The organism is Exilispira thermophila (assembly GCF_055389015.1).
This window is the reverse complement of record NZ_AP042476.1, coordinates 2,768,225-2,998,910: the sequence shown is the minus strand read 5'-3', so window position 1 is coordinate 2,998,910 and position 230,686 is coordinate 2,768,225. Positions and strand designations below refer to the sequence as shown.

General features: G+C 24.6%; 196 protein-coding genes (2 of these 196 cut by a window edge). 34 read left to right on the top strand and 162 right to left on the bottom strand.

Annotated elements, in window-relative coordinates:
• On the bottom strand, window positions 1-284 hold the 5' portion of the coding sequence (locus ACZ5EC_RS12750; protein ID WP_464302863.1) for a hypothetical protein. It extends 229 nt beyond the left edge of the window; only the first 284 of its 513 coding nucleotides appear in the window; the start codon lies at window positions 282-284; its stop codon lies beyond the left edge, outside the window.
• Window positions 285-505: 221 nt separating this feature from the next.
• On the opposite strand from ACZ5EC_RS12750, the gene ACZ5EC_RS12745 reads away from it, so the two are divergent.
• From ACZ5EC_RS12745 to ACZ5EC_RS12720, 6 genes are all read left to right on the top strand, one after another.
• Window positions 506-1,306, top strand: coding sequence for a FadR/GntR family transcriptional regulator (locus tag ACZ5EC_RS12745; protein ID WP_464302862.1), 801 nt, complete (start codon window positions 506-508; stop codon window positions 1,304-1,306).
• 190 nt (window positions 1,307-1,496) lie between these two features.
• A complete protein-coding gene (locus ACZ5EC_RS12740) occupies window positions 1,497-3,260 on the top strand; it encodes an FAD-dependent oxidoreductase (protein WP_464302861.1) in 1,764 nt (587 codons plus the stop codon).
• Window positions 3,261-3,484: 224 nt separating this feature from the next.
• The gene (locus tag ACZ5EC_RS12735; RefSeq protein ID WP_464302860.1) at window positions 3,485-4,891 is read left to right on the top strand and encodes an NAD(P)/FAD-dependent oxidoreductase; all 1,407 of its coding nucleotides are present in this window, start codon (window positions 3,485-3,487) and stop codon (window positions 4,889-4,891) included.
• 164 nt (window positions 4,892-5,055) lie between these two features.
• Window positions 5,056-5,484 (top strand): DUF1667 domain-containing protein, encoded by a 429-nt coding sequence (locus ACZ5EC_RS12730; protein ID WP_464302859.1) that lies wholly within the window; start codon window positions 5,056-5,058, stop codon window positions 5,482-5,484.
• A gap of 166 nt (window positions 5,485-5,650) precedes the next feature.
• Window positions 5,651-7,204, top strand: a complete 1,554-nt coding sequence (locus ACZ5EC_RS12725; protein WP_464302858.1) for an FGGY-family carbohydrate kinase — start codon at window positions 5,651-5,653, stop codon at window positions 7,202-7,204.
• Between the two features lie 130 nt (window positions 7,205-7,334).
• Window positions 7,335-9,053, top strand: coding sequence for an FAD-binding oxidoreductase (locus tag ACZ5EC_RS12720; protein ID WP_464302857.1), 1,719 nt, complete (start codon window positions 7,335-7,337; stop codon window positions 9,051-9,053).
• 61 nt (window positions 9,054-9,114) lie between these two features.
• Here the strand turns inward: ACZ5EC_RS12720 and ACZ5EC_RS12715 are convergent, their stop codons facing one another.
• The 7 genes from ACZ5EC_RS12715 to ACZ5EC_RS12685 all read right to left on the bottom strand — a co-directional run bounded on the left by ACZ5EC_RS12715 (window position 9,115) and on the right by ACZ5EC_RS12685 (window position 20,056).
• Window positions 9,115-10,500 carry a carcinine hydrolase/isopenicillin-N N-acyltransferase family protein gene (locus ACZ5EC_RS12715; RefSeq protein WP_464302856.1) on the bottom strand — a complete coding sequence of 462 codons (1,386 nt, stop codon included), beginning with the start codon at window positions 10,498-10,500 and terminating at the stop codon, window positions 9,115-9,117.
• Window positions 10,501-10,524: 24 nt separating this feature from the next.
• Window positions 10,525-11,262 carry a hypothetical protein gene (locus tag ACZ5EC_RS12710; protein WP_464302855.1) on the bottom strand — a complete coding sequence of 246 codons (738 nt, stop codon included), beginning with the start codon at window positions 11,260-11,262 and terminating at the stop codon, window positions 10,525-10,527.
• A 207-nt stretch (window positions 11,263-11,469) separates the two neighbouring features.
• Window positions 11,470-12,747, bottom strand: coding sequence for a condensation domain-containing protein (locus tag ACZ5EC_RS12705; protein WP_464302854.1), 1,278 nt, complete (start codon window positions 12,745-12,747; stop codon window positions 11,470-11,472).
• On the bottom strand, window positions 12,731-15,706 hold the full coding sequence (locus ACZ5EC_RS12700) for a PEP/pyruvate-binding domain-containing protein (protein ID WP_464302853.1): 2,976 nt from the start codon (window positions 15,704-15,706) through the stop codon (window positions 12,731-12,733). Before ACZ5EC_RS12700 ends, ACZ5EC_RS12705 begins: the two co-directional genes overlap by 17 nt.
• Window positions 15,707-16,035: 329 nt before the next feature.
• Window positions 16,036-17,520, bottom strand: coding sequence for a YfcC family protein (locus ACZ5EC_RS12695; protein WP_464302852.1), 1,485 nt, complete (start codon window positions 17,518-17,520; stop codon window positions 16,036-16,038).
• A gap of 77 nt (window positions 17,521-17,597) precedes the next feature.
• Window positions 17,598-18,569 carry a hypothetical protein gene (locus ACZ5EC_RS12690; RefSeq protein WP_464302851.1) on the bottom strand — a complete coding sequence of 324 codons (972 nt, stop codon included), beginning with the start codon at window positions 18,567-18,569 and terminating at the stop codon, window positions 17,598-17,600.
• A 125-nt stretch (window positions 18,570-18,694) separates the two neighbouring features.
• Window positions 18,695-20,056, bottom strand: a complete 1,362-nt coding sequence (locus tag ACZ5EC_RS12685) for a M20/M25/M40 family metallo-hydrolase (protein WP_464302850.1) — start codon at window positions 20,054-20,056, stop codon at window positions 18,695-18,697.
• A gap of 222 nt (window positions 20,057-20,278) precedes the next feature.
• Between ACZ5EC_RS12685 and ACZ5EC_RS12680 the strand changes: the two genes are divergently transcribed.
• Window positions 20,279-21,364, top strand: coding sequence for a hypothetical protein (locus ACZ5EC_RS12680; protein WP_464302849.1), 1,086 nt, complete (start codon window positions 20,279-20,281; stop codon window positions 21,362-21,364).
• Here ACZ5EC_RS12680 and ACZ5EC_RS12675 read toward each other — a convergent pair.
• Window positions 21,345-21,827 (bottom strand): hypothetical protein, encoded by a 483-nt coding sequence (locus ACZ5EC_RS12675; RefSeq protein ID WP_464302848.1) that lies wholly within the window; start codon window positions 21,825-21,827, stop codon window positions 21,345-21,347. The two genes, ACZ5EC_RS12680 and ACZ5EC_RS12675, sit on opposite strands and share 20 nt — an antisense overlap.
• A gap of 326 nt (window positions 21,828-22,153) precedes the next feature.
• On the opposite strand from ACZ5EC_RS12675, the gene ACZ5EC_RS12670 reads away from it, so the two are divergent.
• Window positions 22,154-23,371 carry an IS256 family transposase gene (locus tag ACZ5EC_RS12670; RefSeq protein ID WP_464301859.1) on the top strand — a complete coding sequence of 406 codons (1,218 nt, stop codon included), beginning with the start codon at window positions 22,154-22,156 and terminating at the stop codon, window positions 23,369-23,371.
• A gap of 66 nt (window positions 23,372-23,437) precedes the next feature.
• Here the strand turns inward: ACZ5EC_RS12670 and ACZ5EC_RS12665 are convergent, their stop codons facing one another.
• A complete protein-coding gene (locus ACZ5EC_RS12665) occupies window positions 23,438-23,857 on the bottom strand; it encodes a hypothetical protein (protein WP_464302847.1) in 420 nt (139 codons plus the stop codon).
• Window positions 23,858-23,934: 77 nt separating this feature from the next.
• Between ACZ5EC_RS12665 and ACZ5EC_RS12660 the strand changes: the two genes are divergently transcribed.
• Window positions 23,935-25,137, top strand: coding sequence for an ISL3 family transposase (locus tag ACZ5EC_RS12660; RefSeq protein ID WP_464302846.1), 1,203 nt, complete (start codon window positions 23,935-23,937; stop codon window positions 25,135-25,137).
• Between the two features lie 145 nt (window positions 25,138-25,282).
• Here the strand turns inward: ACZ5EC_RS12660 and ACZ5EC_RS12655 are convergent, their stop codons facing one another.
• The 5 genes from ACZ5EC_RS12655 to ACZ5EC_RS12635 form a co-directional block, all read right to left on the bottom strand.
• Window positions 25,283-28,960 carry a hybrid sensor histidine kinase/response regulator gene (locus ACZ5EC_RS12655; RefSeq protein ID WP_464302845.1) on the bottom strand — a complete coding sequence of 1,226 codons (3,678 nt, stop codon included), beginning with the start codon at window positions 28,958-28,960 and terminating at the stop codon, window positions 25,283-25,285.
• 249 nt (window positions 28,961-29,209) lie between these two features.
• A complete protein-coding gene (locus tag ACZ5EC_RS12650) occupies window positions 29,210-29,518 on the bottom strand; it encodes a cupin domain-containing protein (RefSeq protein ID WP_464302844.1) in 309 nt (102 codons plus the stop codon).
• Window positions 29,519-29,663: 145 nt separating this feature from the next.
• Complete coding sequence (locus tag ACZ5EC_RS12645; RefSeq protein WP_464302843.1) at window positions 29,664-30,329, bottom strand: hypothetical protein; 666 nt, start codon at window positions 30,327-30,329, stop codon at window positions 29,664-29,666.
• 9 nt (window positions 30,330-30,338) lie between these two features.
• Window positions 30,339-30,896: a hypothetical protein gene (locus ACZ5EC_RS12640; protein WP_464302842.1), complete on the bottom strand. Its 558-nt coding sequence runs from the start codon at window positions 30,894-30,896 to the stop codon at window positions 30,339-30,341.
• Between the two features lie 20 nt (window positions 30,897-30,916).
• A complete protein-coding gene (locus ACZ5EC_RS12635) occupies window positions 30,917-31,051 on the bottom strand; it encodes a hypothetical protein (protein WP_464302841.1) in 135 nt (44 codons plus the stop codon).
• Window positions 31,052-31,419: 368 nt separating this feature from the next.
• On the opposite strand from ACZ5EC_RS12635, the gene ACZ5EC_RS12630 reads away from it, so the two are divergent.
• Window positions 31,420-32,403 carry a GNAT family N-acetyltransferase gene (locus tag ACZ5EC_RS12630; protein WP_464302840.1) on the top strand — a complete coding sequence of 328 codons (984 nt, stop codon included), beginning with the start codon at window positions 31,420-31,422 and terminating at the stop codon, window positions 32,401-32,403.
• A gap of 94 nt (window positions 32,404-32,497) precedes the next feature.
• On the opposite strand, the gene ACZ5EC_RS12625 is transcribed toward ACZ5EC_RS12630, so the two are convergent.
• The 29 genes from ACZ5EC_RS12625 to ACZ5EC_RS12485 form a co-directional block, all read right to left on the bottom strand.
• Window positions 32,498-36,496: a homocysteine S-methyltransferase family protein gene (locus ACZ5EC_RS12625; RefSeq protein ID WP_464302839.1), complete on the bottom strand. Its 3,999-nt coding sequence runs from the start codon at window positions 36,494-36,496 to the stop codon at window positions 32,498-32,500.
• On the bottom strand, window positions 36,493-37,488 hold the full coding sequence (locus ACZ5EC_RS12620; RefSeq protein WP_464302838.1) for a methylenetetrahydrofolate reductase: 996 nt from the start codon (window positions 37,486-37,488) through the stop codon (window positions 36,493-36,495). Before ACZ5EC_RS12620 ends, ACZ5EC_RS12625 begins: the two co-directional genes overlap by 4 nt.
• 228 nt (window positions 37,489-37,716) lie before the next feature.
• On the bottom strand, window positions 37,717-38,550 hold the full coding sequence (locus ACZ5EC_RS12615) for a UPF0280 family protein (protein ID WP_464302837.1): 834 nt from the start codon (window positions 38,548-38,550) through the stop codon (window positions 37,717-37,719).
• 140 nt (window positions 38,551-38,690) lie between these two features.
• On the bottom strand, window positions 38,691-40,091 hold the full coding sequence (locus ACZ5EC_RS12610) for a homocysteine biosynthesis protein (protein WP_464302836.1): 1,401 nt from the start codon (window positions 40,089-40,091) through the stop codon (window positions 38,691-38,693).
• Window positions 40,091-41,569 (bottom strand): amino acid kinase family protein, encoded by a 1,479-nt coding sequence (locus ACZ5EC_RS12605; protein WP_464302835.1) that lies wholly within the window; start codon window positions 41,567-41,569, stop codon window positions 40,091-40,093. Before ACZ5EC_RS12605 ends, ACZ5EC_RS12610 begins: the two co-directional genes overlap by 1 nt.
• A gap of 215 nt (window positions 41,570-41,784) precedes the next feature.
• Complete coding sequence (locus ACZ5EC_RS12600; RefSeq protein ID WP_464302834.1) at window positions 41,785-41,982, bottom strand: hypothetical protein; 198 nt, start codon at window positions 41,980-41,982, stop codon at window positions 41,785-41,787.
• A 360-nt stretch (window positions 41,983-42,342) separates the two neighbouring features.
• Window positions 42,343-43,563, bottom strand: a complete 1,221-nt coding sequence (locus ACZ5EC_RS12595) for an MFS transporter (RefSeq protein ID WP_464302833.1) — start codon at window positions 43,561-43,563, stop codon at window positions 42,343-42,345.
• 91 nt (window positions 43,564-43,654) lie between these two features.
• Window positions 43,655-45,466, bottom strand: coding sequence for a glutamine-hydrolyzing GMP synthase (gene guaA, locus ACZ5EC_RS12590; protein WP_464302832.1), 1,812 nt, complete (start codon window positions 45,464-45,466; stop codon window positions 43,655-43,657).
• 70 nt (window positions 45,467-45,536) lie between these two features.
• Window positions 45,537-46,868 (bottom strand): phosphoribosylamine--glycine ligase, encoded by a 1,332-nt coding sequence (purD, locus tag ACZ5EC_RS12585; protein WP_464302831.1) that lies wholly within the window; start codon window positions 46,866-46,868, stop codon window positions 45,537-45,539.
• A 45-nt stretch (window positions 46,869-46,913) separates the two neighbouring features.
• On the bottom strand, window positions 46,914-48,845 hold the full coding sequence (locus ACZ5EC_RS12580) for a hypothetical protein (RefSeq protein WP_464302830.1): 1,932 nt from the start codon (window positions 48,843-48,845) through the stop codon (window positions 46,914-46,916).
• Window positions 48,846-48,890: 45 nt separating this feature from the next.
• Window positions 48,891-49,544 carry a phosphoribosylglycinamide formyltransferase gene (purN, locus tag ACZ5EC_RS12575; RefSeq protein WP_464302829.1) on the bottom strand — a complete coding sequence of 218 codons (654 nt, stop codon included), beginning with the start codon at window positions 49,542-49,544 and terminating at the stop codon, window positions 48,891-48,893.
• A gap of 93 nt (window positions 49,545-49,637) precedes the next feature.
• Window positions 49,638-50,642, bottom strand: a complete 1,005-nt coding sequence (purM, locus tag ACZ5EC_RS12570; RefSeq protein ID WP_464302828.1) for a phosphoribosylformylglycinamidine cyclo-ligase — start codon at window positions 50,640-50,642, stop codon at window positions 49,638-49,640.
• Window positions 50,643-50,813: 171 nt separating this feature from the next.
• Window positions 50,814-52,688, bottom strand: a complete 1,875-nt coding sequence (locus tag ACZ5EC_RS12565; RefSeq protein ID WP_464302827.1) for an amidophosphoribosyltransferase — start codon at window positions 52,686-52,688, stop codon at window positions 50,814-50,816.
• A 38-nt stretch (window positions 52,689-52,726) separates the two neighbouring features.
• Entirely contained in the window at window positions 52,727-55,054 is a 2,328-nt protein-coding gene (gene purL, locus ACZ5EC_RS12560; RefSeq protein WP_464302826.1) for a phosphoribosylformylglycinamidine synthase subunit PurL, read from the bottom strand.
• Window positions 55,055-55,207: 153 nt separating this feature from the next.
• Entirely contained in the window at window positions 55,208-55,888 is a 681-nt protein-coding gene (gene purQ / locus ACZ5EC_RS12555) for a phosphoribosylformylglycinamidine synthase subunit PurQ (RefSeq protein ID WP_464302825.1), read from the bottom strand.
• 137 nt (window positions 55,889-56,025) lie between these two features.
• Complete coding sequence (gene purS / locus ACZ5EC_RS12550; RefSeq protein ID WP_464302824.1) at window positions 56,026-56,280, bottom strand: phosphoribosylformylglycinamidine synthase subunit PurS; 255 nt, start codon at window positions 56,278-56,280, stop codon at window positions 56,026-56,028.
• The gene (purC, locus tag ACZ5EC_RS12545; protein ID WP_464302823.1) at window positions 56,280-57,002 is read right to left on the bottom strand and encodes a phosphoribosylaminoimidazolesuccinocarboxamide synthase; all 723 of its coding nucleotides are present in this window, start codon (window positions 57,000-57,002) and stop codon (window positions 56,280-56,282) included. Before purC ends, purS begins: the two co-directional genes overlap by 1 nt.
• A 55-nt stretch (window positions 57,003-57,057) precedes the next feature.
• Window positions 57,058-57,459, bottom strand: a complete 402-nt coding sequence (locus ACZ5EC_RS12540) for a 5-(carboxyamino)imidazole ribonucleotide mutase (protein ID WP_464302822.1) — start codon at window positions 57,457-57,459, stop codon at window positions 57,058-57,060.
• 267 nt (window positions 57,460-57,726) lie between these two features.
• Window positions 57,727-58,623, bottom strand: coding sequence for a hypothetical protein (locus tag ACZ5EC_RS12535; protein WP_464302821.1), 897 nt, complete (start codon window positions 58,621-58,623; stop codon window positions 57,727-57,729).
• 371 nt (window positions 58,624-58,994) lie between these two features.
• Complete coding sequence (locus tag ACZ5EC_RS12530) at window positions 58,995-59,684, bottom strand: hypothetical protein (protein ID WP_464302820.1); 690 nt, start codon at window positions 59,682-59,684, stop codon at window positions 58,995-58,997.
• Window positions 59,685-59,839: 155 nt separating this feature from the next.
• The gene (locus ACZ5EC_RS12525; RefSeq protein ID WP_464302819.1) at window positions 59,840-60,685 is read right to left on the bottom strand and encodes a hypothetical protein; all 846 of its coding nucleotides are present in this window, start codon (window positions 60,683-60,685) and stop codon (window positions 59,840-59,842) included.
• The gene (locus tag ACZ5EC_RS12520) at window positions 60,675-62,102 is read right to left on the bottom strand and encodes a restriction endonuclease subunit S (protein WP_464302818.1); all 1,428 of its coding nucleotides are present in this window, start codon (window positions 62,100-62,102) and stop codon (window positions 60,675-60,677) included. Before ACZ5EC_RS12520 ends, ACZ5EC_RS12525 begins: the two co-directional genes overlap by 11 nt.
• A 2-nt stretch (window positions 62,103-62,104) precedes the next feature.
• Entirely contained in the window at window positions 62,105-63,904 is a 1,800-nt protein-coding gene (locus ACZ5EC_RS12515; RefSeq protein WP_464302817.1) for an N-6 DNA methylase, read from the bottom strand.
• Window positions 63,905-64,084: 180 nt separating this feature from the next.
• The gene (locus tag ACZ5EC_RS12510; RefSeq protein ID WP_464302816.1) at window positions 64,085-65,209 is read right to left on the bottom strand and encodes a hypothetical protein; all 1,125 of its coding nucleotides are present in this window, start codon (window positions 65,207-65,209) and stop codon (window positions 64,085-64,087) included.
• A gap of 172 nt (window positions 65,210-65,381) precedes the next feature.
• The gene (locus tag ACZ5EC_RS12505; RefSeq protein ID WP_464302815.1) at window positions 65,382-65,873 is read right to left on the bottom strand and encodes a hypothetical protein; all 492 of its coding nucleotides are present in this window, start codon (window positions 65,871-65,873) and stop codon (window positions 65,382-65,384) included.
• Window positions 65,851-66,753, bottom strand: coding sequence for an SMODS domain-containing nucleotidyltransferase (locus tag ACZ5EC_RS12500; protein ID WP_464302814.1), 903 nt, complete (start codon window positions 66,751-66,753; stop codon window positions 65,851-65,853). The genes ACZ5EC_RS12505 and ACZ5EC_RS12500 overlap by 23 nt, the downstream gene beginning before the upstream one ends.
• Window positions 66,754-66,868: 115 nt before the next feature.
• Window positions 66,869-68,005 carry a site-specific tyrosine recombinase/integron integrase gene (gene xerA, locus ACZ5EC_RS12495; protein WP_464302813.1) on the bottom strand — a complete coding sequence of 379 codons (1,137 nt, stop codon included), beginning with the start codon at window positions 68,003-68,005 and terminating at the stop codon, window positions 66,869-66,871.
• Window positions 68,006-68,665: 660 nt separating this feature from the next.
• Window positions 68,666-69,961, bottom strand: a complete 1,296-nt coding sequence (purB, locus tag ACZ5EC_RS12490) for an adenylosuccinate lyase (RefSeq protein ID WP_464302812.1) — start codon at window positions 69,959-69,961, stop codon at window positions 68,666-68,668.
• Window positions 69,962-69,980: 19 nt separating this feature from the next.
• Window positions 69,981-71,009 (bottom strand): lysophospholipid acyltransferase family protein, encoded by a 1,029-nt coding sequence (locus ACZ5EC_RS12485; RefSeq protein WP_464302811.1) that lies wholly within the window; start codon window positions 71,007-71,009, stop codon window positions 69,981-69,983.
• Between the two features lie 831 nt (window positions 71,010-71,840).
• Between ACZ5EC_RS12485 and ACZ5EC_RS12480 the strand changes: the two genes are divergently transcribed.
• The 3 genes from ACZ5EC_RS12480 to ACZ5EC_RS12470 all read left to right on the top strand — a co-directional run bounded on the left by ACZ5EC_RS12480 (window position 71,841) and on the right by ACZ5EC_RS12470 (window position 74,488).
• The gene (locus tag ACZ5EC_RS12480; RefSeq protein WP_464302810.1) at window positions 71,841-72,152 is read left to right on the top strand and encodes a hypothetical protein; all 312 of its coding nucleotides are present in this window, start codon (window positions 71,841-71,843) and stop codon (window positions 72,150-72,152) included.
• A 117-nt stretch (window positions 72,153-72,269) separates the two neighbouring features.
• Window positions 72,270-73,937, top strand: a complete 1,668-nt coding sequence (locus ACZ5EC_RS12475) for an IS1182 family transposase (RefSeq protein WP_464302809.1) — start codon at window positions 72,270-72,272, stop codon at window positions 73,935-73,937.
• Between the two features lie 77 nt (window positions 73,938-74,014).
• Complete coding sequence (locus ACZ5EC_RS12470; RefSeq protein ID WP_464302808.1) at window positions 74,015-74,488, top strand: hypothetical protein; 474 nt, start codon at window positions 74,015-74,017, stop codon at window positions 74,486-74,488.
• A gap of 229 nt (window positions 74,489-74,717) precedes the next feature.
• On the opposite strand, the gene kdd is transcribed toward ACZ5EC_RS12470, so the two are convergent.
• Entirely contained in the window at window positions 74,718-75,758 is a 1,041-nt protein-coding gene (kdd, locus tag ACZ5EC_RS12465) for an L-erythro-3,5-diaminohexanoate dehydrogenase (protein ID WP_464302807.1), read from the bottom strand.
• A gap of 536 nt (window positions 75,759-76,294) precedes the next feature.
• Here kdd and ACZ5EC_RS12460 point away from each other — a divergent pair.
• Window positions 76,295-76,591 (top strand): hypothetical protein, encoded by a 297-nt coding sequence (locus tag ACZ5EC_RS12460; protein WP_464302806.1) that lies wholly within the window; start codon window positions 76,295-76,297, stop codon window positions 76,589-76,591.
• 225 nt (window positions 76,592-76,816) lie between these two features.
• Here ACZ5EC_RS12460 and ACZ5EC_RS12455 read toward each other — a convergent pair whose 3' ends face one another.
• From ACZ5EC_RS12455 to ACZ5EC_RS12440, 4 genes are all read right to left on the bottom strand, one after another.
• A complete protein-coding gene (locus ACZ5EC_RS12455; protein ID WP_464302805.1) occupies window positions 76,817-77,482 on the bottom strand; it encodes a hypothetical protein in 666 nt (221 codons plus the stop codon).
• 336 nt (window positions 77,483-77,818) lie between these two features.
• On the bottom strand, window positions 77,819-78,730 hold the full coding sequence (locus ACZ5EC_RS12450) for an ArsA family ATPase (RefSeq protein ID WP_464302804.1): 912 nt from the start codon (window positions 78,728-78,730) through the stop codon (window positions 77,819-77,821).
• A 46-nt stretch (window positions 78,731-78,776) separates the two neighbouring features.
• Window positions 78,777-79,061 carry a DUF7990 family protein gene (locus tag ACZ5EC_RS12445; RefSeq protein WP_464302803.1) on the bottom strand — a complete coding sequence of 95 codons (285 nt, stop codon included), beginning with the start codon at window positions 79,059-79,061 and terminating at the stop codon, window positions 78,777-78,779.
• A gap of 334 nt (window positions 79,062-79,395) precedes the next feature.
• Complete coding sequence (locus tag ACZ5EC_RS12440; RefSeq protein ID WP_464302802.1) at window positions 79,396-81,108, bottom strand: carbon starvation CstA family protein; 1,713 nt, start codon at window positions 81,106-81,108, stop codon at window positions 79,396-79,398.
• A gap of 429 nt (window positions 81,109-81,537) precedes the next feature.
• Between ACZ5EC_RS12440 and sppA the strand changes: the two genes are divergently transcribed.
• Entirely contained in the window at window positions 81,538-83,859 is a 2,322-nt protein-coding gene (gene sppA, locus ACZ5EC_RS12435; RefSeq protein ID WP_464302801.1) for a signal peptide peptidase SppA, read from the top strand.
• Between the two features lie 582 nt (window positions 83,860-84,441).
• On the opposite strand, the gene coaBC is transcribed toward sppA, so the two are convergent.
• The 29 genes from coaBC to glgP form a co-directional block, all read right to left on the bottom strand.
• Window positions 84,442-85,743 (bottom strand): bifunctional phosphopantothenoylcysteine decarboxylase/phosphopantothenate--cysteine ligase CoaBC, encoded by a 1,302-nt coding sequence (gene coaBC / locus ACZ5EC_RS12430; RefSeq protein ID WP_464302800.1) that lies wholly within the window; start codon window positions 85,741-85,743, stop codon window positions 84,442-84,444.
• A 108-nt stretch (window positions 85,744-85,851) separates the two neighbouring features.
• Complete coding sequence (locus tag ACZ5EC_RS12425) at window positions 85,852-86,061, bottom strand: hypothetical protein (protein WP_464302799.1); 210 nt, start codon at window positions 86,059-86,061, stop codon at window positions 85,852-85,854.
• A gap of 86 nt (window positions 86,062-86,147) precedes the next feature.
• Window positions 86,148-88,091, bottom strand: a complete 1,944-nt coding sequence (mutL, locus tag ACZ5EC_RS12420; protein WP_464302798.1) for a DNA mismatch repair endonuclease MutL — start codon at window positions 88,089-88,091, stop codon at window positions 86,148-86,150.
• Window positions 88,092-88,386: 295 nt separating this feature from the next.
• Complete coding sequence (locus ACZ5EC_RS12415; RefSeq protein ID WP_464302797.1) at window positions 88,387-90,615, bottom strand: FecR family protein; 2,229 nt, start codon at window positions 90,613-90,615, stop codon at window positions 88,387-88,389.
• 15 nt (window positions 90,616-90,630) lie between these two features.
• Window positions 90,631-91,929 (bottom strand): hypothetical protein, encoded by a 1,299-nt coding sequence (locus ACZ5EC_RS12410; RefSeq protein ID WP_464302796.1) that lies wholly within the window; start codon window positions 91,927-91,929, stop codon window positions 90,631-90,633.
• 190 nt (window positions 91,930-92,119) lie between these two features.
• A complete protein-coding gene (locus tag ACZ5EC_RS12405) occupies window positions 92,120-93,121 on the bottom strand; it encodes a chemotaxis protein CheB (protein WP_464302795.1) in 1,002 nt (333 codons plus the stop codon).
• Window positions 93,122-93,151: 30 nt separating this feature from the next.
• Window positions 93,152-93,517 carry a response regulator gene (locus ACZ5EC_RS12400; RefSeq protein WP_464302794.1) on the bottom strand — a complete coding sequence of 122 codons (366 nt, stop codon included), beginning with the start codon at window positions 93,515-93,517 and terminating at the stop codon, window positions 93,152-93,154.
• 86 nt (window positions 93,518-93,603) lie between these two features.
• A complete protein-coding gene (locus tag ACZ5EC_RS12395) occupies window positions 93,604-95,910 on the bottom strand; it encodes a chemotaxis protein CheW (protein WP_464302793.1) in 2,307 nt (768 codons plus the stop codon).
• A 102-nt stretch (window positions 95,911-96,012) separates the two neighbouring features.
• Entirely contained in the window at window positions 96,013-96,621 is a 609-nt protein-coding gene (locus ACZ5EC_RS12390; protein WP_464302792.1) for a chemotaxis protein CheD, read from the bottom strand.
• On the bottom strand, window positions 96,614-97,258 hold the full coding sequence (locus ACZ5EC_RS12385; RefSeq protein WP_464302791.1) for a chemotaxis protein CheC: 645 nt from the start codon (window positions 97,256-97,258) through the stop codon (window positions 96,614-96,616). Before ACZ5EC_RS12385 ends, ACZ5EC_RS12390 begins: the two co-directional genes overlap by 8 nt.
• A gap of 55 nt (window positions 97,259-97,313) precedes the next feature.
• Window positions 97,314-98,114 (bottom strand): CheR family methyltransferase, encoded by an 801-nt coding sequence (locus tag ACZ5EC_RS12380; RefSeq protein ID WP_464302790.1) that lies wholly within the window; start codon window positions 98,112-98,114, stop codon window positions 97,314-97,316.
• A complete protein-coding gene (locus ACZ5EC_RS12375) occupies window positions 98,114-98,578 on the bottom strand; it encodes a chemotaxis protein CheW (RefSeq protein ID WP_464302789.1) in 465 nt (154 codons plus the stop codon). The genes ACZ5EC_RS12380 and ACZ5EC_RS12375 overlap by 1 nt, the downstream gene beginning before the upstream one ends.
• Window positions 98,579-98,582: 4 nt before the next feature.
• Entirely contained in the window at window positions 98,583-99,443 is an 861-nt protein-coding gene (locus ACZ5EC_RS12370; RefSeq protein ID WP_464302788.1) for a HEAT repeat domain-containing protein, read from the bottom strand.
• Window positions 99,443-101,197: a molecular chaperone DnaK gene (gene dnaK / locus ACZ5EC_RS12365; protein ID WP_464302787.1), complete on the bottom strand. Its 1,755-nt coding sequence runs from the start codon at window positions 101,195-101,197 to the stop codon at window positions 99,443-99,445. Before dnaK ends, ACZ5EC_RS12370 begins: the two co-directional genes overlap by 1 nt.
• Window positions 101,197-101,775, bottom strand: a complete 579-nt coding sequence (locus tag ACZ5EC_RS12360; protein ID WP_464302786.1) for a hypothetical protein — start codon at window positions 101,773-101,775, stop codon at window positions 101,197-101,199. The genes dnaK and ACZ5EC_RS12360 overlap by 1 nt, the downstream gene beginning before the upstream one ends.
• Window positions 101,776-101,785: 10 nt before the next feature.
• Window positions 101,786-102,088 (bottom strand): hypothetical protein, encoded by a 303-nt coding sequence (locus tag ACZ5EC_RS12355; RefSeq protein WP_464302785.1) that lies wholly within the window; start codon window positions 102,086-102,088, stop codon window positions 101,786-101,788.
• Between the two features lie 65 nt (window positions 102,089-102,153).
• Window positions 102,154-104,127, bottom strand: a complete 1,974-nt coding sequence (locus ACZ5EC_RS12350) for a FapA family protein (protein WP_464302784.1) — start codon at window positions 104,125-104,127, stop codon at window positions 102,154-102,156.
• Between the two features lie 143 nt (window positions 104,128-104,270).
• Window positions 104,271-105,065, bottom strand: a complete 795-nt coding sequence (gene whiG, locus ACZ5EC_RS12345) for an RNA polymerase sigma factor WhiG (RefSeq protein WP_464302783.1) — start codon at window positions 105,063-105,065, stop codon at window positions 104,271-104,273.
• Between the two features lie 255 nt (window positions 105,066-105,320).
• Window positions 105,321-106,412: a DUF4899 domain-containing protein gene (locus ACZ5EC_RS12340; RefSeq protein WP_464302782.1), complete on the bottom strand. Its 1,092-nt coding sequence runs from the start codon at window positions 106,410-106,412 to the stop codon at window positions 105,321-105,323.
• Between the two features lie 156 nt (window positions 106,413-106,568).
• Window positions 106,569-107,363, bottom strand: a complete 795-nt coding sequence (locus tag ACZ5EC_RS12335) for a hypothetical protein (protein ID WP_464302781.1) — start codon at window positions 107,361-107,363, stop codon at window positions 106,569-106,571.
• 54 nt (window positions 107,364-107,417) lie between these two features.
• Window positions 107,418-108,278, bottom strand: coding sequence for a MinD/ParA family protein (locus tag ACZ5EC_RS12330; protein ID WP_464302780.1), 861 nt, complete (start codon window positions 108,276-108,278; stop codon window positions 107,418-107,420).
• The gene (locus ACZ5EC_RS12325) at window positions 108,271-109,440 is read right to left on the bottom strand and encodes a flagellar biosynthesis protein FlhF (RefSeq protein ID WP_464302779.1); all 1,170 of its coding nucleotides are present in this window, start codon (window positions 109,438-109,440) and stop codon (window positions 108,271-108,273) included. Before ACZ5EC_RS12325 ends, ACZ5EC_RS12330 begins: the two co-directional genes overlap by 8 nt.
• An 8-nt stretch (window positions 109,441-109,448) precedes the next feature.
• Entirely contained in the window at window positions 109,449-111,533 is a 2,085-nt protein-coding gene (flhA, locus tag ACZ5EC_RS12320) for a flagellar biosynthesis protein FlhA (protein ID WP_464302778.1), read from the bottom strand.
• On the bottom strand, window positions 111,526-112,677 hold the full coding sequence (gene flhB, locus ACZ5EC_RS12315) for a flagellar biosynthesis protein FlhB (protein WP_464302777.1): 1,152 nt from the start codon (window positions 112,675-112,677) through the stop codon (window positions 111,526-111,528). Before flhB ends, flhA begins: the two co-directional genes overlap by 8 nt.
• Before the next feature lie 220 nt (window positions 112,678-112,897).
• Window positions 112,898-113,683, bottom strand: a complete 786-nt coding sequence (fliR, locus tag ACZ5EC_RS12310; RefSeq protein WP_464302776.1) for a flagellar biosynthetic protein FliR — start codon at window positions 113,681-113,683, stop codon at window positions 112,898-112,900.
• Between the two features lie 9 nt (window positions 113,684-113,692).
• Window positions 113,693-113,962, bottom strand: coding sequence for a flagellar biosynthesis protein FliQ (fliQ, locus tag ACZ5EC_RS12305; protein ID WP_464302775.1), 270 nt, complete (start codon window positions 113,960-113,962; stop codon window positions 113,693-113,695).
• A 64-nt stretch (window positions 113,963-114,026) separates the two neighbouring features.
• Entirely contained in the window at window positions 114,027-114,818 is a 792-nt protein-coding gene (gene fliP, locus ACZ5EC_RS12300) for a flagellar type III secretion system pore protein FliP (RefSeq protein ID WP_464302774.1), read from the bottom strand.
• Between the two features lie 103 nt (window positions 114,819-114,921).
• A complete protein-coding gene (locus ACZ5EC_RS12295) occupies window positions 114,922-116,118 on the bottom strand; it encodes a response regulator (protein WP_464302773.1) in 1,197 nt (398 codons plus the stop codon).
• Window positions 116,119-116,194: 76 nt separating this feature from the next.
• Complete coding sequence (gene glgP / locus ACZ5EC_RS12290) at window positions 116,195-117,805, bottom strand: alpha-glucan family phosphorylase (protein ID WP_464302772.1); 1,611 nt, start codon at window positions 117,803-117,805, stop codon at window positions 116,195-116,197.
• 533 nt (window positions 117,806-118,338) lie between these two features.
• Between glgP and ACZ5EC_RS12285 the strand changes: the two genes are divergently transcribed.
• Window positions 118,339-120,621, top strand: a complete 2,283-nt coding sequence (locus tag ACZ5EC_RS12285; RefSeq protein WP_464302771.1) for a hypothetical protein — start codon at window positions 118,339-118,341, stop codon at window positions 120,619-120,621.
• Here ACZ5EC_RS12285 and ACZ5EC_RS12280 read toward each other — a convergent pair.
• From ACZ5EC_RS12280 to fabD, 12 genes are all read right to left on the bottom strand, one after another.
• The gene (locus ACZ5EC_RS12280; RefSeq protein WP_464304167.1) at window positions 120,590-120,961 is read right to left on the bottom strand and encodes a 4'-phosphopantetheinyl transferase superfamily protein; all 372 of its coding nucleotides are present in this window, start codon (window positions 120,959-120,961) and stop codon (window positions 120,590-120,592) included. The two genes, ACZ5EC_RS12285 and ACZ5EC_RS12280, sit on opposite strands and share 32 nt — an antisense overlap.
• A gap of 97 nt (window positions 120,962-121,058) precedes the next feature.
• Window positions 121,059-122,726, bottom strand: a complete 1,668-nt coding sequence (locus ACZ5EC_RS12275) for an IS1182 family transposase (RefSeq protein WP_464301953.1) — start codon at window positions 122,724-122,726, stop codon at window positions 121,059-121,061.
• Entirely contained in the window at window positions 122,723-123,058 is a 336-nt protein-coding gene (locus ACZ5EC_RS12270; protein ID WP_464302770.1) for a hypothetical protein, read from the bottom strand. The genes ACZ5EC_RS12275 and ACZ5EC_RS12270 overlap by 4 nt, the downstream gene beginning before the upstream one ends.
• A gap of 8 nt (window positions 123,059-123,066) precedes the next feature.
• The gene (locus tag ACZ5EC_RS12265) at window positions 123,067-123,789 is read right to left on the bottom strand and encodes a thioesterase II family protein (protein ID WP_464302769.1); all 723 of its coding nucleotides are present in this window, start codon (window positions 123,787-123,789) and stop codon (window positions 123,067-123,069) included.
• Between the two features lie 179 nt (window positions 123,790-123,968).
• On the bottom strand, window positions 123,969-124,979 hold the full coding sequence (locus ACZ5EC_RS12260; protein WP_464302768.1) for a hypothetical protein: 1,011 nt from the start codon (window positions 124,977-124,979) through the stop codon (window positions 123,969-123,971).
• A 63-nt stretch (window positions 124,980-125,042) separates the two neighbouring features.
• The gene (locus tag ACZ5EC_RS12255) at window positions 125,043-125,957 is read right to left on the bottom strand and encodes a CPBP family intramembrane glutamic endopeptidase (RefSeq protein ID WP_464302767.1); all 915 of its coding nucleotides are present in this window, start codon (window positions 125,955-125,957) and stop codon (window positions 125,043-125,045) included.
• A gap of 56 nt (window positions 125,958-126,013) precedes the next feature.
• A complete protein-coding gene (locus ACZ5EC_RS12250) occupies window positions 126,014-127,333 on the bottom strand; it encodes a glycosyltransferase (RefSeq protein ID WP_464302766.1) in 1,320 nt (439 codons plus the stop codon).
• Window positions 127,334-127,354: 21 nt separating this feature from the next.
• Entirely contained in the window at window positions 127,355-128,641 is a 1,287-nt protein-coding gene (locus tag ACZ5EC_RS12245) for an MFS transporter (protein WP_464302765.1), read from the bottom strand.
• A gap of 65 nt (window positions 128,642-128,706) precedes the next feature.
• Window positions 128,707-129,648, bottom strand: coding sequence for a UDP-glucuronic acid decarboxylase family protein (locus ACZ5EC_RS12240; protein ID WP_464302764.1), 942 nt, complete (start codon window positions 129,646-129,648; stop codon window positions 128,707-128,709).
• 9 nt (window positions 129,649-129,657) lie between these two features.
• A complete protein-coding gene (locus tag ACZ5EC_RS12235; protein WP_464302763.1) occupies window positions 129,658-130,965 on the bottom strand; it encodes a UDP-glucose dehydrogenase family protein in 1,308 nt (435 codons plus the stop codon).
• 28 nt (window positions 130,966-130,993) lie between these two features.
• Window positions 130,994-132,889 (bottom strand): beta-ketoacyl synthase N-terminal-like domain-containing protein, encoded by a 1,896-nt coding sequence (locus ACZ5EC_RS12230; protein ID WP_464302762.1) that lies wholly within the window; start codon window positions 132,887-132,889, stop codon window positions 130,994-130,996.
• Between the two features lie 27 nt (window positions 132,890-132,916).
• The gene (fabD, locus tag ACZ5EC_RS12225) at window positions 132,917-134,182 is read right to left on the bottom strand and encodes an ACP S-malonyltransferase (protein ID WP_464302761.1); all 1,266 of its coding nucleotides are present in this window, start codon (window positions 134,180-134,182) and stop codon (window positions 132,917-132,919) included.
• 284 nt (window positions 134,183-134,466) lie between these two features.
• On the opposite strand from fabD, the gene ACZ5EC_RS12220 reads away from it, so the two are divergent.
• A complete protein-coding gene (locus ACZ5EC_RS12220) occupies window positions 134,467-135,705 on the top strand; it encodes an IS110 family RNA-guided transposase (protein ID WP_464301685.1) in 1,239 nt (412 codons plus the stop codon).
• A gap of 76 nt (window positions 135,706-135,781) precedes the next feature.
• Here ACZ5EC_RS12220 and ACZ5EC_RS12215 read toward each other — a convergent pair whose 3' ends face one another.
• The 6 genes from ACZ5EC_RS12215 to ACZ5EC_RS12190 all read right to left on the bottom strand — a co-directional run bounded on the left by ACZ5EC_RS12215 (window position 135,782) and on the right by ACZ5EC_RS12190 (window position 157,551).
• A complete protein-coding gene (locus ACZ5EC_RS12215) occupies window positions 135,782-138,361 on the bottom strand; it encodes a non-ribosomal peptide synthetase (protein ID WP_464302760.1) in 2,580 nt (859 codons plus the stop codon).
• A gap of 37 nt (window positions 138,362-138,398) precedes the next feature.
• Complete coding sequence (locus tag ACZ5EC_RS12210; protein ID WP_464302759.1) at window positions 138,399-144,608, bottom strand: amino acid adenylation domain-containing protein; 6,210 nt, start codon at window positions 144,606-144,608, stop codon at window positions 138,399-138,401.
• A 4-nt stretch (window positions 144,609-144,612) separates the two neighbouring features.
• Window positions 144,613-154,980 (bottom strand): amino acid adenylation domain-containing protein, encoded by a 10,368-nt coding sequence (locus ACZ5EC_RS12205; RefSeq protein WP_464302758.1) that lies wholly within the window; start codon window positions 154,978-154,980, stop codon window positions 144,613-144,615.
• A 131-nt stretch (window positions 154,981-155,111) separates the two neighbouring features.
• Window positions 155,112-155,867: a nitrilase-related carbon-nitrogen hydrolase gene (locus ACZ5EC_RS12200; RefSeq protein WP_464302757.1), complete on the bottom strand. Its 756-nt coding sequence runs from the start codon at window positions 155,865-155,867 to the stop codon at window positions 155,112-155,114.
• 33 nt (window positions 155,868-155,900) lie between these two features.
• Window positions 155,901-157,223 carry an aspartate aminotransferase family protein gene (locus tag ACZ5EC_RS12195; protein WP_464302756.1) on the bottom strand — a complete coding sequence of 441 codons (1,323 nt, stop codon included), beginning with the start codon at window positions 157,221-157,223 and terminating at the stop codon, window positions 155,901-155,903.
• 46 nt (window positions 157,224-157,269) lie between these two features.
• Window positions 157,270-157,551, bottom strand: a complete 282-nt coding sequence (locus ACZ5EC_RS12190) for an acyl carrier protein (RefSeq protein ID WP_464302755.1) — start codon at window positions 157,549-157,551, stop codon at window positions 157,270-157,272.
• 379 nt (window positions 157,552-157,930) lie between these two features.
• On the opposite strand from ACZ5EC_RS12190, the gene ACZ5EC_RS12185 reads away from it, so the two are divergent.
• The 4 genes from ACZ5EC_RS12185 (at window position 157,931) to ACZ5EC_RS12170 (ending at window position 161,038) form a co-directional block, all read left to right on the top strand.
• Window positions 157,931-158,296 carry a response regulator gene (locus tag ACZ5EC_RS12185; RefSeq protein WP_464302754.1) on the top strand — a complete coding sequence of 122 codons (366 nt, stop codon included), beginning with the start codon at window positions 157,931-157,933 and terminating at the stop codon, window positions 158,294-158,296.
• A gap of 30 nt (window positions 158,297-158,326) precedes the next feature.
• Window positions 158,327-158,989 (top strand): adenylate/guanylate cyclase domain-containing protein, encoded by a 663-nt coding sequence (locus tag ACZ5EC_RS12180; protein ID WP_464302753.1) that lies wholly within the window; start codon window positions 158,327-158,329, stop codon window positions 158,987-158,989.
• 157 nt (window positions 158,990-159,146) lie between these two features.
• Window positions 159,147-160,679: a deoxyguanosinetriphosphate triphosphohydrolase family protein gene (locus ACZ5EC_RS12175; RefSeq protein ID WP_464302752.1), complete on the top strand. Its 1,533-nt coding sequence runs from the start codon at window positions 159,147-159,149 to the stop codon at window positions 160,677-160,679.
• Between the two features lie 83 nt (window positions 160,680-160,762).
• Window positions 160,763-161,038: a hypothetical protein gene (locus tag ACZ5EC_RS12170; RefSeq protein WP_464302751.1), complete on the top strand. Its 276-nt coding sequence runs from the start codon at window positions 160,763-160,765 to the stop codon at window positions 161,036-161,038.
• A gap of 585 nt (window positions 161,039-161,623) precedes the next feature.
• Here ACZ5EC_RS12170 and ACZ5EC_RS12165 read toward each other — a convergent pair.
• The 19 genes from ACZ5EC_RS12165 to hutH form a co-directional block, all read right to left on the bottom strand.
• The gene (locus ACZ5EC_RS12165; RefSeq protein ID WP_464302750.1) at window positions 161,624-163,576 is read right to left on the bottom strand and encodes a clostripain-related cysteine peptidase; all 1,953 of its coding nucleotides are present in this window, start codon (window positions 163,574-163,576) and stop codon (window positions 161,624-161,626) included.
• Window positions 163,577-163,663: 87 nt separating this feature from the next.
• Window positions 163,664-163,987 carry a hypothetical protein gene (locus ACZ5EC_RS12160; RefSeq protein WP_464302749.1) on the bottom strand — a complete coding sequence of 108 codons (324 nt, stop codon included), beginning with the start codon at window positions 163,985-163,987 and terminating at the stop codon, window positions 163,664-163,666.
• 130 nt (window positions 163,988-164,117) lie between these two features.
• Window positions 164,118-165,299, bottom strand: a complete 1,182-nt coding sequence (locus tag ACZ5EC_RS12155) for a two-component system sensor histidine kinase NtrB (RefSeq protein ID WP_464302748.1) — start codon at window positions 165,297-165,299, stop codon at window positions 164,118-164,120.
• The gene (locus tag ACZ5EC_RS12150; RefSeq protein ID WP_464302747.1) at window positions 165,277-166,491 is read right to left on the bottom strand and encodes an AAA family ATPase; all 1,215 of its coding nucleotides are present in this window, start codon (window positions 166,489-166,491) and stop codon (window positions 165,277-165,279) included. The genes ACZ5EC_RS12155 and ACZ5EC_RS12150 overlap by 23 nt, the downstream gene beginning before the upstream one ends.
• A gap of 23 nt (window positions 166,492-166,514) precedes the next feature.
• Window positions 166,515-167,207 (bottom strand): ribonuclease III, encoded by a 693-nt coding sequence (gene rnc, locus ACZ5EC_RS12145; protein WP_464302746.1) that lies wholly within the window; start codon window positions 167,205-167,207, stop codon window positions 166,515-166,517.
• A complete protein-coding gene (gene fabF / locus ACZ5EC_RS12140; protein ID WP_464302745.1) occupies window positions 167,186-168,424 on the bottom strand; it encodes a beta-ketoacyl-ACP synthase II in 1,239 nt (412 codons plus the stop codon). Before fabF ends, rnc begins: the two co-directional genes overlap by 22 nt.
• Before the next feature lie 72 nt (window positions 168,425-168,496).
• Window positions 168,497-168,739, bottom strand: a complete 243-nt coding sequence (gene acpP, locus ACZ5EC_RS12135; RefSeq protein WP_464302744.1) for an acyl carrier protein — start codon at window positions 168,737-168,739, stop codon at window positions 168,497-168,499.
• Between the two features lie 29 nt (window positions 168,740-168,768).
• Window positions 168,769-169,668, bottom strand: coding sequence for an ACP S-malonyltransferase (locus tag ACZ5EC_RS12130; protein WP_464302743.1), 900 nt, complete (start codon window positions 169,666-169,668; stop codon window positions 168,769-168,771).
• An 82-nt stretch (window positions 169,669-169,750) separates the two neighbouring features.
• Window positions 169,751-170,611: an IS110 family RNA-guided transposase gene (locus tag ACZ5EC_RS12125; RefSeq protein ID WP_464302742.1), complete on the bottom strand. Its 861-nt coding sequence runs from the start codon at window positions 170,609-170,611 to the stop codon at window positions 169,751-169,753.
• 81 nt (window positions 170,612-170,692) lie between these two features.
• Window positions 170,693-171,766 (bottom strand): IS110 family RNA-guided transposase, encoded by a 1,074-nt coding sequence (locus tag ACZ5EC_RS12120; protein ID WP_464301763.1) that lies wholly within the window; start codon window positions 171,764-171,766, stop codon window positions 170,693-170,695.
• 319 nt (window positions 171,767-172,085) lie between these two features.
• The gene (gene plsX, locus ACZ5EC_RS12115; RefSeq protein ID WP_464302741.1) at window positions 172,086-173,081 is read right to left on the bottom strand and encodes a phosphate acyltransferase PlsX; all 996 of its coding nucleotides are present in this window, start codon (window positions 173,079-173,081) and stop codon (window positions 172,086-172,088) included.
• A 320-nt stretch (window positions 173,082-173,401) separates the two neighbouring features.
• Complete coding sequence (locus ACZ5EC_RS12110; protein ID WP_464304166.1) at window positions 173,402-174,088, bottom strand: transposase; 687 nt, start codon at window positions 174,086-174,088, stop codon at window positions 173,402-173,404.
• Window positions 174,089-174,122: 34 nt separating this feature from the next.
• Entirely contained in the window at window positions 174,123-175,064 is a 942-nt protein-coding gene (locus tag ACZ5EC_RS12105) for a transposase (protein WP_464302740.1), read from the bottom strand.
• A 95-nt stretch (window positions 175,065-175,159) separates the two neighbouring features.
• The gene (rpmF, locus tag ACZ5EC_RS12100; RefSeq protein ID WP_464302739.1) at window positions 175,160-175,345 is read right to left on the bottom strand and encodes a 50S ribosomal protein L32; all 186 of its coding nucleotides are present in this window, start codon (window positions 175,343-175,345) and stop codon (window positions 175,160-175,162) included.
• A gap of 78 nt (window positions 175,346-175,423) precedes the next feature.
• Window positions 175,424-176,428 (bottom strand): phosphate acetyltransferase, encoded by a 1,005-nt coding sequence (gene pta / locus ACZ5EC_RS12095; protein ID WP_464302738.1) that lies wholly within the window; start codon window positions 176,426-176,428, stop codon window positions 175,424-175,426.
• Between the two features lie 20 nt (window positions 176,429-176,448).
• Complete coding sequence (gene coaD / locus ACZ5EC_RS12090; protein WP_464302737.1) at window positions 176,449-176,952, bottom strand: pantetheine-phosphate adenylyltransferase; 504 nt, start codon at window positions 176,950-176,952, stop codon at window positions 176,449-176,451.
• A 247-nt stretch (window positions 176,953-177,199) separates the two neighbouring features.
• Entirely contained in the window at window positions 177,200-177,991 is a 792-nt protein-coding gene (locus tag ACZ5EC_RS12085; protein ID WP_464302736.1) for a hypothetical protein, read from the bottom strand.
• Window positions 177,992-178,140: 149 nt separating this feature from the next.
• Complete coding sequence (gene kdsB, locus ACZ5EC_RS12080; protein WP_464302735.1) at window positions 178,141-178,881, bottom strand: 3-deoxy-manno-octulosonate cytidylyltransferase; 741 nt, start codon at window positions 178,879-178,881, stop codon at window positions 178,141-178,143.
• 229 nt (window positions 178,882-179,110) lie between these two features.
• On the bottom strand, window positions 179,111-180,628 hold the full coding sequence (hutH, locus tag ACZ5EC_RS12075; RefSeq protein WP_464302734.1) for a histidine ammonia-lyase: 1,518 nt from the start codon (window positions 180,626-180,628) through the stop codon (window positions 179,111-179,113).
• Between the two features lie 66 nt (window positions 180,629-180,694).
• Here hutH and ACZ5EC_RS12070 point away from each other — a divergent pair, with 66 nt between their 5' ends.
• Window positions 180,695-182,263, top strand: coding sequence for a histidine kinase (locus ACZ5EC_RS12070; protein ID WP_464302733.1), 1,569 nt, complete (start codon window positions 180,695-180,697; stop codon window positions 182,261-182,263).
• Window positions 182,264-182,429: 166 nt separating this feature from the next.
• Here ACZ5EC_RS12070 and ACZ5EC_RS12065 read toward each other — a convergent pair whose 3' ends face one another.
• Genes ACZ5EC_RS12065 through ACZ5EC_RS12055 form a run of 3 tightly spaced genes read right to left on the bottom strand, consistent with a single transcriptional unit; the run spans window position 182,430 to window position 184,846 of the window.
• Complete coding sequence (locus ACZ5EC_RS12065) at window positions 182,430-182,891, bottom strand: response regulator (protein WP_464302732.1); 462 nt, start codon at window positions 182,889-182,891, stop codon at window positions 182,430-182,432.
• A gap of 39 nt (window positions 182,892-182,930) precedes the next feature.
• Window positions 182,931-184,025: a protein-glutamate methylesterase/protein-glutamine glutaminase gene (locus ACZ5EC_RS12060; protein ID WP_464302731.1), complete on the bottom strand. Its 1,095-nt coding sequence runs from the start codon at window positions 184,023-184,025 to the stop codon at window positions 182,931-182,933.
• On the bottom strand, window positions 184,025-184,846 hold the full coding sequence (locus ACZ5EC_RS12055) for a CheR family methyltransferase (protein WP_464302730.1): 822 nt from the start codon (window positions 184,844-184,846) through the stop codon (window positions 184,025-184,027). Before ACZ5EC_RS12055 ends, ACZ5EC_RS12060 begins: the two co-directional genes overlap by 1 nt.
• A 306-nt stretch (window positions 184,847-185,152) precedes the next feature.
• Here ACZ5EC_RS12055 and hutI point away from each other — a divergent pair, with 306 nt between their 5' ends.
• Window positions 185,153-186,457 (top strand): imidazolonepropionase, encoded by a 1,305-nt coding sequence (gene hutI, locus ACZ5EC_RS12050; RefSeq protein WP_464302729.1) that lies wholly within the window; start codon window positions 185,153-185,155, stop codon window positions 186,455-186,457.
• Window positions 186,436-187,506, top strand: coding sequence for a metallophosphoesterase family protein (locus ACZ5EC_RS12045; RefSeq protein WP_464302728.1), 1,071 nt, complete (start codon window positions 186,436-186,438; stop codon window positions 187,504-187,506). Before hutI ends, ACZ5EC_RS12045 begins: the two co-directional genes overlap by 22 nt.
• A gap of 289 nt (window positions 187,507-187,795) precedes the next feature.
• On the opposite strand, the gene ACZ5EC_RS12040 is transcribed toward ACZ5EC_RS12045, so the two are convergent.
• From ACZ5EC_RS12040 to ligA, 3 genes are all read right to left on the bottom strand, one after another.
• Window positions 187,796-189,268, bottom strand: coding sequence for an ATP-binding cassette domain-containing protein (locus ACZ5EC_RS12040; RefSeq protein ID WP_464302727.1), 1,473 nt, complete (start codon window positions 189,266-189,268; stop codon window positions 187,796-187,798).
• Complete coding sequence (locus ACZ5EC_RS12035) at window positions 189,258-190,799, bottom strand: ATP-binding cassette domain-containing protein (RefSeq protein WP_464302726.1); 1,542 nt, start codon at window positions 190,797-190,799, stop codon at window positions 189,258-189,260. Before ACZ5EC_RS12035 ends, ACZ5EC_RS12040 begins: the two co-directional genes overlap by 11 nt.
• 141 nt (window positions 190,800-190,940) lie before the next feature.
• The gene (gene ligA, locus ACZ5EC_RS12030) at window positions 190,941-193,163 is read right to left on the bottom strand and encodes an NAD-dependent DNA ligase LigA (protein ID WP_464302725.1); all 2,223 of its coding nucleotides are present in this window, start codon (window positions 193,161-193,163) and stop codon (window positions 190,941-190,943) included.
• Between the two features lie 319 nt (window positions 193,164-193,482).
• Here ligA and ACZ5EC_RS12025 point away from each other — a divergent pair, with 319 nt between their 5' ends.
• The 9 genes from ACZ5EC_RS12025 (at window position 193,483) to guaB (ending at window position 205,269) form a co-directional block, all read left to right on the top strand.
• Window positions 193,483-194,274, top strand: a complete 792-nt coding sequence (locus ACZ5EC_RS12025; RefSeq protein WP_464302724.1) for a hypothetical protein — start codon at window positions 193,483-193,485, stop codon at window positions 194,272-194,274.
• 29 nt (window positions 194,275-194,303) lie between these two features.
• On the top strand, window positions 194,304-195,359 hold the full coding sequence (locus tag ACZ5EC_RS12020; RefSeq protein ID WP_464302723.1) for a hypothetical protein: 1,056 nt from the start codon (window positions 194,304-194,306) through the stop codon (window positions 195,357-195,359).
• Between the two features lie 336 nt (window positions 195,360-195,695).
• Window positions 195,696-196,472 carry an aspartate dehydrogenase gene (gene nadX / locus ACZ5EC_RS12015; protein ID WP_464302722.1) on the top strand — a complete coding sequence of 259 codons (777 nt, stop codon included), beginning with the start codon at window positions 195,696-195,698 and terminating at the stop codon, window positions 196,470-196,472.
• A gap of 170 nt (window positions 196,473-196,642) precedes the next feature.
• Complete coding sequence (nadA, locus tag ACZ5EC_RS12010) at window positions 196,643-197,587, top strand: quinolinate synthase NadA (RefSeq protein ID WP_464302721.1); 945 nt, start codon at window positions 196,643-196,645, stop codon at window positions 197,585-197,587.
• Window positions 197,588-197,649: 62 nt separating this feature from the next.
• Entirely contained in the window at window positions 197,650-198,510 is an 861-nt protein-coding gene (nadC, locus tag ACZ5EC_RS12005) for a carboxylating nicotinate-nucleotide diphosphorylase (protein WP_464302720.1), read from the top strand.
• A 303-nt stretch (window positions 198,511-198,813) separates the two neighbouring features.
• On the top strand, window positions 198,814-200,826 hold the full coding sequence (locus ACZ5EC_RS12000) for a B12-binding domain-containing radical SAM protein (protein ID WP_464302719.1): 2,013 nt from the start codon (window positions 198,814-198,816) through the stop codon (window positions 200,824-200,826).
• A 341-nt stretch (window positions 200,827-201,167) separates the two neighbouring features.
• Complete coding sequence (aspS, locus tag ACZ5EC_RS11995; protein WP_464302718.1) at window positions 201,168-202,511, top strand: aspartate--tRNA(Asn) ligase; 1,344 nt, start codon at window positions 201,168-201,170, stop codon at window positions 202,509-202,511.
• 35 nt (window positions 202,512-202,546) lie between these two features.
• A complete protein-coding gene (gene purD / locus ACZ5EC_RS11990) occupies window positions 202,547-203,836 on the top strand; it encodes a phosphoribosylamine--glycine ligase (RefSeq protein WP_464302717.1) in 1,290 nt (429 codons plus the stop codon).
• A complete protein-coding gene (gene guaB, locus ACZ5EC_RS11985) occupies window positions 203,815-205,269 on the top strand; it encodes an IMP dehydrogenase (protein WP_464302716.1) in 1,455 nt (484 codons plus the stop codon). The genes purD (ACZ5EC_RS11990) and guaB overlap by 22 nt, the downstream gene beginning before the upstream one ends.
• Before the next feature lie 5 nt (window positions 205,270-205,274).
• Here the strand turns inward: guaB and ACZ5EC_RS11980 are convergent, their stop codons facing one another.
• From ACZ5EC_RS11980 to ACZ5EC_RS11945, 8 genes are all read right to left on the bottom strand, one after another.
• Window positions 205,275-206,246: a phosphatase PAP2 family protein gene (locus ACZ5EC_RS11980; protein ID WP_464302715.1), complete on the bottom strand. Its 972-nt coding sequence runs from the start codon at window positions 206,244-206,246 to the stop codon at window positions 205,275-205,277.
• Window positions 206,247-206,270: 24 nt separating this feature from the next.
• A complete protein-coding gene (locus tag ACZ5EC_RS11975) occupies window positions 206,271-207,278 on the bottom strand; it encodes an NAD-dependent epimerase/dehydratase family protein (RefSeq protein WP_464302714.1) in 1,008 nt (335 codons plus the stop codon).
• 16 nt (window positions 207,279-207,294) lie between these two features.
• Complete coding sequence (locus tag ACZ5EC_RS11970) at window positions 207,295-208,212, bottom strand: RluA family pseudouridine synthase (RefSeq protein ID WP_464302713.1); 918 nt, start codon at window positions 208,210-208,212, stop codon at window positions 207,295-207,297.
• 143 nt (window positions 208,213-208,355) lie between these two features.
• Window positions 208,356-209,024: a signal peptidase II gene (lspA, locus tag ACZ5EC_RS11965; protein ID WP_464302712.1), complete on the bottom strand. Its 669-nt coding sequence runs from the start codon at window positions 209,022-209,024 to the stop codon at window positions 208,356-208,358.
• Window positions 209,017-209,316, bottom strand: coding sequence for a hypothetical protein (locus ACZ5EC_RS11960; protein WP_464302711.1), 300 nt, complete (start codon window positions 209,314-209,316; stop codon window positions 209,017-209,019). Before ACZ5EC_RS11960 ends, lspA begins: the two co-directional genes overlap by 8 nt.
• A 564-nt stretch (window positions 209,317-209,880) precedes the next feature.
• Window positions 209,881-210,753: an S-methyl-5'-thioadenosine phosphorylase gene (gene mtnP / locus ACZ5EC_RS11955; RefSeq protein ID WP_464302710.1), complete on the bottom strand. Its 873-nt coding sequence runs from the start codon at window positions 210,751-210,753 to the stop codon at window positions 209,881-209,883.
• A gap of 33 nt (window positions 210,754-210,786) precedes the next feature.
• Window positions 210,787-211,062, bottom strand: a complete 276-nt coding sequence (locus ACZ5EC_RS11950) for a YggT family protein (RefSeq protein ID WP_464302709.1) — start codon at window positions 211,060-211,062, stop codon at window positions 210,787-210,789.
• A 150-nt stretch (window positions 211,063-211,212) separates the two neighbouring features.
• Window positions 211,213-211,920 carry a YggS family pyridoxal phosphate-dependent enzyme gene (locus ACZ5EC_RS11945; RefSeq protein WP_464302708.1) on the bottom strand — a complete coding sequence of 236 codons (708 nt, stop codon included), beginning with the start codon at window positions 211,918-211,920 and terminating at the stop codon, window positions 211,213-211,215.
• 444 nt (window positions 211,921-212,364) lie between these two features.
• Here ACZ5EC_RS11945 and ACZ5EC_RS11940 point away from each other — a divergent pair, with 444 nt between their 5' ends.
• Window positions 212,365-213,552 carry a PilZ domain-containing protein gene (locus ACZ5EC_RS11940; protein ID WP_464302707.1) on the top strand — a complete coding sequence of 396 codons (1,188 nt, stop codon included), beginning with the start codon at window positions 212,365-212,367 and terminating at the stop codon, window positions 213,550-213,552.
• 29 nt (window positions 213,553-213,581) lie between these two features.
• Here the strand turns inward: ACZ5EC_RS11940 and ACZ5EC_RS11935 are convergent, their stop codons facing one another.
• From ACZ5EC_RS11935 to fusA, 33 genes are all read right to left on the bottom strand, one after another.
• Window positions 213,582-214,124, bottom strand: coding sequence for a hypothetical protein (locus ACZ5EC_RS11935; protein ID WP_464302706.1), 543 nt, complete (start codon window positions 214,122-214,124; stop codon window positions 213,582-213,584).
• Window positions 214,125-214,130: 6 nt separating this feature from the next.
• Window positions 214,131-214,493: a 50S ribosomal protein L17 gene (gene rplQ / locus ACZ5EC_RS11930; protein WP_464302705.1), complete on the bottom strand. Its 363-nt coding sequence runs from the start codon at window positions 214,491-214,493 to the stop codon at window positions 214,131-214,133.
• 19 nt (window positions 214,494-214,512) lie between these two features.
• Window positions 214,513-215,544: a DNA-directed RNA polymerase subunit alpha gene (locus tag ACZ5EC_RS11925; protein WP_464302704.1), complete on the bottom strand. Its 1,032-nt coding sequence runs from the start codon at window positions 215,542-215,544 to the stop codon at window positions 214,513-214,515.
• Window positions 215,545-215,573: 29 nt separating this feature from the next.
• Window positions 215,574-216,191, bottom strand: a complete 618-nt coding sequence (rpsD, locus tag ACZ5EC_RS11920; RefSeq protein ID WP_464302703.1) for a 30S ribosomal protein S4 — start codon at window positions 216,189-216,191, stop codon at window positions 215,574-215,576.
• A 21-nt stretch (window positions 216,192-216,212) separates the two neighbouring features.
• Window positions 216,213-216,602: a 30S ribosomal protein S11 gene (gene rpsK, locus ACZ5EC_RS11915; protein ID WP_464302702.1), complete on the bottom strand. Its 390-nt coding sequence runs from the start codon at window positions 216,600-216,602 to the stop codon at window positions 216,213-216,215.
• Between the two features lie 14 nt (window positions 216,603-216,616).
• The gene (rpsM, locus tag ACZ5EC_RS11910; RefSeq protein ID WP_464302701.1) at window positions 216,617-216,988 is read right to left on the bottom strand and encodes a 30S ribosomal protein S13; all 372 of its coding nucleotides are present in this window, start codon (window positions 216,986-216,988) and stop codon (window positions 216,617-216,619) included.
• A 15-nt stretch (window positions 216,989-217,003) separates the two neighbouring features.
• Window positions 217,004-217,117 (bottom strand): 50S ribosomal protein L36, encoded by a 114-nt coding sequence (gene rpmJ / locus ACZ5EC_RS11905; protein ID WP_464302700.1) that lies wholly within the window; start codon window positions 217,115-217,117, stop codon window positions 217,004-217,006.
• Window positions 217,118-217,261: 144 nt separating this feature from the next.
• Window positions 217,262-217,480 (bottom strand): translation initiation factor IF-1, encoded by a 219-nt coding sequence (gene infA / locus ACZ5EC_RS11900; RefSeq protein WP_464302699.1) that lies wholly within the window; start codon window positions 217,478-217,480, stop codon window positions 217,262-217,264.
• Between the two features lie 82 nt (window positions 217,481-217,562).
• On the bottom strand, window positions 217,563-218,198 hold the full coding sequence (locus ACZ5EC_RS11895; RefSeq protein ID WP_464302698.1) for an adenylate kinase family protein: 636 nt from the start codon (window positions 218,196-218,198) through the stop codon (window positions 217,563-217,565).
• A 69-nt stretch (window positions 218,199-218,267) separates the two neighbouring features.
• Entirely contained in the window at window positions 218,268-219,596 is a 1,329-nt protein-coding gene (secY, locus tag ACZ5EC_RS11890) for a preprotein translocase subunit SecY (RefSeq protein WP_464302697.1), read from the bottom strand.
• A 28-nt stretch (window positions 219,597-219,624) separates the two neighbouring features.
• Window positions 219,625-220,101 carry a 50S ribosomal protein L15 gene (gene rplO / locus ACZ5EC_RS11885; RefSeq protein ID WP_464302696.1) on the bottom strand — a complete coding sequence of 159 codons (477 nt, stop codon included), beginning with the start codon at window positions 220,099-220,101 and terminating at the stop codon, window positions 219,625-219,627.
• 2 nt (window positions 220,102-220,103) lie between these two features.
• Entirely contained in the window at window positions 220,104-220,292 is a 189-nt protein-coding gene (gene rpmD, locus ACZ5EC_RS11880; protein ID WP_464302695.1) for a 50S ribosomal protein L30, read from the bottom strand.
• Window positions 220,293-220,301: 9 nt separating this feature from the next.
• A complete protein-coding gene (gene rpsE, locus ACZ5EC_RS11875; RefSeq protein WP_464302694.1) occupies window positions 220,302-220,826 on the bottom strand; it encodes a 30S ribosomal protein S5 in 525 nt (174 codons plus the stop codon).
• 13 nt (window positions 220,827-220,839) lie between these two features.
• Window positions 220,840-221,193: a 50S ribosomal protein L18 gene (gene rplR, locus ACZ5EC_RS11870; RefSeq protein ID WP_464302693.1), complete on the bottom strand. Its 354-nt coding sequence runs from the start codon at window positions 221,191-221,193 to the stop codon at window positions 220,840-220,842.
• 34 nt (window positions 221,194-221,227) lie between these two features.
• Window positions 221,228-221,782 carry a 50S ribosomal protein L6 gene (rplF, locus tag ACZ5EC_RS11865; protein ID WP_464302692.1) on the bottom strand — a complete coding sequence of 185 codons (555 nt, stop codon included), beginning with the start codon at window positions 221,780-221,782 and terminating at the stop codon, window positions 221,228-221,230.
• 34 nt (window positions 221,783-221,816) lie between these two features.
• On the bottom strand, window positions 221,817-222,218 hold the full coding sequence (rpsH, locus tag ACZ5EC_RS11860) for a 30S ribosomal protein S8 (protein ID WP_464302691.1): 402 nt from the start codon (window positions 222,216-222,218) through the stop codon (window positions 221,817-221,819).
• A gap of 10 nt (window positions 222,219-222,228) precedes the next feature.
• On the bottom strand, window positions 222,229-222,414 hold the full coding sequence (locus ACZ5EC_RS11855) for a type Z 30S ribosomal protein S14 (RefSeq protein ID WP_464302690.1): 186 nt from the start codon (window positions 222,412-222,414) through the stop codon (window positions 222,229-222,231).
• A 32-nt stretch (window positions 222,415-222,446) separates the two neighbouring features.
• Window positions 222,447-223,004: a 50S ribosomal protein L5 gene (gene rplE, locus ACZ5EC_RS11850; RefSeq protein WP_464302689.1), complete on the bottom strand. Its 558-nt coding sequence runs from the start codon at window positions 223,002-223,004 to the stop codon at window positions 222,447-222,449.
• An 11-nt stretch (window positions 223,005-223,015) separates the two neighbouring features.
• Window positions 223,016-223,351 (bottom strand): 50S ribosomal protein L24, encoded by a 336-nt coding sequence (gene rplX / locus ACZ5EC_RS11845; RefSeq protein ID WP_464302688.1) that lies wholly within the window; start codon window positions 223,349-223,351, stop codon window positions 223,016-223,018.
• A 19-nt stretch (window positions 223,352-223,370) separates the two neighbouring features.
• Entirely contained in the window at window positions 223,371-223,739 is a 369-nt protein-coding gene (rplN, locus tag ACZ5EC_RS11840; RefSeq protein WP_464302687.1) for a 50S ribosomal protein L14, read from the bottom strand.
• A gap of 10 nt (window positions 223,740-223,749) precedes the next feature.
• Window positions 223,750-224,004: a 30S ribosomal protein S17 gene (gene rpsQ, locus ACZ5EC_RS11835; protein ID WP_464302686.1), complete on the bottom strand. Its 255-nt coding sequence runs from the start codon at window positions 224,002-224,004 to the stop codon at window positions 223,750-223,752.
• 15 nt (window positions 224,005-224,019) lie between these two features.
• Window positions 224,020-224,214, bottom strand: a complete 195-nt coding sequence (gene rpmC, locus ACZ5EC_RS11830) for a 50S ribosomal protein L29 (protein ID WP_464302685.1) — start codon at window positions 224,212-224,214, stop codon at window positions 224,020-224,022.
• 3 nt (window positions 224,215-224,217) lie between these two features.
• On the bottom strand, window positions 224,218-224,643 hold the full coding sequence (rplP, locus tag ACZ5EC_RS11825; RefSeq protein ID WP_464302684.1) for a 50S ribosomal protein L16: 426 nt from the start codon (window positions 224,641-224,643) through the stop codon (window positions 224,218-224,220).
• An 11-nt stretch (window positions 224,644-224,654) separates the two neighbouring features.
• Window positions 224,655-225,311, bottom strand: coding sequence for a 30S ribosomal protein S3 (rpsC, locus tag ACZ5EC_RS11820; RefSeq protein ID WP_464302683.1), 657 nt, complete (start codon window positions 225,309-225,311; stop codon window positions 224,655-224,657).
• Complete coding sequence (rplV, locus tag ACZ5EC_RS11815) at window positions 225,312-225,674, bottom strand: 50S ribosomal protein L22 (protein WP_464302682.1); 363 nt, start codon at window positions 225,672-225,674, stop codon at window positions 225,312-225,314. It abuts the gene before it with no gap.
• 15 nt (window positions 225,675-225,689) lie between these two features.
• The gene (rpsS, locus tag ACZ5EC_RS11810) at window positions 225,690-225,971 is read right to left on the bottom strand and encodes a 30S ribosomal protein S19 (protein ID WP_464302681.1); all 282 of its coding nucleotides are present in this window, start codon (window positions 225,969-225,971) and stop codon (window positions 225,690-225,692) included.
• Entirely contained in the window at window positions 225,972-226,793 is an 822-nt protein-coding gene (gene rplB, locus ACZ5EC_RS11805) for a 50S ribosomal protein L2 (RefSeq protein ID WP_464302680.1), read from the bottom strand.
• 21 nt (window positions 226,794-226,814) lie between these two features.
• Window positions 226,815-227,105 carry a 50S ribosomal protein L23 gene (gene rplW / locus ACZ5EC_RS11800; RefSeq protein ID WP_464302679.1) on the bottom strand — a complete coding sequence of 97 codons (291 nt, stop codon included), beginning with the start codon at window positions 227,103-227,105 and terminating at the stop codon, window positions 226,815-226,817.
• A 138-nt stretch (window positions 227,106-227,243) separates the two neighbouring features.
• Window positions 227,244-227,933, bottom strand: coding sequence for a 50S ribosomal protein L4 (gene rplD, locus ACZ5EC_RS11795; protein WP_464302678.1), 690 nt, complete (start codon window positions 227,931-227,933; stop codon window positions 227,244-227,246).
• Window positions 227,934-227,946: 13 nt separating this feature from the next.
• The gene (gene rplC / locus ACZ5EC_RS11790) at window positions 227,947-228,612 is read right to left on the bottom strand and encodes a 50S ribosomal protein L3 (RefSeq protein WP_464302677.1); all 666 of its coding nucleotides are present in this window, start codon (window positions 228,610-228,612) and stop codon (window positions 227,947-227,949) included.
• 33 nt (window positions 228,613-228,645) lie between these two features.
• The gene (gene rpsJ / locus ACZ5EC_RS11785; RefSeq protein ID WP_464302676.1) at window positions 228,646-228,957 is read right to left on the bottom strand and encodes a 30S ribosomal protein S10; all 312 of its coding nucleotides are present in this window, start codon (window positions 228,955-228,957) and stop codon (window positions 228,646-228,648) included.
• Window positions 228,958-229,025: 68 nt separating this feature from the next.
• Window positions 229,026-230,243 (bottom strand): elongation factor Tu, encoded by a 1,218-nt coding sequence (gene tuf, locus ACZ5EC_RS11780; protein WP_464302675.1) that lies wholly within the window; start codon window positions 230,241-230,243, stop codon window positions 229,026-229,028.
• A 176-nt stretch (window positions 230,244-230,419) separates the two neighbouring features.
• On the bottom strand, window positions 230,420-230,686 hold the end of the coding sequence (fusA, locus tag ACZ5EC_RS11775) for an elongation factor G (RefSeq protein ID WP_464302674.1). The gene runs 1,797 nt beyond the window's last position; only the last 267 of its 2,064 coding nucleotides appear in the window; the start codon falls outside the window, past its right edge; the stop codon is at window positions 230,420-230,422.

The following is a 230,686-nucleotide window of genomic DNA, read 5'->3' as shown; positions in this document are numbered from 1 at the left end:
TTTGAATCACCACCATCAAAATTGAGTATTGCTTTAATTCTACTTTCTATGCTTTCACCTTTTTTTTGTAAAAAGATATGTTTGTTTAAAACAGCAAATACATAAACAATAAAATTTGCATAAGAATATCTCTCTGGATAATTAGATTTTACAATATAGGGAAGCATAGCAATAAGTTTAGCAACTTTGTTTTCTTTTAAGTTTTGTTTTCTGCTTTCTTCAATATTGAAATTTTTTAAAATTGTTTCTACCATTTCATCCCATTTTTTTTCATCAAAAGACATAAAATATCCCCTTTTAAATAAAATTTAATACAATAATTAATTTACTATATTAATAAATAAAATCAAATAATTCTTGACAACAGTAAAAATAAATTTATATTAAAAATAAGCCGTGGTATAGCCACCAGCCATTATATTTAGAATTAGCATATTTAATTAACATTAAATAATTTTATTAATATTTATTATTAAATTTTTTAAATACTATTAAAGGAACTTAAATGCTTGAAAACCTTAAACCCATTGAAAATGAAAGTTTAAAAAATAAATTTATTAGATACTTTGAAAACCTTATTCTTTCAGGGGAGTTTACAATAGGAACTAAATTACCACCTGAAAGGGAACTTGCAAAAAAATTAAAGATAAGTAGACCAATAATTCATGAAGGTTTGTTGGAACTTGAAAAAAAAGGACTTGTAAAAATAATACCAAGAAAAGGAACTTTCAGTAATAATTATTTAAAGGAAGGTTCACTTGAATTGCTTGAAGCTCTATTACATTATAATAATTATAAACTTGATAACAATCTTTTAGAAAGTTTTTTAGAAATAAGATTGATTTTTGAAAAACATGCTGCATCAAAAGCAGCATTAAATCGAAGTAATGAAAATCTTAAAAATCTAAATAATATTTTAAAAAAAGAACTTGAAATTATAGCTCTAATAAAAAGTAAGACAGAGAAAACAAAAATTGATAAATTAAGACTTAATATAGATAATAAACCAATTTCTATTAATGAAAATTTTGCAAAAATTGATTTTGAGTTTCATTTTGAAATTTCTCTTGCAAGTGGGAATTTTTTATTTCCACTTCTTTCAAACTCATTTAAAAAGGTTTATATCTCTATATTATCTTTTTTTTACAGTAATAAGGATGTAATAGAACCAATATATAATATGCATAAAAAACTTATCAAAGCTATCTCTGATAAAAAACCACAAATTGCAGAGAATATTATGGAAGAAATTCTTTTGTTTGGTGAGAAAAAACTAAAAGAAATATATTATAATAAAAAAAATTAATTTATTAATTAGATTCCAATTATTAAATATGTAAATAGAAAAGTAAATAAATAAATAAGCATATAAAGTAGTAAACAAATAAAAAAATAAACAAATTATGCAACAAATAAATCAGTAAGCAAATAAATATTTAAACAAAATATACTATATAAAAATTATTAAGAATTATTGTTATTAAACAGGAAAAAAGATGGAGAAATCAAATTTTAAATTAAAACAAAATCTAGATAATATTCATAAACTTTTAATTAAAAATGGTTTACAAAACATTACACTTGATATTTCTAAAAAATCTATAGTTTTAAGTGGAAAAGTAAAAACATTAAACCAGAGAAACAATGCTGGATTTCTTGCTGCAAATAGAGGATTTAAGGGTGTTGTTAATGAAATTGAGATTGAAGGTTTTGAAAAAAATAGGGTATCAAAACCGCAAATGTCTGATAATAAACTTTCAAACAAAGAATTTGATATAACAATTATTGGTGCAGGGGTAATAGGATGTGCTATAGCACGTGAACTATCAAAATATTCACTAAAAATAGCATTAATAGAAAAGGAAAATGATGTTGCTAAACATCAATCTTCCAGAAATGATGGAATGATTCATCCTGGATTTGCGCCACATCCAGGAACAAAAAGAGCATATTTTAATGTTTTAGGTAACCAGCTTTATGATAAGTTAACAGAAGAGTTAAATGTTCCATTTAAAAGAACTGGAGAATTTATTTTACTTGGTTCAAATACATTAAAATTATTAACCCCTTTATTTTACAAAAGAGCTATTCAAAATAATATAAAAGATTTCAAATATTATAGTAAAAAAAAGATAAAAGAAATTGAACCTCATTTAAATGATAAGTTTCATGCTGGATTTTACATTCCAAGTGCAGGTGTACTTAACCCTTTTGAACTAACTATTGCATTAGCTGAAAATGCTATTAACAATGGAGTTGAACTTTATCTTAATACATTTGTATATGGATTTGAAAAATACTTTAATAAAATAAATTTGATTAAAACAAATAGGGGTAATTTTAGATCAAAAATAATTATAAATGCAGCCGGGTTATATAGTGATTATATTGCAGAACTTGCTGATGATAAATTTTTTACAATTCATCCAAGAAAAGGGGTTGATGCAATTCTTGATATTAAAACTGGTAAATTTCAAAAGCATGTTGCAGCAGTAATTAATTTTCATTCACTTTTTTCTAAAACAAAAGGGGGTGGAATTGTACCTACTATAGAAGGAAATTTGTTAATTGGACCAACTGCACAGGAAACTTATTATAAAGAAGATTACTCTACAAGTAAAAATCATATTGATAAATTGATTGAAAAAATGAAATTAAATAAAAAACTTTCACCTTCCCAGATAATTACCTATTTTGCCGGGAATAGAGCATGTACTTATGAAGAAGATTTTATAATTGAAAAATCTGAAAATATACAAAATTTAATCCATGTAGCAGGGATACAATCACCTGGCCTGGCATCAGCTCCAGCTATTGCACAATATGTTGAAAAATTATCTATCAATATGCTACAAAATTTATATTATAATGCTGGAATTAAAGAAAATCCTTATTTTAACCCTAAAAGAAAAATAATTCCAAGATTAAATACACTACCCTTAATTGAAAGGGAAAAACTAATAAAGAAAAACCCATTATATGGAAAGATTATATGCAGATGTGAAGGTATTTCTGAGGGGGAAATTATCGATGCATTAAACTCACCAATACCAGTTACAACTTTAGACCAAATTAAAAGAAGGACCAGAGCACAAACAGGTAGATGCCAGGGAGGTTTCTGCACTCCAAGAATTATGGAATTAATTTCAAAACATAAAAATATTAAAATGACTGAAATAACTAAAAAAGGGGATTCATCATTTATTCTATTAAAAGAAACAAAAAAAGATATACAATATTCAACAAAAAAATTGAATTAACTATAAAGTAAAAAGTTAAATAAAAATAAAATAAAAATAAAATAAAAATTAAAATAAAAATTAAATGAAAATATAATAAAATAAGATTAAAATAAAAATACAAAGAATAATGATACATAAATTAAAATTGAATAGATTAAAATAATATAAAATATAAAAAGAGATAAATATTTCTGAACAATACAATATTTATATAATAACTTTAATCAATTAAGAGGTAATAAATGGATAATACATATTTTTATAATGTAGTTGTAATTGGTGGAGGACCAGCAGGATTGGCTGCAGCAATTGAAGCAAACAAAAATATTGACAATATAGCAATTATTGAAAGGGAAAATAAACTTGGAGGAATATTAAAACAATGTATACATGATGGATTTGGAATTATTAAATTCAAAAAAAAATTAACAGGTCCTGAATATGCAAATATTTTTATTGAAAAAGTTAAAAACCAGAATATTGATATTTTTAAAGAAACTTTTGTACTTGAAATTGAAAAAATTTCTTTTTCTGAATCCAGCAAATTCAAAAATAAACCAAATTTTTTAAACAAAAATAAAACAGTTGAATTTAAAAATAATATTAAAAATAATATTAAAAATAATATTGTAAGTTATAAAAACAATCTTTTTAAATTAACTGCTGTAAATAAACAAAAAGGGATATTTACTATTTATAGCTTTGCACTTATAATGGCTACAGGATGCAGAGAAAGAACTTCAAAACAGATTTTTTTACATGGAACAAGACCTGCTGGTGTTTATACTGCGGGTTTAGCACAATACTTTATTAATATTCAGGGATATCTTCCAGGAAAAGATATTGTAATTCTTGGGTCAGGTGATATTGGATTAATAATGGCAAGGAGATTAACTTTAGAAGGTGCCAATGTAATTGGTGTTTATGAAATTAAACATGAACCATCAGGATTAACCAGAAATATAGTGCAATGTCTTAATGACTATAATATCCCTTTACACCTTGGTAAAACAGTTACAAAAATTCATGGTAAAAATAGAGTTGAAGCTGTTTCAATATGTAATACTGATGAAAATTTACAACCAATAACCAAAACAGAACAAATTGTAAAATGTGATACATTGATTTTATCAGTAGGTTTGATACCTGAAAATGATATACTTGACAATTTAGGAGTAACCCTTTCCAATGTTACAAAGGGACCTGTTGTTGACCAAACCTTAATGACAGAAATTCCAGGACTTTTCTCATGCGGTAATAGCCTTCATGTAAATGATTTAGTTGATTATGTTACTGAAAGTGCAGAAATTGCAGGATTTCATGCTGCTAAATATTGTATTGCTGAAAACAATATAGATAATTATGAAGATGTTAAGTTAAAAAGGAAAGTTGTTGATATTAAATTCTCTGATAAAATATTATATGTTGTTCCCCAAAAAATAAATTTAGATATCAAAGAAAAATTTCCATTTTTTTTCAGAAGTAAAGAAATTTATAAAAATAAAACTCTGGTAATTAAAACTGATAATAATAAAATTTTATTTAAAAAAAGATTTTTAAAATTAAAACCACCTGAAATGGAAAGAATTGAATTATCAATTGAAAAATTACCACCTGAATGTAATTTTATCTATTTTGATTTAATATAAAGATTACAAAATCAATATTAGAATATAAAGTAAAAAACAAAAATATAAGTATATAATCATGTAAATAAAAAAAACATGATAAAATATCTTTTATAAAGAGAAATAGGTTTTATTAAATAATATATAAGATTAAAAATAATTTACTATTCTGGAGATAATAGAAAATGAAATTTATTGAAAAAAAATTTATATGTATTCAATGTCCTCTAGGCTGTAATATCAATGTGAAACTTGAATTAAATGATAACAATAATAAATCTAAAATGACTAATTTTAAAATAATTGAAATTTCTGGGAATAAATGTCCTAAAGGGGAAGAATACGTTAAAAATGAAATTATAAATCCTCAAAGAATTATAACTACAACAGTTGCAACAATCTTTCCTGAATTCCCACGATTACCAGTTAAAACTGATAAAGAAGTTCCATTGAAAATGATTTTTAAATACATGGATGTTATAAACAAAATTATAGTGAAAAAAAGGGTTAAAATAGGTGAAATTGTTAAAAAAAACATTCTTGGAAGTAATGTTAATTTAGTAGCTACATCCAATATTGATGATATCAATAGTAAAACAATAAACAATAAATAATAAATAATAAATAAATATAATTAAATAAATATTAAATAATAAGCCTTAAACAACCATGCTATAAATAAAAGTGTGTAAAAGAGAAAAAAGGTTGCTTAAAGCAAATAAATAAAAAAATATTAAAAGATTATTAATAAAATTAAGACAACTTAAAGGAGATAGTAAAATGAATAAATATGTTTTATCAATAGATTGTGGTACTCAAAGTTTAAGAGCATTAATCTTTAACAATAAAGGGGAATTAATAGTAAAATCCAAGATTGAATATGAACCTTATTATAGTAAAAAACCAGGATATGCAGAAAAAAATCCAGAAAATTATTATAATAGTTTACTTATCGCTCTAAATGAGATTAAAAAGCACAAACCAGATATTTTTTCTAAAATTGAAGGTATAGGGATCACAACACAAAGAGATTCATTAACTTTTGTTGACTCTAAAGGAAAACCTGTTAGAGATACTATTTTATGGTTAGACCAGAGAAAAGCAAAACCTGTTTACAAACCTGATATTTTTATGAACCTTGCTCTATCAATTACAGGATTAAAAGAAGCTATAATGATAACACAGATAGACGGAAAAACAAATTGGGTTAAGCAAAATGAACCTGAAAATTGGGAAAAAATTTATAAGGTTTTGCAAATTTCAGGATATTTAAATTTTAAACTAACTGGAAATTTTAAAGATTCAATAGCTTCTCAAATAGGGCATATCCCTTTTAGTTATAAAAAACTAAGATGGTGTAATACTCAAGAGCTAAATTATAAACTTTTTCCAATAGAAAAAGAAAAATTACCAGAACTCATTGAACCAGGTAAAATTATTGGATATATAACTGATAAAGCAGCTACAGAAACTGGATTAAAAAAAGGGTTGCCTGTTATTGCAACTGGATCTGATAAAGGTTGTGAAACAATAGGTATGGGAGTTATAAATCAATCAAAAGCAAGTCTTAGTTTTGGAACAACTGCAACAATTCAAACAACTTCTTCAAAATATTTTGAACCAATTAAGTTTATGCCTGCATACCCTGCTGGTATAAAAGGATATTATAACCCTGAAGTTGAAATTTTTAGAGGATACTGGATGATTAAATGGTTTAAAGAGGAATTTGGGTATAAAGAAGTACTTGAAGCTAAAAAAAGAGGAATTTCAGCAGAGGAAGTTTTAAATGAATATTTAAAAGAAATACCTGCAGGTTCTCTTGGATTGGTTGTTCAACCGTACTGGACCGCTGGTTTAAAAACACCTTCAGCAAAAGGGGTTATTTTAGGGTTTGGGGATGCTCATAAAAAAGGTCATGTTTATAAAGCTGTAATTGAAGGACTTGCATATGCTTTGCTTGAAGGGAAACACAAAATTGAAAAAGCATCTAAAACTAAAATTAACCTTATTACTGTTTCTGGTGGCGCTTCTCAAAGTGAGCAAATATGTCAGATTACAGCAGATATTTTTAACCAACCAATTTTAAGAGGGCAAACCTTTGAAACCTCAGGTCTTGGTGCTGCTATTATTACTTTTACCGGTCTTGGGTTTTATTCAACAATAAATGATGCAATTAAAAATATGGTAAAATATCAAAAAGAATTCAAACCAATTGCTGAAAATGTTGAAATTTATCATAAAATTTATAACAAAATTTATGTAAAAATTTATAAAAAACTTCAAAAGCTTTACAAAGAGATAAGAGCCATAACTGGTTATCCAGAAATTGTATAAATCAATAATTACACTATAAATTAACAAATAAAAAAATGAACAAATAAAGATATTAAAATATAAATTAACAATTAAATAAATTAACAAATAAATATATTTAAATATAAAATCAGAATAAGGAGAATTTAAAGTGAAAAGAAAGAAAAGGTTTGAACCAGAATGGTTTGAAGGGGTATTACCTCCTAAATCATACAGATCAATTTTTAAATGGGGTGCAAAAGATGAATATAAGCATCCAAATTATGAGCTTTTTAAACTTATGAAAAAAACTTTTAATTTAACTGATAAAGATTTTGAAAAACCTATAAATTTAGGTCTTGATGAAATTGATACTGAAATTCCGGTAAAATTAGATGAACATCATATCAATTTCTTTAAAAACCTTTTAGGTGATGATAATGTTTCAACTGATACTTATGTAAGAGCATCTGTAGCTTACGGAAAAACAATGATAGACCTTTTTAGATTAAGAAACAAAATACTTGAAAATCTTCCTGATATAGTTCTTTATCCTTCAAATAAAGAAGAAATTTATAAAATAGTCACTTACTGTAATGATAACAACATTAATATTTATGTATTTGGAGGAGGTTCCTCTGTTACAAGAGGTGTAGAACCTGTTAAAGGTGGTATAACTTTAGATTTAAGAAAAAATTTTAATAAAATATTGAAGGTTAATGAACTTAATCAAACTGTAACTGTACAACCAGGAATTGATGGACCAACACTTGAAAAATCACTTAATAATGCAAAAGAATTATTTAATACAAAACATAACTATACATGTGGCCATTTTCCACAATCTTTTGAATATTCAACTGTTGGTGGATGGGTGGTAACAAAAGGAGCAGGACAAAATTCAACTTACTATGGAAAAATCGAACATATTGTAATTGCACAGGAATATATCACTGAAAAAGGGGTTATAAAAACTTTAGAATTCCCTGCTGATGCAACAGGCCCTGACATTGATCAGATAATGATGGGGAGTGAAGGAACTTTTGGAGTCCTTACAGAAGTTACTCTTAAAATTTTCAGGTATATGCCAGAAAACAGAAAATATTTTAGTTTTATATTCAAAACATGGGATGATGCAAAGAATGCATTGCGTGAAATCATGCAATCAGAATCAGGATTCCCATCTGTATGCAGATTATCAGATCCTGAAGAAACAGATGTTGCTCTAAAACTTTATAATGTTGAAGGAACTATTTTAGATAAAATTATTTCAATAAAAGGTTATAAAAAAGGGGAAAGATGTTTATTTTTAGGAACATCTGATGGTTCAAAAGATTATACAAAAATGGTTAAAAAAAATGTTAAAAGGATTTGTAAAAAATATAATGCAATGTATACAACAGGACTGGTAGCAAAAGAATGGGAAAAAGATAGGTTTCGTGATCCATACCTAAGAGAAGATTTAATGGATTATGGGATAATAATAGATACACTTGAATGTTCTATAAACTGGGAAAATCTTGAACATATTCACACAAAAGTAAGAAATTTCATTAAATCACGACCTCAAACTATTTGTATGAGCCATATGTCACATTTATATCCACAGGGAGGGAACCTTTATTTTATATTTATAGGTAAATTTGAAATGGAAGGGTTTGAAAAATTTCATGCTGGTATATTACAAACTATTCAAGAATCAGGTGCAACAATGAGTCATCACCATGGAATTGGAAAACTTTTTGCACCATGGCTTGAAAAACAAATTGGTAAAAATCAATATGAAATATATAAAGTGTTAAAAAATCATTTTGATCCAAATAACATATTTAATCCAGGGGGTACATTGGGCTTTGATGGATTTATAAATGATTTTAAAAAAAATGGATAAATAAATTCATTAAATCAATATTATCTATGCAATATTTATTTAGGTTATTTTAATAGATTTTCTATTTTAATATATTTTTTATTTTATTTAAATATTCTGTTTCCATTTCAAATACTTTTGAATTAAATTTTTCTTTTTGATAAGGTGAATTAATATAGTTTTCCACCATATTGATATATCTTTTCTCATAACTATCCCGAACTTCTTTTATGTTATCTAAAAATATATTATAGTTTTTTATTAACATATTTGAAATTTCATAATTTTTTTCAAAATACTCTTTTTTAAAATAATGTTGTAAACTATCATCAAAAAGCACTGGTTTAAACAACGAAACACATGGATTTTTAGAACCTGTAAACCATACTAAAAATTGCTTTTCTTTATGAAAATCAGCATTATCTATATATTGAACAACCATTGATGAAGTTGTTTCAGAATCAACCAATTTTGAGTGGACACAAATTTGTGCCATTGAATTCTTTAATTTTGTTCTCTTTATGTTTGAATAATTATTATTTTTACCTTTTTTATAAAATAGTTTTACATCGTCAACATGAGATCTTAACAATTTAAAAACTGAAGTAATATCGTTTTTGTTTTCATTTTCAAAATAGTTATATTTTATAAAATCATTAGTATAATTATGTCTCAAATCCCCTTTTGCAACCAAATCAAATAACTTAATCTCATAAGTATCTTTAAAAGATAAAGATTTTTTAAATTTTTTATTTTTTAATGTATTTTCATCTACTTTATTAAAATCTTTTTTAATTGTATAAGAATTTGAAATTGTTAATACTCCTTTATCTATCATTTTATATGCCCAATGTTTTCCAGAAGTTTCAAAAACATATAAACTATTGAAATCTTGAATTAAATATGAATTATGGTATTTCATATTGTGTTTAAAACCACCTGATCCTCCCTGGACATAATTTTCAATTAAATCAATTCCGATTTTCAATGCTTCTTCTGCTGTTTTTGCATTTTGCAACATTATTCTTAAAATGTCCATCCCTATAAGTCCATCTTCTGGAAGTTTCTCAAATGAAAAAACTGCCTCATTCCCTATTGCAACACCATATTCATTTACTCCCATCTCAGCACCCCATAACCAGTTGGGTTGGGACAATAAAACTTTATAATTATTATTATACTTTTTTAATGCTTCATGAAGAATTTTTAAGTTGTTTTTTAAATATTTATCTTTTTTAAATCCAAGTTCATTATCTAAAATAAATTTATAAAATTTATTAAAATCAGTAAGATATTCATTATTTAAATAATTGTAATTATTAAAATTATTACTACCAACTTTTTTTTGATCATTAAATATGCAATTTTTTAATTGCAATACCTGAAGTTCAACAGGTTCTCTATCTGAATTTTTAGCAAAAATTCTAAAACCTGTATTTTTATTAATAAACCCCATTGAATCACACATTTTTTCCCCTATACAAGTAGTTATTTATATATGAAAAAATCTTTTATATTTTAATCTTTTTTTTAATTTAAAATGCATATACAAAAACAAAAGAGCAAAAGGAACTAATATTGAAGCTACAATTAAAGACCAGTTTAATATAACTTTTTTCAAAACATAAAAATTTATTAAAAAATCAAGACCAAGACTAAAAATACTTATGAATAGGAAAAAATAAGCAATAATATTCCACCCTTTTTCTTTTGATTTTCGTGAAATAAAAACAAATAACCCTGTACAAATATAAAAAAGCAAAGTAGCAGGTAAACCAAGAGTAAAAAACCAATTATCACTTTTATCAAATAGATCCATTACAAATAAAAATAAAAGTATTTCAAAAAGGGTTTGGACGCCAACTACAAAAGGTTTTTTATAATAATAAATAATTGAAGTTAACAAAAGCCATGCAAATACAATTGATGCTAAAGGATATTTTGTCCAGGAAGTTTTACCAATAAATCTAAATTCTATAATTAATATAATAGAAAAAGCAATTAAGAATATAACTGAAGTAAATAACCAGAAAAGCCTTAAACTTAAAGCATTTTTTTTCCTTTCTTCAATAATTATTTCTTCATCATGTTCAACTTTTTCTCTTTTTTTATCAGGGAACAATTTTTCATCTTCAGTAATATTAATTTCTTTTACAAGTTCATGCCCACATATAGGACATTTTGTAAATGAATTATTAACTTTAATTTTACAAACTGGACAATAAGCCATAGCTGAATCTCCCAATCTTATTTTATTATAGTAAACAATAATTTTTTTAATGATTTTTTAATCTTTTTAATAATTTATATTAAATTCTAAAAATATTGTTAATTAATAAAATTTACATTTGTTTATAAAAATAATATTTAAAAAATTAAATTATATTTAGCAATAAAAATACAATTTAATTTATAGTATTTAATTAATAATGTATTATTAACTATATTCATAATTTGTATTAATCTCAATATTCAATCCAAATTTCTTTAAATTATCAATAAATACCCTTTCATAAATTGTAGAATGATAAATTCTACCAAAATTTATAGATAAAATATTTTCAAAACCAATAACACCAGCTCCAATTTTTGTACCAATAGCAGGGGCAGGTATAAAATCAAAATTTTTTATATATTTTTTCATCCTTTCATCTATTTTAACACTTCCAAGGTTTGACATTGAAGATGTAAAAGGTTTGTCTGCAAAAATTCCATATGCAATTTTTAATACAAAATCTTTTATTAAAAGTGGCATCCCTCTAACAATAGGGTTATATTGAGAATTTACATTTCTTGTTAATTCTGGTAGAAAATCCTTATTATTAGCATGAAGTCTAATAAAATGATGAACAATTTTAAAAATCTCTTCAAAACTGTATTCTCCTAATGCAGGGTCAATTGCAGGAGAAACAATAAAAGCAAAATTTTTAAAAGAATCTGATTTATAAAATTGTCTTAAATTTACAGGAACTACAGCTCTTATTTTATATTTATCATGCTTTCTATATTTAGGTGGTAAACTTCTATAAATTTGCTGGAAAGAATATATAAAATTTGTTACTAAAAAATCATTTATTGTCCCTTTAAAACTTTTAGCTACATTTTTTACCTCTTTTGTATCAAGCAAAATTTGAGTTATATAATAGAAAAAAGGTTTAACTACTTTAAAAGGAAGTTTCCATCCTCTATCCTTTTTTTCTGGTTTTCTTTTAGTAATATTTTTAAATCTTTTAAAAGGATCTAAAAACTCATCTTCATTATCAATGTTAAAATTATAAATCTCATTTTCATAATTATCAAAAGGACCATGCATAATGTTTAAATATTCAATAACTATCGCCTTCAAAAAAACGAGAGCTCCAAATCCATCTGTTAAAGCATGAGTTGTTTCTATGGAAATTCTGTTTTTATAGGGGATAATTCTAAAAAGAAATCTATTTTTTCTTATTTTTAAATCTCTACATGGGTAACAAAATTCAGGTTCTGGAAAAGGTAATCTATCTGTGCGTTCAAAATAATACCAGAAAAAACCTTTTTTTAAAAACACCTGGAAATAATGAAACTTTTTAATAGCTTTGTTCAAAGCTTCTTTTAAAGCATCATAATATACAATTTCTTTTAAAGTAACAGAAATTCTAAAGACATTTGGATCTTTCTCAGAAATAACAGAAGGAAATATTGTTGCAGCATTATCAAGTTTAAACCAGCTTTTCAATATAAGCTACCCCTTCTTTACCAAACATTTTAATTATTAATGGTTTTTTACTCTTAAAAATAATAATATTTTTAAATTCTTTTTCAATCTCTAATGAATTAATCCATTCAAAGTCAATAAAATTATCCTTTTTATTAAAAGGGATATAAAAATACCCAATATTTGAAGAAATAAGGTTATGGAAAAAATGTGTTCCCTGAGAAGCATCAACTTTAAAATCTTCAAGTTCTATTTCTACAATTGTTGATACCATGCTAATATCTGCCCAGCGTATAGGAATACCTAAGAATCTATCCCGAGATCCCCACCTTCCAGGACCTATTAAAATATATCTTTCCCCTTTTTCTTCCATTAGCTTATTAATTATTTTAATTTGCTCTTTTATTTCTAAAGTTATTGTATTATCAAATTCTTTATTTTTAACCATAACAATATAACGGGTATCTTGAATAATACCATTCCCCATAGCTTTAGTCGAATAAAGAAAATGTTTTTTAATATCTGGTTGATCTTTAACCATATTTGATTTTGTTTCAAATGTTGAAATTGGTCTAATTTGTAATACATAAAACTTAGCATTTATGTTATAATATTTATCTTCTTCTAAAGTAATAGCAAATTCAATTTCAACTGGAAGACCAAGAGCAATTTTACCTATTTCAAGAATAAAATTTAAAACATCAGAAAGTGGAAATATATTATATTTAACCACATCAGCAAAAGTTAAAACTTTTTGACCAGGATACTTTCCCCCATCTCTTAACCTGAAATCTACAGGGTCCCAATATGAAACAATATGATTGAGAGTATTGTCTTTTTCTGCTTCTTCAAGTGGAAGCCTCTTTAATGTTGCATCTTCCCCCTTTGTAAGGTCAAATTTACTGTTATCAAGACATAAAGTAAAAAATTCTGTTTGTGAATTTTTTACTATATCTTCAGGAGCTAATGTTAAAAGTTTGGGATATTTTGGACAAAATCTAAAAGAATTTTCTCCATTCACTACCCATTGCCCTAATCCTAGAGCAAGATAACATGTCCCATCCTCTGGTTTTAAATAAGAAGTTGGATAAAAATTGTAAGATTGAGCAACTCCTGAAATATCTGGATAATACCTTTTTCCATGTTGACGCCCAACAACCGTTTGAATTATCACTGCCATTTTCTCTTCTTCAAGTCTAAAATTGCTTGACTTCATATATTGTTTTGTATTTTTCAAAAATACAGAAGAAAAAACAAGCTTTATAGCATCTTTTAAGTGTTTAAGTCTCACATTATCATCAGGATTATTATTTGGTAACATAAAAGTTTCATAAATACCAGCAAAAGGTTGCGAAACTGAATCTTCCAGCAATCCTGAAGATCTTACAGTAATTGGTGTTTTAACATTTTTAATAAAAATCTTTAACTTTTCACAAAGATTTTCTGATAATTTTCCATTAAGAAACATTTTTTTAATTTTGTCATCACTCAATTCTTCTACAAGTAACTTTTCTTTTAAATTATTTTGCACAAGAAATTGGTCAAATTCCCCTGTTCCTATAAAAGCTGTAAATGGGATTTTTATTTTAACATTTTCAAATTTATCTTCAAGTTCCATAGTAGTAAATAAAGCATTTAAAAATGCAATACCCCGTCCTTTACCACCAAGAGACCCCTCTACCATTCTAACAAGTTCATTGTCAGTAAAGCCTCTACTCATATCAAAATCAACAATTCTACCTTTAATCTTCTGCATCCTTATTTCTTTAAAAACATTTACTAAAAATTCTCTAACCTCTTCAATACTTCCAAAATCATTAACTGTTAAAGGCCTAATTTTTTGAGCAACCAGTATTTCCCCCCTTGCAATTAACCATGCTGAAAAATCATTTCTTTTTGTATGATATAAAAGAGAATCAGAGTTTATGTTTTTTAATTTTTGTTCGAATTCAATTAAATTCGATACTCTATCAATTTCTTCCCCTTTGCTATTCCTGAAAATAAAATCACCAAAACCAAGATAATCTCTAATAAATAAATCCAGGTCCTGTAATAATGATTTTGAAAATTTATGAAGAAACTTTACATTCAGTTTATCAGCTTTTGTTTTATGTTCTTTATTTGAAGATAATAATATTATTGGAAATCCACAACCCCGTTCCCTGATAAAATTGGTTAACATAAATCCTGCATTATCATTAAGTTGGTTATTTACAGGATACCTGACATCTGAGACTACACATAAAATGTAATCTCTATACCTTTTACAAATATTAATAGCGCTTTCATAATCATGAACAAGGATCACTTTAGGGATTGTTCTCATTCTATAATTTTTCTGTATATCATTTAACTCTTCCGATATTAATTTCTGAGTTTGAGCTACAAGTCTTTTATAAAGTATTGGCAAAAATTTTGAATAATAATAAATACTATCTTCTACTACCAGAATTACCCTTACAAGCCCTTTTTTAGTATCATAATCAATATTTTTTTTATCTTCAACATATTTTAATATAGCCAGAAAAATATGAGAATCACCATTCCATAAAAAAACATCATCAATTGATGTTAATAATTTTCTATTCTTATTAATATAATCAATATCACTTCTGGAATTTAAAAGAAGAATTATAGCAACGTCTGGATATTTTTCCTTAATCTTGTCTGCCATTTTGAATGGAGTAATTTCTCCAATTCTCATGGTTGTAATAACAAGGTCATAATCATTTTCATCTATTTTTTTTAAAGCTTCTTCACCGGTTGGCACTGCATTTATCTCTGGTAAGAGAGATAAATTTAATTTATGATATTCTCCAAAAATTTGATCTGATAATCTACCATCTTCTTCAAAAATGAATGCATCATAAAATGTAGAAACAAGAAGAATGTTTTTAACTCTAAATTTCATTAATTTGTGGAATATTTCTCCACCATATCTAAATTTGTTATAATAATGATAAAGTTCTTTTACTTCCATATACTATTCCTTTAAAATATAAAAAAGACAAAGTACAAAAAAACTAATTTACAATAAATTCTAACTATTTTTTATAATTGATACAATTTTATTAAATAATAAGTTATAATCACTAAATTTCAATTGGATTTATTTATCTTGAATTTTATTAAATTAAATTCAAATTATAAATAATTAGATTAAGAATGATAAGCGAAAGATAAAATAAAGTTTAATTTTGATTAAAAGTATTACATTAAATATTATATTAAATAGAATGGATAATAGTCAAAAATAAATTAAACAACAAGAATTTTTTGTTTTAATTTTTTAAAGAATTACTAAAAATACTAATATGGGCCAAAATTTATTTTAACAGCAATATACAAAAATATTAAAGTAATTATAAATATAATAGCTTGAATTTTAATAACCCATTTTAACCATTTTGGATAACTAACAACTGTAAAACCAAGACCTATTAATAAAAGAGCATTTGTTGGATACAAAAGATTTGTAAATCCATCACCAAAATCAAATGCTAAAACAGCTGTTTGTCTTGTTAAATGGACAATATCAGCAAGAGGTGCTAAAATAGGCATCATTAAAAATGATTTTGCAGAAGCAGAACCTATAAAAAAATTTAAAAACATTGTTAACATATACATTAAAAAAGCTGCAATAAATTTTGATGTTTTGGAAATATATAAAGATGCATAATACAGGATAGTATCCATTATACCACCATTTGATATAATGTATTTAACACTCATAGCCATAAGTATTAATACAATTCCAGGTAGGATCCCAATAAATCCTTTAACAAAACTTTTAGTAATTTTTTTCAAAGGCATTTTTGCCAGAATTCCTGCACCAATACCACCAATAAGGAATAAAAAACCCATAACTGGAAAAGCTAAAAAAGAAATAGCATCTATTCTTGCGCTAATAAAAACAAATAAAATAGCTATTATTATAGAAATACTAAACCATAAAATTGCTGCTTTCATATGTTTTGATTTAGCAAGTTCAATATCAATATTTACCTGATCCTTTGTAAACTCCTTTTTTAACTCAAGATCTTCTTCATAAACCAGAGATTTTTCAGGATTTTTCTCAATTTTTTTGGCATAATTTTTTACAAATAGAAATAAAATAATATATACCAGAATAAAAAATATTATTCTAAACCATGCACCCGAAAATAGAGGTAATTTTGCAATCTGTTGAGCTATCCCTATTGTAAATGGATTTGAAACAGCAGCTGAAAATCCAAAGCCAACTGATAATAAACTCATTCCCAATCCTACAAGAGAATCCCATCCAAACATGTGTGCAAGGGGTACTATCATAACAATTAAAGGGACCAAAGCTTCATATATTCCCAGAAATGCACCTGCAAACATAAAGAAAAACATTACTAAAGCCATTAATAAAAATCTTTGATTGGAGTATTTTATAACAATTTTTGCAAGAATCGCTTTCAAAACCCCAGCATGATCAAGTATTGTAAAAGCTCCACCAATAAAAATTATTAATAAAATTATAGTAATTATTGTTAAACTATCTGGACCCCATAATACTTCAATAGGAGCGCTAAACCATCTATAAACTGGAAATTTTTGTTTTTCAACAAAATGGAAACTGGCTGGATCAACAACTTCTATTTCCCCTTTTTTTATCCTCTGGTATTCACCTGAAGGGACAATTTGAGTTAATATACCTGAAATAATCATTAGGAATAATATTATAAAAAAAGCCTGAAAAAAAGCTTTTTTTCCTATTTTTAAGGTATAGTTGCTATTAGTTTTTGTATTTTCTTTTTTTTTTGACATAGATTAATCCTCTTTTAGATATTTTTAATTTATTTTATCAATAAAACATAAAGCTTATATTTCAATAAATTAATGTTTCAATATTCTTTATACTTACTCCATTTATTAATTAATTCATCAAAAGAGATACCAAAAACTTTTAATGACATATTATCTATTGTATTATATTTTTCATTGTAAAGAAATTTAATCATATTTTTATAATAATCATAACCAAATGTATCCAATACAAAAAGGATAAAACTATATTCATACAAAAATGTTCCTTCCCCATAACCATAATTTCCAAATTTCAAAACCCATTTTAAATTTTTATCCTTTTTAAAATTTTCATCCATTAAATAATTTCTTAAATATCTTTTAAGCTCTGCTATCCCTTTATCAGTAATAATCATTTGATTATTGATAAAATTATAAGCACTAAAAAAATTTGTAATAGAATCATCAATAATATATAAATAATTTGCAGTTTCTACATCATAATCTTCAGGTTTTATATTAAATCCAAAAACAGAACGTAACTGATAATTTGTAACTTTTTCAGGTTGATTTTTAAAAACAAAATGATGATTTAATTCCACAATTAAATCCATTGAAAGTGGAATTGCCTGATCAGTCTTTAAAAAAACAGAATTTAGATTAGGTGTATAAAAAGCGCCAACAAACCTATCTTCTGTAAATTTACTATCTTCTAAATATCCCAGAAATAAACCAAACCTCTTTTGAAGTTCCTTAGTATTATTGATAATAACTGGATCCTTTGGATTTAATGCTTTGAATGTTTTTTTAAAGATATATAGATAAAGATTTTCATTTAAAACATTAACATTTTTTAAAAAACCATTTCTCTCATAAAAATTTTTTACAATATCAGGATAGTTTTCAACGAAATTTTTAATATATTTAACATTAATATTTTTTTCAATAAACAATTTGTTATTACCATTCTTACAAAAAACAAAATTAGAATCATCACAGGAAACAATAAAAATTAAAATACAAATTAATAAAATTAATGTTAATATTTTATTAATCTGTTTTTTATCCATTCATCTTTCCTTAAAAATCTACTATTTTATTATTAAATAACTCTTATATTAATTTATCTAATAATTTTTATATAATCTTTATTAACTCTTATGTATCTTTTATACTTTTTTTTAACATTTTTGTCTTAACAAGTCATTTTTATTAGCTCTTTATAAAATCTTATTACATTTATAAAATCCTCAATTTTAACTTTCTCATTATTTCCATGTATCATTTTAAAGTCATCCTTTTCCATAACAACTGGCATAAATTTAAAAACATTATCAGCTATATCATCATAATATCTGGAATCAGTAGCACCTACAACAATAAAAGGTGAAACAATAACATCTTTAACCATTTTCTCTACAATTTCTTTTATTGCCTTATAGCCAATAGAATTTAAATCTGCTTCTTTTGAAGCTTCACTTATATCCTCTTCATCAACTATTCTAATATCAAATTCATCTTCATTTTTAACAACTTTTTTTGTAATCTTTCTTAATCTTTCAATTACACTTTTTACAGTATCTGGATACAATAGCCTGATATTTACCCTTGCATATGAAGATTGTGGTAAAATATTCTCTTTAGAGGAACCTTTTAACATTGTTACTGCTGTTGTTGTTCTTACAAGAGCATTTGTTGTAGGGGAATTTGAGAAAAATTTTAAAATCAAATTTTTAAATAAATCTGAATTTTTAAATATAACTTTTTTTGCAAATGAAGAATAATCACCTAATACATAAAGCATGTTCTTTAAAGTATTAGTTATTCTTGCAGACATGGGGTTATCTTCAATTAATGTAACAATCTTTGCAATTTTTCCAGCAGCTGTATGCTTTGGTGGCATAGAAGCATGTCCTCCAGTACCCTTAACAGAAATTTCAATATTAACATGCCCTTTCTCTGCAACTCCAATTAATGCAATTGGTTTTTCAATTCCAGGAAACATCCCTTTTGCAATGATGGAACCTTCATCAATAACATACTCAAAAATAATCTTTTTTTTAACAAAATATTGTTTAATTAATTTGGCACCTGAATAACCTCCAATTTCTTCATCATGACCAAACGCAAGATATACAGTTCTTTCTGGAACAAATTCTTCTTTAAGCAAAGCTTCAACACTTTCTAAAATTCCTATCATAGATAATTTATCATCCTGACTACCTCTTCCCCAGATAAATTTACCATCAAAGTCTCCAGAAAAGGGAGGATGTACCCATTTAGATTCATCTTCAACTGGAACAACATCATAATGTGCCATTAATAAAATTGGTTTTAACTTTTCATTTTTTCCCTTCCATTCATATAAAAAGTTGTATTCATTTATCATTGTTAGATCTAAATGTTGATGAACTAATTTATAGGAAAACTTAATTAATTCTATATATTTTTTGAATTTTTCATAATCAATTTTATCTTTCTCAGAATAAGAAATTGTATCAATCCTTATCGCTTTTTGAAATCTTTCAACAGAATCTTTATAATCTTTTTTCTCCATTGATTTTATCTCCTTTATTTCTTTGTTTATTTATAAAACAATTTTACTCAAAATTTAAATTTAATAAAGATTAATTTTTTTATTATTAAAATAAAAATTTAATATAGCAATAATTATTATATAGCAATAATATAGAATTAAACACACATCATTACTTTCTAAAAAAACATTTTTCATATCATTAATTTGTAAATTTAATTTTTTGTTATATAAATAATTAATATGAAAAAAAATAAATTTAAAAAGCTCATAACTATTTTAGTTATCTCTTTTATTTTTACTATTTTAATTTCAGCAAAATCAAAGCCCTTTAAATTTTCTTTAAATAAAAAATTTGAAAATCTAATGTTTGTATATCTTGGATTTGATGAACAGGAAAACATTGTAATCTTTTATATTAAAAAATTGTCAAAAGAAAATACAGTTATTGAATATATCAATTATACCCCGGACAAATCAATTATAATATCTGAAATGACAATTGATAATAATGCTCTCACATTACTTGATTTTAATTCTAAAGTTTATTCTAATATTGATGGAAACAATATTTATAAAATTGTTTATACTTATAAAATAAAAAATGATATTGATAGAAAAACTATTTCAGGTCTTTCAACTAGTTATAAATATGAATCAACCCCTCCAGAGACTTCTAAAAAAGAGATAAAGATAAATTACAAAATTTTACCTGGATTTTTATTTCCCATTGCATCAGATTTCTGGTATTCCCTCTTCTTTTTTAATTTGAATACAAAATCTGTAAAAATCAATAATTTTTACTATTTTATTTCATCTAAATCATATATTAAATCACTTAAAAAAATAGAATATAAAAAATTTAATTTGGATAATAAAAATAGTAACATAGATAAAAACCATAGTAACTTAAATAACAAAAAAAAAGAAGAAGAAAATAATATTCCTGATAAAAAAAACATTCTTAATTTGATTAAGAATCAGAATAAATCAATTAATAATTCTCTAATATTTTATTTAAAAAATTTTGATCAAAATACAGTTGATATTAAGAATATAGAAAAAAAGTATTTTGAATTAAAAGCTTCAGGTATGTATCAACTTTATATCCCTGAATTAAAATTTACATTATTTAACCTGAAATATCCAATTTTATATGAATGGGAAATATCTACTCAAGCAGGATATCAACATAAAAAACTTGCTTTCATAAAAAAAATACCTGATAATATATGGAATAATTTTTTAGAAAATATTATTGAAAGTACCAATGAAAAAAACATAAATAAGTTTAAATTAATTATGGAACTTATAGATTATACTTTTTAAGAATATCTTCCCATATCATATGTTCAAACATTTTTAACTTTTCAGGTTTTTGAACAAGTTCATCATTATATAAAGCTTTATAATAATCCCCTATCTCTTTTATATCTTTTAATCTAACATTAAATTTAATTTTTTTTTGCTTTAGTTTTTTATTTAGTGACTCCATAGATATATAAAGTTCTTTTCCAAAATATTTTAAAAAATAATTATCTACAAAATTCTTTGCTTCATCAGAGTATTTATTCGTAAAACCTGGTTCCAACATAACCTGACTATAGCATTTAATACAAAAACCAAATGAAGTTGATTCTAAAAATTTAAATAAACCTTCATAAAAGGAGAAAGGATGGTATATCCTCTTTATTACACCCTTTATATTTTCAAAAGAAAATTTAAAATCATTGTTAAACTTTGATAAATAATTTTTTTCATTATTCGGATAATAAGGTATTTTTGAACACATAACACAAATTTGATCCCTTTTTTTTATATATTCAAAAAACCATTTATTTGCATAATCATAAAATTGTTTTTTAAATATAAATTTTTTTTCATCGGTTTTATTAGATAATTTCTTAACATTAAAAATGATTATTAAAAAAGAAATAATTACAAATGTTTTTACAACAAAATCAATTAAAGGCCATATTATTTGACCAAATTTTGATACATGCTATAAATAAAAGTGTGTAAAAGGCAGAAAAAGTTTGCTTAAAGCAAATAAATAAAAAATATTGCCTCCCGATGAAAAAATATGTATAAAAAAACAAATCATCAGGAGGCAAAAAAATGAACAATTTAGGTAAAGAATTAGCTAAATTTTTAGAAAGTCAAGGGGTTTTAGAAGAATTTATTAAAAATCCTGATAAAACAAAAGAATTAATGTTATCTATATTAAAATATGGATATGAAAGTTTAATGACAAATGAAATAGATACTGTATTAGGATTTAAAAAATATGATAGAGAAACAGAAAAAGAAAATTACAGAAATGGTAAAAGGTACAGAGATTTAGACACAAGTCATGGAAAAATTATTAACTTAGAAGTACCAAGAGCAAGGAATGGTTTTTATCCTGCAATATTGGAAAGATATAAGAGAAGACTTGAAAATATAGATGATACAATAATAAAATTGTATGCAAAAGGATTATCTACAGCTGATATATCAGAACATATAAAAGATATATATGGGATGAAATATAGTAAAGAAACGATATCGAATATAACGGAGAAAGTAAAAAAAGATATAGAAGGATTTAAAAACAGGAAATTAGAAGAAAGTTATTATGTAATATTTATAGATGCAATGCATGTAAACATAAGGAGAGATACGGTATCCAAAGAAGCAATCTATTTTTTATTAGGAGTAAATGTAAAAGGGAAAAGAGAGATATTAGGATTTTACATAAATCCAACAGAGAGTTCAAGCTTTTACAATGAAATATTTGAAGATATAAAAACAAGAGGAGTAAAAAAAGTATTGTTGTTTGTAACAGATGGATTAAGTGGAATAGAAGAAGTAATAAGCAACAATTTCCCAAAATCAAAAATACAAAGATGTATATATCATTTAAGCAGGAACATATCAACAAGAGTAAGGGTAAGAGATAGAGGAGAAATATTATTGGATTTTAAAAAAGTCTATAGTCAAACTAGGAAAGAAGAAGCACTAGTTTATTTTGAACAATTTAAAATAAAATGGGGAAGGAAGTATAAGAAGTTAGTTAATGATTTAGAAGAAGTATTGGATTATATGTTAACATTTTATGAATTTCCAGAAAGCATAAGAAAACAGATCTATACAACAAACTGGATAGAAAGGTTGAATGAAGAAGTAAGGAAAAGAATAAAAGGGAAGAATAGTTTTCCAACAGTTGAATCAGCAGAGAAACTATTATTTTTAATATTAAAAGATTATGAAAATAGATGGGAAGAAAGAATATTAAGGGGGTTTGGTCAGGCAAAATATGAGCTTGACTTAATGCTAAAAAAAATTTATGGTTAATGTCAATATTTTCATCGGGAGGCGAAATTAGTTATAATTCTAGAATTATAACTAATTTACACATTTTTATTGACATAACCTTTTGAATAACCCAAAAATACTAACAGTACCATTTAAAAAAAGAAAACTTATAAAGAACAAAAGTTTGTAAATATAATCATCTGTAAAAATAGATTTAAGATCTTGAAAAATAGCATCATCTATAATTTCTTGAGAAATATTTTTATCTTTTATAATATTTGAAGCTATAGATGTATAATATCCTATCTTTTTTTTTATAAATAGATTATAAGCATCAATTATTATTTGAACCTCAGAAATAGCAACAATAATAATTGCAATATATAAGGGATAAATCAATGGACTTAATTTGTATAGCTTTATTAAACTAAATTTATTTAAAACTATAAAAAGAGCTCCATTAACAAAAATAAAATCTGATAAGAAAAATGTTACTAGATTTTTATATTTTTGGTTCAATTTCAAAATGAGTGGATAAAAAAAAAGTTTAAAAAAAATAATTTCTCCCCATACTAAAAAAAAATAGTACAGGGAGAAAAAAAATGATACTAGAAAAAATTATAACAGTTTTATTTAAAATTCAAGGATTTTTATTTGATAACATAAAATTAATTGAAAATAAAATTATTATTGAAGTTAATCATAAAAATAAACCTATTTGTCCAATATGCAGAACAGAATGTAGTATTTATGATTCAAAATATAGAGAAATTAAAATAGGATTTTTGTTGGGAAGAATTATTTATTTAAAATTTAAATTAAGAAGAGTAAACTGTAAAAAATGTAACAAAGTATTAACTGAAAAACTTGATTTTACTGACTCTAAAAAAACTTATTCAATATATTTAGGGGAAGAAATATTAAGATATAGCAAAAAGTTAGATAACAAATCAATATCACAAATAACAGGTATATCAGAATCAAGTATTTATAGGATTGATAAAAATATGCTATCTAAGAAATTTGAAACACATCTTTCTAAATTGCCAGAAGTAAATAAAATGAGTATAGATGAAGTATCATATAAAAAGGGACATAAATATTTTACAGTATTTATAGATAATGAAAGGTCAAAAGTTATCTGGTTAGAAAAAGGAAGAAAACACAGTGATTGTATTAGAGGATTAGAAAGTTTAAGTAAAAGAATTGAAAACCTTCAAGTAGTAACAATGGATTTATGGAAACCTTATGAAAGTGCAATAAATAATTATTTTAATGGGAAAGTTAGTATAGTATTTGATAAATTTCATATATCAAGGTTATTAAATAAAGCAATAGAAGAAGAAAGAAGAGCTTATCAAAAACAATTATCATTCAAAGAAGGGTTATTTATTAAGAAACATATGAGATGGATAATATTAAAAAGATATTCAAAATTAGACTTAAATGGCAAGCAATACATAGAAAAATTAAAGAGATTAAATAAACCATTATATGAAATATATCTTATGAAAGAGGATTTTTTATCTATATTTGGCAGGATATATACATTAAAAGAAGCTTTAAAGATGCTATTAAACTGGTTGAATATGGTATTATCAAGTGAATATAAATATTTAAAAAGATTTGCAAAGAAGATAGAAAAGAGAATAGATAAATTATTAAATTGGTTTAAATATCCAATATCAAATAGTAAAGCGGAAGGATTAAATAATGTAATAAAAACATTATTAAAGAGAGGATATGGTTATAAAGATAATAATTATCTTAAATTAAAAATATTACAAATTGCAGGTGATTTATAATAACTATCCATACATTATGAAAGAGAACCATATTTTTTTTCTTTTTTTATATCATAAGACATTTTTTATACTTTGAAATATAACTTTTTTATACTTTATAATCTAATTTTTTTTGTAATTTATGATCTAATTTTTTTATATATTCTTAATTTTTAACTTGAACAATCTTTTGAATTTTATTAATTATTTCTTCAATCTTATAAGGTTTAAAAAGAATCTCCTTAACTCCATCATTTAATAGTTCCTGTAAATTAATCATGCCTGAATACCCAGAAGAAATTATCACTTTTACATCTGGATCAATTTGCTTTAAAATATAAAAAGTTTCTTTTCCATCCATTTCTGGCATTAAAAGATCAAGCAGAACAAATTCAATTTTTTCTTTATTTTTTATTTTTTCTTTAAATATTTTTGTTGCTTTAACTCCATTATTAGCAACTAATACTGTAAACCCCATCTTCTCTAAAATTGATTTTAATACATCTCTTATCTCTTTTTCATCATCAACAACTAAAACTTCCCCATCAAACTTTTTTTCAATATTAATCTTCAATCCATTATTCCCCTTCTTCTCCTTCTCTTTTTCAATATTTTCTTCTACTATAGGCAGATAGATAAAAAAAGTCGTCCCTTTGCCTAAAGCTGATTCAACTTTAATATATCCATTATGATTTTTAATTGTTTGATAAACCATAGAAAGCCCTAATCCTGTACCTTTCCCTTTCTCTTTAGTAGTAAAAAAAGGGTCAAAAATTTTATTTAAATATTCTTTTTTAATCCCTTTCCCATTATCAGAAATTATAATTTTTATATAATTTTTATTATTTTCATAAATAACTGTATTTTCAATTTCACCTTTTTCTAAATTTACATTTTCTGTTTCAATTTCAATTTTTCCATTTTTTTTCTCAATAGCTTGATCAGAATTTAGAATCATATTAAGAAATACATTTTCAATAAGTGCTCTATCCCCTTTTATGCAAAATTTTTTTGCATTTAATTTAAGATTCAATTTAGTAGTTTTTCTAATACTTCTTTTTGTAATTTCTACAACACCTATTAATAATTCATGTAGATCTATAATATTTTGTTGAATTTCAGATGTTTTAGAAAAATCTAAAAGTTTTCTAATAAAATTTTTACCCTGTAAAGTTTTATTAATAATCATTTCAACATATTCTAAACTTTCTTTTTGATCTGATTTTGTAAAATTTAACTTCTGTAAATTTAATTTTATAAGTTCACTACTTCCCAATATAGCACCCAACATATTATTAAAATCATGAGAAATCCCCCCTGTAAGTTGTCCAACTGTTTCTAATTTTTGTGATTGTATAAGTTGTCTATTTAATTCAATTTCTTTTGTAATATCCTTTATAGTTATTACATTCCCTAATAAAATCCCATTCTCATCATAGTAGCAATTCTTATTAAAAAAATATATTTTCCTCTTCTTGTTACTGTCTAATATATAAAATTCATATTCTCCTTCAAAATCATTTAGAAAATCATCAATATTTTCAATTTTTACTTTTTCACCATAATCATTATTAACTAATTTTTTATAAATAGAATCAATATTTAGTTTTTTTAATAAATATTTTATATTTTTAAATCTAATCTTTTCTTCTTTTAAATTAAATAATTCTAATAATTTTCTATTACTTAGAATAATATTATTTTTTGTATTTGTAACAATTATTCCATCACTAATAGAATAAAGAATTAATTTCAATTTTTCACTGTTCTCAATTACCTGTAAATAAAGAGTTAACAAATCTTTAAAAAACTTTGCTATATTTATAGATCTTTCTGAAAATTTTTTGCCACTTTCTGATGCTATATCCAGATTAATAGCTCCAGTAACACCACTTTCCGATTTTAAAAACAGTACCAAAGTATATTTAATTGGTTTTGATGCTTTTTGTAAAAGATCTAACCTTTTTTTATCTCTATTAATTCTTTCAGAAAAATTAGTTATATTCTCAATAATATGTATTTTATCAGGATCCAGTATCAACAACTCTTCTTCTGAAAACATAATATTTTTTAAAATGTTTAAATCATGACCTATAGCATCTATAAAATATGCTTTATCTTTCATGAGTATTTGTAAAGATCCATAATCAGCTTCATCAACAATGTTAAAAATTGTCCTGAATGCCTGTTTTAAAGTATCTTTCAATGAAAGATCAAGATTTGAAATTACTTTGCCAGTCAATTTAGTTATTTTAAAGATATCATCATTGAATTTTCTTATTTTTTCATAAGATTGTAAAAGTTCTAATTCTTTTTGTTTTAAATCATTAATATCAAAAAATATTAATAAGAAAGAAGGTTCTTTTTCCTCTTTTATTTTTAAACTAATAAATTTAACCCATTTTTGTTTACCTTTTTTAGTAACAATTTGTATAATTTTTCCACTTTTAAATTCTTTGTCATCAAAAGTTTTATTTATAGTTTGATTAAATATCTCTTTATAATCATTTTCTATATAATATAAAAGATCTTCTTTATTAATTTTCTTTTCAGATATTTCAAAAAGAATTTTTGTATATTCACTTACAAAAAGAATTTCTCCACTTTTATAAATCAATATAGAAGCAGGAATCACTTTAGAAAGTTTTTCAAAAAGTGAAAGATTATCTTTTGCTTCCTGATATAATTTATTAGCAAGTTCTTTTTCACTTAACAATGTATTGTGTTTCTCAATTATCTCTTTAACTAGAACTACATAATTATCATATATTTTATCTAATTCTAATATATTTGATTTCTTAAAATTCTCTAACTTCTCTATCTCCTCAGAATCAAATTTAAATTGTGGGAACAGGTTTGCTAAGTTAGAAACCCATTTAGAAATCTCAAAAGCAAATTTTTTAATAATGTAATTTAATATTAAAAATATCAAAATAAAAAATATAAATAGCAAAAAGATTTTTTTAACTGTATGTATAAGACATTTTGAATAAATTGTTAAACGTATATATCTATTTCCGAATTTTGAATATGCAACATAATAATAATTTGTTTCAGTAATTGATACTCTTTTTCCAACAATTTTCCCATATCTTTCAGATCTTATTAGTAGCTCTTTTTCAATTTTAGCAAAATTTTTTTTATTATTATCTAATTTTGAATTTAGAAATGAAGAAATATAAATATTTTTTATCTCAACATTTTTCATTCTTACTTTATTGAGTTCATCTATAATTATTTTATCAAAATTAAGAAAAGAAACACCAAGTTCAAAAATTCTATTATCTGATAAACGAACATATGCATATAATCTTGGAATACCTGTTTTTTTCTCTCTTCCAAGAGTTGATATATAAATCTGCCCTTTTTTAAGATTTTTTATTTTATCCCATATATTAGATTTACTAATATCAAAACCAAGATCAGTAACATAGTCTGTATCATATATTATACCTTCTTTAGTAATAAAATAATAATTAAATCTATTTATATTAATTTCATCATTAATTGTTTTAAGTAAAATTACTAAATCTTTTCTCATTGAATCGATTAAACTATTTAAATAAACTTTGTCTTCTAATTTATTATAATTATTATAAATAATTTTTAATTGTTTCTCTATTTTTAAATCAAGTGAGACTTCAATTCCAGTCAATTTTTTATTTAAATTATTAATAGAATTTTCTAAAACATAATTAAAAAATATCTCTTTTTGTTTTTTTAAAGAATAATATGAATCAATAATTATCATTAGAAAATAAATGAATAAAAATATAAAAATGATAAAAAATAAAAAAGAGAGTTTTTTTCTAAAATAACTTTCTAAACTTCTTTTATTATCCATTTTAAAGATTCTTCTATTCTTAATATTTTAAATTATATATTTAATTATAAACAATATTGACAATAATTCAAAAAAAATAATATTTCTATTCTTTTTAAATTAAATAAAAACATACTAACTAACAATATCTTTCATTTTTCATTAATTTAAATCATACTAGTAACTGATATGATGTAACTCATTTATATATAAAGATAAATATTTTGACACATTCTTACAGAAAAATTTTTGTATTTATTAAAGGTTATTTTATTTAAACTTAACAACCAATATTTTTAAAGGAATATCTTTAGTGTTTGTAACTGAATGAGGTGTATCTATTTTACTTTTAATAACAGAATCTTTTTTAATTACGAATTCTTCCTCTTTTTCAACAAAAATTCCTTCACCTTCAAGAACATAAAAGATTGTATTATAGTTAACTGAATGTTTATCAATTTTTTTAAATGGTTTTATTTCTAAATATACAAGTTCATTTTTATCACCTTCCAGGAGCTTTTTAGCAATAAAATTGTCATTTTCCATATTGTTCTTTAAATTTTCAATATTTATATACATAAATCCTCCAACCAACATTTTTTATTCTAATTGTTAATTATTTCTCTAATTAAATTATATTATAATTTTTAAATTTTAAAACCAATTTTTTTAATTTTATATTATTATTTATTTCGAACTATTATTTATCTATTTTTTAATAGTTTCATTTAAAATAAAGTCTTTCTATTTTATAACTATCCAACTCATACTTTTTTAAAACTTCTTCAATTGTGTAAACTTTACCATAATCATAAACTTTTCCTTTATAATATGTTGTTAAGTGAGCATTACTATTATAACTCGAGCTATAAAATGGACTATAATCGTATAAATGAATTACTTTCATCCTTATACCTGTTAAAGCATAGTCATCACAATCACCCCTACCAATTTCAATTATTTCTTTTAGAGAACCAATCTTATCAGATAGCCCATATCGATATTTATCATCTGTATAGACAAGTGAATGATTTACATAGTCTGAAATTGCTAAAAGGGTAACTTTTTCATATCCTAATTCTTTAATTAATTTTATTACCTTTGTTTTATCTATTAATTCTGTTTCTCCTTTAAATCCTTCTTTTTTTATATATAAATTATTTCTTAATGCTTCAATATACACATTATAAACTACTTCATGCGCTTTTTTTACTTTAATATTATAAACAATTTTATTAAAATCTTTAATTGTAATATAATCTCCAGTAAAGATAAAAGAAATAAATTCAATTATTCCTATTACAAATCCAACAATCCACCAGCCCCAAACTATATATAAGATAATTATTTTTAATATGTCGCCTAAAGTTAATTTGCTATATCTTTTCATATCATTTCTCTATTTATAAATTTTTACTATTTCTTCTACTTCTTTACTGTCTATAATACCAAGATGAAAAAGATTGCCTGAATAAATAAAATCAAAAGTTTTATCTTTTTCATTTTCTAATGAAAGTAAAAAATCATAAAATTGAGTTGTTACATCATTATTATAAAGATATATTTTTCCATTCTTGATGCTAAAAATATTTTCTTCATCTAAAAAGTTAGAACTATTATTGTCCTTAATAAACAGATTTAATAATGCAATTTTAATATTTATATAAATTATCAATAAAAAATCTTTAATAGATTCAGAAATTAAACCAAATTTATATTTAAAAGAATTCTTATTTATTCTTATAGTTTTTTTATATTTTTTATCATATTTTTGGACAAATTTTTCAAAATAATCCCATAGCATCTGACTTGCTATTGAAATATGAAAACTTTTATTATTTTTTTTAAACTCAAGATACTCAGGATAATTGAAATTTATATTTAATAAAAATTTATAAAAATATTCAGAAATATCATTAAAACCATAAAATATTTTATCACCTTCTCTATAAAACATAATTATCTCCCTATTAACTTTTAATAAATTTCTTTATTTAAAACAAAACACTCTGCTATATCAAAAAGATATCCAAAAAAAATTGCAAAAAAAAATAGATTTACAAATATAGTTCCTAAAATTTCAAAAAAATTTCTTCCTTTTAAAAAACCCATTTTTAATCCTTAATTATTTATTTTTCTATTTTTTTATATAGAAGACTTAAATACACTATATTTATTACAAATAAAATTGTTAAAATTTAAAATTTAATTTTCCTCAATTTTATTATTATAACCTATAAAAATGATATTTTAATATTATTCTATCATATTATATTAAATTTATATATAACCACAATTAATAACATTATACTTTAACATTACTTTTTATATTTTTTATATTGTGTTGTGATATTATATTTACTTCATATCTTTTTTTTCTTTATTTTAATTATTTTTTTTGTTATATTTAAATTGCAACATTATTAATAATCCCTATAGCCATTATTATTTAAATATTTAAAATTCTAAGGAAAAAGACTATGGGTCCAAACATTATTACTTTTCAAAAGATGCTTCCAGAATACAAAAGTGAAATTTTGAGAATTTCATCTAAAATATGGGAAGGTGATGACTATTTACCTTATTATTTTGATAAATGGATAAAAGACCAAAAAGGGGAATTTACTGCAATTTTTTATGATGAAAAACTTATAGGTTGTGCTAAACTCACATTTTTAACTGAAACCGATATATGGTTTGAAGGATTGAGAAAAGATCCAGATTGTAAAGTTCATGGTGTTGCAAAAGAACTTATTAGGTACTATTTAAACAAAGTTGTAGCCCTTTCAAGAAAACAAAAAATTACTTCTGTTAGATTTTCAACTTATATTGATAATATAGCATCTATTAAATCAAATGAAAAAATGGGAGCAAAACTTGTAAAAAGTTATTATTATAGAAATCTTGAATTTAATAAGGAACAATTTATAAACCACTTTAAATTTTTAAAAAAATTTAATAAAAATAACTTTTTTATTAATGATATTTCAAAAAGTCCATATAACAAAAAAATTACAGAAACTATTTTAAGTATAATTAAAAAATCAAAATTTATGGATTATTCTTATCCATTCTTCCCAATTGGATGGAAAATTTATCCATTTAATGAAAATCTTATTAAAGAGAAATTTTTAAATTTGAATAAAATAATATCTTTTAAAAATCCTGAAGATGGTTTTTTATTATACCACTTTGATAATATGGGTGATAAAATTACGATAAAAATACCATTTTTAATTTCAAAAGAAATAATTTCAGCTAAATCATTATTATTTCAACTTTTAAACATAATAGAAAAAAATATTAACGAGCAAAACCCGGAAAAAATAAAAACAATAATTTTTGAATCTATGGTATCTGATGATAAATTTCTAATAGATACATTTAATCATTTAGGTTTCAGAAAATTGTCTGACAAAAAAGATGTTCTTGTATATGAGTACTCATTAGATATGATTTATTAATTTATATTGGATATATTATTTATTAATATCCATTAGATATATCATTTATTAATATCTATTTGATATAAAATATTAATAATTTCTACTAATAAATTTAATTCTCATTTATATTAATATACTGTGCTTCTGGATTAAAGATTAAAAATCCTGCTGTGCTTAATTCTGGGTTTAACATACCTGTTTCTGTATAAGTTATACCAATTTTTTGTGCATCTAAAATATCTATTAGCTTCTTTTGTTGTTCAAGGTCAGGACAGGAAGGATAACCAAAACTATACCTTTTTGCTTTAAATTTTTCAACTTTCATTTCATTTTTAATTTTATTTTTTTTAGTTTCTACAATATTTTTTTCCTCTTTATAAACTATATTTTCAATAATTTCTTGAATTCTATCAGCAGCACCATCTACAATTTCAGCCAGCAAACCATACAACATGAAATAATCAAAATATTTACTCTTTTTATGAAAATTTTTTAAAAATTGATCAATTTCATATCCCACTGTTACAGCATAAAGTGATAATATATCAATTTCATCATACATATAATCCGCTAGTGAAGAGGGTTTTATATTTTTTCTTCTTCCAAAGTCCAAAAAGACATATCTTTCTATATCATTAGATATATTAGTATTTAATTTTCTTATTCCTGTATTTGTTTTATTATTTTCAATTTTGTTATATTTTGATTTTTTATTGTTATATTTTGATTTCTTATCTGTATTTTCATCATAATCCCCTAAAATTAGTACTCCAGATTTATATTTTTTTACATTAAAAATACCAAAAACACCTTTAAATTTAAAATCAGAAATCATTTTTATGTATTTTTCAAGATAAGCCCCCATCTGATTTAAATTTCTATATTTTTTAAGTTCCCATCTTTGATAGAATAGAACATTTTTATTCAAATATTTTACCAGCTCATCTATTTTAAATTCTACCATATTTTGTGAATATTTAATTAATTTTTCTTTATTATTAGTTTTATATTCTTTGTCATTAATATAGTTTTTAATATTCCTTTTAATTAATTTAATATCATCTTTTTCTGATATATCTTTAATCTTAAATTTTTGATTATTATTGTTTTTATAATTTTTTTTATTAATTTTCATTTCATTATTAATCATTATATCTTTAATTACTCTATTATTTTCTATTTCATTATTCATTATGTTATTTTTTATTAATTCATTATTTATCATTATATTATTTATTCTATTTATTCTTTTATTATTCAATTTTTTACTATTTATTTTTTTATTATTTGATTTTTTATTTTCCATAATTTTATTATTTGTTATTTCATTGTTTATTAAACCTGTATTATAATTATTTATCTTCTTTTTCTTGTTATTTTTAGTATCCCTTATTATAGTTAAGGCAGAAAATGCATCTTTTGCATAAAAAACTTTACCATTATAAATTGGATTAAGTTCATTTTCAACATAACTTTTTGTTAAAGCAGCCCCACCAACAATTACAGGTATTTTTATATTATTTTCATTTAAAAACAACAATGTATCTTTCATTGCAAATGCAGATTTTACTAATAATCCACTTAAACCAATAAAGTCAATATTATTAATACTATTTTCTTTTATTGTATTTAAAAGCTTATTATTATTAACATTTACACCAAGATCAATTATTTCTATTCCATTGTTTTCTAAGATTATACCAACTAAATTTTTACCTATATCATGAATATCCCCTTTTACAGTTGCTAATAGAATTCTAGATTTATTCTCAATACCACCAACTGATTCTGATAAATAAGGTTTCAAAATTTTAATTGCCTTTTTCATAACCTCTGCGGATCTTAAAACAAAAGGAAGATATATTTTTCCCTCTTCAAATAAGTTCCCTACAATTTTCATAGAATCTAATAAAATATCCAATGTTTTTCTTGCAGAATTGTCCTCTATACATTTTTCAACCAGATTTTCTATTCCTTCCTTTTTCCCATTAATTATAAATTGTTTTAATTTTTGTTTTGTATCTATTTCTAAAAATTCATTTTTTTCTTTTCCTTTTTTATCAAATTTTTCTATAAGTTTGTTTATTAAATCTTTTCTTTTAACAAGATTAAAAATAATTTCTTCAATCATTTCTAAAATATTTTTTTCAATATTATTTATGGATACAATTTTTTTTGCAGAGATTATTGCTATATCCAATCCTCTATCAATAGCGTACTTTAAAACTACAGAATTTATATATTTTCTTAAATTTTGAGGTAACCCATAAGAAACATTACTTATTCCTAAACTTACAAAACTTCCTTTACATTGCTTTTTAATTTCAGGGATTGATTCAAGTGTGTTTAAAATTAGATTTCTACCTTTATCATCAGCAACTGCAATAGAAAAAGTAAGGGGATCAAATATTAATTGTTGTGGTCTTAGTCCAATTTTTTTAACAGCATAATCATAAATCCTTTTTGCTATCTTAATTTTTCTTTCAATTTCAAACCCAAGTCCTTTTTCGTCAATAGTTAAACAAATAACACCTGCTCCATATTTTTTAACCAGTTTTAAAATTTTAGCCCCTTTTTCAAAATTTTCAAAACTCATTGAATTAACAAGGCATTTACCAGGATAATTTTTTAAAACATACTCAATTACATCAATTGATGTTGTATCTATACATAAAGGAATCTTTACAAATTTAATGATATCTGGTAAGATCTTTTTAATATCATCAATTTCATTTCTTGAACTATATGCTAAATTTAAATCAATAAGGTGAGCTCCCTCCTTTTCTTGATTTAAAGCTACTTCTACTATCGAATTAAAATCATTGTTTAAAAGTGCTTCTTTTACCTTTTTACTTCCTATTGCATTAACCCTTTCTCCAATTATTAAAGGTTTTAATTCTACATCTATTTTTTGTGACTGGTATAACGATGAAAAACAACTCTCATATTTAACTTTGTTAACATTTTTTTTATTCTCTTTATAATAATTAATCAATCCATTATTTTCTAATTTTTCTTTTAAAAGTTTTATGTGCTCATATTCAGTTCCACAGCACCCTCCAACAAATTCAGGTGAAAATTTTTTTACAAGGTCTATCATGATATTTGAAAATATTTCAGGTTCCATATTGTAATAAACTTTTCCATCTTTTATTTCCGGTAGTCCAGCATTTGGAATTATAACCAGTTTAAAAGGGCTTTTATTTCTAAATATTCTTAAAACATCATATAATTCAGCAGGTCCAACTCCACAATTAACTCCTAAAGCATAAATATCAAGATCTAAAAAAGCAGATACTACAGCATCAACATCAGTTCCCAGCAACATTTTTCCTGACTTTTCAAAAGTTAACTGTACAAAAATTGGAATATCTATCCGCTTTTTATTCAAAATGTATTTTATAACCTGATATGCAATTTTTGCCTGTAATATATCCTGTGAAGTTTCAATTTGTAAAATATCAACTCCTCCATCCACCAACCCCTCAATCTGAGGCACATAGGAATCAAACAATTCGTTATATGTTATCTGATTTAAAGATGGAAGTTTCTTACCCGGTCCAATTGAACCTGAAATAAATACTTTTTTATTTTTTGAATATTTTTTAATACTTGTTTTTGCAATTTCTACAGCTTTTTTATTTATTTCATAAGTATTTTTTTCAAGTCCATACTCTTTTAATACAAGTTTTTGAGCCCCAAATGTATTTGTTTCAATAATGTCAGCTCTTGATTTTATATATTTCCCATGGATTTCTTCAATTATCCATGGGGAAATCAAATTAATATGTTCATTACATTTTATATTTTCTTTTATTATACTTTTCTTATTAAAATCTCCAGTATCCTCATTATTGTAATTATTATCATAACTTTTTTTATACTCACTATCAAAATTTATAATACTTTTAATTTTTAAATTTTTATCAATTTTTTTATTATAATTGTTTTTACCATTTAAATTTATACATGTTGCACAACCTGAATTAAATGTAATATCATAATCATTTAAATAATTTTCTATCTGGGTTCCCATTGCACCATCAAATACAAGTATTCTTTCTTCAGCTATTTTCCTAAAATCTCTGTTGAAACCTTTATCATTACTCATACATACCTCCTTGAGGCAGAAAATTGTTTTATAAATTCTATAGATGTATCTGTGGAACCCATAGTAAAAAAATGAAGTCCTGGAATACCAAAATCCATTAACTTCTCTATCATGTTATGAATATATTTTATTCCTGCTTTTTCCTCTTCACTTTCACTTTTTGCATTTTCAAGAAGTTTAACCAATTTTTGGGGAATTTTTATCTTAAATGTTGATACAAGCTTTCTTAAACTTTTATATTTGATTATTGGTTTAATACCTGGAATTACAGGAATATTAATTTTGTATTTTCTCAATCTATTTACAAAATTAATATAAACATTTGGATCATAAAATATTTGTGTTATAATATAATCAGCTCCAGCATTTATTTTATTAATAAGATTATTAAAATCATCATGAATATTTAACGATTCGTAATGCATTTCTGGATATCCTGCAACACCTATACAAAAATTTGTTTTGTGATATGGAATTACTGTATTTTCAGTATTATCAATTTTTGAAATAACATCCCCTGTATATATCCCATTATTTAATCTTTTAATATGTTCTACCAATTGATATGCAAATTGATAACCATATTTTTCTGGTATGAAAGTATTCTTTCCATTAACAGGGTCACCTCTAATAACAAAAATATTTTCTATCCCAATATAGTCCAGATCAATTAAAATATCTTCTATTTCAAATTTATTATTTCCCCCACAAATTACATGGGGAATAGGTTCAATATCAAATCTACTTTTAATAGCAGCAGCAAGACCTACTGTTCCTGGATTTGTTGTAAAAATTATTTTTTTTATACTATTTTCTTTTTCAATATACTTTATTTTTGGTTGATGCTTTGTTACACTAATAAATTTGACATCTATATTTGCAAAATGTTCCACTGTTTTTAAAATTTTATCCAGAGAAAATCCTTTTTTAGGAGGAATAATTTCACAAGAAATAAAAAATTGATCTTTATCTATTAATTCTATTATTTTCATAAAAATTTCCTTTTTAATTTTTTTTATTTAATTTTTTAAAGTTTTTATTTTTATTTAATTTTTTAAAGTTTTTATTAAATTAAATGGGTTTAATAACTTAATTTTTTTTAATTTTACTAATTTTTTATTGTGTATAGATATTCTTTATAATGTTAATAGAAATCATTTCGTTTTTACTCTTTCATTTTTATTTTTTTCACATATTATATTTTTAAAATTATGTTTTAATTATATCCCATTACCGCTATTACTAAATATAAGCTCAACATCACCTTTTTTAAAAAGTTTGTCTTTATAAACAGCAATTATCGCATCAATATATTCTTTATTATATTTTAATTTATCAACCTTATAAAGGTCCTTTTCATTTTTAATTTTATTTCCAATAGCTGTTGCAAAAGAATCTGAAAATACTGGTGATTGAGATATCACTGTAACAGAATCAGCATTTCCAAAACTTTTTGAATGTCCAAACTTCCCTGAAGAGGTAGAAATCCCATAAATTTTATTTAATTTATTAAACTTTATACCTATTGAACTTTTAAAATACCTTGATCCTGAAAAAAGTAAGATATTGATTGGTGATTTTACAAAAAGCGCAATATCTCCTCCATTTTCAACAATTGCTTCCTCTACACCAAGATTTAGTATTTTTTTTATTATAAAATAAGCAACTGCTCCTGCAACACCAGCCATCGGCCCTACATTTGTAGCAAAAGATACTTTTTTCATAATTTTAATAATCTCAGGGTCGCCATTTAAAATATTAACAGGTTTTAAAGAATACAAAAAATCCATATTATCTAAGCAATATTTCCTGATAGTCTGATATGTTTTTAATAATTCTTTTTTAATTTCAATTTTAATAAGATTCAATCTACTTTCTTCTATATTTGAAGGTAAAAGTATTAAAAGGTCACTTTCATAATAAATAATATTAAATTTAATAAAACGGGATCCTGATATAAAATCTCTATAAAATCTATAAGAATAAAATCTATAAGAAGTATATATATTAGAAAATTCATTTTTATTTTTAGTTAATTTACTCCCGTCCTCCACATCCACCTCCTTCTAAATATTTTTATTTACCCTTTATCAAAATTAGATACTTACTTTTTCTTTTTCTAAATATTTTTATTTTATCTTTATTAAATCTAAGTACCTACTTTTTCTTCTTTTAAATATCTTTATTTTATCTTTTATTCAAACTTAATACTTACTTTCTCTTCTTCTTTTTTTACAAATAAATTTAAAAAACATGAATCAACACAATTGAAACAACCTGTACATAAATCTGGATTAAACTTTAATATTCTATTTTTATCAAAAAACAAAGCATTTGAAGAACAAGTAGATATACAACTTCCACAATTAATACAATCAGATTGATTAAAATATATTTTTTTACTCTCTTTAATTTCACTTATTTTTCTTATAGTTGTTTTTTTTCTATTTCTGATTTTTAATTTTTTCATTTTTTGATCTACTGGTAAAGATTCAACAGGTTGTGATAATAAAAACTTACCATTTTCAATCCATTTTTTTAATTCATTAGAAATTTTCTTAGCTTTACTCAAACTTGAAACAGTTGATGTTTTCACCTCTTTGCCATTTAAAACAATTTTACCACTAAATAACTGCTCGTAATTTACAATTGTTACTACAGGCTTTGAAGGAATACTATAATCACATACTTTTGTATAAATATCTTTATTCTTTATAGAAACTCTCTTTGCCATATCAATATCTAAAATTGGAATTGCAATACCAACTCCAACATACAATGAAACTCCATACCCTTTTATATAAACTGCTTTTAAGTATTCTGGATTCATTTGTTTGAAATTTCCTACAAGTGATAGTGTTCTTGCTCCTCCAATAGGGATTCCTTTATCATTTTTTCTTATATCTGTATTGTATTGAGTACCATTAAAAGCAATATATCCTTTTGCACTTGCAAGGAAAATCTTTGTACCTATCCCTATTGTTTTCAATTCAGGGTCATTTATTAATGGACTTAACTCACCAGACGTTGCATATTTAACATTTCCATATTCTGGTAATAACATTCCCATATATGTATAAATTTTCTTTCCACTCCCATTTGTAGCTGCAGGATAATTTTGATAAACATTTCTTGGATTAAAAAGAATCATTTCATTTACAGTTTCCTTGTTTATATAGGTTTCAACAAATTTTGAAGGATAACAATCTGTACCGTCAGAATAAGCTCTTAAAAAAACATCTTCCCCTTTTGCAAGTGATTCAATTACAAATGCACCACCATATTTTTTTTCACTTATTGATAAAGTAGTTGCACCAATATATGCATCAACAGCTGCTAATCCACAAAAAACTGGTACATTATTTATAAAAGCTTTTTGTATCCTTATTGGAGGGTTTGTATTTCCAAAATTTATAAAAAGACCACTTGAACACATTGGTGAAAATGTTGCTGTAGTTACAACATCGACTTTTTCAAAAATTTCTTCTGAAGACAAATGGGTTGAAAGTTTTGAAACCTCGTCAGCTGTTAATACACACGCTTTTCCACTTTTTATTTTTTCATTTATTTCTTCATAAGTTCTATTTTTTTTCATTACACACTCCTTTTTAAATAATTTTCATAATTAATATTTATAATTTCACTTAAAAATCTTTTAAAAAACTCTTTATCATCTATAAAAAGGTTTTCTTTTTTAAAAAACAGGCAGATATGCAAACTATCCTGTTTTTGATACATTATCATCCCATATTTTGAAGTTTGAAACCTTAAATTAAATGAATAAAATTTATCTTTAATTGTATTAGATAAATTTTTTAAATTAATTTTTTCATTATTTGTAAAAATTGAAATCATTTTTGTGGTCTTATAAATTTTAATTGGAAATAAACTAGTAGATGAATTTATATTAGCCAGCAATGAATTTTTTAATTTCAAAAAATAATATTTCCTGGTAGAATCCAGAATTTCATAATTCGAATTTTTAATCCATTTTCTAAAGTCAATTAAAGATTCTCTATTAATTGTATTTTTTTCTATCATAATTACATTATCTAAAGTAGTTATGACAAAATACTTATCTTCATATTTTTTTTCAAACGAATAGATAATTGTGTTTTTATAACTCTTATCCATAAAATATTTATCAAAATTCACAAATACTGCTGGAATGTTTGAAAATTTTAAAGGGAATAATGCTTTTCTTGAAATAATTTTAACTCCATACTTTGCAAGTTTAAAAGCTGAAACGAATCTAATTTTATTGATAACTGAATAATTTTTGTTTTTTATAAAGGGTTTATCTATTTTTAAAGTAAATTGGGGTGAGTAAGTGCAAATCCCATCAACATCTTTATAAAATTCTACTCTTTCGCTTTTTAATATTGATCCTAAAATAGATGCTGTATAATCACTTCCATCTCTTCCAAAGCTATTAATTTTATTAGTTCTTGTTATACCATAAAATCCTGGTACAATTATAATCTTTTTTGATTTTGAACTATCTGTACCTGACAATTCATAAAATATTTTTTTTCTAATTTTTAAAGTCTCTTTTTCGTTAATAGAAATTTTAGCATTAAAATATTCCCCATCTGTAAATAATTTCAAATTTTCTGGATATAATATTTTTGATCTAATTTTCTCATTCTGCAAATATCCATTAATAATTATGGCTGAACACTTTTCGCCACTAACTAAAATTTTTTCAAGTAGATCATTAATTTGTATTATTGTATTGGTTTTATAATTCGATACCAAAATCAGTAAATTTTTAAAAAGTTCATTTAATACAAAATTTAAATCACTTTTAATTTTTTCTCTAAGATTTTTATTTTTTATTTTTTCTATAAATTGATTATGAAGTTGACTTAAATTAAGATAATCCTTTAGATAAGGTTGATTTTTAAAAATTTTATCTATTATAGTAATCAGATTATTAGTTACTCCTTTAATTGCTGAAACAACAATAATTATATTTTCATATTTATAATTATTTACTATCTTTATAATTTTTTGAAAATTTTCTATTTTTCTTAATACTGACCCACCAAATTTTAGTACTATTGTATTCATAAAACCCCCTGTTTCCAATTTTTATAATTTTTCACTTATTATTATGATTTTGTTTTTTTAATATTGATTTTAAAACAATAAATAGTTATTAATTAAGCAATCAATCAATTAAATAATTATAAAAAACTATTATTATAAAAGCAACTTATAAAATTATTAAAATTTTTAGATTAAAAAATCATTTAATTGATAAATAAAAGGATTAAATTATCTGGCTAGAGCCACATGACATTATCTGAATTGATAAGAATTGAAGATTTAAGAATCTTGTTAATTGTTACAGGAACAATTTTTGAAATTAATAAAGTTGCATTGGAAAAAGCTAAAGTTTTTAGCAAAACTTTTAAAACTGTGATTAAAACCGTAACAAAATAAAAAAACAAGTTCGTTACTTTAGGGACTTTTGCTTTCATCTTAAACCCCTTTTGTTTTATTTTTGTTTACATTTACTTTGGTTATATAATAAATATAAAATTTTTTAAATATATTTAATTTTAAATATATTTAATTTTAAATTTTTTATATTAATTAATTTATATTAATTAATAAATTATTGTAAAAATTACTAAACTATTAAAATCGTACATTAAAATAATTAAACAATATTTACTAATATTATTATTTTTATTTATAATAAATAAAATTTAATTACTATAAATGAGCTATTTTTTAATATTATTCACAACTTATTTTTATTCTCTTAAACTAAAATATATGGCTTTAAATTTGAATATTTTTTAAACTTTTTTTTAAATTCGTCAAGTAAAATTTTATTATTTTTCCCATTTATATAAAATAGTCCCAACTCCTGCAACAAAAAATAATATTATTGCTGCATAAAAATTAGCCATTACATCAAAATAAGTTATTAAAACAAACCCAAATAAAGGACCCAGCAATCCTCTAATCCCTGTCAAAGTTACATGAAACCCCTGAAAAGTGCTTGATTCTTTATTTTTAGCAAAATAAATTGAACCAAGATTCCACATAAATGAAAGTCCTGTTAGAGCCAGAGAAAAAAATGAAAACCCAAGATAAACCCATAAACTTTTATCTGGTAAAAATTTTGAAAAAATTAAAAGCAATGGGAAAAATATTATTGTAAAATATGCAAATGTTCCTACTCTCCATGGTTTAACCCTATCTATAAAAAGACCTACAAAAGGGAAAAGCAAAGTTCTAAATAACATTGCAAAAACACCTTTTGCATATGCCATCTGTGAATATGAAAATCCCAATATATTTATTAGATAAACAGGAATTGCTGGTTGAATTATCATAAAACCAAAACCATATGTCATAAATAATGCTTCAAAAACAAGAAAATCTTTAACTTTTATTATCTCTTTTATATTTTCTAAGAAATTATGCTTATGACTAATATTTTGATTAGATTTGATTTCAGGATAATTAGTTTTTCTATCTATTAGAATTAATGCAATAAAAGAGGTAGATGAAAAAATACCTACAAAAGATAGGATTATTTTGTAATTTAAAGGATTTATATCAAGTACCTTACCTGCTATTACAGACATAACCATTGTTAATAACATTAAAATCATTCTATAAACACCAAAAACGAATCCTCTTTTATAAGGAAAATGTCTTTGATAAAACATATTAATAACTGGAAAAGAAATTGAATAAGTTGAATAAAATAAAAATAGAAAAACAAGGTACAAATTTGTTGATTTTATTATAAAACTAAACAGGAAAATTAATCTGCCACCAATAAGAGCAAAGGTTAAAACTTTAGTTTTGGGTTTTCCTTTTAAATACGATGTAAAAAAAAGTGAAAAAATAAGTGTTGAGAACATTATAACTGAAATTAAAGAGATCTGGAATTTTGAAGCTTTTAATGCTTTTAATGCTATTGTTTCTTGAAGTATCAATATACCTTCACTAACACCATCAGAAAAGCCACTAATAAGTAAAAGAAAAAATACATTTTTTTGTTCTTGATTAAATTGAAGGTTTATTATTTTCCTTTTCATTAATTATTATTTAATAGAAAATTAAATTTTTACAAAAATAAAATAATATTTTCTTAACAATTATTTGCAGTCAGGTTTTATTACTTCTTTTCTACTCCCATTCTATTGTTGCAGGAGGTTTAGAACTTATATCATACACAACTCTTCCTATTTCTGGAATGGTATTGGTAATTTTATTAGAAATCTTTTCAAGGATTTCATAAGGAATTTTACTCCAATTAGCAGTCATCCCTTCAGTACTGTTAACAGCACGCAATGCAGCAACATAACCATATTTTCTGTTATCACCAACCACTCCTACACTTTTGACTGAAGTTAAAACAACAAATGCCTGCCAGATTTTATCATACCAACCGGTATTTTTTAGCTCATCAATAAATATTTTATCAGCCAATTGAAGAATCTTCACTTTTTCTTCTGTTACTTCTCCAATAATTCTTATAGCAAGCCCTGGTCCTGGAAATGGATGCCTTTTTAAAATAGAATCAGGAATACCAAGATACTTTCCAATATTTCTTACCTCATCTTTAAATAGAGATTTTAAAGGTTCAACTATTTTTAATTTTAGGTGTTCTGGTAAACCACCAACATTATGATGACTCTTTATTTTTACAGTTTTTTTCCCACTTGCTGCAGATTCAATTATATCAGAATAAATTGTTCCCTGAATTAAATATTTGACATCATTATCCTTTTTAGCAACTTCCTCAAACACTCTTATAAATTTTTCTCCTATAATTTTTCTTTTTTGTTCTGGATCAACAATATTTTTTAAAGCTTTAAAAAAAGTGCTTTTAGCATCTACTATTGTCAGGTCTATATCCAGCAATTTTGTAAATATCTTTTTTACCTCATTTACTTCATCATATCTTAACAAACCATGATCAACAAATACAACATTCAAATTTTTTCCAATAGCTTTATATGCTAAAACAGCAGCTACAGAAGAATCAACCCCTCCAGACAATCCAATAATTGCTTTATTATTTCCAATAGTTTCACGCATTTTTTTAATTTCAATATCAACAATAGATTTCAAATTCCACTGTTTTCCACACTTACAAATATTAAAAATAAAATTTGAGATTATTTTATCACCATTTTTTGTATGATGAACCTCAGGATGAAATTGCAAAGCATATATCTTTTTATCTGTATTCTCAAACCCTGCAATAATTCCATTATCAGAAACTGCTGATATATTAAACCTTTGTGGAACTTTTTCTACACTATCACCATGACTCATCCATACATTCAATGTTGTTTCACCAGTATTTAAAATATTATGAAATATACTTTGATTATTTTCTAATCTATCTTCTTTTATTTTTATAATTGTACTACCATATTCAGCTATTTTACCTTTCTTCACTTTCCCCGATAGAGAATTTGCAATTAGTTGCATTCCATAACAAATACCCAATAAAGGAGTTAAAAAATTTGAATTAGAATCTGAAATGTATTTTAAAAATCTTTCAATTTCAGGATATTTCTCCTCATTAACACTACCAGGACCACCTGATAAAATTATCCCTTTAATTTTATCTATATTTTTCTCTAATTTATCATTTGTTTTATTGTCTTTATTTGCTTTTTCATTTTTTTTAATATTTGTATCTGATTTATTATTTATTTTAGTATATTCATATCTTTTTTTAATTATTTTATTTTTTAGATTTTTATATTTATTTTGATTATTTTCAGAATTTTCAAGATTATTTCTTTTTTTATAATATAAATCAAATACATCATTCAAATCATAATTATTGTTGAAAAACAATCCACAAATTTCATTAAATTCCTCAGGAGAAATAACTTCAGAATAAACCTCAAATTGTCTGATTTTTTTTGCAATTAATCTTGTATATTGAGACCCAAAATCAACTATCAATATTTTTTCCATATTTTAACCACCATAAAACAATAATTTTTGATTATATTTTTTTTATCATATATAAAAATATATGCTTTCACTACCTCAGTAAACCTATATCCTTTCTATAATACATATTCTTAAAATTAACATTTTTTATAAATTCATAACTTTTTAATCTTGCTTTTTCTAAACTAACATCAACAGATGTTATTGCTAAAACTCTACCACCATCAGTTATAAGTTTATTATTTTTATTTTTTGCACCAGCAATAAATATAAAAGAATCATCAATTTCAACTGTTTCACTTCCTTTATCAAACTTAATTTCATACCCTTTTTCATAATTTTCAGGGTATCCCTCTGATGCTAAAACAACTGTACAGGAATGTTTATTCTTCCATTTCAATTGTACTTTATCCAACCTGCCTTCAATTGTATCTAAAAATAATTGTAATAAATCATTTTCCAATAATGGTAGGATACTTTGAGTTTCAGGATCACCAAACCTAACATTATATTCAAGCAAGTAGGGAGTATTATTATTAATAATAATACCAAAGTATAATATTCCCTGATATATTAAATTTTCTGATTTCATACCTTTAATTGTTGGTTTTAAAATATTTTCAATAAATTTATTATATACTTCTTCATTTAAAAATGGGTGAGGAGCAATTGATCCCATTCCACCAGTATTTAAACCCTTATCATTATCTTTTGCCTTTTTATAATCCATTGAAGAAATTAAGGGGATGTAGTTATAATTTTTATCTATTAAAACTAATATTGATGTTTCATACCCTTTTATAAATTCTTCAACAAGAAAATCAGATTTAAAATTAAGATAAATATTTTTAACGCTATCAGGATCTTTTTCTAATTTTTCCATAAAACTCATATCATAAAAGTGTTTAAAAAGTATTTCATCAAAATTATCCTCATTTTCACAAATAAAAACCCCTTTTCCAGCTGCTAATCCATCCTTTTTAACAACTAATGGAAAAGTAAAATCTTCTACAACTTCAAAACTATCAACAGAATCTTTTATTATTCTAAATTCAGGTATAGAAACCCCATACTTTTTATTAAAAAGCCTTGCATATATTTTGCTTCCTTCAAATTTACTTGCATTTTTATTGGGGCCAAATACTTTTAAATTTTCTTTTTCAAGAATATCAACAATTCCTTCAACTAATGGTTTTTCAGGTCCTACAACTGTTAGACCAACATCATTTTCTTTTAAAAAGGAAACCAATGAATCAAATCCATTGTTAGCATCTAATTCAATATTTACATTTTCACATTTATCTATAAATCTTTCTCCTCCATTTCCAGGAATAAAATATATTTTATCGACATTTTTACTCTTAGATAATTTCCAGCAAATTGCACTTTCTCTTCCACCGTTTCCTATAACTACAACTTTCATTTTTAGTCTCCAATTTCTATTTTTTTATTATTTATTTATTTTTCATCAATGTTTAAAATGCCTTTGTCCTGTAAAATACATAGATATTCCCAATTTATTTGCTAATTCAATAGAATCTTTATCTCTTATTGAACCACCCGGTTGAATTATTGCTTTAACTTTGTATCTTCCAGCCAATTCAACCACATCATTGAATGGGAAAAAACCATCAGATGCAAGGTAGAGGTTTTTATATTCTTTATTGTTTTTAAGATTAAACTTGTTCATAACATCTTTTGCATTTTCCAGTGCAATTTTTGCAGCATTAATTCTATTCTGCTGTCCAGATCCTATTCCCAATGTCATAAAATTTGAACTAACTACTATTGCATTGGATTTTGCATATTTAGCTGCAATGTATGCAAATTCAAGCTCTGTTTTAATTCTTAATTCTGAATTATTTTTAGCATCTACATCAATGCGATTATTATCAAAATTAGTAACTTTTTCAAATTTTTTCAATAATTTATTATCTTCACTCTGTACTAATAAACCATTATTTACTGAAGTAATGTCAATATTATAACTATTATAAAAATAATTTTCCCCTTTCATATTATTTTTTTTAATTTTAATTTTATCTTTCAATCTAAGTAATCTTAAATTTTTCTTCTTTTTCAATATTTTTAAAGCATCTTCTGTAAAATCATAAGCAATAATGATTTCTAAAAAAATTTTTGATAACTTTTCTGCAGTTTCTTTATTAACAACACTATTAAAAGCAACTATCCCTCCAAAAATTGAAATCGAATCTCCCATATACATTTTGGAAAAAGCATTTACAGTATCTATTCCAAGAGCAATTGAACAGGGAGTATTGTGCTTAACTCCACAGCAGGCAACTTTAAAATTAAAATTAGAATTTCTATCAAACTCAGATACAACTTTCCATGCAACATCAATATCTTTTATATTGTTGAAAGATAATTCTTTCCCATGAATCTGTTCAAAATTTTCAAATACACTTTCCTGGTCACCTCTTATATAGAAATTTGCTTTTTGATGAGGATTTTCCCCATATCGTAGCTTCATTTTCAATTTTAATGGTATGGTTAAATATCTTGAATTTAAAAAACTAAATTCATTTTTCATATAATTTCTATATTCTAAATCTTTATAATTTTTATCTTCTGAAATTTTAAACTTATTTATTAATTTATTAGAATCTAATTCTGCTAAAATTTTATCTTCACCAATTTTTTCATCCAACAACTCTATACTGTTTTCATCTTTATTAAATGTACTATCACTAATAAAATGAGACTCTTCAATTGAATCATTACTTTTTTGTAATTCAATATTAATTTTTTCTGAAAAATATGAATGGATCAAACTATCATAATAAGCTGTAAAATTAAAAACTTTTCTTGCAAGATTTAATCTAATAAATTTAGAAATTTTCCCTTTATAAATCAACTCAAACTGAATAGTTGAAAGATCACTTTTATCTATAACAGGAACAACATCCCTATAGTTTTTAGCAGCAGCTCTTAACATTGTAGGGCCACCAATATCAATAAACTCCTCAATATCTGTAAAATGGATATTTTCTCTTAATTTTTGTTCAAAAGGATAAAGATCAATATATATTAAATCAAACAATGGGATTTCCAACTTTTCAATAATTTTCATATCTTCAGGATTATCCCTCCTTGCAAGTATTCCACCATGAATAACTGGATGTAATGTTTTAACTCTACCATCTAAAATTTCTGGATATTTAGTAATACTTGATATTAAATTTACTTCTATTCCATGATTCTTTAAATATTTTGCAGTATTTCCTGTAGAATATATTTTTGTACCGATTTCCTGCAAAAATTCAGCAAATTGTTCAATCCCTTCTTTTTTGTAAGCACTTATAATTGCATTTTTTATGGGTTTTCTCTTTCTCAATTCTTTTAAATTTTTAAATTTAATAATTTTATCTTTTTTCATCTTTTATCCTTTAAAATTAATATTTTATATATTGTTTTAATTATTTCACTCTTCCTCATTACAAAATAAAATATTTTCTATAACCTTTGAATAATTTTTATGTTCAAGTTTATGAATTTTTTGTTCTATTTTTTCCAGATTATCATTTTTATTAATTCTAAATGCAAATTGATCAATAATAGGACCAGTATCCACTCCTTCATTAACATAATGAATTGTTATCCCTGTATATTTAACCCCATATTTATAAGCTTTCTTGATTGCATTAAGACCTTTAAACGCTGGAAGTAAAGAAGGATGAATATTTATTATTTTAGGATAATATTTTCTTATAAAAAAATCAGGTATAATTTTCATAAAACCTGCAAGTATTATTAGTTCAGGTTCAAACTTATTACAAAATTCATCAAGCTTTTTAAAAAATTTTGACCTATCATTTTTATCCCATTCAATAATCATTGAACTAATATTTAGCCTTTTTGCTCTTATTAAAACATAAGCATCCTTATTTTCAGAAATAAGGAAAAAGTTTAATTTATAAATGCTTTCCTTTTTTTGTTCATTGTTGTTATTGTTATTATTGTTTAATTTTTTATAATATAAATCTTTTTTATTAAAATATTTTACAATCGCTTCAAAATTAGAACCATTTCCAGAAGCTAAAATCAAAATATTTTTTGTTTTACCATAATATTCCATAATAATTACCTGTAATTCCTATATATTTAAATAAAAAAATGTTTAAATATTTTTAATAATATCAATAAATCTTTATATTATAAAATAATAACATTATAAATAAATTCTTACTTTATTATCTTTAGAGCGAATTACCCTTCCAACCATTGAAGATTGATTCTTAACTATTTCTCCTAATAAAATTGGTCTCTCTCCAAAATTTTTTAAGATATTATTTACTTTTTCTATATTGTCTTTTGAAACTATATAAACTGCTGAAATCCCCATATTAAAAACATTAAACATTTCTTCTATTGCTACACCAGCATTCATAATTTTTTTAAATATTTCTGGTATTTCAATATTGTATTTAATATTGGCAATATACCCATCAGGAATAATTCTATTTAAATTACCAGGAATCCCTCCTCCTGTAATATGTGCTGCTGCTTTAATTAACTTTGATATTGATAAAGTTTGATCAACTATTAACTTTGTTGGTGCTATTAACTTGTCTTCAAAATTTATTTTTTTGTTTTCTAATAACATATTAACAAGTGAATATCCATTTGAATGGATTCCATTTGAAGTTAGTCCTATAATTTTATCTCCTTCTTCAATATCTCTTTCTAACAATAAATCCTCTTTTTCAACTACACCTACAACAAATCCTGCAATATCAACTTCCCCATCTCTAAAAATTAGAGGTAATTCAGCAAGTTCACCACCAATAAGTTTACAATTAAATTTATTTAAAATTGAATTTAAATAATTAATAAACAATGTTGTATCTTCTACATTTAATGAATGAGTACCTATATAATCCATAAAAAAAATAGGTTTTGCACCGAGACATACTATATCATTTAAATTCATTGCAACAAGATCAATAGCAGCTATCTTCCATAATTTATGTTTTTTTAATAAAACCAATTTAGAACCTATCCCATCAGTTGATGAAACCAATAATGGTTTAGAATATTTTTCTAAAATCTCTGAAAGATCAAAAATTCCACCAAATAACCCAATACTTCCACCTATATTTGCTTTTAAATTTTTAATCACTGAATCTGCTTTGTTAATATCAACCCCACTTTTTTTGTAATCAAAATCATTCATAAACATCATTCCTTATATTATAATTTATAATCCTAAAAATATAATTTTTATATATTAAACATTTTTTATATATAAAACATTTTAGATAATATTTTATTTTTATTAAAAAATTTTATTTTTATTTTTCCCTGTTATAATATTTTTATTATATTTTTTTCTGTTATAATAAATTTATTTTTTAAAACAGTGAAAACAAAATTCATAATACTTTTCCCCTAAGTATTTTTTTATTGTATTTAAAGAAACAAAATTTATACTATCAGCTCCAATTATTTCTGAAATTTTCTCTTCATCATTTTTATAAGCAATTAATTTTTTTTTATCCGGGATATCTATACCCCATAAACAATTATTCACAACTTTTGGACTTGCTATTCTTACATGAATCTTTTTTGCTCCATAATTTTTTAATAAAGAAACTATTTTTTGCATTGTAGTTCCTCTAACAACAGAATCATCAACAAGGATTATATCTTTATCTTTTATAATTTCAGGTATAGGTGATAATTTTTTAAAAACAATATCTTCTCTTTGTTTTTGATCAGGTGCAATAAAGCTTCTACCTATATATTTGTTTTTAATAAGCCCTATTTCTAATTGTATTTTTGATTCTTTAGAATACCCAATTGCTGCTGAAAGGCCACTATCCATAACAGGAATAACAATATCAGCATTAACAGGATACTCTCTATATAATAATCTACCTAAAATTTCTCTAAAATTGGAAACATTTAAGCCACAAAAATTTGAATCTGGTCTTGCAAAATAAATAAATTCAAAAAAACAAAATCGTTTCGGAACAAATTTCTTATCATCTTTATTATTTATTTTATTATTTATTTTATTATTTATTTTATTATTTTTTTTATTATTTTTTTTATTATTTTTAATAAAATCACTCTTTTTATTATCTTTTATAAAATCCTTCTTACCAGATATCTTATAATCTTTTTCCAGACTTTTTATTAATTTACTTTTTAATAAAACTTGGTAATTTTCAATTAAATTCTTATAATCCATATCCAGCTTTATTCTTTTTACCTTTCCATCTTTTACTTCAACTACCTCACCGGGTTCAATCTCTGAAATTTTATCTTTTTCCGGTTGAGATTGCTGAATAAATTTAAAACTTGAATCTTCTGAAGAAAAATAAACTCCCTCTTTTGTTTCATAAACAAAAAGTGGTCTTATCCCAAATAAATCTCTTAATGCAACTATTCTATCAGGAAATAACAATAATAATGAATAAGATGGTAAAATATTTTTTAAAATTACATCCCGTATTTTTATGTAATTCCAGGAAGAAGGTGGAGTTTTAAATGTTTTTATTAATATATGAGCAAAAAGTTCTGTATCAGATTCAGTTAAAAATAATGAACCATTTTCCATAAATCTTTTTGATAATTCTTTAGAATTTTCAATATTACCATTATGAACTATTGCAAAAGGTTGATTAAAATAATTTATTAAAATAGGTTGGGCATTTAATAAGGAAGAAGCACCATTAGTTGAATATCTAACATGTCCAATTCCCATATTCCCGTTTACTCCATAATAATCATTTGAATTGATAAGATTATCAACAACACCTAAACTTTTAAAAACTTTAATTTCATCTGTACTTGCAATTGCAATTCCTGATGCTTCCTGACCTCTATGCTGTAAACTTAAAAGCCCTGTAAATAAAGTATTAATTAACCTGTTATTATTATAACTGTTATCATTATATTCATCATTATATTCATTACCATATTCATATTCATTTTCATTATTATTTTCATTGTGATATTTACTATGATACGAATTAATGGCTTCATCTTTATAATTATCACTATTATCTTTTTCATTATATTTATTATAATTTGCATTATTGTATTTATTATATTCATTATTATATTCACTATTATCTTTTATATTATATTTAATATTATATTGACTACTATATTTTTTATCATATTGATCAGTATATTTGTTATAATACTCATTATGCCTATAATTTTTAATAGTTTTATAATAAACTCCAAAAATTCCACACTCTTCTTTCATTTTTTATAAACCTTTTTTTTAATTTTCTTTATTCTTTTTTACTCCATATGCTCTTTAATATTGTTAAAATAAATCTTTTTAAGTTCTTCTAAATCAATCTCTTCTTTTGATAGGATCTTTTTATTTAAAACTTTTTCTGGATTACTAATGTGTTTTGTTTTAGATTGAAATTGGTTCTCAGAATCGATATAATTCAAAATTAATTGATCTGGTACAACTATTCCTAAAAATTTAGCATTTACATCAAACTTCTTACAAAAATTTAAAAATATTTTTTCAAAATCTTTTGATACAGATACTATAAATCTTGATTGATTTTCTCCAAACAACTGGATAGAATCATTTCCAAAGTATCCTTCAAAACCAAAGTTTGTATTAACTAAAGACCTGAAAATCCAGTATAACAAACCCCCTTTTGAAATATTTGTTACTGAATTTACAATTTTATTCTCTATTAATAAACTAATTAATTTATATAACCTCAATTCAAGTTCTAAATTAGCTTTATCCACCCTTCCACCAATAAAATTATACAAAGTTTTCAAATAAAAACTTCCCCCTATTTTATTCTTATCAACATCTATTTTCCCAACTACATAAACTCTATCATTTATATTCTTAAAATCATGAGTCATTATATTTTTAATATTCTTTATTTTCCCAACCATTCCAATTACTGGTGTTGGATATATTGATTTTAATGTTTCATTATAAAAACTTACATTTCCAGAAACTACAGGAATCTTTAAATCTTTGCATGCTTTTGAAATCCCTTTTACTGATTGAATAAATTGATACATTACTTCTTTTTTCTCAGGATTACCAAAATTTAAATTATCTGTTACACCAGCAGGAAATCCACCAACAGCAATAATTTTTCTTGCTGCATTAAATACAAGGTTATAGCTTCCAGTAAATGGATCCAGATAATTCTGCAAATGATTATCTACAATATTAGTTGCTATCCCTTTAATACCATCTTTTATCCATAAAATAGAAGAATTATAACCAGGTGATAATACAGTATTTGTTTGAACCATATAATCATATTGTTCATAAACCCATTTACTACTACTAAAATCAGGATGATTTAATAAAACTTTTAAAATTTCAACATTGGAAAATTTGTTAAATTTTGTTAGATAATTATTTGAGTTGTTTTTTGTTTTATTCACTGCAAAAATAGGTACATTTTTAAAATTATTTTCTGAAAATTCCTGTTTTGACAACTTTATAAATTCTGAATCCTTAATTTCATTAAAATCAACATTATAAAATTTTGAAGGGGCATTTACTAAAAAATCTATATCAATATCTGCAATTTTTTTGCCATTTTTATAAACTTTATAATATTTATCTTCAGTTAATTCACCAATAACAGAAAAATCCAGATAATATTTATATGCTAATGATTCTAACTTTTTTACAGCTTTTTCATTAATTACTAGAAGCATCCTTTCCTGTGACTCAGAAAGTAGTATTTCCCATGCTTCCATCTTTTTTTCTCTTAAAGGAACCTTATCCAGATTAAGTTTACAACCACAATTGGATTTATAAGTAATTTCTGAAGAAGAGCTTAAAAGTCCTGCTGCTCCCATATCCTGAATTGCAAGTACACCATCAATATTTACTATTTCTAATGTTGCATCAATTAAGTTTTTTTCAGCAAATGGGTCACCAATCTGAACTGAGATTCTGTCTTCCTTCCCTTTTAAATTTTTTGATGCAAAAGATGCACCATGAATACCATCTCTTCCTGTTTTTGAACCAAAATAAGCAAGCAAATATTTTTTATCCCTCTGTTTTTTAAAACCAACTTTTGAACTCATTATTTTTTTTTCATCAGTAATTCCAATACACATCACATTTACAATTGGATTTGTTTTATAAATCTCATCAAAAGAGGTTTGTCCACCTATAGTTGGAACTCCAATAGAATTACCATAACTACTTATCCCTGATACTACACCTTCAAAAATATTTCTTGACTTATTATCATTAATATTGCCAAACTTTATTAAATCCAGGAGTGCAACAGGTTTTGCACCCATTGCAAGTACATCTCTTACAATTCCCCCTATCCCTGTTGCAGCACCCTGAAATGGTTCTATTGCACTTGGATGATTATGGCTTTCTACTTTGAATACTATTGCATAATTATTGATTTTAATATATCCTGCATTTTCAGAATCTATCTCTCCAAATTCTTTTTTCAAAAGTTCTTTTGAATGTCTATATCCACAATGTTCAGACCACTGCGCTGAGAAAATATATACTTCGGTATCTGTCAATTTCCTATCAAATTTATTAAAAATTATATCTATATCTCTATCTGAAAGCCCTAAATCTTTTGCTAATTTTCTCATTTTTAACCTCAACATTTTTATTTTTTCTTTTTTATTATTTATTTTTTATTATTTATTATTTATTTTTATTGTTTATTTTTTATTGTTTATTGTCTTTATTAATTTAATTTATCAAAAAACCTTTATTTTTATTAAAATTACATATCTTTAAAATTACATTTCTTTTTCTATAAATTTTTTAATTGAATAAAATAGATAAAAACCATCCTTTTTCTCTCTAAAAAAAGCAACCTGTCTTTCAGGATGAGGCATCATACCAAGTACATTCAAATTTTTGTTATAAATTCCTGCAATATTATCTAATGAACCATTTGGATTTTCTTTATATTTTAGTGCCACCAAATCATTTTTTTTTAAGTATTTCAAAGTTTGATCATCAGCATAATATCTTCCCTCAGCATGTGCTATTGGTATTGTTAAAGTTAAAATATTTTCAGGAATATATTTTGTAAAAGGGGTATCTCTATTAATAATTTCAACTTCAATATTTTTACAAATAAATTTTCCACTATTATTTTTTGATAAAGTCCCTTTAAGTAGCCTTGATTCAGTTAAAATCTGGAACCCATTACAAATTCCTAAAACTAAACCTCTTTGTTTAAAAACAAACTTATTTATACTATCCATTATATTTGAAAATTTAGCCAATGCACCAGCTCTTAAATAATCCCCATAAGAAAACCCTCCTGGAATAAATACAAGGTCATAATCCAGATCTTTTCTTGACTCATGCCATATTAAATCTGTTTCAAAACCTGCTAATTCTAGTGCATATTTAGCATCAAAATCACAATTGGAACCATTAAAAACTATTACTGCTGCTTTTTTTAACATTTCATACCTCTTAATTAAACTTCTTCTAATATTGCTATTTTAAATATAACAAATGAATTTTAAATAATACCTTTTAAAATAATGATTTACATTTTTAGTAAAATCTTTAATATTCTTTTTTTTAGTAGAACCATAAATTATTTTAAAGTATCAACAAGTTTTATTTCAAATGTCTCCAACACAGGATTTGATAAAGTATTATCCACAATTTCATTCGCTATATTAATTGCCTGTTCCTTATTATTCGCTTCAATCTCAAAATCCACTTCTTTTTTAAATTCAAGAGAATTTATTTTATATCCACTTCTTTTTAAAACTTTTAGAATTGTTTTTTGTTCAGGATCAATTATCCCCTCTTTGTACCTTATTTTTGCAATAAATTTAAATACCATTATCTCTCTCCATTATTATTTAATTCTATTATATTTAAAATCTTTTCATATGCAGAAATTAAATCCCCTGTATCATTTCTATAAACATCTTTATCAAAAGATTTTAATGTCTTTTTATCCCAGAACCTGCATGTATCAGGAGAAATTTCATCACCAACTAAAATCTCTCCATTATAAACTCCAAATTCAAGTTTAAAATCAACAAGTAAAATTCCAGATTTTTCAAAATATTTTGATAGGATTTCATTAACTTTAAATGAAATGTTTTTAATTTTAATTAGAGAATCATTATCTATTATATTTAGAGACAATATTGTATTTTCGCAAATTAGAGGATCATTTAAATTATCATCTTTTAAAGAAAATTCTATTAATGGAGATTTAAATTTTAATCCATTTTTTATACCATATCTTTTAATAAAACTTCCTGTAGCATAATTTCGAATAATAACTTCTAATGGGATAATTTCCAATTTTTTTGCCAAAATTAAATCTTCATCAATTTCTTTAATAAAATGGGTTTTTATCCCTTTTTCCCCTATAAACGCAAAAAGGAAAGAGGTTATTTTTTTATTTATAACCCCTTTCCTTTTTATAGTGTCCTTTTTTAAACCATTGAAAGCTGTCACATCATCTTTAAATTGTATGAGGACAGAACTCTCATTATAATAAAATACCTTTTTTGCCTTTCCTTCATAAAGTAATTTCAAACCTCTCTTCAAAACTACCTCCTATATTTTTTTAAATTAAAACTAAATTTAATTAAATAAAAATGTATCAAATCAAATCTAATATCCTTTTTGCCATATATGCAGCATTTTTCATCCCATGTTTTCCTATACCCATTGTTGCAACAGGAACTCCAGATGGCATTTGGACAATTGATAATAAAGCATCAACACCATTTAATGGGCCAACATCCCTTGGAACTCCTATAACAGGAATTTTAGTTAAACTTGCAACAATTCCTGGTAATGCTGCAGACAAACCTGCAACAGCTATTATAACTTTTATAGTATTATTAAGATTGTTAATAGTTTTAATCAATTCAGAAAGATCTCTATGAGCAGATACAATTTTAATTTCATAATCAATTTTCATTTCATCAAGAATATCTGTTCCATACTTTAAAAATTGCTCATCGGATTTACTACCAGCAATAATTAAAACCTTTTTCACCAACTACCCCTAAAATATTTTAATCATTGAAAATTATAAAATTAATTTTCAAATATTCTAACAATTAACATTTATGTTTTTAATTTAATCTATCAATTTATAATTATTCTTCTTTTGAAAGCTAATATTTATTAAATTAAAATAAAAAATCAAGCTTTTTTTTAAAAAATTTTTTATTATTTTTTTTATCTTTATAAATAGATTAATCAAACTACTGGATTTAAGATAAAAGGAAAATTTATTAAGTGTTTTATAGAATATACTTCCCTAGCAGGGTAGGATATTATGAGCAACCTGATCTATATGCCAGATTAATCTTTCATAAGACCCTGTATCAAGTGCTCTTTGCCCTGTTAACATACCTGTTAAAAAAACAGGAATTATTCTATTTGAACTAATTCTAATTATTCTATTTGACCCTCTTCTATTTGCATATTTATTATAACATGGACATGTAATAGTATAAGTCCCAATTTTTTTATTAAAATTTAAGGATAACACGCTTTTTAAATATTTTGATACAAAAGCATTTACAACAATTATGACTTTTGGTTGAATATTACATATTAAATTAATCATTAAATTTATCTGGTCTAAAATAAAAGGATCTTTATTATTAATTAAGTTTACTATAGCATTTTGACTTGTATTTCTAACAGCTACAAGGTCAATATATTCCCAATCTTTTTTATTATTTAAAACCTTACCTGCAATGTCCTTGAATTTTTTAAAATAATCATATTTATCTCTTGCTAATCTTTCAATATCTAAATATGTTTTAATTAGTTGATTTTGATTAAAATTATAATTACTATAATTTTGTAAAATAAAATTATAGTAATTATAAAAAAATTCCCAGCTATAAAAATACTCTACACTATATTGATATCCTTTTCTTGTACTTGGGTTTAAGAGAGGAGAATATTTTGTCCCTTTAAATATCTTTCTAAAAGCGACCATACTAAAAGATGGATTTAATCCTATAAATAAAAGTGAATCCTTTTTAAAATCATTATATAACATTGGAATTAAAGGGATTGGAGGAATTAAAGAGCTTGAATTATTAAAATAATTAGTTTTACCTGGACTATTATAATATTTTATCCATAAATTAATTAGTTCACTATTAATTAGGTCACTATTAATTAGGTTAATATTTGGCATTTTAGACTCCTAAAATGATGACTATATTAGCTGGACGTATCTTCCTCGTAAGGCATTCTTTCAGTCCCTCTTTTGTAGTCTCTTCACATGCATCGTGTCTTGAAACACTACAATTTTTCCAAAAAAATATGGTTCATCATTAAATCATTCCACAAGCTTCCGATAGTGTTCATCATATTTCCACGCATGATTTATTTAAAATCATTCTTGGTTTTAGGCTTGGCATATTAACACCTCCTTTTTGTTAAAAAAAATGCACATAACGGTTCCGAGTGGATCTGAAGTTTCCTGAATGGGAATTTGGGCAGAGTGCCGAAGGCACGAAACCAGATACGCTCTATTATGTGAAGTGCCATACTTACCATTATTTCTTACTTCGGATAAACATTCCCGCTTTCCAGCATTTGCCAACCTTTGCTAGTTTTACCCAGCTCAAGACAAATTACCCATCCTAATTTGCACATTGAGCTTATTTCCGTAGAAACTGAAACAGGTCCTATCGTTTCTCCACCCTCTATATAATCCTCAAGCCACAATTTACGGGGCTCAATCTTTGTTACACAGAAATATCCATCCACCCTTTCGGTAAAATCTTCAGGTGGATTATTCTGAATATAATCATATATCAAACTGGATAGTTCCTCCACCTTTGGGAGTTCATCCTTGAGTTCATCAACTATCTCAGCTGTATTCTCATATTCTTCCTCATTTATGTATCCCTTTTCATTCATCCATTTCACAAATTTCCGCATGACCCTACCAACCGTTTCCATTAGCCCTTTACCGCCCATCACTTTTCTGTTCATGAAATAATCGAGGAATTCATTAATTACGGAGGAGCTTATTTTATCTGGTCCAAATATTTCACAGAACTCTTTATTTTTATCATAGAGTTTATCAAAGAGTTTTCTATCCTTTTCGTCCAGATATTGATAGGCATAGTCATTCAAGTAATGCTTAAAGAGATACATTGCATCTTCATATCTTCTATAAGTGCTCGGTTTCAATCGAGCTTGCTGTTCCTTCAAAAACTCTCCGATAACCTGTTTTATTGTTTTCATTTTTTAACCCCCTTTGTTCTTTTTAAATGGCATTTCGCCTAACGGTCGGCGGATATGCGAAGCCCGTAAAGGTTTGGGTGAGCGTAAGCGAACCGCATACCCGCCTGTTATCTGATGTGCTGTACCGATTATTTGCAGTCATACAGGCGAGAAAACTAACTCTCATCATCCAATTCCTCCCAAAATTTATTAATAGCCCCCTCTAAATTCGCCTTTGCCTGCTGGTAATTCTCTAATATTGTGTCTGTAAAAGACCGACTATGTGCTATACAGTTTCTCATATCTTCTATTGGTTTTAAGTTCTGTTTTATTGATGCAATTAGGTCTTTATATTTTTCTTTGATGATTCCCCTGTTCTGAATACTCTGCTTCAATTCATCAAAGTCATTTGAAGTTATTATCATTTCCATTAGGTCGTTCTGATCAATCTTTTTTAGTTCATTTAGGCGTACATAGTCACTAAATAACAAGAAGAAAAATTCATTTTCAAGATGACTCTTAAAATAGTTTTCATCTGGTTTATTGTTTCCATTGAGCGGTTGTGTTTTAACATTAATTTCTTTCAGTAAATTGTAATACTCATCATTGTAAGTATTTATAAAAATATAGGAAATTATCTCTCTCAACTTCATCTCAATTTCATAAATTTCTTCTGCATAGTTTTTATGGTCTTCAAGCATCGGCTCATCAAAATATTTAAAGACAACATCTATATTTTCATCATCGCTGAGAAAGTTTCCATATTCCTTTATGATTTCTTTGTTATTCTCATCAATGTCTAAACTGAATCCAGCGATAAATTTATTTCTGTTTGCATAAGTGCTATGATTGTATTTTATTTCTATCCAGTTAAAGATAGACCAATCTTCTAAATTATCAGGCTTTTCTTCTATTGAAAAGTCTATTGTGGTAGAATTATCTAAAGTTTGTTTCAGCAGGTCTAAGAGATATTCCTTTAGGTCACCGTCTATGCTATGAACTATTTGAAAATCAACCCTCATTGTTTTCACCTTTTAGAATGATATTTTCAACTTCCTGCTTTGCTTTTTCTAAAATTTCTTTTGCTTCTTTCTGCAACTGCTCAGCTTTTTGCATTCTTCTTTTGACTTCTTCTGCTATTTTATTTTGAACAGAAAGAGGAGGGAGGGGGATTTTAAGATCGAAAAATTGCTCTAATATTAAATTTCTTATTCCTGTTGTTTGGTTTTGCACTTTTTCGGTGTATTTATATTTATATAATACTTTCATAACCGCAAAGAAATAATCACTTAAACACCTTTTATTATCAATTACCAGTCTTTCTAAAAAATTAGAATAAAAATAATTTTCTGGGTGTTCAAAATCAACTAAAGCAACTCTTCCTACTGGTTGGTCAGGGCTTCCCCCTGACTTTTCTAGCAAAATATCTCCTTTTTGTAAGTTATACTTGCTAAATCTATTTTTTTCTATATATCTTACAGGTAAATTTTCTACTGATAAATTAAAATCATTATTGAAATTTACATTCCTAACAATCTTTACTTTTTTGAAGTTATTAGTAGTAACTTCTATTTCTGCTATTCCCCAATCTCCTGAATTATGACTTATAACAATTTCTTTAATTTTAATGGTGTTATATCTACTATTTTTTATACAATTCTCTAAAGCTTTATGCTTACTTGAATAATAATACGGGTCTAATCTTCCTCCTTTAACATCATCTGAATAAACTGAAAAAGTCATCTGGTCTTTTAACTCTGGTATTTTTATACCAAGCTCAGAAAGTACATAATTGTTTATTGAGTCAAGAAGTTGCTGGGCTTCGGCTTCTTTTTGTTTTTTTAGGTTGTATGCTTGTTTTATTTTGGAGATCACTTTTTGCTGAGTTTCAAGAGGTGGGATTGGAATAATAATCTTTTTTAGTTCCTCAGGCGTTATAGCTGGATAATTTCCACCGCTATTTCTTTGAAGCATCTGTTTTAATGCTAGCTTAGTTCTCAAGAAAAATAAAAGGTATTCTTTATTAATTTCTCTTATTTTTAAGTTTCTTAGAATAGCAAACCCTGTTGAAGCAATAAAACCATCTTTGCTTTTGTCTATTAAAGAAATTGCCCCCCTATGTGGTCTTGTAGTTGAAACAATAATATCATTTTCTCTTACAATCATTTTGGCTCTACTAGGAGCTTTACTTTTTTCGTAATAAGTTATGTTTCTGATTTCGCCAGTAGAAGTATCAATCTCGCTAATTTCGATATATGGGAATTCCTTATCAAAAAAATCTTTTTGATTCCATGTTTCGCTTGAAAATTCAATAACTTCTCCTAGCCGTTTAGATTTTAGTTTAGATAATTCTCTCTGCAAGTTTCTAAACTCAGGCCTATAATAAAAAGGGTCAATTCTTCCCTCGATTTCATCTCTATGAACTACAAAGCACTCCATAGTTAAACACCTTTATAGTTTTTAGGATTTTCTTGAAATTTTTTGTATTCTTCTAATATTTTATCCAAATCATTCTGCGGGTCTTTTCTGCCCGTTGCGTCATAGCCTATATGCTCTGCAATTGCCATAAATATGGGGTAATTACTAAGTTTTTCACCCTCAGCTTTTCTCCTCAGGAATACAAGGGATGCTTTAACATCTGCTCCATAATGGCTAAAAGCAAATTGTGGCAATGAGATAACCGCCAAAATCTGGCACTTCTCCATAATGTAATCCCTAACATATTGAAGCGATGAATTTGTTAAAATTCCATCGGGTAAAACTATGCCTATTTTACCAGTTCCGGGTTTTAAGAAATCTATTGCTCTTTCTATGAATAAAATTTCTGTTTTCTGGCTTTTCCTTTTTTTGCACTTTGCCCCCAATTCATATTTGTCTAAGTAATTTTTCTCCGTTGCTTTAACTACCGCTCCAAAAGGTGGATTTGTGAGGACAATATCAAAATGATCTTTCTTGAAACCCTTATGAATTGCTTGTATTTTGTCGAAATCCTGTAAAGCGTCAGTACTAATTACATTTGTATGTCCGTCGTCATGAATAATCATGTTCATTTTACATACACGGGCAATCTGGTCATTTATTTCGATACCATACAAATTATTTTGTGCAAAACCGTGCCAGTGTTCCCAAGCCTCTCTTTCATCATAATGGGCTTCTGCATATTCTCTTACATGATCCATTGAGTTAAGTAAAAAACCTCCACTACCAGCAGCGGGATCTAAGACTAAATCATCCTTTGTGGGATTAAGCATTTTCACCATAAATCTGATGATCTCACGAGGAGTGAAAAACTGCCCCATTTTTCCTTTAAAGAAATCAGTCATAAAGGTTTCAAAAGCAACTCCTTTGGTATCTAAATCTGTTTTAGTAAAGGCAATACCCTGTAGATGTTCCACTACACTGTAAACGATTTTAGGCTCAAGTCTTATGTCTTCTTTGAATACCTCAGCGTCCTGTTGTTTTGCTTTCTGATATATTTCATTTATTCTTTTAAAAACCTCTTCTGCAGTTTCATGAGTTCCTATCTGAAATTTGTAAGGTTTTCCTTTAGGTGTGTCTTTCTCATCTTTTAACTTACAAAATAATAATTTAGAGACTTCATCGAAAGCAGTTGTAGGGGCCAGTCTTCCACCCTGCCATACAGTATCATGAGATTTCTGTAATGCTCTAATAAGCTCATCTTTCGAAACTGTTTTTATATCATTTAAGGGATCTCCTTTAATAAATCTGTACTTTGGAGCCTTGCCATATCTCTTTGGTATGTCAGAGATAACATTTTTTTCTCTTTCACTTGGCTTAAATCCAGCAACATCAAAAGCTGTTCTTGTTGTACCTGCAACAACTATGGCGTATTTTGCCCTTAAACTATTAGCATTACCAAAAACTTGCTCTATAGCCTGTTTAAACTCAGCATCGGAAATTCCATCCCTTTTGCATTCAACCACAAGATATGGCTTTTTAAGCTCATCATCCTCATAAACTACGATATCCGCTCTGTCCTCAGGAGTTCTTCTTGGAACTGTTACTTCAAAATTAATTCTTTCTTTGGGATACTGATAATCAAGCACCAATTCTGCAAAATAAGCAACTCTTACTTTTTCCTCTGGATTTTTGAAGCTTGTAGAATAATCTCTTGAACAATGATAAATTATTCTGGTTTCGTCTTCATTAAATGAGATAATTCCGTTTTCTTTTCCTCTTTGAATGTTTTTCTCAAATATTGAGTCTTTGTTAGTTTCCATCTTTCTCACCTTTATTAATGTTTTCTCGCCAGTTAATTTTAGTATTTAGTTGGCACAGCATTTCAGATAACGTTCCGAGCGTATCTGAAGTTCACCGAAGGGGAAATTGCGCGGAGGTGCGAAGCACCGTACCCAGATACGCTCTGTTATATGACGTTTAAACCCCCTCCCTTTCATAATTTAACTTAGATAAAAATACACCTGATCAACGGTAAGGATTATTTGAAGTGCTCTCATTTTTTGGTAATCTTCTGGTTTCGCCACTCCATGGCTAGAACTATGGCGCGATAGCTTTACATCTCCTTTCTTAAGATCGAAATTTGCAAAAAATACATTTTTGAGATATTCTAAAAACGGAACTGGTAAGAACAAAGAATAGTCAGATCCAGACTTGACTTTCCCCTTATTTATCAAATGGTCTATTAGATCTGAAAAACTGACTTGCGCTCTGCTGGTTTCGTTTAAGTAATGTATTCTCATTATTCCCTCTATTTCCGAAGAAAGGTTTTTGATACAGTTAATAAAGCCACTTTCATCATTTTGTAGATAAGCTTTGATTCCTGCTTTAATTAAAGGTTGTTTATCTTTGAAAATCTTATTTTTCCACCATTTCTTCGTAATTTTTTCTATTCTGTTTTGATCAAAGCTGTCAATTAATTTCTTCATCTTATTATCAAAATCAAATTTGTTTTGGTAAAACTCGCATATTTTTTTGTAGTCTTCTCCAATAATTTCTATAAACGGAAACCATCCATCGCTGATCATTTCATCAAACTGTGTTGTACATTCCAAAATTTTGTATACATATTGAAATTGTAGATAGCGGTAAAGTACACCTAATTCTAGCTGCATTTTAGAAATTTCTAAATCATGTTGGCGGTATAAATCAAAAAATAAGGCGAATTTCCAACCAACTTTAAAACAGTAAATTACTTTGTCTGTTTTTTCAATTTTTATGTCTGGAAACTTCAATCTTCTTATATCTGCAATATCATTTTGACTGATTGTTTCGCCTTTTTTCATCTCTCTTTTTGCTCTGATTTCTACAACAACCTGAAAGTCATTTATATATAAGTCAGCGCTCAAATTTTTGTGAATAATTACTAAAAATTGATATACTGCATTAATGAGAACTTTTGCTTTATCCAGAAATATATTTGATATCTGTTCAGTGTAATTATAGAACTCTGCATGATCAGAAATGAAGGATGCCTTTGAGAGAACTTTTACTTGTTCTCCATTTTTCACATTCTCGACAGCAAAACCAACTATATCTTGAACTTGAAATAGGTGTATATGTGTCATTTTTTACCTCGCTATATATTACTTTCAGTTTCTAACAAATTTAAGTTTGGGTTTCAAGTTTCAAATGTCATATAACGTTTGGCGGGTATGCGAAGTTTGGCGTAAGCTAAATTTGGGTGAGCGGAGCGAACCGCATACCCGCTTGTTAGGCGACATTTCGTATATACCAAAGCTATTTCTCATCACATTCCTTATAAATCCATTCTAAATTCATTTCCTTTTTAATAACACGTTTGCTCCACCATCTCGCTATCTTGCCAATAGGATAACTATGTGATTTTTCTCTTAAATCGTTCATTTCCTGCTGAAAAGCCTCAATATTCTCAAAGTTATTTGAATAGTATGTATTTCTTATTTTATCAAATAAATTTTTATACTTATCAGCAAGTCTCATGTAACCTTCTACTTTCTCATATTCCTTTTGATTAACAAGTAACCATATTGAAGAAATTAAAGCGATCACAGATAAGATTTTCGTGACTAAATTAGGTAGTTTATCGTCAAAACCCAGTATCATTATACTAAATGATAAAGTAATAAACAATAGGATTTTGTGTTCTAATCTGAGGCAATCCGCAGTTTTATACAATCCTTTAAAGGTATAAGCTGTATCTTCTCCTAATTCTTGAAGTATTTTTCGTTTATTGCAGTTGTGGATCGACATATCTTACAAATTCCTCTTCACTTTTTCTCAAATGCTCAATAGCTTTATCGGCTTCTGCTAAAATTTTATTTATATCATCCTCATCCAAATTACTTGAGAGATCCCCTGATAAATTAGTAGGATCAGGGCATTTTTTCAAATAATCGTTGTAGTTAATATTTTCATAGAAATAGATTAACTCTTCTACATAAGAAGTAGTTGCACTTTTCTTTTTTCCAAATACATAGTAAGCTATGGATTCCAAGTGATATGAACGAGGTGTTTTTATTTTTTTCTTTCTAAACCAATATTTCACTATTCTAATTGTGTCTTTCAATAGCATATTGTGTTTCTCATTTAAATCATTTAATATATCCTCATCTATCTTGGGATTGGATCTCTTCCACTTTGTGGATCCGCCACCTGCTGGTATAAGATAATAATTATCATTTGTAATTTTCCAAGCTGGTACTATATCGAAACCTATTTCATAACTCGTTAAATATACATTTACAACTTCGCCATTTCTTCTAACTTTACTCATTGTATACGTTTTAGAAATCTCTTTTTTTAAGAGATCAAGCACTCTAACAGAAGACACATTATCATCTTCATCTTTAAAATCTTCCCCGAAATCAAAAGTGTAGTTTGTAATCGTATGCCAGTGGTTATCTTTTTTCTCTGCTAATCCAATAACATAAAAAATATCAACATCATCCAAAGGAGAAATTTTTGTCCCTCTTTTATAAGAACCAGTTAGAAAAATATCTTTAGAATATGGTAAATATCCATTTTTAGCCTTGCTTTTTATTGTCTGTATTAGGTTGTTTTTTGCGCTACTTACATTTTGAATTTCCTGCTTAGTAAGTCTTATATGAGTTACTAATCTTTCAATTCTCATCTTCTATAGCTCCAATGTAATGTCGCCTAACTCGTTTATATCCGAAGTGTTCGGACATAATACTAAATTTGAAGGATATGCGAACATTTCGCATATACCTCCCTCTGGACGACCATTATTTTTTAATCTTTTCACAATGTTTTACCTCCTGTAACAGATCATCAAGTGGGCTTTTTATAGCTCCAAGATCTCTTGTGCTCACATGAGTATAAATTTCTGTGGTTTTTGAACTTTTATGTCCTAAAAGTTCTTGAATGCACCTTAAGTCAATCCCGCTTTCCAAAAGATGGGTAGCAAAGGAATGTCTCAATGAATAAACTGTAACTTCCTTTTTAATTCCTGCTTTCTGGCAGACATTTTGAAAGATTTTTTGAACTGTCCTTGTTGTTATATGCTTCTCTTTGTCCAGGCTTGGAAACAGCCATTTTTTTGGTTTTTCTCTTTTCCAATATTCTCGCAGAGTTTTATAGACTACCTCAGAAAGTAATGTAAATCTGTCTTTCCTACCCTTAGAAGCTCTTATGTGAATCAACTTTCTGTTTGCATCAATATCTTCTGGTTTGAGTTTTACAATCTCTCCCACTCGCAATCCACCAGAATACAACAACATCAGTACGGTTTTATGTTTTATATTGATGGTGACATCTAATATCTTTTTAACCTCTTCTTTACTCAAAATTACTGGTAATTTTTTATCCTTCTTTGGGCGCTTTACTTCATAGATAAATTTTTTCTTTAATATATTCCCATAATAAAACTTCAAGGCATTTATGATAATATTCAGGGTAGAAACCAAAATTTTCTTTCTCTCCACCATATAGTAAAGATATTTTTTAATATCCACATTGCTTACCTCTTCTGGATTTTTACCTGTAAAAAGTAGAAAAGCCCTGTTATACCTTATATAAGACTTAATTGTTCTTCTGGAATACTTTCTTATGGTAAGTTTCTTTTGTAAAGATGTAAGATAAAAATTTGGGTCAATAGAAATATTTTCTTCAAAAAGAGTCTGCAGTCTTGATATCAGATTTTCATCATATGGAACTTCCCAATATTTCTCATTAGGATTCCATCTTCTTCCAGAAATTGTTTTTATCTTCCTTATCAATTCCTGATTATATGGAACACGAATTATAACTTTGTTGTTTTCCTTAAATTCAATTTTCACAGCAGGACTTTTGTTCTTTTCCTTTATTTTATAAAACTTAGATCTTCTTATTTTTAAATGTTTTGCAGTTTTTTCAAGGGTCATTTTTTCTCCAATACCTTACAATAAAATTTATATTCCTTTTAAGTATTTAATAATATAACATCATACTATAGATTTTATAAAAATAAATCTAAAAGTCAAACTCCTTTTCAAAATTTTTATCATATTTTTAATTACAACTTGCTTTGCAAAACTATTATAATAACTTATAATTTATTTAAGAAATGGGCTACCAATTTAAAAAAATAATTAAAAAATTTATATCATTAAACTATATATTTTTTACCTTATATAGAAGGTATATATAACGGTTATATCAACAAAAATGTGTAAATTATTTATAATTATAGAATTATAATTAATTTCACTTTCAGATGAAAATATTGACATTAAGCATAAATTTCTTATAGCATTAAGGCATACCCATATTTTTCCTGACCTTATCCCCTTAACATTCTTTCTTCTTTTGATATTTATTACAGAGAATAATCCATTCTCCTATTCAATCTGGATTGTTAAAATCCGATTATTATGTTGATTCTGCTTTAGGCGCTTCATTCTCCTTAATGATCTTTTTTGACAAATTTAAATGTAAAAGCTTTCAGTCTATCTGCTTTCATGTTTATTTTTTTAGCCTGAAAGAATTTTCTTTATCCACTGCTATTGATTTTTATCACATCTTCTTAAAGTTTTATTAAATTCTTATTTTTTTATAAACCTCTTAAATATTTTGTCAATATTCTTTGTATAATAATGATAATCAAATAGCTTATCAATTTCTTCATCATTTAAATATTTTTTTACAAAATCTGAATTCTTAACTAAAACTTTAAAATCAATTTTTTTCTCCCAGGCTTCTAAAGTTAACTTTTGAATATTTTTATAAGCTTCCTCTCTTGTTACTCCTTTATCAATAATTGCCAGCATAACCTGTTGTGAAAATACAAGATTAAAAGATTTTTCAAAATTTTTTAACATTCTATCTTCAAATACAACTAAATTTTCAATAAGATAGATAACTTTGACTAACATATAATAGGTAATTTGAAATGCATCAGGTAAAAATACTCTTTCCACTGAAGAATGAGAAATATCCCTTTCATGCCATAATGCAATATTTTCCATACCTCCAATAGCATAACTTCTTAACATTCTTGCCATACCTGTTAATCTTTCACATAGAATAGGATTTTTTTTATGTGGCATTGCAGAAGATCCTCTCTGCCCTTTTTTAAAAGGTTCCATTGCTTCCAATACTTCAGTTTTTTGTAAATGTCTTACCTCTATAGCTAGTCTTTCAATCATCCCACCAATTAACGCTAAGGAATTTAGTAAATTTGCATGAATATCTCTTGGAATAATCTGAGTTGAAACTTTACACCTTTTTAATCCAAGTTCTTTTAAAGCTATTTCCTCAATTTCAGGATCAATATTAGCATAATTTCCAACAGCACCACTTAATTTACCTACTGATATTTCTTCTTTTACCCTTTTAATCCTTTCAATATTTCTTTCAAGTTCTGAAAGATATGATAATAATTTTAATCCAAATGTAGTAGGTTCAGCATGAACTCCATGAGTTCTTCCAATCGTTACTGTATTTTTATATTCAAAAGCTTTTTGTCTTAATACTTCATAAAATTCTTCCATTTTTATTATTATCATTTCTAGAGCTCTTTTTATAGCTAAAGACCAGGAAGTATCTACAATATCAGAAGAGGTTAAACCATAATGAAAAAACCTTGAATATTCTCCAAGGTTTTCTGTTACCTGCTTAATAAAAGCAATAACATCATGATCAACCTCTTTTTCAATTTCCAATATTTTTTTGACATCTATCTTAGTATTATTTTTAATAAAATCATATGTACCTGCAGGACAAATTGATTTTAATTCATACGCTTTAATAACTGCTAATTCAACTTCAAACCACCTTTCATATTGCGAAGACAATGTCCATATCTCTTTCATTGGTGATAAAGAATATCTTTCTATCATTTTTAAATCTCCTAAAAAATTATATATCTTTTTTTTCTTTTGATTCTGCAATATCATTTTCTATAATTTTTTTTAATTCTATCATTTTTTCATATACAATAATATGTACATTTTTTTTCTCTTCTCGAGTTAAGTTTTTAGTATCAATTGGTTTTCCAAAATATATATAAGCATCTTTATTTTTTGTTATTGTAAAGTCTCCTGGTTTCATAACATCTCTTGTACCTTTTAAATAAATTGGAACTATTTCTTTTTCAGCTAAAATTGCAGCAGCTAACCCTCCTCTTTTAAACTCTTTTAATTCACCATCTGGAGACATATTTGATTCAGGAAAAAGTATTAGATTATATCCTCTTTCAAGATTTTTTTTAATCCTTTTTAAAGCTTTTACCATATCATTTCTATCTTTTTTATTAACAAATACTCCACCATTATACCTCACCCATTCTTTTGTAACAAAAAAGGATGCAAACTCCATATTAGCAATATATTGATGATTAAATGGCATTGAGGCTGAAATTACTGCCATATCCATAGGAGAAAGATGATTTGAGGCAAAAAGGTAATTTTTTTTAGTAGACAGTGGTTCTAAGAATTTTACATGGAGTTTAATTTTTGCAATTTTACAAACCTTCTTCCCCCAATTGCTTTCCTGTTTGTAAGCAAATTTACTCCACCAGGAAAATTTTGAAAATAAAGGCATAAATGGAACTGACCAACCTAACCATAAAGTCCTTAAAACTATTCTAAATATAGTTAAAAATTGCCCCTCTAGAAGTGAATTTTTTAGAAATTTAGTTATTTTAAACTTTCCATTCTTAATTAATTGAGAATATTTAAGCCCACCAAGATATTTTTTCTTAGCCCTGTCAATATTTATTTTTGCTTTTTCTTCTAATTTTACAATATTGTTTTTTGCTTTTTGTTCTATTTTTATAATGTTTTCTTTAGTTTTTGTTTCAAACTTTTTGATATTTTCTTTTGTTTTCTCTTTAAATACCTTTAACTCACTTTCTTTAGACTTTAAATTTTTCTTTTTATTAATCATTTCAACACCTTAAAATTAATCTTTAATACTTTAATATATATATTACTAATATTTTGTCATAAAAATTTAACAAATTCATACAAATTCTAATCCAATTAAAAGAATTTTAAATTCACATTTAGTTACTACATAAACTTTTTATAAATATTTTTAACTTTTTAATTACCAAGCTACATTTTATTCATTAATTATTAAGGTATTAATATACAATAATTAATAATTTTCAAGAAATAAAAAAGTGGAAAATTTATCCCAAATACTAAAAAAATTTGTACAGGGAGAAAAAATGCAAACAGAATAAATATTAAGATATAGTAAAAAGTTAGATAATTAATCAATATAATAAATAAGGGACATATCATAATCAAGTATTTATATGATTTACAAAAATATATTAACAAAGAAATTTGAAATACATTTAGATAAATTACCATAAATAAAATGAGTATAAACAAAAGTATCATACAAAAGGAACATAAATATTTACAGGGTTTATAGATAATAAAAGATCAAAGGTTATCATTCGAAGGATTAAATAATGTAATAAAAACATTACTAAAGAGAGGATATGGTTATAAAGATAATGATTATCTTAAATTAAAAATATTACATATTGTAGGTGATATAGAATAAAGACCAATATATAATAATAGAGAACTATATATTTTTTATTTTGTGAATAATTTTAACTAAAAGAATAAAATTTAATACTGTCAATTTTTGTTAACAGCAATTAAAATCTTATAATTTATCTTGATAAAAAAAAAAAAAATAAATTATTTATGTCTTTTGGGAAGTAGGCATAAAAAAATATATAAGGAGGATAAGTATATGAAAAAGTATGTAATAATTGTATTGACAATTTTATTATTTGCAAGTTTTCTTTATTCATGTGAATTAGGTATTAATAAAATAGGCATGAATGAATCTGGAAATTATAATGCAAAAGATGCAACAAATGCACTTTCAAAACTTGCACCAGCTTTTTCGCAAGTGATAAAAGATAATCCAGAATTTATTCCTCTAATAAAAGAGCAGGCTTTTAAAAAATTTGATGATGATAATGATGTCTTATTTGATACAATAAAAAATTTAAGTACAACAAAGAGTGGAAAAACATTAAAAGGTTTATTACTGGCATGATAATCCTTCCACATATTTTGTAGGAAGTGCATATATAAAATTGGGATACTGATGGGGTTGTCTCAAAACTTGGGGACAACCTCTTTTTTTTTACAAATTATTTGCTATAATTGAATTATGAAAAAGAGAAGAACAAAAGTACATAATAAGGTAGTATTTAAAAGATATATACAGGATGAACCACTATTATTTCCAGAAAGATTAGAAGAATATATACCAGAAAATGATATAGTAAGAATAGTAAATGATTTAATAGAAAATATGGATTTAAATTTTCTTTACAGAAGCTATAAAGGAGGAGGTAGAAGTAGTTATCATCCGAAGATGCTTTTAAAGGTAATAGTTTATGCTTATACCCAGAAAATATATTCATCAAGGAAGATAGCCAAAGCATTAAGAGAGAATATATATTTCATGTGGTTAAGTGGGAAGAATTATCCAGATTTCAGGACAATAAACAAATTCAGGAAAGAGAAGTTAGGAAGACATTTGGAAGAAATATTCAGTATATTATTATCCTATTTATATGAAACAGGTTATGTAGATTTAAACAATTATTTTTTAGATGGGACAAAAATAGAAGCTAATGCGAATAAATATAGTTTTGTATGGTCAAAGAGCATAAAAAATTACAAAAAGAAGCTTAAAGAAAATGTAAAGAAATTATTAAAAGAGATAGATTATTTAAATGAAGAAGAAGATAGATATTATGAAGAAAAAGAGTCTGAAGAATCTAAAGGTAAAAAGGAAGTATTAGATTCAGAGAAACTAAAAAAGATAGCAAAAGAATTAGAAGAAGTATTGAAAGAAGGAGGAGAAGATAAAAAAGATAAAAAGAGCAAACAATTAAAAAAAAGTATTAAGAAGTTAAAACAGGATTATATACCAAGATTAGAAAGATATGAAGAGCAGGAAAAGAAATTTAAAGGACGTAATAGTTATTCTAAGACAGATGAAGAAGCTACATTTATGAGGATGAAAGAAGATGCAATGTTAAATGGTCAATTAAAAGCAGGCTATAATGTACAGATAGGCACACAAAACCAATTTATATTATGGTATAGTATCCATCAAGACAGATCAGATACAAACACATTAATTCCTCATTTAGAAAGTTTAATATTAAAGACAGGGAGAAAACCAACAAATTTAATAACTGATGCAGGATATGGTTCTACTTATAATTATTTATATTTAAAAAGGAGAGGAATAAATAATTATGTTAAATATTCAGGATATTTTAAAGAAAGTAAAAGAAGTTTTAAAAAGGATAAATTAAACAGACAGAATTGGAAATATGATGAGTCAAAAGATTGTTTTATATGTGCAAATGGGAAAGAATTAAAATATGTTTATACTGCAAGATCTACAAAAAGGAAGAAATTAGAATTATACAAAGTATATTCAACAAATGGATGTAAAGGCTGTATTTATCAGGATAGGTGTAGTAAAGGAAAACCTTACAAGAATATATGGGTAAATCCAGTATTTTTAAAATTAAAATCAGAAGTTAAATCGAATTTATCAACATTAATGGGACAGGAGTTATCATTTAGAAGGAAGATAGAAGTTGAGACCGTATTTGGAGATATTAAACACAATATGGGATTCAGGAGATTTATGTTAAGAGGAATAAATAATGTAAAAATAGAATGGGGATTAATAAGTATAGCACATAATATTAGAAAATTGTTTAAATTTAATAAAGGAAAAGTTTTACCTTATTTTTTATATTTATTAAATAATTCTTTTAAAAATTCTTTTATTTTTTCCTTTAATTTATAAATTTTTATATTTTTATTTTTTTTAAAAAAAAGGACTGCCTTAAGATCTAAGACAGCCCCATTTTTAAGGATATTATGATGAGGCTAAAAAATTTTATTTTTATCATTTTTCTATTGTTTTTTGCAAAAAATGCTTTTTCACAGGATTCACAAATAAGTGTTGATACTATGTTTGCCAATTTTATAGAAATAGGATATGGATATTATTTTAATCCATTTTTTTCTTTAAAATTGAATTTTGCTGAAGATTTGGTACAATCTAATTCATGTCTATTGAAATTAGGTGTTACAAAATTTTCAAATGAATATTCAGGATTTTTTTGTGGAATTGATTTTGGTATTATGAAATGGACAGAAAAATCAGCTGAATTTGGTTGGTATCTTTTAAATGTTTATACAGGTTATAGAATAAAATTGTTTAAAAGATTTTTTATAGGTTCTGGAATAAAGTATTCAATGACAACTCAATCTCTTGTTAAAAAAAATGATATTAGTCAAATTATACCAGGAGAGGCGATATTTTTTATGCTTGAAATTGGGTATCTATTTTAATTATTTTTGTTCCTTATTATGCAAATATCTTAATTGCATTTTTATTTACTTTTTTTCTTACTTTCCAATTAAGAAAAAAGAGGTTGTCTTAAAAATAAGGAGACAACCTCATTATTTATAATTTATTTGATATATTATTATAAGAGAAAAAAAGCAAAATAGTTTACCTTAAGTTTTCAGAAAATCTCTTTTTAATTTAAAATTATCATTATAATTTAAAATTATCATTTTAAGAATACAATTTAATAAACATATCTCTAATTTTTTTTGACTCATAAAGTAAATTAAGGGTAAATTTTGCATGTCCTTTTGTATAGCCATTGCCAATAAGCATATTTACATCTTTTCCAACTCCCTCTGCACCTAATGCTGCTTTTGTAAATGAAGTAGCCATTGAGAAAAAATAGACTACACCATCATCTTTTGTTGGCAAGATAGATCCCATCTCAGTATTTTCAATATTTACACAATTTATAGTTACATCGCATAATTTTCCATTTGTTACCTTTTCCACACCTTCAAGCATTTTAATTGGATTTGTTGCATCTATTTGTAAAACTTCGTCACAAAATCCAAGCTCTTTAGCTCTTTGAGTTGATCTATCTGAATGAGTTATACCTATAACTTTACCATTAATTCCAGCTCTTTTTTTTGCTTCATAACTACATAACATCCCTGATTTACCACCTGCACCAATAATTAACACATTATCACCAGGTTTAACCAATTTAGCAACCTGAGGAGCAGCTCCTGCCACATCTAAAGCAGCCAATGAAACTGATTCAGGAAGGTCATCAGGAAGTTTAGCATATATTCCAGATTCAAATAAAATTGCTTTACCAATAATATTAACCTGATCTTTGTCTTTTTTAACTTCAACAATTTTTTCAATTTTTAAAGGTGTTAAGGATAAAGATACTAAAGATGCAATTTTATCACCTTCTTTAAGATCAATCTTTCCCTTTAAAGCTTCCCCGATTTTTTTTACTATTCCTATAAACATTCCACCTGAACCAGTTACTGGATTATGCTGTTTACCTCTTTTATTAACAGTATCTAAAATTATTTTTTTTATTTCTTCAACATCACCATTAGCTTGATTCTCAATTTGAGTAAATGAAGCTGAATCAATATTTAAAGTTATAACATCACATAAAATTTCATTATCATAAATTTCATCTACATTATTATCAATTTTCCAGGCTGTTTGAGGTAAAACGCCTTCTGGCTCAATAACTCTGTGTGTTCCATATTTGTTTCCTTTTTTCATATACACTCCTTTTAAATTTATTATTCATAATTTTTAAAATACTAACAATTTATAATTTTTATAAATTTTAGACTTTTTTGCAAATTATTTTTTTTACTATATTTAATCTATTCTTTATATAAATTTTAATGTACTTTTATTTATAAAATTGCTAAGTCTTTAAAATATTCTAAATAAAAATTTTTTAAGATTTTTGCAATTATTCTTTTTCAATATTATTAAAATATTTTATGTTATTAAAATTACACAAACAACCTATCATTAATTGTTATATTTTCAACAAGTTTTTATTTATATGTTTTTAAATTTTATTTTATATGACTTCATTGCCAATCTCAATATTTTATATTATAGAATATCTTTTTTTATTTATTTGCTTTAAGATATACAAATCTTTAATTATTGCATAATTTAAAATTATTAAATAAATTGTTATTCTATTTTAATTATTTGACTATTAACAAAATATCATTTATTATTATAATATAATTTAAAAAATACATTTTTATAAAATTTACAATTTAAGGAAAAATATTATGACAGAAAATTTAACAAAAGAACTACCTACTAAAGAAGAAATTGTTGAGATTTTAAAAAAAGTAAAAGACCCAGAAACTGAGTTTTCAATTTTTGATTTAAGATTGATTAAATACATTGATTATAGAGAAAAAGACAAAACTCTTATTATTAATGCTTCTTTTAATAGTAGAATGCCACATTGTAAATCATGTCAATTTTTATCATTTAAAATAATTGATACTATTACAAAAAATTTGGAAAATGAATTTTATAAATATTCAGGTATAGAAAACATAGAATATATTGATATATAAATATATAATTTAAGAATATCCTTTTTTAATCTATTTTAAATTTTTAATATTATAATTTTTGGTAATATAAGTATGAATAATGACCTGAATAATATTTTGAATAATGAAATTAATAATTTTTTGAACTGAAATTAATAACTTAATTTAAAAAACATAGCTTTAATATATACTGAAATTATAATAAAATTAATTAATTTTTAAATTTACATTATTAACTGATAAACTTTATTTACTTAATTCTTTTTTGTCTTTTATAATTTGATCTTTACATAATTGAATAAATTTTCTTACATTATTTTCAATATGTCCAGGTTTAGGATTCATATATAAATAAAAATTTCTATTAGGTTCATAGGAAGTAATATGATAAATGTATTTCATATCAAGCTGGTTTATACACTTTTCAATAAATTGTTTAGAATCTAAATTCTCATAATACATCAAATAAGGTACATTATTAATTTCAATTCTTTCTTCTTTCATTTTACCATTAACATTTTTAACTTTATGATTTGAAGATTTATTTAATTTTTCTAAAATTAAATGTGCTTCCCCTTTTAAAGCGACTTTAGAATGAATTGTTACATATAATTTATCATGCTTTGTTGTTAACAAAGATACAGGTAAAAACATTATTGAATGTCTTGGTATAAATGTAAAAGTGGTATTAACTTTATAAAAATAACCTGGTCTAACATAATTACCATGATACCCAATAAATCCACCTATATTAATATATTCCTGTTTTTGTGGTTTTAATGCATTTTCCAATTCAGTAGATATTATTTTTGCAAGTTTTTTATTTTTTTTGCTTCCTCTTAAATAAATTATTGATGTTAAAAAAGCAATTATTACTAATAAATAAAATACTGGTTGTGAAAGTAGGTCCATATCATCCTCCATTTAAATCTAAAAAAATATATCATAAAATATTAAATTTAAAATTTAATTTATTGAAAGAATTTAAAAATATAAATAATTGTTTACTTCAAAAATAAAGTAACATATTAAATATTAACACTTTATATTTTTATAGAATTAAAACAATCTAGAAACATTTAATTGATAATAGCTAATTAAAAATTATTTAACAAAAAATAAATAACTAATCTAATAAAATATAATTAAAAATATAATTAAAAATGTAATTAAATAAGTAATTAAATAAGTAATTAAACAAATATAAAAAATTTAATAAATAACTATAAATAACCAATAAAATAAAAACTAAAGAAAATATTTTTCTATATAATCTGTAGTTACATTATTAAAATTTTCTGTATCAATAAAATAATCATCCTCTTTTTGTTGTAATGTATAAACATCTTTTTTAAACTCATTATACAATCTATTTTCAGATTCCTGTTTACCAGAAAATTTATTTAAAATAAAAAATGGAATACTTATTTTAAATTTATTAAGGTATTCAACGATTCTTTTTGTTTCTTTAAAAGAAAGAGTATCCTGATTTAAAATAGGAACAATATATGTAATTTTTTTATCTTTAAAAATTTTATTTAACCATTTGTTTTCTTCTAACATATTTTCCAGTTTTTTATAAACTTTATCATCTTCTTTTTTATATCCTGCAAAATTACCATACTTTTTATTATAATCTTTATCACCATAAACATTTGCAATTGATAACCTTCTTGATAATATTTTCTGTCTTATTTCCATTAGTTTTTGTGTCCATCTAACTGATATCTCAGGTAAAGTTAAAATCCTTAAAGTTAATGCTGTTGGTGGTGTATCAAAAATTATATAATCATAATTTTCATATTTTTTTATTATATAAGAAAAAGCTTTTAAAATTGCATATTCCTGTATTCCTGGGCTATAACTTATAATATCTACAAGATTATCGATATTTAATGATGAAAGATATTTATACTCACTTTTAATTTCACCTTTAATGTTTTTTATATAGTCATTGGTCCACTTATCTATATCTACTTCTTCAATATTTAATTCAGATTCAAGTTTTTTATTCTTACTAAAAATATCATTCAAATTGTGAGCAGGATCAATGGATAAAAGATGAACTTTTTTATTCATTAATGATAATTTAAAAGCTGTAATAGAGGATAAAGTTGATTTACCAACTCCCCCTTTACCAACAAAAAAAATTATTTTCATATCCTAACCTCTCTATTCATTTTTTATTTTTTTTCTTTAATATATTTTATATACCGTCAAAAGTTCCTGCTAAAGTTGCTAGAATATCCTTTGCATCATGGGAAGAATTAATCATTATAGTTATTTCATTTTCCATATATGGTAATAATTCTAAAGTTATAAAGCTGGGAGGAGAAGGAATTCCAGTAAAAGCACCAAAAATTAATAAAGAAAATACATTTTCCATCTCTTTAAGTTCAAACTCTATTTTTTCAGTTATAAACATTTTATGAGCTTCTTCAATACTTGCAAAAAACATCTTCCACTTTTTGCTAAGTTTAATTTTTTTCATTTTATTCACCTTTTTAATTTTTTGTTTTTAACTAAATAAATTTTATTATTTAAATTACTATTTTAAATTACTATTTTTATTAATGGTTGTTTAAACTTGAATTTTAATCAATATTAATTTACCACAAAAATTATTTTTTATAACAAATATTTTATTTTTTATCTATTAATAAGTTAATAGAATTCAAACAACTTTTATTAAATTGATAAAATTCTTAATCAATTTATTAGTTTAATAATTTAACTTAACAATATTTAAAATATAAAAAAGGGTTGTCTCCATAAAAAGAGACAACCCTTATAATGTTTCTAAACAGTTTTAATTTAATGTTTAATTATTCTTCTACATCTTTTTTCCAGTATCTAAAGAAATTAACTATTAAAATGAAGTTTAAAATTAACATAATAATGTTAATTACATAAAGAATAATTCCCTGTCCAATATTTTTTGAAGTATAGCCTGGTAAAATTACAATTGTATACCAGATTAATGCTGCAGTAACTGTAATCCATAATAATAAACCAGGAATTAAAGCATAATTTACATATTTTTTATCTAATTTTTTGTAAATCCATGCTGATACAGTTATCAATGTAATTGAAGCTAATAACTGGTTAGCTCCTGAGAATGATGGCCATAAAATTTTCCATTGGCCTGTCCAACCAAGATAAATACCTAATAATGCAGGTATAGTAGCTGCAACCCATCTGTTAGTAAGGAATTTATGCATACCAGGATTTTTTTCCTTTAATGGTTCAGCTAATTCTGAAACAATGTATCTTCCAAGTCTGTTAGTTGTATCCAGAGTTGTCATTGCAAATGAACTTACCCACATAGATGCAAGTGTAATCATAAATGTTCTAGGAAGATGTAATACTGATACAGTCATTTCAGCATATGAAGCAACAAATATATTTGCACCACCACCTAATTTTTTAGCCAAAATAGTATAGTAGTCAGTAGCCCAATTTGAAATAGATGCTGAAGGATCAACTTTTTTCATTGCTGTAATACCAAAAGCAGCAATTGAAACTATAACTATTGTTGATAAAAATCCTTCTGTAAACATTGCACCATAACCAATAAATAATGCATCTTTTTCAGAAGCAATTTGTTTTGATGAAGTTCCTGAAGCAACTAAAGCATGGAAACCAGATAATGATCCACATGCGATGATTAAAGGTATTGCTGGCCAGAAAGGAGTTGGTTTCCCACCTATAATATTAGGTGAAAAAGTAGTAAATGCTGGAGCACTAAAACCTTTTAATGAAACAATAGCTGCTATACCACCTGCTAACAAACCTAGATATAATAGGAAAGAGTTCATATAATCTCTTGGTTGTAACAAGATGTTAACAGGAATAGCTGAAACAATTATAATATAGAAGAAGAAAATTACCATCCAACCCTTATATGAAACCTTTAATGGTGTAATAGGTCCAAGCCATATTGCAATAAATAAGAAAATTAATCCAATAAGAGAAGAAAGCCAGAATGGTAATTTTGTTCTATATAACAAAACACCTAAAATTAAAGCAAAGATTATCTTGTAAACATAAGCTGATGCTGCATCAGGATGAGCAACATATAAACCACCAATAATTGCTGCAAATGCAGCTACTACTAAGATTACAAGAAAAAGGATAAACCATGCAAAAGAAGTTCCTGTAAACTTTCCAAGAAGTTTTGAAGAAACATACTGAACTGATTTACCATCGTATCTTATTGATGCAGATAAAGCTCCATAATCATGTACAGCACCAATAAATACATTTCCAAACCATACCCAGAGGAATCCAAGTAACCAACCATAACCCATAGCAAGAACCGGACCAACTATAGGACCAGCACCAGCTATAGAAGCGAAGTGATGCCCAAAAAGAACAAATCTGTTTGCTGGAACATAATCAACTCCATCATATAATCTTTTTGATGGGGCTTCATTTTCAGCACTGGACTTAATAATTTTCTTATCAAGAAATTTTCCATAAGTCCAGTAAAAAAAGATATAAATTCCAAGGGCTAACAAAATCATCCAAGTTGCCATAGTAACCCCCAATAAGTGTATTTGCTATACTTATATACAATAATAAATATTTGTCAACAATTATTTGCATTTAAAAATAAATTTATTTAATTTTTATAAAATGATAATTATTTTTTTCTTATATTAACATTTTAAACAAGTATTAACCTAATTTTATTAGGTACATTTAGTTTGAGTTTCCATTCTACTGAATTAAATCCTTTATATAATTAGCAACTATTTTATCAATTTTAAATATATAAAGTTGTTGAATTATTAATTTTTAAAGATACAATATCTATAAATTAAATAACAATCAATGCTTTTATGGTTTTGCTTTAATTTAGCAAAATATTTATGATAATGTTTACTAATAATAATAAAATGAAATTTTAAAATCTATTCTTTTAAAATTTTGAAAAAAAGACAAATATTACACGAGGAGATTGTATGAATAAAACAAACTTAAAAAATTTACTAATTCCTTTTTGGATTTTAATACTTTTCATCTCATTTACTATAACTTCTTTTTCTCAAGATTCAGATCCATTTTCAACAACCGTTGATTTTTCTGGTTTTTATACAAATCCAGCTCTCTATGGTCTTGACGATGATATTTTTTCATTTTTATACTTTTACAATAACAATTCTAACCTTTTTTACCTTAATATTCTTGACTTAATAGAACTTTCAATACCAAAGGACTCATTTCAAAATTTTGATTTTAACATTATTTTATCTAAAAAAAACTTTTTTAATCCCATTACATATGGTATTAGATTCAAAAACATTTTGCAAAAAGTTTCCCCTTTTGATATGGATATTGGATTTTATTATAGAACATTAAACTTATTCCATTTAGGTTTTGGTATTAATAATTTGATAAACAACAGAAACTATTATTTTTTAGCAGGGATCCATCCATTTAAATTCTTAACAATTTCTGGTAATATTGATATAGACGAAAATACTTTATTAAGTAATAGTTTAAACAATTTTGATATAAATAACATAAATTATAAACTTATGTTAGATCTAAATATAGCTAACAACACTTACCTTAATTTGGAATATAATAAAAATGGTTCAATTTCTATTTTATTTAACACTTTTTTGTATAATATTTCAACTTTTGGTAAAACCAGTAATATAACTGATTTAAAAAATTCTCAAAATTCATTTGGATTTACAACTAAATTATATCTTAGACCAGAATTACAAAAATCATCTAAAATCTATTATATTGATTTAAATAAAAACAAATTAAATGCATCTCTATTAATGTTTTTAAAAAATTTAACACGATCAAAAATAAATCATGTTATTTTTCTTGATATAGGAGGAGGTATAGATTCATTTTATCAGGTTGAGGATCTCTTACCATTACTTGATAAATTAAAACAGAAAGGTGATATAATTATCTCTTATTTACGAGTACCTAATCTTGTAACTTATACTTTAGCATCCATATCTGATGAAATAATCACCTGTCCTATATACTTATTTGATTTTACTGGATTTGCTGCATCAAATTTATTCTTAAAAGGTTTTTTTGATAAATATGGAATTAAACCAACTGTTATTAAAAGTGGAAAGTATAAAACAGCTTCAGATAATTACATCAATAAAGAATTCTCTGATGCCGATAAAGAACAATACTCTCTTTATTTTAAAAGAATAATGGATTATTTAACTACCGTTATTTATAAATATAGAGGAATATCAAAAGAAACATTTTTAAATTATATTAATTCTTTAGGAATAATTCCTGCAGATAAAGCTTATGAATTAAATTTAGTTGATGACCTTGTATATCCATATGATATTGATAGTTTTGTTTTAAAATATGTGGAAAAAGCAACGGGTGGATATAAATTAAGTTTTGATTCTCCTAAATTGGGTGCATATAAGCAGGATCTATGGAAAGCAAAAGCTGGCATAGCTGTTGTTTATCTTAAAGGTGCAATTCTTGATTCTTTTACTCCATCAATTCTTGATTCTGCAACTGATGTGATTACTCCTGACAATGTTATTCCTACTATCAATTATTTAATGAATGAGAAAAATATAAAGTCAGTTTTAATTGTTATCGATTCTCCTGGTGGTTCAGCAACAGCTTCTGATGTTATTTTTCATAAAATAAAACAACTTCAAAAAGTTAAAAAAGTATGGATTTTACAAAATAAATATGCTGCTTCTGGAGGATATTATCTTTCACTTGGTGGTCAAAAAATTATTTCTCATAATACAACCTTAACTGGTTCAATCGGTGTTCTTTCTACTTACATTTCAATTCAGGATTTATTAAACAAATATGGAATTACATATGATGAAATTAAATATAATAATTTTGCAACTTTTGGTTCAATGTATAAAAATATGTCAGATGAAGAAAAAAAACTTGCATCAAAAATTAACAATTGGTTTCTTGATAAATTTTATGGTAATGTCTCAAAAGAAAGAGGAATCTCTTTATCTCAAGTAAAAAAAATTGCTGGAGGTAGAGTTTGGTCTGGATTTGATGCAATTTCAATAAATCTTGTTGACAATGTTAGTTATTTTACAAAAACTCTGGATAATCTTTTAAAATCGGACGATTTAACATACGACGATTGCATTTTCCTATTTTTTTATCCATCTTCAATATCAAATCCTATAATAAAATACCTGGATGGTTTTGAAACAAGTATAAAAATTCTTAATAGTTTAAAAGGAATTCTTTTTACAAACAACCTTTTAATGAATAGTAAATATAACTATTTCTACTATTAATTGATTTTTTTAATATTTTATTATAAGTATAATTAAACAATTTAATTAAAAGGTAATTTTTAGGATATTAAATAATTTTATTGAAAAGTTTATTCTTAGTATTATTTATTAACTTTATTAAAAAACTTATTATTTTTATAACATTAATGATAAATCATTAATTTTTTTAATTTAGTATTTTATATTACAAATACTAAGCTTTTAATTAAAAAAAGGGGTATCAAAAATTAATTATGGTACCCCTTTTTATATTAAAAAATCCTGATTTTTAATATTTTTAAAATGATTAAATAATAAAATTTCATAACAAGCTTAGTGAAGAAAAATTTCCGTGGCTGGTGCAGTTAATAATAAAATTGAAAATTATTATTGTTGATTTAATAAATAAAAACAATATATATCATAATTGAAATTTTTCGACTGAATTGTAGTTGTCAAAGACTTAAAAGATTAAATACTGATTTATAGTTAATGTTTAAAAATCATTAAATTCTGAAATTACATAACTACACTAAGGAGAAAAATTTCAATTATGATATTATATTTCTTTTTTTAAATATCTCAATAATTTCAATTTCATTATTAAAAAAAAGTTCTTACAAATTTTTCTATTACTTTTTTTGCTATCTCTTCTTTGTCTAGATTTTCAAATATCTCTCTGTTATTAAATTTATCAATATAAACCACAGTATTTTTATCAGATTGAAAACCCTTATCTTCTTTATATACTTGATTTATACATATAGCATCCAATTGTTTTTCTTTAAGTTTTCTAATACCATTGCTTTCAATATCACTGGTTTCAGCTGCAAAACCCAAAATTTTAATATTTTTGTTTCTCTTTCTAACTTCAGTTAATACATCTTTAGTTCTAACCAATTCTAAAAAATATTTTTCATCAAGATCTTTACTTATAATAAGATTTTTATTTTTAGTAAGATCTTTATTTTTTGCAAGATTGTTATCTTTAATAAAATCTTGATTGTTAGATTGATTGTTTTGTTTTTTAATTTTCTCATCACTAATCTTAGCGGGAGTAAAATCTGAAACAGCTGCAGACATAACCAATAAATCATAATCTTCAATATTATCTAATATTTTTTCAAGTAATTCAGATGTACTTGTTATCTTTTGAGGATTAAATAAATCAATCTTATAATAATTGTAATTTCCAGCAATAACTTTTAAATTAAAACCTAAAAAATCAAGATATTTTGCATAAAAATAACCAGTTTTGCCTGAACTTGGATTTGATATAAATCTTACAGGATCAATATATTCTCTTGTTGCACCTAAAGTTACAATTGCTTTTAATTTATTGGATTTATTTTTCAATTCATTTTTATACAAAATCTTTTCAATATAATAAAGAATAATATCATCTGAAGGAAACCTTCCTTTACCCACTTTACCTGTTGCAAGTAATCCTTCAACTGGTTCAACAATTTTAATACCTCTTTTTGATAATATTTTTAAATTTTCTTCAGTTGCTTTATTTTTATACATATTATCATTCATTGATGGTACAATCATAACAGGTCCATCATATGCTAAAAACATTGTTGATAACATGTCATCAGCAATACCTGTTCTAAATTTTGCTATGATATTAGCAGTAGCTGGTGCAACTATAAATAGATCTGCTTTCTCTGTTAACGATATGTGAGTCACATAACCTTCATCGTTAAACATCCCGGTAATTACTTTATTCTCAGAAACAGTCTTGAATGTTAGAGGTTTTACAAATTCCATTGCATGATCTGTCATTACAACATGAACTTTAGCTCCATGCCTTCTTAAAAATGATACTAAATTTATTGATTTATAAATAGCAATACCCCCGGTAACACCAAAAATTATTGTTTTACCTTTAAATAAATTCATCTTTTCCCTCTTATTCTAAATTTGTTTAAATTAAAAATATTAATAAAGTATTAATAAAGCATTAATAATAAAAATTATTATATATGAATTTTTTTTATTTTCTGAAAATCATTCATCTAAAATATCCTTTACTTTATCAAAGTCATCTTTATGAATAAAAAGATCAATCTCGTTAAAAGTACTAAGTGGAATTCTATAATTGGGTAAGTTAGATTTATCTTTATATTTGTATTTTATATTACTTGCATTTAATTTATTTATTACTTCTTTAAATTCATTTTTATCATAAAATGTTTTATAAAAAATATATTCTTCCATTTTTACCACTTTTAAAAATTACTAAATAGTCTATAATTTATTGAATAATATTTAAATTATTAAATAATCTATTCAATTTTATAAAACTATTTAGTTCTATAAAATTTTTTATCAAAATAATTTTTATCAATCTTAATAATAGTAGGCCTACCATGAGGACAACTATTATAGTTTTCAACTTCTGTGTTAAATATGCTTATAAATCTCTTTATATCAACTTTATCAAGCTTATCAAAAGCTTTTGGAGACATTCTGCATGCAAGTCTTGCTATTACTTTTTCTTTTAAATGTTCATAATCCAGAGTTTTTAATTCATCATCTTCTAAAAATGCATATATCTCTTCCATTAAAGCAGGTTCATCATTTGATTTTATTACATCAGGAATTGAAATTATCTGAAAAGTTGATTCACCTATTTGTTCAATTTCAAATCCATTTTCATTTAATATTTCAATCTTTTTCAAAATTTGACTATTACCTTTAATATTTGAAGTTTTTAAATTAATAATCTCTGGAAAAAGTAATGGCCTTCTTCTGTTTCTTTTAAAATTTGATTTTAATTTATTATAGTTTATTCTTTCATATGCTGCATGAAAATCTATTAAAAACAATTCTTCATCTTTCTCAAAAAGAAGATATGTATAGAATAAAATAGTTTTAAATTCTCCAAAATCTTTTGAATATATAGAAATATTGTTTATTTCACTTAATTCAATTAGTTTCTCAGCATTGATAATATCAGAATAGGAATAAGTATCATTATATTTATCTATATCATGATTGATATTATTAGATGTTTCTTCCTCAATAGAAAGGTTTGTATTGTTAAATTTATTATCCTCATCAAAACTAAAAGTATTTAATTTATCATCTTCATTTTTATTGGAAAACAACTCTCTATCTGTTAATATTTTGTTTTCTTCTACTTTTTGAAATGTATCTTCGTTTCTAAAATTTTTTGTTGTATAATTTTGTTTATTAGAATAAGAATATGTAAATTGTTCTGTTTCAGAATTTAAATGTTTTTTTATTATGTCAGCAATTTTTTTAGCAAAAAGCGAATCATTCTCTATTTTAATCTTATTTTTAGTTGGATCAATATTTTGGTCTAGAAATATTGGATCAAGATTTATATTTAATATAAAATATGGATAAAATCCCCTTGGAAGATAAGAATAATAAAACCCTTTTATTTTTTTTATTATTTCATCTTCAACAACTGGTCTACCATTTATAATAATCAAGAAAAAAGATCTATATTTTGAATAAAAATCTTTTGAAGAAAAAACTAATTTAAATTCATTTATTTTATATTGATCAAATAATTGTTCATCATATTTTATTATTTCATTTGTATCAAGTTTCTTTAAATATTTGTAAGTAGATTCACCTAAAATATCCTTTATCCTATAAAAAAATGAATCTTTATTAAAAAAATTATATATTGTTTTACCATTATTAATCAATTTAAAAGAAATTTTAGGGTTTGTTGCTGCTTTATTGACAAATAGTTTCTTTATTAAATTTAACTCTTTTTTAGAATTGTTTAAAAACTTTTTCCTGGCAGGAATATTAAAAAAAAGGTCCTGAACATTAACAGTAGTCCCATTATTAATTGAAATTGGACTAAAATCTATATCTTTTCCACCATAAACTTTTATCATATACCCTGAATCTTCCATACTAATCTTACTTTTTATAACCATTCTTGATACAGAAGCAATTGAATATAAAGCTTCCCCTCTGAATCCAAGAGTTTTTATATTTTTTAAATCTTTTTCTGAACTTATTTTTGAAGTTGCATGATTTTTAAATACAAGTTTTAAATCATCCTTTTCTATCCCTTCGCCATCATCTTTTACAACAATTGCATCAATCCCACTATTTACAAGTTCAACAATAATATTCTTAGATTTTGCATCAATAGAATTATCTATTAGCTCTCTGATTACAGAAGATGGTCCTTCTATAATTTCACCTGCTTGTATTTTTGAATAAATATCTTTTGATAGTATCTTTACTTTCCCCATATAAATATAATATCTAATTTAATAATTTTTATCAATTAAATTATTATTTTTTTGTTTATTTGCTTTAAACAACCTTATTCTCTCTTTTACACACTTTTATTTATAGCATGCATTTTAACCTTTTTTAGTTTATAAAAAAGGAATTGTTTAAAAATTTATTATATAACTATTTTTATTTAATATATAACACAGTAATAAAAAAAAGAGGCTATCCCTTGAATTTCAGGATAACCCCTTACTTAATTATAATTTCTTTTTAACAAAATTTTTATAGATTTCTTTGTTTTTTTTCTAATTAAAATGTCAACTGAGTATAAACAGCATAAGACATTTTTTGGTCAAATTGCCCTGTAGAGTCATTATAAGTATAGAATATATGATAATTAACTATAAATTTAATTCCTTTATCAATTTCATATCCTAAATTTGCATCCATAACTAGTTCACTTAAGAAAGATTTAAAAAATCCTTCAGATGTAATTTCTGTAAGATCCCAATTAGGTCTAACAATTGAAATATCACCAGAAACTTTATCAATTAATCCATCTTCTAAAACTATACTTGCAGTTAAAGTATCTCCAAGTACATTTGAAGTTGAAGCAGGATCAATAAAATAATGAACATAAGATGCTTCACCATGAATAAGATTTCTGATTAAAGCAAATTGAGCGCTAAAATATAATCCAGATTGAGGATTATCCATAAATGTTTGTGTTGCAGGATCATAAGCTGCAAGAGTATTTAAGAAATAGTTATAATACGATTCTCTTTCAATTTCATAAGTTGGACCAAACATTTGAGGTATATAATTACCTGCTATAAATCTATATTCAGCTCTATATTTTATAAACAAAATATTACCTCTAAGACCTGCAAAAGCACCAAAACCAGGTAATATACCAATTTTAGGAATACTATTTGTATCTAAAGCAGCTGGTAATGTATTTGAATACCAATAAAAATTTGTTGATGCATCAGCAAATGCAAATATTGTTAAAAAATCATTATTTGGTATAATTGGTAATATTAATCCTGCACCTAAAGAACCAATTACTGGATTTACAGATGTTTCATCTTCTGATAATGCTTTAATATCACTTACTATTTCAACTCCTATTTGCAATGGGAATGATTTTGAAAGTTTAATTCCAGGTCTTAATCCTATTACAGAAGGGTTAACAATATTATTTGCCATTAAATCAAAAACAAATGCTCCAAATTCACCTTTTAATTGTAAACCAATATATCTTGTTTCAGGGAATGAAAGCATATTTGAATAATTATACATATTCATTCCATTACCAATAACAAAGTCATCGATATTTCCAATTTTTAAATAGAATGGATCATCGTGATGATTAATTCTAAAATATTTAATTTTAATTAAAATATCATTAATTGACTGTATTGTTGTATTGATATCTGTAAATTGCAAATTATATTCATCATAATTATACCAGTGTACTGGCTCGAAAAGTCCTCCTTGTGCTGGATCAAATATAATAGGAGCATAAACTCCTAAACCAATATTTCCAAAAGTAAACTCTGTATTAATAGTAAAAGTCGAATAAATCTTTTGTTCCCCAGGATTATCTGGATCAGGAAGTACTATTGTTCCAAAATCACCAAATAATTTTAAATATTTGTCCATCCATTTTTCTAAAGCTGATTTAGCTTTTTTCTCAACAGTTTTTTTAGCTTCTTCCTGCTTTTCAGGAGGAACTTGCTCTGTTTTTTGTGTTTCTTCAGTTTTAGATTCTTCTTTCTTTGTTTCCTCGGTAGTTTGTTCCTCTTCAACAGTTTTAGTTTTAACTTCCATATTTTTTAAGAATTCTTCTTTTACCTGTTCAGGAATATCTACAACCTGTGAAGCTACCCCTTCTCCAACCATTGAGGCCATTTTACCAGCTTCAACTAAAACAGGTTGAATACTTTTAGCTTTATCTAAAACAGCAACCAACCCACGAAAAACTAAAATATCAGATTTACCAGTTTGTTCATTAAAAACAACACCAAAATCTGTACCTCTAACAGAAGCAACACCATTTGGTGTATTTATTTCAAAAGAGGAGTCTTTTCCTTTCAATTTAGAAACAACTGATCTTACTTTACCTTTAAGTAATGAAAATATTGATTTTTTCTTTGGTTTTTCTGTTATAGATTTTAATATTTCATTTACAATAAAATCTGAATTAGCTCCAACTTTAATAACAGTTCCATCTTCAAGTTCTACTTCACAAGAAGATTCTTCACCAGTTTTTATCTCTGTATTAGCATAAACTGGCATATCAATTTCTGCTGGAACAAAGTTTTCTATATTATCATCAGTGTTGTCAATTAATACATCACCAATTGGCAAAGTAACCTTTGCCTGCATTGCTGCCATATCCTGTTCCTGCTGTTTTTGTTCAGTAGTCTGGTCTGTATTACCAGTTTGATCCTGAGCAAATACTCCAACAGACATAAATATCAATATTATTGAAAAAACAATAAATATTTTTAAACCCTTTAATTTATCTCTCATAAATTACCCCCTTTGTTAAAACTCAATACCAGTAATAAAATAACTTGTAGAAACTGGTACAACATTTGACCCCTGAAGTTCATATTTTCTTTCATATATTAATGAAACTGTTGTCATTGTGCCTGGTTTTAAAGTTATTTTAAATTGCATATAACTATTCAATAAAGCATTTGTATCAGTCCAGCTATAAATATCACTAAATTTGGATATATCTGATCTAATAAAAGTAAAAGAACCAGATAAAACAGGAATTAATCCCTCATTTAATACAATTGATGCAATCAATGTTGGTTTAACTGTATTAGTTGAATCAAAATCACCAGAAATTTCTGCATAAGTTGTAAATATCTGTTGTCCTATAGTTAGATAAGCAAATGCTTTCCATCCTAGATATCCTTGATATAAATCTAAATCAGAATATTTTGTATTTCTAACACTAAAATTATCATAAATTTGATCAAAATATGGCCCTGTAAATTTATCACCATAATTATAAATTTCTGCACCTAATCCAATTATTTTAATTAATACCGAAGAAACTCCAAATTTCATACCACTACCTTTTCCTGATATTGCAGCCCAATCGGTATAAACTAAAACTGTAGCCAAATCTGAAGTCAATACAGGAACATCCATATCTATTCCATAAATAGATACAGTTTCATTTGATGCAGGATTTTTTACATATGGTTCAGTTGCATCAGGATCAAGGTCAGTTGCATATGAAAATCCAACTCTTAGAAGTTTTATAATTGGAATATCCAGCATAAGTAAAGGTCTTACATAGACTCTTGCAGCTAAGATAGAGGGGTTTTTAAGGTCATCAATAAATGATTCAAAACCAACAAATGGAAAATTAAAAAAAGTTCCATCTAAATCTAGTTCCAATCCAGACTTTCTAACTTCAGGAAATAATAATGAATTTGAATAATTTTGCATAATTAGGCCATGTCCTAAAGTAACATTATCAAAAAGTCCATACTTGACAAATAGAGGTTCCCCTTTTTCACCCCACTGAACAAACAAAACTTTATTAACATAATCTTGCCATGTTGACCATCCAACTACTTTTCCATTAGAATCTTTTCTTAAATTAAAATTTTCATCAAATTCAAAAAAAAGATCTAATCCTAAAGATAATTTTCCAAAAGTTAATTTTGGTTGTAAAGAAAAAGTCTGATATGTATTTCCATCAACTACTTCATTCCCAAAAAACATACCCATACCCATATTATCAAAAATACTCTGTGAAAAAGCCATAATTGGGAATATAAGAAACATTAAACTTATAAAAACAATGATTTTTTTTATCATAAAAAATCCCCCTTCTTACTTTAATTATTTTAATTTAATATAAATATTTTAATTTAATATAAAATTCTAACAAGAATAAAAAAATTGATAAAAGTTAGTAACTATATAAACTCTATTTTGATATATATAATAAAACAAAATTCATAAAAATCAATTAAATTAAATATAATTACTAAATTTTTATTTAAAATTAAACAATGTGTGAATTGATTAATTCAGGAATTAAATTAAGAGGTAATATTTCATCTACAATAAACATAGAAGTAGCTGCTTTTGCCATACCATAAACAACTGATGTATTTTTATCCTGAACAATTGTTAAACCATTTTGTTCTTTAATTTTTTTCAACCCTTTAGCACCATCTTTACCCATTCCAGTTAACAAAATTCCACAAACCTTATCACCATATTTACTTAATGATTCAAATCCAAGGTCAATATTTGGAGAAATTATTGTCTTTTTAGAATCCAGAATTTTTATTTTGTTATTTTCAATAACCATATTTTTTGATCCAGGTGCTACATATACAATCCCATTTTTAACAATTTCATTATTTGAAGATTCTTTAACTTCAAGGCCACTTAATCTTTTTAATCTATTTGCAAATGACAAAGAATATCCTGCTGGAATATGCTGGAAAACAAAAATAGTTGAATATTTGAATTTATTTAAATTTTTAATTATATATGTTATAGCTTGAACTCCCCCTGTTGAAGCTCCTATACCTATATATTTAAAAACTTTCTTTTCATTTAGTCCAAAATTTCTCTGATTTTTATAATTATTATAAATAAATTTAATTTTTTGTATAAAAGTTTCTTTTAATAAATTAAAATTACTTTCAAATTGCATTTTTGATGGTTTTTCTATTACATCCAATGCTCCATATTCAAAACATTCAAATGTTATATCTGCATTTTTTGAAGTATATGAAGAAGATATTATTACTGGAATCTCTGGAAACCTCTTTTTTATAATTTTTAATGTTGAGAGTCCATCAAGAACTGGCATCTCTATATCTAAAACAACAATATCAATCTTGTAAAAATTACTTTCTAAAACATCAAGGCATTCCCTTCCATTTTCTACTATTTTAAAAACTGAAATCTCATTATCATTAGTAAAAATATCATGATAAATTTGTTGAAAAACTTTTAGATCTTCAGCAATAAGAATGTTAATTTTTTTCATAAAATCAATTGACTCAAAAATAATAGAATATTACTCACCTATAGCTTTTTTAATTGCAGAAAGCATTCTTTCAGGTTTAAATGGTTTCACAATAAAATCTTTTACACCTGCTTTTATTGCTTCTATAATTAATTGTTGTTGCCCTAAAGCAGAACAAATTATAATTTTAGCATTAGGATCAATCTGAAATATCTTTTTCATAGCTTCAAGACCATTCATATAAGGCATTGTAATATCTAAAATAACAATATCTGGTCTTAATTCTCTAAATTTTTTTACTGCTTCAATACCATCACCAGCTTCACCAACTATTTCATACCCTTTACTTTCAAGAATATCTTTTTGCATCATCCTCATAAATGATAAATCATCAGCTAATAAAATTTTGGTTTTCATCAAAACCCCCAATTCTAATATATAGGTTATTTTTATCTATTTTTGGTTCTCTAATTTAATTAATATTAACATTAAAATTGTTAAAATCAAGATAAATCATTTATTGAAAATTCTTCAATCTCATTAGAATTTTCTTTTGTAATTTTTTCATCATTTTCATTTTTTTGCTCAGGTTGACTAATATTTTTATACTGATCAATTAGTTCATCATGCAATTTAGAAAGATCTACTTGCTGTGAAAGTAATGTAAATAATTTAGCATTTTTTTCAACATAATTACTTACTATTTCTGGAATATTTAAAACTAAAGAAATTGAACCATCCCCAAGTAGAGCTACACCTGAAATACCTGGAGTATTTTCAAAAACTTTGTCTAAAGGTTGTAATACAATTTCTTGATCACCAATTAAATTATCTATCAATAAGCATATTTTTCGATTGTTATATCTTAAGATTACAATATACACTAAATTATCCTCTGTATTAACATTTTTTCCTTCCCCTATCAATTCAGAAAGATAAAGTACTGAATATATTTCATCTCTATATCTTAAAACATCAAATTCCTCAAGTTTTTCAATGTTACTTATTGGAACTCTATCAGTTTGTTCAACTGTATAAATTGGTATTGAAAATGATTTTCCATTTGATGTTACAAGTAATACTTCTAATATTGTCAAAGTTAAAGGTAAAATAATCTTAATAGTTGTTCCAAACCCTTTTTCAGAAAATAATTCAATTTTTCCTCTTAATCTTTCTATATGTTCCTTAACAACATCTAGCCCAACACCCCTACCAGATAGATCAGTTACTTTTTCTTTTGTCGAAAAACCAGGTCTAAATAAAAAAGCAAATAATTCATTTTGACTTAAATGGGAATCTCCTTCTATTAAACCAAGTTTTAAAGCTTTATTTCTTATCTTTTCTAAATCAATTCCTCTACCATCATCTGAAATTTCAATTATAATATTACTTCCTTCTTGATAAGCTTTTAATACAATATTTCCAACAGGGTTTTTACCTAAAACTTTTCTTTCTTCTTCAGTTTCTATACCATGATCAATCGCATTCCTGATTATATGAGTTAATGGGTCCTGGATTTCATCAATAACCTTTTTATCAATTTCTGTTTCAGCACCAATTATTTTTATTTCAATTTTTTTATTGAGTTTTTTTGAAAAATCTCTAACAACCCTTTTAAATCTATCAAAGATAGTTCCAATTGGAATCATTCGTAATTTCATTACTATATTTTGTAATTCATCAGTAATTCTATATAATTCAGTTTGTGCTTCTTCAAATAGATTTAAAACTTCCTCTTTATCTCTACCTTCTCTAATGTATTCAATATTTTGAGTTATTTTAGCTCTATTAATTATAATTTCACCAACAAGCCTGTTTAGAGTATCTAATCTTTCTACATCTACTCTTATGGTATTTTTCCCAATAGAAGAAGCACCTGATGAAACAACATTTTCTTTAGTAGTAGCTCTTTTTTCTTCTATTTCACTTTTACCACTTTCTGTTTCTTCCATCTTAATACTTTCTATTGCTTCATCATCAGATATTTCAATTTTTTGTAGAATTATCTCCTCTATTTCATCAACATCACATGCAGTTCTAATTGCTTGCTCAGGAATACTTGTGTTTGTTTTTATTAAAAAATGTGTTTCTTCAAATAATTCAGGATTATCCATTAAATCCATATCTGGTTTAGTAGAAATTATATCTCCAGTAGCTGATAAATTATTATATACAAGAAATGCTCTAGCATACATCATTGGTGAAGATTTTAATATTCTAATTTTAACATAGTATAAATTAATAGATTTTCTTAATGAATATAATTCAAATTTTAACTCTTCTTCAATATCAAACAATTTACATATTTGAACAAAGTTTAAATTTTCCTCTGTTTTATATTCTGGTTCTTTTATTTCTTCTTCTAGTTCAATATTTTGATTTATAACTTCTTCTTTTTCAGATGAATTTTTAGAAATTAAAGTATCTAAGTTATTTATAATATCATCTATCTCTTTTTTTAATTCATTATCAACAGGTAATTCCTTTTTTGTATTAGCAATATAATTAAGTGATTCCGAAATAAAATCCACTGTTTTAAATAATTTATCCATTATGTTAGAATTTATCTCAACTTTATTAGTTCTAACATAATCGATTATGTCTTCAAATTTATGAGCTAAATCTGATAAATTTTGAAATCCAATTATCCCTGCCTCAGATTTTATTGAGTGTAAATATCTAAAAATAGAATCTATAATTGTCTTACTATTTTTATCAGACTCATATTCTAATAAAGCTGCATTCAAACTTTCAATAAGATCATATGCTTCATCTAAAAAAGCATTTATATATTTTTCCTGTATTGACATATTAAGGATCTCCCATAATAATTACTTTATTTAATTTTTCTAATTTTAACCAAAATAATAATATTAAGAATTTATTCATAATCAATTATATAAATTATTTTGTTAAATTACAATATTTTCTCCTGAAAAACGTTTACAATAGACTTTACCATCAGTAAGATCAAATAAAACTGTTCTTCCTTCTTTTCCAAGAATATCTTCCCCAATAACAGGAATTCCATAAATCTCAAGTATCTTCTTAACAACTTTAATATTTTCTTTACCTATTTCTGGAAACACAGATTCATTTGAAGAGAAATAAATTTGTGCTCCCCCAAAAATTTTTGCTTCTAGATTTTTTATGTTAACCCCATATTTTTTCAGCTCTTTAATTATTATCGGTAAGGCTGTGTTTGCAAATTTAAGTTTATTTGTAGAAATCTTTACTTTTTTTGGCAACATTATATGACATAAACTACCTATTCTAGATTTTCTATCATATAAACTTACTGCAACACAACTTCCTAAAACAGTTTTAAATTTATAAGGTGGTTTAGCAATTTTATAATCTGCTATTTTAATATAAATAATATTTTTTATTTCTCTGTTAATACTATATGATTTGCTTTTATAATTTTCTCTTTTTTCTATATCTATTGCACTATTCCGATTTTTTTCTACTTTATTCCTGTTTAAAAGTTCTATTGTATAATTGTTATTTAAATTATTCATAAGACAAATTCAATTTCTCCTTCTCTTCTGGTAAAAATAAAAATAAACCTTCAATATCATTTGAAGAAACAACAAATTTAGAAGATATTAAAAATATCTCATCCTCATTTTTATATTGATCAAAAATTATTTCATTTATAATTGAAGCTTTAAATGAGTATGAAAAGGAGGGGGTAGAAATCAATATTTTTTTATTTAAAAGATTTGATATTGCTGAAACAAATGACGAAACAAATATAGAAGCCACAGATTCAAGGCAACTTTTAGAATTTTCAGAAAGTTTTCCCTCTTTTTCTAGAAAATCCTTACTTCTATTAGTAAGTAAATTGTAAATCTTTTTAGCAGAGTATTCAGATACAACAAAAACCATTTTCCCTGGTAATATCTCATTAACTGTAAAGACTATACTTATAGCTTTTTCTTCTTCATCTCCACTTAAAAGAGGTAACTCATTTATAAAAACATCCATTGCTTTAAAATCAGATAATTGAACATCTTCATTAAACATCTGAATAAGTTTTTCATTTACTTCATTAGAGGCAAATTTAATATAATTATTAAATTCATCAATATGAACTTTTTTTTCATTAACTTTATTCTTTTTAAATTTTGAAAAAAACTTTTTAAAAAATCCCATATTTTTCCTCTTCAAATATTTTTAAAACTATTTTTAAAACAAACTAATTTGTTTTTCATTTAAAATATAACGAAATATTGTCCAATTTCAAATAATTAAATCTATTTGGTATTGCAAATAATGTTTCAGCATGCCCAATTAACAAATAACTTTCATGGTTTAATGATTTATAAAAATTATCAATAACATATTTTTGATTTTTTCTATCAAAGTAAATTAGCACATTTCTACATAAAATTAAATCAATGTTTTCAGGGTAAAGATCTCTAATTAAATTATGATGAAAAAAATGCACATTTTTTATAATTCTTGGAGATAATTGATACTCTTTATCATTTATTTTTGTAAAATATTTTATTTTTATATTATCATCCAGCTCTTTTAATTTTCTATTACTATATTTTCCAATTTTTGCATTTTGTAATACCTCAGTATTAATGTCAGAAGCAATAATTTTTACTCTTTTCAACACTCCTAACTCGTCAGCAAGTATTGCGAGGGTATATGGTTCTTCTCCACTTGCACATCCAGCAGACCAGATTTTAATATTTTCCTTTCTCTCTAAAAGTTTAGGAAAAATAATATTTTTAATATCTTCAATATGCTTTCTATTTCTAAAAAAATAACTTTCATTAGTAGAAACAACATTTATTAAATGTTCAAGCTCTTTATAATTTTTAAGTAAATACTCATAATAATCTTCGTATGAATTTATTTTTAAAGCAAATAACCTTTTTCTTATTCTATTAGCCAGTAATATTTTTTTTGATGGTTTAATATATATACCTGAATTAGAATAAACAAATGAAGTAAATTTGTTAAATAATTGTTCTGAAAGATTTTTAGTTATAATCATTAACCTTCTTCTTTTGTTTCACCAAAAAGTACTTTTTCTATTCTAAGAATAATAACTAGTTTTTCTTTTATCTTCCCAATTCCATAAATAAACTCAGACTTCAAACCAGAAACAGTTGGTAGGGTTGGTTCAATCTCAGAAGTATCTATTGTAATAACTTCTGAAACTGTATCTACAATAAAACCAAATTTTCTATTATCAATACCAACAATTATAATTTTTGTCTTATTTGTTATCTTTGTATCCTCTATACCAAATCTTTTTCTTAAATCCAGTACTGGGATAACTGCTCCTCTCAAATTAATAACCCCTTCTATAAAAGGTGGAGAATTTGGAATAACAGTTGGTTTAGAATATTTTTCTATATAGAAAACATTTTTAATTGGAACAGCATATGTTACATCACCAACACTAAATAAAATAATTTGTAACTTTTCTGAAGTTTTATTTAAATCATTTTCCATCTACTTACCCCTTTTTTTTATTTTTCCTATATTTCTTTTTAAGGTCATCAAGTATAATACTAGCTCTTTTTCTAATGATATCATTATCATCTTCTATTAAATAATAAATTTTATCAAGTAAAACATCTGGATCATATTTATATAGTATTTCCATTGCTTTAAGTCTAACTAATTCGTTTTTATCTTCAAGGAATTCTTTTAAAATCATTGCTCCTTTTGAACAATAGTTGAATTCTATAAGCTCAATTAAACTAAGTTTAATGTTTGAAGATTTTTTATCTTTTAAATATTGTAAATCATATATTATTTTTTTTCCAAATCTATTTTTAATCAATTTTAAATAATATATAATCATTTCTTCATTGTTTTCATTCTTAATTGCATGTAAAATATAGTGATATACATTTTTTTTATCTTTATTTATTAAAGCTTTTGAAGCAACTTTTTTAACGAAACTATTATTAGACTCAATCAATCTTTTCCCAAGTTCATTAACATCTAAAGATAATGTTTGTTTGTCAATACTAATTTTATCAACATCTTTTGATATGTTTATCAAAGTTGAGTAAGATTTACTTTTAATTTTTAAACTTAATTTTTTTATTAATTCATTAATATCAATAACATTATCTTTTTTACCATATTCTTTTTCTAAAACGACATCATATTTTAACCTTGCTTTAGGATTAGATAAAACCTTAAATGCTTTTGTAATGTCTTTAAATTTTTCTTCTGCATCTGGATCTTTATTAACATCTGGATGATATTTTAAAACAAGTTTTCTATATGCTTTTTTTATATCTTTCATAGAAGAAGAGGGAGTTACATTTAAAATTGAATAATAATTTGAAAGCAATTCTCCCATTAATCCCCCCTTAATAATTGATCTTGAATTATTTCCTGTTTTCTTATTTCTAATTCATCTTCATAATATTTTAAATTTTCATATAGGTCTCTTAATTTATCAATATTATCTTTATCAATCTCTTCTTCTACTTGTGAAAATATCATATTCAATTCTCTTTCTAAATCATATTCAATATTCTTATTATCAATTTCACTTTTTAATCTTTTATAAAGTTGTTTAACTTGATTTCTAGTTTTTACTATTTCTTCAAAGAACTTATCCCCTATTTCATTTTCCCTTGCAAGACTAACCAATCTTTGAATCTCTTCTTGAGTTAACCTCCTAACTGAATCTATAATTATTTCATGTTTAACTTTTGTATCAACATCAAATGCAGAAACTTTTAATAAACCATTTACATCAATAGCGAATTTTACTTTAATTTGAGGTTCCCCTGCTTTTGCTCTCCTTATACCAGAGAGGGTGAATTTACCTAAATAAATATTTTCTTTGCATACTTTTCTTTCACCCTGATAAACATTTATTTCTACCTGTTTTTGATTATCAACAATAGTGGTAAATGTCTTTGTGTTATCTGTAGGAATAGAAGTGTTTCTTTCAATAATTGGAACAAATAACCCTCCATCAACTTCAATACCCAGAGATAGTGGAATAACATCCACTAAAACTAAATTATCAACATCTTTATTAATAATTGCTCCTTGAATAGCAGCACCCAAAGCTACACACTCTTCAGGATCAATTTTTGATTCAACTTTTCCAGGGAATAAATTTTCCAATTTATTTCTTATCATAGGTATTTTTGTTGATCCACCTACAAGTAATATTTTTTTGATATCTTCTTTTTCAAGATTCGCATCTTCTAAAGCTTTATTTACCAATTTCAAAGTATTATTTACAAGATCTTCAATTAAATTTTCAAAATCTTCCCTCTCTATCTTATATCTTAAATGAATTGGCCCTTTTTTATTTGCTGTAATAAATGGAATGTTAATTAAAGCTTCTTCTTTTTCTGAAAGCATTATTTTAGTTTTTTCAACTTCTTCAATTAGTTTTTGCATTGCAAATTTGTCTTCTTTTAAATCTATTTTGTTTTCCTGTCTAAATTTTTCAACTATAAGATTTAACAATCTATTATCAAAATCTATTCCACCTAATTGATTATCTCCAGAAGTAGCAATAACACTAAATACACCATCTCCTACATCTAAAATTGATACATCAAAAGTACCTCCACCTAAATCATAAACCATTATATACCCATCAAAATCTTTTCTGCTTAAACCGTAGGATAAAGCTGAAGCAGTAGGCTCATTAATAATTCTTTTAACATTTAATCCAGCTAATTTTCCTGCATCAATTGTAGCTTTTCTCTGGTTATCATTAAAATATGCAGGAACAGTAATAACTACATCTTCTATCTTTTCATTTAAATATTCTTCAGCATCATTTTTAATCTTTTTTAAAATCATTGCTGAAATCTCTTCAGGAGTATATTTTCTATTGTTTATTTCAAATATCCTATTACTACCCATGAATCTCTTAACTGAACTAATTGTTCTGTCTGGATTTAAAACAGCTTGATTTTTAGCTTTTTTACCAACTTTTATTTTACCATTTTCATCTATATAGACAACCGATGGGGTTAATTTTTCATTCTCAGAATTAAGAATTACAACAGATTCATTAAACTCATAAACTGCTACAACAGAATTAGTAGTTCCCAGATCAATCCCAATAATTTTTCCCATTATTTCAACCTCTTCTTAAGTTTAATGTATTTAAGTGCAAAATTTATTTCTGCAATTGATTTTTGCAATTTATTCGATATTTCTTCAATATTAAATCCATTTTCATACATTCTATATGCTTTTTCTTCCCAACCAAGATTTAATTTCGGTAAATCTTCACTATCTTCAATTTTTTTACTATTATCGATAATTTTTGATTTTTCATTATTATTCCTGTCCATATTATTTTTTATATTTTCTTTATCATTATTTTTTTTGTTATTTTGATATCCAGCTTCTTCATTTAGGATTTTTTCATTAATATCATTATTAAGTTCAATACTTTTCCTATTTTGATCATAACTTTTGACACTATATTTTTTAATTTTTTTAATCCTATCATCAGCTTGCTTTACTAAATTTTCCAGTATTGTAATATTTTTGTCTGCTTCTTCAGTAAATGCAGTTATAATATCTTTCATCTCTTCTGTTAAATCTTTCTTTACATACTCTTTTTTTATTTTATTGATTTGTGAATACAAAATAATATATAATAATAAACTAATTGTTATAGTGATTAAAATCGATGTAAAAAGCATAAATTAACCCTTATATTTTTTCTTCAAAATGGTGTTCATCATCAGATAAATTTTGATAGTAATGATTTTTCTTTTTGTGCTGGTTTCCCTTTTTATAAGGGGTTTCTCCTAATATTTTCTGAATTTTATTTCCTTGCTCAATAATTTTCTTTATACTTTCAATCTCTTTTTTTTTAGTTACTGCTTCTTGTTTTAATTTTTTATCTTTAATCTTCTCAGTTTCCTCTTTTCTTGTTATTACATTTGATACTCTTTTAGACATAAAATTAATTCTAGCAAGCATATTCTGAAAATCAATTGGTCTTATAGGCATTTGGTACCCTTTTATAACCTTTTATAAAACTAAAATATAATGATTTTAATTAACCTAATTAATATTTATTTTGTTAATTTTCCTCTTAATGATAACATTCTTTTATCAAAATATTTCTTATCAAGTTTAGCAGCTTCATATGGACCTATTTTTATTTCACCATCTTTTTCATAGAAGGTACCTGTTCTTAATTCATTGGTAACTTCAAATTCACTATTCGTAGTTTTAATTATTACACCTGGATAAACAACTGTTTTAACACAAACTCGTCCATCAATTTTAGCTTCATTTATTGATTCTTGCAATTCATTTCTTCTTTCATTCATGTTTTTTATTGCTTCTTCAAGTTGATTTAAGGTTTCCTGTTTTTCCATTAACATCTTTTCTTTTTCTTCAGTCCAATTTTTTCTACCCTTTTTCTGAACTTCAAGAGTTGTTATATCTCTTTTTAAATCGTCAATCTTATCCATTGATTTATACACCTGGTCAGTCAATGATTCAAACTCTTTTCTAATTTCAGGGAAAATCCCAACTTCTGCAATTGTATCAGTGTAAGATATAGCACCTAATGTTCTGGTATTAATCTCAAAACCTGCACATGTTCTCCCACCAGCAATTTGTGCACGTCTTCCAAAACAAACTATGTATTCATTTGCTTCTACATTTGAATGCAAAAGATGATCATCAACAATTACAGATTTACCAGCAAAAACATTCGCATTCTCTACAAATTTTGCAAAAATATTACCTGAAGCTTTTATATATGCATCAGTTTTACCTGCAATACCTTGTGCTATATAAATGTCTGCATCAGATACCAATTCGGCTTTTCCGACACTTCCTCTGACTTCAATATTTCCTTTAGCTTTTACAGACATACCATCTTCTACTGAACCATGAACAACTACAGAACCAACAAATACAATATTACCAACTTTAATATTAACATTTCCTTGAATATGTTTTACAGGTTCAACATGAATCCTTCCCCTTTTTTGAAATACATGCCCATCTATAGCAGCTCTTAATTGTAATCCATCTTCAGACAATATTGTATTTTCTCCTGCTGGAATTTTTCTATCTTTACCTGGTTTTGCTTTTAATACCTTACCAGTAACTGTAAACCCGTCTTCTCCCAAAGAATAAGGAATTTTCTCAACAAGCAAATCTCCCTTTATAACATTGATAATTTTTTTTGATAGATTTTTTATATCATATTTATTTGTTTTAATTATATTTTGAGCAGCATTTCTTATCTGCTCCATATCGAAATAATATTTTAATTTAGCATCTTCACCATCTTTTGCTTTCTTACCTTTAGCTACTGTAATTTGTTTATAATATATTTTTTCATCACATATTCTTTCAATTTCATCATCTAAAATTCCATTAATAACCCCATTTGCATCCAATAACTCCTTAATTTCATGAGGCAAGTATTCAAAACCATTAGCTTTTGGGGGATAAACAACAATAGTTGCTTTCATTTCATCAGAAGAGATTGAGATTTGAGCTTTAGCAGAACTTTCTTCAATCCCATTAAAAGGACCTATTGATACATACATATTTTCTTGTTTTGAAACAACTGTTTTAACCAATTTATCATCATATTCTGTTATACCTTTAGATTTTAAATAATTTATAACATCTTTATATTTAATTTTTATTCCATCTGAAGATTTTGGTGGAACTACCTTTAGCATTACACCTTCTCTTGATAGAATAACAAAAAATTTACCATCAGGGTCAACAACAGGTTCTACTGACAAATTCTCTTCAAGTGCAAATTCCTCTTCTTTCTCAGTAATTTCTTCCTCTTTTATTACTTTATATATTAAAATTTTATATGGTTTTTTATTTAATCCAAATACACCTTTTGAACCATATTCTAAAACTTCATATTCTATCTCATCAATAGTTGCATTTAATTTTTTACACCCTTCAGAAATTGCTTTGTCTAAAGAATAAGCTTGTATTTCTATTTTTTTACTTTCTCTTCCTAAATTTAATGATTTCAACATATTTTTTAGTTTATCCATATATAGACCCTGCTTAAAATTATTATAGTTCTTTCTTTTATTATAGGTAAATAAAACAAAAATATCAATTATTTTTAAATTATTGATAATGTAAAACTTTTGAATGAAACTAAAAAATAGAATGATATTTTAACTTAGTCTTTTTATTTTTTATTTTTTCCAGTTTCATAATTTAGATGCCTTGTTATTTTTGTTTTTAACCTGAAAATAGCTTTTGTGTGAAGTTGAGAAACTCTTGATTCAGTTATATTTAAAACCTGTCCTATTTCTTTTAAAGTTAACTCTTCATAATAATATAAAATTAATACTTTTTGTTCTTTATCAGGTAGTTGTTTAATTGCATTAGCTAAAACCTTAACAATCTCCTCTTTTTCAGAAATCGAATCAGGATTTTTATGTGATGGGGATTCAATTGTATTAATAAATTCAATTGATTCATTATCTTTGTTTTGTTTTGTATAAACATCATGTAAGGACATTATAACAGTACCATTTACATCAAGATACATCTGCTGTAGCTCTTTTAATGTAACTCCTAGTTCTGCAGCTATTTCTTCATCAGTGGCTGAACTTCCTTTTCTCTCTTCAATTTTATAAATTGCTTCTTCAAGCAACTTTGTTTTATGTCTAATTGTCCTTGGAATCCAATCCAGATTTCTCAATTCATCATAAATAGCTCCACGAATTCTTGTCGTAGCATATGTATTAAACTTAATTTTTTTGTATGGATCATATTTCTCTATAGCATCAAGTAAACCTATAGCACCATATCCCATTAAATCATCAAATTCTACAGCTCCTTGTAATTTAAAAGCTACTTTTCCAGCTATATGTTTTACTAAAGGTGCATATTTTTTAACAAAATGCTCCCTTATTTGCTCATTTTTTGTTTTCTTATACTCAATCCATAACTCTTCTTCAGTTTTATCTTCAAACACTAACCCCTCCCTGAAATTGTTTTTAAATATAATAATTATAATATAATTTATTCAATAATACCTGTTTATATCTATTTTATAAATATAGATTTATTATAAATATTTATTTTTATTATTACTATAATTTTAATTATTTATAATAGTTATTAAAATAAACTTTAATTATTTTTTCCTACTAAATAAAATCTCTACTAAATAAAAAACAACTTATTTAAAAAAAATAAACAAATAATTAAAAAGTTAATATAAATCAATTTATAAAATTAATAATAAAAGAATAAAAGCTACAATTAACCCTCCAATTAAGGCCAATAAAAATGAAGTAGAAATTTTAAACCCTTTTTTATTCATTTGCTTAGAAGATTTTTTTTTCTTTTCCCTCTCTTCATTATATTGGTATTCACCTTCAACTTTTACATCATTCCCAACAATCAATTTTCCATAAATACCAGGGCCAAACTCTACCATTATTTTTAATAACTCTTCATCAAGTTTTTCTATATTTGTAATTGTTGCACTTAAGGGAACCTTGTTACCATCTTCATCTATTCCATGTAAAAGTTTGGCAATATAATTTCCAATATCTGAATCATCTATTATTTTTACTTTTATTGAATCACCTGGTAAAAAGTTTGAAATAGAAAAACCATTTATAGGTGCATACTGGGGTTCACACTCTAAAGTAATTAATTGATATTCGGAACCTATTTTAGTATCACTATGTATTTCTGATTCATTTTCCTTATCCTCATCATATTCATTTTCAATCTTATTTAATTCATCTAAATCTTTAATCCCCTTACCAAACTCAAATATATCAATTTCCTCTTTCTCTACTTTTACAGAAATGTTAACATCAGCAGTTAAATTAGAAACGATATTACTAAAAGCTTTTATCAATAAATTTTTATTTTTATCATAGTTTTTAGAAACCTTTTCTAAAAAATCAACAAACTCAACTTTTGATAATTCATCTCTAAAATGATTATTGATTTCCTCTTCACTTTCATCTTCACTAATATTTTGTATTATCTCTTTAGTATTTTCAATTATCTCATTCCATCTGGAATTAATATTTATATTTAATATATTTTTATTGTTTGAAATAAAAAATTCACTTCTTTCAATTTTACCACTTTTTTTATTGTAAAATACTAAAAATATTCCAAATTTTAAAATATTATTACATACAAATTTCCCTTTAATTATAAATATATCTTTATCAATAGAATTAATTATTTTTTTTGAAGCTTCAATATCTCCGCCTGTAAATATTAGTAATAGTTTGGCAAGTTGCTCATCACATCCTGTTTCACTTACAAGTTGCTGAATTTTTGAATTATTCATTTTCCTATACCTTTGTTTATATTTTATTTAAATTTTATATCATATTTAATATTTAATTTATTTTAATCATATTTTTGTTTTATTTATTTAAAAAATATTTAATATTATTTTAAATTTTACTGCTTAAATTATATCTCAAAAGATAAAATTATCCAACTATTTTTCATGTTCTTCATTCAAAAGTCCTTTTATTACTTTAGCAATCTTTTCAGGATTATTTTCAATTTTCTTATTATTATTTAAATAGATATATTTATCATCAACTCTTTCTATACCTCCACTGGAAACTGCTTCAGTTGAAAAGGTAGAAATAGAACCTTTTTCTTTTTCTACTTTTTTTAAATCAATATCCTTATCTTTAATAATTGTTTCAGGAGCAGATAATCCTTTATTTAAACTAATTTCTTTTTTTTTTCCTTTGACTTCTTTTTCTAAATCGCTTAATATATCATTTTTATCATCAATAGTTTCCTTGTTATTTTCAATTGTTTTATTAACTATATTGTCTGATATTTTTTCTTCTTCTCCATTTGAAGTTAAATCTTCAACTATATCTTTTTCAATAATTTTTTCATCTATTTTGCCTAGCTCAATTTCATCTTCTTCTTCACTTAATTCTTCATTTTCCTCATCTTCTTTAATTTCTTCATTAATTGGATTTTCAATTTCATTTTCCTCAGATAAAGAAGATGTTTGCTCCTGACTTTTTTTAAAAATATCTTTATAATCTAGATTTTCATCAACATTTTCTTTTAAATTAGAATTTTCTTTAGTATTTAAATAATTATCTAAAAAAACAAATACTGCTCCTAAACCTCCCATTACTAACATTGATATCAATGCTCTTAATAATAAAGTTTTTACAGAAACAGAAGCTACTAAAGAGGCTATCAGGGAAAAAATAAATCCAAACACAGCTAAAAAAATTATTACAAAATATTTTTTTTCCATAATATTAAAAATATACCAATAAAAAAATTAATATTCAAAAATTTCAAATATCCTTTAACCATAATAGCTAAAAAATTTCTTTAAAAAACCTGTAATCCCCTTACCCTCGACAACATTTATATGTTCCAGTTGAGATAACACATGTTCCAGACCTATAGATGCTTTACATTTTGGATTTAAAACATAAAATGGTTTTTGTAATTTAACCGCTTTTTCTACAAAAGGATCTTCCATTATAAAACCTAAGTTTTCAACTTTTATTGATAAAAATTGAAAAGCAATATTAATTATTCTATCAGCTACTTTTCGGCCTTCATAAATTGATTTAACTCTATTAACAACAAGTTTTATTATTATATCCTTTTCAAGTGAATAAATCGATTTAATAATACCATATGCATCAGTTATTGCTGTTGTTTCAGGTGTCGTAACAATAATTGTTTCATCAGAACCTAAAATAAATGACAAAACATTGTTTGAAACACCTGCACCTGTGTCAATTATAATTATATCTGCCCAATCTAAATCAGCTAAAGAATTTACAAAATACTCTCTTTGCTCATCAGTAAGGTTGGCAAGTTGAGAAAATCCTGATGCACCTGCTATTATTTTAATCCCGTATGGTGTATCAAGCACAATATCTTTAAATTTCTTCTTATTTTTAAATACTTGATAAAGATTTGCTGTTGGAATTATCCCTAGAATTATATTCACATTTGCAAGACCTAAATCTGCATCCATTACAATAACTTTTTTCCCTAATTTAGAATATGCAATAGCTAAATTAACAGCAAAATTTGTTTTCCCTACTCCCCCTTTACCAGAAGCTACTGCAATTACCTTTGTTTTTGTTTTTATTGGGGATTGAGACTTTTGTTCCATTAATTTTCTTAATTTTTCAGCCTGATCAATCATAGACCTTTTCCTCCTGGAATAATAAATCCATAACATACTTTTTATCAGGTTCAATAAGAGTATCTACAACTTCCTGTCCATTAGTCATATATGCAATAGGATACTTGTTTTTCCATAAAGCTGAAATAACTGAACCTATATAATTTGTTTCATCTAATTTTGTCACTATTATTTTATTATAATTTAAAAATTTAAACCTCTCCATAATATCCAGAATATCATTATACTTTGTTGTTGCCGAAATTGTTAAATATATTTTTAAATTTTTCTTTTTCACATCTATCCTATCTTTGATAATAGCTAGATGAGAATTATCTTTTTGAGATGTCCCCAAAGTATCAACAAAAATAAGATCTGTATCATCAATTATATTTTTTATAAACTCATCTTTGCTATGTATCACCTCACACTGTACTTTTAATATATTAGCATAATTTGAAAGGTGATCTACAGCACCAATTTTATATTGATCAATTGTTAAAAATTTCATAGACATATCACTATAAACTCTAAATTGAGTTGCAATTTTTACTAAAGTTGTTGTTTTCCCAACCCCTGTTGGTCCAACTAAAACAATTACATCTCCTTTTTTTACTTTATTTTTCTCATCAATTTCTATATTTTTCATTATTTTTTCATATGTTTTCTCTTTAATTATATTAATATCAGAAGCTTCCTCAAATGTAAGCTCCTTTTTTAAATTTTTCTTTAAATATTTTATATATTCTTTAGAAAATTCTAAATTTTCAAGAGAATCAAGATATTTATCTACTAAAGATGATTCTTTTATTTCCTTTTTATTTAACAATTTATCAATCTTCTCTTCCATTACTTCAAGTTTCTTTTTAAGCTCTTCATCAGTAGTTTCAAGATTTTCTTTTTTCTTATTTTCGTTCATTTTTGGTTTTTCAATAGAATTATTTACTGCACCTGAATTTAAAAGATAATTTTCATTTATATTTTTTTTAGTTTCTATAGTTTTTTTTATCTTTTTCCTAGCATTATCAGACAATCCAGCAGTAACAACATACCAGTTTTGTTTTTTTAAAAATCCTCTTTTTTCTTGTTTTACATTAATAATATATACATCATTCCCATATTTTATTCTTAATTGTTCTCTAACTTCTTTTAAACTTTTTCCCTCAACAATAAAGTAGTTCATGATTCCCCCTAAGCATTAAAATTTGCATTTATTTCATCAATATAATTTAAATCAACAAAAGGCGATATTTCATCAAATGATAAAAATATTGTTTTTGGTATTAATCCCTTTAAAAGATTTTTTAAGTGTCTTCTTAATCTTGAAGAAACTAAAATTATAAAGTATTCATACCCTTTTTGATAGCATTCTTTTTCTTTATCAATTACTATATTAATCAATTTGTTTAAAAACTCTGGATTGATTGATGTGACATTTGTTCTCTCAACTTTTTCAAATTCATCAGCAAGGTAATTTTCTAAAGAAGAATTCAATGTATAAACATTTAATTTATTATTTTCATCAACATATTGTTTACATATCTGATTTTTTAATCTCTGTCTAATAAATTCAACCACAACTTCAGGATTGGTTACATCTTTCCCATAATCTGCAATAGTTTCTAATATTGTTGATATATTTCTAATAGAAACTTTTTCAAGTAACAAATTTTGTAGTACTTTTTGAATAAATCCATAATTTACTGACTTTTCAACCTCAGAAACTATTGTTGGGAACTCTTCTCTAACAGAATCAATAATCTTTTTTACTTCCTCTCTACCAAGTAAAGAATCAACATTTTTGAGTAAAGTTTCAGTTAAATGTGTTATAATTACAGTAGCTGCATCAATTACTGTATAACCAAAACTTTCAGCTTTATCTTTATCTTTATAGTCAATCCATACTGCAGGTAAATTATATGAAGGTTCTTCTACTTTCTCCCCTTCAATTTCAGAAGAAACAGCTCCAGGGTTTATTGCAAGTAATTTATCAGGATATACTTTCCAGGTTGCAACTTCTACTCCATGTATTTTAATAGAATATTGGTCAGAATCTAATTTCAATGAATCTCTAACTACTATTGTTGGAACTATCATTCCATATTCATAAGCTATTTGATTTCTAACATTTCTAATTCTATCAAATAAATCTCCGCCTTGAGACTTATCTACAAGGGGAATTAATGCATATCCAATTTCCAGGGCAATTGGTTCTATTGGAGTAAGTTTACTAACAGTTTGTGGTTGTGTCTCTTCTTCTTCAGTTTTAGCTTTTTCTTCTTTTTCAAGTATCCCTGTTTTCTCTTTTTTAGTTAAAAAATAAGCAAGGCTACCAAATAATGCACTTAACATTAAAAATGCTAAAGTAGGAAATCCAGGGAAAAAAGCAAATATAAATAATGTTGCTGTTAATATCCATAAAGGTTTAGAACTTTTGTTAACCTCTTTTTGAATACTTTTACCAATTGTGTCATCTGCTACTGATCTTGTTACAATAATACCAGCAGCAGTTGCATTTAAAATTGATGGAATTTGCGAAACCAATCCATCACCAACTGTTAATAAAACAAAAGTTTTTGCAGCTTCAGTTGCATTTAATTTAAATGAAAGAATACCAATAAGAATACCACCAATTGAGTTAACAAGTGTAATAAAAATTCCTACCATAACATCACCAGAAATGAATTTAGAAGCACCATCCATATTACCATAGAAATCAGCTTCCTGTTGTAACTCTAACCTCTTTCTTATTGCTTCTTGTTCAGTTATTAAACCTGCTGCCAAATCCGAATCAATAGCCATCTGTTTTCCTGGCATAGAATCTAAAGCAAATCTTGCAGCAACTTCTGATACTCTAGTAGTACCTCTTGAAATTACAAGATACTGTACTGCAATTAAAATTATAAATATTATTAAACCAATTACATAATTTCCCTTTACAACAAAGTTACCAAAAGCTTTAATAAGATGCCCATTAAATGATGGACCCTGTAAAAGAATAAGCCTTGTAGATGATACATTTAATGCTAGTCGAAATAATGTTAAAATTAATAACAATGTTGGAAAAATTGACAGATCCAATGGACTTTTTGAAAAAAGAACAAGTAACATTACTAACAAAGAGATAGCTATAGATAAACTCATAAAAAAATCAAGCATAAAAGTTGGTAAAGGTATAATTAACATAACTACTATAGTTAAAACACCAATTGCTATCATAAAATCAGGCGATTTTAAAATCTTACTAAATGTATTGGTTCTTAATGTATCAGCCATTTAATATACTCCAATCATCTTGAAAACTTTTTTTCTTTTTATAAACAATACTTAAAATATCTGCAACAGCAGCAAAAAGGTCATATGGGATAAGATCTCCAATATCAACTCTTTTATAAAGTTCCCGTGCTAAAGGTTTATTCTCATATATAAGTATATCATTATCTCTAGCAATTTCCTTAATTTTTTGAGCCATTAAATCCTGACCTTTTGCAACAACTTTTGGAGCATCATCAATTCCCATTTCATATTTCAAAGCAACTGCTATGTGTGTTGGGTTTGTTATAACTACATCAGCTTCTTTAACATTAGATAAGGATTTTCTTTTTAATATCTCCTGCCTTTTCTTTTGCAAAGCACTCTTAATCTCTGGATGACCTTCCTGTTCAATGATTTCCCTTTTCAATTCCTCTTTACTCATCTTTAAAGAATCAATATACTCCCATCTTTGATAAAAATAATCTATTAATACCATTAAAATTATTAAAATCCCAATTTTTAATATTAAACTCTTTATCAATGAATAAAAAAACATTATTGTTGTTTGCAAATTCTGACCCGAAGATTGCAACATTTTAAATATATTTCCATTTAATGAAAAAAACAAAATAGATAAAGCTCCAAACACTAAAATAAGTGACTTTACAAAACCAATTATCCCTCTTCTACCAAAAATCCTCTTAAAATATTCTGAAAAATTTGGAATAATTTTTTTTAAATTGGGTGATATAAGTTTTGGAACAAACAAAAATCCTACCTGAGCTATATTTGCTGCTATTCCAACAATTAAAGTTGTTGCTGCAATCGGTAATAAAATTAAAAAGAACTCTTTTACTCCATATAAAAAAATTGTTCTAAAATTATTTTCATTAACAACTAAATCATTTTGAAAATAATATCTAAAAATATTAACTATATGATCTGAAATAAAAGGTAAAGAAAAAAACAAAGCTGTAAAACCAGAAACTACAACAAACAACGATACAATATCCTGAGATTTTAATACTCTTCCCTCTTTTCTTGCTTCCTGTTTTTTTCTTTCTGTAGGAAGTTCAGTTCTCCCTTCATCCTCAGCTGCAAAAAATTGTAAATCAAATTCATAAGTCAAAATTTCATTCTTTAATTTTAAACCTAAAAATTCCATATTTTCTAAATTTCTTTAATTTATTATTCTTTATTTTATTTATTTGCTTTAAGCAAATTATTTTGTCTTTTGCACACTTTAGCTATTTATAACATGCACTTTTTTTATTATGTTTACATACTTTTATTTATATCATGTTATTTTTATTATATTCTTGATTGTTTTTCCTACTCATTAAATTTATTTAATCTTTTTTTTAATACTAAAAATAATAAATAAATCATGCTAATAAATTTATCCATTTCAATATATTGATAAACATATTATCAAAAATAGTTTTTGTTAATCCAGTTAAAAATGGAATATACATTAGTAAAATAATAAAACCTACAATAACTTCTATATTTAATCCAATCATAAATATATTAATTTGTGGAGCAAACTTTGAAATGATACCCAAAATTATGTTTACAATCAAAAGAGTAGCCATAATTGGAATTGCAATTTGTAAAGCAATAATAAAAAAATCCTTTATAAGTTTAACTACATCAGGATACATATAAGCAGTTTTAGTAGTAACATTTACAAAACCCACAATGTCAAATGACCTTCTAATAGCAACAATGATATATTCTAAACCATTTATTGAAATAAACACAAATGTAGCAAATATTGAAAAAAGTTGAGCCATAACAGGAGCTTGAATTTCTGATAATGGATCTACTACTTGAGAAATACCCAATCCCATTTGAAAAGAAAAAAACTGTGCTGCAAGCTGAAAAGATGTAAATATTATGTTTATAAATAAACCAATTGAAACCCCTATTAAAAATTCATTAACTATATAGAGTATATATTTATATGTTGTATCTGGTAAATTTATCCCTTTATAATTCTTATATACCATTGAGTAAATAACAATTGAAAAAGTAAAAGATAATAATAATATTACTCTTCTTGGAATCAATGAAGAAGAAAATATTGGTGATGATACTGTCAAACCAACTATTCTTACTAAGATTAAAAGAAATATAGGAAAAATTTGTTTAGAATAAAATTGTACCATCTTACTTTCCTACTTAATCATATAGGGAATCAAATTAAATAAATATGTTGTAAAATCAATAAGTTTTTTTAATATCCATGGACCTAAAAAAATAATAGTACCAAATATAGCAACAATTTTAGGTACAAAAGTTAAAGTTTGTTCTTGAATTTGTGTAGTAGCCTGTAAAATTGATACAAACAACCCTACAATTAAAGATGCTAACAATATAGGTGCTGAAATCAGTAACATATTGTATACTGAATTTCTCATTATATCCAATACAGTTCCAAGATCCAATTTTCCCCTCCAAAAATTTCAGAAAAATATTTAAAAAATAACAATAATTATAATTCTACTAAAATCACCCTCCAAATGATTTAACAAGATTACCTACAATTAATCCCCACCCATCAACAAGTACAAACACTATGATTTTAATGGGTAAAGAAATCATTACTGGAGGTAACATTATCATACCCATTGACATAAGAGTAGCAGAAACTATCATATCTATAATCATAAAAGGTAACATTATTAAAATACCCATACTAAAAGCTGTCCTTAATTCAGATAAAATAAATGAAGGAACTAAAACATAAGTAGGTACATCATCAGTTGTTCTCGGTCTTGGTAAATTTGCAGTTTTTAAAAAAAGTGCAATATCATTTGGTCTTGTTTGTTTAAACATAAAATTTCTTAATGGTTTTACACCATCATAATATAATTGATTCAAAGAAATTTTCCCATCCATATAAGGTTGAATTGCATTTTCATTTATTTGTTTAAATGTAGGCATCATAATCATTACAGTTAAAAACAAAGCTAAACCTGCCATAACCTGTGTAGGTGGCATTTGTTGAGTTCCCAATCCTCTTTTTATAAAATCAAAAACAATAATAAGTCTAACATATGAAGTTAATGAAATTATAAGAGATGGTGCTAATGATAACAAAGAAATAAGTAACAAAATTTCTAATGAATTAGCAACCTGTCTTGGGTTTTTAGCTTGATTTAAATTAATATTTACATTAGGGATAGGGAGATTATTATCCTGAGCAAATATTGAAGTAGAAATAAAAAAAAGCAAAAATATAATAACTAATAAAAAATATATTCTTTTTGAGACATATAAAACCTTGAGAAAGCGCTTCAATTCCCCCTCCCTATAATGAAGAAAAATGGAAAATATCAATTTATAAAAAATATAAAATAGTTTTAAAACTTGTCAATACTAATTTTAAGTTATTTACTATGTTTTAACTATTTATTGGGAATTTTATAGTAAAAGTTGCTCCTCTATTGACCACTGAATCAACAGTTATTTCAGCATTTAATTCTTTTAAGACTTCTTTTATTATAAATAACCCAAATCCTGTTCCTGATTCTTTAGTTGTATAAAAAAGGTCAAATATTTTATCAAGTTTATCTTTTTCTATTCCAATCCCTGTATCAGTGATTTTAAAATAGATATATTTTGCATCACTAAAAGTTTCTAAGATTATTGTACCTTTACCTTCTATAGCCTGGCTTGCATTAATTATTAAATTAGTAAAGACCTGCTCTATTTTCTGTGGATTTCCGTTAATTAAAGGAATTTTATTTAATTTTTTTACTATTTTTATCCTGTTTTGTGTAAAATTTTTTGTAATCTCAAGTGATTTTTCAATTAAATGATTTAAATCTACTCTATCATTTTTAGATGTATCTTTTTTAACAAAATTACGAAAAGTTTCAATTATTTCAATAATTTTTTCAATACCAATAGTTGAAGATTCTAATAATTTTAAAATATTTTTTTTAAAATCATAATATTTAATATTTTTAATATTTATTGTATTTATATCTTTATATTTATTTTCAAGTGAAGTAAAGAGTAATTTTAATAAATCATATAAAAGACCATTATTACCTTTTAAATAAGTAACAGGGGTATTAATTTCATGAACAATTTGTCCTGTTAAAATTCCCAGAGAAATAAGCCTATCAGAATGGATTAGTTGTTGAGTTGAAACTTTAATTTTCTTTTCCAGATCTTCGTTAATAGTTTTTATCTGTTCTATAGCATTTTTGTATGTTAAAATATTTTTGATTTTAATAGGTAAAATTTTATTAACCACATCTTCAAGAAGAGGTTTAGTAAAATAATCCCAACACCCCATTTTTAAAGCTTTATAAATAGATTGGTAATCATCCAAAGCTGAAATAACAATAATTGGTATTGATTTTAAAAGTGATATTTTTTTCATATTTTCAAGGAATTCGAAACCATCCATAACTGGCATAATAATATCAAGCAAAATTAAAGAAATATTCCGGTTATTAACAATATCAAGTGCTTGTTTCCCATTTTCAGCTTCATAAATATTTATATTTTCAATATTAGATAGAGCTTTAATTAATATAGTTCTATTAATATTTTCATCATCCACTATTAAAACATTAATCTTCTTCATAAATTATTCTTTTATTAATTATTTTATAAATTATAACAACAATTTTCAAATTTTCAATCTTTTTCTTTAACATTAATTAAATTTTATACATTAGTTCATAATATTCCTCAATAGTTCTTTTTATATTAAAATAATCTATGGTTGTTTCTATACTTTTATACATCATTTTTTCCCATTTTTCACTATTTTTATAAAATGTAGGAATGACTTTGTTCATCAAAACTTCATATAACTCTTCTAAATCATTTTTATCTTGAGCTTCAATATCATCGCTTTCAAATCCATTTCCAAACTGCCATCCATTTTCACCATCTATACATGCTTCATCCCACCATCCATCTAGGATAGATAAATTTAAAACACCATTCATTGCTGATTTCATTCCAGAGGTACCTGAAGCTTCCATTGGCCTTCGAGGATTATTTAACCATACATCTACACCTCGAGTTAAATATCTACCAATTTCCATATCATAGTTTTCAAGATAAATAACTGAATTTTGGAATTGCTTTTCTTTTTCTAAAAGGTCTTTTATAATTTTTTTACCATTATCATCAAAAGGATGAGCTTTTCCTGAAAAAATAATCTGAATATCACCTTTTTCCAATAATGGATTAATTAAATCCTCTTTTAGAAAAATTAAATTTGATCTTTTGTAAGGTACAGCTCTTCTTGCAAACCCAATTAAAAGTTTATTTTCTTTTAATTTTACCCCTTTCTTTTTGTAAACAAAATCAATTAATTCTTTTTTTAGTATTTTATGAGTTTTCATTAAATCTTTTTTAGTTCTATATGAATTTAAAATCCTTTCATCTACCCATGTTTTAATATGGATTCCATTTGTAATACTTATAATTTTGCTTCTAGGTTTTATATTTTTCCACATTTTATTTGCAGTAACACCATGAAGTTTTGATACAGCATTTGAAATTTTTGCTAATCTTAAAGCAGCAACAGTCATATTAAATGGATCTCCACCAATTTCAATCATCTGTTTTTTTGATAAACCATTAAAAGCTCCCATGTATTCTAAAATATTTAAATTATGTGACTCATTACCCTGAATCACAGGTGTATGAGTTGTAAAAACAATTTTGTTTTTCACTTTTTCCATTGCTTTAGAAAAAGATAAACCATTATTTATTTGTTCTTTTAATAGCTCCAATCCAGCAAAAACAGCATGTCCTTCATTAAAATGATATACATCAGGGGATATACCCAATGTTCTTAAAAGTTTAACCCCACCTATACCAAGTATCATTTCCTGTGCTATTCTTTCTTCTTTAAACCACCCATAAAGTTGCCCAGTTATCCACCTATCTTCTCCATTATTATCTTCAATATCAGTATCTAATAGATAAATTGGATTATTTCCAAAATTCTCAACTTTCCAAGCTTTAGCAAATACTTTATGCCCCCTGATTTCCACCTCAATTTTTATACCAAGATCTTCCATATTGTCATATTTATAAATTGGATATGTATCAACAGGTTCTCCATTAATAACTATTTGATCAGTATATCCCTGTTTCCACTTCAAACCAATTCCAATAATTGGCAAGTTTAAATCTTTTGCACCTTTTAAATAATCACCTGCAAGAATACCAAGACCACCTGCATAAAGTTTAATATCAGATCTTAAACCATATTCCATGCAAAAATATGCAACTAAAGGTTCATTCTTCATTTTTTACCTCTATTATTTTTATTTGTTATATGTTTTTCTTAATTTATTAATCATTATTAAAGTGTCAATATTAATTTGTATAAATTTTATTTTTAATTTTAATAGTTCTCTTCAAATTTGAATTGATATTTAATTTTAATTTTATTTTCTTGATTATAGTTAATTTTCCTTTATTTTTTTATATTGATTATTATTTTATATATATTAAACATTTAATCTACTTTATTCAGTTAAAAAGATTTATGCTCAATCTAATCCTAATCCATATTACACTAAAGAAAGTTAAAAATTGTAACAAAATCTAAATAAAATAAAATTTAATATTTTATGAATTTTTAAATAAACATTACTTTTATCTCATTGGAATATAACTAATTTTCTATAACTTTTACAAAAATAAAAAAATACTGACTAATTACAATATATTTTAATATTTATTCATTTTTTATAACAATATTTCACTATTATTTGATAATCTATAAATTTGTATTATAATCTTTATAAGTATAAGTTATAAGGTTATTAATACTCATATGGGGAAAAGACAAAAAATTGAATTTTTTTCAAAAACCATTGAAAATATCATCAAAATAAAAGAAAAATATTCATTATCATATACTAAATTATCTGAAATTACTAAATTGTCTGAAAAAACTCTTAAACGAATTTTAAATAAAAAACAAATTTATACAAATTATGATATTATTACTTTAGAAAATAAAATACTTAATTTTATTTTATTTCAGATGGAAGGAATTTCTGAAGAAAAATTATTACTATATCTACAAAGTTTTAAACTTGGTAGAGAAAAAAAATTATACATTACTTACATTTTATACATATTTAATTTTATTGGTAAAATATATTCTCCTTTCAACACCCTCAAAGATATGTTTTATGTTTATAATAAAAATGAAAAATTTTTAATTTGTAGTATAACCTTCTTATGTCAAAAACAAATATTAAAACTTGAAAATAATTTTTTAAAACGAAGTTCAAACTTTATTAAACTTAAATTGGGAAGAAGGAAATCTTCAAGAATTTTAAATTATTGTTATTCTTATTATTATAAATTAAAAGACTATGAAACATGTTATAAATTAATTTTTCATTTTAAACTTTCAATGCATGAAAAAGAAGATTTAATAATTAATCTTGTAACTTATCATTTTTCCCTGAAAAATTATGACAAAATTTTTCCAGTATTTTTAGAATATTTTAAATACTTAAAAACCAACAATAAAAGAAAATCAAAAACATTAAGACTTTTTTATCTTTCAGTTCTTACTAATTATTTTTTTATTAAAGGATATTACATAAAAGGACTTGTAGCTAGTTACTCTTTGTTTAATTCTTTTTTTCTTTATACATCAGAAAAAAATAAAAAAAAATTATTAAAACGCTTATCAATTCATTCTTCTCATAATAAACTTTTTTATTTTATTGTACTTCTTTTTTTATTTCAAAACAATACATATTTACAATTAGGTTGGTACAATCAATTTTTATTCTTTAATAGATTTCTTGAAAAGATAATTGTTTATGAATCAAAATATAAAGTATATCTTTATGAAGATCTATATCTTTTTATTTGTAGATTTGGTGATAGTAAATCTCTTAAAAATTTAATAGATAAAATAAATAAAATCGAAGACCCTAATAAAGAATTGATGTTATTTAAATATTATCAAAAATTATATATTTTTCAAAATAATAAGCAAATACTTAAAATCCTTATATCAAAATATAAAAGGAAACTTGAACAAAATATTCCAGACAATTTAACTTTAAATAATTTTTTAGAAAGACATATTGATTCATTATTAATTATGGAAGATTATACTAATGCTTTGTTTTATAATTTATTATTTATATTTAATGATAGTTTTGAAAATAATATTTTTGAAGGATTACTTTTTCTTTATTTATTTTTTCTTTTAATTATAAATAATAACAATGTTGATTTTTTAAATATGACTATTTCCTCATTTTTATTAAAAGTAAAATCTGACAGTTTGTTTTTCAAATATCTTAGTATTTCTAACAAAAATGAGCTTTTTGATAAAATATTTATTTTTTTAAAAAAATTTAACCTGGAAAATACAAATAAATTTGAAATTAATAAAGAACCAATCAAAAACATAAAAAAATTTAAAAATATAAAATTATTTGACCTATTAATTCAATTTTATATTTATTCAGATTTTTTATTTAGCAAACTAGAAAAAGAATTAAAAGAATTGTATTCACAATTTTTGAAGTGTAAAAATGATTCTTTACAAAAAATAAATCTATTCTTAAATAAAAATAACAAAATAAATCATTCTGATATAACCAATTTAGATTTTCTAAAAAATAAAAAAGATGTTTTAAAAATCTACCTTGAACAAAATAATTATTCACTTTTAAACAAATTTATTACCATAGATTCTGGAATTATTTCTAAAATAAAATATCTTAACGAATATATTTTTTATTCAAAACTCTATAAAAAACTTATTATTGAGATTCACAAAAGAAAAACAAAAAAGAACAAAACTTTCAAAAATGACAGAATATTATTTAACAAAGAAAATTTATTCTTTATATTTTCTAATTTTTCAATAATTTCTGATTTTACTAAAAATTATTTTTCAACCTACATATCATGGCTTAATAATAAAAAAAAGTACATTTTTGAAAATTTTAAAAAAATAAATAAAAATAAAAATATCACTGAAGAATTTTTAAACCTAACTAAAAAACCTTTAATATTCCCATTTTTAAGATATAGTAAAGCAATAATTATTTACAATAATTTAAAAATTCAAAAATAGAAGTGCTATTTATTAATCTTATCTTTTTATCAATTTCATTTTCAGTTGTACAAACAGCTAATCTATATTTATTCTCAAAGTTAAATAATTCCAACTTTACTTTGATAGCTTGTTTTTTATAATTTAAAACCATAATTTTTTTGTTATCTATATAAATAGAAAATTTATTTAAAGGCATATATAATCCCATTCCAATTGCTTTAATAAAGCTCTCTTTTAATGTCCATATATCATAAAATTTTTCTAATTTTGTTCCAATATCTTTATTTATATAGCAGTTTTCTATCTCTGAATAATAATATTCAGCTATTGTTAAATCTATTTTTTTTATTAATTCAATATCTATACCTACAATTTTATTTGATATAGCACAAACAAGGGGCTGTCTTAGATCTTAAGGCAGTCCTTTTTTTTAAAAAAAATAAAAATATAAAAATTTATAAATTAAAGGAAAAAATAAAAGAATTTTCAAATGAATTATTTAATAAATATAAAAAATAAGGTAAAATTTTTCCTTTATTTAGTTTAAACAACTTTCTAATATTATGTGCTATACTTATTAATCCCCATTCTATTTTTACATTATTTATTCCTCTTAACATAAATCTCCTGAATCCCATATTGTGTTTAATATCTCCAAATACGGTCTCAACTTCTATCTTCCTTCTAAATGATAACTCCTGTCCCATTAATGTTGATAAATTCGATTTAACTTCTGATTTTAATTTTAAAAATACTGGATTTACCCATATATTCTTGTAAGGTTTTCCTTTACTACACCTATCCTGATAAATACAGCCTTTACATCCATTTGTTGAATATACTTTGTATAATTCTAATTTCTTCCTTTTTGTAGATCTTGCAGTATAAACATATTTTAATTCTTTCCCATTTGCACATATAAAACAATCTTTTGACTCATCATATTTCCAATTCTGTCTGTTTAATTTATCCTTTTTAAAACTTCTTTTACTTTCTTTAAAATATCCTGAATATTTAACATAATTATTTATTCCTCTCCTTTTTAAATATAAATAATTATAAGTAGAACCATATCCTGCATCAGTTATTAAATTTGTTGGTTTTCTCCCTGTCTTTGATATTAAACTTTCTAAATGAGGGATTAAGGTGTTTGTATCTGATCTATCTTGATGGATACTATACCACAATATAAATTGATTTTGTGTGCCTATCTGTACATTATAGCCTGCTTTTAATTGACCATTTAACATTGCATCTTCTTTCATCCTCATAAATGTAGCTTCTTCATCTGTCTTAGAATAACTATTACGTCCTTTAAATTTCTTTTCCTGCTCTTCATATCTTTCTAATCTTGGTATATAATCCTGTTTTAACTTCTTAATACTTTTTTTTAATTGTTTGCTCTTTTTATCCTTTTTATCTTCTCCTCCTTCTTTCAATACTTCTTCTAATTCTTTTGCTATCTTTTTTAGTTTCTCTGAATCTAATACTTCCTTTTTACCTTTAGATTCTTCAGACTCTTTTTCTTCATAATATCTATCTTCTTCTTCATTTAAATAATCTATCTCTTTTAATAATTTCTTTACATTTTCTTTAAGCTTCTTTTTGTAATTTTTTATGCTCTTTGACCATACAAAACTATATTTATTCGCATTAGCTTCTATTTTTGTCCCATCTAAAAAATAATTGTTTAAATCTACATAACCTGTTTCATATAAATAGGATAATAATATACTGAATATTTCTTCCAAATGTCTTCCTAACTTCTCTTTCCTGAATTTGTTTATTGTCCTGAAATCTGGATAATTCTTCCCACTTAACCACATGAAATATATATTCTCTCTTAATGCTTTGGCTATCTTCCTTGATGAATATATTTTCTGGGTATAAGCATAAACTATTACCTTTAAAAGCATCTTCGGATGATAACTACTTCTACCTCCTCCTTTATAGCTTCTGTAAAGAAAATTTAAATCCATATTTTCTATTAAATCATTTACTATTCTTACTATATCATTTTCTGGTATATATTCTTCTAATCTTTCTGGAAATAATAGTGGTTCATCCTGTATATATCTTTTAAATACTACCTTATTATGTACTTTTGTTCTTCTCTTTTTCATAATTCAATTATAGCAAATAATTTGTAAAAAAAAAGAGGTTGTCCCCAAGTTTTGAGACAACCCCAAATATTAAAATTAAAATTATCAAAATTTTTAATTAAAGGTTTTCCAAATTTGTTATAAATAAAATGAATTTTAAAATATTCCAGATTAAAATTTTTTGAAATTATAAAGCGAATAAGTATTTCTCCAAGTAAACTTCTATAAGCATCTGACAATTTTAAATAACTTTTTATTTTTTTTACTTTTTCTTTTGAAACAAAACTCAATAATTTATCAATCTTAATATTAGACATTATTTCATAAATATTTAATGAATAAATTTTTACCATTATTATTCTCAAAATTCTCTAATAATGTTTTTTTTTGTTACCAGATTATTAATAATATCACAAATTTCAATAAAATTACTATTTAGAAAAAAATGATTCCCATCAAATTGATAAAAATAACATTTCCCATTAGTATAATTTTTCCATTCTTGCCATAAATTAACTAAAAAATCATCTGTTCCATAAAAAACAGAAATATCAATTTCTAAAGGTGTTCGATTCTTGTTGTATTTGTAATTCTCATAAATTTCAAGATCGGATCGAATAATTGGCAAAAAAAAATCAATTATTTCCTTATTACTTAATAACTCTTTGGAAATTCCACCAAGTTTTTTTAAATAATTTATGAATTCAATTTTAGATAAATCTTTTATTTTTTTTTCAACTTCATAATGAGGTGGATTCACACCTGATATATATATGTGTTTTGGTTTATTAAAAGATTCTAATTTGTAATAAATCTCATATGCTAATAATCCTCCTAAACTATGCCCGAACAATATATATTCATCATTACTTGAAAGATTTTCTTTTATTATATAATAAATATCATTAACAGCTTCTTCAAAGCTTTTATAGAGTGGCTCTCTATTTCTTTTTCCTCTTCCAGATAATTCTAATGGATAAAGCTCAATTGAAGGAATTAAATATTTTTTCCATTTATTGAAGATATTAGCATAGCCACCTGAATAAGGAATACAGAACAACTTTACTTTTTTATTTTCATTCATTTAAAATCTCCTTTTTTACTTTTATTTTAATTTTCAAAATTTAATTTTTATTTCAAATACTCTTTTTAATAAAAACTTTATTTAAATTTTAAATACTGAATAAATTTTGTTTATATAATGAATTAAACTATGTTTTTTAATAAATATTCTATAAACAAAATAAATAAAATTTATTTAATTTAATATTCACCAACCAAAATAAGTTCAGGTTGATATTTATTTGTTGATGTTAATTTAAGTAAAATTTTCCTTTTTTTATCAATTATAAAATTAAACTTGTTTATAAAAAATAAAACTTTACCAATTAATGTTAAATCATAACATGAATATAAATTATTATTAAATTTAAATTTTATTTCTTTAACTTTTAAACTCATTGAAAAACTGTTAATAAATATTTTTAGAAAAAATGGTAGATTTAGCATTGTCCAATCATAAACCATTATATTTTCAATTTTATGAATTTGATCATAATTAATACAGCTAATAATATCAAATATATTATAATAGCTAAAATTAATTTTGTTTATTCTGGTTTTTATTATACCATTGGTTACCTTTTGTTTATTATTACTGTTTTCAAGGACATAACAATTTATTTCTTCATTATTAAGAATTTCCATGATTTCATAAGAAATTCTGTTTTTTTTCAAATCAAAATATATCCTAAAATAAAATAAGGGATATAGATCATTTTGTCTTATTATAGTATAAATAAAAGAAATAGTTTTGTTTTTTTTTGTTTTTACATAATTCCTATTATCTTCAAAATGGTATTGATATTTTGAAAATCCAGAAATTCCCAGATAACATTTAATATTATTAAAATTTATTTCTCTATATTCCCGATAAACATAATCATAATAGTATTTATCTTTATAAATACTTTTGTAAATTATCATTTTATCAATTTTATTTTTAAAATAATCTGTTCTAAGTATACCTTTAATATTTAATCTTTCTATTTCATTAATTTTTGCTTTTAATTTATATCCTGTTAACTCCAGATAATAGAAAAAATTTTTTATAGGAAATATAAATTCAATATTATCTACTTTTTTTATTGTGTAAACATTTTTAAAAGAGACATCAGGATTAAATGGGATATTTTTATTATTTGCAAAAGTAAAAATATTGTAAACAAAAAATATTATAAACAAAAAAGATAATCTCTTTTTAATTTTTTGCATAATTTTCTCCTGATCATGCTAAAATGAAAAATATTAATTTCCTTTTTTCAATTATTTAGCCTTTTATTCAAAGTTTATTAATTTAAAAAAATTAACTCTTTTATAATTTGGAATATTAAAAGACTTATTTTTCAAATAAATGCTATTTTTTCTCAAAAAAGTTCCAGAATCATATCTTATCAATATAATTAATACAAAAATAACACTGAAAAGAGTTCTAAAATATTCATGAATTGGGTTTAATTTCAATAATTCACCAGTTAGATTCACCATAAAATGAATTAATACTGTTGTTAAAGTACTTCTTAAATTATTATTATATAACCATGTTTGTAAAATTTGCAATGTTATTACACCAGGTAAGAAAGTTAACCAGAATAATGATGAATTAAACCCAATTACATCATGTTGATAAGTACCATTGATAAAAAATAAAGGTAAATGCCACAATCCCCAGAAAAAACCAATTATTAAACTTGAAACTAAAGCACTATATTTTTTCTGCATTATATCAAGTTCATAACCATTCCACCCCATCTCTTCTGGTAAAGGACCGTATAAAAATATAAAAATCATAAAAGAAAATAATTTTAAAGGATTTTTTAAAAAGTTTAATAGGATTTCAAAAGATGGTAGAAATCCCTTAATTAAATAAACAGCAATTATACTTAAAATCGCAAAAATTGGTGGTAAAAAAATGCAATAAAACCACCCTTCAGGTTTTATTCTTTTAACATCTATTATTCTTATTAAAAAATCTTTCCACTCATTTTTTGAAAAGTTTAAATATGGCAAAACAATAGCAGGAATCAATTTACCAAATATACCACCTGCTAAAATAAGCAAAAATACTATAGAATTGTGGAAATTTTTTTTTAATAAAATTGCAGATATCCAGAAAATCCAGGTTAAAGTAAAAGTTATAATAAAAAAATGCCATGGATTTTCTTTTGAAATAAAACCATATTTTTTTTTCATACAATAGTCCTTCAGCTTATATTATAATTAATAATAAAATAAATATTAATTTAATTTTAATCTTTTAGTATTCTTTCAATTAATTCTAATCCTAATTTTTTATTTTCTATTTTGATAAATTTTTCAGCCATTCTATCTAAATTGGATTTTATCTCTTTATTTTTTTTTACCTCAATTATCAACTTTTCTAATCTTTTTTCACTAGCTTTATTAAGTTTACATGCTAATCCTATTTTATGGAAAACAACACGACTTGCATTACCAGGTTGATCCCTTGTTAAAGGTATAACAAGCATAGGAACCTTTTTAATTATTGATTCCTTTATACTATTAAATCCTCCATGAGTTATAAATAGATCAGCATGTTTTAACATCTTTATTTGAGGAACATAATTATAAATATGGATATTATCTTTTTTTGGATTAAATTTATATTTCTCTCCATGTAAACCAGTTGCAATAACAAGTTCCCAATTTTCATGTCTAGAAACAATATTTATTATATTTTGTATAGTTTCTTTTACTTTAGGAACTCTAAAAGCTTGTGTACCAAATGCACAATAAATAACAAAATCTGTCTTTTCTTTTTTTATAAAATCAAATTCACCTTCTTTTCTTTCAATATAAATATAAGAACCAATATAATGCTTCATTTTATATTTCACAAAATCAAATTCAAAGTCTAAAGGAGACAAAACTAATTCTTCCAGTTTTATATATGGTAAAAAAGTAGCAATGTATTTAACTTTATTCCTTGGAAATTTCCATAATTTAACTTGATACCTTATCTCTTTCCATAAATCTACCCCAACAAGTATACCAATAAACTCCCAGAATAAAATTTCCAATATTTTAACAAACCATTTAAATACTATACAAGTTTTCCTTTTAAATCCATTTAAAGGTATACAATAAGAACTTATAGGAGGTGATTTTAAAGTAAATTCAACAGGCAAAGTTATACTTAAAGAAAGAACTTTTATACCAGATGAAGAAGCTATAATTCCTGCAAAAGGTAATAAAGCATCAGTAATAATTAAATCAGGATTGAATTTATTTAATATTTTTTTAAATTCATTTAAATATAAATCCTGAAATAATTTTCTTGCTGTTTTTATATAGTTTTTTAAAATTTTTAGTTGACCTATTAATGAAGATTCAAGTATTTTTTCATTCATCTTTTTTAAAAATCCAGCTGGGAAAAATTCTTCTCCAATTTTATAAAATTCTATATTTTGAGCTTTTACAAGAGGTTCCATGTCAGGTATTCCAACATGGATAACCCTATGACCATTATTTATTAATTGCTTACAAAGTTTAAAAGTACTATGAATATGACCAGTCTCAGGAAGCATAAAAATCAAAATAACACTCATAATATTTTTCCTTGCTTTTATTTAAATAATGTTTTCACAGGCTAAAACTTTCTTTGGTTCTTCACTAACAAATGTATATAAAGTTGCAACAAACAAAAATAATCCACAAACTAAATAAATCATTGGTATATTTTTATTGGTAACATCTGCTACTATGCCTGCTAAAACCATACCCATAGGCATTAATCCCTGAGATATAACCCCAATTGCACCGGACACTCTACCCCGTAAATTTTCAGGAACCATAATCTGAGTTGAAGTATCAAATACAATAGTAAATGCACCAAGAATAAAACCCCCAAGAATATAATAAAGTAAAGCAATATATTTATTATAAATAAATCCATATGTTCCTGATATTGATGAAAAAATAAAAAGCAAAAATACAATCAATTTACTTCTTGAAACTCCAGAAATACTTAACATTGAAATAAAAACATAACCCATAAAAGCACCTCCACTAAATCCTCCCATAAGAAATCCATACCATTCAGGGCCAGTTTTTAAATATTTTTCAACATAGAAAGGAAGTAAAATTATAAATGCTGGAAGAAAAAAATTATATACTCCAAACAAGATAGCAAGTTTTCTAATTCCTTTTTCATTCCATAAATACTTTAACCCTTCTTTTGTATTTTTAAAAAAAGTTTTTAAACTGGAATTATTACTTTTATTATGGGTTTTATCTCTAATATTAGGTATTTCAATAAAGCATTCACTCAATGCTGATATAAAATATGTAAAACCATTAAAGAAAAAAATAAATGCAGCCCCTAAAAGTTTGAATAAAACTCCTCCTATCCCCTGTCCAATAAGAATAGCTATTTGTTGAGAAGCATTTTTAAATGAGTTTGCTTTGGTAAGATCTTTTTTATTAACAATTAAAGGAATTGAAGCAAACATTGCTGTATTAAAAAAAGCTGAATTTAAACCATATACTGATTGTGCCAGGAAAATGAAAAAAATTATCAATGATTTGTATTTAAAAAACTTAAATATAATAAAACTTAAAGTAAATGAAATAATTCCTCCTGCAAGATCAGAAAAAATAAAAATTAATTTTTTTGAATAAAAATCAGCAATAGTCCCCCCAATAGGAGTTGATAAAACAACAGCTAAAGAAAATATCATTATAGATAAACCCATTAAAGAAGCATGATTGGTTAAATCCTTTATTAAAAAAATTAAAGTTATTGCAGAAATCTGAGTACCTATTTGACTTACAAACTGCCCCTGCCAGAGTAAAACAAAATTTTTATTAAATAATTTTTTATTTTGTATCCTGGTATTCTCTAAATTTTTATACATTATTATTTCCTATATTTTCTGGATTATAAAATCATTATATTCTTTTTTTATAAGTTATCCTAAATTTACAATTTTTTTTTAAAATAGTTAATAGTTTTACTTAATCCCTCTACAATAGAAACTTCAGGTTTCCAGTCTAATATTTTTCTGGCTTTTGAAATATCTGGTTTTCTTTTTTTTGGATCATCTTCTGGTAATTTTTTAAATTCAATTTTTGATTTTGATCTGGTTAATTTAATAATTAATTCAGCAATTTCTATGATTGTATATTCTACTGGATTTCCAAGATTTATAGGTCCTGTAATTTCTTTGTCAGTATCCATTGTTTTTATTATTCCATTAATTAAATCACTAACATAACAAAAGCTTCTAGTTTGTAAACCACTTCCATAAATTGTTAGATTTTCACCTGTTAATGCTTGTACAATAAAATTGCTTATAACTCTACCATCATTTATTGCCATACCAGGTCCATATGTATTAAATATTCTAACTATCTTTATTGGTATTTCATACATTCTTTTATAATTAAAAAATAAAGTTTCAGCGACTCTTTTCCCTTCATCATAACATGCTCTAATACCTATAGGATTAACATTTCCTCTATATTCCTCCGTTTGTGGATGTATATCAGGATCTCCATATATTTCAGAAGTACTGGCTTGCAAAATTTTACTTTTTTTTTGTTTGGCAAGTTCAAGTAAATTTATAGAACCTGAAAAGCATGTTTTTAACGTAAATAATGGATCTTTTTGATAGTGTATTGGAGATGCAGGACATGCAAAGTTATAAATTTCATCAATATCTTCATTAATTTCAAAATTATTAATAATATTATAGTTAAGAAACTTAAACCTTTTATGATGAATTAAATGATTTATATTTTCAATATTACTAGTATATAAATTATCCACACAAAAAATATTTTCACCTTTTTTTATAAGTTGATTACACAAAAAACTCCCAAGAAAACCTGCTCCACCAGTTACTAAAACGTTTTTTCCCATTTTATCTCCTTATCTTCCAATAGAATAATATTCTATTTCTCTATTTTGCATCTCTTTTTTATTAAACATATTTCTTCCATCAATTATTATTGGGAATTTCATTTTTTCTTTAAGTTTTGAATATTCAATATTTCTAAATTCTTCCCATTCGGTCAATATTATCAATACATCAGCATTTTCAAGAACTTCATATTTATTTTTAAAATATTTAATTCTCTCATTCTCACAAAAAACTTTTTTAAAATTTTCCATAGCTTTAGGATCATACAATTTCAAATTAACATCTTTTTCCAATAATTCTTTTACTATTTTAATTGAAGGAGCTTCTCTTATATCATCAGTATCTGGCTTAAATGATAACCCCCATACAGCAATAGTTTTGTTTTTTCCAATCCATAATACATTATAAATTAAATCAATTATCTTTTTAATTCTGCTTTTATTTATTCTTTCCACTTCTTTTAACAAAGAAAAATTTACTCCATAATACTCTGCAATTCTTATAAATGCCTTTACATCTTTAGGAAAACAACTTCCTCCGTATCCTATCCCTGCTTTTAAAAATTGATTTCCAATTCTTGAATCAAGGCCAATCCCATTAGCTACTTCCTCAATATCAGCTCCTGCTTTTTCACATAAATCTGAAATCATATTAATAAACGAAATCTTTAATGCTAAAAATGAGTTTGAAGAATGTTTAATTATTTCAGCAGAAGGAATTGATGTGTAAATTATTGGAATATTGTTTTCTTTAAATGGTAAATAAATTTGCTCCATAATTTTTTTAGCTTTATTAGTATTGATACCTATAACAATTCTATCTGGATTTAAAAAATCATTTATAGCTGTTCCTTCTCTTAGAAATTCAGGATTAGAAGCAATTTCAAAATTAGCTTTATTTTTTATATATCTTTTGATAGTTCGTTCAACCCATTTATGTGTATTTACTGGAACTGTAGATTTCTCTATTATTAATTTATATTTATCTATATATTTACTCATTTCTCTAACAGTTTCTTCAACTTGAGAAAGATCTGCATGTCCATCCTCTCCTTGAGGAGTTCCTACACATAAAAAAATATAATCAGAAAAAAATACTCCTTCTTTAATATCATCTGTAAAAATAATTTTATTTTCTTTATTTATTTCTTTTAACATCTCTTCAAGACCGGGTTCATAAATAGTTGGTTCACCTTTTTTGAGTTTTTTAAGTTTATTCTGATTCTTTTCTACACAACAAATTTCATGGCCTATAACAGCCATACATACTGCTGTAACAAGTCCTACATATCCAGCCCCTATAATTGTTAATTTCATTAACCCTCCTTTAAAATCCTATTACTTATTAATTATTTAAATAATTTATCCAGCATCTTCTTCTTAAAAAAGGGTATGTTGGAAGATGTATTTTATTAACATTCATTCCTTTGTATAGAATATCCCAGTATATATTTGATCCATTTACAAAAAACTTGGCTATATCTTTATAAAGTTTTTCACTAAATCTATGATCTAATATTTTTTTTATTTTAATTAATGAAATCTCATTTACTTCATTTATATTGTTGTAAATAACTTCTCTATTTTCTCCAATAACTTGATTTTTTCTATTAATTCTATGATAATTATAAAAGATATCATAAGATTCAAGGTTATTAAAGTTGTCTTTTTCAAGCAATATTTTTAATTTTTGAATTAACTCATTAAAACTATTAATAACAATTGCTAGTCTATAGTTAAAATGATTTCTGCCAGTATTGACCGTATAACAAACATCATGAAAATTTAAATCTTTAGTATTTAAAAAATATTTGTAATACTTATTTATATATTCTTTTAAGACATTTTTGTTTTTTACAGAAACAGTAAAAATATCATATCTTTTATCAGGAATTATCTCATTTCTGGAAATATTACTTTTTGTAAGTATCATATGGCAATTTGTCCCGCTTATTCCAAAAGAGTTAATAGCAATATATGAAGTTTCCGAATTAAAATGTATTTTTTTTATATTTTTATTTATAAAAACAGGAGAATTATCAAAATCTATTAAAGTATTAGGGGTTTTAAAATTAACTGTTGGAGGAATTTCTTCATTTTTTATAATTAATAGACATTTTATTAGGGAAGCAATTCCTGAAGCTGAAGTTAGATGACCTATATTTGACTTTACTGAACCCGCAGGGCAAAAACCTTTTTTATCTGTAAATTCTGAAAATGCTTTAGTAATAGACTCTACTTCAATGGGATCACCTAATTTTGTACCCGTACCATGTGTTTCAAAATAAACAATGTTTTCTGGATTGATATTATATTTTTGCCATACATTTACTAATAACCTTTTTTGTGATTCAGGATTTGGAGCAGTAATACCATTTGAACTACCATCACTATTAATTCCACTTGCCTTAATAACACCATAAACCTGGTCATTATCCTGAAGTGCATCTCCCAATCGTTTTAAAACAACTACTCCCAATCCCTCCCCCCATACAGTTCCATTAGCATTTTCATCAAAAGGTCTAATAATGTTATCTGGAGATTCCATCATTAATTTCTCTTTTGCAAAAGGAGCAATAAATAAATTCACCCCTCCTGCAATTGCAATTTTTATATCCTTAGATTTTAAAAACTGACATGCATTATGAACTGCAACCAGACTGGATGAACAGGCTGTATCAATAACAAGAGAAGGGCCTTTAAGATTTAAAAAATATGAGATTCGCCCCGCAAGCATACTATCTATAGATCCTGTCCAAAATAAAATATCTTTATCTTTTGAAAGTTCATGATATTTTAATTGATTAAAATCAGATTTACCTATAAATACTCCTGTATTAGAATTATCAAGAACATCTAGGGTCAATCCCGCATCTTCTAATGCCCCCCATACAACCTGCATTAATAATCTTTGAACTGGATCCATTTTTGAAGCTTCGTCAGGTGTAATATTAAAAAAAAGGGGATCAAATTTATCAATTTCATCTAAATGACATAAATCTTTATATTCAATGTTGCTATTTTCTTTTTTAATCCATTTAATATAATTGTTTATATCGTTTTTTCTATTATCAGGAAAGGATTTTATGCTATATTTACTATTTTTCAAATTTGTCCAGAACTCATCAATATTATTAGCATCTGGAAACAAACAATTAATACCTATAACTGCAATATCATTATATTCTTGATTTTCTATATTGATTTTTTCTTCTATAATAATTTCTCTTTTATTCTTCATTATTTTCCCTCTAATATAATGTATATTTTATAAAATCATTTCTTTACTAAAATTAATTGATAAAATCTTTAATTTATTAAGTTCTCCTGATATTTCCTTATACCATTCTTTTTGTTCTTGTGCTGATACCTTTTTTGTTTCAAATATTTTTTTCATCCATTTTAAACCCAGATTTATATGCTTTTCTTCTGGTTCAACTTTTTTATCTTCAATTTCCTTAATCAGTTTCTGTAAACTATTATAAGGTTGAACTACTCCTTTGTTATATTCATCATTATCAAAATTATTATTTTTTGTACATACAGATGCCAGTAAACATTTATTTAAAACTCTTTTTATTATTTCTTTTTCATCTATTTTTTTAAAATTTTCTTTTATTTCAAATGGTTCTTCAAATTCATTAAATGCAACAGATTTTATTACTTTGGTATTTTTCTCACTTAACTTTTTCAAAATATTTTTTCCACCTGCTTCAATAACAAAATTAATTCCATTTTGTTCTAGAAATTTCATGATCTTTATCCATTGCACTGGCATATAAATTTGTTTTTCAAGTTTCTCAATAATTTCATCAGGATTTCCATATGGTAATCCATCAATATTTGAAATAACAGGTTTTTTGAAATTATTAAATTTATATTTACTCAATTCCTGTCCTAATTTTTTAGCTACTTCCAGCATTAAAGGATTATGAAATGCCGCACTTACCTTTAAAGGAACAAAAAAAACATTTCTTTTTGACAATATAACAGTAAACTTTTCTAACTCTTTTTTTTCTCCAGAAACAACCAACTCAGTAGGTGCATTAAAATTAGAAATAGTTAATGATTTTAAACCATTTTCTTCTTTAAAAATATTTTTAATTTTTTCTTCATCTAAATTAAATACTGCTACCATTCCACCCAAATTTTCCCCCGCAATTTCTTTCATTAACAACCCTCTTTTTCTAACAATTTTTAATGCATCTTCAAATTTAATAGCATTGGAACAGGTTAAAGCAGATATCTCTCCTAAACTATGTCCTGCTAAATATTTTATATCAATGTCAAATTCATTCTGTAAAATTTTGAATACCCCTATACTTAAGGTTAAAATTGCAGGTTGAGCATTTTCAGTTGCTTTTAATATATTTTCATCTCCTTCAAAACAAATTCTTTTTAAGTCAAATCCTAAAACATCATTAGCTTCATCAAAAATTTTTTTAAAAATATTATACCTGTCATACAGTTGTTTCCCCATACCAGAATATTGAGATCCCTGGCCTGGAAACAAAATTGCTACTTTTTTATTCATATTTTTTCTCCTCGTATAATATATTAAAAATAAAAGTACTATTGACAACCTAATAATATTAGGGATAATAAATATGATATGTGTTTAATGGATAAAATACAAATAAAAATCTCCTTGTCTTTTTAAAGACTTAATAAAGAATTTTGATTTTATCCATCTTAAATCTATATATCAGGCTGTTTAGCAAATATTCAGGATGTTACAGGATTCGAAGTTATTCGTCTCACTGTGTATTCGAGGTTGTGCAAATGCCAGATATTAAAAAAATTAAAAGGAGTTGAATTATGTTTTTTGTAGGTATTGATGTAGCAAAAAAATCTTCTGAAGTTTGTATTATCAATGAAAAAAGAAAGATTGTTAAAAAATTTAAATTAATTCATAATTCTAAGAATTTTAAAAAGTTTTTTGAAATTATTAATAAACTGTCAAATAATAAAAATGATTTTGAATTTGCTTTAGAAGCAACTAATGTTTTCTGGAAACCAGTGTTCTTTAGTATTAGAGAAAAAGGATATAAAATTTCTCTTGTTAATCCTTATTCCTCTTCCTATTTCTCTAAATCCTTTAATAAACATACCAAAACTGATAAACAAGATGCTTTAAATCTTGCTATCCAGTTATCTACTGGATTAATTAAAGAATCACTGGTTCCAGAAAATGATGTCTCTAACCTAAGAGAACTCATAAAGGAATACAATTTCCTTATGAAACAAATATACAATCTCAAAAGAAGAATTTCAAGTATTTTACAAAAAACTTTTTATGAGTATGATATTGTTTTTAGAGACCCTTTTAATGTTACATCAAGAACCATTTTAAAAAAATATCCTTCTGCTTTTGCTTTAGCCAAAGCTAACAAAAACGATATTGTTAAAATTTTTAGATCAATTAAAGGTAACAATAATTCTGAACATAAAGCTAAAAAAATTATTGAATTTGCTAAAATTTCTATTACTCCAAATAATGGCATTAAAGCTAATGAATTTAATCTAAGAAATCAAATTACTGTGTTAGAACTTCTTCTTGAACAAATAAAAAATATAGAAAAAAATATTAACCTTATATTAAAAAATTTAGAATTTAATTATTCTGATAATAATAACAAAAATAGTATTAACCCTATAAAAGCTGTTTTATCAATCCCTGGTGTTGGTAAAAAAACAGTTGCAACAATCATTGGTTGTTGTGGTGATTTAAATAAATTTAATAATGTAAATAAATTTTTAGGATACATTGGCCTTTACCCTGGTAAAGATCAAAGTGGTTCTAAAGATAGAACATATCAAAAATCAAAAGGAATCTCTATTGTTAAAAAACAATTATATTGTTGTGCTGTATCTGCTTTAATGCATAATAATGAATTAAAACAGGTTTACCTTAATGAAATTAACAAAGGAGGTAATTCTAAAAAAGCTATTTTTAAAGTTATGGTTAAGCTTGCTAAAATTATCTGGCATTTGTATACTTATTCCTCTATTTATGATCCTGTTAAGGTTTTTGTTGCTAAACCTCATTGTGCCTGATATATATAAATGTCAAAGAACACTAATTATATTAGATTGTCAACATCCTATTTTTTTTATTTTTTTTGTTGACATATTATAGGATGTCTTCATTTATTGTTTCAATAAAATCAAGAAATTCATTAATCAAATTAGTAAAAAATGTCTTTATTAAATTCTTATAATCAAATTCTTTTTCTGTATTGAAATTAATATTATTTAAACTATCATTTGCAATAAGAGTGATACAATTATTGTTATTATTAATATTAAGATTTAATATTAAGTCAAAATAATCTATTAATCGTTTTTCTGAAATTATGTTATTTACTATTACCAGAGGAAAAAAAGAATGTGAATTATTTAAAAAGTTTATTTCTTTTATCATATTAAATGTGTATTCATATAAAACATCAATATTCTTCTTATTTATTTTAAAATTAAATAAATAATCTTTAAAATCTTTAGTATCAATGAAGTAATATTTGAAATTAAAATTATTTAAAGATGTTAAATAAATTTTAGCAGTATTAAAAACTTTTTTAATTTGAATTCCTGTAAATAATAATAAAATATTATAAAGGTCATTTAAATTATAATTCTTTATATATTTTAATTGCTCGATTTCATTTTCTTTTAAAAAGTACTTTAATGTAGTGAATGTTTCTTTTTTAATGGTTAATATATTTGGAAGTGCTATTCCATAAACTATTTTTTTCTTATATTGAATAAAAGATGCAAGAGAAACTATTGAAGAATTATTATAAAAATCTGAAACATTTATTATTCCAGGATATTTTTCATTAATTTTTTCATGGAGTTGGACCAATAAAATGGAATCTATTCCTAATTCAAGCAAATTATCATAGATATTTATTTTTTCTGTATTTAAAATGTTCTTACAGATTTTTAACAACTGTTCTTCAACTTCATTTAAATTTAATATAGAAGATTCATTATTATTTCTTTCTTTAGATTCAATTTTTTTCATTTGAATAATTATATCATCAAATATTCCATTGAGATACATATTGGCAAGTTTGTATCTTTGAATTTTTCCACTAGTTGTTTTAGGAATTTTCTTAACAGGAACTATTTCTTTTATATTAATTCCTAATTTTGAAAAAATAAAATTTTTAATCTTTTTTTTCAATGGTATAAAATTTTCAAGATTTTTCTTGTAAAATAGAAAACCAATAACTTCATTTTTTTGAAGTTTAATATTGTAAACACCTACAAATACTATTTTACCAATTTCAACTTCATCAATTTCTTCAGCAAGTTTTTCTAAATCATAAGGATAATAATTTTGACCATTTAAATATATTATCTCTTTTAATCTACCAATAACAACAAGCTTTCCATTTTTTAAAAATCCTATGTCCCCGGTATTTAGCCAGCCATCTTTGGTAACAGCTTTTTTTGTTTCTTCCGGGTTTCTATAATATCCTGAAGTTACATTTTTCCCTTTGATTTGAATATATCCAACTCTCTCTACTCCAATTAGATTATTTTTTTCATCAACAATTCTAATTTTACAATTTTTAACTGGAGTTCCCACATAAACAAATTCTATTAAATCTTTTTCTTCAACATTATCCTCTTTAATTCTTTGATTTAAATTCAGAGAATTTCTATCTACTTTGATAGATTCTATCTTTTTATTTCTATCAGGAAAAGTTACTGCTAAACTTGCTTCTGCTAACCCATATACAGGAAATATTACATTTTTCTTTAATCCAAAATTACTCATACTTTTAATAAAATCCCTGCATAAAGATACATCAATTGGTTCTGCACCATTAAAAATTATTCTAACATTAGAAAGATCAAGGTCATTATCTTTATTCCTGTTAAACCATTTTAAAAAATATTTATATCCAAAATTTGGAGAAGATAATACAGTAACTTTATGTTCAGAGGCTTTTTTTAACCATATTGTGGGATTTCTAATAAACCTTGAAGTTGGTATTATAAATTGATTTAGACCTTTAAAAAGAGGAGAAAGATGAAATCCTATAAATCCCATATCATGAGTTAAAGGCATCCAGCTTAAAGATGAATCAGATTTCTCTAGACCTGCACCCTCCAACATTGCTTCAATATTTATAATTAAATTTTCATGGGTTAAAATAACTCCTTTAGGATTTCCAGTTGAACCTGATGAATATTGTACAAAAGCTATATCACTTTTTTTAATTTCTTCATTTTCCTGGATATTTGAATTAATCTTTTCAATATTTTCATAAAAAACAGTTTTTTTTTCTAAAAATTGTTTGAATTTTTTTAAATTATTTTTATATGAATATTTTATCAATCTATCATAATTTTGTTTTGTTGTCAATAAAAATGGATTACTTAAAGTTTCTAAAATATTTATTAATTTTATTTTGCTTTCATCCCCATTACCAGATGAAATAGGAATTGCTATTATTTTACCCATAAAACAAGCCCACATAGAAAATAAGTACTTGTCTGGTTCTTCAATTTGTATCACCAATTCAGAATTAGCTTTAATCCCTTGTAAATATAAAGTGTTTTTTAAATTTAATGATTTTTCATAAAGATATTTATATGTAAAAAAACCCTCATCGTCTTTATCTGAAATAATAGTAATTCCTTTATTTGAATCAATCCTTGATTTTAAAACTTCAATTAAATTTTTATACTTTCTCATATTATCCTCTCATAAATTATCAATAAATTTAATACTCTTAGCTTTCATTTACCAAATCTATATTTTGTTTAACAATATTATTAAACAAAGAATACCCTGTATTAGTAAAATCCTTAATTAAGGTAATAAATCTAAATATTATAAAACTATCATCATAAGAAACATCACACTCGAATGTACTTATAATTGAATCTTTAGTCATTTTATTGTTATTTTTATTAAAATAATTTATTAACTGTTTTTCATTTTCAGAAATTTTTCCCTGAAAATTAAATAAAATAAAAGCTGTTTGATTTTTTTCAGGAGCTATCAATTTTTTTATAGTTTTATTTTGATTTGCTTGGGTTAAAAAATTCAGATTATTTTCTATTAAAAATTCAATTAAACTTTTGACATTAGAAATTATCTCTTCTATTTTTTTATTATTAAAGTCAATTAATAAAGGAATAAAATCTAAAAATTCACCTATAGTATTATAAAAAGAATTGTTTTTATATCTTCTTCCAAAATGAATTATTTTAACTGGAAGTTTGGGTAAATTAAAATATCTTGAAATAAAAGTTAGAAATATTTTAAATGAGTTCTCAAATATTTTGTTTTCTTCAAAAGAATTATGTAAAGGAATTTTGTACTGAAATAAATTAACTTCATCTGTTAATTTTTTTTCAAAAATTTCTTCTACTAATTTTTTATAAATTTCATATTCTTTTAAATTAAACATTTCAATTATTCTATTTAAATTGTTTGAATTTATTTCTTTTTTAATTAGATTTACATAATCTGAATATTTGAAAGTCTTTTTACTATCAATTAATTTATCTTTTCCCAACCTATAAATTGATTCTTTTAAAAACTCTTTTACAATTTCTACACTCATACCATCAAAAATAGAATGATCAAAAAAAGTACCTATATAAAATGTTGAAAAATCATATTTTATTATAAATAAATTATAAAAAAGATTTCCTACTTTAAATTTCTTTTCCAACATTTCTTCTAAAATCATTTTCAAAATAAACTTTTTATTTTCAAGTTTAATATCAGCAATGTCAATTATTTTTATATTGAGTTGTTTTATCTTTTCTCCTACCTGCCAAAATAGTTGTTCATTTTCAATAATAATAAAAGATCTCAACAATTCTTGTGAATTTATTAGATGTATCAAAGATTTTATTATTGTTTCAGGATTTAAAAACCCATCAATCTTTACAAAAGTACCAGTAGTTCTATTATTCTTTAATAAATGTAATTTTTGTATTTCACTAAGAGGGAATTTATACAATTTTTTATTATTTTTTAATTTTAAATTTACATTATTGTAATTTTGTTTAAGAATTAGTTTTATCTTTTCTATTTTTTGATCACTGATATCCTTCAATCTTAATACATCATTTATAAATTGCTCATCGGTCGCTAATTTATACTTAGAAGGAAAAGAATCATTACTGCTAAGCATAATAATAAAATTTGGATGTACAGAAACTTCAACATTTTCAATAAAAAATTTTGATATTTTATCCATTTTGTTTTCAATTTCCTTATTTAAATAGAGAATATTTATTTTTAAATTTTTTAAATAAAAAACTACTAACTTAATTTTTTCTCCAAAAGTTTTGCTTAACTTTTCATTTATAAGTTTAATATCATCCATCATGGATAGATTAGATTGAGAATCAATTAGTAAAGATAATTCTCTAATTGTTTGATTTTTAAATAGATCATTTAGATTAATATTTATATTCTCATTATTTAAACTAACAATAAAATTAATTGCTTTAATAGAATCACCACCAATTTCAAAAAAATTATGGTTAATTCCAACATTTTTAATACCCAAAATTTTTTCTAAAATTTTTATTAATTTTTTTTGAGTCAATGTTTCTGGAGGAACATAACTATTTACTAGCTGAGATGAAGGTAATGGCAAAGATTTCTTATCAATTTTCCCAACAGAATTTAAAGGGAATTTTTTTAATTGAATAAAAAAAGAAGGTATCATATATTCAGGAAGTTTATCTTTTAAAAAATTTTTTATTAATTGTATTTCTAGTTTTTTCTTTGCTGTAAAATAAGCACATAAATAACTAAAACCTTCCAAATTCACAGGAATTACAAGAGCCTCATCTATAAATTCATATTCAAGTAATGTATTTTCAATTTCACCTGGTTCAATTCTATATCCTCTTATTTTTATCTGATCATCCAATCGACCTAAGAAAAAAATATCTCCATTTTTTTGCCATTTACCATAATCCCCTGTCTTATAAAGTTTTTCTCTTTTGTTATAGGGATTAATTATAAATTTTTTCTTTGTTAATTCTAGTTTATTTATATATCCTCTTGAAAGTCCTTTACCAGATATACAAATTTCTCCTGCAATACCAGGTGGTAAAAGTTTATTGTTTTTATTAAGGATTAATACTTTAATATTAGCAATTGGTTTTCCAATTGTAATTTCTTTTCCATTTTCAACTTTTGCAAAAGTAGTAACTACACTATTCTCTGTAGGTCCATATTCATTAAATATTTTTATTTTTTTATTTATTAAATAGCTTTTAGTAACAACCTTTTTTGTTAATTTTTCACCAGCTAAAGTTACTTTTTTGAGAAACTTTAGTTCATCGCCCCTGGAAAAACTTAATATTGCTAAATAAAGAGAAGGAATTGTTATAAAATTTGTTACTTTATATTTTTTCAGATATTTTATAATTACATCAGGATCTTTAATTTCATTATTTTTTAAAAATACAATTTTAGACCCTGATAAAAGAGGAGTAAAAAAACTTGTAACAAAACCATCAAAATGGTATGAAAACAAAATTAAGGAAGTATCATTTTTGTTGAACTTATAATTTTTAACTCTCCAATAAATATTATTATAAATTGAACCATGTTCAATCATTACCCCCTTGGGTTTCCCTGTTGAACCAGAAGTATAAATAATATATGCAAGATCATTATTTTTTATTTTTAAATTTAAATTATTTTTCTTCTGCTTATTTATTTCATCAATTCCAAAAAATTTTATTTCTTCATAAAAAGTCTGGGTTTCAATTACATCATCTATTAAAATATAATTTTTTATATTTTTTACTTCTTTAATAATTTTCCCAATATCTTTTTTAAATTTGGATTGGAAAATTAATGTTCTTATTTTTGATTCTTTAAAAATATCAATTATCCTTTTTATTGGTGTATCTGGTGCTACAGGAAGATAAAAATTTCCAGATTTTAAAACTCCAATTATAGATGCAGCTAATTCAAAAGAATTTTCTAAAATCAGTCCAACTCCTGATGTTTTTGATTTTTCCTTTTTATTATCAAATATTAAATTTGCTATCTGATTTGATTTTTCATTTAATTGATTAAATGTAAATGAAGTATTATTGAAAATTATGGCTATATTATCCCCATTTCTTTTCACCAGTTTTTCAAATAGATCAACTAAAGTTTTATTTTCTGGAAATTTAACAAAAGTATCATTAAATTTATTCAGTATCAGGTTTTTCTCTTGTTCAGTTATAATCTCTATATCAGATATTTTTTGATCTACATCCAATATCAATTGGTCAAGTATATTAAAAAAATGTTTAATCATTCTAAGTATTGTTTGTTTTTTAAATAATTTGGTACAATATTCAAAATTACAAAGTATAATATCATTTTTTTCTCTACATTCTAAAGAAATATCAAATTTTGATGTTTTTTGACTAATTTCTACTGGTTTTAAAGTTAAATTTTTTAAAGATATTTTTGTTTCTCTATAATTTTGTAAAACAAACATTGTATCAAATAAAGGATTTCTACTTCTATCCTTGACAAGATTTAATTCATCAACCAGCTCATCAAATTGATAATCTTGATTTTTAAAAGCAGTTAATATTTGTTTTTTTACTTCTATAAAAAAATCACTTATTTTTTTATTTGGTAAAAGTTTAGTTCTTAAAGGCAAAGTGTTTATAAACATCCCTATCAGATTCTCCAGACCTGGAATATTTCTTCCTGCAGTAGGAACACCAATAATAATGTCATCCTGATTACTATATTTAGAAAGAAATATATTATATACACTGAACAAAAACATAAACAATGTTAAATCAAACTCTCTACAGATTCTTTTTATTTTTTTCAACCTATTTTTATTTATTATAAAACTTATCATATCACCATCAAAACTTTGAAGAGGTGGTCTTTCAAAATCATAAGGTAAATTTAAAACTGGAATTTCTTCATTAAATATATTAATCCAGTATTCTTTCTGAAGAAGAAGTTTATTAATATTATCAGATTTTTTCTGCCAAACTACATAATCTTTATACTGTATTTCTAAAGGTTCAATTTGCTCATAATAGGCATTCATTATATCTTTAACAATTATTTCTAAAGAAGTACCATCTGCAATAATATGATGTATATCAAACAGTAAAAAATATTTATTTTCAGGTAATTTTAATATCTTAATTCTAAAAAGTGGTAATTTACTTAAATCAAAAGGTTTTACAAAATTTTTTATTTCTTTATTTAAATCAAAAGATTCTAATACTTTTTTTTCAGAAATTGAAATATTAAATTTTAAATCTTTATGTATCTTTTGTACTGGTTCATTATTTAAAACATGAAAAGTAGTTCTTAAAGATTCATGTTTTTTTATAAGCTCTTTTACAGACTCTTTAAATTTTTTGATATTGAGAGGTCCAGTAATTTCAAAAGCAACAGGTAAATTATATGCTGTATTGTCTGGAGCAAAATAGCTTAAAGTAAATATCCTTTTTTGTGAAGAAGCAATTGGATAATATTCCTTTTCTTCAACAGGAATTATTATTTCTTTTTTATCTTTATTTTGTTTTGTAATTATATATGCAATTTTTTCTATTGTTGAATTATTAAAAATTGATTCAATATCTATTTTTACATTAAATTCTTTTTGTAAAAGTGAAGTTATTTCAATACCTTTAAGTGAATCTCCACCTAAATCAAAAAAGTTTTCATCAATACTTATGTTTTTTATACCCAGTACTTTTTGAAATATTTTTAATATTTTTCTTTGAATATCATTTACAGGTTCTTTAAAATTTTTGATATCCCTTTTTCTTTCAAAAACTAATATTTCTTCTTCTGAAGATTTTAAATTCATTGTATTTAGTTTAGATAGGTTTATATCAACAGTATATTTTTGTTTTTCAAAAGAATAGGTAGGTAAAGGTATTCGAAATCTTTCAACTTCAGAATATAATAAATTCCAATTTATCTTGATTCCAGATTCCCATAGTTTTTTTATGAATAATTCAAATTGATCATCTTCAGAATTTATTTCTTCTTTATCTTTAGATAAATTAAAAATTGATACCACTTTTATATTTTTTTTATTATAATTAAATTGATTATCTTTTCCAAAACAAATACAAACTAAATCATTTTGTTTAATTTCTTCTATTATATCTTTTCTTGGAGTTTTTTGGCCAATAAAATTCATTAATAATTCATATATATAATTATGGTCAGTTGCTTGGCTTGTATTAATCCAATCTCCAGTTTTTGATGAAATATATGGAATTTTAGGTGAATTTAAAGATATGTTCCTAAATAAATTTTCGTTACTTTTAATACTAAAATTTTCTTCTTTAATATTTGATCTTATATTTTTCAGTTCATAAAGTATTTTTAATGAATCACTGATAGAAACCACATCTGAAATCGTTGCGCATAATAATTCATTAATTCCTGAACCCAATAGTGCATAAGGAATTATACCCAATTCTATTAATAATTTAGAAAAAGAAAAATTAAATATAAAATCATATATAAAATAAGATTCTCTTATCTGTTCAAAAGATATTTTATTATTAATAAAATTTTCAAATAAAATTTTTTCCTTTTCAGGAAGAAACTCTTTACATTTATCAATTTGTCTTTTAAACATTAAATTATTTTTATAAGCATCTAAAAACATTTTATTATTAATTATTTCTTCATTCTTGAAATTAAAAACAGTGTTATTAGAAATAGAATTAACTATTGAATAAATATCTTGATTCAATGCAAATGATAGTTTATCAATTATTTCATTTATATTATTTGCTATTACACTTCTTCTATATTTAAACTCTTTTCTTCCATTCTGTAAGGTAAATGCAATATCTTCTACCCTTAAATCATTATTCATTTTTAAATAATTGATAATATTACGTGTATTTCTATCTAATGCTTCTTTTGTTCTTCCTGAAATTAAAATAATCTCTTTTTTCATATCTTTAAATCCTCCTTTCAGGAGCCTGTTCAAGAATTATATGACAATTTGTCCCTCCAATACCAAATGAACTAACTCCTGCTCTTAAAACAGTGCTGGCCTTTTTAAAATCAAGATTTTTAATATTTATAAAAAATGGGCTTTTAATAAAATCTATTTTTGAATTGGGTTTTTTAAAATTAATTAAAGCTGGGAATACTCTATTTTTTAAACTTAATACAACTTTTATTAAACTTGCAATTCCAGCAGCAGTGTCAAGATGACCAATATTAGCTTTTACCGATCCAATTGCACAAAAATTCCTTTTATTAGTAGAAAATGCTTGTTTTAAAGCCTCAATCTCAATTGGATCCCCTAAATTAGTTCCAGTTCCATGTGTTTCTATGTAATTTATTGATTCGGGATGAATACCTGCTAATTCTAAAGAATTTGAAATTACTTCAGCCTGACCATCTATACTTGGAGCTGTAAAACCAATTTTTCTAATTCCATCATTATTAATAGCTGATCCTTTAATTATGGCTAATATATTATCATTATCTCTTATTGCATCATCTAATCTTTTTAACACAACAATACCTACTCCATTACCAAATACTGTTCCACTTGCATCATCATCAAAAGGTCTGCAATGTCCATCTTTTGAAAAAATCATCCCTTCTTGATATAAATATCCTTCTTTTCTAGGTAATGATAATGATACCCCACCTGCAAGAGCCATATCACATTCCCCTTTTAAAAGTGATTGGCATGCTAAATGAACAGTTACTAAAGAAGTTGAACAAGCAGTTTGAACAGTAAAACTTGGTCCTTTTAGATTTAATTTGAATGAAATTCTTGTAGCAACAAAATCTTTCTCATTTAATGTTCCTGCATTATAAGACATAATCCTATTATTAGCTAATGTTAAAAGCCTTGTAAGCCATAGCAAATTAGAAGAACTACCTACAAATAAACCAATAGATTTTTCATAGTTATCTGGAATATATCCAGCATTTTCAAGTGCTGTCCATGTACATTCATGTAATAATCTTAATTGGGGATCCATTAATTCTGCTTCTGCAGGAGTATAACCAAAAAAGTCTGCATCAAAATATTCTATATTATCCAGATACCCTTTAGCTTTTATATAATCTGGATTTTTTAGTAAATATTCATCTATACCACTTTCCCTTAATTCTTCATTTGAAAAGAATTTTATGCTTTCTTTTCCCATTATTAAGTTTTTCCAGTATTCATCTATTGAAGAGGCACCTGGAAATTTTCCAGCCATACCAATAATAGCTATATCACTTGTCTCATTTAATCTTGATAATTTAGTTCTTTTAATATTTTTTACTTGATTAGTATTTGATTGTAAATAATTGGCAAAACTCATTATAGTTGGATATTGAAACATTGAAACTACAGGAATATCTTTATTAGTTAATTTTCTAATTTTGCTAATTACCTGTATTAATAGCATTGAATTTCCACCTATATCAAAAAAATTGTCATTTATTCCTATTCCATCTATACCCAATACATCTTGCCATATTCTTAATATTTCTTTTTGAAAACTATCTTCAGGTTTGATTATTTTATTCTTATCTATAGTTTTCCTATTAAGTGGATCTGGTAAAGATTTTTTATCAATTTTTTGATTAGGTGTTAATGGCCATTTTTCTACCTTTATAAAATGTGAAGGAATCATATAATAAGGTAATTTTTTTGATAAATATGCTCTGAGCTCTTTATTGAAAGTTTCTTCATCAATTTGTTTATTTGCTATATAGTAAGCACAAAGAAAGGCATTTCCTTTTTTATCTTCTTTTTTAACAACAATCGCTTCTTTTATTAATTTATTTTCTAATAAGTTTTTCTCAACTTCTTCAAGTTCAATTCTATATCCTCTTATTTTAACCTGAGAATCTATCCTTCCTTTTATTTCTATCTCACCATCTAAAGTTACTCGTGCTAAATCTCCTGTTTTATATACTATTTCTTTTCTCTTAAATAAATCTACCTCTACAAACTTTTGTTTAGTTAGTTTCTTATTTTTAAAGTAACCTTTAGCCAGGCCATCTCCAGCAATACACAATTCACCATAAACCCCAATTGGTGCAATTTTATTATTATCATCAAGAATGTATATTCTTGTATTTGAAATTGGTTTACCTATAGTAATATTTTTTGAATTAGTTAAATCTTTTATAGTTGACCATACTGTCGTTTCCGTTGGTCCATACATATTATATATTTTAGCATTAGTTTTTAATTGTAACTGTTCTAATAAATTTTCTGGAAACGATTCACCTCCAATCATTATTGTATCAAGTTCTTTAACTGCTTCTGTAAATTCTTCATCTTCTATTAATACTTTCATTCTTGAAGGAGTAGTTTGAATCATATTTATAGAATAATTTTTTATTAATCTCCCTATTTCTTTTGGATCCTGTTGAGCTTCATCTGAAGTAAGAACCATTGTTAACCCTTTAGTTAGAGGAAGTAGTGATTCAAGCACAAAGATATCAAAGGAAAAAGTAGTTAAAGAAATAATCTTTTTTTTATCATTAAAATCAATGGCTTTTGTAATTCCATGAATAAAATTATTAACAGATTTATGTTTAATAACTACACCTTTTGGTTTACCTGTTGAACCAGAAGTATAGATCAAATATAATGGATCTTCAGAATAATTAATGTTTTCAGGATTTTTAGTTGATTCATTTTTTATATTAGAATCATCAATTGGAACTATTTCCCCTTTAAAATTATAATTAATATTAATTTCTTCTGTTGTTAAAAGAATATTTACTCCACTATTAGTTAAAATATAATTGATTCTAGATTCTGGATATACAGGATCTATTGGTAAATAAGCTGCTCCTGATTTAATAATACCTAGAATTCCTAATATCATTTTAGATGTTCTTGTTGAAATCAATCCTACAATATCACCATTTTTTATTCCCTTTTTTCTTAAAAAATTCGCTATTTTATTAGCTTCTTCATTTAATTGAGAATAAGTTAAATTTCTATCTTTTGCAATTAAAGCAATTTTATCAGGATATTTTTTAGCTGTGTTCTCAAATAGATCACTTATAGTTTTATCCTTATCATATTCAGAAGTTGTATTATTAATCTTATTTACCAAATCAATATCTTCTTCTTCAAGTAAAGAAATATCTTTTAATTTAATTTCTGGATTTTCTATAACATTTGATATTAATTTTATAAATTTTTTTGAAATAGTTTTAATTGTTTCTTTCTTAAAAATATCAGTACAATATTCAAAAAAAGAATAAAGCTTATTTTCATGCTCTTCACATTCCAGTGAAATATCAAATTGGGATGTTTTCATTGTCACATTTAATGGAGTAAAATTTAAACCCTCTGCTTTCATTTCATAAAATTCCATATTCTGAAGATCAAATTCAGTTTCAAATAGAGGATTTCTACTTATATCTCTTTCAAGATTTAATTGTTCCACAAGTTCATCGAATTGATAATCCTGGTTTTCAAAAGCTTTTAATACATTTTCTTTTACTTCTAATAAAAATTCCTTAAATGTTTTTTCACCATCAGGGAAATTTCTCATTGGTAAAGTATTTACAAACATACCAACAACATTTTCAATATCAGGATGTCTTCTACCAGCATTTGGAGATCCTATAATTATATCATTTTGACCAGTGTATTTATAAAGTAAAATATTATATAATGTTAATAAAACCATGTACAATGTTGAACCATTATCAGAAGCTATCTTTTTCAAATTCAGTGTATAATTTTCATTTATTGTAAAATATATTCTATCCCCTTTAAAAGATTTAATAGGAGGACGAGGAAAATCTAAAGGTAAGTTTAAAATTGGTAATTCCCCTGAAAATTTATTCAACCAATATGATTTTTGTTCTTTTATCTTATCTGAATTAAGCATAGCATTTTGCCAGTTAGCAAAATCCTTATACTGAACTTTAACTTCAGGTAAATCTTCATAATATAACTTAAATAAATCACCAGTTAAAATTTCAGCTGAAGTACCATCTGCAATAATATGGTGAACATCAAACAATAAAATATGTTTATTTTCTGATAGTTTTACCAATTCAACCCTTAATAATGGTGGTTTTGACAGATCATAAGGTTTAACAAAATCTTTAATTAATTCTTCTGTTAATTTCTTTATATTTTCATTATTCTTATCATTTGATAGATTTTTATATTCAATTGAAAAATCTACCTTATCATTAATTTTTTGGAAAACTTCACTATCTACAAGTTCAAATGATGTTCTCAAACTTTCATGTCTTTTTATCAATTTTTTAAAAGCACTTTCAAGTTTTTTAAAGTCAAATTTTCCTTCAATTAACGTTGCACTGGGTAAATTATAAGCAGTGCTTTTTTCATCCAATAGATATAGAGCATACATTCTTCTTTGAGCTGAAGATAATGGATAATATTCTCTTGGTTCAACTTTTGGAATTGGAATATATTGACTTTTTTCAGAATAATTTTCAATAATTGTCGCAAGTTGTTTTGGTGTGGAATTTCTGAATATTTCATCTAGTTCAGGTTTAACATTTAATAATTTTTGAATTTCTAAAATTAAACTTACAGCTTTTAAAGAATCCCCTCCTAATTCAAAAAAATCCTCTTCAACACTGATATTTGTAATACCTAAAACTTTTTCAAATGCTTTACATATTTTTTCTTCAATTTCATTTTCAGGTGCAACATAATCATCAGCTTTTTCCCTTTCATAAATGATATTTTGTTGTTTTGAAGCAAAGTTTTGAATATATTCATTATTTCCTGATAATAATTTTTCTGGATCTATAGTATCAATAGAGAAATAATGTTTATCAAAGACATACGTTGGTAAAGATAATTTTTTCCTTTCCCTATTTTCATGTAAAAGAGAAAAATTAACTTCTATACCGGAACTCCATTGTTTTCCAATAAATTTATATAAAATATATGAAATAGAATTTTTGTTATTTTTAAAAATGCTAAATATGTTTTTAAATTTTAACTTTGTTAATATTTTATCATATTCATCACTAAAGCTTAACAAATCTATATTTTTATATTCTTCATTGTCATCTAATTGTAACAAATTATAAATTTCTTTATTAATATCTATAATTTTCAAAATTTTTTCATTTTTAATAAATATTTTACTTTCAATTGAATAATAAGGATATTCTGTTTTTGTTAATGTTAAAGTCTCTATATTAAAAATAGGAATATGTTTGTTTTTCTTTCCAATTAATATTTCATATAATAATTTTCTGGATATTAATTTTATAAAATATGCATAAACAAGGTCACCTATACCTTCACCAATAATTATTGATGTTTTTATTCCTATTTCATCAAAAAATTTTAATAAAGAATATTGAAATACAAAACTTAATAATAAATTATTTTTTTTGCCTTTTTCAAGACAATTTTTAATTTCTTTTTGAAATTCTAATTGAAAATCATTAAATGCTTTGTTTACAATATTAGAAAAAAGCTTTTCTTTATTATAATAATTCTTTGCTTTTTTTATTTCATCATCACTTAAATTATGTAAATAAATAACTAAATTGTTTTTTTTGTTATTAACTAAATATATATTTTTATTATTTAATAATAATTGTCTAATATTTCTTTCATCATTTTTGATAAGTATATATTTTCTATACTTATAAAATTTTCTACCAGTTTGTAAGGTATAAGCTACATCAGAAACATTATCTAAATTATTATTAATAAAGTAATTTGATATTTTTTTTATATAATTTTCTAAAGATGTATTAGTATTAGCTGAAAAAACCAATAAATTCCATTTATCAAAATCATTTTCTCTTTCTATTTCAGGTGGTTCTTCAAGCACTATATGAACATTTGTTCCTCCAACACCAAAAGCATTAATACCAGCTCGAATTGGGTTATTAAAGTTCCCCTTCAATTCTATTAGCTTTTTATTCACTACAAATGGACTATCTATAAAATTAATTTTTGAATTAGGTTTTTCAAAATTTACTACTGGCGGCAATTTTCTATTTTTTATACACAAAGCTGCTTTTATCAATCCTCCGATACCAGCAGCTATATCCATATGCCCAATATTTCCTTTAACAGAAGTTAACCAACAAAATTGTTTTTTTTCTGAATTAAAAGCTAATTTTAATGATTCTACTTCAATAGGATCTCCAAGACTTGTACCTGTTCCATGAGCTTCAATAAAAGTAATAGTTTCAGGATTAATTCCAGCTTTGTCATATGCTTTTTTTATTGCTTCTGCTTGCCCTTCAATACTTGGAGCAGTATAAGCAACTTTTGAATTCCCATCATTATTTATTGAAGAAGATTTAATAACAGCATAAATATGATCACCATCCTCAATTGCTTTTTTTAATGGTTTTAAAACCACAAGACCAACACCATCAGAAAAAACAGTTCCCATTGCTTTATCATCAAATGGTCTACAATGCCCATCTGGAGAAAATATCATTCCCTTATAATAAAAATATCCTGATATTTTTGGTAATTCTATTGTTACACCACCAGCAACTGCAATATCACAATCTCCTTCAATAATTGACTGACAGGCAAGGTGTACAGAAACCAATGAAGTGGAACAACCTGTTTGAACTGTTAAACTTGGTCCTTTTAAATTTAATTTGTAAGAAATTCTGGTTGCTAAAAAATTATTTGTTGTAAGGGTAAATGCTTGATATTTATCACCCATATTTGCATCATGAAAAAGAAGTCTGGTAACCCAATTTAAATTATCTGAGCAACCAGCAAAAAATCCAATTGAACCTTTATGTTTATCTGGTACAATACCTGCATCTTCTAAAGCTTCATAAGTACACTGATATAAGACTCTTAATTGTGGTTCCATTATTTCTATTTCTTTGGGTGAATACCCAAAAATTTCTGGATCAAAATATTCAATATCTTCTAAAACTCCTTTAGCTCTAACATAGTTTTCCTGTTTCAAGTCTTCCTCATCCACCCCAGCTTTAATTAATTCTTCATCAGTAAAGTGTTTTATAGACTCAACACCATTTTTTAAATTTTCCCAGAAAACATTTATATTCTTTGCTCCAGGGAATCTGCCTGCCATACCAATAATTGCAATATCAGATTCATTTTCTCTTTTTTTGTTGTTTTTTTCTGGATGAAATTTTTCAATTTGTTTATCTTTACCTTCTTTTTTATTATGAATTAAGGAATCTATATACTCAGCTAAAAGTTTGATATTGGTATATTGAAACAGTTTTATAATTGAAAAATCAACATTAAATTCCTGTTTTAATCTTTCTCCTATCTGAATTAAAGAAAGGGAATGAGCTCCTAAATCAAAAAAATTATCTTCAATACCTATAGAATCAACATTAAGAATATCTTTATAAATATAAGCAATTTTTTTCTGGGTATCTGTTTCTGGTGGCAATAATTCTGAATTAATGTTTCTGGTATATTTTTTTATTTCAGGTAAATTTTTTCTATCAATCTTTCCACTTGAAGTTAAAGGGAATTTTTCAACTCTTATAAAATGTGAAGGTATCATATATGAAGGTATTTGTTCTAATAAATAATTTCTTAATTCAAAATCAGATATTTTTTTATCACTTTTATAGTAAGCACATAAAAATTTATCCCCATTTTTATCAGTTTTTGATATTACTACTGCTTGAGAAATTTTATCATTTTTTAATAAGCTATTTTCAATTTCTCCTAATTCTATTCTAAATCCCCTTATTTTCACCTGATAGTCTATTCTTCCGAGATATTCAATATTTCCATCTGGTAACCATTTTACCAGATCACCCGTATGATACATCTTATTGTATATTTCATTTTCACCCTGCTGATAAAATGGATTGACTGTAAATTTTTCTTTTGTCAATTCTGGTTTGTTTTTATAGCCTCTAGCAATACCAGGACCGGTTAAACACAATTCTCCAGGAACCCCAATTGGAACCAGATTGTTATATTTATCAACAATATAACATTTATAATTTGGTACAGGTTTCCCAATTGGTACATTTATTCCATTTTTGAAATCTTTTAAATAATATAATGTACCATAAATTGTAGCCTCTGTTGGTCCATAAATATTTACAAATTCAGGAGTTAATTTTAAATTATAATATTCTTTTACATCTACTGGAGGTATAGCTTCTCCAGCTACAAAAATATATTTTAAATTTTTTAATTTTAATCTACTTTCATCACTATTTAATACTCTCAATAAAGATTTAAACATTGAAGGAACAAAATTAATATGAGTAATTTTATCATTTTCAATTACTTCCAGTATTTTATAAGGATCCTTTTCAAATCCATTTTCCAGTATTACAAGCTTTCCATTTCCAAAAAACCACCCAAACAATTCAGTAACTGATACATCAAATGTAAAAGTCGTCTTTAATAAATATGCATCATTATTTTTTAAAGGGAAAAATCTTTCCAATCCTTCTAAAATATTTGTTATTCCCTTATGTTCTATCATAACTCCTTTAGGTTGACCAGTTGAACCAGAAGTATAAATAATATACGCAAGATCATCACCTTTAATATTTATATTAAGATTAGTATCATTACCTTTATAGACAAAACTGTTATTAAGATCTATATTTATAATTTTTGTAATTTCTTTAGAAACCTTTTTTAAATCATCTTTCCTTGAAAGAACAACTTTTACTTTTGAATCACTAATTATATATTTAATTCTGTTTTCAGGATATTCAGGATCTATAGGTACATATGCTGCTCCTGTTTTTAATATTGCTAAAATTCCAATTACCATTTCTGGACAACGTTTGGTCATAATTCCAACTATAGAATCTTTTGTTATATTTTTTGAAATTAAAAATCGTGCAAGTTGATTTGCTTTTTTATTTATTTCAGAATATGTTAATATTGTATCATTATATTTTAAACCAATTTTCTCAGGGAATTTTTCTGCTTTTTTCTCAAATTTATGAATTAAAGTTTCATTCAAATAATCTATTTTCATAAAACTATTATTGAACTTTTCTAAAATAACTTTTTTTTCAGAATAAGAAATTAAATTATATTTATATATCTGAACATATGGATTATCAGAAATCTGTTTTAAAAGATTGATAAAATTTTTAGCTAAATTTTTAATTGTTTTTTTAGAAAAAACAGATGAATTATATTGAATTTTACAGAACAATTCTTTCATATTATCAAGAAACAAAAACATCAGATTACCAGGAAGATTTATTTTTTCCAGTTTATATTCTTTAAATTTAATTTTATTAATTAATTCATTTTCTTCATACACATCAAATGTAAAAGAAATATCAAAAATTTCTCTTAAATATCCTTTTTTATTATTTATTTCCCTAAAAATTAAATTATTTGGATATTTTACATTTTTGTATGCTTCTATAATTGTTTTTTTTACTTTATTTAGAAATTCATTAAACTTTTCCTCGGGATCAATATAATCTCTTATTGGTAAAAGATTAACAAAATATCCAAATACATCCTGATATTTTGTACTCATTCTGTTTGTAAAAGGTGAAGTTACAGTTATATCATTTTCTAAAGTATATTTGTTTAAAAATACTTTAAATACTGCAAATAGAAACATGAAAGGTGTAACTCCAAATTCTAAACTTAAATGTTTAATCTTTTGATACAAAGACTTGTTTATCTTAAATTGAATCTCTTTTCCCTCTTTTGGTTTATCCAGTTCATTACGAAAATCAGTTAAAAAATGAAAAGGTTCATACCCTTTCATTTTATCTGACCAGTATTTCTTATATTTATCATATTCATTGCTATTTAATTTTTCATTTTCATTTAACACCAATTTATAAAATTGATGCTCGGGAATATCTATATCAAAGTTAACATTCTTTTTTAATTCAAAATAATAGGTAACGAGATCTTTTTTTAAAATTTCCATTGACCATCCATCTGAAATAATATGATGAATTGCAATAAAAAAATAATATTCTTCATTATTTGCTTTAATTAATTCAGCATTAAATAATGGATATTTAAATAAATCAAATATAATAGAGGAATTTCTAATAGAAATTTTTTTAATATATTTTTTCTTTTCTTTTTCAGTTAAATGACTTATATCTTTGTAATTAAATTTATACTCCACTTTATCTTTAATTATCTGGTAAGGTTCATTATCAATTATTTTAAAATATGTTCTTAAAGCACTATGCTTTTTAATAACAAGTTCAAATGCTTTCTGAAAAAGTTGAATATTCAGAAATTCATTTATTATTATACCAGTGGTTATATTATAAGTAGAATCATTGTTTAATTGATGTTCAAAAAACAATCCCTTTTGATTCTCACTTAATTTGATTTTTATATATTCGCTTTCCTTCATATTTATTTCCCCAAACTCTTTTTATTTTTTATTCTAAAGATTTAAGTACCATTATTAATTTTAAAAAAATTATTTGGTTAATCTTCAAAATTGTTAAAATATCAATTTATAAAAATTTTTAACTTTATTTTTTAATACATAGGTATTTTACTTCTAACTTCTTTTATTTTGTTTTTATTAACCTTACTGAAAATTATTCCTTCCTCATTTTCATTTAGTGAATTTTTTATTTCCCCCCATGGATCAATAATACAACTATTCCCACAAAATATTATTCCATTATCTTTCCCTGTCCTATTGGACACAATCACATACATTTGATTTTCTATAGCTCTACATTTCAAAATAGTTTTAAAATGTTCTAATCTCAAATGTGGAAAAGCTGAAACAACAATTATCCCATCACAGTCTTTATCTCTATAAAATTTTGATATATTTGAAAATCTTATGTCAAAACAAATCTGTAGCCCAAACTTATAATCTTTAATTTTAAAAACTTCTAAGTTATTACCTTTTTTAAAAATCTTATCTTCTCCAGTCAATTTAAACAGGTTGTTCTTTCTATATTTAGAAATATTTTCCCCTTTATCATTAAAAACCAATACACTATTAAATATTTGATTATCATCAATCTCTAAAATTCCTGCTATTACAAAAATTTTGTATTTGCTTGCTAAATCAGATAAAATTTGAGCATTTTTTATAAAATCATATTTTAAATCACTTATAATTTTTAGATTATATCCAACATTGAAAAGTTCTGGAAAAACAATTAAATCTGCTTTATTTTCTTTTGATTTTTTTATAAATTTTTCAGCTTTTTCTAAATTCAATTCAATATTTCCTGGAATTGAATTCATCTGTACTATACCTACTTTTAAATCCATTTTCTATAACCCCTGACTCTAACAAATGAATTTTTATAAAAAAATTTCATCAAAAATCTTTTTTGAATCAGACATTCCATTTTTTATTTTTTCTTTAAAAAACTCAACATCTTCATCACTTAAACTTATATTGGGATATATTCTTGAGATTGTTGATATCAATAATCCATTTTTCGCTAGCTGACTATTTAAAATAGCGTCCTTAGTCATAATTTCATAAGTCCACTCAGATACATCCTTTATTTCTTTCTCACAACAATGATATGAAGCACAATTAATAGGCCCCTGTATAACTAAAGGGATACCTGCATTAATTGCTTCTTTTCTTAAAATATCATGTATTTTTTTTGTTCTACTTTCCATATTTTCATATACACCTGGTTTTTCCAGTATATCAATGGTTGCTTTTATTGCAGCTAATCCAAGAGGATAACCATTAAATGTTCCAGCATGAATTACTTTTTTCTCTTCAAGAAGTCTCATAATTTCTTTTTTACCTGCTAAAACAGAAACAGGTAATCCACCACCACCAATAGCTTTTCCATAAGTAGCCAGATCAGGCAATACATCCAATTTTCCCTGTGCTCCCTTTAAACCAACTCTGAACCCGGTAATAATTTCATCAAAAATTAATACTATATTATGTTTATCACATAGGTTTCTAACTTCTTTTAAATAATTTTTTTGGGGAAGAATACTACCTCCATTAATACAGATAGGTTCCATAATAATTGCAGCTATTTCAAATTCGTGGTTATTTACTACTTCTTTCAATATTTCAATATTATTCCATGGTATCAGGAAAGATTGATTTTCCATTATTTTTTCAGCTCTCCCATCAGTCCCTTTATAGTCACCCTTAAAATCTACAGGAACTGGCATGCTTTCACTTTTCATTTTACCACCCATAATATTATCAGCATTACCATGATAATGACCAATAAACCTTATAAATTTATTTTTTCCTGTATAAGCTCTGGCAACTCTTAATGCATTTTGAACAATTTCAGTACCACTTAATCCAAACCTTATTAATTCTGCACATGGAATTATATTAACAAGCTTTTCACTTACTTCTTCATCTATATCACTATGATTTACAGACAAAATTTTATCTATCCATTCTTTTAAAAAATCATTATATTTTTTATTGTTGTGTCCCAATATCATAGCTCCAAATTTTGCATATAAATCAAGATATTCATTTCCATCAAGGTCCCATAGTCTACTATCTTTTCCTTTGATAAAAGGAATAGGTTTTTCTTCCCAGGGAAGTCTAAAATTATAGTGCACTCCACCAGCTAAATATTTTTTTAAATTATTAAAGTAGTTATTTGATCTTTTTACTTTATTCATCTGATTATCCTCGCATTACAATAATATTATCTATCTTCCTATACAATCAAATTATTTCACTTAATTCTTCTTTAACCTTAACACCTTCTGACAATAAATAATCAACCAGTTCTTCTAGAGTTTCATATTCAAATATAATTGCTGGATTTAATTCAATTCCTAAATCTTTTTGAATTAAATTAATAATTTTAATAGCATGAATTGAAGATATTCCCATTTTTAAAAAACTCTGATCTTCTTCAATTTCTTCAGGCATCAATCCTACAGTTTCAGATATTCTCTTTTTAATAACATTCATTAATTTTTCATATTCATTTGTATTTATCATATATTTACCCCCATTTTTTCTTATCTTTAATTATACATTTTATTAATAATTGTCAAAAGTTAAAAACAAATGTTAATTTAATAGGGTAAAGGGTCAAATTCTTTTTCACTTTTAAATTTTAAAAATAATTTAAAAATGACCCTTTACCCTCATAGAATAACCACACTTATTAGTTGTTGACATTTAAAAATATATAAATAGAGTTACAATATAATGATTTATTCGAATTCACTTTCATTAATAAAATAGAGAATAAAACCATTCTTTTGATTAAAGACAATAAAGATAAATTATTAGTTATTAGAAGAAAAATGGATTTATATTACTGATAAAATAGATTAACTCAATAAAGCACTACATCAAAAAATGGAGAAGACCTATGAAAAAAATTTTAATAGTCGATGATAATATTGAATTTAATGAAATTTTAAAAACATTTCTTGAAATTGAGGGTTATATAGTAGATCAAGCACATTCAGGAAAAGAAGCTTTTAAAAAATCTATAAAAAATTGTTATAATCTTATTTTAACTGATTTGAATATGCCTCAAATGTCTGGAGAAGAGTTTATTAAATCACTTTTTGAGATAAATCCCACTATTCCTGTTTTTATAATCTCAGGAAACTTAAAATGTATAGATGAACTTCTTAAAAAATACAGGAATGTTAAAAATATATTTGAAAAACCTGTAGATTTAATAAAAATTAAAAAAGAAATTAATAATTTTTTTAAAAACCCAGTATAAATAAAAAAACTTTGCTAAAGGAGGAAAAAGTTGGATTTAAAAAAAGAAAATAATATTAGAGATACTGAAAAAGAACAAAATTACCAGGAGTTCACTAAATTTAGTGAAGATTATGGTATATTTGTTTTTTGTGACATTAGAAATTTTAGTAAATGGGCTAAATACAATCAGCAGGAAATCAGATTACTTCTGGAAAAATTTTATAATTTCGCATATCAATATTTTCATAAAAATAGTAATGCTCAAGTAAAATATATTTTTAAACTTATTGGAGATGGTTTTTTCTATGCTTATTTAAATTCAAAACTACAGGATAATTTCTCAATGCGTATTAATTTTTTCGACAATTTATTAAACACAATTTTCAAGTTAAATAATGATACTATTGATGCAATTAAACACATTCATAACTTTGATAACCTTGAATTAGCTTTTGGAATAAGTTTTGGTTTTTGCTATAAGTTTAAATATAAAAAAGATGATACTTTTGATTGCATTGGAGAAAGAGTAAACTACTCTTCCAGATTATGTTCAATTGCTGAAGGTTCAACTATATATCTTGAAAAAGATTTAGAAAATATTATTACTGATCTTATTAAAAAATCAGAAAAAAAATATTCATATGAAAAAAAACAGATTGAAATAAAAGGATATGGTAAAGAAGATATATTAAAAATAAAATTAAATCAATAAAACATAACTTCTTTAATTATTATTGTAAATTACATTTTTATAAAATCAAAAATTTAAAAATATAAAAATTTAAAAAAATAAAAATTATTTTTTATAAAAAAATTTAATAGATATATATAAAATTTTATAAAGTTTAAAAACATTCAAGGATTATAAAGTGAAGAAAACATTTGCAATGTTTAAAGCAGATGAAAAAAATAAAAGTAGATATTTAAGAGCACATAAAGAATTAGATAATAATGAATTTAGAACAGGTTTTACCCGGGATAGAGATAGAATTCTGTATTCTAAATCGTTCCGAAGGCTTGAAGGTAAAACTCAAATATTTATTAAAGGATATGAAGATCATTTGAGAAATAGGTTAACACATACTTTAGAAGTTTCTCAGATTTCTACAACAATTTCAAAATATCTTAAATTTAATACAAATTTAACTGAAGCAATAGCTTTAGGGCATGATGTAGGACATACACCTTTTGGACATATTGGAGAAAGATTTTTAAATCTGATTACCAACAATTGTTTATTCGATCTTACAAATTTTAAAGTAAATGAACATGAAATGGGATTTAAACATAACTTACAATCTTTTAAGATTTTTGATTATTTAACTTCTATATCAAATAACTACAAAGGGTGTAATTTATCAAACTTAACCTTATGGGGAATTTTAAACCATAGCAAAAAAGAATTTAAAAAATGCAATTATTTTAATGGTAATAATAAATGTTTATTATTCATAAATAAAAATGGAAAATGTGAAAAAAGTAAAAATAATGGCAATAGTAATAAATTTTTAAAACTTAATCATTATAATAGATTTTTAGAACAAAAAATTTCTTCACATAAAAAAAGTAAGAAAAAAAACAAAAATATTATTTTATTTATTGATAATTCCTTTTCCTGGTCTTTTGAAGCTTTGATTGTTGGTATTAGCGATGAAATTGCTCAAAGACACCATGACATAGAAGATGGAATTATTGCTAAAATCATTGATGAAAAAGACCTCATTAGTTTATTTCTTGATTTATTTAAAAATTTTATGAAAAAAAGTGATATAAAAAAATTAAATGAACTGGAAAAAGAAACCAATATAAATATATTTTTACATGATTTTTCATCAATATGCATAAAAACATATATAAATGAACTATGTAAAAATACATCTATCCAGTTAAATAAACTTATTTCTCATTACAAAATAAAAACTTCAGATGATTTTTATAAAGTTAAAACTAAAATTTACAATGATATAAAAATTAATAAATTTAAAAATAATAACATAAAATCTATATTTGACCTTATTTCTTATTCATCAGATTTTAAACAAAAAGATAAAGAATTTCAAAAATTTTTATACAACAAAATACTAAATTCAAATATTGTTCAAACAATGGATAGCAAAGAATTTTTTGTATTATCTAAAATAACAAAAGCTTATTTAACCAATCCACTTCAGTTACCTGATAGAACAATAGAAATTTTAATAGATAATTATTTAACTGAACATAATAAAAATCTAAAACCAACTAAATATCCAAGAGATGTTCTTAAAGAAATTATGAAGGAGACTGACTTTAATAATTATTTATTAAGGACTATAGTTGATACTATTTCAGGTATGACTGATAATTATGCTCTTAATATCTATAAAATGCTTTATGGTTCAAAAAATTTCTGGATTGAATAGAAAATAATATTAAAGAAATAATTTAAATTTAATAAGATAAATCTTTAATTACAACTTTAAATCAGGAATGAAAGGAAATATTTATGATTGAAAAGGAAACAAATAAAAATAACAAATTTGTTAGTATTTTATCTATTTTGTTTTTAATTTTTCTAACAGTTTTGGTAATATTTAGTTTTATTAAATCACAACATCCTTATTATTTTTATCCTAGAATGATAATAGTATTGACAATAATGATTGTCTTAATTTTATATGAATTTTTTGATAAACTTGAAATAATTAATATATTGGTTTTACAAAAAAAACTTAATACCACAACAAAAGAAAAAGAAAAACTCGAAATCACAATTATATAAAAGATAAAATATATCCTGCTATTTCAAACAATCTTTTGTTAATTAAGAAAATTGATATACCAGATAATGAATTAACAAAACATTTACCAAAATAATATTATATAATTACAATTTAACAATAATACTAATATACTTTTAAATTACTATTTTTATAAGTGAACAATATTATAAAATAAAACAAAAATTTCCATGCTGTATACTCCATCTTGAAAAAATGCAAAGAAAATGAAAAATGGTGAAAACAAATCTTCAATTTTTTATAATATATTTCTGAACATTTTAGAATAAGAATAACTCATATCTGTTATAGTACATATACAATAAAAAGAAATACAATTTCAAATTTAAACAAAGATTTAGTGGAAGTAATATTTTTTAAATATGATAACAAAATGTATATTTAATATCTTACTAATTCATGATAGATTCTAAAAAATATTTAAATTAATTACAGGAAAAAATAAATAAAAGTTTATTTATAAAAAATAAGCTGCCTGGAAAAATCCAGAGCAGCTTAAAAAAAATAATTGGTTAAATGTCAAATCTTTCTTTTAAGTTAATAACAGTAACTTTCTTTAAAATTGTTTAATAAGAATCTGGAAATTGAGCAAATGTGCAGAATTCATCCCATGAAGTATCTACACATAAATCTAACAAACTGTAAGTACTTGTATCTGACTTTAAAGTCATTGATAATCCATAAGCAATATTATTCCATTTAGAACCATGCCATTCATTAACAATTAAATTATCTATAACTTGCAATACATTATATGCTTTATCTCTTGTAGTTGAAGAGATTGATGAATTATTATAGATATTTAACATATACATATAAAAATCTTTTGTATAACCTGAAAAATCGTTAAAATTTGCTGCATCATTAAAATATGAATAAGAGTCACCTCCATTAATTGCTTGATTCGCAAAGTCATTTATTGCTGTCCCTAAATCATTTGCATAACTTAAATCTGCAACTGAAAAAGTACAATCAGTATTGGTTGAATAATATGACTTATAATATGACCATACTGCATTTGCAACTTCTAAAGCAGTTGAATTTGGATTTGTCTTTAACTGATTTAAAAAAGAATAATCCCAACCATCACCTGGTTCAGTTTGTTCAGAAAAAACCATATAATCTGCATAATCTTTATATTGATAAACTATTTCTGCAGTAGCCATCAAACATGCATCAAAACCTACAACATCAACTTTTTTACCTATTTTATTTGCAAAATAGCTCATAATATCTTTTTGCTCTACTTCAGTTAAATGATCACTATTATTTGTATCATCCCAGCAAACACCTTTTATAAGATTTCTATCAACTGCACCACCATGATTCCAGTAATCCCACATGTAGTGTTCAGCTGGATAATTAGCAACAACAAAATCTATAAAATTTTTTGCTGTATCAACAGATCCCATATTTATTTCACCCAGGTCTTGCAAAAGTGTAGTCTGCCCATCATGTACTCTATAGTAACCATGTGTAGATGAAGAGTTATCCCATAATAAAATAACATTTACATCATCTATAGTTCCTACAGCTTCCATTTCAGAAACATCTGAAGATGAATATGAGGATAAATTATTATCTCCATCAAGATATACTAAAATTGTCCATTTTGCAGGTGTAGGAGGAGATGAACTTTCTTCAGTCGCAATAATACTATATTCTCTATTGCTTCCTGTTCTCCCATTATAAGAATAAACTTTTATATAGTATACACCAGTGTAAGTTGCAGTAAAATTAACTAAAGAAGAATAGTCACCAGAAACTTTATCATCATTGTAAGCAATCTGATTATTTGAAGTATCATAAACATACAAAACTGTATCACATGAAGATCCAATCAATGTAGTTTCTATAGTATAACTATTTCCATTAGTTGCATTTATTTTTAACCAATCTGTTGGATCATCATAAAAATCATGGTTTTGAGTTTCATTAAAGTTTAACCAATTAGCTAAAGATTGTGTATCATCTTCTTCATAACTATCACCAGACACTGAACCATTTTTAGTCACTTTAACAACATAGTCTCTATTAGCTCCAATTCTACTAGCATAAGAGCTTATTTTAATATAATATGTTTTTGTTTCAGATGCTGTCCACGAATTTATAAGTGAACCATAATCTCCATATGCTTTATCATCATTTGAAGTAATTAAATTACTTCCATCATACAGGTATAAAATAGTATCTGCATACCCATAAACCCATGTTTCTATTGTATAACTACTTCCAGCTTGAGCATCAAATTTTAACCAGTCAGTTGGATCATCAAAAAAGTTATGTGATTGTTCATCACCATTAACAATTATCACATTAGCATAACTTTGATAATCATCTTCTTCATAAATATCACTTGATGCTCTTGTAACTTCAGGAATATAGTTTTTGTAATCCACAAATTTTTCTGTTTTATTGTTATCAGAAAAATTACTGTTAATTGCAGGTTGACATCCCCACAATACTAAAACAATAATACTTATTAAAATTAGTATAATATTTTGATATTTAGTTTTCAAACTTGCCCCCTTTTTTAACAACTATATAATTTTATTAACCAAAAATTTTCTTAATGAATGATATAACATTAAATGTCATATTTATTTTTAAATCTTCTTTTTTAAAATAACAATCTTACTATCAGGTGCTGGAGGAATTTCTCTTTCTTCAGCTATCTTTTTAAAAATATTAATTTTACTATCAGGTGCTGGAGGAATTTCTCTCTCTTCAGCTATCTTTTTAAAAATATTAATTTTACTATCAGGTGCTGGAGGAATTTCTCTCTCTTCTGTAATTAAAAATGATTTATTTAAAGGAGTAGTATTCATTTTTATTCCTGCTAAAAGAGCAGCCACTCCTATAAATAAAAGTAAAACAATCAAAATTCCAGTAACTTTTTTAAATACTTTTTTACATTTTTCTACTACCACAATAACCCCCTTAACTTTTATTAACTTTTATTATACTCTAAAAAATTTTTTGTCAAAAGTTATAAATATTTATTAAAGCAGAAGGGTCAGGGGACAAATTTTAATATATTTTTTACAAATAATGTAGTATCTACTCATTTTGTGATAAAAGTAAGTTGGAAGATAATTTTTTCTTATCAAAGTAAATATAAAAAGTTGTGCCTTCATTTACTTTTGATTTAAAATCAATTTCAGCACCTAAAGCAACTATTATTTTATATACAATAGAAAGGCCAAGGCCACTTCCATTAGACTTTGTTGTATAAAAGGGGTCAAATATCTTTTTCTGAATATCATCAGGAATCCCGATCCCATTATCCTTAATTTCAATTATTATATTTTCTTTATCTTCGTATGTTGAAACTATAACAGTTCCATTTTCTTCCTTTTCAATTGCTTCAAATCCATTCTTTATTATATTGATTAATGCTTGTTTCAATAAATTTGGATCTATTAAAATTAGTGGAAGGTCTTCTTTTAATTTTAAAACCAAAGATTTCTTTGAAAGTTGAAACTGTACTTTTAAATTTTCAAAAATTTCTTTTATAATCTGGTTTATATCTACAGTTTCAATTTTAGGATTTAAAGGACGTGCAGTTTCTAAAAATTTTTCCAATATTTTATTTAATCTAACAACCTCACCTCTAATTAAATCAATTTTTTCTCCATATCTTGTTACACAGACTTTACATTTAGGATTTTCAGAATTTGAAATAGCATTAATCTGTTGTTGTAATAATTTTAAATTTAAATCCATACCTGTTAAAGGATTACGAATTTCATGAGCAACAGAATATGTTAATTCCAGGATATTTTTCAATTTTGTTGAAATTGAACTTTCCTGTTGAGCTTTCATTTTTGCATTAATATCATAAAAAACAATTAAGATCCCTTTAAAATAAGTTTTATTCAATTTTAATATTTTGAATTCAAGAACATAGTTGGTTTTAAAAATTTTCATTGGAAGTATAAAATTTTTTATCTTTTTACCCTGTTTTACAAGTTTATATTGATTTTGAATTTCACATGGAAGTACAAGTTCTATAGGGTCCTTTTTTATATTATTGAAAAATATTTCTGCTTTTCTATTATTAAAAATTAACTTATCATCTTCATTATAAACAATTAAACCTTCATCTAAATTATTTAAAATTTCAAAGTAGGTATTCTTTTCAAAAAATAAATTCTTAAATATACTTTCTATTTCATTATTTGATAAATTATTTTTTCTTAAATTATTTATAAACTTTTCATAAAAAAAACTTTTCTCCATCAAAATCTCCTGCAAATATCCTATATCTATTAAGATACAAATAAAGCAGTCCATTTTCAAGAGAATAATTAATATTTTTATTAGCCCACAGCAAATAATCTAAAAATTTTTCAATATTTTCAATTTGATAATCAGTCACAGTGTTTGAAAAATCAAAAAGATCTGTTTTTTTTGATTTTCTTAAAATATAGAGTAATTCATCAATGAATTTATCAAATCCTTTAATCTTTTTTATTCTAGACAAAATTAAAAATATTTCAGAAATATCATCATTCTTTAAAAATAGCAACTTTATAAAATTATTTGCATTTTTCACATAATCAATTCTAAATTTATCTTCCTCCAGTAATTCTAAAAATCTATTAAAATTATCTGGATATTTATCAAAAAGTTCGCAGTATTTTTCACCCCATTCTTCAATTAAAATATTTCTAAACTCTTTTCCAGTTAAATTATCAATATTATATAATGCACATCTAGATCTTATTGTTGGTAAAATTTTAAATTTATTATTTGTAGTTAATATAAACAAAAGATCTTCAGGAGGCTCTTCTAAAGTTTTCAAAAAAGCATTTGCAGAATCAACACCCATTTTCTCAATATTTTCTATAAATATTATTTTTTTCCCGGTTTTCGCTTTAAGATTGATCCATTCCTGGATTTTATGAATTTCATTAATATAAATATAATCAGATTTAAAGTTATCAACTAAATACAATATATCTTTAGATATCGATTTAATGTGTTTAAAGTTAGAGCTATCTAAGTTATTTAAATTAATATTTTTAATATTGTAAAAAAAAATAGTGATATTTTCTATTAGTTCATCAGGAATCACTTTTTTATATTCAGCAATATTATATATAAGTTGTGAACAAACTCTTAAAAATAGAAACAAAAGTTTTTTGAAATATTTCTGTTTTAAAAATGGTTCTGTTGTTTCTTCAATTAAATTTAATAAAACATTTATTTCTTTTGCTGGAGGATCTTTTAAAAGATACAAAAAGTTAGTATTAAAAAATATCTCAAATATTGTTTTTAAATTAAAATAATTTTTAACAATATGAAAAGCAGTAATTTTTTTTCCAGTTCCTACTTCTCCTGCTAATAAAACACTTCTAAATTTTATAATGTTAGAATTAAAGCAACTTTTAATGATTTGCTTTTTGTTTTCAGAATACAGACAATACACAATATCACCATCTTTTAATAATTTTATTTTATTTTCTGCAATGCAATATTTGCAAGTTCAAATTCAGCTTTTTTTTTGGAATAAGAGGTTACAGGACCAAAAACATTGTCTCCAACAACTACTTTCATTGTATAATATTTTTGTCCATCAATTTCTTCTTCTTTAACAACAAGGTATTCAGGAAGTTGTTTATATTTTTTTTGAGTAATTTCCTGTAAAAGTGTTTTTGCATTAAGAAAATTTCTATTATTGAAAACATCCTCAACTAAAGGTTTTAATAAATTAATAGTAAAACTATAAGCTTTATCAAAACCTTCTAAAAGATATATATTTCCAATAAGTGCTTCAAATGTATCAGATAAAATTGAAGGTTTATTTCTACCTCCATTTAATTCTTCCCCTTTTCCAAGATATATAAGTTTATCTATTCCTATTTTTTTAGCAATATTATACAATGGTTCTTCAGAAACAACCCTTGCTCTGATTTGTGATAATTTCCCTTCTTGAATTTCATAATTTTTAAACAAATAATCAGTAATTATTAATTCAAGTACTGCATCACCTAAAAATTCTAATCTTTCATTTTTTGTGGCTTCTTTATCAACCTGTAAAAAGGATCTATGAATAAAAGATTTTCTATATTCTTGAACAAGATTAGCATTAAGGTTAAATTTTTTTAAAAATTTTTTTAATTTTATATCTTTTTTACTATACATGATGCATTCTGACCACCAAAACCAAAAGAATTTGATAATGCATATTCCACTTTCTCTTCAATGGAATTATTTGGTACATAATTAAGGTCACACTCAGGATCAGGTTCACTATAATTAATTGTTGGAGTAATAACATCTTCTTTAACAGTCAATAAAGTAGAAATAAATTCCACAGCCCCTGCTGCACCTAAAGTATGCCCTATCATAGATTTTGTTGAAGATACAAAAAGGTTTTTAGCATGATCTTTAAAAACTTTTTTAATAGCTTTAGTTTCAGAAATATCACCTACTGGTGTTGATGTTCCATGAGCATTAACATATTTAATCTTTTCTGGTGTAATACCAGCATCTTTTATTGCATTTTCCATACATGTTGCAGCACCTAAACCATCAGGATGGGAAGCAGTTAAATGATAAGCATCTGATGATGCTCCATACCCTATCATCTCTCCTAAAATATCTGCTCCTCTTTTTTTTGCATGTTCATATTCTTCTAAAACTACAATACCAACTCCTTCAGCCATTATAAAACCATCTCTTGTTTTATCAAATGGTCTTGATGCTGTTGATGGATCATCATTTCTTTTTGAAATAGCTCTTAAATTGTTAAAACCAATGATTGCAATATCAACTAAAGGAGCCTCACTTCCACCTGCAATTGCAACATCAAGTTCACCATATTGGATTTTTCTAAAAGCTTCACCAACCCCATGAGCAGATGAAGCACATGCTGATACAATTGAATAAGAAACCCCATGAAATCCATTTCGCATACAAATAATACCAGCGGCAATATTTGAAATCATTTTAGGAATTAAATAGATAGAGATATCTCTTGGACCTTTAGTTAAAAAATTCTTGTAATTACCCAATAATGAATGAATACCACCAATACCAGTACTTAATATTACTCCTACTCTTTTTGAGTCAAAATTTGCATCTTTTATACCTGACATTTTAATTGCTTCATCAGAAGCAACTAAAGCATACTGTGTAAAGATATCATATTGTTTTAATTCTCTTCTATTAAAATATTTTTCAGGTTCAAAACCTTTAATTTCACCACCAAACTTAACAGGTAATTGATCCACATCAGGAACTTTAGTAAAATAATCAATACCAGATTTTCCATTTTTCAAATTTTCCCATGTAGATTTAACATCATTTCCCAATGGTGTCATCATTCCTATACCTGTTATTACAACTCTTTTTTTCATAACTCCTCCAGACAATAAAAAATAAAGCAGAGGTTAATATTCACCTCTGCTAATTTAGAAAAACTATTTAATTTACTTATCAGCTAATTTTTCATTTAAATAATTTAATAATTCTCCAACTGTTGTTAATTTGTCCTGATCTTCATCAGGAATAGAAATATCAAATTTTTTTTCAAGTTCCATAATTAATTCAACCTGTTCTAATGAATCAACACCTAAATCATTTATAAAAGATGCTTCTTTAGTAATTTGATCTTTTTCAATTCCTAATTTTTCTGCTATCAAATCCTGTAAATCTTCAAAAGTAATAGTCATTCTTTTCCTCCTTATTTATTAAAAAAAATTTATATCTTTGTGAAGCTATCACATATTGCTTCTTTTTCAATATTTTTTATAAAAGATCCTAAAACAGCTTTTGGACCAATTTCTATATATGAATTTTCCCCTTTAGAAGAAAGATTTTTAATAATTTCTATCCATCTAACAGTAGAAACTACCTGTTTTGAAATATTATCAACAATGTCTTTTTTATCAAAATTATAAAGATCAGCTTTATAGTTAGAATAAATTTTAAACCTTGGTGTTTCAAATTCTATATTTTCTAAATATTTTTTTATTTTTTTATAAGCTTCATTCATAAAAGGGGTGTGGAATGGTTGAGACACTTTTAATAATATGGCTTTTTTAAATAAATTGTTTTTATTTTCTTCAACAAAATTTTTCATATCATCCATTAATCCTGAAATAACTACCTGTGCATAAGAATTAAAATTAGCAACATAGACTTTCCCTTCAAAACTTTCAGATAATACTTTTTCTATTTCTTCAACTTCAGGAAAAAGCAAAGCATACATCCCACCATTTCCAGAAAAAGAATTTGACATAACTTCACCACGAAATCTTACAAATTTAATACCTTCTTCAAAATTAATGAGATTTGCAAAAACTAAAGATGTTATTTCCCCCAATGAGTGGCCAGCAGTATATTTAATATTACTAAAATTTATCCTATTTTTACTTTCTAATATCATTGCTAATACATATGAATATAAAAAAATAATAGGTTGAGAATTTTGTGTTAAAGAAATTTCCTGCATCGAACCTTCAAATGATAAATCGATAAATTCTTTTCCAATTAAATTTGCAGCTTTTTTATAAATTTCTTTTGCTATATCAAAATTATCATAAAGTTCTTTACCCATTCCAACAAATTGAGAACCCTGTCCTGGAAAAACTAATACCATATATACTCCTATAAAAATCAATATTAAATATCAAAAAATCTGCTAATTTATCTAAACGAGGTAAAACCTCAAATCATTGCTTTCAGGCAACAGAATAATCTTTATCTAACAATATATCATTTGATTTTCCTGGATCATATTCACAACCATTTTTTAATAATGTCCATACCAATTTACTTAACTTTCTTGAAGTCGCTATTATTGCTTTTCCACTTCCTTTTATCTTTTTCATATTTCTATAAGATTTCATATATCTGTTTTCTCTTTCTCTTTTTACCCTTATCATACCCATTGTCATCTGTACAAATGCTGTTCTTAATTCACTAGAACCTCTTTTAGTTATATTCCCATATCTTTCCTTGTCTGCTGAATTTTGTACCCATGGTACCAATCCACAATAAGAAGAAAGCTTTTTATATGAACTAAATTTATTTATGTCATCTATGTAAGCCCTTAAAGTAATTGAAGTTATCAATCCACATCCTGGTATTGTCCTTAGTATTCTTACTGCTTCATCTTTTTCTGTCATCTTTGAAAGCTCTTTCTCTATTTCTGATATTAAACTTTCTATACTATTTATTGTTTTTATTATCCCTGATACTATACTTTTTTTTATTGGGTCCGATATTTGTTCTATAATTTTTACCCTTCCTGTTTTTGTGTTAAGCTGTCCATTCTTTGTTTCTATACCCATTTCTAACATTATTCCATGTATTTGATTCTTTAAACTTACATTGGTCTTTTTTAATACTGACCTATGCTTTAATAAATCTCTTAAATTTTTACTATCTTCTTTACATAAATTTACTTCTGGTATCATATCTTTTGATAAAAATTCTGCTAATGTCCTTGCATCATGTTTATCTGTTTTGTTTATTGATTCATTTATTACTTTAAACTTTAAGGTATTTACTACATGTACTTTAAATCCATAATTTTCCATTTCTCTCCTATAAAAATCAATATTAAATATCAAAAAATCTGCTAATTTATCTAAACGAGGTAAAACCTCAAATCATTGCTTTCAGGCAACAGAATAATCTTTATCTAACAATATATCATTTGATTTTCCTGGATCATATTCACAACCATTTTTTAATAATGTCCATACCAATTTACTTAACTTTCTTGAAGTCGCTATTATTGCTTTTCCACTTCCTTTTATCTTTTTCATATTTCTATAAGATTTCATATATCTGTTTTCTCTTTCTCTTTTTACCCTTATCATACCCATTGTCATCTGTACAAATGCTGTTCTTAATTCACTAGAACCTCTTTTAGTTATATTCCCATATCTTTCCTTGTCTGCTGAATTTTGTACCCATGGTACCAATCCACAATAAGAAGAAAGCTTTTTATATGAACTAAATTTATTTATGTCATCTATGTAAGCCCTTAAAGTAATTGAAGTTATCAATCCACATCCTGGTATTGTCCTTAGTATTCTTACTGCTTCATCTTTTTCTGTCATCTTTGAAAGCTCTTTCTCTATTTCTGATATTAAACTTTCTATACTATTTATTGTTTTTATTATCCCTGATACTATACTTTTTTTTATTGGGTCCGATATTTGTTCTATAATTTTTACCCTTCCTGTTTTTGTGTTAAGCTGTCCATTCTTTGTTTCTATACCCATTTCTAACATTATTCCATGTATTTGATTCTTTAAACTTACATTGGTCTTTTTTAATACTGACCTATGCTTTAATAAATCTCTTAAATTTTTACTATCTTCTTTACATAAATTTACTTCTGGTATCATATCTTTTGATAAAAATTCTGCTAATGTCCTTGCATCATGTTTATCTGTTTTGTTTATTGATTCATTTATTACTTTAAACTTTAAGGTATTTACTACATGTACTTTAAATCCATAATTTTCCATTTCTCTTTTAAAATATCTTGTATTTCCTGTAGATTCTACTGCTATTTCAATTTCTTCTGGTTGGGATAATTTCTTTAACAATCTTACAAATTCCATATATCCTTCTTTTTTTGTAGAAAATTTCCAATTAATATCTGCAATCCTTTGTTCTAAATTTTTTATACATACTGTCATTTGATGCTTGTGTAAATCAACTCCCACTGATAGTTTCATCTGCCTCCTCCAATTATTTTTTTTAATTGAAAGCAGATTCTTTACGATATTTATTACAGAGAATAATCCATTCTCCTATCTTAACCACCCGGTCAAAATTAAGATAAAAAAAAAAATTTTTTTTTCAAGCTTTATTTTTGAATAGTTATTCAAAAATCATTTATTTAACATCTTTTTTATCTTTTTTAACTATACTTTTCTTTAAAATTATATTTTCAAAACAATAAAACAAATAAATAAAAATTATTTTAAAATAATATATAAAAAATTATATTGTTTTATATTAATTAATTATATTGTTTTATATTAATTATTTTTATTATTTATATTTTTTTATTGCACTATGTATCTCATCTTTGATATCTAGCTCTATCATTTTTCTCACAAGTTTAATTCCATTATAAGTTGCAATATCATCAGAATTTCCATGTCCTATAATAATCTCTCCATCAACTCCTAACAAAGGAGCTCCACCATATTCTCTAGCATCCATCCTTTTTAACACTCTTTTAAAACCACTTTTGATTAGAAGCCCACCAATCTTTGAAAAAAATGTTTTTTTAATCTCAGTCTTTAACATTTTTAATAAAGTTAGTCCTGTACCTTCTAAAACTTTAAGTGCAATATTTCCTGTAAATCCATCACAAACAACCACATCAACACTACCGTCAAGAATGTTATAACCTTCAACATTACCAACAAAATTGAGGTCAGTTTTTTTAAGAAGTTCATATGTAGCTTTTGTTAACTCATTCCCTTTTGTTTCTTCTTCCCCATTTGAAAGTATACCTACTTTTGGTTTTTCTTTTCCAAAAAATTTATTTACAAATACATATCCCATTATAGCGAATTGAAATAAAAAATGTGGTTTTACATTTGTATTTGCCCCAGCATCAACTAAAAGGGTATAATCATTAATATTTGGGACGAATGCTCCAATTGCTGGTCTTTTTACCCCTTTTATTCTACCAACATCAAAAAGTGCTGAGGTTAAAACTGCACCAGTATTTCCTGGAGAAAAAAAACCATCAATATAATTTTGTCTTACAAGAGTAGTTCCAATTACTATAGATGATTTCTTTTTCTTTTTATAAGCATCTAAAGGTTTATCTTCCATTTCAATTATTTCAGAAGAATTTACTATTTCTATTCTTTGACGCTCATAAGGATGTATATTTAATTTTTTATTTATAAGTTTTTTATCACCAATAATGACAAGATTAATATCAGAAAATTTAGAAAGGAAAAACAATGCTCCTTCTAAAAGAAGCTCTGGTGGATTATCCCCACTCATTATATCAACTGCAATCTTCATAAATATTTTTCCATTTTAATATTTTTTTCTTAAAACAATTTATATTCTAAGGTTTTCTATATTTGACTAATTAATTAAATCATTTTAATTAAATTTCAATACCTTTTCTCTATTTATAACAATTTTTTATATTAAAAAATTAATAATTTTTTTATAAATCTATTTTTAACAAATACAATATATTCTCATCTACTTATCTATAATAATAAAAATTAGAAATTTTTCAAGAATTTAATTATCTATAACTTTCCCACAAAAAAAGGGGCTGTCTTAGATCTTAAGGCAGTCCTTTTTTTTAAAAAAAATAAAAATATAAAAATTTATAAATTAAAGGAAAAAATAAAAGAATTTTCAAATGAATTATTTAATAAATATAAAAAATAAGGTAAAATTTTTCCTTTATTTAGTTTAAACAACTTTCTAATATTATGTGCTATACTTATTAATCCCCATTCTATTTTTACATTATTTATTCCTCTTAACATAAATCTCCTGAATCCCATATTGTGTTTAATATCTCCAAATACGGTCTCAACTTCTATCTTCCTTCTAAATGATAACTCCTGTCCCATTAATGTTGATAAATTCGATTTAACTTCTGATTTTAATTTTAAAAATACTGGATTTACCCATATATTCTTGTAAGGTTTTCCTTTACTACACCTATCCTGATAAATACAACCTTTACATCCATTTGTTGAATATACTTTGTATAATTCTAATTTCTTCCTTTTTGTAGATCTTGCAGTATAAACATATTTTAATTCTTTCCCATTTGCACATATAAAACAATCTTTTGACTCATCATATTTCCAATTCTGTCTGTTTAATTTATCCTTTTTAAAACTTCTTTTACTTTCTTTAAAATATCCTGAATATTTAACATAATTATTTATTCCTCTCCTTTTTAAATATAAATAATTATAAGTAGAACCATATCCTGCATCAGTTATTAAATTTGTTGGTTTTCTCCCTGTCTTTAATATTAAACTTTCTAAATGAGGAATTAATGTGTTTGTATCTGATCTGTCTTGATGGATACTATACCATAAATTGATTTTGTGTGCCTATCTGTACATTATAGCCTGCTTTTAATTGACCATTTAACATTGCATCTTCTTTCATCCTCATAAATGTAGCTTCTTCATCTGTCTTAGAATAACTATTACGTCCTTTAAATTTCTTTTCCTGCTCTTCATATCTTTCTAATCTTGGTATGTAATCCTGTTTTAACTTCTTAATACTTTTTTTTAATTGTTTGCTCTTTTTATCTTTTTTATCTTCTCCTCCTTCTTTCAATACCTCTTCTAATTCTTTTGCTATCTTTTTTAGTTTCTTTGAATCTAATACTTCCTTTTTACCTTTAGATTCTTCAGACTCTTTTTCTTCATAATATCTATCTTCTTCTTCATTTAAATAATCTATCTCTTTTAATAATTTCTTTACATTCTCTTTAAGCTTCTTTTTGTAATTTTTTATGCTCTTTGACCATACAAAACTATATTTATTCGCATTAGCTTCTATTTTTGTCCCATCTAAAAAATAATTGTTTAAATCTACATAACCTGTTTCATATAAATAGGATAATAATATACTGAATATTTCTTCCAAATGTCTTCCTAACTTCTCTTTCCTGAATTTGTTTATTGTCCTGAAATCTGGATAATTCTTCCCACTTAACCACATGAAATATATATTCTCTCTTAATGCCTTGGCTATCTTCCTTGATGAATATATTTTCTGGGTATAAGCATAAACTATTACCTTTAAAAGCATCTTCGGATGATAACTACTTCTACCACCTCCTTTATAGCTTCTGTAAAGAAAATTTAAATCCATATTTTCTATTAAATCATTTACTATTCTTACTATATCATTTTCTGGTATATATTCTTCTAATCTTTCTGGAAATAATAGTGGTTCATCCTGTATATATCTTTTAAATACTACCTTATTATGTACTTTTGTTCTTCTCTTTTTCATAATTCAATTATAGCAAATAAATTATAAAAAAAAAGAGGTTGTCCCCAAGTTTTGAGACAACCCCTTGTTTTAAATTAAATATTAATAATCATTCTTTATGCTTGTTCAACCTCTTTTACAACTCTACCTTTGTAATATCCACATACAGGACATGCTCTATGTGGTAGAATATAAGATTCACAATTTGGACATTTAGTAAGTTTTGGTAAACTTCTCTTTTCATTCATTCTTTTTCTTCTATATGTTTTAGAATGAGAGGGTTTCTTCTTTGGTACTGCCATTTTATCCCACCTTATAATTTCTTCTTTTATGTATAAAAATAATTTTATTTGAAAAAAGTCAAGTTAAAGTTTAAAAAATTAAACTTTTAAACAGGTAATAATTGACACATTAACAATATCGTCAACTGAGCATCCCCTTGATAGATCATTTACTGGTTTTTTAAATCCCTGTAATATTGGACCAATTGCTTTTGCACCAGCCAATCTTTCAACTAATTTATATCCTATATTACCAGCATTTAAATCAGGGAAAATAACAACATTTGCATTTCCCGCAACATCAGAATCAGGAGCTTTTTTTGCAGCAACTTTTTTAATTATAGCAGCATCAAATTGCATCTCTCCATCAATTTTGAGTTCAGGAGCTTTCATTTGTGCAATTTTTGTAGCATTTTTTACTTTATCTACAAGAGGATGTTTTGCTGAACCTCTTGTGGAAAAAGATAACATTGCTACTTTTGGTTCAATATTTAATAACTCTTTTGCTGTATGTGCAGTAGTTATAGCAATTTCAGCCAATTGATTTTCATCAGGATCTGGAACAGTTGCACAATCAGCAAAAACCAACACCCCATCAGCACCATATTCTTTTTTATCTGTTACCATAATAAAACAAGAAGAAGCTACATTAAAACCTTTTTTAACTCCAATAACTCTTAAAGCTGATCTTAATACATCAGCAGTTGTATTGAAAGCACCTGCAACCATAGCATCAGCTTCACCCAATTCTAACAACAAACTACCAAAATAAAGATATTTTTTATCTGTAAGTATTAAATTTTTAGCTTCTTCAATTGTATTTACTTCTTTACCTTTTCTTTTTTCAAGATAAATTTGTGCCATTTTATCAATATCTTTATATTTTTCAGGATCAATAATTATAGAATTAGAAATGTTGACTCCCAATTTTTTTGCATCACTATTTACAACATCAGGATTTCCAACTAGAATCAATTTTTTAACATAACCTTCTTTTAATAAAATTTCTGATGCTTTTAACATCCTTTCATCATAAGATTCAGGTAATACCAATCTTTTGGGGTCTTTTTTAATTCTTTGTCTTATCTCACTTAAAAAATCCATTTTTTATCTCCTAATAATTTTTAATAATTTATTTTTTCAAACTTTTTTCTTAATGTTTCTATTACGATTTGAGGAAGTTTATCTGAAAAATCTCCCCCTAAAAATACTACTTCCTTAGAAAGGGATGAAGAGGTAAAAAAATATTTTTCATCAGTCATAAAAAAAATAGTATCAATTTTTTTATTTGAAATATGTCTATTTGTTAAAGCTATTTCAAATTCATATTCAAAATCTGATAATGCTCTTAACCCTCTAACAATATAATTTGCACCAATTTTTTCTGCAAATTTTACAAGTAATCCTTCGCACCAAACAACTTCAATATTTGTGATTTCTTCAGTAACTTTTTTAATTAATTCAACTCTCTCTTCAACATTAAACAAAGTTTTTTTATTATAATTTTTTACTACTGCAACAAACAATTTGTCAAATAAATTTGATGCTCTTTTAATTATATCCAGATGTCCATTTGTAATTGGATCAAAAGATCCAGGATATACTCCAATTTTTATTTCTTTACTCATTTAGTAGATCCCTTTTCCATATTTATCATTTTCCATTAACTTTTCAGCTTGCCTAGTTTTTAAATAAAATTAACTTATAACTTTAAGTTATATTATTTGTATTCAAATTTTTATTGAATAAGGTTATTTATATTTATTAAATATTAATGATAGTTAATAGTAGCTTTTTTATTTATACTATCTTTATTGTAAAAAACTCTTTGTTATTTGTTTTTTATTTTTTGTAATTATTTATTCCTAATTTTTTTTAAGTTCTATCAGTATTTCTAAATTTATCAATCAATACTTGAATTGGTATAAAAACAAATATAGCACCAATGAAATTACCTGAAAAAACATTTAGAAATTTAAAAAAGAAATCATAAAAATTTAGCATTTCATACTTTTTTAATCCTAATGCAATAAACTGTTTTTTAATTAAAAATGTAAACATAAGATTAAAAAAGTCATATAGGTTATACCTGAAACTGCCTGTTAAAATTAAAACAGAAAACACAAAAAAACCAATAAATTTTATGCTATTTTTTTGTTCAAAAACAGAATAAAATACAAACCCTCCAATAATCCCTATTAAAATAGAATTAATAAAAAGTTTTAAATAATCTATTGTAAAAAATTTTAAACTATATACACCAATTCTTGAAGCTAAACTCCCAATTGAATTACCAACTTTCCAGAGACCAGTATAATAAAATAATAAAAGGAAAATATATAAACCTAAAAGATTAAAAATCCAAATCCCCAACAATCTATAAAAGAATAGAGAAAATCTAAATTTCTTTTTATAAAAAAGATATGAAGATATTGAATATTGAAAAAAATGATGATATTTAAGATTATTTATCAAAAAGAAGAATAATGATAATATTAAAGCTGAAGCTAGATAATGAATATAAGGTTCTTGAAAATTAAAAAACCCAATACTTAAAATGAATGCAAATCCTAGTATAAACCCTGACAATAATCCTGAAAAAACAGAATAAAGATAATTATCCCTATCTTTGATAAAATAATTTAATAGTTTATTTTCATCTATCATATAAATCCCCCTAAAATCATTGTACATTTATTAAAGTAAACTATATTTTCAATTAATCAATATTAAAGAAAAGCATATTAAAAAATAAATAACATAAACATTTTTTTATAAAATTAAATTTATATTCCAAAAAAGGTATATTACCAGGACTAAATATAATGCTGGTTACTAACATACTTTTCAAATTTTATAACATCTTCTTTTGTATCTATACCTATTAAATCAAAGTTAACTTTTTGCACATATATATTATAGCCATTTTCAAGGAATCTTAATTGTTCAAGCTTTTCATATTTTTCTAATATTGATTCCATTTTAATAAATTTTTCAAGCAAAGATAAAGAATACCCATAAATTCCATAATGATGATAAAATCCCTTAAAATCATTTTCTCGATAAAAAGGAATTCTTGCCCTTGAAAAATATAATGCTCTATTTTTATTATCAATAACTACTTTAACATTATTAGGATTAATATATTCCTCAAATGATGTTTTAAATTTAGCTATGGTAAATACACTTGATTTAATTATTTTAATATCAAAATTATTAATAAAATTTAAAAAATCATTTATATAATTAGATTTTATGAGTGGTTCATCACCCTGAACATTTATTATAAAATCAACATTAAATTCTTTTGCAACTTGAAAAACTCTATCACTTCCAGATTTTATAGTTTTTGAAGTTAATACTGAATTAAAACCATTTTCTATTACTTTTCCTTTTATTTCTTTGCTATCGGTAGCTACAATAATATCATCAACTTTTGAATCTTTTATATTTTCCAAAAGCCACAATATAATTGGTTTACCTTTCACTTCAATTAAAGGTTTTTCTGGTAATCTTGTTGACCCTAATCTTGCAGGGATTATTATTGCTGTTTTCATTTCATACTTTCCCTTTTTATTCTTTAATATTATCCATTTTAAAATTTATTCTTTTTATTATTATTTTTAATAATTGTTGATTGTTATTATTTTTATTTTTAACAATCATTAATTTTTATTATTCTTACTTTTTAAACAAAGTTTTAATTAAATATAAAATAATATCATTATAATATTAAAACTTACAATAATAGTTTTACAAAAATATTGATAACAAATCTTTATAAAATTAAATTTTTATTTTCCCAAAATTTGTTTCTATTTTCTGTAGTATTTGATCTTTTTTTAAATTTTCTATAATAATTTCTATATCTTTATAGAAAGGTCTATCTACAAGCGTTATATCTATAACCTTATCAAAATATGAATATAAATACTCTGAAATATTTGAATAATTTCCACCATTTATTTTCTTAGCTCTTAAATTTGCAAGAAGTTCAGCAGCTAAAATATACCAGAGATTATTAACGATTTTAGCTAATTTTAGTACAGAATTTGCCCCCATAGAAACATGATCTTCCTGATTTGCAGAAACTGGAATTGAATCAACAGAAGCAGGATGTGATAAAATTTTATTTTCTGATACTAAACTAGCAGCTGTATATTGAACAATCATCAATCCTGAATTTAATCCTGCATCTTCTGCTAAAAATGGAGGCATCCCTGATAAATTACTATTAAGTAATCTTTCTAACCTTCTTTCAGATATATTCCCCAATTCTGATGCTGCAATTCCCATAAAATCTCCATATAAAGCTAAAATTTCACCATGAAAATTACCTTGAGAATAAATTTTATCTTCAGAGAAAATTAAAGGATTATCTGTAACAGAATTAATTTCAATCTTAATCTTATTAATTACATCATGATACACCTCTTTTATAGCTCCATGAACTTGAGGAATACATCTTATAGAGTATGCATCCTGAACTTTTCCAGAATTTTGAGATTTTTTTAGTATTTCAGATTCACCAAATAAATTTAAAATATTAAATGCTGTATCTATCTGTCCTTTATATGGTCTTACTTTATGATTTTCAGGTTGAAAAGGAGATAATTTCCCTTTTAGATTCTCAATCGTAAAACCTGCAACAAGATCGAAATATTTTATTAATTTTTCAATTTGAAAAAGGGAATCTAAAAAATTAGAACTCATATATGGAGTACCATTAACTAAAGCCAGTCCTTCTTTATATGAAAGTTCCATTGGTTTAATTTGTTTTTCTTCTAAAACTTTTTTAGAATCAACCCTCTTTCCATTTTCAATAATTTCACCTTCCCCAATACAAGCTAATACTATATGTGATAATGGCGCTAAATCCCCTGAAGCTCCCAATGAACCTTTTTCAGGAATATAAACATATAAATCTTTATTTAAAATATCTAAAAGAGTTTCAAGATTTTTTAACTGGATCCCGGAAATACCATGTAATAAAGATTGAATCCTTAACAATATTGTTCCTCTAACAATCTCTTTTTTAACAGGATTTCCATAACCAGCTGAATGCGATCTTATTATATTTTTTTGTAAAATTTTAGTTTTGTCTTTTGTTATTTTAATTTTAGCAAGATCACCAAAACCAGTATTTATTCCATAAACAGTTTTTTCTTCATTCACAATTTTTTCAACAATTTTTCTACTTTTTTCTATCCTTTTTATGGCATCTTTAGATATAGAGACTTTTTCTCCATTATAAACAACCCTTTTATAGTTATCAAAATCAAGATTTTTGTCTAAAATAACCATATTATTTACCCTCTTTTTGAAAAAATGTATAGAAAAAAAAAAAATTTGCATTAATTTTAATTTAAGATGAATAAACTCGATAATCTAATTTTATTTTTATATGACAATAAAATTGATGAATTTATTGTTTTTGAAAAAGTTGATGAAAATTATGATTTAATTTTTAGTTATCCTGTTGAACAAAATATAGATTTTCATTCACTTAATTTAAAAAAATACAATTATAAAACATTATCAATAGAAAAAACTATTGAATTATTTATTCTTTATAAAGTAAAAGACACTAAAAAATCTTATATCATTGATTTAGCAATAGAAAATATTAAATCTCATATTTATAAGATATTATTTTCTTTTCATACTATCTGCTATAATTTATCCAGTATAGCATTTAAGACTTTATTTATTGACTTTGATGAATTTATTCAAAAAATTTATAATGCAATAAATAATAATGAATTAGAATATACATTTATTTATTTTAATAATAATATACATAAATTTGAAAAATTCATTTCAATTTCAAAAAACGGAAATTATACAAATACTGCTCCTATCCCTTTAGAAATGGATGATATAATTAATTTTGATCAAAAAAAATTTGATAAAAAAATTAAACATTCATTTTTAGAAAAATATTTATATTTTCCAATAAAATTAGATACACTTCCTGGAATTAAAGGGATAATAATTTTTTTCTATAAAGATGATTCTATTTATAACTTACTATGTAAAAGATTTGTTTTTAGAAAGAATCTAAAAGAAATTTTAAGTAACTTAATCTATTTTTATTTTTTTATAAAAGAACAAGATTTTTATATACAACAATTAGAAAAATTGATTTATTCAAAAAAAGAAGAAATTAAAGATAAAAATGTAAAAATTCTTAAACAGATAAATGAATTAACTCAATCTGAAAAAGCAAAATCTGCTTTATTTACAGATGTATATCATCACCTTCTAACTCCATTGAATTCAATTGTTGGATTCTCAATGTATTTAATTAATTTTAATAAACATAAATTAAAACCAGAAATTCTTGAAAGTATTTACTCAATCGAAGGAAATTCTTATTATTTATACTTTTTTATATTGAACATAATTACATATACAAAACATCTTTCTAATAGCTTTAAATTAAATAATGAAAATTTTTTGTTTTTATTAGTAACATCTCAATTCAAAAGAATTTTAACATTTTTCAAAACCACCCATAATTTAAAAATAACTATTAATATGCCTGGAAAAGATTTTTATTTTTATTCTGATAAAAATGCAATACAACAAATAATTTTTTCATTAATTTTATTTTTCGCAAACACTAATTCTCCACCAATTAATTTTACAATTAAACAAATTAATAGTAACACTAAATATAATATAAAATCACTTGTATTTAATTTCTCTTTTGAATATACAAAAATGTATGAACAAAATCTTGGTAAAATTGATAAATTTTTTAGCAAAAATATTTATTATAATACTGAATCATTTAAACTTGAAACTTTTTCCCTTTTTGTTTCTTCTATCCTCCTGAGAGAATTAAAAGGAACATTTAAAATTGAAAAAAAAATTGATAAAATAAATATAATATTAAAAATACCAGAAAGCAAAAACCCTGATTTTAAAAAATAATTCTATAAATTAAAAACCTAAAAAAAGCACCTTTAAAAGATGCTTTTTAAAAAATTTAAACTAAACAATCTAAATTCAAGTAAATTAAAGATTTCTATGTAAATCTTTTTCTTTATAATTAGTAATTATATAATAATAAACAGCAATAAAACATGATTAAACAATTTTATTTATAAACTCTATCAAGAGTATTTTTAATTCTCATTAAAACTTTTTCTCTATTCAAAGGTTTTACAATAAAATTTTTGGCACCTAAAGTTAATGCTTTTTTAACCAGATCCTCTCTACCTATAGCAGAAACCATAATTACACAAACATCTTTTTTTATATTAAGAATCTTTTGAAGAGCAGTTAAACCATCCATTTTAGGCATAGTTATATCAAGTGTAATAAGATCAATTTTATCTATATATTTTTGAAATTTTTCAACTGCTTCCTCACCATTAGCAGCTGTATCAACAACATTATAACCTTCTGAAGTTAAAAATTGCCTTAAAAGTTTAACAACAAATAGAGAGTCATCAGCAATTAATACATTATACGGAGTTCCATCCAACTTAAGCCCATCAGGTCGTTTTTTATTTATATCAGGCATTGCGGAATAATCATCATCAAATTTAGCAACCATAAATAATCCCTCCTATGATTTAAATATATTTTAAAATCTCTATATTTCAACAACTTTTTTCAAGTTATTATTTAAAAATTTTGGAATATCAATAAGTGGTAATACAATATCTATCCCCCCCATATCTTTAGCAACTTTAGGCATCCCATATACAATAGATGTTTCTTCATCCTGGGCTATTGTAAAAACTCCATCTAGATGCAATTTAGTAATGTAAAAAGCTCCATCTTTACCCATACCTGTCATAATCACTGCAATTATATTTAATATTTTATCTTCAATACATGATTTAAATAAAAAATCAACAGAAGGTTTATGATTATTAATAGGTAAAGAATCTGATAGATAAATATAATAATCAACACCAGATCTTTTTACACCCATATGCTTATCACCAGGAGCAATATATATATGGGATTTTTCAACTTTTAAATTATCTTTTGCTTCCATAACATTGTAATGAGGTATTATTTTATTAAGAGAATCAGCAAAATCTTTTGTAAATCCTGCAGGCATATGTTGAACTATTAAAATTGGAATATCCAGTTCAATAAGAGGTAATATAGTTCTTAAAGATTCAGGGCCTCCAGTTGAAATACCTATCAATATCATATCAGGATTTCCAGGAAATTTATTAACAAAATCAGCTCTAATTTCTTCTTTTTCTTTAATTATCTTTTCTATATTCATTTTCTTTGAAAAAGTAGGGATTATTGATTTTTTTCTATATCCTTTTTTCTTTCCCCAATTTTTAATCTTTAATCTGATCTCTTCTGCAACCTTTTTAATATCCAGAGAAATAGATCCTGAAGGTTTCATGATATAATCTTTAGCTCCATTTTCTAAAGCTTCATTAGTAATTTTTGAACCTTTTGAAGTTAAAGAGGAAAGAACAATAACAGGAACTTTTATCCCTTCCTTTTTCATTGCCTTTAAAAATTCAATCCCATTCATCTGAGGCATTTCTATATCAAGAGTAATAACATCAGGATTCAATTTTTTTAATTTTTGTAATGCAAATTTCCCGTTCATTGCAGTACCTACAACTTCAAGTTCAGGGTCTTCATTAATTATATTCATAATTAGTTTTCTCATCAATGCAGAATCATCAACAACCAAAACCTTAACTGGCACTATTTAACCTCCTCTTTTAAATAAGTTATTGCATTACCAATTTTATTAAATTTAAATTTTGTATTCATCCCAAATAATGATTCTGAATGACCTAAAAAAAGATAACCATAAGGTTTTAAAAGATTATAAAATTTATTTATAACAAATTCCTGTCCTTTTTTATCAAAATATATAATTACATTTCTACAAAAAATTACATCTAAATTTGTATATGATGCTTTATGCATCAGGTTATGGTAATCAAAATAGATCATCTTTTTAATAAAATCTTTTACCCTATATCCCTGCCCAATTTTATCAAAATAAGTATTTAGATATTTTTCAGGGATATTACCCACCCTCTTTGCATCATAATATCCTTCTTTAGCAATTAATAATGACTTTAATGATATATCAGAAGCAATTATTTTAACCATCCATCCAGGATACTTTGAAAAATATTCATAAGCTAACATTGCTATAGTGTATGGCTCTTCCCCTGTAGAACATCCTGCAGACCATATTTTAACAATTTTTTCATTTTCATTCCTCTTTTTTAAATCCTCAAATACAAAATCCTTTAAAGCCACAAACTGAGGTTCGTTTCTAAAAAATTTAGTTAAATTAGTTGTAACACGATCAAGAAAAGCTTTTAATTCACCTTCACTTTTCGTAATCAAATTATAATATTCCATTACATTATTAAATTTTCTTTTGAGCATTACTTCATATAACCGATTTTCTAAAATAGATTTGTTTATTTCAGAAAAATATATCCCAGATTTTTCATAAATTATATCTTTGAATATTCTAAATTCATTTTCACTTAAACTAAATCCCATGAATTTTTCCCAATTATTTTTCTTTTTATTTATATAATATTTTATTATTTTATGTTGTCAAGTATCTAAATGTTTTTTATTAATATTATAAGTATTTAGTTTATAATAAAACATCTTAATTTAAAGAAGAATATTATTTATATAAAAAAAATAAATAATCATGTAATAAAAAAATAAAATAATATTGATTTTTTTTATTTATAGTTAAAAGTTTAATTATATAAATTAACTATCATTGAAAAAGTAATTATTTTATTTATTATTAATTATATTATTATCAAAACTTATTATTTATCAGGAGTTTTTATGAAAATTGGAAAGAATAAAGTTCAAAATAATAATAACTTTTTATTACTAAAGGATATTAAAACAATTTATGGATTTGATAAAAACTTAAACTTTTTTGAACAACATAATAAAAATATTTTAATTAAAAATGAGAAAATATTGGGTATTGGTCAGGATAAAGATGAACTTATTAAAAAAAATATAAAAAGTAAAAACAATATAGATTCTAAACCTTTGAAAATAGTCAATTGTTCTGGATTAATACTTACTCCCTCATTTGTTGATCCTCATACCCATTTGATATTTGGTGGAACAAGAGAAGATGAATTTTTTCTAAGAAATAAAGGTGTTAGTTATTTAGAAATTGCCAAACATGGTGGAGGAATTTCTTCAACTGTTAAAGCAACAAGGAATACCTCTTCAGAAATTTTGCTAAAAAACTTACTTAAAAGGATTAAGCTTCTTTCTTCTTTTGGTGTTACACATATAGAGATAAAATCAGGATATGGATTAACTACTAAAGAAGAAATCAGACTTTTAGAAATTATTAATAAAGCTAAAGAATACACCAATATTAAAATTTATCCTACCTTGTTAGCAGCTCATGATTTTCCTCCAGAATCAAAACATGATAACAAATTAAAACAAAAATATATTGATGAAATTGTTAATGAAATTATTCCTGAAACAATTTCTAAAAACCTTGCAATATTTTTTGATATTTTTTCTGAAGAAAAGGTCTATAATCTGAATCAAACCAGATATTTGCTTGAAGAAGCAAAAAGTAAGGGATTTAAATTAAAGCTTCATTCTGATGAACTTTCAAATATAGGAGCAACAGAACTTGGAGTTGAAATGAATGCTGTTTCTGTTGACCATTTATTAAAAATTTCAGAATCAGGGATTAAGAAACTTAAAAACTCAAAAACTACACCTGTATTGCTACCTGGGACAGCATTTTATCTTAATGAGCCATTTCCTGATTTTAAAAAATTTATGAAATATGGTGTTGAGGTTGCAATTGCATCAGATTGTAATCCAGGCTCAAATTATACTGAAAATATGCTTTTTATTTATACTCTTGCATCTTTAAAATTGGGAATGGATGAAAAACAAATTTTAAAAGCTGCAACTATAAATGCATCTTCTGCATTAGATTTAAAACCCGAAAGTGGTACAGGGATAATTGATGTTGGGTATAGTGCTAATTTTAACCTTTTTGAAGCACCCAATCTTAAATATATTTTTTATCATTATGGAATTAATCCTATTTTTAAAACTTTTATAGATGGTGAGGAAACATGGGTAAACCAGATAACTTAGGAAATGATATATTTGACCCTGATAAAGATGATAACCTTCGTTATAAAAACACTGACATAAAAAATATAAATAAAATATTAAACAAAATCATCTCAATTTATTATACACTTATTAATAGAATTCCTGAATACAAAGATAATCCATTCTTTCTTAAAATATTAAAAAAGATTACCAATTATATTAAAGATAACTCTTTAAAAATTGAAGAAAATAAAGGATTTTGTGATATTTTCTTTCAAGATTTAAATATAATCTTTACAAAACAAAATAAAATTATTGAACTTGACAAATATATAAATAAAAATAATTATCTGATAATTATTGGGGATATACATGGGGATTTAGAATCTGTTTTAAAAATTTTTTCAAAGTTTGATATTGATAAAAATGCATTTCTTTTTTTAGGAGATTATGTAGATAGAGGGATTTATTCAATAGAAGTTGTTATGTTCCTTTTATTGTTAAAAGTTGCATATCCTGATAAAATATTTTTATTAGCGGGTAATCATGAATGCTATAATACAATTAAAGTTTATCCCTCCAATTTCTGGCATTCTAAACAATATTTAGAAAACAAAATATTTATTGATAAAGTTTTTGATATTTTGCCTTTAGCTGCATTTAAAGAAAAAACATTATTTCTCCATGGGGCTACACCAGAATTAAAAGATTTCAATGAATTTATAGAATTCGTATCAAGCTATCAAAAAACATCTAAATTATTTGACATTGATCCATTAATTATTGAAAAGTTACTATGGGGTGATTTTGTTGAAAATGATTCATATTATGAGGGGTACCATCCTTTAACAGGAAGACCTCAACATGGTAAATCTTATTTTGAAAAAACACTGGAAAATCTTGGATTTGACTATCTTGCAAGGGGTCACCAACAAACTGTTAAAGGATTAATTTATGACAATAGATGTTTAACAGTATTTAGTTCTAATTATTATAAAAATCAAGGATTGATAAAAGGTGTTTTTGTATATATTAACAACTCTTTTTCTCAAAAATTCAATAAAGATTTGATAATACCAATTGAATAGAAAAAGTTACTAATTTTGATACAAATTTTTTCTTAAAATTTATATTTAGTTTTATATTATTATTTTTTTAAAATTTGTATTACAAAATTAATTTTTTAATTTAATAAACTTTTTTTCAATTTCGAAATTTTATATGGTTTTTCCTTAGTTTTTTAATCTAAAGTTCTTGATGTATAAGGGATTTAGATGTTTTTTTGCAAAAATTATTGTATAAAATATAGTAGCTTTTTAATATAATTTATAACCCCTTATTTTTCACACTACAATTGTTTTTTCATATACAAAAGCCTTATCTATTTTCATTTTTTAAATAACTTATATTATTGTTAGAAATTAATATTATTTTATTATACATATCAAAATTTTCTTTAACATGAGAAACATTTATTAATATAGAATTTTTAATATTTAAAACAATATCCAATATTTTTTTGTAATCAAAATATGGAATATTTCTATTAGCTTCATCAAAAACAAATATCTGATTAGAATGATAAAAAGCTCTATTTATTGCTATTTTAGTTTTTTCTCCTCCTGACAAATTTTTTCCAAATGAAATTAAATTTCTTTTTATTGAATCATCAAGATTTAATATATTGTTATTTTTACCTGCTTTAAATTTTCCCAATGAAATATTATTTTCATAAGAATCATTAAAAATATAAGAGTCCTGGCGCACAAAACCAATATCTTTTTTAATAAAACTAATTTCATCTGCTTCTATTTTATATAAACCTATAATACCTTTAATTAATGTTGTTTTACCAGCTCCTGAATCTCCAATAATTAATATTTTATCACCATCCTTTATATCAATATTAATATTATTAAGTAGAATAATTCCATCTTTTTTTATACTACCATTTACAATTTTATTGATAAATCCTTTTTTTACAAATTGCTTTTTTTGTTTTATCTCTTTATTTAATTTTTTATAGAATTTATTAGAGAATTTTAAATCTATTATATTTTGATATAATCCTGATAATCTTCCAGTAATAAAATATAAAATAAAAATATTAAATGCTATATTATTAGAAACATAAAAATTAGAAAATAGAACAATAAAAAGTAAATAAAGTATAATTGGAATAAATTCTATAAGAATTTTTAATTGTTTCTGCAAGTAAAATGTTTTTTCAAAATTAATTCTTGATTTTATAGAAATATTATTAAATTCTTCATTTTTCTTAATAAAATACTGTTCCTTTCCTAATCCAATAATATTTAATTTACTATTTAAAATAGAATTAAGTATAGTTAAATAAATTTCATTATTTTTCAACATTTCATCATGTAAAAGATCTTCTTTTTTTCTTGCAGAATTTAATATTGAAAAAAGTAATACTTCTATAATAAGGGAAATAAGCAATATTAATAATATTTTATAAGAAATAAATATTAAAAATAAACATAATATGATTATATCATTTATTATATGAAATATCTGGAAATTTTTAAAACATGATTTTTGAGGCAATAATGATATATTACTAAAAAAAGAACCAAAAGTTGTTTTTTCAAATTCTTGATATTCTTCATTTATATATGCTCTGATTAACTTTTTATGATTAATATATAAATTATAAAAAATAAGATTCTTTTTTATAATTAAAGCTAAAATTGTTGTAAGTATAATATAAACAATTACATAATAATTTATATTTATATTAATTTTATTTAGTAAAATCAATATAAATACAATATCAATTACAAGATAAGCAAAAAGGGAAAAATATTTTAATATATTACTATTTTTCATATACTATCTTACCATTTAAAAACCTAAGTTTTTTATTGAAACTATTTAAAACAATTTGATTATGAGAAACAATAATTACTGTATCTTCTATATTATTTACTTCATCAATCATTTTTTTAATAATATTGCTATCATTTTCAGTAAACAATTCATCTAAAATATTTATTTTCTTTTTATTATATATAAATCTTAAAAATCCAATTCTTTTAATTTCACCACCTGAAATTTTAAGTGATTTACCTTCATTAAAAATATTAATCCCAATTAAATGAGATAATTTAAATTTTTTAATTTTATCATAAAAATAACAATTTTTATCTCTAGTAAAAAAAATATTTTCCTCTAAAGTCCCAGGAAAAAGTTGTATGTCTTGTGGAATATAACAAATATCAGGTAAAATATTTTTATTTTTTGGAATATTATCAGGATAATTATAAACAATTTCACCCTTATAGTTATTATCTATTTTTAATATATTATTTATAAAAGTCGTTTTCCCAATACCAGAATCTCCTGAAATAACTATTTTTTCTCCATAATTAATAGCAAAAGAGTTTTTAAGAGTTAAATTATTAAATTTATTATGATATGAAATAAAGTTTATTGAAGAACATTGAATTTTTTGATTATTCTTTATATTTTTAGGAAAAATAAATCTAGATAATTTATTATACAACTCTATAATATCAGCAAAAGAAAATGCAGTAATAGAAATTTTATTAAGAATGATATTATATATGAACAAAATAAAAATAAAATACGTTTTCTGAAATTGGTTATTCTCATTCTTATTAAAAATTATGATTATTGGAACTATTATATTAATAAATAGAAGAATAGAATTCGAGATATCCTTAATTAGATCTTTTTTAAAAAAATTATTTATTGCATTACTCATAATTTTTAAATATTTTTTTACCATAATATTTTCAGCATTATAAATCTTAATTTCTGGGTAACCATAATAGATATTCTCACTAATTAAACTAAAATCTTTTCTCTGTTCAATTAATTCTTTTTGTATTTTTCTATTAATTTTTATTGTAAAATAATTATATAATAAATATATAATAGAAATTAAGAATATATAAGTAAAAATAATTTGATTATTTAATAAAAATAAAAAAAGAATTACTAATAAAATACAAGTATTGGCTAATATTTGTATTAATTCTATTGTAGAATTACAAAAATTCTTAGTGTTTTCATTTATATCATATGAAGCAGAACTGGCTGAATCAATTTTTAAATTAAATACTATAATATTTTTTAACATATTTTTTATTAATTTTTTTTGTATGCCTTCTTTTAAGTTAAAAATTATTTTGTAGTCAAAACAAATTATTAAAATCAAAATAATATTAATAAATGTAAAAATAAATAAATCTTGCACAGAAATTTTTATAGTCATTGAATTAAATTTTTTTACAAAATAATTATTAAACATTAATATTGTAATTTCTAGTAGGGATAATAAAGTATAAATTAAAAATTTTAAATTAATAAAATATTTAAAAATTGTCTTAATCATTTTTTATAACTTTTTCTATCTGATTAAATATTTTTTTACTAAATTTCTTATCTATAAAAGATGGAATTGTTTTATTCTTACTCAAAACGAATTCATAATTCTTATATGATTAAATATCAGACTTTATAATTTTTACTTTATTTAATCAAATAATGTATTATTCAAAGATTGCTTTTTTTCACCTTTCCCTTTTTCATAACCCATTTTAAATATGTTTATAAATTCTTCTTCATTAATAATTTTTACTCCAAATTTTTTTGCTTTTTCAAGTTTTGATCCTGGATTTTTACCAGCTAACAGAAAGTTGATCCTGGAAGAAATAGATGAAGAAACTTTACCACCAAATTGCTCAATTAAAATAGCAGCTTTTTCTCTTGGTTTAAAATGTTCAAAACTTCCTGTAATTACCCATTTCGTATTTTCAAATATTTTTTTAAGTCTTTGTTCATCTTCTTTAGTTATTTTATCTAAACCTATTAAATTTTTAATTTCTACACCTTTTTCATCTTCATTTTCTCTTTTATTCAAACTTAAATTTAAACCAGCTTTTTTAAGTTTTTCAATTAAAGTAAGATTTTCATCCTCATTAAATTCTTTTATAAAAGTTTCAGCAATTTTTGGTCCAATACCTGGAATCTTAGTAAATGCTTCTATATCATTTTCTTTACATTTCTTAATTATGTCATCAATACTTTCAAAACCATTTTTTATCAATAGCTTAGCTGTTTGTTTTCCCAGATCTTTTATACCCAAACTGGTTAAAACTACTGAAAAATCTCTTTTTTTTGATTCTTCAATCCCTTTTTTTATCAGGGTTATTTTTTTATCTTTATACCCCTCAAACTCTTTTAATTTATCATAATTAAAGAAGTAAAGATCTGCAGGATCTTTAATAAAATTATTTTCAAATAAAAATATTATTGTTTCATCTCCTAAATTTTCAATATTCATTCCATTTTTAGATACAAAATATTTAATCTTTTCTATTTTTTTAGCTTTACAATCAGGATTAAAACAAAAATGCAAAGGACCAATTTTTGTTAAAGGTTTTCCACAAAATGGACAATTTTGTGGAAATTCAAAAGTTTGAATGTTATTTTCATTTTTTTCTATTACTTCTTCAACTGCAGGGATAATATCTCCTCTTTTTGAAATAGTTACTGTATCACCAATAGAAAGTTCTAAACTTTTAATGTATTCTTCATTATGTAATGTTGCTTTTGATATAATTGATCCAGCTAATTTTACTGGTTCTAAAATAGCAACAGGTGTAATTTTACCCCCTCTTCCTATTTGTAGCTCTATTGATTTTACTTTTGTAACTGCTTTAGGTGCTTCAAATTTATAAGCAATAGCCCATCTTGGATGATGAGCTGTAAATCCTAATTTTTCACGTGCTAAATACTCATTAACTTTAAAAACAATACCATCTATAGGAAATTGTCCATTTTTTCTTATATTTTCAAATTTTTGAATAATCATTTCTACATTATCAACGTGAATTTCTTCTATTTGAATTTCAGTTAAAAAATTGTTTTTAATATTACTTTCATTGTTATTATTATTAATTTGTATATTTCCCTTATCTTTTTTATATTCTCCATAAGAAGAAAATATATAATATATTTTTAATCCTGTAAAAAATCCCTGTTGATATAGAAATATCCTCATCTCAATATCATTTTCAAAATTTTTATTTTTTGAATACCCATCATAAGCAATAAAAATTAATGGAATATTAGAAACCTCTTTACTTTTAATCCTATTTAAAGTACCAGCAGCAAAATTCCTGGGATTTGAATAAAAATTATCAAAATTCTTATTATACTTTTCAAAATCATCTTTTTTTATAAGGACTTCTCCTCTAACAGCTAAATCTATCTTTTCATCTAACTTTAAAGGGATATTTTTAATGGTTTTAATATTTTCAGTTATATCATTTCCAATAATACCATTTCCTCTGGTAACTCCTTTAAAAAGTAATCCATTTTTATAGTATAAAACTACTGATGAACCATCATATTTTAATTCTGCTAAAAAGTTTACTTTTTTAAAAGTAGATATTATTTTAAAAAACCACTCTTTTAAACTATTAGTTGAATATACTTTATCAAGAGATAATACTGGAATTTCATGTTTGGTCTTTTCAAATTTATTATCTAAATCTGATCCAATTTTTTGAGTTGGTGAATCTTCTCTTTTAACTTCTGGATATTTTTCTTCTAATTTTTGAAGCTCAAGTAATAATGCATCATATTCTTCATCAGAAATCTCTGGTTGATTTTTTACATAATAAAGGAAATTATGATGATTTATTATATTTATTAGCTCGTCTATCCTTTTCTCAACATTTTTCTTGTCCATCCTTTTACTCCATAAATTTAGATAATGTTATTATTTTATATAATTTTAGTATTTTAATAATTTTAGCAATTTAATGTAATTATTATTATTATTAATAAATTTAATTTTTTAATATGTTTAGTAAAACTAAAAAATATAATTTCTTATATTTGTTTGCTTAAATTAAAAAATTTAATTTCTTTGCTATTTTATTTGTAATAAATTTACAGTTTACAAAATTATAGAAAAAACATTTCATTAAAAAATCTTAATAAAAAGTTTCTTGACTTATTTCACAAATAAACAATAATTTTTATGACTTAAAAATCAAGATTTAATTATGAATATTCTTTTTTTAGATAAAGATTCTAAATTTTTTGACCTGATTTATAGAGACCTTTTAGTTATAAAAATTACTCCTTTTTTACAAATATTTTATATTGATAATAAAATCAATACTGAAATAACTGAAAAAGATAGTTTAAAAAATAGTTATATAATTAATGATTTTTCAAAGGAAAAATTTATAGCATTTGTTAAAGATAATCAAAACCTTCCACTGATTATTAATACAGATAATCTTAAAAATGTTTTAGAATTGTTAATAGATATTTTAAAACAAAATTCTCTACTGCAAAATGTAAAAATTATTTTATTTTCAAAAAATGAATATGATTCTAAATTTGACGATATTTTAAAAAACAATGTTTTTAAATTTATCAATTTTAAAAATAAAAATGAATTTATTGAAAAAATAAAAATAACTTTAAATGAACTTGAACTTTTTGAGAATGAAAAAAGAGAATTTATAAGGTTTTCACTAAAAAATCTGGATGTAGAAATTGGTTTTAAAAACCCTATAAGCTCTAGAATATTAACTGGAAAATTGATTAATATTTCTTTTGGTGGCTTATCTTTTAAAACATTTAAAAATGATAGCTCTTTTTATCTTCTTAAAAACAAAATAGTAAAAAATTTTAAAATATTTTTTACGGAGACACCTTTTTTATGTGATATAAAAATAATATATGTTAATGAAAATATATTCTGTGGTCAATTCTTAAAAATTGAGCAGAAAGAATTTGAGAAACTTTTAACTTTTATTAAAAATTTCATTTTGATAAATGTATAGAACATTTATGGATTAGAATGGAGGATATTATGAAAAATATATTAAAATATTTATTGCTTTTTGTATTTTTTTTATTTATAACTTTCATAAATATTAGTGGTGCTAATCTTGATATACCAACACTTTATAGTTTGTTTTCTATGGACTCAAATTTTAACATTTCACCTATTATTTTCATGCAGCTAGATTTATCTGGAGGTTCTAAATATAATACACAAATAACTTTAAACTATTACTTTACTAATAATTCAGTTTTTGATGTAACTGATACAAACTCTACAAATCATACAATTTATCCTTCTATCTATGTTAGTTCACTTTATGCTTCAATTAACAATATTTTTAACATTTTTGATTTATCAATATTTTATGGCGACTATATAAATGTATGTGAAGGCAGTAAATTTAATAACTTAGATTATACTTATTCTTTATCAGATAATTTTGAATCAGTTTATAAAGTATCAGGATATGGAGTAGATTTCAATTTTAAATTTTTAGATAATTTTATGTCTTTAGATCTTGCTGGATACCAAAAAATTAATTCTTCATACAAATATTCTCTTGACCTGTATTTTAGAATTTATAATTTAAGTAATTTTCAAATAGCTATTGGTGGAGGAACTGACGATTTTTCAATTTATAGAGCTGCTGTAAGGCTTGTATTTTCTCAAGAAAATTTCAACATCAAATTGGTTGCTGGTTCACAAAATCTTTTAACAGTAACTTCAATAACAGATTTATACCTTGTTTTTGAACAATCAATTTTTCTATCACAGTTTAAAGAAACTTTTTCAATATTTTCAAAACCTGGCTATTACGATGAACAAACTTTAACAGACCAGGAAAAAAACAGTTTTATCATTTATATGGATTTAGCTTATAATGATAAATATGAAACATTTTTTGCAGGTTTTTTATCAAACATTAATCTAGTTAATTATGCTTTTAATTCTATAATTGTTTCACCATATATAAATTACTTTTTTTCTGGCATATTATGGAAAATTAGAATTAATTTTAATGTAATAGATTTTTCTAATTTTTTTAATTCAGCATCTATATCATTTGAAACACAATTTTAATTTATCTATATTTTTTTATTTAATTTTTTATTTGATTTTTTTATATTTTTATAAATTTTTCCTTTATATTATACTTAATTTTTATTAAATTATTATTACCATTTATTTATTTTTAAAATTTTTTTATTATATTTATTCTTTTCGAACTCCATCATCTTTTTTGATTTTTATAACATCACTATAGGTTAGAAATCTTATTTTTTATTTTTAATTTCCCTTGTAAATTTATTGCTAATAATTTTTATTTTGTTATTTTTTTTTTGATAAAAAAAGATGTGAGATTTTTAACATCTTATTTTTAGAAGTTTACCAAAAATAATATTTAAAGAGGGAAAAATGAACCTTTTTTTTATAGGTGGTGGTAATAGCACTCATATTATAATTGAGGAACTAAAAAACTCAATAAATAAAGCATATATTTTCGATACAAATCCAGAATCATATAAAGATCTATTATTAAATTATTCATTTACAGAATCGGTTTCTTTAGATGAAATTAAAAATGGGAAAATAAAAAATATAAAAATCGATTTTGCCATTGAATGTGCTTCAATTGATGCTGTTATAAAGTATTCTGAAACTATTTTAAAAAATGATTTAAATTTTATAATTTTAAGCACCGGTGCATTTGCTAATAAAAATTTCTATGATAAATTTTTTAAATTATTGAATCACTCGAAATCAAATGTATATATACCTTCTGGAGCAATAGGAGGTCTTGATATTATTTATTCTATAAAAGATAGAATTACATCTGTTACTTTAACCACAAAAAAACCACCTTATAATCTTGGAATTACAGAAAATTTAAATAAACCTAAAATTATATTTGAAGGTGATGTATACAAAGCTATTCAAAAATTTCCAAAAAACATTAATGTTGCTGTCACCATTGCAGTTACAATAAGAGATTTTACTAAAGTAAATGTAAAAATTGTAGCTGATCCTGAAGTTAAAAGAAATATACATAGCATTAGAGTAAAATCAGATGCAGGATTTTATACATTTGAAATTGAAAATCTTCCTTCAAAAAACGGAAGAACCAGTTTGTTAGCACCATTATCTATTGTTAGTCTTTTAAAAAAGCTAAATAGTAATTTTAGAATAAATTAAAAAATAAAGTTTATTTTATAGTTGGTAGACTTATTATTTTTATTTAAATACTTTTATGTATATCATGATTTTGTAGTTATATTTATTATTTTTTTATTAATTTATTATTCCTAATATTATTAGGCTACCAATAGTACTTTTATTTTTAATATATTATACGAGGAATTTAGATGAAACAAAATAATTTTATTGAAGAAAAAAATAATCTTATAAAAGAAATTCTTAAATTAAAAGAAGAAAAGGGATATACAATTATTGCTCATAACTATCAAATCCCTGAAATTCAGGATATAGCAGATCATACTGGAGATTCTCTTGCTTTAGCTAAACTTGCAACAACTTTAGATTCAAAAAAAATCTTATTCTGTGGTGTTGATTTCATGGCAGAAACTTTAAAAATTCTAAATCCAGAAAAACAAATACTTATACCAAGATTTGATGCAACATGCCCTATGGCAAACTCTCTTGATGAAAAAACTTTAGTTACTTTTAAAAAAAATTATCCTGATTATTCGATTGTTTTATATGTTAATTCGACAGCTCATGCTAAAATGTATGCTGACACTATTTGCACCTCAGCAAATGCTGTTGAAGTTGTTCAAAAATTGAATAACAATAATATACTTTTTGGTCCAGATAAAAATCTGGCATCATATATCAAAGAGAAAACTTCTAAAAATATTATCCCTATTCCTGGAGATACAGGTTTTTGCTATGTACATAACAATATAACATTAAATGATTTAAAAGAAGCTAAACAAAAACATCCTGATGCAAAAATAATTGTCCATCCTGAATGCTCAAAGGAGGTTAGAGATGCATCTGATTATACAGGAAGTACTGGGCAAATGGTTAAATTTCCAGAAAATACAAATTCAAAAGAATTCATAATCGGGACTGAAATTGGGATGGTTTATAAATTACAAAAAATCTTTCCTGATAAATTGTTTTATCCTTTAAAAAAGAATTTTATTTGCCATAATATGAAAAAAAATACATTAATTGATCTATACAATACATTAAAAGAAGAAGTAAACTTTATTGAACTTGATGCTGATATTGTTGAAAAAGCAAAAAAACCTATTTTGAATATGTTTAAACTAATGGAAAAATAGTATTTTTTATCTTATTACACTTTCAAAAATACAATAAGTAAAATTTAGTAATAGGAGAAAAAGTGTTTTTACAACAGATAGATAAAATAATTAATCATATCAAAGAAGATGAAAATTTTTTTGATTCTGCAAGCTTGTTATTAAAAGGGAAAAAAATTACTGCAAAAATATTATTAAAAAACTCTAATATTGTTATTTCTGGATTAGAAATAGCAAAGATTATTTATGATAAGTTTGGAATAAAAATTAACACAAAATTTAATGATGGAGATTTTATTACTGAAGATACTAATAAAGCAGAACATATTATTGAAATAGCTTCAATTGCAGGAGATGCTTATTATATACTTTTAACAGAAAGAACTATTTTGAATCTATTATCTCTTATGAGTTCTGTTGCAACTAAAACTTATAAAATTCAAAATAGTATTAAAGAAAAAGGTTATAAAACCAGGATTGCAGCAACTAGAAAAATATTACCTTCTATTGGGTATTTTCAAAAACTTGCAGTTATACATGGTGGAGGTGATCCACATAGAATTCATCTTTCTGATACAATTATGATTAAAGATAATCATAAAAAATTATATGGTTCCATTGAAAAAGCTATTAAATCCATTAAAGCTATTAAATCTTTCACCCAAAAACTTGAAGTAGAAGTTGAAACCCTTGATGAAGGATTAAATGCATTAAAAATGGGTGCTGATATTATAATGCTTGATAATTTTAAACCAGAAGAAGCAAAAAAAGTAGCAAAAATACTAAAAAATAATAACAAAAATATTATTATAGAAGTCTCAGGTGGTATTTCTGAAAATAATTTTTCAAACTACCTGGATAATTCAATTGATATAATTTCTATGGGAAGTCTAACAACTGAGATCAAATATACAGATATCTCTTTAGAAATTTACAATAGTTAATCTTTATTCAAAACTATTTATAATTATTTTATTTTTTATTTTCTATCAAAGTTTTTAAAAGAGAAAATTTTTCTATAATATTTTTTTAATTTATTAATTTTTAGTATTTAAAAAAAAGCAATTATATGGTATGTATAAAGAGTTATTAAAAATTGGTTAATAAATTATATAAGTAGCTATTTTACAATATGGATTATTACACTTTATAAATTATATTTAAACTTAAGAAAGGGATACTAAAAAATTCATTTTAATAAACAAACTATTTAATAATAAACGATATTAAATTAATAAACAAGCTATATGAAAAACAAAAAAATAAAAATAATTCTTCTTTCACTACCAATTCCTGAATTTTATAACTTTCATCAAAAGGGTAATCATCAGCTTTTTAAGGATTATTTTAAATCATTTTTAAAAGTTTTAAATATTAATGATTTTGAAATAATTGATATTCCAAGAAACATTGTAGATAATTTCAATAATAGAGGAATCACAAAGATTATTAAATCTTTAAATCCAGATATAGTAGGTTTTTCTTCTTATTTATGGAATATTGAAAGAAATATTCAAATTTCAAAAGAATTAAGAAAAGAGGGTATAATCACAATTACTGGGGGACCTGAAATACAACTGGATAATAGTTACATTTTTTCAAATAATGCTTTTGATTTTTACATCATAGGGGAAGGGGAATACAAGCTATTATATCTATTAAATTTTATTAAAAATAATACCTATAAAATTAATTATGACAAAAATAATTATAATAAATTCAATCTTTATAAACATATTGATAAAAAATATAATATTAATGATTTTCAAATTTTAAGTGATACAAATATTAAATCTGACAAATACGAAAAATTAAAAGATTTATTTATAAAAAATTACCAAAACATGATTTTAAACTATATTGAAATATCAAAAGATTATAAAACTGACAATTTATTTTATTTTGAAACAGAAAGAGGATGCCTTTTTAACTGTAGTTTTTGTGCTTATTCAAAATTTAGAAAAGATATTCTTTCACTTCCTAACAATGTATTTTCCAATATGTTATTAAACATTTTAAAAAAGGATATTGAAGAAGTTTATATATTATCACCCACACTAAATAGAAATAAAAATAATTTTAAATATCTATTAAGAAATATTATTGAACTTCAAACCAAATTAAAACCCAAAGTTAATTTTTTTGGAGAATTAAGATCTGAATTTCTTACAAAAGAAGATATTGTAGCTCTATCCAATGCTTCATTTAATGAAATTGAATTTGGTGTTCAATCTTTAAAAAATGAAGTCTTAATAAATATTAACAGAAATTCAAAAAAAATTGATCTCCCTGAATTTGTTAAAATTCTAAGAGAAAATAACATTAAACCAATAATTGATTTTATTATAGGGTTACCTAATGAATCATATGACGATATAATTAACACAATAAACTATCTTGATGATTATAACCTCCTTGAATATGCGAGTTTCTATCATCTTTTGATTTTACCCTCTACTGACCTCAAATTTCAATTTATTGAAAAAAAATATAATTTTGAATCTACACCCCCTTATTTAGCTTTAAAAACTGATAAACTTGATATTGAAAAAATAAGAAATCTTTATATGTACCTTGAATCAGAAAAAGATATCTCATATTATGATGAATTTTTATTTTCAAATAAAGACAAAATTTACATTACTAATAATTTAAAACATTTTAATAACTTAGAAAATACATATTACTATCATACAGCAAATTTTCTTTTTTATGATAAATTAAAAAAAATGATAAAAATAGATATAGACAAATACATTCTTAACTTTTACAACAATTTTTTAAAAAAAAATTCTGATATTTTCCATATTTTGTATTTAATTAGTTTTAAAAATCTTGATTATAAATTTTTAAATATGCTTAAAAATATATTCAAACTATATAAAAATTATTATGATAAATTTCATCAAAGTATAGATTTTTTTAATGATGAATTATTTTCAAAAAGAATCGAAGTTTTAACTAAACCCGAAATATTTATGAAATATTTTAAAAAATTATCTCTGGATTTTAATTTTAATTTTATTTATTTTAAAAATGAAAAAGACAAATTTATGAAGGATTATCAATTTTTAGAGACTATTTATAATGAATATGGTATATACACTTATCTTGAAAAAGACATTAATATTTACCAAATTTCATCTGCATTAAATAAATTTAATCAAAACATTCAATCGATTAATGAAGACAATAAAATTGATCTTTCAAAAAATAATGTAAATTTTATAAAATTTTTACCAATTAATTTTAATAATTGAAATTATAAATGTAACTATAAATTATTGATACAATTTATTTAATAAATAGAATCTATTAAATGAAATTTTTTACATTTAATTATTTTCCATAATTAAAATCTTAATCTTTTTACCATATATGAATAATCACATTTTCTATCTCTATTTTCAAAATAACTACTTAATATATTATAAACATTTATAAATATATCAATTAGGGTTACTGATAAAAATAAAGAAAAGATATATAAAACTGACAAATCATATTTTAATAATTTTATTCAATAAATCAAATAAAAAATATTTATATTGAAAAAAAATGTTAAATCTTTATATTAGCTAAAATATCTGGAGATTTCAGTATGAAGCTAATTAGTCCAAAATCTAATGACCTTTTTGATTTTTCATCTCTTTCAAATAAAATTGGTGAAAAAATTGTTTTAAAAGGAACTATACATAGATTGCGAATTCTTGCAAATGTTACTTTTCTCATCCTAAGAACAGATAGGTATCTTTTGCAAACTGTACTAGAACCTGAAACAATGAAAAAAGTTGGAATTGAAAATTTTTCTGAAGGAGATTTTATTGAACTTGAGGGTAAGATTAAAAGATCTAATATAAAAGATAAAGCTATATTTCCAAGAGACATAGAAATTGAAGTTGTTAATTTGAAACTTATTTATCATCCTGATGAGCAACCTCCTTTTGAAATTAATAAAAAAATTTTAAATGTTCGCCCTGATTTAGAATTTGACATGAGACCTATTTCATTAAGACATCCAAAAAAAAGATCAATATTTAAAATTTCAGAATCTGTTGCTAATGCATTTGAAACTTTTCTAACTAAAAAAGGTTTTACAAGGATCTTTACACCAAAAATTGTATTTTCTGGTGCAGAAGGTGGAGCTAATATTTTTAAAGTTAAATATTTTGATAGAGAATTGTATTTGACTCAATCTCCTCAATTTTATAAACAATATGGAGTTGGAATTTTTGGTAAAGTTTATGAAATAGCTCCTGTTTTTAGAGCAGAGAAACATAATACTTCAAGACATCTTAATGAATATATTTCTATGGATTTAGAGATGGGATTTATTAAGGATTTTTATGAAATTATGGAACTTGAAACCGATTTTATGAAATTTCTATTTAATGAATATTTGCCAGAGCATAACAAATTTGAAATCGAACTTCTTGATATAAAATTACCTGAAATCAATACAATCCCTTCAATTAAATTAAGTGAAGCTCATGAATTATATCTAAAATATAGAAAAAAAGATTTGAGATCTGAACCAGATCTAGCACCAGAAGAGGAAAAATTTTTAACTCAATGGTCTTTAAAAGAGTATAATTCTGAATTTTTATTTATAACTCACTTTCCTACAAAAAAAAGACCCTTCTATACAATGGATGATCCAGAAAATCCTGAAGAAACTTTATCATTTGACTTACTTTTTAGAGGAATTGAAATTACAACAGGTGGACAAAGAATTCATAATTATAAAATGCAGGTTGAAAAACTTAAAAAATTTGGATTGGAACCAGAAAAATTTGAAGTTTTTTTACAATTACATAAATATGGAATACCACCTCATGGTGGCCTTGCTATTGGTCTTGAAAGAGTTGTAGAAAAAATATGTGGTTTATCAAGTGTAAAAGAAGCTTCAATGTATCCTAGAGATATAAATAGAGTTATCCCATAATAATTCCCAATTTTTAAAACACATCGGAGGGTATTTTGAAGATTAACATAGCAATTATTGGAAATGGTGGTAAAGAAGATGCAATTTGCTGGAAATTATCCTATAATGAAAATATAGACAATATCTTTTTTATACCTGGAAATGGTGGAGCAGTTTTTAAAAATAAAGTTAAACAAATTAATATCGACCCTTTAAAATTTGAAACTTTAAAAGATTTTTTAAACAAAAACAATACCAAATTGGTTATTATTGATAAAGAACAATATTTATTTTATGGATTAACAGATTATCTAAAAAATGAAGGTTTTCTAGTTGTAGGAACTTCTAAAAAAGCATCAATATTAGAATCCAGTAAAGCTTTTGCAAAACAATTTATGCAAAGGTATAATATACCTACACCAGATTTTAAAATTTTCAGTAATTATGAAGAAGCTTATAATTATATATCTACCTTAAATAAACGCTATGTTATTAAAGTTTCAGGTCCTGCAAATGGTAAAGGAAGTTTTATTATAGATTCGAAACATAATGGAATAAAAACTTTACAGCAAATAATGGTTAATAAAGAATTTGGCAAATCTGGAGAGCAAATTATTGTTGAAGATTTTATAAAAGGTGAAGAGGTATCTCTCATTATTGTTACAGATCATGATTCTTACAAAATATTTCCACTAACTCATGATTATAAGAAAGCATTTGATTATAATCTTGGGTTAAATACTGAAGGAATGGGAAGTATTTCTCCATACAATATTTTTACAGAAAATGAATTTGAGTTTATAAAAAAGAATATCATAGAAAATACATTGGAGAGTTTAAGAAAAGAAGGGATAGAATATAAAGGTTTTCTATATTTTGGTCTTATTAAATCAGATTCAGGGATTTATGTATTAGAATACAATACAAGGCTTGGAGATCCAGAAACTGAATCTTTTTTGCCACTGGTAAATAATAACCTTCTGGAAATCTTTGACAAATTAATAAATAACAAAATATACAATTTAAACTTAACCTTTGATTCAAAAAAAAGTGTTGCTGTTGTTATCGCTTCAAAAGGTTATCCTATTTCTTTTGAAAAAGATGTATTAATAACCGGGATTGAAAAACTTGATGTTCAAGACCTTTTTTTATTTCATAATAATACTATTTTTAAAGATAATAAATTTTTAACTAATGGTGGTAGAGTTTTAACTTTAATTGGACTTGCTGAGTCAATAAAAAAAGCTAAAGAACATGTGTATAATAACATCAGTAAAATATATTTTGATGGTATGTTTTATAGAAAGGATATTGGTGATAAAATATGGAAATTCATGAAGGCTTAACATTTGACGATGTTTTAATATTACCTCAATATTCCAACTTATCATTAAAAGAAATTGATATAACTTCAAAACTAACAAGAGATATTAAACTTAATATACCAATACTTTCTGCTGCAATGGATACAGTTACAGAATCAAATCTAGCGATTAATCTTGCATTAGAAGGGGGAATAGGTATTATCCATAAAAATTTATCACCTGAAATTCAAGCCGAAGAAGTATCAAAAGTTAAAAAGTTTGAATCAATTGTTATTTTAAATCCTATTACTGTTACTCCTGACACACCTATCAATAAAGTTAAAAATATTATGCTTGAAAATAATATAAATGGAATTCTTGTAGTTTCTAATAATAAAAAATTGGAAGGAATTATAACCAATAGAGATTTAAGATTTATTCCTGATGATAACGATAAAGTTAAAAAATATATGACCCCTTTTAATAAACTTATTATTGCAAACAAAGAAACATCAATTGATGAAGCAATTAGAATTTTATCAAAAAATAAAATTGAAAAACTACCAATTGTTGATCAAAATAAAAAGTTAATAGGATTAATCACTTATAAAGATATTATTAAAAAATCTAATTTCCCAAATGGTGCTAAAGATAATAAAGGTAGACTTTTAGTTGGAGCAGCAGTTGGTGTATTAGAAGATGCTTATTCAAGAGTCCCTCTTTTAATTGAAAAAGGAGTTGATGTTATAGTTATTGACACAGCACATGGACATTCAGAAAATGTTGGCAAAACTCTTAAATGGATTAAATCTAACTATTCTATAAATGTTATTGCAGGAAATATAGCTACCAAAGAAGGTGCCAAATTCTTAGTTGACAATGGTGCTGATGCTATAAAAGTAGGTATTGGACCTGGTTCTATTTGCACTACAAGAATTGTTGCTGGTATTGGAGTTCCTCAATTAACAGCTATAATGGAAGTTTATAAATATCTAAAGGGAACTGATATTAAATTAATTGCTGATGGTGGGATTAGATATTCTGGTGATATTGTTAAAGCTTTAGCAGCAGGAGCTGACACTGTTATGATTGGTAACATTTTTGCACAGGTTGAAGAAGCTCCAGGGAAAATGTATCATTTTAATGGAAAAACATATAAACTATATAGGGGTATGGGGTCAATAGAAGCAATGAAAAAAGGAAGCAAAGACCGATATGGACAAAAAGATATTGAAGATGAATCTAAATTTGTACCTGAAGGTGTTTCTGCATCAGTACCATATCGAGGTAAATTGAAAGATGTAGTTTATCAATTAGTTGGGGGCTTAAGATCTGGAATGGGATATGTAGGTGCAAAAGATATTCTTTCTTTAAAACAAAAAGCTAAATTTATTAAACTCACCTCTGCTTCCTTAAAAGAATCACATCCCCATGATATAATGATGACTAAAGAACCTCCAAATTATTGGGTATAATACTTTTAAATTTTTGCATTTCCCATAAATTTTTCAAATTTTTTATCAAGTTTTAAAGCAAATGATTTAAAAAGCTTGTATTGCGGTGGAATATAATAATAAAGAAAAATACCAATAAAAACACCTCCCAGAACATCAACAAAATAGTGAGCATACAAATATACTGTTGATATCAGAAGTGTTATTGTAAATGGAAAGTAAATTGGAATAAGATATTTATTATACTTTCTATTAAGAAATAGAGCTATCAAAGAAATAGCTACATGAGAAGAAGGAAAAGCAGCCCCTCCTAGCCTGGCATTATTAAAAATATTTTTCATTAAATTAGTAAAAAAATACCCTTCGAAATGATTATACCAGATATTATGCAACTCTGGAAAATAAAATTTTGGACCCTTTACAGGAAAAACAGAATAAAACATATACAAAATAAAAAAAGAAGTACTTACTGTCCATACTGTTTCTATAGCTTCCTCTTCTTTCCCTCTAAAATATAAAAACCACCATCCAGATGTTATTAAAAAATAGTAAAAAAAATAACTGAAAAAAAACAGTTCATTCACCCATTTTGAATTTTCAAACACTTTATACAAAGAGACTGATGGTTGATAATGAAATATTAAAAAATCTGCTTTTGCAAAGATAAAATCAAGTGAATGGTTATTAAAAAATAGCTGTGACAACAAAATACATTCACTAAAAAACAAAAGATAACTGGCTTGTATATAAAATATTCTAATGAATCGAACTAATTTATTTTTTGATCTATATGTCCATTTTATAAAATATAAAATAAAAACTATTAATATTAGAAATATAAAACCAAATACAAGTTCTCTATCAAATGTTATACCTAAAAAAGAACTTTTAATTTTACCTATATTTAAAAAAGAATAAATAGAAAAAACTAATAATAATATAATAACACTAATATCAGTTGGTAAAAATATCCTATTGGAATTATTTTCCTGATTCATAATCACCCCTTAATGTTAAACCTGCTATTTCTCTAAATTTGAGCATACTTTTTTTATGTACCCATTTTTAATATAAAAGTTTAAAGTATCTTTAACCATCTGTTCAAAAGGATATTTAACTTTTAAACCACTAAATTTGTAAAATTCATCTGAATCAACTATCCAGTAAAGAGCTTTTATCTCCATTATCTTTTCTTTATTTAAAATTGAAATTTTACCTGTTAACTTTTGAAAAAAATCTAAAAAGATTGAAAATACCTCAACAACAGGAATTGGAATTTTTATATAGTAATATTTTTTATTTATTCCACATGTTTTTCTTATAGTTTCAACAAACTTTTCAGTTGTTATTATTTCTGGATATCCCATGTGAAATCTTTTTTTAAAAAATTTATCTTTTGCAATTACAAATTCAAGGTTTTTTACAAGTTCTTTGACATAAATAAGATTCAACTTTGGTAATTGCTTTCCTGCATTAAAAACAAATTTACTTAAAGCCATTTTAAAAAATTTTAAACCATCAAAATCATATGGTCCAAAAACTGAAACGAGTCTAAAAACAGTAAAATTTTTTATATTTGAAATCAGATATTTTTCCCCTTTCAATTTACTTTTACCATAATTCGATATAGGAGATTCTTTCTCATCTATCTTTTTAGGATTATTCCAGTCTTTTGCAGGTCCAGTAGCTGCTTGTGTTGATGCATAAATAAAGTGTAAATCAGGGTTATTTAAATTTATCTCATCAACAACATTTTTCAACGCTTCATAATTTACTTTATAATACATATTTGTATTTAAGGATTTTGTTAATCCTGATAAATATATTAAACAATCAATATCTGAAAATTTTCCATTTAAATTATTTTTGTCAAAATAATCAATTTCTCTAAATTTAACATTTTTGTTATTAAAATAGCTTGTTTTAGAATTTTCCCTTTTATATATTACAATTTCATATCCCTTTTCAAGCAAATAATCTACAAGATTTTTACCAATAAATCCAGAAGCTCCAGTAATACCTACTTTCATTTTTACTCCTTTTAATTTAAAAATATTCATTAATAAAATTTATAAACCTCTCTGGAATTCTATCAATTACATTAACATTTTGACTGGTTTTTGGATGTTTAAAATTCAATCTATAACTAAAAAGTAATAAACCAAATTTATCAAAATATTTTTTATAATTTCTTGAATATATTCTATCTCCAATTAAAGGATACCCTCTTGTAGAAAATTGAACTCTAATCTGGTGAGTTCTTCCTGTTAAAAGTTTAATATTCAACAATGAATAATTATTAAAACTCATAATATTTTTATAGGCAAGTTTTGCATTCTTACCTTTATTTTCATCGGTAACAGTATATTTTAATCTATTATATGGGTTTCTTATAAGGTTATCTTCTAAAATTCCTTCTTTTGGTAAAACTGTACCCCTGGTAATAGCAAAATAATATTTATTTATATTCCTTGTTTCAAATAATAATTTGAGTTGCTTTTGAGTATCTTTATCTTTTGCAAATATTATCAACCCTTCTGTATCCATATCTAATCTATGAACCATCCCTGCATCTTCTAAAAAGATCTCTTTTTTCATTAAATAATCCATTACATAATTACATAATGTGTTATTTTCATGTCCAAAAGATGGATGAACAGGAATATTAAATGGTTTACGAACTATTATAAGGAAATTATCTTCATATAAAATTTTTAATGGGTAAAATTGAGGAATTATCTTATCGTTGTGAACTATTTTTTTAAACTTTAAATTAACTTTGTCTTCTTGTTTTACTTTTTTCGATAATTTAGAATTTTTACCATTTATTTTTAATTCAATAATATTTTTTTTGATAAAACTACGAGTCAAATCAGTTAAATTTGCTATAACATAGTCTACTCTATTATTCTCAAAATCTTCATCTACTTTAAAGTTGTATTCTAATATTTTATATTCTTCCATTTATTTTTATTATCGTTTAATATAATTTGTAATGTTATTTTATAATTATACCTGTATATAATATTTACAATTATCTTATAATTTTTAAAAATATTATTTTCATTTATTATTATAATTATTTTTGTTTTTATTATTATTATTAATTATAAATCATCATCATTATCAATTATATTTTTTTGTTCATCTTCTTCAGAAATGGATTTATCTTCTAATCCATCATTAAAAAATTGTTCTTGCTCAAAATCATTATTTTCTAAATAATTATTTTCTTTTTTTATTTCTTTTAAGTATTTTTTTTCTAGAAAAATAAAATAAATTATGAGCATAATTATCCCTGTTGTTACAAAAAAATCTGCAAAATTAAATACAGGGAAAGAATTTATTTTAAGTTTACCTATACTTAAATGAAAAAATTTAAACTCTATAAAATCAATTACCTTTTTTCTTATCAATCTATCTATAAAATTTCCAAATGCTCCTCCCAATAAAATTGAAAAAGTTAAAACTAAATAAGTATTAGTTTTTGTATATATTATTAAATAGATAAAATAAGCAATTACAATTAATAAAGCTCCTATTGTAATTAATACAATAGGATTAAAAGTTGTACCATCATTTAAATGTGATCCTAACCCATTTAAAAATCCTGTATTCTCAATATAGGTAATTCTAATCCAATCTTTTATTACATTATTTGATTGATAAAGATACATGTTTTTTGAAACCAAATATTTTGTTGATTGGTCTATAATTATAATTGAAAAAAAGATAATAATAAATAATAAAAGCTTCTTTAAATGTTTTTTATCCATCTTTACTCCTTGAAGTCAGATCATTAAATATAACATCAAATCCAAAAAATATAAATGATATATACAATACCCTTTTTTGATAGTTGTCAAACTCCTTTTCAAAATTACCATAAATAAAATAATTATTAAGTTTAATTAAATTATTTACATAAATATATATAAATGGAATAGAAATAAAAAAAAGAATTTCAGCTCTTCTCAATTTTGATTCTTTAAAAGTCTGGTTATCATTACTTTGATTATATTTAATAAAATTTTCAGTATAATTAAAATCATTTTTACTAAAATTCAAATTATTGTTTTTTAATAAGTAATTATTTAAAATATAATTTTTTAAAATACAATTGTTTAAAACCGTATTTAAATAAAAGGAACTATTTATAAAGAAATTATTAACATTAATATTATAAAATTGAAAAAAATAGTTATCACAATTTTTATTAAAATATAATAAGTTATAGTTTAAATTAAAATAAAAAAAGCATTTAAATTGCCTAAATACTTGAAAATTATTTTTACTCTTATCCAAAAATACATTATCGAATACATTATCACTAGATATACCAAAAAAAAAGATATTAGAACCATAAATTGTATTTTGCTGTAAAATAAAAGAGATAGAAGAAATTAATAAAAAACATATAATAATAATAAATAATTTATTTTTAATCACTTAATCCCTTTTTTATTATTTGTTGACCTATTTTTTTATTTTTATATTAATTCAATTATTAGATTTTTACTAAAACTTGATGTTTTAAATACAATTTAAAGATTACAATTTTTTTATAAATATAAATATTCTATATTTAAATTCTACACCAATAACTGGATATACTCAGTTATAGAATTTGAGTTATAATTCAAAATATTTTTTTAAAAAGATTTTTAATTTTTGATATTCTTTTTTATCTATTGCTTCTTTTGAAGTCTGTACAGCATATTGCAAAGCGTTAACACATTCACAATGTCTCTCTTCAGGTATATCAATAAAAATCTCTTTCAATACTTTTTTTACATTAGCAATATTTTTATTAACATTTTCAATAACCATCTTGACATTAACAGCTTCTTCACCCTCTTTCCAGCAATCATAATCTGTAGCCATTGCAATCATACCATAACAAATTTCAGCTTCTCTAAATAATTTTGCTTCTGGGATAGCTGTCATTCCAATAATTCCACCACCAATAATTCTATAAAAATTTGATTCAGCTTTAGTAGAAAATTGTGGTCCTTCCATACAAACATACATTTCATCTTTATGTACTGGGATGTTTAAAGATTTAATTTTATTATAGATAAATGATTGTAGTTCAGGACAAAATGGGTTTGCAAATGAGATATGACCAACTAATCCATTTGAAAAAAAAGTTGAATCTCTCCCTTTTGTTCTATCAAAAATTTGATTCGGTACAACAAGATGAGTAGGTTCAATCTCTTCTTTTAAAGAACCAACAGCAGAAATAGCAATTACTTTTTCCACCCCAATTGACTTCAATCCCCAAACATTAGCTTTTTGTGGAATATTGGATGGTAAAATCCAATGTCCTTTACCGTGTCTTGGTAAAAATGCAATTTTATTTTTAGTACCCTTAAAGTAACCTATTTTTATTGGAGCAGACATTCTACCAAAAGGGGTTTGAATTTCAACTTCTTTTTCAATAATTAAATCATCAATTTCTGATAATCCAGATCCTCCAATTATTGCAAATTTTATTTTTTCCACATCAAACTCCTTAGTTTAATAAAATTTTATATTTTAAAAAATGAGTAATAAAATTTTTTTGATAATCTCTAAAGCTAAAATTATTATTAAGTATGAAAAATCAATGTTCTGGAAAGTTGTTGGTATATATTTTTTAATCCAGATTATTAAAGGTTCAGTTATATTAAATAGAAAACCATAAATAGTTGTCATAAATTGAGAAAAAGGTTTTGGTGATAATAATTTAAAGATTTCTATAATAAATCTAACAAATAAGATTATTTCATAAAGATTTATTATTAAAAAAATTAATCCAATAATTAATTTCATAAATCCTCCACTTTTTTTTTCTTTTTATTTTTTTTAATTTATTTATTTTTATTATTATTTTAATAAAATATTCTATATTAATATTAATTTAAATTAATATTAACTTGTAATATTATTTTTTTAATTAATCCAATCTCTTGTAAATTTATTTTACTTAAAATATTCTCTCTTCCCAAAAATGATGGTTCCAACTCTTATCATGTTACTACCTTCTGCAATAGCAATTTCATAATCCCCACTCATACCCATTGATAAATATTTTAAATGTAGATTTTTATATTGCTCATTTGTTCTATAAAAAAGATTATTTAAAAGCTTAAAACTTTTTCTAATTTTTTTTTCATCCTCTGTCAAAGGTCCTACTGTCATTAACCCTATTAAATTAATATAATTTTCCCCATTTTCAAGAATATAATCTAATAATTTGAAATAATTGTCAGGATTTACCCCTGACTTTTGTTCCTCATATGAGGTATTTACCTCTATCATAATATCAATTTTTGAATCATTCTTTTTTAGTTCTTTTATGAGGTAATCTACTAATTTTTCCCTATCTACAGATTGAATAGTATTAAAATTATTAACAACATATTTGACCTTATTTGTTTGTAAATGTCCTATCATATGCCATGTAATATCATTGTATCCCATATCTCTTAATTGTTCAATCTTTTTTACACCTTCCTGCACTTTATTTTCTCCAAAAACCCTTAACCCAGCATTATAAGCTTCGATAATTTTCTCCACAGGATGAGTTTTGCTTACAGCAACAATTTCAATAGGATAATTAATTCCGTATTTAATTTTTATATTTTCTACATTATCTTTTAAACTTTTTATATTACTTTTTATATCCATAATTTCTCCCTTTCCTATTTTTTATATTTTATCCTTAAACCAATATATTTTTTAATTAACTTAATAATATAAAACAATTTCAAATAACCAATTATCTATATCTACATTTAAAATTATTGTAAAAATTTTTCAATAATTATATTAAATTATTAGTATTATTAGCCTATTTTAAAATAATTATTTGATTTTTTTTTATTTTTGTTGTATAAATCTATTAGTATTATTAATTCTGTAAATTTTACTAATAAAATCAAACTCTATATTTTTTTATTTAAATATTTAATTAAGTTTATTGAAGTGTTTTAAAATTTATTTTTATTACCTTTTTAATTTTTGTATTTGTTTACAAATTAAAATATTTTTAATAATGTTTTATTTTTATTATATTTTTTTTAATATTTTATATTTTTAAAGATTTTTTATTAGTAATTATAAGGATTTATTATGAGTGATAAAATTACTTCTCTTGTTGAAAAAGAATTTGTTTTTAATCAACTAATACAAAATAAAACTGCAATTGATTTTATAATAAACAATAAATCTAAATTTACAGGATTTATTAATTCTTTTTCAAAATCACAACTAACTATAAAGCATAATTCGAACTTACCCCTAACTCCCTATCAAAAATTGACATGCTCATTTTTCTTTAGAGATAACAGACATACTTTCAATACTATTGTTGTTAGCATTATTGATACTAAAACCTTTATTATTAAAGAACCAAAAGAAATATTAAGAAATTTACAAAGGAGATTTGAAAGAGTTAAAATAGAAGATATCCAGCACATTCAAATTTCCTATAAGGGAAAGGTTATAGATTTAAATTTTCCTAAAACTGAAGTTTTTTCTCCTTTCCCTGAAAAAGATTATCTATCCAAATCAAACAATTCTATTAAAAATTTATTAGCTGCTTTTAAAAACAAAATGTCTATCTTTTCTGAAAATCACATATATATGTTAAGAGGAAAGTCACCTTCAACTTTAGAAGAATTTTTAATTATTAAAACAGGAAAAAGTTTTTATATCCCCAATACTTTTAGATATTTTCCTGATAGTTCTGTCTATGATTCTTCAAAAGTTATTGTTGTTGATGATATCGTAGAATATGAAAAATTAATGGGTACAGCTGAAATTGTTATACCTGATAAAATAAATTCATTACTAATATCTAAACAAAAGAAAAATATTTTTTCTGAATTATATTACCCTGTTATTTATAAAAACTATGTTATAAGCTATATATATATTATGAATACTATTGATAAAAAAGCCCAAATTGCCTTTAATACAATATATAAACTAGATGAATTTTCTAAGCTTTTAATAGCTGGTTTAATCAAATCAAATTATTTTGAAAGTTTAGAAATTGATAAAAAACAAACCAACTTAGTTGATATTTCTGCCGGGGGTGTTTTAATTTCATCTAATGATAAAATGATGTGGGACTCTCTTGATAAAGGTACGAGGATCAAAATTAGTTTTAGTTTAAAAGAACATCTATTTGATTTAAAAGGGATGGTTAGAAGAAAATTTGAAAAAGATGATAATTTCTATTTTGGAGTCCAATTTATTGATATACCACTTGATACTATTAATTTGTTAAAAGAACTTTTATATACTGAAACATAAAAAACTTTTATATTAACTAAAAAAATTAATTAATTTATTAATTTTTTATACTCTTTAAAAGATTCATAAATTATTCTAGCTACATATTTTGATATTTGTAGCTTTCTTAACTCTTCTTTCCTTATCTTTAAATTTTTTAATATTATCTGTGGGATTAATAAAATTTTTATTTTTTTATCCAAATTTAAAATATTAAATAGATATATGCTGATAAATGAAAAGAAAAATGAATTTAATAAATTCAAATAATAATTATAATTTGTTAATTTTATAATATTATCAAAGTTTAATGTTTGTAATTTTAGTGCTAAAAATAATGATTTTGTTAATAAAGAAAGAATAAAAAAAATTATTATGAAAATAATTGTTTTTATCTTTTTTAATTTTATTGAAAACAATATGTATAAAATAAAAAAATAAATACTTATAATATATTTAATATGCATATTATTAAGATTATTTATTCGATAATTTGAAATAAAACTATATAGTAAAACACATAAATTAATGATAAAAAAAAGCAAAAATCCAATCATACGGATTTTTGCTTTTATACTTTTTTCTTTTTCCATAAAAATTTATTCTTCTGAAATAAGTTCTATAACAGCCATTTGTGCACTATCACCTTTTCTATAAGTTGTTTTAACAACTCTTGTATATCCACCATTTCTATCTTTAAATCTAGGACCAATTTCTTTAAAAAGTTTTGTTAATACTTCTCTATCCTCTATCCATTTTCTTGCTATTCTTCTATTGTGGACAGAATCAACTTTTGCTCTTGTAATCAATTTTTCAGCATAGCTTCTTAAATCTTTTGCTTTTTCAACTGTAGTTTCAATTCTTTCATATTTAAATAATGAAACTAACATATTTTTAAACATAGCTTTTCTATGAGCTTTAGTTCTACCAAATTTTCTACCCTTTTTAACCAGATGTCGCATATTTCAATCCTTTATCTTTTTATTTTTTTTCAAGTTCTTCAATTTTTTCTTTCATTCCAATTTTTAAACCTATTTTTGTCAATTTTTCTTTAACTTCTTCTAATGATTTTTTACCAAAATTTCTTAAAGTTGCTAATTCTGATTCACTTTTAATTAATAAATCTCTGAAAGTATTTATATTTGCTGCTTTAAAACAGTTTTTTACCCTTTCAGTAAATTCAAGTGTATCTAAAGATTGATCAAGCAATGATAATAATTTTTTATCCTCTTCAACTATTTCTTCTTTTTCTTCTTTCTTATTTTCTTCAACTTCAGTAGGAATAACATTTTCAATAAAAATCATAAAGTTTTTAATTAAAATATATGCAGAAGATTCAATAACATCGGTTAAATCTTTTGTACCATCTGTTTCTAATTCAATAATCAATTTCTCATAATCAGTAACATTACCAACTCTCGCAGGTTCAATTTTTATATTAACCCTTTTAACTGGATTAAATATAGCATCTATAGGGAGCATTCCAACTGTATCCCCTTCATCAAATCTTTTTTCAGCAGGACTATAACCTTTACCATTTTCTACAGTAAAATCAATATACAACTTACCTTCCTGTAAAGTTAAAATTTTTAAATCTTTATTAACAACTTCAATATCACTAGAAACTTCAAAATCTTTTGCATAAATTGTTTTAGGACCTTCAATTTCAAAACTAAAAGTTTTTTTAAGATCTTCTGTTAATAATCTTAATCTTAACATTTTAAGATTCATTAAAATATCAATTGTATCTTCAACTACAAATGGGATATTATCAAATTCAGAAACAATAACTTTTCTATTCCCTTCTGTATCTTCCCATTCAATTCTTATATAAGTTATTGCATATCCTCTAATTGATGAGTACAATACCCTTCTTAATGAATTACCAACTGTAATACCAAAACCTTTTTCTAATGGACTTACAATAAATCTACCACTAAACCTATCTTTTATGTCTTTTTCATAAATTACATTTTTTGGTAATTGTAAATCTTTAAGTATATTTTTATCCATAATTTTTTACCTCAAAACTATTAAATATTTTATTTAGAATAGAATTCTACAACTAATTGTTCATTAAAGCTCATGGTTATATCGTTTCTTTGAGGTTCTCTTTCAACTTTACCTTTTTTATTCTGATAATCAAATACTAACCATTCAACTTCTGGATTTTCACCTTCATTCATTTGAACAAGATCATTTAAAGTTTTATTTTTTATTCCATGCACAGACAATTCAATTTCATCACCTGGTTTTACAATATATGAAGGGATATTAACTAATTTACCATTTACTTTAAACATCCTGTGAGAAACAAACTGTCTAGCTTGTGCTCTTGATTTAGCTAATTTTAATCTATAAATTACATTATCCAATCTTTTTTCAAGCAAAATTAACATATTTTCACCAGTAATTCCTGGTAATTTTGTAGCCTTTTCAAAATTTAATCTAAACTGTTCTTCTCTTAAACCATAATATCTTTTAATTTTTTGTTTTTCTCTTAATTGCTTTCCATATTCTGAAACTTTTCCTCTTTTACTTCTTATAAATTTTCTCTTAGTAATTGGACATTTATCTGTATGACATCTTTCTCCTTTTAGAAAAAGTTTCATACCCTCTCTTCTACAATATCTACATTTATTTTCGTGATTTCTACCCATATTGCAATTTCCTCCAAAGTTTTACATTCTTCTCTTTTTTCTAGGTCTACACCCATTGTGAGGAATAGGTGTTATATCAACAATGGATCTAATTTTTAATCCAGCATTTGCTAAAGCTCTTACTGCAGCTTCTCTACCAATACCTGGGCCTTTAACAAAAACCTCAACCTCTTTTAATCCATAATCTTTTACATTATTATAAGCAGTTTCAACAACAACCTGTGCTGCAAAAGGTGTTGATTTTTTTGCACCTCTAAAATTGTTAGATCCTGAAGATGACCAGGCTAAAACATTACCTTGTTTATCAGTAAAAGTTATTATGGTATTATTAAAAGAACAAGTAATATAAGCTTTACCGCTAGAAACAACTTTTTTTATTTTTTTTCTTGATTTAGATTTCTTTTCAGCCATTTCCTTTTAACTCCTTATTTTTTCTTTTTTTTACCAATTCTATTTCCTTTAGGACCTTTTCTGGTTTTAGCATTTGTTTTAGTTCTTTGACCTCTAACAGGTAATCCCATTATATGCCTTTTACCTCTATAACTACCAATATCTTTCAATCTTTTAATATTCATTATTATTTCAGATCTTAAATCACCTTCTACTCGGTAATTTTTTTCTATAATTCTTCTTAAGATATTGATTTCTTCATCAGAAAGTTCATTTGTTTTTCTAGTTTTATCAATTTTAGCTTCATCTAATATTCTATTAGCTAGAGATCTTCCTATACCATAAATATAAGTTAATGCAATCTCTATCCGTTTATTAGGTAATTCAACTCCCGCGATTCTTGCCATTTAAATTCCTCCTTTTTAACCCTGTCTCTGTTTATGTTTTGGGTTTTCACATATTACCATTACTTTACCATGCCTTTTAACTATTTTACATTTGTCACAAATTTTTTTAACTGAAGCTCTTACCTTCATTTTTTACTCCTAATCAATTTATCTGTTTATTATTTTTTAAATTTTAATATATTTTTCTTTTATTTTTTAGAAAAAATTAACAAAAATAATTTTAAAAATTAATTTAAAACAAATTTTGCTTAAAATAGTAATGTTTAAACTTAACTATTTTAATCTATAAGTTATTCTACCTCTTGTTAAATCATAAGGTGATAATTCAACTTTCACCTTATCACCAACTAATAATCTAATATTATACATCCTTAATTTACCAGCTGGATGTCCTAAAATTTCGTGCCCGTTTTCTAAACGAATCTTAAATAAAGTGTTAGGTAAAACTTCAATAATTTCACCTTCAACAGTAATAGTATCTTCTTTACCCATAAATAACCCTATCTAGAATTTTTAAATATTTCAAAATAACTTAAAATAATTATTATTTAAAATATTTTTAAAAAATCATTTTTTATATACCAATTGAATTGATCAACTCTTTTTCAATTGCCTTTAAATCGTCTTTATTGCCATCAATCTCAATGAGATTACCGTTTTTTTTCAAAAAATCAACAAGAGGTTTTGTAGAATTATTATATTCTTCCATTCTTTTGTTTAAAATTTCTAAAGTATCATCTTTTCTTTGAATTAAAAGAGTACCACAAACTGGACAATTTTTTAAATCTCCATCTTTATATATATTAATGATATGTCCACATGATGGGCAAATTCTTCTACCAATAATTCTTTTTTTTATTATTTCATCATCTGCATCAACAAAAACATTAACAATTTTATTATTATTATTTTTTAATAATTTAATTAAAATTTCATATTGATTCTTATTTCTAGGAAAACCATCTAAAATAATTTTATCACTATTAATATTTTCTAAATGTTTTACTAATAATTTTGCTACTAAATTATCAGGCACTAACAATCCATTTGATACATATTTATTTAATTCTTCATAACCTTCTTTTTTGTTATTAATAACATCTCTAATTATATCACCTGTAGAAATATGAACAAATCCATAATCTTTTACAAGCAATTTTGACTGGCTACCTTTACCTGCTCCCGGTTTTCCATATAAAATTAATATCATCGCTTTTTCATTCCTTTTTATAATTTTAATTAATTAAGTTTTAATTAATTTAAATTTTATACTTTTTCTTTATCTTCTTCCTCTAATTCTACCTTTTTTCATAAATCCTTCATAATGGTGCATTGTTAATTGTGATTCAATCTGTTGGATTGTATCAAGAGCAACACCAACAGTAATTAACAAAGAAGTACCACCCATTAAATAAGAAAATGTTCTTGGTAAATTAAAAATACTATTAGATAAAGTAGGAATAATAGCAATAAATGCTAAAAAGATTGAACCTGGTAAAACTACTCTATTAATAACTTTTGTTAAATACTCTTCAGTATTTTTCCCTGGTCTTATTCCAGGAATATAACCACCTGATTTTTTTAAATTTTCAGCAATCTCAATTGGATTTAAAATTACTTGAGTGTAAAAATATGCAAAAAATATGATTAACAAAGCATATAAAATGACATATGTTACAGAACCTGGTGATAAATAATAAGCAATCTTTCTTAAAACTTCACTTTTATATCCAATCATTGCTAATAATTGGGAAGGAAACATTAAAAAAGTAGATGCAAAAATAATAGGGATAACACCAGAAGGATTTAATTTCAAAGGTAAATATGAAGCTTGAGCTTGATAAACCTTTCTTCCAACAATTCTTTTTGCATGCTGAACAGGTATCCTTCTTTGTCCCTGCTGCTCATAAATAACCAAGACTATAACAACTATAAATACTATCAAAACAATTAAAAGCATAACTATATTTAAGTTCTGTAATCTAATTTGCTGAAAAATTTCATTAAAAGCACCAGGAAATCTTGCTACAATTCCTGCAAAAATAATTAATGAAACACCATTGCCTATACCATAATCATTTATTTTATCACCTAACCAGATCAAAAACATCGTACCAGCAGTAATAGTTGTAATTGAAATTATATAAAACAAAGTGTGGTTAATTAAAACAATTTTCCCACCACCCTGTCCTATAATAAATCCAGTTAAAGCAAATGATTGAAAAGCTACTATAAAAATTGTTCCAATTCTTGACCATAACTGAATTTTTTTTCTTCCAGCTTCTCCACCTTCTTTAACCATCTTTTCTAAAGATGGAATTACAGCCATTAATAATTGCATTATAATCTCTGCTGTAATGTATGGCATAATTCCTAATGCAAAAATTGTAAATTTTTTTAAACCACCACCTGTAAAAAGGTCAATATAATCCAATAAACCACTACCCAATGTGCCAAACAATTTATTTAATTGAAAGATATCAATTCCTGGAACTGGAATATAGGAACCCAATCTATAGATAAATAAAATAAAAAGTGTAATCAACACACGAGTTCTTAAATCTTTAATTTTAAAAATACTAATTAAAGGAGATTGACTCTTTGCCATTTTCATTCCTTTCTAATATTGTGCTCTTTTATTGAAATAGAATTTTTCCACCTTTTTCTTCTATAACTTTTTTAGCATTTGCAGAAATTTTATCATAATTTAAAAATTTTCTACCTCTTTTAATTCTTCTTAAAATAATTTCAACTTTTTTTTCAACTTTACCATCATTTAAAATTTTAAAAGGTAATTCTAAAGTTTTAATAATACCTTTTTCATAAAGTTCATTTACAGAAACAGAAGCACCATCTTCAAATGCATTTAATCTATCTAAATGAACCTCTTGATAAACCTTTTTAAACAAACCGTTATTAAATCCTTTTTTAGGTACCCTTCTGGTTAAAGGCATCTGACCACCTTCAAACCCTATCTTTTTTGAATACCCTTTTCTTGATTGAGCACCTTTATGACCTTTTGTAGAAGTACCACCATGACCTGATGCATTTCCAATACCTAACCTTTTATCTTTATGTGTAGCACCTTTTGGTTTTCTTAAAACTATTGCCATAATTAACTCTCCTCTTCAACATTTAGCATAAATTTAACTTTTTTGATCATGCCCTCAATAGCTGCATTTTTTTCTTTTACAACTGTTTGATGTAATTTTTTTAAACCCAGCGCAGTAACAGTATCTCTGATATCTTTTTTATACCCTATTGGTGATTTAATTAAAGTTATTTTAACTTTTTTCCTAGCCATCAATATCTCCTATTTGAATAATTCTTTTTTAGGAATTCCTCTTCTTTTAGAAACCTCTTCATCATTCATTAACATAGTTAGAGCTTTAATAGTTGCTTTAACTAAATTAATTGGATTATTTGATCCAATTGATTTTGTTAAAATATTGTTAATTCCACAAGCTTCCATTACTGTTCTAACTGGACCAGATGCAATTACACCTGTACCAGGAGCAGCAGGTTTTAACATAACTTTTGAAGATTTGTATTTAACAACTATTTCATGTGGAATAGTTACATTTTCTTTATTTTCTCCAGTTTTTTTAAGAGGAACTTCAACTAAATTCTTTTTAGCTTGATTTAAAGCTTTTTGAATAGCTGCTGGTACTTCTTTAGCTTTACCAAAACCGTAACCAACTCTACCATTTTTATCACCAACTACAACCAGAGAATTAAATGAGAATGTTCTACCACCTTTTACAACTTTTGTAACTCTTCCAATTTTAACAGTTTTCTCAATAAATTCTGAATCTTCATTCTTATAAAAGTTGCCCATCTTTAAATACTCCTTATATCTTTATTCCGCCTTCTCTTGCTCCATCAGCAAGAGCTTTAATTCTACCATGATATTTATAACCATTTCTATCGAAAACTGCTTGTTTTATCCCTTTTTCTTTTGCAATTTCAGCCAATTGACTACCAACTTCTTTTGCAGTTTCTATAGTTAACTTTTTATTCATCTTAAGAGAAGATGCAGAGGCTAAAGTAAAACCTTTATCATCATCTATTAGCTGAGCATAGATATATCTATTACTCCTATAAACGACTAGTCTAGGTCTTTCACTTGTCCCAATTATTCCTTTTTTAGATCTAAATTTTCTTCTTAGTCTTCTTATTTTTGTTTTTTTCTGATTTTTAATCATTTTTCAATCTCCTTAAAATAAAAAATCAGTTAGATTATTTTGAAGCAACAGCTTTTTTACCAACTTTTCTAACAGGATTTTCACCTTCATATCTAACACCTTTACCCTTATAAGGATCAGGTTTTCTTAATTCTCTAATTTTTGCAGCTGTTAATCCAACTTTTTCTTTATCAATGCCACTAACAATAATTTTTAATCCATCCACTTTAATATCTATACCTTCAGGAATTGGAAAATCGATATCATGTGAATATCCTAAACTTAATTTTAATGTTTTTCCATTAACTGCAGCTTTATAACCAACTCCAAAAACTTCCATTCTTTTTTCAAATCCTTTAACTACTCCCTCAATCATGTTACTAATTAATCTATAAGCAGTTCCTAAAAATGGTCTTTTCTTAGCATCATTAGAAGCAAGATTGAAATTAACAACTTTATCTTTTAGTTCAATTTTTACATGATTGAATAACTCTTTTTCCATAGTTCCCTTAGGACCTTTAACAGTAATTTTGTAATTTAGTCCAAGGTCCTCTATTTTCAATTCAACATTATCAGGGACAATTAAAGGTTTCCTAATAATTTTTGACATTGTAAACCCCTTATGTACAATTTTTCCTTAAACCTTACCAGATATAAAATAAAAATTCACCACCAACTTTTTGTTTTACAGCTTCTTTTCCAGTAATAATACCTTTATTTGTGGAATAAACAGAAACAGCATAACCATTATACATTGGTTTAATTTCATCAACATTTTGATAAATTCTTCTTGATGGTTTTGATACCCTTTTAATTCCTTTAATAATTGGAGTTTTATTCTCACCATATTTAAAGAAAATTTTCAATATTTTTACATTTTTTCTAGCTTCTTCAACTTTATAATCTAATATAAAGCCTTTTTCTTTAAGAATGTTTAAAATATTTTCTCTAACTTTTGAATAGTAAATTTCAACAAATTCTTTTTTTGCCATATGAGCATTTTTTAATTTTGTTAGTAATTCTGAAATAGTGTCAGAATAAGCCATAAATTTCTCCTTACCATGAAGCTTTTTTTACACCAGGGATTTTCCCTTCACCTGCTAATTTTCTAAAACAAACTCTACATATACCAAAATCTCTTATATAAGCTCTTGGTCTTCCACAGATTTTGCATCTGTTGTATTCTCTAACTTTAAATTTTTGTTTTTTTTCAGCTTTAACCATTAAGGATTTTTTTGCCATTTTTATCCTCTCTATTTTACATTTTTAATTTTTTATTTAACTTCTGCTCTTTGTTTTTTAAAAGGTATACCTAAAGAAGTCAAAAGATATCTACATTCTTCATCATTTTTAGCAGTAGTTACTATTGTAATAGATAATCCTCTAACTTTTTCAGTAGATTCAAATTCTATCTCTGGAAAAATAGTATGCTCATTAATTCCTAAAGTAAAATTACCTCTACCATCAAATCCAGAAATTTCCAGACCTTTAAAATCTCTAATTCGAGGAATTGCAACATTTATAAGTTTAACTAAAAATTCCCACATTCTATCTTTTCTTAAAGTAACTTTAACCCCTATTTCCTGACCTTTTCTTAATTTAAACTGGTTAATTGATTTTTTTGCTCTGGTTCTAATTGGTTTTTGTAAAGCAATTTTAGTAAGATCATCTTCAGCTTCTTTTACATATTTTTTATCCTGGGTAGCTTCGCTAACACCCATATTTAAAACCACTTTAACAACTTTTGGAACTTGCATTATAGATTTATATCCAAATTCCTTCATCATTGATTGTTTAATTTCTTTTTCATATTTTTCTTTTAGAAAATTCATAGATCACACCTCTAATCAATATTTTTATTACACTTCTTACAATATCTTGGATGACCTTTTTCATCTCTTCTACCAATTCTAGTAGGTTTTCCACAATGAGGACAAACAACCATTACATTTGAAATGTGAATAGGAGCTTCAACTTTAGCAATACCCCCGTTTGGATATTTGTCAGATTTTCTCAATGTTTTTGAAACAAGGTTGGCACCTTCAACAATAACTCTCTGTTTATCTCTCAATACCCTTAAAACCTTACCCTGTTTACCTCTGTCTTTTCCATTTATTATTAAGACAGTGTCATTTTTTTTGACTTTAAATTTGTTCGCAACTTTAACATTTTGAGCCATTTTCAATTCTCCTCATAGATTATAATACCTCAGGAGCAAGAGATATTATTTTCATAAAATCTTTTTCTCTCAATTCTCTTGCTACAGGTCCAAAAATTCTTGTACCAACTGGATTATTTTGTTTATCAATAATAACTGCAGCATTTTCATCAAATCTTATCAAAGTACCATCTCTTCTTCTAGTTGGAAATTTAGTCCTAACAATAACTGCTTTTACAACCTGTCCTTTTTTAATATTAGAATTAGGTATTGCTTCTTTTACAGAGCAAACAACTATATCTCCAATATATCCATATCGTTTTTTTGAGCCTCCTAAAACTTTAATGCATTTTAGGATTTTAGCTCCTGAATTATCTGCTGATTTTAAAATTGTTTCCTGTTGTATCATAGCTTTATCCTTATTTTGCTTTTTCGATAATTTTTACAAGTTCAAAGTATTTAGTTTTTGATAATGGTCTGGTTTCTCCAATTAAAACAATATCGCCAATTTTAGCTTCGTTTTTTTCATCATGAGCTTTATATTTTTTAGCTCTTTTTACATATTTTTTATATAATGGGTGTTTCTTCATCTTTTCAATTTTTACAACAACAGTTTTATCCATTTTGTCAGAAACAACAACACCTGTAAAATATCTTCTATTTTTCTTTTCCATTACACTTTGCTCCTTTTAAACCTTTATATTTCGTTGAGTTAAAATAGTTTTAATTCTAGCAATATCTTTCTTTGTTTTGTTCAATAAAGATAAATCCTCAACCTGTCCATATTCCATTTTGAATCTAAGATCTCTTTTTTTACTTAATAGATCATTTAAAAGATTTAATAACTCTTCATTTTTCATTTCTCTTAATTCTTTAGCTTTCATTTTTTAAACTCCTGTAAGAATATCACGTTTAATTATTTTACATTTAACAGGAAATTTGTGCGATGCATCTAATAATGCTTTATATGCTACTTCATCAGTAATATTACCACCTAATTCAAAGATTATATTACCTCTTTTTACTTTAGCAACATAATGATCTATAGCACCTTTTCCCTTACCCATTCTTGTTTCCAAAGGTTTTTTGGTATAAGGAATATCTGGGAAAATTCTAATCCATAATTTACCATTACCTCTTATTTTCCTTGCAACACAAATTCTTCCTGCTTCAATCTGGTTAGGTGTTATATAACAATTTTCTGTAGCAATTAATGCATAATCTCCAAAAGCAATTTTATTATTTCTATGAGCTTCACCTTTATTTCTACCACGTTGTTTCTTTCTATATTTTGTTCTATTAGGCTGCAACATTTTAGTTCCCCTTAATCTTTATTTAGTTTATCACCTCTATAGATCCAGATCTTTAAACCAATAAGACCCATTTTTGTATTTGCTTCAACAATTGCAAAATCTATATCAGCTCTTAGAGTGCTTAAAGGAATTCTACCTTCATGATAAATTTCACTTCGTGCCATTTCAGCACCACCTAATCTACCAGAAATTCTTATCTTAATACCTTTAGCACCTGCCTGTAAAGAGGTAGCAATTGCTTTTTTAATAGCTCTTTTATAATTCATTCTACCTTCTATTTGTTTTGCAACATCTAAACCAACAAGCTTTGCTTCAAGATATCTATTTTTGACTTCTTTTATTTTAATCTGAAGGTTTGATTTTGTATATTTTGAAACAATATTCTTTTCAATCTTTTTTCTTAATTGTTCAAGATTTTGCCCTTTTCTACCAATAACACTACCAGGTTTAGCTGTATAAAGAACAATAGTAAGCTTTTCACCTGTTCTAAAAATCTCAGTTTTAGAAATAGCATTATCTCTAAGCTCTTTGTCGATAAAACGTCGGATTTGTTCATCTTCTACAGTTTTAATTGCAAACTCATTTTCTGAAAATTTAGCCACCCAATGAGATGCCCAATCCTTGTTTATACCCAACCTTAGTCCTATAGGATTAACTTTTTGTCCCATTTATTCCTCCACACTTCCATCATTTATTTCTACAAAAATATGTGTATTTCTTTTCTGAATAATATCTGCTCTACCTCTTCCTCTAGGTCTTAGTCTTTTAAATGTAGGAGCTTTTTGTATTAATATCTTTTCAATAACAAATTTATCTTCATCATATTCATTTTTTGCTTCAGTTGCTTTAAAAATTAAATTTGCTTTTGCAGATTCAATAGTTTTTTTAAGTAATTTTGCACCTTTAGTAGGAACAAAATTTAATTGTGCAATAGCTTGATTCACACTCATCCCTATTTTTAATTCTCTTGAATATCTTAACACCTTTGAAGGTGAAACTCTTAAATATTTTTCATATGCATGTGCTTTCATTTGTTACTCCGTTTATTATCTTTTAGCAACTTTTTCAGATTTTTTATGACCTTTAAATAATCTTGTTGGAGAAAATTCTCCTAACTTATGCCCAATCATCTGTTCATTAACATATACTGGAACAAATCTTTTACCATTATAAACATTTATTGTCATACCAACCATTTCAGGTATAATTGTAGAAGATCTAGACCATGTTTTAATTGTTCCAACAGCTTTAGGATCTTTTTTTGCTTCTAGTATTTTCTTGAATAGTTTTTTCTCAATATATGGGCCTTTTTTCAATGATCTTGACATTTATTTTCTCCTCTTAATTATAAACTTATCAGAATTTTTATTTTTCTTTCTAGTTTTGTACCCTTTTGTTGGTTTTCCCCAAGGAGTTTGAGGATGATTACCTTTTGCTCTACCTTCACCACCACCATGAGGGTGATCTATTGGGTTCATAGCTATACCTCTAACTTTAGGTCTTCTTCCTAACCATCTACTTCTACCAGCTTTACCAACCTTAATATTTTTGGCATCTAAATTTGAAACGATACCTATTGTTGCATAGCAACTTGAATGAATATACCTAATTTCTCCAGAAGGTAAAGTTAAAATTGCATAATCACTTTCATATCCAGATAATTGACAAAATGTACCTGCACTTCTTGCTAACTTTCCACCAGAACCTGGGATCATCTCTACATTATGAACCATTGTACCTACAGGTATCTTTTTTAATGGTAAAGCATTACCAACCTTAATTGGAGCATCTTCTCCTTCAGTAATTTTATCTCCAACTTTTAATTGATCAGGAGCTAATATATATCTTCTAATCCCATTTTCATAGCAAACTAATGCAATTCTTGCATTTCGATTTGGATCATATTCAATAGTTTCAACTTTTGCAGTTAAACCATACATATCCCTTTTAAAGGAAATTATCCTGTATAATCTTTTATGACCTGCACCTCTTCTTCTAGCAGTAACTCTACCTGTATTATTTCTTCCAGCTTTTTCTGGTAAATATACAGTTAAAGGTTTATAAGGTTTATCAGTTGTTATTTCTTCAAAACTATAACCAGTTTTAAATCTCTGTGAAGGTGTAATTGGTCTATATTGTTTTAATCCCATACTCAATCCTTTAATTTATATTTAAGCCATATGCATTAAATCAATAGTCTCGCCTTTAGCCAGTGTAACAATAGCTTTTTTTCTAATTTTAGTATATCCTTCTTTATATCTAACTCTTTTCAATTTTCTTGGCATTATAACTATATTTACTTTTATAGGATTTACATTAAATATTTTTTTAACTGCTTCCTTAACCATATGTCTGTTAGCAGAAGGATGTATATAAAAAGAATATTTATGTTCTTCCTGTAACATTGTTGCTTTCTCAGAAACTACTGGTTTTAAAATAATGTCATTAATGTCCAGTTTCATTTTTTCATCCTTTTTTTTAATCAAAATTGTTAATTTGAATATTTGTTATTTACAATCTTTACTATTTACTTTTATTTTTTAGTTTAATTATCTAATCCATAAACAATTTTTTCTAAATTCTTTTTTATACAATACATTTTATATTTTTTTAAGAGCTTTTAAATATTTCTCTTCAAGATATCTTAATGCAGATTCTGTAATAATAATATTTTTTCTATAAAATAAATCTTTACTATTTAAAATATTCCAGTGTAAAGTTTTTAAATATTCAATATTATTAGCAGCTTTCTTAATTTTTTTATCATTTTCAGATAAAGTGAAAACATTTTCATTATTAACATTTTCAACAGTTGTTTTATCACCATAAATTAATAAAACAGATTTATCCAAACCAAAATTATCAAGAATTTTCTTGATTTCTTTAGTTTTTCCTTCAGAAATTTTTATATCTTCAATAAATTTAATCTGTCCTTTTTTGTTCTTTAATGACAATAAAGAGATATATGCTCTTTGTTTCATTTTTCTATTTATTCTTTTTTTGTATGATCTTGGTTTTGGACCAAATGCTACTCCACCTCCAACCCATACAGGATTTCTTTTATATCCAACTCTGGCTCTACCAGTTCCTTTTTGCCTCCAGGGTTTTTTACCAGATCCTGAAACTTCTGCTTTTGTTTTTGTATTTGCAGAACCAATTCTTTTATTTGCTTCTTCTACATTAACAGCTAACCAGATAAGATAATCGTTAACCTTAGCATTAAAGATATCATCCGAAATTTTAATCTTTTCTTTTTCTTTATTATTTAAATCATATAATGTTACCTGCATATTCAATCCTTATTTAAGACTTTTTTACAGCTTTTTTTACAATTACTAGACTATTCTTAGTACCAGGAATAGCACCTTTAACAAGTAAAATATTTTTCTCTTTAATAACTTTTACCACTTCCAAATTTTGTACTGTAACCTTTTCATTTCCTAAATGACCAGGCATTTTTCTATTTTTATGAACTCTTGATGGAGAAACGCATTGACCTGTAGAACCTGGTGCTCTATGGAATTTAGAACCATGAGACATTCTACCTCTACCTTCATTGTATCTCTTAATTACACCAGCAAATCCTTTACCTTTAGATTTACCACTAACATCAACAAACTTAACATTTTCAAAAAATTCTACTGTTAAATCCTCACCTATAGAATATTTGTTTTCTCCAGCTGCAAGTTTAAATTCTCTAATATATTTTTTTGGAGAAATTTTTATATCTTTATTTATTTCTTTAACTATTTCATTTAATCTTTCAAAATAACCAGATTGTGGTTTATTTATTTTTTGTTCTTTTATATCTTCAAACCCCAACTTTAAAGCATTATATCCATTTTTTTCTTTTTCTTTTACCTCAAGTACTGTACAGGGGCCAACTTGTATAGCTGTAACAGGTATTACATTACCATTTTGGTCAAAAATTTGAGTCATTCCAATCTTTTTACCTATTAAACCAAGCATATTTTATCCTTTTTTAGTAAATTTTTTAGAATATTAGATTTGCTTTATCTCTACATCAACACCATTAGGCAATTCTAACCTAGATAAAGCATCCATTGTATTCTCATCTGGATTAATAATATCTATCATCCTTTTATGAATTCTAATTTCAAATTGCTCTCTACTTGTAATATGTACATGAGGTGATCTCAAAACTGTATATCTTTTTATCTGAGTAGGAAGAGGAATTGGTCCCGCTACCTTCGCTTTAACCCTTTTAACAGTTTTAATTATTTCTGAAGAAGCGTTATCAACAACCTCATGATCATAAGCTTTCAACTTAATTCTGATTCTAGATTTTTTCATTCCAATTATCCTCCAGTTAATAGAAGGAGAAGGGAAACCTTCTCCTTTTTTTATCAAAAATAAACAAACTATTCTATAATTTCAGTTACAACTCCAGCTCCAACAGTTCTACCACCTTCTCTAATAGCAAATCTTAATTCCTTTTCCATAGCTACAGTATAAATTAATTCAACTTCCATTGTAATATTCTGTCCTGGATTAGCAATCTTTTCTTCTTCACCAGTCTGTGGGTTAACAATATTTAAAATAGTACCTGTAACATCAGTAGTTCTAAAATAAAATTGTGGTCTATAACCTTTATGGAAAGGTTTATGTCTTCCACCTTCTTCCTTAGATAAAATATAAACCTGAGCTTTAAATTTCTTATGTGGAGTAATAGATTTAGGTGCAGCAATAACCATACCTCTTTCAACTTCATTCTTTTCAATACCTCTTAACAATAAACCAACATTATCACCAGCTTCACCTTCATCTAATTCTTTTCTAAACATTTCTACACCAGTAACAACGGTTTCTTTTGTTTCACCAAAACCAACTATTTCAACTTTTTCTCCAACTTTAATTCTACCTCTTTCAACTCTTCCAGTTACAACAGTACCTCTACCTTTAATTGAAAAAATATCTTCAATTGGCATTAAGAAAGGTTTGTCTAAGTCTCTAACTGGTTCAGGGAAATATTCATCCATAGTGTGGAGTAACTCAATAACAGGTTTACAATTAGGACAATCATCCTTACCACAACCACATTCCATTGCTTTTAAAGCAGAACCTCTAATAACTGGGATATCATCACCAGGAAATCCATATTTGTTTAAAAGATCTCTTGTTTCTTCTTCTGCTAAATCAACTAATTCAGGATCATCTACCATATCTACTTTGTTTAAGAAAACAATAATATATGGAACATTTACCTGTTTAGCTAATAAGATATGTTCTCTTGTTTGTGGTTCTGGACCTTCATTAGCTGAAACTAGCAAAATTGCACCATCCATTTGTGCAGCACCAGTAATCATGTTCTTGATATAATCAGCATGTCCTGGACAATCGATATGTGCATAATGTCTTTTTTCAGTTTCATATTCTACATGCTGAGTATTAATTGTTATACCTCTAGCTTTTTCTTCAGGTGCATTATCAATTTCTTCAAATTTTTTTGCTTGAGCCATACCTCTTGCAGCACTAATCATTGTAATCGCAGCAGTCAAAGTAGTTTTACCATGATCTACGTGACCAATTGTACCTACATTAAGATGAGGTTTGTTTCTCTGAAACTTTTCTTTAGCCATTTTAATCCTCCTAAATATTAACAAAAAAATATATATAATATGCTATTAGTTGCAATCTAATAGCATATATCTAAATTTTGTAAAGTATTTTTATATTATAAAATAATAATATAGTAAATTTTTAATAATAATGTAAATAATTCTAAAGAATAAATAAACTTTCTATCAATTTACTCTTATTTAACAAGTTTTTCTTGAATACTTTCAGGAACTTGTTCATAATGAGAAAATTGCATAGTGTAAGTTCCTCTTCCTTGTGTTTTGGATCGCAACACTGTTGCATATCCAAACATTGAACTTAATGGCACCTGCGCTTTAATAATTTTTCCCATATTAGAATCTTCCATCCCTAAAATTTTACCTCTTCTTGAATTAACATCTCCCATAACATCTCCAAGGTATTCACCAGGGATAATAACTTCTAGTGCCATTATTGGTTCAAG

Excerpts from the sequence above, each read along its gene's own strand:
- ACZ5EC_RS12745 (WP_464302862.1), top strand. The coding sequence starts at position 506 with ATGCTTGAAAACCTTAAACCCATTGAAAATGAAAGTTTAAAAAATAAA.
- ACZ5EC_RS12740 (WP_464302861.1), top strand. The coding sequence starts at position 1,497 with ATGGAGAAATCAAATTTTAAATTAAAACAAAATCTAGATAATATTCAT.
- ACZ5EC_RS12735 (WP_464302860.1), top strand. The coding sequence starts at position 3,485 with ATGGATAATACATATTTTTATAATGTAGTTGTAATTGGTGGAGGACCA.
- ACZ5EC_RS12730 (WP_464302859.1), top strand. The coding sequence starts at position 5,056 with ATGAAATTTATTGAAAAAAAATTTATATGTATTCAATGTCCTCTAGGC.
- ACZ5EC_RS12725 (WP_464302858.1), top strand. The coding sequence starts at position 5,651 with ATGAATAAATATGTTTTATCAATAGATTGTGGTACTCAAAGTTTAAGA.
- ACZ5EC_RS12715 (WP_464302856.1), bottom strand. The coding sequence starts at position 10,500 with ATGTGTGATTCAATGGGGTTTATTAATAAAAATACAGGTTTTAGAATT.
- ACZ5EC_RS12710 (WP_464302855.1), bottom strand. The coding sequence starts at position 11,262 with ATGGCTTATTGTCCAGTTTGTAAAATTAAAGTTAATAATTCATTTACA.
- ACZ5EC_RS12700 (WP_464302853.1), bottom strand. The coding sequence starts at position 15,706 with ATGGAAGTAAAAGAACTTTATCATTATTATAACAAATTTAGATATGGT.
- ACZ5EC_RS12695 (WP_464302852.1), bottom strand. The coding sequence starts at position 17,520 with ATGTCAAAAAAAAAAGAAAATACAAAAACTAATAGCAACTATACCTTA.
- ACZ5EC_RS12690 (WP_464302851.1), bottom strand. The coding sequence starts at position 18,569 with ATGGATAAAAAACAGATTAATAAAATATTAACATTAATTTTATTAATT.
- ACZ5EC_RS12685 (WP_464302850.1), bottom strand. The coding sequence starts at position 20,056 with ATGGAGAAAAAAGATTATAAAGATTCTGTTGAAAGATTTCAAAAAGCG.
- ACZ5EC_RS12680 (WP_464302849.1), top strand. The coding sequence starts at position 20,279 with ATGAAAAAAAATAAATTTAAAAAGCTCATAACTATTTTAGTTATCTCT.
- ACZ5EC_RS12675 (WP_464302848.1), bottom strand. The coding sequence starts at position 21,827 with ATGTGTTCAAAAATACCTTATTATCCGAATAATGAAAAAAATTATTTA.
- ACZ5EC_RS12670 (WP_464301859.1), top strand. The coding sequence starts at position 22,154 with ATGAACAATTTAGGTAAAGAATTAGCTAAATTTTTAGAAAGTCAAGGG.
- ACZ5EC_RS12660 (WP_464302846.1), top strand. The coding sequence starts at position 23,935 with ATGATACTAGAAAAAATTATAACAGTTTTATTTAAAATTCAAGGATTT.
- ACZ5EC_RS12655 (WP_464302845.1), bottom strand. The coding sequence starts at position 28,960 with ATGGATAATAAAAGAAGTTTAGAAAGTTATTTTAGAAAAAAACTCTCT.
- ACZ5EC_RS12650 (WP_464302844.1), bottom strand. The coding sequence starts at position 29,518 with ATGTATATAAATATTGAAAATTTAAAGAACAATATGGAAAATGACAAT.
- ACZ5EC_RS12645 (WP_464302843.1), bottom strand. The coding sequence starts at position 30,329 with ATGAAAAGATATAGCAAATTAACTTTAGGCGACATATTAAAAATAATT.
- ACZ5EC_RS12640 (WP_464302842.1), bottom strand. The coding sequence starts at position 30,896 with ATGTTTTATAGAGAAGGTGATAAAATATTTTATGGTTTTAATGATATT.
- ACZ5EC_RS12635 (WP_464302841.1), bottom strand. The coding sequence starts at position 31,051 with ATGGGTTTTTTAAAAGGAAGAAATTTTTTTGAAATTTTAGGAACTATA.
- ACZ5EC_RS12630 (WP_464302840.1), top strand. The coding sequence starts at position 31,420 with ATGGGTCCAAACATTATTACTTTTCAAAAGATGCTTCCAGAATACAAA.
- ACZ5EC_RS12625 (WP_464302839.1), bottom strand. The coding sequence starts at position 36,496 with ATGAGTAATGATAAAGGTTTCAACAGAGATTTTAGGAAAATAGCTGAA.
- ACZ5EC_RS12620 (WP_464302838.1), bottom strand. The coding sequence starts at position 37,488 with ATGAAAATAATAGAATTAATAGATAAAGATCAATTTTTTATTTCTTGT.
- ACZ5EC_RS12610 (WP_464302836.1), bottom strand. The coding sequence starts at position 40,091 with ATGAAAAAAAATAGAACTTATGAAGAAATAAATGAAAAAATAAAAAGT.
- ACZ5EC_RS12605 (WP_464302835.1), bottom strand. The coding sequence starts at position 41,569 with ATGAATACAATAGTACTAAAATTTGGTGGGTCAGTATTAAGAAAAATA.
- ACZ5EC_RS12600 (WP_464302834.1), bottom strand. The coding sequence starts at position 41,982 with ATGAAAGCAAAAGTCCCTAAAGTAACGAACTTGTTTTTTTATTTTGTT.
- ACZ5EC_RS12595 (WP_464302833.1), bottom strand. The coding sequence starts at position 43,563 with ATGAAAAGGAAAATAATAAACCTTCAATTTAATCAAGAACAAAAAAAT.
- guaA (WP_464302832.1), bottom strand. The coding sequence starts at position 45,466 with ATGGAAAAAATATTGATAGTTGATTTTGGGTCTCAATATACAAGATTA.
- purD (WP_464302831.1), bottom strand. The coding sequence starts at position 46,868 with ATGAAAGTTGTAGTTATAGGAAACGGTGGAAGAGAAAGTGCAATTTGC.
- ACZ5EC_RS12580 (WP_464302830.1), bottom strand. The coding sequence starts at position 48,845 with ATGAAAAAAGATAAAATTATTAAATTTAAAAATTTAAAAGAATTGAGA.
- purN (WP_464302829.1), bottom strand. The coding sequence starts at position 49,544 with ATGGAATATTATGGTAAAACAAAAAATATTTTGATTTTAGCTTCTGGA.
- purM (WP_464302828.1), bottom strand. The coding sequence starts at position 50,642 with ATGAATGATTTTGATTACAAAAAAAGTGGGGTTGATATTAACAAAGCA.
- ACZ5EC_RS12565 (WP_464302827.1), bottom strand. The coding sequence starts at position 52,688 with ATGAAAGAAGAGTGTGGAATTTTTGGAGTTTATTATAAAACTATTAAA.
- purL (WP_464302826.1), bottom strand. The coding sequence starts at position 55,054 with ATGAGAAAATTAGCAAAAGATTTAGGGCTTTCAGATAGAGATATAGAT.
- purQ (WP_464302825.1), bottom strand. The coding sequence starts at position 55,888 with ATGTTAAAAAAAGCAGCAGTAATAGTTTTTAATGGTTCCAATTGTGAT.
- purS (WP_464302824.1), bottom strand. The coding sequence starts at position 56,280 with ATGGTATTTAAATTTATTGCAAAAATAAGGTACAAAGAGGGGATAATT.
- ACZ5EC_RS12535 (WP_464302821.1), bottom strand. The coding sequence starts at position 58,623 with ATGCCAAATATTAACCTAATTAATAGTGACCTAATTAATAGTGAACTA.
- ACZ5EC_RS12530 (WP_464302820.1), bottom strand. The coding sequence starts at position 59,684 with ATGAAAACAATAAAACAGGTTATCGGAGAGTTTTTGAAGGAACAGCAA.
- ACZ5EC_RS12525 (WP_464302819.1), bottom strand. The coding sequence starts at position 60,685 with ATGAGGGTTGATTTTCAAATAGTTCATAGCATAGACGGTGACCTAAAG.
- ACZ5EC_RS12520 (WP_464302818.1), bottom strand. The coding sequence starts at position 62,102 with ATGGAGTGCTTTGTAGTTCATAGAGATGAAATCGAGGGAAGAATTGAC.
- ACZ5EC_RS12515 (WP_464302817.1), bottom strand. The coding sequence starts at position 63,904 with ATGGAAACTAACAAAGACTCAATATTTGAGAAAAACATTCAAAGAGGA.
- ACZ5EC_RS12510 (WP_464302816.1), bottom strand. The coding sequence starts at position 65,209 with ATGACACATATACACCTATTTCAAGTTCAAGATATAGTTGGTTTTGCT.
- ACZ5EC_RS12505 (WP_464302815.1), bottom strand. The coding sequence starts at position 65,873 with ATGTCGATCCACAACTGCAATAAACGAAAAATACTTCAAGAATTAGGA.
- ACZ5EC_RS12500 (WP_464302814.1), bottom strand. The coding sequence starts at position 66,753 with ATGAGAATTGAAAGATTAGTAACTCATATAAGACTTACTAAGCAGGAA.
- xerA (WP_464302813.1), bottom strand. The coding sequence starts at position 68,005 with ATGACCCTTGAAAAAACTGCAAAACATTTAAAAATAAGAAGATCTAAG.
- purB (WP_464302812.1), bottom strand. The coding sequence starts at position 69,961 with ATGATAGAAAGATATTCTTTATCACCAATGAAAGAGATATGGACATTG.
- ACZ5EC_RS12485 (WP_464302811.1), bottom strand. The coding sequence starts at position 71,009 with ATGATTAATAAAAAGAAAAATTTAAAGTCTAAAGAAAGTGAGTTAAAG.
- ACZ5EC_RS12480 (WP_464302810.1), top strand. The coding sequence starts at position 71,841 with ATGAAAAAGTATGTAATAATTGTATTGACAATTTTATTATTTGCAAGT.
- ACZ5EC_RS12475 (WP_464302809.1), top strand. The coding sequence starts at position 72,270 with ATGAAAAAGAGAAGAACAAAAGTACATAATAAGGTAGTATTTAAAAGA.
- ACZ5EC_RS12470 (WP_464302808.1), top strand. The coding sequence starts at position 74,015 with ATGAGGCTAAAAAATTTTATTTTTATCATTTTTCTATTGTTTTTTGCA.
- kdd (WP_464302807.1), bottom strand. The coding sequence starts at position 75,758 with ATGAAAAAAGGAAACAAATATGGAACACACAGAGTTATTGAGCCAGAA.
- ACZ5EC_RS12460 (WP_464302806.1), top strand. The coding sequence starts at position 76,295 with ATGACAGAAAATTTAACAAAAGAACTACCTACTAAAGAAGAAATTGTT.
- ACZ5EC_RS12455 (WP_464302805.1), bottom strand. The coding sequence starts at position 77,482 with ATGGACCTACTTTCACAACCAGTATTTTATTTATTAGTAATAATTGCT.
- ACZ5EC_RS12450 (WP_464302804.1), bottom strand. The coding sequence starts at position 78,730 with ATGAAAATAATTTTTTTTGTTGGTAAAGGGGGAGTTGGTAAATCAACT.
- ACZ5EC_RS12445 (WP_464302803.1), bottom strand. The coding sequence starts at position 79,061 with ATGAAAAAAATTAAACTTAGCAAAAAGTGGAAGATGTTTTTTGCAAGT.
- ACZ5EC_RS12440 (WP_464302802.1), bottom strand. The coding sequence starts at position 81,108 with ATGGCAACTTGGATGATTTTGTTAGCCCTTGGAATTTATATCTTTTTT.
- sppA (WP_464302801.1), top strand. The coding sequence starts at position 81,538 with ATGAATAAAACAAACTTAAAAAATTTACTAATTCCTTTTTGGATTTTA.
- coaBC (WP_464302800.1), bottom strand. The coding sequence starts at position 85,743 with ATGAATTTATTTAAAGGTAAAACAATAATTTTTGGTGTTACCGGGGGT.
- ACZ5EC_RS12425 (WP_464302799.1), bottom strand. The coding sequence starts at position 86,061 with ATGGAAGAATATATTTTTTATAAAACATTTTATGATAAAAATGAATTT.
- mutL (WP_464302798.1), bottom strand. The coding sequence starts at position 88,091 with ATGGGGAAAGTAAAGATACTATCAAAAGATATTTATTCAAAAATACAA.
- ACZ5EC_RS12415 (WP_464302797.1), bottom strand. The coding sequence starts at position 90,615 with ATGAGAGATAAATTAAAGGGTTTAAAAATATTTATTGTTTTTTCAATA.
- ACZ5EC_RS12410 (WP_464302796.1), bottom strand. The coding sequence starts at position 91,929 with ATGATAAAAAAAATCATTGTTTTTATAAGTTTAATGTTTCTTATATTC.
- ACZ5EC_RS12405 (WP_464302795.1), bottom strand. The coding sequence starts at position 93,121 with ATGAAAAAAATTAACATTCTTATTGCTGAAGATCTAAAAGTTTTTCAA.
- ACZ5EC_RS12400 (WP_464302794.1), bottom strand. The coding sequence starts at position 93,517 with ATGAAAACCAAAATTTTATTAGCTGATGATTTATCATTTATGAGGATG.
- ACZ5EC_RS12395 (WP_464302793.1), bottom strand. The coding sequence starts at position 95,910 with ATGTCAATACAGGAAAAATATATAAATGCTTTTTTAGATGAAGCATAT.
- ACZ5EC_RS12390 (WP_464302792.1), bottom strand. The coding sequence starts at position 96,621 with ATGAATAATTTAAATAACAATTATACAATAGAACTTTTAAACAGGAAT.
- ACZ5EC_RS12385 (WP_464302791.1), bottom strand. The coding sequence starts at position 97,258 with ATGGGATTTTTTAAAAAGTTTTTTTCAAAATTTAAAAAGAATAAAGTT.
- ACZ5EC_RS12380 (WP_464302790.1), bottom strand. The coding sequence starts at position 98,114 with ATGATTATAACTAAAAATCTTTCAGAACAATTATTTAACAAATTTACT.
- ACZ5EC_RS12375 (WP_464302789.1), bottom strand. The coding sequence starts at position 98,578 with ATGGAAAATGATTTAAATAAAACTTCAGAAAAGTTACAAATTATTTTA.
- ACZ5EC_RS12370 (WP_464302788.1), bottom strand. The coding sequence starts at position 99,443 with ATGGGAGAATTGCTTTCAAATTATTATTCAATTTTAAATGTAACTCCC.
- dnaK (WP_464302787.1), bottom strand. The coding sequence starts at position 101,197 with ATGGGAAAAATTATTGGGATTGATCTGGGAACTACTAATTCTGTTGTA.
- ACZ5EC_RS12360 (WP_464302786.1), bottom strand. The coding sequence starts at position 101,775 with ATGCTTTTTACATCGATTTTAATCACTATAACAATTAGTTTATTATTA.
- ACZ5EC_RS12355 (WP_464302785.1), bottom strand. The coding sequence starts at position 102,088 with ATGCCTATAAGACCAATTGATTTTCAGAATATGCTTGCTAGAATTAAT.
- ACZ5EC_RS12350 (WP_464302784.1), bottom strand. The coding sequence starts at position 104,127 with ATGGATAAACTAAAAAATATGTTGAAATCATTAAATTTAGGAAGAGAA.
- ACZ5EC_RS12340 (WP_464302782.1), bottom strand. The coding sequence starts at position 106,412 with ATGAATAATTCAAAAATTCAGCAACTTGTAAGTGAAACAGGATGTGAT.
- ACZ5EC_RS12335 (WP_464302781.1), bottom strand. The coding sequence starts at position 107,363 with ATGGAAAAAAAATATTTTGTAATAATTTTTTTAGCTGTGTTTGGATTT.
- ACZ5EC_RS12330 (WP_464302780.1), bottom strand. The coding sequence starts at position 108,278 with ATGATTGATCAGGCTGAAAAATTAAGAAAATTAATGGAACAAAAGTCT.
- ACZ5EC_RS12325 (WP_464302779.1), bottom strand. The coding sequence starts at position 109,440 with ATGAACTACTTTATTGTTGAGGGAAAAAGTTTAAAAGAAGTTAGAGAA.
- flhA (WP_464302778.1), bottom strand. The coding sequence starts at position 111,533 with ATGGCTGATACATTAAGAACCAATACATTTAGTAAGATTTTAAAATCG.
- flhB (WP_464302777.1), bottom strand. The coding sequence starts at position 112,677 with ATGGAATTTTTAGGTTTAAAATTAAAGAATGAAATTTTGACTTATGAA.
- fliR (WP_464302776.1), bottom strand. The coding sequence starts at position 113,683 with ATGGTACAATTTTATTCTAAACAAATTTTTCCTATATTTCTTTTAATC.
- ACZ5EC_RS12295 (WP_464302773.1), bottom strand. The coding sequence starts at position 116,118 with ATGAAGAAGATTAATGTTTTAATAGTGGATGATGAAAATATTAATAGA.
- glgP (WP_464302772.1), bottom strand. The coding sequence starts at position 117,805 with ATGAAGAATGAACCTTTAGTTGCATATTTTTGCATGGAATATGGTTTA.
- ACZ5EC_RS12285 (WP_464302771.1), top strand. The coding sequence starts at position 118,339 with ATGGGGAAAAGACAAAAAATTGAATTTTTTTCAAAAACCATTGAAAAT.
- ACZ5EC_RS12275 (WP_464301953.1), bottom strand. The coding sequence starts at position 122,726 with ATGAAAAAGAGAAGAACAAAAGTACATAATAAGGTAGTATTTAAAAGA.
- ACZ5EC_RS12270 (WP_464302770.1), bottom strand. The coding sequence starts at position 123,058 with ATGGTAAAAATTTATTCATTAAATATTTATGAAATAATGTCTAATATT.
- ACZ5EC_RS12265 (WP_464302769.1), bottom strand. The coding sequence starts at position 123,789 with ATGAATGAAAATAAAAAAGTAAAGTTGTTCTGTATTCCTTATTCAGGT.
- ACZ5EC_RS12260 (WP_464302768.1), bottom strand. The coding sequence starts at position 124,979 with ATGCAAAAAATTAAAAAGAGATTATCTTTTTTGTTTATAATATTTTTT.
- ACZ5EC_RS12255 (WP_464302767.1), bottom strand. The coding sequence starts at position 125,957 with ATGAAAAAAAAATATGGTTTTATTTCAAAAGAAAATCCATGGCATTTT.
- ACZ5EC_RS12250 (WP_464302766.1), bottom strand. The coding sequence starts at position 127,333 with ATGAGTGTTATTTTGATTTTTATGCTTCCTGAGACTGGTCATATTCAT.
- ACZ5EC_RS12245 (WP_464302765.1), bottom strand. The coding sequence starts at position 128,641 with ATGTATAAAAATTTAGAGAATACCAGGATACAAAATAAAAAATTATTT.
- ACZ5EC_RS12240 (WP_464302764.1), bottom strand. The coding sequence starts at position 129,648 with ATGGGAAAAAACGTTTTAGTAACTGGTGGAGCAGGTTTTCTTGGGAGT.
- ACZ5EC_RS12235 (WP_464302763.1), bottom strand. The coding sequence starts at position 130,965 with ATGAAATTAACAATTATAGGGGCTGGATATGTAGGACTTGTTACAGCA.
- ACZ5EC_RS12230 (WP_464302762.1), bottom strand. The coding sequence starts at position 132,889 with ATGAAGAATAAAAGAGAAATTATTATAGAAGAAAAAATCAATATAGAA.
- fabD (WP_464302761.1), bottom strand. The coding sequence starts at position 134,182 with ATGAATAAAAAAGTAGCAATTTTGTTTCCAGGCCAGGGATCTCAATAT.
- ACZ5EC_RS12220 (WP_464301685.1), top strand. The coding sequence starts at position 134,467 with ATGTTTTTTGTAGGTATTGATGTAGCAAAAAAATCTTCTGAAGTTTGT.
- ACZ5EC_RS12215 (WP_464302760.1), bottom strand. The coding sequence starts at position 138,361 with ATGAGAAAGTATAAAAATTTAATTGAAGTTTTAAAATCAAGGATTGAT.
- ACZ5EC_RS12210 (WP_464302759.1), bottom strand. The coding sequence starts at position 144,608 with ATGAAAAAAGAGATTATTTTAATTTCAGGAAGAACAAAAGAAGCATTA.
- ACZ5EC_RS12205 (WP_464302758.1), bottom strand. The coding sequence starts at position 154,980 with ATGAAGGAAAGCGAATATATAAAAATCAAATTAAGTGAGAATCAAAAG.
- ACZ5EC_RS12200 (WP_464302757.1), bottom strand. The coding sequence starts at position 155,867 with ATGGATTTAAAAGTAGGTATAGTACAGATGAATTCAATTCCAGGAAAT.
- ACZ5EC_RS12195 (WP_464302756.1), bottom strand. The coding sequence starts at position 157,223 with ATGAATAAAGTAAAAAGATCAAATAACTACTTTAATAATTTAAAAAAA.
- ACZ5EC_RS12190 (WP_464302755.1), bottom strand. The coding sequence starts at position 157,551 with ATGATAAATACAAATGAATATGAAAAATTAATGAATGTTATTAAAAAG.
- ACZ5EC_RS12185 (WP_464302754.1), top strand. The coding sequence starts at position 157,931 with ATGAAAAAAATTTTAATAGTCGATGATAATATTGAATTTAATGAAATT.
- ACZ5EC_RS12170 (WP_464302751.1), top strand. The coding sequence starts at position 160,763 with ATGATTGAAAAGGAAACAAATAAAAATAACAAATTTGTTAGTATTTTA.
- ACZ5EC_RS12155 (WP_464302748.1), bottom strand. The coding sequence starts at position 165,299 with ATGGAGAAAAGTTTTTTTTATGAAAAGTTTATAAATAATTTAAGAAAA.
- rnc (WP_464302746.1), bottom strand. The coding sequence starts at position 167,207 with ATGTATAGTAAAAAAGATATAAAATTAAAAAAATTTTTAAAAAAATTT.
- fabF (WP_464302745.1), bottom strand. The coding sequence starts at position 168,424 with ATGAAAAAAAGAGTTGTAATAACAGGTATAGGAATGATGACACCATTG.
- acpP (WP_464302744.1), bottom strand. The coding sequence starts at position 168,739 with ATGACTATTACTTTTGAAGATTTACAGGATTTGATAGCAGAAAAATTA.
- ACZ5EC_RS12130 (WP_464302743.1), bottom strand. The coding sequence starts at position 169,668 with ATGGTATTAGTTTTTCCAGGACAGGGTTCTCAATTTGTTGGAATGGGT.
- ACZ5EC_RS12125 (WP_464302742.1), bottom strand. The coding sequence starts at position 170,611 with ATGGAAAATTATGGATTTAAAGTACATGTAGTAAATACCTTAAAGTTT.
- ACZ5EC_RS12120 (WP_464301763.1), bottom strand. The coding sequence starts at position 171,766 with ATGAAACTATCAGTGGGAGTTGATTTACACAAGCATCAAATGACAGTA.
- plsX (WP_464302741.1), bottom strand. The coding sequence starts at position 173,081 with ATGAAGATTGCAGTTGATATAATGAGTGGGGATAATCCACCAGAGCTT.
- ACZ5EC_RS12105 (WP_464302740.1), bottom strand. The coding sequence starts at position 175,064 with ATGAAAAAGAGAAGAACAAAAGTACATAATAAGGTAGTATTTAAAAGA.
- rpmF (WP_464302739.1), bottom strand. The coding sequence starts at position 175,345 with ATGGCAGTACCAAAGAAGAAACCCTCTCATTCTAAAACATATAGAAGA.
- pta (WP_464302738.1), bottom strand. The coding sequence starts at position 176,428 with ATGGATTTTTTAAGTGAGATAAGACAAAGAATTAAAAAAGACCCCAAA.
- coaD (WP_464302737.1), bottom strand. The coding sequence starts at position 176,952 with ATGAGTAAAGAAATAAAAATTGGAGTATATCCTGGATCTTTTGATCCA.
- ACZ5EC_RS12085 (WP_464302736.1), bottom strand. The coding sequence starts at position 177,991 with ATGATAGATGAAAATAAACTATTAAATTATTTTATCAAAGATAGGGAT.
- kdsB (WP_464302735.1), bottom strand. The coding sequence starts at position 178,881 with ATGAAAACAGCAATAATAATCCCTGCAAGATTAGGGTCAACAAGATTA.
- hutH (WP_464302734.1), bottom strand. The coding sequence starts at position 180,628 with ATGGTTATTTTAGACAAAAATCTTGATTTTGATAACTATAAAAGGGTT.
- ACZ5EC_RS12070 (WP_464302733.1), top strand. The coding sequence starts at position 180,695 with ATGAATAAACTCGATAATCTAATTTTATTTTTATATGACAATAAAATT.
- ACZ5EC_RS12065 (WP_464302732.1), bottom strand. The coding sequence starts at position 182,891 with ATGGTTGCTAAATTTGATGATGATTATTCCGCAATGCCTGATATAAAT.
- ACZ5EC_RS12055 (WP_464302730.1), bottom strand. The coding sequence starts at position 184,846 with ATGGGATTTAGTTTAAGTGAAAATGAATTTAGAATATTCAAAGATATA.
- hutI (WP_464302729.1), top strand. The coding sequence starts at position 185,153 with ATGAAAATTGGAAAGAATAAAGTTCAAAATAATAATAACTTTTTATTA.
- ACZ5EC_RS12045 (WP_464302728.1), top strand. The coding sequence starts at position 186,436 with ATGGGTAAACCAGATAACTTAGGAAATGATATATTTGACCCTGATAAA.
- ACZ5EC_RS12040 (WP_464302727.1), bottom strand. The coding sequence starts at position 189,268 with ATGAAAAATAGTAATATATTAAAATATTTTTCCCTTTTTGCTTATCTT.
- ACZ5EC_RS12035 (WP_464302726.1), bottom strand. The coding sequence starts at position 190,799 with ATGATTAAGACAATTTTTAAATATTTTATTAATTTAAAATTTTTAATT.
- ligA (WP_464302725.1), bottom strand. The coding sequence starts at position 193,163 with ATGGACAAGAAAAATGTTGAGAAAAGGATAGACGAGCTAATAAATATA.
- ACZ5EC_RS12025 (WP_464302724.1), top strand. The coding sequence starts at position 193,483 with ATGAATATTCTTTTTTTAGATAAAGATTCTAAATTTTTTGACCTGATT.
- ACZ5EC_RS12020 (WP_464302723.1), top strand. The coding sequence starts at position 194,304 with ATGAAAAATATATTAAAATATTTATTGCTTTTTGTATTTTTTTTATTT.
- nadX (WP_464302722.1), top strand. The coding sequence starts at position 195,696 with ATGAACCTTTTTTTTATAGGTGGTGGTAATAGCACTCATATTATAATT.
- nadA (WP_464302721.1), top strand. The coding sequence starts at position 196,643 with ATGAAACAAAATAATTTTATTGAAGAAAAAAATAATCTTATAAAAGAA.
- ACZ5EC_RS12000 (WP_464302719.1), top strand. The coding sequence starts at position 198,814 with ATGAAAAACAAAAAAATAAAAATAATTCTTCTTTCACTACCAATTCCT.
- aspS (WP_464302718.1), top strand. The coding sequence starts at position 201,168 with ATGAAGCTAATTAGTCCAAAATCTAATGACCTTTTTGATTTTTCATCT.
- guaB (WP_464302716.1), top strand. The coding sequence starts at position 203,815 with ATGGAAATTCATGAAGGCTTAACATTTGACGATGTTTTAATATTACCT.
- ACZ5EC_RS11980 (WP_464302715.1), bottom strand. The coding sequence starts at position 206,246 with ATGAATCAGGAAAATAATTCCAATAGGATATTTTTACCAACTGATATT.
- ACZ5EC_RS11975 (WP_464302714.1), bottom strand. The coding sequence starts at position 207,278 with ATGAAAGTAGGTATTACTGGAGCTTCTGGATTTATTGGTAAAAATCTT.
- ACZ5EC_RS11970 (WP_464302713.1), bottom strand. The coding sequence starts at position 208,212 with ATGGAAGAATATAAAATATTAGAATACAACTTTAAAGTAGATGAAGAT.
- lspA (WP_464302712.1), bottom strand. The coding sequence starts at position 209,024 with ATGGATAAAAAACATTTAAAGAAGCTTTTATTATTTATTATTATCTTT.
- ACZ5EC_RS11950 (WP_464302709.1), bottom strand. The coding sequence starts at position 211,062 with ATGAAATTAATTATTGGATTAATTTTTTTAATAATAAATCTTTATGAA.
- ACZ5EC_RS11945 (WP_464302708.1), bottom strand. The coding sequence starts at position 211,920 with ATGGATATAAAAAGTAATATAAAAAGTTTAAAAGATAATGTAGAAAAT.
- ACZ5EC_RS11940 (WP_464302707.1), top strand. The coding sequence starts at position 212,365 with ATGAGTGATAAAATTACTTCTCTTGTTGAAAAAGAATTTGTTTTTAAT.
- ACZ5EC_RS11935 (WP_464302706.1), bottom strand. The coding sequence starts at position 214,124 with ATGGAAAAAGAAAAAAGTATAAAAGCAAAAATCCGTATGATTGGATTT.
- rplQ (WP_464302705.1), bottom strand. The coding sequence starts at position 214,493 with ATGCGACATCTGGTTAAAAAGGGTAGAAAATTTGGTAGAACTAAAGCT.
- ACZ5EC_RS11925 (WP_464302704.1), bottom strand. The coding sequence starts at position 215,544 with ATGGATAAAAATATACTTAAAGATTTACAATTACCAAAAAATGTAATT.
- rpsD (WP_464302703.1), bottom strand. The coding sequence starts at position 216,191 with ATGGGTAGAAATCACGAAAATAAATGTAGATATTGTAGAAGAGAGGGT.
- rpsK (WP_464302702.1), bottom strand. The coding sequence starts at position 216,602 with ATGGCTGAAAAGAAATCTAAATCAAGAAAAAAAATAAAAAAAGTTGTT.
- rpsM (WP_464302701.1), bottom strand. The coding sequence starts at position 216,988 with ATGGCAAGAATCGCGGGAGTTGAATTACCTAATAAACGGATAGAGATT.
- rpmJ (WP_464302700.1), bottom strand. The coding sequence starts at position 217,117 with ATGAAGGTAAGAGCTTCAGTTAAAAAAATTTGTGACAAATGTAAAATA.
- infA (WP_464302699.1), bottom strand. The coding sequence starts at position 217,480 with ATGGGTAAAGAAGATACTATTACTGTTGAAGGTGAAATTATTGAAGTT.
- ACZ5EC_RS11895 (WP_464302698.1), bottom strand. The coding sequence starts at position 218,198 with ATGATATTAATTTTATATGGAAAACCGGGAGCAGGTAAAGGTAGCCAG.
- secY (WP_464302697.1), bottom strand. The coding sequence starts at position 219,596 with ATGGCAAAGAGTCAATCTCCTTTAATTAGTATTTTTAAAATTAAAGAT.
- rplO (WP_464302696.1), bottom strand. The coding sequence starts at position 220,101 with ATGGCAATAGTTTTAAGAAAACCAAAAGGTGCTACACATAAAGATAAA.
- rpmD (WP_464302695.1), bottom strand. The coding sequence starts at position 220,292 with ATGGCTAGGAAAAAAGTTAAAATAACTTTAATTAAATCACCAATAGGG.
- rpsE (WP_464302694.1), bottom strand. The coding sequence starts at position 220,826 with ATGGGCAACTTTTATAAGAATGAAGATTCAGAATTTATTGAGAAAACT.
- rplR (WP_464302693.1), bottom strand. The coding sequence starts at position 221,193 with ATGATTAAAAATCAGAAAAAAACAAAAATAAGAAGACTAAGAAGAAAA.
- rplF (WP_464302692.1), bottom strand. The coding sequence starts at position 221,782 with ATGTCAAAAATTATTAGGAAACCTTTAATTGTCCCTGATAATGTTGAA.
- rpsH (WP_464302691.1), bottom strand. The coding sequence starts at position 222,218 with ATGGCTTATTCTGACACTATTTCAGAATTACTAACAAAATTAAAAAAT.
- ACZ5EC_RS11855 (WP_464302690.1), bottom strand. The coding sequence starts at position 222,414 with ATGGCAAAAAAATCCTTAATGGTTAAAGCTGAAAAAAAACAAAAATTT.
- rplE (WP_464302689.1), bottom strand. The coding sequence starts at position 223,004 with ATGAATTTTCTAAAAGAAAAATATGAAAAAGAAATTAAACAATCAATG.
- rplX (WP_464302688.1), bottom strand. The coding sequence starts at position 223,351 with ATGGCTCAAAATGTTAAAGTTGCGAACAAATTTAAAGTCAAAAAAAAT.
- rplN (WP_464302687.1), bottom strand. The coding sequence starts at position 223,739 with ATGATACAACAGGAAACAATTTTAAAATCAGCAGATAATTCAGGAGCT.
- rpsQ (WP_464302686.1), bottom strand. The coding sequence starts at position 224,004 with ATGGAAAAGAAAAATAGAAGATATTTTACAGGTGTTGTTGTTTCTGAC.
- rpmC (WP_464302685.1), bottom strand. The coding sequence starts at position 224,214 with ATGAAAGCTAAAGAATTAAGAGAAATGAAAAATGAAGAGTTATTAAAT.
- rplP (WP_464302684.1), bottom strand. The coding sequence starts at position 224,643 with ATGTTGCAGCCTAATAGAACAAAATATAGAAAGAAACAACGTGGTAGA.
- rpsC (WP_464302683.1), bottom strand. The coding sequence starts at position 225,311 with ATGGGACAAAAAGTTAATCCTATAGGACTAAGGTTGGGTATAAACAAG.
- rplV (WP_464302682.1), bottom strand. The coding sequence starts at position 225,674 with ATGAAAGCACATGCATATGAAAAATATTTAAGAGTTTCACCTTCAAAG.
- rpsS (WP_464302681.1), bottom strand. The coding sequence starts at position 225,971 with ATGTCAAGATCATTGAAAAAAGGCCCATATATTGAGAAAAAACTATTC.
- rplB (WP_464302680.1), bottom strand. The coding sequence starts at position 226,793 with ATGGGATTAAAACAATATAGACCAATTACACCTTCACAGAGATTTAAA.
- rplW (WP_464302679.1), bottom strand. The coding sequence starts at position 227,105 with ATGAAACTGGACATTAATGACATTATTTTAAAACCAGTAGTTTCTGAG.
- rplD (WP_464302678.1), bottom strand. The coding sequence starts at position 227,933 with ATGCAGGTAACATTATATGATTTAAATAATAAAGAAAAAGAAAAGATT.
- rplC (WP_464302677.1), bottom strand. The coding sequence starts at position 228,612 with ATGCTTGGTTTAATAGGTAAAAAGATTGGAATGACTCAAATTTTTGAC.
- rpsJ (WP_464302676.1), bottom strand. The coding sequence starts at position 228,957 with ATGAAAAAATCTAGAATCAGAATTAAGTTGAAAGCTTATGATCATGAG.
- tuf (WP_464302675.1), bottom strand. The coding sequence starts at position 230,243 with ATGGCTAAAGAAAAGTTTCAGAGAAACAAACCTCATCTTAATGTAGGT.